Origin of the sequence: Paraherbaspirillum soli (assembly GCF_042654985.1) — a bacterium.
GTDB classification, from domain to species: domain Bacteria; phylum Pseudomonadota; class Gammaproteobacteria; order Burkholderiales; family Burkholderiaceae_D; genus Paraherbaspirillum; species Paraherbaspirillum soli.
On record NZ_JBHSMT010000005.1, the window covers coordinates 57,672 to 288,357 of the forward strand.

General features: G+C 57.2%; 196 protein-coding genes, 2 tRNA genes, 1 other RNA gene and 3 pseudogenes (2 of these 202 only partly in view). 97 read left to right on the forward strand and 105 right to left on the reverse strand.

Features of this window, described 5'->3' with window-relative positions:
- Positions 1–380: the 5' portion of an exodeoxyribonuclease III gene (gene xth, locus ACFPM8_RS01175; RefSeq protein WP_378994497.1), read on the reverse strand. The gene continues 385 nt to the left of window position 1, outside the view; 380 of the gene's 765 nt are visible here — the first part of the coding sequence; its start codon is at positions 378–380; its stop codon lies beyond the left edge, outside the window.
- A 302-nt stretch (positions 381–682) separates the two neighbouring features.
- Positions 683–1,339 (reverse strand): glutathione S-transferase family protein, encoded by a 657-nt coding sequence (locus tag ACFPM8_RS01180; RefSeq protein WP_378994114.1) that lies wholly within the window; start codon positions 1,337–1,339, stop codon positions 683–685.
- A 292-nt stretch (positions 1,340–1,631) separates the two neighbouring features.
- On the opposite strand from ACFPM8_RS01180, the gene ACFPM8_RS01185 reads away from it, so the two are divergent.
- Both ACFPM8_RS01185 and ACFPM8_RS01190 read left to right on the forward strand, forming a co-directional pair.
- A complete protein-coding gene (locus ACFPM8_RS01185) occupies positions 1,632–1,940 on the forward strand; it encodes a DUF1272 domain-containing protein (protein WP_378994116.1) in 309 nt (102 codons plus the stop codon).
- 90 nt (positions 1,941–2,030) lie between these two features.
- Complete coding sequence (locus ACFPM8_RS01190; RefSeq protein ID WP_378994118.1) at positions 2,031–2,468, forward strand: hypothetical protein; 438 nt, start codon at positions 2,031–2,033, stop codon at positions 2,466–2,468.
- 46 nt (positions 2,469–2,514) lie between these two features.
- On the opposite strand, the gene ACFPM8_RS01195 is transcribed toward ACFPM8_RS01190, so the two are convergent.
- Positions 2,515–2,946: a universal stress protein gene (locus ACFPM8_RS01195; protein WP_378994120.1), complete on the reverse strand. Its 432-nt coding sequence runs from the start codon at positions 2,944–2,946 to the stop codon at positions 2,515–2,517.
- Between the two features lie 338 nt (positions 2,947–3,284).
- On the opposite strand from ACFPM8_RS01195, the gene ACFPM8_RS01200 reads away from it, so the two are divergent.
- Entirely contained in the window at positions 3,285–4,028 is a 744-nt protein-coding gene (locus tag ACFPM8_RS01200; RefSeq protein ID WP_378994122.1) for an MgtC/SapB family protein, read from the forward strand.
- 458 nt (positions 4,029–4,486) lie between these two features.
- Here the strand turns inward: ACFPM8_RS01200 and ACFPM8_RS01205 are convergent, their stop codons facing one another.
- The 9 genes from ACFPM8_RS01205 to prpB form a co-directional block, all read right to left on the reverse strand.
- Positions 4,487–5,887, reverse strand: coding sequence for a neprosin family prolyl endopeptidase (locus ACFPM8_RS01205; RefSeq protein ID WP_378994124.1), 1,401 nt, complete (start codon positions 5,885–5,887; stop codon positions 4,487–4,489).
- A gap of 512 nt (positions 5,888–6,399) precedes the next feature.
- A complete protein-coding gene (locus tag ACFPM8_RS01210) occupies positions 6,400–7,080 on the reverse strand; it encodes an esterase/lipase family protein (RefSeq protein WP_378994125.1) in 681 nt (226 codons plus the stop codon).
- Between the two features lie 15 nt (positions 7,081–7,095).
- Complete coding sequence (locus ACFPM8_RS01215) at positions 7,096–7,356, reverse strand: hypothetical protein (RefSeq protein ID WP_378994127.1); 261 nt, start codon at positions 7,354–7,356, stop codon at positions 7,096–7,098.
- Between the two features lie 49 nt (positions 7,357–7,405).
- A complete protein-coding gene (locus tag ACFPM8_RS01220) occupies positions 7,406–8,317 on the reverse strand; it encodes a pseudouridine synthase (RefSeq protein ID WP_378994499.1) in 912 nt (303 codons plus the stop codon).
- Positions 8,311–8,802, reverse strand: a complete 492-nt coding sequence (locus tag ACFPM8_RS01225) for an arsinothricin resistance N-acetyltransferase ArsN1 family B (RefSeq protein WP_378994129.1) — start codon at positions 8,800–8,802, stop codon at positions 8,311–8,313. The genes ACFPM8_RS01220 and ACFPM8_RS01225 overlap by 7 nt, the downstream gene beginning before the upstream one ends.
- Positions 8,803–9,034: 232 nt before the next feature.
- On the reverse strand, positions 9,035–10,486 hold the full coding sequence (locus ACFPM8_RS01230) for a bifunctional 2-methylcitrate dehydratase/aconitate hydratase (protein ID WP_378994131.1): 1,452 nt from the start codon (positions 10,484–10,486) through the stop codon (positions 9,035–9,037).
- A gap of 31 nt (positions 10,487–10,517) precedes the next feature.
- Positions 10,518–10,913 carry a hypothetical protein gene (locus tag ACFPM8_RS01235; protein ID WP_378994133.1) on the reverse strand — a complete coding sequence of 132 codons (396 nt, stop codon included), beginning with the start codon at positions 10,911–10,913 and terminating at the stop codon, positions 10,518–10,520.
- A gap of 99 nt (positions 10,914–11,012) precedes the next feature.
- Positions 11,013–12,176 (reverse strand): bifunctional 2-methylcitrate synthase/citrate synthase, encoded by a 1,164-nt coding sequence (prpC, locus tag ACFPM8_RS01240; RefSeq protein ID WP_378994135.1) that lies wholly within the window; start codon positions 12,174–12,176, stop codon positions 11,013–11,015.
- 24 nt (positions 12,177–12,200) lie between these two features.
- Positions 12,201–13,091, reverse strand: a complete 891-nt coding sequence (prpB, locus tag ACFPM8_RS01245; protein WP_378994501.1) for a methylisocitrate lyase — start codon at positions 13,089–13,091, stop codon at positions 12,201–12,203.
- A 250-nt stretch (positions 13,092–13,341) separates the two neighbouring features.
- On the opposite strand from prpB, the gene prpR reads away from it, so the two are divergent.
- Positions 13,342–14,991 carry a propionate catabolism operon regulatory protein PrpR gene (prpR, locus tag ACFPM8_RS01250; protein WP_378994136.1) on the forward strand — a complete coding sequence of 550 codons (1,650 nt, stop codon included), beginning with the start codon at positions 13,342–13,344 and terminating at the stop codon, positions 14,989–14,991.
- 63 nt (positions 14,992–15,054) lie between these two features.
- Here prpR and ACFPM8_RS01255 read toward each other — a convergent pair whose 3' ends face one another.
- The 6 genes from ACFPM8_RS01255 to glnA form a co-directional block, all read right to left on the reverse strand.
- Positions 15,055–15,537, reverse strand: a complete 483-nt coding sequence (locus ACFPM8_RS01255) for a hypothetical protein (RefSeq protein ID WP_378994138.1) — start codon at positions 15,535–15,537, stop codon at positions 15,055–15,057.
- Between the two features lie 30 nt (positions 15,538–15,567).
- Positions 15,568–16,476, reverse strand: coding sequence for a hypothetical protein (locus tag ACFPM8_RS01260; RefSeq protein WP_378994140.1), 909 nt, complete (start codon positions 16,474–16,476; stop codon positions 15,568–15,570).
- Positions 16,477–16,742: 266 nt separating this feature from the next.
- A complete protein-coding gene (gene ntrC / locus ACFPM8_RS01265; RefSeq protein WP_378994142.1) occupies positions 16,743–18,269 on the reverse strand; it encodes a nitrogen regulation protein NR(I) in 1,527 nt (508 codons plus the stop codon).
- 122 nt (positions 18,270–18,391) lie between these two features.
- Positions 18,392–19,474 (reverse strand): nitrogen regulation protein NR(II), encoded by a 1,083-nt coding sequence (gene glnL, locus ACFPM8_RS01270; protein WP_378994144.1) that lies wholly within the window; start codon positions 19,472–19,474, stop codon positions 18,392–18,394.
- Positions 19,475–19,648: 174 nt separating this feature from the next.
- Positions 19,649–20,128: a DUF4124 domain-containing protein gene (locus tag ACFPM8_RS01275; protein WP_378994146.1), complete on the reverse strand. Its 480-nt coding sequence runs from the start codon at positions 20,126–20,128 to the stop codon at positions 19,649–19,651.
- A 242-nt stretch (positions 20,129–20,370) separates the two neighbouring features.
- Complete coding sequence (glnA, locus tag ACFPM8_RS01280) at positions 20,371–21,786, reverse strand: type I glutamate--ammonia ligase (protein WP_378994148.1); 1,416 nt, start codon at positions 21,784–21,786, stop codon at positions 20,371–20,373.
- Between the two features lie 406 nt (positions 21,787–22,192).
- Here glnA and ACFPM8_RS01285 point away from each other — a divergent pair, with 406 nt between their 5' ends.
- A complete protein-coding gene (locus tag ACFPM8_RS01285) occupies positions 22,193–22,657 on the forward strand; it encodes a rhodanese-like domain-containing protein (RefSeq protein ID WP_378994150.1) in 465 nt (154 codons plus the stop codon).
- A 29-nt stretch (positions 22,658–22,686) separates the two neighbouring features.
- On the opposite strand, the gene ACFPM8_RS01290 is transcribed toward ACFPM8_RS01285, so the two are convergent.
- The 4 genes from ACFPM8_RS01290 to ACFPM8_RS01305 all read right to left on the reverse strand — a co-directional run bounded on the left by ACFPM8_RS01290 (position 22,687) and on the right by ACFPM8_RS01305 (position 27,178).
- Positions 22,687–23,610: a delta(1)-pyrroline-2-carboxylate reductase family protein gene (locus tag ACFPM8_RS01290; protein ID WP_378994152.1), complete on the reverse strand. Its 924-nt coding sequence runs from the start codon at positions 23,608–23,610 to the stop codon at positions 22,687–22,689.
- Positions 23,611–23,636: 26 nt separating this feature from the next.
- Complete coding sequence (lhpH, locus tag ACFPM8_RS01295) at positions 23,637–24,647, reverse strand: trans-3-hydroxy-L-proline dehydratase (protein ID WP_378994154.1); 1,011 nt, start codon at positions 24,645–24,647, stop codon at positions 23,637–23,639.
- 221 nt (positions 24,648–24,868) lie between these two features.
- Positions 24,869–25,978: a branched-chain amino acid ABC transporter substrate-binding protein gene (locus tag ACFPM8_RS01300; protein ID WP_378994156.1), complete on the reverse strand. Its 1,110-nt coding sequence runs from the start codon at positions 25,976–25,978 to the stop codon at positions 24,869–24,871.
- Positions 25,979–26,278: 300 nt separating this feature from the next.
- The gene (locus ACFPM8_RS01305; RefSeq protein ID WP_378994158.1) at positions 26,279–27,178 is read right to left on the reverse strand and encodes an SDR family oxidoreductase; all 900 of its coding nucleotides are present in this window, start codon (positions 27,176–27,178) and stop codon (positions 26,279–26,281) included.
- 12 nt (positions 27,179–27,190) lie between these two features.
- Between ACFPM8_RS01305 and ACFPM8_RS01310 the strand changes: the two genes are divergently transcribed.
- From ACFPM8_RS01310 to ACFPM8_RS01325, 4 genes are all read left to right on the forward strand, one after another.
- The gene (locus ACFPM8_RS01310) at positions 27,191–28,213 is read left to right on the forward strand and encodes a CDP-6-deoxy-delta-3,4-glucoseen reductase (protein ID WP_378994160.1); all 1,023 of its coding nucleotides are present in this window, start codon (positions 27,191–27,193) and stop codon (positions 28,211–28,213) included.
- Positions 28,214–28,305: 92 nt separating this feature from the next.
- A complete protein-coding gene (locus ACFPM8_RS01315; protein WP_378994162.1) occupies positions 28,306–29,517 on the forward strand; it encodes an acetylornithine transaminase in 1,212 nt (403 codons plus the stop codon).
- 35 nt (positions 29,518–29,552) lie between these two features.
- Positions 29,553–30,029: a C40 family peptidase gene (locus ACFPM8_RS01320; protein WP_378994164.1), complete on the forward strand. Its 477-nt coding sequence runs from the start codon at positions 29,553–29,555 to the stop codon at positions 30,027–30,029.
- 414 nt (positions 30,030–30,443) lie between these two features.
- Entirely contained in the window at positions 30,444–30,782 is a 339-nt protein-coding gene (locus tag ACFPM8_RS01325) for a hypothetical protein (RefSeq protein WP_378994166.1), read from the forward strand.
- Positions 30,783–31,078: 296 nt separating this feature from the next.
- On the opposite strand, the gene lpdA is transcribed toward ACFPM8_RS01325, so the two are convergent.
- From lpdA to ACFPM8_RS01355, 6 genes are all read right to left on the reverse strand, one after another.
- Entirely contained in the window at positions 31,079–33,157 is a 2,079-nt protein-coding gene (gene lpdA / locus ACFPM8_RS01330; protein ID WP_378994168.1) for a dihydrolipoyl dehydrogenase, read from the reverse strand.
- A gap of 103 nt (positions 33,158–33,260) precedes the next feature.
- Positions 33,261–33,827 carry an Ntn hydrolase family protein gene (locus ACFPM8_RS01335; protein WP_378994170.1) on the reverse strand — a complete coding sequence of 189 codons (567 nt, stop codon included), beginning with the start codon at positions 33,825–33,827 and terminating at the stop codon, positions 33,261–33,263.
- 87 nt (positions 33,828–33,914) lie between these two features.
- Positions 33,915–35,231 (reverse strand): dihydrolipoyllysine-residue acetyltransferase, encoded by a 1,317-nt coding sequence (gene aceF, locus ACFPM8_RS01340; protein ID WP_378994171.1) that lies wholly within the window; start codon positions 35,229–35,231, stop codon positions 33,915–33,917.
- 125 nt (positions 35,232–35,356) lie between these two features.
- Entirely contained in the window at positions 35,357–38,053 is a 2,697-nt protein-coding gene (aceE, locus tag ACFPM8_RS01345) for a pyruvate dehydrogenase (acetyl-transferring), homodimeric type (protein ID WP_378994173.1), read from the reverse strand.
- 434 nt (positions 38,054–38,487) lie between these two features.
- A complete protein-coding gene (plsY, locus tag ACFPM8_RS01350) occupies positions 38,488–39,120 on the reverse strand; it encodes a glycerol-3-phosphate 1-O-acyltransferase PlsY (RefSeq protein ID WP_378994175.1) in 633 nt (210 codons plus the stop codon).
- A 14-nt stretch (positions 39,121–39,134) separates the two neighbouring features.
- Positions 39,135–39,626, reverse strand: a complete 492-nt coding sequence (locus ACFPM8_RS01355) for an aminoacyl-tRNA deacylase (protein WP_378994177.1) — start codon at positions 39,624–39,626, stop codon at positions 39,135–39,137.
- Between ACFPM8_RS01355 and ACFPM8_RS01360 the strand changes: the two genes are divergently transcribed.
- Positions 39,625–39,918 carry a hypothetical protein gene (locus ACFPM8_RS01360; RefSeq protein ID WP_378994179.1) on the forward strand — a complete coding sequence of 98 codons (294 nt, stop codon included), beginning with the start codon at positions 39,625–39,627 and terminating at the stop codon, positions 39,916–39,918. The genes ACFPM8_RS01355 and ACFPM8_RS01360 overlap by 2 nt on opposite strands.
- Before the next feature lie 8 nt (positions 39,919–39,926).
- Here ACFPM8_RS01360 and ACFPM8_RS01365 read toward each other — a convergent pair whose 3' ends face one another.
- From ACFPM8_RS01365 to queG, 4 genes are all read right to left on the reverse strand, one after another.
- Positions 39,927–40,109, reverse strand: a complete 183-nt coding sequence (locus tag ACFPM8_RS01365) for a hypothetical protein (protein WP_378994181.1) — start codon at positions 40,107–40,109, stop codon at positions 39,927–39,929.
- 101 nt (positions 40,110–40,210) lie between these two features.
- Entirely contained in the window at positions 40,211–41,155 is a 945-nt protein-coding gene (xerD, locus tag ACFPM8_RS01370; RefSeq protein WP_378994183.1) for a site-specific tyrosine recombinase XerD, read from the reverse strand.
- The gene (locus ACFPM8_RS01375; protein ID WP_378994185.1) at positions 41,152–41,679 is read right to left on the reverse strand and encodes a methylated-DNA--[protein]-cysteine S-methyltransferase; all 528 of its coding nucleotides are present in this window, start codon (positions 41,677–41,679) and stop codon (positions 41,152–41,154) included. The genes xerD and ACFPM8_RS01375 overlap by 4 nt, the downstream gene beginning before the upstream one ends.
- A gap of 429 nt (positions 41,680–42,108) precedes the next feature.
- The gene (gene queG, locus ACFPM8_RS01380) at positions 42,109–43,212 is read right to left on the reverse strand and encodes a tRNA epoxyqueuosine(34) reductase QueG (RefSeq protein ID WP_378994187.1); all 1,104 of its coding nucleotides are present in this window, start codon (positions 43,210–43,212) and stop codon (positions 42,109–42,111) included.
- Positions 43,213–43,392: 180 nt separating this feature from the next.
- Between queG and tsaE the strand changes: the two genes are divergently transcribed.
- Positions 43,393–43,878 (forward strand): tRNA (adenosine(37)-N6)-threonylcarbamoyltransferase complex ATPase subunit type 1 TsaE, encoded by a 486-nt coding sequence (gene tsaE, locus ACFPM8_RS01385; RefSeq protein WP_378994189.1) that lies wholly within the window; start codon positions 43,393–43,395, stop codon positions 43,876–43,878.
- On the forward strand, positions 43,842–45,212 hold the full coding sequence (locus ACFPM8_RS01390; protein WP_378994191.1) for an N-acetylmuramoyl-L-alanine amidase: 1,371 nt from the start codon (positions 43,842–43,844) through the stop codon (positions 45,210–45,212). The genes tsaE and ACFPM8_RS01390 overlap by 37 nt, the downstream gene beginning before the upstream one ends.
- Before the next feature lie 101 nt (positions 45,213–45,313).
- On the opposite strand, the gene ACFPM8_RS01395 is transcribed toward ACFPM8_RS01390, so the two are convergent.
- Complete coding sequence (locus ACFPM8_RS01395; RefSeq protein ID WP_378994193.1) at positions 45,314–45,967, reverse strand: VTT domain-containing protein; 654 nt, start codon at positions 45,965–45,967, stop codon at positions 45,314–45,316.
- A gap of 131 nt (positions 45,968–46,098) precedes the next feature.
- On the opposite strand from ACFPM8_RS01395, the gene mutL reads away from it, so the two are divergent.
- The 4 genes from mutL (at position 46,099) to ACFPM8_RS01415 (ending at position 50,015) form a co-directional block, all read left to right on the forward strand.
- Positions 46,099–47,961: a DNA mismatch repair endonuclease MutL gene (gene mutL / locus ACFPM8_RS01400; protein WP_378994196.1), complete on the forward strand. Its 1,863-nt coding sequence runs from the start codon at positions 46,099–46,101 to the stop codon at positions 47,959–47,961.
- A gap of 6 nt (positions 47,962–47,967) precedes the next feature.
- A complete protein-coding gene (gene miaA, locus ACFPM8_RS01405; RefSeq protein WP_378994198.1) occupies positions 47,968–48,924 on the forward strand; it encodes a tRNA (adenosine(37)-N6)-dimethylallyltransferase MiaA in 957 nt (318 codons plus the stop codon).
- A gap of 95 nt (positions 48,925–49,019) precedes the next feature.
- A tRNA-Met gene (locus tag ACFPM8_RS01410) sits at positions 49,020–49,096 on the forward strand.
- A 220-nt stretch (positions 49,097–49,316) separates the two neighbouring features.
- Complete coding sequence (locus tag ACFPM8_RS01415; protein ID WP_378994200.1) at positions 49,317–50,015, forward strand: DUF2076 domain-containing protein; 699 nt, start codon at positions 49,317–49,319, stop codon at positions 50,013–50,015.
- A gap of 246 nt (positions 50,016–50,261) precedes the next feature.
- Here ACFPM8_RS01415 and ACFPM8_RS01420 read toward each other — a convergent pair whose 3' ends face one another.
- From ACFPM8_RS01420 to ACFPM8_RS01445, 6 genes are read right to left on the reverse strand one after another with little or no spacing between them, the layout of a single operon-like run.
- Entirely contained in the window at positions 50,262–50,723 is a 462-nt protein-coding gene (locus tag ACFPM8_RS01420; RefSeq protein WP_378994202.1) for a type IV pilin protein, read from the reverse strand.
- A gap of 30 nt (positions 50,724–50,753) precedes the next feature.
- Complete coding sequence (locus ACFPM8_RS01425; RefSeq protein WP_378994204.1) at positions 50,754–54,218, reverse strand: pilus assembly protein; 3,465 nt, start codon at positions 54,216–54,218, stop codon at positions 50,754–50,756.
- Entirely contained in the window at positions 54,215–54,745 is a 531-nt protein-coding gene (locus ACFPM8_RS01430) for a pilus assembly PilX family protein (RefSeq protein ID WP_378994206.1), read from the reverse strand. The genes ACFPM8_RS01425 and ACFPM8_RS01430 overlap by 4 nt, the downstream gene beginning before the upstream one ends.
- A gap of 29 nt (positions 54,746–54,774) precedes the next feature.
- Positions 54,775–55,644 carry a PilW family protein gene (locus tag ACFPM8_RS01435; RefSeq protein ID WP_378994208.1) on the reverse strand — a complete coding sequence of 290 codons (870 nt, stop codon included), beginning with the start codon at positions 55,642–55,644 and terminating at the stop codon, positions 54,775–54,777.
- Positions 55,641–56,207: a type IV pilus modification protein PilV gene (gene pilV, locus ACFPM8_RS01440; RefSeq protein WP_378994210.1), complete on the reverse strand. Its 567-nt coding sequence runs from the start codon at positions 56,205–56,207 to the stop codon at positions 55,641–55,643. The genes ACFPM8_RS01435 and pilV overlap by 4 nt, the downstream gene beginning before the upstream one ends.
- 17 nt (positions 56,208–56,224) lie before the next feature.
- On the reverse strand, positions 56,225–56,836 hold the full coding sequence (locus tag ACFPM8_RS01445) for a GspH/FimT family pseudopilin (protein WP_378994212.1): 612 nt from the start codon (positions 56,834–56,836) through the stop codon (positions 56,225–56,227).
- A gap of 397 nt (positions 56,837–57,233) precedes the next feature.
- Between ACFPM8_RS01445 and ACFPM8_RS01450 the strand changes: the two genes are divergently transcribed.
- From ACFPM8_RS01450 to gloA, 15 genes are all read left to right on the forward strand, one after another.
- On the forward strand, positions 57,234–57,584 hold the full coding sequence (locus ACFPM8_RS01450) for a hypothetical protein (protein WP_378994214.1): 351 nt from the start codon (positions 57,234–57,236) through the stop codon (positions 57,582–57,584).
- 14 nt (positions 57,585–57,598) lie between these two features.
- A complete protein-coding gene (miaB, locus tag ACFPM8_RS01455) occupies positions 57,599–58,939 on the forward strand; it encodes a tRNA (N6-isopentenyl adenosine(37)-C2)-methylthiotransferase MiaB (protein ID WP_378994216.1) in 1,341 nt (446 codons plus the stop codon).
- A 43-nt stretch (positions 58,940–58,982) separates the two neighbouring features.
- Positions 58,983–60,119: a PhoH family protein gene (locus ACFPM8_RS01460; RefSeq protein ID WP_378994218.1), complete on the forward strand. Its 1,137-nt coding sequence runs from the start codon at positions 58,983–58,985 to the stop codon at positions 60,117–60,119.
- Complete coding sequence (ybeY, locus tag ACFPM8_RS01465; protein WP_378994220.1) at positions 60,103–60,561, forward strand: rRNA maturation RNase YbeY; 459 nt, start codon at positions 60,103–60,105, stop codon at positions 60,559–60,561. Before ACFPM8_RS01460 ends, ybeY begins: the two co-directional genes overlap by 17 nt.
- Before the next feature lie 344 nt (positions 60,562–60,905).
- Positions 60,906–61,511, forward strand: a complete 606-nt coding sequence (locus ACFPM8_RS01470) for a cytochrome b/b6 domain-containing protein (protein ID WP_378994222.1) — start codon at positions 60,906–60,908, stop codon at positions 61,509–61,511.
- Between the two features lie 12 nt (positions 61,512–61,523).
- Positions 61,524–62,303, forward strand: coding sequence for a molybdopterin-dependent oxidoreductase (locus tag ACFPM8_RS01475; protein WP_378994224.1), 780 nt, complete (start codon positions 61,524–61,526; stop codon positions 62,301–62,303).
- Between the two features lie 79 nt (positions 62,304–62,382).
- Positions 62,383–62,670, forward strand: a complete 288-nt coding sequence (locus tag ACFPM8_RS01480; protein ID WP_378994226.1) for a pentapeptide MXKDX repeat protein — start codon at positions 62,383–62,385, stop codon at positions 62,668–62,670.
- Between the two features lie 156 nt (positions 62,671–62,826).
- Entirely contained in the window at positions 62,827–63,708 is an 882-nt protein-coding gene (locus ACFPM8_RS01485) for an HlyC/CorC family transporter (protein ID WP_378994228.1), read from the forward strand.
- 235 nt (positions 63,709–63,943) lie between these two features.
- Positions 63,944–65,503 (forward strand): apolipoprotein N-acyltransferase, encoded by a 1,560-nt coding sequence (lnt, locus tag ACFPM8_RS01490; RefSeq protein ID WP_378994230.1) that lies wholly within the window; start codon positions 63,944–63,946, stop codon positions 65,501–65,503.
- 132 nt (positions 65,504–65,635) lie between these two features.
- Positions 65,636–66,619, forward strand: a complete 984-nt coding sequence (gene glyQ, locus ACFPM8_RS01495; protein ID WP_378994232.1) for a glycine--tRNA ligase subunit alpha — start codon at positions 65,636–65,638, stop codon at positions 66,617–66,619.
- Positions 66,616–68,724, forward strand: coding sequence for a glycine--tRNA ligase subunit beta (gene glyS / locus ACFPM8_RS01500; RefSeq protein ID WP_378994233.1), 2,109 nt, complete (start codon positions 66,616–66,618; stop codon positions 68,722–68,724). The genes glyQ and glyS overlap by 4 nt, the downstream gene beginning before the upstream one ends.
- 167 nt (positions 68,725–68,891) lie before the next feature.
- Positions 68,892–69,449, forward strand: coding sequence for a D-glycero-beta-D-manno-heptose 1,7-bisphosphate 7-phosphatase (gmhB, locus tag ACFPM8_RS01505; RefSeq protein ID WP_378994235.1), 558 nt, complete (start codon positions 68,892–68,894; stop codon positions 69,447–69,449).
- A gap of 288 nt (positions 69,450–69,737) precedes the next feature.
- Positions 69,738–70,478, forward strand: coding sequence for a lysophospholipid acyltransferase family protein (locus ACFPM8_RS01510; RefSeq protein ID WP_378994237.1), 741 nt, complete (start codon positions 69,738–69,740; stop codon positions 70,476–70,478).
- A gap of 21 nt (positions 70,479–70,499) precedes the next feature.
- Positions 70,500–71,408, forward strand: coding sequence for a M48 family metallopeptidase (locus tag ACFPM8_RS01515; RefSeq protein ID WP_378994239.1), 909 nt, complete (start codon positions 70,500–70,502; stop codon positions 71,406–71,408).
- 87 nt (positions 71,409–71,495) lie between these two features.
- Positions 71,496–71,906: a lactoylglutathione lyase gene (gene gloA, locus ACFPM8_RS01520; RefSeq protein ID WP_378994240.1), complete on the forward strand. Its 411-nt coding sequence runs from the start codon at positions 71,496–71,498 to the stop codon at positions 71,904–71,906.
- Positions 71,907–71,962: 56 nt separating this feature from the next.
- On the opposite strand, the gene ACFPM8_RS01525 is transcribed toward gloA, so the two are convergent.
- From ACFPM8_RS01525 to ACFPM8_RS01545, 5 genes are all read right to left on the reverse strand, one after another.
- On the reverse strand, positions 71,963–73,819 hold the full coding sequence (locus tag ACFPM8_RS01525) for an alpha/beta fold hydrolase (RefSeq protein WP_378994242.1): 1,857 nt from the start codon (positions 73,817–73,819) through the stop codon (positions 71,963–71,965).
- 357 nt (positions 73,820–74,176) lie between these two features.
- A complete protein-coding gene (gene rsmA, locus ACFPM8_RS01530) occupies positions 74,177–74,962 on the reverse strand; it encodes a 16S rRNA (adenine(1518)-N(6)/adenine(1519)-N(6))-dimethyltransferase RsmA (RefSeq protein ID WP_378994244.1) in 786 nt (261 codons plus the stop codon).
- 323 nt (positions 74,963–75,285) lie between these two features.
- The gene (gene pdxA, locus ACFPM8_RS01535; RefSeq protein ID WP_378994246.1) at positions 75,286–76,350 is read right to left on the reverse strand and encodes a 4-hydroxythreonine-4-phosphate dehydrogenase PdxA; all 1,065 of its coding nucleotides are present in this window, start codon (positions 76,348–76,350) and stop codon (positions 75,286–75,288) included.
- 41 nt (positions 76,351–76,391) lie between these two features.
- Positions 76,392–77,813: a peptidylprolyl isomerase gene (locus ACFPM8_RS01540; protein WP_378994248.1), complete on the reverse strand. Its 1,422-nt coding sequence runs from the start codon at positions 77,811–77,813 to the stop codon at positions 76,392–76,394.
- 35 nt (positions 77,814–77,848) lie between these two features.
- Entirely contained in the window at positions 77,849–80,083 is a 2,235-nt protein-coding gene (locus ACFPM8_RS01545; RefSeq protein ID WP_378994250.1) for an LPS-assembly protein LptD, read from the reverse strand.
- Between the two features lie 300 nt (positions 80,084–80,383).
- On the opposite strand from ACFPM8_RS01545, the gene ACFPM8_RS01550 reads away from it, so the two are divergent.
- The 5 genes from ACFPM8_RS01550 (at position 80,384) to wecB (ending at position 86,020) form a co-directional block, all read left to right on the forward strand.
- On the forward strand, positions 80,384–81,421 hold the full coding sequence (locus tag ACFPM8_RS01550) for an aminoglycoside phosphotransferase family protein (RefSeq protein WP_378994252.1): 1,038 nt from the start codon (positions 80,384–80,386) through the stop codon (positions 81,419–81,421).
- An 18-nt stretch (positions 81,422–81,439) separates the two neighbouring features.
- Positions 81,440–82,141, forward strand: coding sequence for an N-acetylmuramate alpha-1-phosphate uridylyltransferase MurU (gene murU, locus ACFPM8_RS01555; RefSeq protein ID WP_378994254.1), 702 nt, complete (start codon positions 81,440–81,442; stop codon positions 82,139–82,141).
- A gap of 40 nt (positions 82,142–82,181) precedes the next feature.
- Positions 82,182–83,516, forward strand: coding sequence for a Xaa-Pro aminopeptidase (pepP, locus tag ACFPM8_RS01560; RefSeq protein ID WP_378994256.1), 1,335 nt, complete (start codon positions 82,182–82,184; stop codon positions 83,514–83,516).
- Positions 83,513–84,688, forward strand: coding sequence for a UbiH/UbiF/VisC/COQ6 family ubiquinone biosynthesis hydroxylase (locus ACFPM8_RS01565; RefSeq protein WP_378994258.1), 1,176 nt, complete (start codon positions 83,513–83,515; stop codon positions 84,686–84,688). Before pepP ends, ACFPM8_RS01565 begins: the two co-directional genes overlap by 4 nt.
- Positions 84,689–84,847: 159 nt before the next feature.
- Positions 84,848–86,020, forward strand: coding sequence for a non-hydrolyzing UDP-N-acetylglucosamine 2-epimerase (wecB, locus tag ACFPM8_RS01570; RefSeq protein WP_378994260.1), 1,173 nt, complete (start codon positions 84,848–84,850; stop codon positions 86,018–86,020).
- Between the two features lie 72 nt (positions 86,021–86,092).
- Here wecB and ACFPM8_RS01575 read toward each other — a convergent pair whose 3' ends face one another.
- From ACFPM8_RS01575 to ACFPM8_RS01615, 9 genes are all read right to left on the reverse strand, one after another.
- A complete protein-coding gene (locus ACFPM8_RS01575) occupies positions 86,093–87,739 on the reverse strand; it encodes a DUF2334 domain-containing protein (protein WP_378994262.1) in 1,647 nt (548 codons plus the stop codon).
- Positions 87,736–87,987 carry a hypothetical protein gene (locus ACFPM8_RS01580; protein ID WP_378994264.1) on the reverse strand — a complete coding sequence of 84 codons (252 nt, stop codon included), beginning with the start codon at positions 87,985–87,987 and terminating at the stop codon, positions 87,736–87,738. Before ACFPM8_RS01580 ends, ACFPM8_RS01575 begins: the two co-directional genes overlap by 4 nt.
- A 469-nt stretch (positions 87,988–88,456) precedes the next feature.
- Positions 88,457–89,512, reverse strand: coding sequence for a DUF4434 domain-containing protein (locus ACFPM8_RS01585; RefSeq protein WP_378994266.1), 1,056 nt, complete (start codon positions 89,510–89,512; stop codon positions 88,457–88,459).
- Positions 89,512–92,802, reverse strand: coding sequence for an NfrA family protein (locus ACFPM8_RS01590; RefSeq protein ID WP_378994268.1), 3,291 nt, complete (start codon positions 92,800–92,802; stop codon positions 89,512–89,514). Before ACFPM8_RS01590 ends, ACFPM8_RS01585 begins: the two co-directional genes overlap by 1 nt.
- A gap of 13 nt (positions 92,803–92,815) precedes the next feature.
- Positions 92,816–94,447: a glycosyl transferase family protein gene (locus ACFPM8_RS01595; protein ID WP_378994270.1), complete on the reverse strand. Its 1,632-nt coding sequence runs from the start codon at positions 94,445–94,447 to the stop codon at positions 92,816–92,818.
- Positions 94,448–94,942: 495 nt separating this feature from the next.
- On the reverse strand, positions 94,943–96,379 hold the full coding sequence (locus ACFPM8_RS01600) for an NAD(P)(+) transhydrogenase (Re/Si-specific) subunit beta (protein WP_378994272.1): 1,437 nt from the start codon (positions 96,377–96,379) through the stop codon (positions 94,943–94,945).
- 1 nt (position 96,380) lies between these two features.
- Positions 96,381–96,731 (reverse strand): NAD(P) transhydrogenase subunit alpha part 2, encoded by a 351-nt coding sequence (locus ACFPM8_RS01605; RefSeq protein WP_378994275.1) that lies wholly within the window; start codon positions 96,729–96,731, stop codon positions 96,381–96,383.
- 56 nt (positions 96,732–96,787) lie between these two features.
- On the reverse strand, positions 96,788–97,150 hold the full coding sequence (gene panD, locus ACFPM8_RS01610) for an aspartate 1-decarboxylase (RefSeq protein WP_378994277.1): 363 nt from the start codon (positions 97,148–97,150) through the stop codon (positions 96,788–96,790).
- 80 nt (positions 97,151–97,230) lie between these two features.
- Complete coding sequence (locus ACFPM8_RS01615; RefSeq protein WP_378994279.1) at positions 97,231–98,346, reverse strand: Re/Si-specific NAD(P)(+) transhydrogenase subunit alpha; 1,116 nt, start codon at positions 98,344–98,346, stop codon at positions 97,231–97,233.
- Between the two features lie 156 nt (positions 98,347–98,502).
- On the opposite strand from ACFPM8_RS01615, the gene ACFPM8_RS01620 reads away from it, so the two are divergent.
- From ACFPM8_RS01620 to ACFPM8_RS01655, 8 genes are all read left to right on the forward strand, one after another.
- Positions 98,503–98,988, forward strand: a complete 486-nt coding sequence (locus ACFPM8_RS01620; RefSeq protein ID WP_378994281.1) for an NUDIX hydrolase — start codon at positions 98,503–98,505, stop codon at positions 98,986–98,988.
- On the forward strand, positions 98,981–100,105 hold the full coding sequence (gene mnmA / locus ACFPM8_RS01625) for a tRNA 2-thiouridine(34) synthase MnmA (protein WP_378994283.1): 1,125 nt from the start codon (positions 98,981–98,983) through the stop codon (positions 100,103–100,105). Before ACFPM8_RS01620 ends, mnmA begins: the two co-directional genes overlap by 8 nt.
- A 126-nt stretch (positions 100,106–100,231) precedes the next feature.
- Positions 100,232–100,852: a ParB-like protein gene (locus tag ACFPM8_RS01630; protein ID WP_378994285.1), complete on the forward strand. Its 621-nt coding sequence runs from the start codon at positions 100,232–100,234 to the stop codon at positions 100,850–100,852.
- Positions 100,853–102,520 (forward strand): SulP family inorganic anion transporter, encoded by a 1,668-nt coding sequence (locus ACFPM8_RS01635; RefSeq protein WP_378994287.1) that lies wholly within the window; start codon positions 100,853–100,855, stop codon positions 102,518–102,520.
- A 187-nt stretch (positions 102,521–102,707) separates the two neighbouring features.
- A complete protein-coding gene (locus ACFPM8_RS01640) occupies positions 102,708–104,369 on the forward strand; it encodes a hypothetical protein (RefSeq protein ID WP_378994289.1) in 1,662 nt (553 codons plus the stop codon).
- Positions 104,370–104,380: 11 nt separating this feature from the next.
- Positions 104,381–104,890, forward strand: a complete 510-nt coding sequence (locus tag ACFPM8_RS01645) for a hypothetical protein (protein ID WP_378994291.1) — start codon at positions 104,381–104,383, stop codon at positions 104,888–104,890.
- A 209-nt stretch (positions 104,891–105,099) separates the two neighbouring features.
- Positions 105,100–105,528, forward strand: a complete 429-nt coding sequence (locus tag ACFPM8_RS01650; protein ID WP_378994293.1) for a hypothetical protein — start codon at positions 105,100–105,102, stop codon at positions 105,526–105,528.
- A gap of 4 nt (positions 105,529–105,532) precedes the next feature.
- Positions 105,533–106,858 (forward strand): MFS transporter, encoded by a 1,326-nt coding sequence (locus tag ACFPM8_RS01655; protein ID WP_378994295.1) that lies wholly within the window; start codon positions 105,533–105,535, stop codon positions 106,856–106,858.
- Between the two features lie 83 nt (positions 106,859–106,941).
- Here the strand turns inward: ACFPM8_RS01655 and ACFPM8_RS01660 are convergent, their stop codons facing one another.
- Entirely contained in the window at positions 106,942–108,258 is a 1,317-nt protein-coding gene (locus ACFPM8_RS01660; protein WP_378994297.1) for an MFS family transporter, read from the reverse strand.
- Between the two features lie 314 nt (positions 108,259–108,572).
- On the opposite strand from ACFPM8_RS01660, the gene ACFPM8_RS01665 reads away from it, so the two are divergent.
- The 6 genes from ACFPM8_RS01665 (at position 108,573) to ACFPM8_RS01690 (ending at position 113,705) form a co-directional block, all read left to right on the forward strand.
- On the forward strand, positions 108,573–109,112 hold the full coding sequence (locus ACFPM8_RS01665) for a cytochrome b (protein ID WP_378994503.1): 540 nt from the start codon (positions 108,573–108,575) through the stop codon (positions 109,110–109,112).
- Between the two features lie 14 nt (positions 109,113–109,126).
- Positions 109,127–109,714: a YceI family protein gene (locus ACFPM8_RS01670; RefSeq protein WP_378994299.1), complete on the forward strand. Its 588-nt coding sequence runs from the start codon at positions 109,127–109,129 to the stop codon at positions 109,712–109,714.
- A 51-nt stretch (positions 109,715–109,765) separates the two neighbouring features.
- Positions 109,766–110,335, forward strand: coding sequence for a YceI family protein (locus ACFPM8_RS01675; protein ID WP_378994300.1), 570 nt, complete (start codon positions 109,766–109,768; stop codon positions 110,333–110,335).
- A 148-nt stretch (positions 110,336–110,483) separates the two neighbouring features.
- Positions 110,484–112,106: an alkaline phosphatase D family protein gene (locus ACFPM8_RS01680; protein ID WP_378994301.1), complete on the forward strand. Its 1,623-nt coding sequence runs from the start codon at positions 110,484–110,486 to the stop codon at positions 112,104–112,106.
- Positions 112,107–112,271: 165 nt separating this feature from the next.
- Complete coding sequence (locus ACFPM8_RS01685; RefSeq protein WP_378994302.1) at positions 112,272–112,601, forward strand: DUF2946 family protein; 330 nt, start codon at positions 112,272–112,274, stop codon at positions 112,599–112,601.
- A gap of 78 nt (positions 112,602–112,679) precedes the next feature.
- Complete coding sequence (locus tag ACFPM8_RS01690) at positions 112,680–113,705, forward strand: TonB-dependent receptor (RefSeq protein ID WP_378994304.1); 1,026 nt, start codon at positions 112,680–112,682, stop codon at positions 113,703–113,705.
- Positions 113,706–113,847: 142 nt separating this feature from the next.
- Here the strand turns inward: ACFPM8_RS01690 and ACFPM8_RS01695 are convergent, their stop codons facing one another.
- Positions 113,848–114,363, reverse strand: a complete 516-nt coding sequence (locus ACFPM8_RS01695; RefSeq protein WP_378994307.1) for a TlpA disulfide reductase family protein — start codon at positions 114,361–114,363, stop codon at positions 113,848–113,850.
- Between the two features lie 278 nt (positions 114,364–114,641).
- Between ACFPM8_RS01695 and ACFPM8_RS01700 the strand changes: the two genes are divergently transcribed.
- From ACFPM8_RS01700 to ACFPM8_RS01715, 4 genes are all read left to right on the forward strand, one after another.
- Positions 114,642–115,082 carry a DUF3761 domain-containing protein gene (locus ACFPM8_RS01700; RefSeq protein ID WP_378994309.1) on the forward strand — a complete coding sequence of 147 codons (441 nt, stop codon included), beginning with the start codon at positions 114,642–114,644 and terminating at the stop codon, positions 115,080–115,082.
- 185 nt (positions 115,083–115,267) lie between these two features.
- Positions 115,268–115,513, forward strand: a complete 246-nt coding sequence (locus tag ACFPM8_RS01705) for a GlsB/YeaQ/YmgE family stress response membrane protein (RefSeq protein WP_378994311.1) — start codon at positions 115,268–115,270, stop codon at positions 115,511–115,513.
- Positions 115,514–115,648: 135 nt separating this feature from the next.
- Positions 115,649–118,363, forward strand: a complete 2,715-nt coding sequence (locus ACFPM8_RS01710; protein WP_378994313.1) for a M1 family metallopeptidase — start codon at positions 115,649–115,651, stop codon at positions 118,361–118,363.
- Between the two features lie 99 nt (positions 118,364–118,462).
- Positions 118,463–120,535 carry a M13 family metallopeptidase gene (locus ACFPM8_RS01715; RefSeq protein WP_378994315.1) on the forward strand — a complete coding sequence of 691 codons (2,073 nt, stop codon included), beginning with the start codon at positions 118,463–118,465 and terminating at the stop codon, positions 120,533–120,535.
- 94 nt (positions 120,536–120,629) lie between these two features.
- On the opposite strand, the gene ACFPM8_RS01720 is transcribed toward ACFPM8_RS01715, so the two are convergent.
- On the reverse strand, positions 120,630–121,469 hold the full coding sequence (locus tag ACFPM8_RS01720) for a tyrosine-protein phosphatase (protein ID WP_378994317.1): 840 nt from the start codon (positions 121,467–121,469) through the stop codon (positions 120,630–120,632).
- A 698-nt stretch (positions 121,470–122,167) separates the two neighbouring features.
- On the opposite strand from ACFPM8_RS01720, the gene ACFPM8_RS01725 reads away from it, so the two are divergent.
- On the forward strand, positions 122,168–123,322 hold the full coding sequence (locus ACFPM8_RS01725) for an ABC transporter substrate-binding protein (protein ID WP_378994319.1): 1,155 nt from the start codon (positions 122,168–122,170) through the stop codon (positions 123,320–123,322).
- 230 nt (positions 123,323–123,552) lie between these two features.
- The gene (locus ACFPM8_RS01730; protein ID WP_378994321.1) at positions 123,553–123,819 is read left to right on the forward strand and encodes a hypothetical protein; all 267 of its coding nucleotides are present in this window, start codon (positions 123,553–123,555) and stop codon (positions 123,817–123,819) included.
- 301 nt (positions 123,820–124,120) lie between these two features.
- On the opposite strand, the gene ACFPM8_RS01735 is transcribed toward ACFPM8_RS01730, so the two are convergent.
- Both ACFPM8_RS01735 and ACFPM8_RS01740 read right to left on the reverse strand, forming a co-directional pair.
- Complete coding sequence (locus ACFPM8_RS01735) at positions 124,121–124,486, reverse strand: cupredoxin domain-containing protein (RefSeq protein ID WP_378994323.1); 366 nt, start codon at positions 124,484–124,486, stop codon at positions 124,121–124,123.
- Between the two features lie 2 nt (positions 124,487–124,488).
- Positions 124,489–125,385 carry a metallophosphoesterase family protein gene (locus tag ACFPM8_RS01740; protein WP_378994325.1) on the reverse strand — a complete coding sequence of 299 codons (897 nt, stop codon included), beginning with the start codon at positions 125,383–125,385 and terminating at the stop codon, positions 124,489–124,491.
- A 201-nt stretch (positions 125,386–125,586) separates the two neighbouring features.
- Between ACFPM8_RS01740 and ACFPM8_RS01745 the strand changes: the two genes are divergently transcribed.
- The 3 genes from ACFPM8_RS01745 to ACFPM8_RS01755 all read left to right on the forward strand — a co-directional run bounded on the left by ACFPM8_RS01745 (position 125,587) and on the right by ACFPM8_RS01755 (position 127,668).
- Complete coding sequence (locus tag ACFPM8_RS01745) at positions 125,587–126,144, forward strand: sigma-70 family RNA polymerase sigma factor (RefSeq protein ID WP_378994327.1); 558 nt, start codon at positions 125,587–125,589, stop codon at positions 126,142–126,144.
- 1 nt (position 126,145) lies between these two features.
- Positions 126,146–126,922 carry an anti-sigma factor family protein gene (locus tag ACFPM8_RS01750; RefSeq protein WP_378994329.1) on the forward strand — a complete coding sequence of 259 codons (777 nt, stop codon included), beginning with the start codon at positions 126,146–126,148 and terminating at the stop codon, positions 126,920–126,922.
- 137 nt (positions 126,923–127,059) lie between these two features.
- Positions 127,060–127,668, forward strand: coding sequence for a histidine phosphatase family protein (locus ACFPM8_RS01755; RefSeq protein ID WP_378994331.1), 609 nt, complete (start codon positions 127,060–127,062; stop codon positions 127,666–127,668).
- A gap of 177 nt (positions 127,669–127,845) precedes the next feature.
- On the opposite strand, the gene ACFPM8_RS01760 is transcribed toward ACFPM8_RS01755, so the two are convergent.
- Complete coding sequence (locus tag ACFPM8_RS01760) at positions 127,846–128,187, reverse strand: hypothetical protein (protein ID WP_378994333.1); 342 nt, start codon at positions 128,185–128,187, stop codon at positions 127,846–127,848.
- Between the two features lie 414 nt (positions 128,188–128,601).
- Between ACFPM8_RS01760 and ACFPM8_RS01765 the strand changes: the two genes are divergently transcribed.
- Positions 128,602–129,591 (forward strand): hypothetical protein, encoded by a 990-nt coding sequence (locus ACFPM8_RS01765; protein ID WP_378994335.1) that lies wholly within the window; start codon positions 128,602–128,604, stop codon positions 129,589–129,591.
- A 94-nt stretch (positions 129,592–129,685) separates the two neighbouring features.
- On the opposite strand, the gene ACFPM8_RS01770 is transcribed toward ACFPM8_RS01765, so the two are convergent.
- Together ACFPM8_RS01770 and ACFPM8_RS01775 are read right to left on the reverse strand one after the other, a co-directional pair.
- The gene (locus ACFPM8_RS01770; protein WP_378994337.1) at positions 129,686–130,999 is read right to left on the reverse strand and encodes a hypothetical protein; all 1,314 of its coding nucleotides are present in this window, start codon (positions 130,997–130,999) and stop codon (positions 129,686–129,688) included.
- A gap of 124 nt (positions 131,000–131,123) precedes the next feature.
- Positions 131,124–132,209, reverse strand: a complete 1,086-nt coding sequence (locus tag ACFPM8_RS01775; protein ID WP_378994340.1) for a chitosanase — start codon at positions 132,207–132,209, stop codon at positions 131,124–131,126.
- Between the two features lie 486 nt (positions 132,210–132,695).
- On the opposite strand from ACFPM8_RS01775, the gene ACFPM8_RS01780 reads away from it, so the two are divergent.
- Positions 132,696–133,055: a DUF1428 domain-containing protein gene (locus ACFPM8_RS01780; RefSeq protein ID WP_378994342.1), complete on the forward strand. Its 360-nt coding sequence runs from the start codon at positions 132,696–132,698 to the stop codon at positions 133,053–133,055.
- A gap of 71 nt (positions 133,056–133,126) precedes the next feature.
- On the opposite strand, the gene ACFPM8_RS01785 is transcribed toward ACFPM8_RS01780, so the two are convergent.
- A complete protein-coding gene (locus ACFPM8_RS01785) occupies positions 133,127–133,906 on the reverse strand; it encodes a hypothetical protein (protein ID WP_378994344.1) in 780 nt (259 codons plus the stop codon).
- Positions 133,907–133,974: 68 nt separating this feature from the next.
- Positions 133,975–135,330: a carbohydrate porin gene (locus ACFPM8_RS01790; RefSeq protein ID WP_378994346.1), complete on the reverse strand. Its 1,356-nt coding sequence runs from the start codon at positions 135,328–135,330 to the stop codon at positions 133,975–133,977.
- Between the two features lie 933 nt (positions 135,331–136,263).
- Between ACFPM8_RS01790 and ACFPM8_RS01795 the strand changes: the two genes are divergently transcribed.
- The 9 genes from ACFPM8_RS01795 to ACFPM8_RS01835 all read left to right on the forward strand — a co-directional run bounded on the left by ACFPM8_RS01795 (position 136,264) and on the right by ACFPM8_RS01835 (position 141,701).
- A complete protein-coding gene (locus ACFPM8_RS01795) occupies positions 136,264–136,674 on the forward strand; it encodes a transcriptional regulator (RefSeq protein ID WP_378994348.1) in 411 nt (136 codons plus the stop codon).
- Positions 136,675–136,706: 32 nt separating this feature from the next.
- Positions 136,707–136,949 carry a helix-turn-helix domain-containing protein gene (locus tag ACFPM8_RS01800; protein WP_378994349.1) on the forward strand — a complete coding sequence of 81 codons (243 nt, stop codon included), beginning with the start codon at positions 136,707–136,709 and terminating at the stop codon, positions 136,947–136,949.
- 113 nt (positions 136,950–137,062) lie between these two features.
- Positions 137,063–137,425: an MmcQ/YjbR family DNA-binding protein gene (locus ACFPM8_RS01805; RefSeq protein ID WP_378994351.1), complete on the forward strand. Its 363-nt coding sequence runs from the start codon at positions 137,063–137,065 to the stop codon at positions 137,423–137,425.
- 277 nt (positions 137,426–137,702) lie between these two features.
- A tRNA-Gly gene (locus ACFPM8_RS01810) sits at positions 137,703–137,776 on the forward strand.
- A 135-nt stretch (positions 137,777–137,911) separates the two neighbouring features.
- Positions 137,912–138,625 (forward strand): tRNA (guanosine(46)-N7)-methyltransferase TrmB, encoded by a 714-nt coding sequence (trmB, locus tag ACFPM8_RS01815; protein ID WP_378994353.1) that lies wholly within the window; start codon positions 137,912–137,914, stop codon positions 138,623–138,625.
- 73 nt (positions 138,626–138,698) lie between these two features.
- Positions 138,699–139,403 carry a hypothetical protein gene (locus ACFPM8_RS01820; protein WP_378994355.1) on the forward strand — a complete coding sequence of 235 codons (705 nt, stop codon included), beginning with the start codon at positions 138,699–138,701 and terminating at the stop codon, positions 139,401–139,403.
- 196 nt (positions 139,404–139,599) lie between these two features.
- Positions 139,600–140,571 (forward strand): thiamine-phosphate kinase, encoded by a 972-nt coding sequence (gene thiL, locus ACFPM8_RS01825; protein ID WP_378994357.1) that lies wholly within the window; start codon positions 139,600–139,602, stop codon positions 140,569–140,571.
- 32 nt (positions 140,572–140,603) lie between these two features.
- Entirely contained in the window at positions 140,604–141,095 is a 492-nt protein-coding gene (locus tag ACFPM8_RS01830; protein ID WP_378994359.1) for a phosphatidylglycerophosphatase A family protein, read from the forward strand.
- Between the two features lie 117 nt (positions 141,096–141,212).
- Positions 141,213–141,701, forward strand: a complete 489-nt coding sequence (locus ACFPM8_RS01835) for a CinA family protein (protein WP_378994505.1) — start codon at positions 141,213–141,215, stop codon at positions 141,699–141,701.
- Between the two features lie 129 nt (positions 141,702–141,830).
- Here the strand turns inward: ACFPM8_RS01835 and pyrF are convergent, their stop codons facing one another.
- Complete coding sequence (gene pyrF / locus ACFPM8_RS01840; protein ID WP_378994361.1) at positions 141,831–142,658, reverse strand: orotidine-5'-phosphate decarboxylase; 828 nt, start codon at positions 142,656–142,658, stop codon at positions 141,831–141,833.
- 100 nt (positions 142,659–142,758) lie between these two features.
- Here pyrF and ACFPM8_RS01845 point away from each other — a divergent pair, with 100 nt between their 5' ends.
- Complete coding sequence (locus tag ACFPM8_RS01845) at positions 142,759–143,358, forward strand: LemA family protein (RefSeq protein WP_378994363.1); 600 nt, start codon at positions 142,759–142,761, stop codon at positions 143,356–143,358.
- A complete protein-coding gene (locus ACFPM8_RS01850; RefSeq protein ID WP_378994365.1) occupies positions 143,358–144,263 on the forward strand; it encodes a TPM domain-containing protein in 906 nt (301 codons plus the stop codon). Before ACFPM8_RS01845 ends, ACFPM8_RS01850 begins: the two co-directional genes overlap by 1 nt.
- 47 nt (positions 144,264–144,310) lie before the next feature.
- Here ACFPM8_RS01850 and dacB read toward each other — a convergent pair whose 3' ends face one another.
- Both dacB and ACFPM8_RS01860 read right to left on the reverse strand, forming a co-directional pair.
- Complete coding sequence (gene dacB, locus ACFPM8_RS01855) at positions 144,311–145,732, reverse strand: D-alanyl-D-alanine carboxypeptidase/D-alanyl-D-alanine endopeptidase (protein WP_378994367.1); 1,422 nt, start codon at positions 145,730–145,732, stop codon at positions 144,311–144,313.
- 178 nt (positions 145,733–145,910) lie between these two features.
- Positions 145,911–146,093: a hypothetical protein gene (locus ACFPM8_RS01860; RefSeq protein ID WP_378994369.1), complete on the reverse strand. Its 183-nt coding sequence runs from the start codon at positions 146,091–146,093 to the stop codon at positions 145,911–145,913.
- Between the two features lie 694 nt (positions 146,094–146,787).
- On the opposite strand from ACFPM8_RS01860, the gene mgtA reads away from it, so the two are divergent.
- Positions 146,788–149,550, forward strand: a complete 2,763-nt coding sequence (gene mgtA, locus ACFPM8_RS01865; RefSeq protein ID WP_378994371.1) for a magnesium-translocating P-type ATPase — start codon at positions 146,788–146,790, stop codon at positions 149,548–149,550.
- A gap of 308 nt (positions 149,551–149,858) precedes the next feature.
- Here the strand turns inward: mgtA and ACFPM8_RS01870 are convergent, their stop codons facing one another.
- Together ACFPM8_RS01870 and ACFPM8_RS01875 are read right to left on the reverse strand one after the other, a co-directional pair.
- Positions 149,859–150,512, reverse strand: a complete 654-nt coding sequence (locus tag ACFPM8_RS01870; protein WP_378994373.1) for a DUF1345 domain-containing protein — start codon at positions 150,510–150,512, stop codon at positions 149,859–149,861.
- 64 nt (positions 150,513–150,576) lie between these two features.
- Positions 150,577–152,406, reverse strand: a complete 1,830-nt coding sequence (locus ACFPM8_RS01875) for a rhomboid family intramembrane serine protease (protein ID WP_378994376.1) — start codon at positions 152,404–152,406, stop codon at positions 150,577–150,579.
- Positions 152,407–152,895: 489 nt separating this feature from the next.
- Here ACFPM8_RS01875 and groES point away from each other — a divergent pair, with 489 nt between their 5' ends.
- The 5 genes from groES to ACFPM8_RS01900 all read left to right on the forward strand — a co-directional run bounded on the left by groES (position 152,896) and on the right by ACFPM8_RS01900 (position 157,892).
- Positions 152,896–153,189, forward strand: a complete 294-nt coding sequence (gene groES, locus ACFPM8_RS01880; protein ID WP_378994379.1) for a co-chaperone GroES — start codon at positions 152,896–152,898, stop codon at positions 153,187–153,189.
- Positions 153,190–153,328: 139 nt separating this feature from the next.
- Positions 153,329–154,981, forward strand: coding sequence for a chaperonin GroEL (gene groL, locus ACFPM8_RS01885; RefSeq protein ID WP_378994380.1), 1,653 nt, complete (start codon positions 153,329–153,331; stop codon positions 154,979–154,981).
- Between the two features lie 378 nt (positions 154,982–155,359).
- Positions 155,360–156,409 carry a methionine ABC transporter ATP-binding protein gene (locus tag ACFPM8_RS01890; protein WP_378994382.1) on the forward strand — a complete coding sequence of 350 codons (1,050 nt, stop codon included), beginning with the start codon at positions 155,360–155,362 and terminating at the stop codon, positions 156,407–156,409.
- On the forward strand, positions 156,399–157,052 hold the full coding sequence (locus ACFPM8_RS01895) for a methionine ABC transporter permease (protein ID WP_378994384.1): 654 nt from the start codon (positions 156,399–156,401) through the stop codon (positions 157,050–157,052). Before ACFPM8_RS01890 ends, ACFPM8_RS01895 begins: the two co-directional genes overlap by 11 nt.
- Before the next feature lie 39 nt (positions 157,053–157,091).
- A complete protein-coding gene (locus ACFPM8_RS01900; RefSeq protein WP_378994386.1) occupies positions 157,092–157,892 on the forward strand; it encodes a MetQ/NlpA family ABC transporter substrate-binding protein in 801 nt (266 codons plus the stop codon).
- Between the two features lie 109 nt (positions 157,893–158,001).
- On the opposite strand, the gene ACFPM8_RS21515 is transcribed toward ACFPM8_RS01900, so the two are convergent.
- Together ACFPM8_RS21515 and ACFPM8_RS01905 are read right to left on the reverse strand one after the other, a co-directional pair.
- Positions 158,002–158,736 (reverse strand): YadA family autotransporter adhesin, encoded by a 735-nt coding sequence (locus ACFPM8_RS21515; protein ID WP_465263045.1) that lies wholly within the window; start codon positions 158,734–158,736, stop codon positions 158,002–158,004.
- A 372-nt stretch (positions 158,737–159,108) separates the two neighbouring features.
- Positions 159,109–167,367, reverse strand: a pseudogene (locus ACFPM8_RS01905) (beta strand repeat-containing protein); the annotation flags it as partial.
- Between the two features lie 109 nt (positions 167,368–167,476).
- On the opposite strand from ACFPM8_RS01905, the gene ACFPM8_RS21520 reads away from it, so the two are divergent.
- Both ACFPM8_RS21520 and ACFPM8_RS21525 read left to right on the forward strand, forming a co-directional pair.
- Complete coding sequence (locus ACFPM8_RS21520) at positions 167,477–167,764, forward strand: hypothetical protein (protein ID WP_465263043.1); 288 nt, start codon at positions 167,477–167,479, stop codon at positions 167,762–167,764.
- 21 nt (positions 167,765–167,785) lie between these two features.
- Positions 167,786–167,998: a hypothetical protein gene (locus tag ACFPM8_RS21525; protein WP_465263044.1), complete on the forward strand. Its 213-nt coding sequence runs from the start codon at positions 167,786–167,788 to the stop codon at positions 167,996–167,998.
- A gap of 83 nt (positions 167,999–168,081) precedes the next feature.
- Here ACFPM8_RS21525 and ACFPM8_RS21530 read toward each other — a convergent pair.
- The 4 genes and pseudogenes from ACFPM8_RS21530 to ACFPM8_RS01920 all read right to left on the reverse strand — a co-directional run.
- Positions 168,082–168,165, reverse strand: a pseudogene (locus ACFPM8_RS21530) (ESPR domain-containing protein); the annotation flags it as partial.
- Between the two features lie 146 nt (positions 168,166–168,311).
- Positions 168,312–168,830 carry a DUF4019 domain-containing protein gene (locus ACFPM8_RS01910; RefSeq protein ID WP_378994388.1) on the reverse strand — a complete coding sequence of 173 codons (519 nt, stop codon included), beginning with the start codon at positions 168,828–168,830 and terminating at the stop codon, positions 168,312–168,314.
- A 1,047-nt stretch (positions 168,831–169,877) separates the two neighbouring features.
- A complete protein-coding gene (ylqF, locus tag ACFPM8_RS01915) occupies positions 169,878–170,807 on the reverse strand; it encodes a ribosome biogenesis GTPase YlqF (protein ID WP_378994390.1) in 930 nt (309 codons plus the stop codon).
- 88 nt (positions 170,808–170,895) lie between these two features.
- Entirely contained in the window at positions 170,896–171,837 is a 942-nt protein-coding gene (locus ACFPM8_RS01920) for a histone deacetylase family protein (protein WP_378994392.1), read from the reverse strand.
- 238 nt (positions 171,838–172,075) lie between these two features.
- On the opposite strand from ACFPM8_RS01920, the gene ACFPM8_RS01925 reads away from it, so the two are divergent.
- The 4 genes from ACFPM8_RS01925 to mltB are packed head-to-tail and all read left to right on the forward strand — an operon-like array spanning position 172,076 to position 177,229.
- Complete coding sequence (locus ACFPM8_RS01925) at positions 172,076–172,996, forward strand: AAA family ATPase (RefSeq protein WP_378994394.1); 921 nt, start codon at positions 172,076–172,078, stop codon at positions 172,994–172,996.
- A 14-nt stretch (positions 172,997–173,010) separates the two neighbouring features.
- Complete coding sequence (locus ACFPM8_RS01930) at positions 173,011–174,021, forward strand: DUF58 domain-containing protein (RefSeq protein ID WP_378994396.1); 1,011 nt, start codon at positions 173,011–173,013, stop codon at positions 174,019–174,021.
- Positions 174,018–176,117 (forward strand): transglutaminase TgpA family protein, encoded by a 2,100-nt coding sequence (locus ACFPM8_RS01935; protein ID WP_378994397.1) that lies wholly within the window; start codon positions 174,018–174,020, stop codon positions 176,115–176,117. The genes ACFPM8_RS01930 and ACFPM8_RS01935 overlap by 4 nt, the downstream gene beginning before the upstream one ends.
- Positions 176,108–177,229 carry a lytic murein transglycosylase B gene (gene mltB, locus ACFPM8_RS01940; RefSeq protein ID WP_378994399.1) on the forward strand — a complete coding sequence of 374 codons (1,122 nt, stop codon included), beginning with the start codon at positions 176,108–176,110 and terminating at the stop codon, positions 177,227–177,229. Before ACFPM8_RS01935 ends, mltB begins: the two co-directional genes overlap by 10 nt.
- Positions 177,230–177,253: 24 nt before the next feature.
- Here mltB and ACFPM8_RS01945 read toward each other — a convergent pair whose 3' ends face one another.
- Positions 177,254–177,790 (reverse strand): YaeQ family protein, encoded by a 537-nt coding sequence (locus ACFPM8_RS01945; protein ID WP_378994401.1) that lies wholly within the window; start codon positions 177,788–177,790, stop codon positions 177,254–177,256.
- A gap of 319 nt (positions 177,791–178,109) precedes the next feature.
- Between ACFPM8_RS01945 and ACFPM8_RS01950 the strand changes: the two genes are divergently transcribed.
- Positions 178,110–178,700 (forward strand): DUF1415 domain-containing protein, encoded by a 591-nt coding sequence (locus ACFPM8_RS01950; RefSeq protein ID WP_378994404.1) that lies wholly within the window; start codon positions 178,110–178,112, stop codon positions 178,698–178,700.
- Positions 178,701–179,094: 394 nt separating this feature from the next.
- Positions 179,095–179,439 carry a hypothetical protein gene (locus ACFPM8_RS01955; protein WP_378994406.1) on the forward strand — a complete coding sequence of 115 codons (345 nt, stop codon included), beginning with the start codon at positions 179,095–179,097 and terminating at the stop codon, positions 179,437–179,439.
- A 56-nt stretch (positions 179,440–179,495) separates the two neighbouring features.
- Here the strand turns inward: ACFPM8_RS01955 and cysM are convergent, their stop codons facing one another.
- The 16 genes from cysM to gyrA all read right to left on the reverse strand — a co-directional run bounded on the left by cysM (position 179,496) and on the right by gyrA (position 200,299).
- Entirely contained in the window at positions 179,496–180,398 is a 903-nt protein-coding gene (gene cysM, locus ACFPM8_RS01960) for a cysteine synthase CysM (protein ID WP_378994408.1), read from the reverse strand.
- 166 nt (positions 180,399–180,564) lie between these two features.
- The gene (locus ACFPM8_RS01965; protein ID WP_378994409.1) at positions 180,565–180,945 is read right to left on the reverse strand and encodes a ComEA family DNA-binding protein; all 381 of its coding nucleotides are present in this window, start codon (positions 180,943–180,945) and stop codon (positions 180,565–180,567) included.
- A gap of 121 nt (positions 180,946–181,066) precedes the next feature.
- Positions 181,067–182,011: a D-glycero-beta-D-manno-heptose-7-phosphate kinase gene (gene rfaE1 / locus ACFPM8_RS01970; protein ID WP_378994411.1), complete on the reverse strand. Its 945-nt coding sequence runs from the start codon at positions 182,009–182,011 to the stop codon at positions 181,067–181,069.
- Positions 182,012–182,016: 5 nt separating this feature from the next.
- Complete coding sequence (locus ACFPM8_RS01975) at positions 182,017–183,399, reverse strand: UDP-glucose dehydrogenase family protein (protein ID WP_378994413.1); 1,383 nt, start codon at positions 183,397–183,399, stop codon at positions 182,017–182,019.
- A 55-nt stretch (positions 183,400–183,454) separates the two neighbouring features.
- Positions 183,455–184,630 carry a lipopolysaccharide assembly protein LapB gene (lapB, locus tag ACFPM8_RS01980; RefSeq protein WP_378994415.1) on the reverse strand — a complete coding sequence of 392 codons (1,176 nt, stop codon included), beginning with the start codon at positions 184,628–184,630 and terminating at the stop codon, positions 183,455–183,457.
- A gap of 111 nt (positions 184,631–184,741) precedes the next feature.
- Positions 184,742–185,056 (reverse strand): LapA family protein, encoded by a 315-nt coding sequence (locus tag ACFPM8_RS01985; RefSeq protein ID WP_378994417.1) that lies wholly within the window; start codon positions 185,054–185,056, stop codon positions 184,742–184,744.
- Positions 185,057–185,275: 219 nt separating this feature from the next.
- Positions 185,276–185,581, reverse strand: a complete 306-nt coding sequence (locus tag ACFPM8_RS01990) for an integration host factor subunit beta (protein ID WP_378994419.1) — start codon at positions 185,579–185,581, stop codon at positions 185,276–185,278.
- A 16-nt stretch (positions 185,582–185,597) separates the two neighbouring features.
- A complete protein-coding gene (gene rpsA, locus ACFPM8_RS01995; protein WP_378994421.1) occupies positions 185,598–187,310 on the reverse strand; it encodes a 30S ribosomal protein S1 in 1,713 nt (570 codons plus the stop codon).
- 221 nt (positions 187,311–187,531) lie between these two features.
- Complete coding sequence (cmk, locus tag ACFPM8_RS02000) at positions 187,532–188,203, reverse strand: (d)CMP kinase (protein ID WP_378994423.1); 672 nt, start codon at positions 188,201–188,203, stop codon at positions 187,532–187,534.
- Positions 188,204–188,267: 64 nt separating this feature from the next.
- The gene (locus ACFPM8_RS02005) at positions 188,268–191,693 is read right to left on the reverse strand and encodes a DEAD/DEAH box helicase (protein WP_378994425.1); all 3,426 of its coding nucleotides are present in this window, start codon (positions 191,691–191,693) and stop codon (positions 188,268–188,270) included.
- Between the two features lie 15 nt (positions 191,694–191,708).
- On the reverse strand, positions 191,709–193,034 hold the full coding sequence (aroA, locus tag ACFPM8_RS02010; protein WP_378994508.1) for a 3-phosphoshikimate 1-carboxyvinyltransferase: 1,326 nt from the start codon (positions 193,032–193,034) through the stop codon (positions 191,709–191,711).
- A gap of 11 nt (positions 193,035–193,045) precedes the next feature.
- Positions 193,046–193,945 (reverse strand): prephenate dehydrogenase, encoded by a 900-nt coding sequence (locus tag ACFPM8_RS02015; RefSeq protein WP_378994427.1) that lies wholly within the window; start codon positions 193,943–193,945, stop codon positions 193,046–193,048.
- A gap of 38 nt (positions 193,946–193,983) precedes the next feature.
- Positions 193,984–195,090 carry a histidinol-phosphate transaminase gene (gene hisC / locus ACFPM8_RS02020; RefSeq protein ID WP_378994429.1) on the reverse strand — a complete coding sequence of 369 codons (1,107 nt, stop codon included), beginning with the start codon at positions 195,088–195,090 and terminating at the stop codon, positions 193,984–193,986.
- Positions 195,091–195,132: 42 nt separating this feature from the next.
- A complete protein-coding gene (gene pheA / locus ACFPM8_RS02025; protein ID WP_378994431.1) occupies positions 195,133–196,206 on the reverse strand; it encodes a prephenate dehydratase in 1,074 nt (357 codons plus the stop codon).
- A gap of 84 nt (positions 196,207–196,290) precedes the next feature.
- Positions 196,291–197,388, reverse strand: a complete 1,098-nt coding sequence (gene serC / locus ACFPM8_RS02030; RefSeq protein ID WP_378994433.1) for a 3-phosphoserine/phosphohydroxythreonine transaminase — start codon at positions 197,386–197,388, stop codon at positions 196,291–196,293.
- 271 nt (positions 197,389–197,659) lie between these two features.
- Positions 197,660–200,299 carry a DNA gyrase subunit A gene (gyrA, locus tag ACFPM8_RS02035; RefSeq protein WP_378994435.1) on the reverse strand — a complete coding sequence of 880 codons (2,640 nt, stop codon included), beginning with the start codon at positions 200,297–200,299 and terminating at the stop codon, positions 197,660–197,662.
- A 291-nt stretch (positions 200,300–200,590) separates the two neighbouring features.
- On the opposite strand from gyrA, the gene ACFPM8_RS02040 reads away from it, so the two are divergent.
- The 6 genes from ACFPM8_RS02040 to ssrA all read left to right on the forward strand — a co-directional run bounded on the left by ACFPM8_RS02040 (position 200,591) and on the right by ssrA (position 208,114).
- On the forward strand, positions 200,591–201,289 hold the full coding sequence (locus ACFPM8_RS02040) for an OmpA family protein (protein WP_378994437.1): 699 nt from the start codon (positions 200,591–200,593) through the stop codon (positions 201,287–201,289).
- A gap of 274 nt (positions 201,290–201,563) precedes the next feature.
- Complete coding sequence (gene ompA, locus ACFPM8_RS02045) at positions 201,564–202,208, forward strand: outer membrane protein OmpA (protein WP_378994439.1); 645 nt, start codon at positions 201,564–201,566, stop codon at positions 202,206–202,208.
- Between the two features lie 125 nt (positions 202,209–202,333).
- Positions 202,334–203,029, forward strand: a complete 696-nt coding sequence (ubiG, locus tag ACFPM8_RS02050; protein WP_378994441.1) for a bifunctional 2-polyprenyl-6-hydroxyphenol methylase/3-demethylubiquinol 3-O-methyltransferase UbiG — start codon at positions 202,334–202,336, stop codon at positions 203,027–203,029.
- 68 nt (positions 203,030–203,097) lie between these two features.
- Positions 203,098–203,778 carry an HAD family hydrolase gene (locus tag ACFPM8_RS02055; RefSeq protein WP_378994443.1) on the forward strand — a complete coding sequence of 227 codons (681 nt, stop codon included), beginning with the start codon at positions 203,098–203,100 and terminating at the stop codon, positions 203,776–203,778.
- A 245-nt stretch (positions 203,779–204,023) separates the two neighbouring features.
- Positions 204,024–207,659 (forward strand): DUF748 domain-containing protein, encoded by a 3,636-nt coding sequence (locus tag ACFPM8_RS02060; protein ID WP_378994445.1) that lies wholly within the window; start codon positions 204,024–204,026, stop codon positions 207,657–207,659.
- 92 nt (positions 207,660–207,751) lie between these two features.
- Positions 207,752–208,114, forward strand: a transfer-messenger RNA (tmRNA) gene (gene ssrA / locus ACFPM8_RS02065).
- Between the two features lie 29 nt (positions 208,115–208,143).
- Here ssrA and ACFPM8_RS02070 read toward each other — a convergent pair.
- Positions 208,144–208,338, reverse strand: a complete 195-nt coding sequence (locus ACFPM8_RS02070; protein ID WP_378994447.1) for a hypothetical protein — start codon at positions 208,336–208,338, stop codon at positions 208,144–208,146.
- A gap of 713 nt (positions 208,339–209,051) precedes the next feature.
- Here ACFPM8_RS02070 and ACFPM8_RS02075 point away from each other — a divergent pair.
- The 3 genes from ACFPM8_RS02075 to ACFPM8_RS02085 all read left to right on the forward strand — a co-directional run bounded on the left by ACFPM8_RS02075 (position 209,052) and on the right by ACFPM8_RS02085 (position 214,313).
- Positions 209,052–211,244, forward strand: coding sequence for a DUF6531 domain-containing protein (locus ACFPM8_RS02075; RefSeq protein WP_378994511.1), 2,193 nt, complete (start codon positions 209,052–209,054; stop codon positions 211,242–211,244).
- Entirely contained in the window at positions 211,241–213,637 is a 2,397-nt protein-coding gene (locus tag ACFPM8_RS02080; protein WP_378994449.1) for an RHS repeat-associated core domain-containing protein, read from the forward strand. Before ACFPM8_RS02075 ends, ACFPM8_RS02080 begins: the two co-directional genes overlap by 4 nt.
- A gap of 529 nt (positions 213,638–214,166) precedes the next feature.
- Positions 214,167–214,313 (forward strand): hypothetical protein, encoded by a 147-nt coding sequence (locus tag ACFPM8_RS02085; RefSeq protein ID WP_378994450.1) that lies wholly within the window; start codon positions 214,167–214,169, stop codon positions 214,311–214,313.
- Positions 214,314–214,526: 213 nt separating this feature from the next.
- Here ACFPM8_RS02085 and ACFPM8_RS02090 read toward each other — a convergent pair whose 3' ends face one another.
- The 7 genes from ACFPM8_RS02090 to ACFPM8_RS02120 form a co-directional block, all read right to left on the reverse strand.
- Positions 214,527–214,679, reverse strand: coding sequence for a hypothetical protein (locus ACFPM8_RS02090; RefSeq protein WP_378994452.1), 153 nt, complete (start codon positions 214,677–214,679; stop codon positions 214,527–214,529).
- A gap of 131 nt (positions 214,680–214,810) precedes the next feature.
- A complete protein-coding gene (locus ACFPM8_RS02095; RefSeq protein ID WP_378994453.1) occupies positions 214,811–215,551 on the reverse strand; it encodes an OmpW/AlkL family protein in 741 nt (246 codons plus the stop codon).
- Positions 215,552–215,677: 126 nt separating this feature from the next.
- Positions 215,678–215,824 carry a hypothetical protein gene (locus ACFPM8_RS02100; RefSeq protein ID WP_378994455.1) on the reverse strand — a complete coding sequence of 49 codons (147 nt, stop codon included), beginning with the start codon at positions 215,822–215,824 and terminating at the stop codon, positions 215,678–215,680.
- Between the two features lie 308 nt (positions 215,825–216,132).
- Positions 216,133–217,719 (reverse strand): bifunctional 3-(3-hydroxy-phenyl)propionate/3-hydroxycinnamic acid hydroxylase, encoded by a 1,587-nt coding sequence (locus tag ACFPM8_RS02105; protein ID WP_378994457.1) that lies wholly within the window; start codon positions 217,717–217,719, stop codon positions 216,133–216,135.
- 11 nt (positions 217,720–217,730) lie between these two features.
- Positions 217,731–219,659: an acyl-CoA synthetase gene (locus tag ACFPM8_RS02110; RefSeq protein ID WP_378994459.1), complete on the reverse strand. Its 1,929-nt coding sequence runs from the start codon at positions 219,657–219,659 to the stop codon at positions 217,731–217,733.
- 220 nt (positions 219,660–219,879) lie between these two features.
- Positions 219,880–220,836: a fumarylacetoacetate hydrolase family protein gene (locus ACFPM8_RS02115; RefSeq protein WP_378994461.1), complete on the reverse strand. Its 957-nt coding sequence runs from the start codon at positions 220,834–220,836 to the stop codon at positions 219,880–219,882.
- A gap of 50 nt (positions 220,837–220,886) precedes the next feature.
- Positions 220,887–222,029, reverse strand: coding sequence for a VOC family protein (locus ACFPM8_RS02120; protein WP_378994464.1), 1,143 nt, complete (start codon positions 222,027–222,029; stop codon positions 220,887–220,889).
- Positions 222,030–222,177: 148 nt separating this feature from the next.
- Between ACFPM8_RS02120 and ACFPM8_RS02125 the strand changes: the two genes are divergently transcribed.
- Both ACFPM8_RS02125 and ACFPM8_RS02130 read left to right on the forward strand, forming a co-directional pair.
- The gene (locus tag ACFPM8_RS02125; protein WP_378994467.1) at positions 222,178–222,858 is read left to right on the forward strand and encodes a TetR/AcrR family transcriptional regulator; all 681 of its coding nucleotides are present in this window, start codon (positions 222,178–222,180) and stop codon (positions 222,856–222,858) included.
- A gap of 59 nt (positions 222,859–222,917) precedes the next feature.
- Positions 222,918–223,631: a TetR/AcrR family transcriptional regulator gene (locus tag ACFPM8_RS02130; protein ID WP_378994469.1), complete on the forward strand. Its 714-nt coding sequence runs from the start codon at positions 222,918–222,920 to the stop codon at positions 223,629–223,631.
- Positions 223,632–224,268: 637 nt separating this feature from the next.
- On the opposite strand, the pseudogene ACFPM8_RS02135 reads toward ACFPM8_RS02130, so the two are convergent.
- From ACFPM8_RS02135 to ACFPM8_RS02160, 6 genes and pseudogenes are all read right to left on the reverse strand, one after another.
- A pseudogene (locus tag ACFPM8_RS02135) lies at positions 224,269–225,201 on the reverse strand (fumarylacetoacetate hydrolase family protein); the annotation flags it as partial.
- A gap of 88 nt (positions 225,202–225,289) precedes the next feature.
- Positions 225,290–226,429, reverse strand: coding sequence for an AI-2E family transporter (locus tag ACFPM8_RS02140; RefSeq protein ID WP_378994472.1), 1,140 nt, complete (start codon positions 226,427–226,429; stop codon positions 225,290–225,292).
- Positions 226,426–226,908 carry a cyclic nucleotide-binding domain-containing protein gene (locus ACFPM8_RS02145; RefSeq protein WP_378994474.1) on the reverse strand — a complete coding sequence of 161 codons (483 nt, stop codon included), beginning with the start codon at positions 226,906–226,908 and terminating at the stop codon, positions 226,426–226,428. Before ACFPM8_RS02145 ends, ACFPM8_RS02140 begins: the two co-directional genes overlap by 4 nt.
- A gap of 175 nt (positions 226,909–227,083) precedes the next feature.
- Positions 227,084–228,631, reverse strand: coding sequence for a DHA2 family efflux MFS transporter permease subunit (locus tag ACFPM8_RS02150; protein WP_378994476.1), 1,548 nt, complete (start codon positions 228,629–228,631; stop codon positions 227,084–227,086).
- Positions 228,632–228,644: 13 nt separating this feature from the next.
- Positions 228,645–229,787 (reverse strand): HlyD family secretion protein, encoded by a 1,143-nt coding sequence (locus ACFPM8_RS02155; protein ID WP_378994479.1) that lies wholly within the window; start codon positions 229,785–229,787, stop codon positions 228,645–228,647.
- A 26-nt stretch (positions 229,788–229,813) separates the two neighbouring features.
- Positions 229,814–230,686, reverse strand: the 3' portion of a protein-coding gene (locus ACFPM8_RS02160; RefSeq protein ID WP_378994481.1) for an efflux transporter outer membrane subunit. 612 nt of this gene lie beyond the right edge of the window; 873 of the gene's 1,485 nt are visible here — the last part of the coding sequence; its start codon lies beyond the right edge, outside the window; it ends in the stop codon at positions 229,814–229,816.

Below are 230,686 nucleotides of genomic sequence, written 5' to 3' on the forward strand. Positions count from 1 at the left end.
TGCAGCGCATCGAGCCACTTCAGCTTGTATTGATACTTATCCGAATCGAGCGCCTGGCCATTGGGAATATAGGCGCAAACAATCCGCATGCCCTCAATGGTGGCGGCAATGATGCGCTGCTGCGGGTCTTCGTAGAGAGGATTGTTCTTGACGACATCACCGATCGGATGGCGCGACAGGATGGCGACCCCGTTATAGGTTTTCTGGCCGCTGAACACCACCTGATAACCAGCGGCCTCGATCTCCGCCACCGGGAATTTATCGTCGGTCAGTTTGGTTTCCTGCAAGGTCAGCACATCGACCGGGTTATCGGTCAGCCATTGCAGCACTTGCGGCAAACGGACCTTCAAGGAATTTACGTTCCAGGTTGCTATTTTCATCATTTTTTTCAAATCCTTATTTGATGCGGGTTTCAGCGGGTATATTGCAAATTCTCTGCACCTAACTACCCACTTGATCGGTGGTATGCCTACCCGGTTTCAGAGGCGATGATGTTACCGCACTCGCTACTTCGCCGGGGCATGCTGAATCAATCCGGCGATCCTCATGCTGGATCTCACCTCGTTCAAGAGCCTGGAATGTGGCCGCGAGTATTGACACGGGTGCCGGCGAAATACAACCGTGTCATGCCGCCGAAATCAACAAATTACCCTGCTGCTTCAGGCAAGTTGCTCAAGCCTTGTTAGTCGCGATCCGGAGCGCCAAGCGGAAAAAAATGGCGATAAGGACGCGCTTCATCGATCACTCGTGCGACCGACGGCCGTGCATTCAGCCGATCACGATAGGCGCGCACCTTGGGGAAAGCATCGCCAATGCGGTGAACCCAGTCCGCGTAGAACAAGGCCGGAGCCGCAGAACAGTCGGCAAGGCTGAAACTATCTCCGGCTACCCATTCACGCTCCTCCATCCGGCGCTCCAGCCAGGCATACGCCGTGTCGAGGCTCGCGCGGGCGCGAACCACCGCATCGGCGTCGCGCTTCTCTCCGCGCAGAGCGTCGGCGACGATTGCCTGCACCGGAGTGTGAACATAGTTGTCGAAAAAGCGATCGGCGAACCGCACATCGAGCGCATCCGTCGCATCAACCGGGACCAGCCGTGCTGAACCGGGATGATGCAAGTCCAGATACTCGATGATGATCGAGGACTCGATTATCGACTTCTCGCCATCAACCAGGACAGGAAACTTCTTGAACGGCCATAGCCGTTCCAGCTCAGCCGTCGAGGCAGCATCGCCAAGGTCGATCACGTGGAAGGTGAACGGTGTGTCGTTCTCGTAAAGCGCAATCGTCGGCTTCCAGCAATATGAGGCGAACGGGTGACCATAGAGGGTTAGGGACATTCCAGTGCGCTCCTAATTGGGGGTAAGAGAAAAATAAAATGGATGTAACTTGCCACTCGCGAAATGGTATAAGCCACGCAAACAATATGATGCCAAGTTGCGATCGATGATCTTACTGAATTTTAGGCAATACTGCTTCTAGTCAACCTTCAACAATTTCACATTAATTTGGATTGGCTGGATTTGTCCTGAAATTGTCCTTCAAATGACGCTTCGATCCCTTAATATAGTGGCCGATTCTTATGAAGTCGTTGCTGTGCATACCGTCCCCATCAGCTGTCACGAGGAAATCATGCTGGAACTCAGGCCTACCTGTGAGCACTGCAATATTGCGCTGCCGCCCAACGCAACTGAAGCTCGAATCTGCAGCTACGAGTGCACGTTTTGCTCGACGTGTGTCGAGACTATTTTGGAAAATGTCTGCCCCAATTGCGGCGGAGGTTTCGTTCCTCGACCAATCAGGCCTGCCAAAAATTTAAAAGGCGACAATTTCCTTGGCCAAGATCCCGCTAGCATCAAGGTCAAACACAGGCCGGTCGACGTTGAAGCGCATGCTTTATTTGCAGCCGGGATCAAACATATTCCGCCCGAAAAACGGTAACCCGTGCGTTAAAATGCTAGCCGGCAATCAACTGGACTGCCTCCGTGCTGCACACTTCGGCAGCCAGTTTCTTTGAACGTTAGGCCACTTATGAAGAGCTCGCCCACCCTGTGGATTTTTCTGGCAGCGGCAATTGCCGTATTCGGCGTGGCCATCCATCTGGCGGCGATTGTCGGAGGACCGTCTTGGTATGCATTCTTCGGCGCGCCGCCGCGCATAGTTGCGTCCGCCCGCGATGGCACGTGGCTGGCGCCTGTCAGCGCCGCGGGCATTGCCGTTCTTATGGGGCTTTGTGCTGTCTATGCCTGCTCGGCGGCTGGACTGATCCGTCGCCTGCCGTTGCTTCTTCCTGCGCTCGCAAGTATTGCGACGGTTTGCCTGGTCCGCGCTCTCATACTCATCCCGTTGGCATTTAAGCACACTGAACTGCTCAATACGTTCGAGGTTGTTGCTGCTGTCGTTTGGGCAACGGCCGGCGTCGGATTCGCGCTTGGATTCCGTACCGCGCGGACGCGGCCTAACGGGTAAGGGCGAGGCGTCCCATACCCCCTTTGCATGCTGCTTTGCGATCCGGTCAACAATGCACGGCGATGAGAATGCTGGCTTTAACCCGCTCGATCAGCACTGCATCCATCGAACCGCGCCACCAACGCATGGCCAGCGACTTGCGCCGTGAATGGCCGACAATAATAAGTTCAATCCCCAATGCGTCAGCCAGCGCACCGATGACCTCGACCGGCTCCCCCACCTGAAGATGCGGCGCCACATTGAGTCCGGCGGCTGCTATCAGCGCCCGCCCGCGCTCTAACTCTTGCTCCATCATCTGACTCTTGGCAGCGCATTCAATCTCGGGCGCATAGCCTCCCGCCATGCCATACGGCGAAAGCTGAACCACCGCCAGCAAATGGATTTCAGTCGACGGCGGCGGGTTGATACGAATACATTCGTGCAGCGCGGACTGACTCTCCGGAGTGCCGTCATAGGCAACCAAAATTTTCTGGTACATGTCATCCTCCTGCCGTTACCGGGCCATCACATGGGCATAAATCAAGCGATATGGTGATTGTGCGCCCTTTCCATTTCAGCGTGCTGCCTTAAATCCAGGCGCGGGTTCGATGCTCGCCGTCTCCACCATTACAAACTACGCCAGACCGCCGCAGACCGCGTAAACGCTGGAGGTTACCAAAACTGCACGGTCTGGCGACGGCTCAAAATCGCCCGGATTTCGCCTTTCCCTGGCTGTGGTGCGCTACAGTGACGAACTCTGATCGAAAATCGTAGCGTTGCGCCCTAGTCCCTACTTTCGAGGCCCTTAAAAAATAACCCAAAAGAAAACGCGTAAACATGCTTTCATTTAAATTCCTGGCCGCTTATTGGTCCGCTCCTGAAGTCGCCGCCAATGTCTTGATATTCCTCAACTTGCTGGGGGCCCTGCTGCTGGGGATGGTGGTCGGTTATGAGCGCGCATATCACGGGCGCGCTGCCGGGATGCGCACCTACGGCCTGGTATGCATGGCTTCGGCCGGGCTCACCGTGTTCGTCGGTTATCCCAGTCTCTGGTATGGCGGGCACGCCGGATTGCCGGTCAATCCTGATCCGACCCGGGTGGTGCAAGGGGTGGTCACCGGCATCGGCTTTCTCGGCGCCGGGGTCATCATGAAGGAAGGCTTGAATATTCGGGGGCTGACCACCGCGGCGTCGATCTGGACGGCGTCGGCGATCGGGGTCTTGGTCGGCGTCGGCTTCTACGAAGCGGCGATATCGCTGACGCTGTTGTCCACCTTGTGCATGGTGTGGGTGGCTAAGCTTGAGCGCTGGTTGCCGTCGCGGGCCGGCGTCGCCATCTCGGTGGAGTTCGAAAAAGGTTTTGTCCCGCGCGAGGAAGTATTGCGCAAGGTGGCACTGGAGCGCGGCTATGAGATTGCCGGCGGCTCGTTGACGATCAGCTCGCATGACAAGCGTGCGAAATGGCATTTTGTCGCCATCGCCATCGACAGCAAGAAAGGAACCTCGGTTTCCGAACTGGCGCGCATGATGAATTCCTACGAGGGGGTCGAGAACTTTGAGTTGACCCATTGCCGCAACTGAGCGACTTTTTCCGTAATCCGATTCGTCACTCATCGCGTGGCGCAGTCTTGCGGACAGTTGCAGCGATTCTCCCCCGGTCCGCAGATCCCGTCGCCGCAGCGGGTACAGATTTGTATGCTTGGCGGCGCAGAGCTGCCGCACCCTGCGTTTGCCGGTGCGGTGGCAGGGATCGCAGTCAAGCCCGCGCAGCAGGCGCTGCCGAGATCTTTGCCGTCGACATCTTGTCCCTCGCTACGGCAGGGTTGACGATCTTTGTCTGCCAGCCTGGACGGGATGCAAGTCATGCCGGGAACTTCGCCGGGGCTGTTGTTGCAAATCCTTTCCCGGGTCGCGGGATCGGGCCGTGAAGCAGACGGGGCTGATGGAATTTTCTCGCTACAAGCGACCGCGAAGAATGCGATAACGAGGCACTGCATGAAAATTTTGTCATGGGGTTTCATGCAGCGCCTCGGGGTCGCCTAACGGCAATTGTTATAGTCGTAGCCAGGCCCGCCATAGAAGAAATACGAACCCCAGTTGGCGTCGCCAGAATAGTAGGCGATGTCATAGCAAGCCGAATCCGAACGGCTGGTGGTCAAGCCGGTGGCCTCGGTGTTCCAGACCGTATTCGGGTTGGTGGTGGTGGTGTAGTTGTAGTTCAGTTTTTTCATGTAGGCCGCTTTTTGAAACCAGGCTGATGGGAAGCTGCCGCTGCCCATATCGGTCGAAGTGTGCAGGTTCAAGTTGCGATTGTCGATGATTTCGCCGCCGAAATCGATCTCCGCCGCATGGTCCTGCACCCCTCCGGCGTTGTACAGGGCACGCGGATAATAGCCCACCCATTGGCCCTGGAAGTTAAGCCACCAAGCGCCGCCGTCCATGTCCTTGAACCATTGCATGCTCGCTTCGTATTGGGCACCATTGAACACGCTGACCGGACTCAGCACCGCGCCCGGATAGATGCTGGAACTGACTTGCACAAAATCGCCGCAGGTATTGTTGTAGCAGCCGGTGCCGGGCGCATAGCCGCCGCGCGTCGAGTAGATGAACAAGTGCGGGTTGTCGTCGTTGTAGAGGTCGTGGTATTTCTGGGTGCCGACTTCCAGCGTTTGCAAACCGCCGCCGCTGCCGGCCACCACCCAGATTTGACCCAGGCTGAATTCGCTGTTGAGCTCGGTATAAGTTGCCCAGACATTGATGGTGGATTGCGCGCCCCAGTTTGTGACGTAACGATAAGCATGGGCGTATTGATGCTGGCTGGTCGGCCCGTTATGGAAAGGTGGGATGATTGGCGTTGCGCGGCGCGCTGCACCGGCCGGATATTTAGCGAAAAAGTCGTCCAACGACGAGAACCTATGCAAGTCTTCGCTGGTCACTTCCGGGATCGGCACCGAGCCTGCGGGGCAAGCCCCGGTCTGTGCTGCCGCCGCCGCACCGGTCGCAGCTTCGATTTCAAATAGCGGTTCAATCATGTTGTGGGTGGCGGCTGCAGGCGCTTGCGCTGGTGCGGAGCGCGGCGACAGTTCCACTTTGTGCCCCTGCAATAGTTTATTTTTCAGGGCCGGCTGGGCGTTGATGTCGACGCAATCGACTTTGCGTCCCTTGGCGTTGATCAGCGACTTGTGGATCGCCGCGCGGTCGATCCTTTCGTCCAGGTATTTTTGCATCCGGGCCAGTTCGCCGGCGCTTTGCACACGAACCGCTTGTGCGCTCAGGAACGGCAATTTATCGTCGCCCCTGTTGCCATTCTGACTAGACGCGGCCGTCGTCGCGCTGGCGCTTGCGTCGGTATCGGCCGCCAAACTGTAATCGGCCACGGTGCTCAGCGCTGTCATCGAGATGGCGGCTGCAAAGCGGATGAGATTTTTTGTATGTGTCATTTCATATCCCCTGCGGTGAAAAAAATGTTGATAAGGCGGAGTCAAACCTGATCCGCAACAGCATTTGATTTGCATTGCAATAGCTGGCAAGCGCCATTCATTGAGGGGACCGCTTGCCCGGTCCCGTGTAGACGTCAATGCGCGTTCTTTAGCGGCAGATATATCGCCTCGCCGTCACTTTCAGGCGGGTCAATAGCCGAGCTTGCGAGTGTTCCGAGATGTGGATCAGCGCAGGATTAGCGCAGCGCGCTGCTATGGATGGTCATCGTGGATAGACATGTTTCTCCCCAAATACCGTTTTAATTTTTAGATTTGTTTCGATTTCATAGTAGCGAACGGTTTTTATTCCGCAAGGGAATATTTCTATGCGGGCATAAACAACATAAGGCTGAATGAATGGCAGCTCGCAACCGATAGCCGGCGACTACAAAGGACAGTTGACAAAGGGGATAGGGAGCAATGACTTGGTATGCATTGATACCGCTTGAAACAACATGCAGAACCGCCTGTTGTTATTTTTTACTGCCGTCCAGGTGCAGGTCCGGCTCCGTACCGCGCATGGTGCGCACCGCGGCCACGATGTCGTCAGTCACCTGGCGCGAATTCATGATGAAGGTATGAATGGTCGGCACCATCACCACCGGCAGCGATGCCAGCTGGGTTTCGGTCAGGGACAGGATGCCGTCGTTGAGTTCATCGCCCAAGGGCAGCCAGCGCCCGCGCGGGCCGCTGGTGCCGGCATAAATGCGGACCGGAACACTGGGCAGCGGCAACGCATCCATGAAATCCTGTTGCGCCAGCAACTGTCCCATTTCACCCGTCAGCATACGGAACAAGCGCCATTGCGCCACTCGCTTGGCGTAGGTGGATGCCTTCATCGGCGGCGCCAGGAAAAAACATGCCTCCGGCGCTCGCGCCAATTGCGGCAGCACCGCCCGCGTCAGCACACAGCCGAGCGAATGGCCGATCACAATGTATTGCGCCGCTTCGGCGCGCGCAGCGATGAAGCGGCGCAAACGTTCGACACAAGGTTGCCAACGTTCCAAGGTCGCGGAATAAGCAAACAAATGCGGCTGGATTCCTGCCGCCCGCAAGCGCCTGGCCAGAATCAACATCGAGATGGGGGTATGCCCCATGCCATGAATCAGAATCGCGCGCATGGGCGTATTGCTGAATTGATGGTCGATCATCATCGCTTGTTTACTTACTTATTTATCTTTTCTGACCAGCTGCTTTTCAAAGGCGACGTCCAGCTTGCTGACGCGCTTTGGTTTTTGCGGGCCGTAGCCATTGACGAACTTCACGAAGTCGTCCAGCTCCAGCGCTTCGCTGACACGGATGGCCGGTTCGGCGCCGGCATTCTGCGCCAGATAAAACAACTCGTCGGCGGTGCGCACCATCGAATAGCGCAAGTCGGTGCTGCGGGCGTTGAGGCGTTCTACTGCTGCGGTGGCTCGGGTCGATCTCATGCGGTTCTCCTGTTCATCATCATATTCTTCTCAACTTTCAAAGCCAATCTCAAAGCGCCCTGCCGCTTTCAAAATAATGCTGCCGCCCGCTCAACGGGTCCTGGAACCCGATCGCGCGCGCCAGCAATTTCAGCGGCGTCGAAAAATCATCTCCTTTGCAAGGATGCGCATCGGGATAGAACGCGTCGTTGACGATCGGTATCCCGAGCGCTGCCAGATGCACCCGCAGCTGATGTTTTCTGCCGGTCAGCGGACGCAGGCGATACAAGCTGGTTTCAGCACGTTGTTCGATCAGTTCGATGCGGGTTTCCGAATTGGGCTCGCCGGCCACTTCCTGCATCCGAAAAAACGGCGTGCCGTCAACCATCCGGCTGCGATAGACCAGCGGCAATCTGCGCGCCAGATCCGGCAAGGTCGGCGCCAGCGCCTCGTACACTTTATCAACCACTCGTTGTTGGAATAGCGATTGATAAGCGCCGCGGCTGGCGATGTCATGCGAAAAAATCACCACCCCGGCAGTTTCGCGATCGAGCCGGTGAATCGGGGTCAGATTGGCCAGACCGGTTTTCTTTTTCAGGCGCACCAGCAAGGTTTCGTGCAAAAAACGGCCGGTCGGGATCACCGGCAAAAAATGTGGTTTGTCGGCAACCAGTATCCTGTCGTCCTGATACAGGATGGTTTCTTCAAACGGAATCGGCGTTTCCGCTTCCAGCTCGCGGTAATAAAAAATACAGCTGCCGCGCCGGTACGGGCTATCCGGCTTCAGCCGCGCGCCTTTGCCGTCGACCACCTCACCGCGCTCCATGCGCGCGATCCAGGTGGCGCTGTCGATCGCGGGGAAACGCTGCTCCAGGAAGGTCAGCAGATTGGGCCAGTCGCCGACCGGCAGCCACAGGTAGCTGGGGGCGACGCCATCGACGATAGGCAACGGCGGCAGCGGCGATGAAGAGAGTGTCACAATAATTTTTGCCAATAAGCTACGTCAATCCATCGGTCGAATTTTTTGCCGACCTGGGTAAAATGCGCGACTTTTTCAAAGCCCATTTTTTCATGCAGCGCGACGCTGCCCGGATTCGGCTGCGCGATGCCGCCGATCACGACGTGCACCGGCAGCTTGGCGAGTTCCGCCAGCAAAGCCCGATACAGCGCAGTGCCCAGACCTTTGCCGGCTGCCTCGTCGGCCAGATAGACCGAGCTCTCCACCGCATGCCGATAGGCGGCGCGCACGCGCCATTTGGTGGCATAGGCATAACCCAGGATCTGCCCGTCCACTTCGCACACCAGCCACGGAAAAGTCGCAGTGATATCGGTCACCCGCTGCGCCATTTGTTCCGGCGTCACCGCTTCGGTTTCGAAACTGATCGTGGTATTTAACACGTAGTGGTTGTAAATACGGCAGATGGCGGCTGCATCGTCGATGGCTGCCGGGCGAATGATGTGAGTCATGGTGCGGGTGGATGATAGAGCTGGCGGGAGAAAGTGCAAATGCATGCAATGATACCGCGCAATTGCTTCCGATTAGAAAGAACTGTAGGGCGGAAAAGCGCAGCGTCTTCCGCCATGCATACCTCTGTCGCATGTTGTGCGGGCGATGCGGCGGATAACGCTGCGCTCATCCGCCCTACGCAGTTGCATCGGCCTCAAATGCAAAGCGCCCCGTCTGGCGGGGCGCAATTTTTTAGATCACATACAGGTCAACATACTCATTGACCGCCATGTCTTCCAGCTTCTTCTGGTCGAGTGAAATGTCCAGGATTTTTTGCTGTTGCTTGAGCGGGAACTGGCGCGCCAGATTGGTTTTGAACTTGGCTTCCAGCAGCGGGATGCCGTCCTTGCGGCGGCGGGCGTGGCCGATCGGGTATTCGACCACGATTTCCTTGAGTTTCTTGCCGTCCTTGAATTCCACCGTCAATGCATTGGCGATCGAACGCTTCTTCGGATCGTGATAATCCTTGGTGAAGTCCTTGTCTTCAACGCAGACGATCTTGTCGCGCAAGACGTCGATCCGTTTGTCGGCGGCGATATTGTCTTCGTAATCGCTGGCGGTCAGGCGACCGAAAATCAGCGGCACCGCCACCATGTACTGGATACAGTGGTCGCGGTCGGCCGGATTGTTCAACGGGCCCTTCTTGTCGATGATGCGGATGCAGGCTTCATGGGTGCGGATCGTGATTTGCTTGATATCGTCCACCGACTTGCCGGCCTTGGCCAGTGCGGCGTGCAAGGTCATCGCGGCTTCGACCGCGGTTTGCGAGTGGAACTCGGCCGGGAACGAAATCTTGAACAGCACGTTTTCCATCACATACGATTCGTACTTGCGCTGGAACTTGAACGGCTGGCCTTTGAACAGGACGTCGTAAAAACCCCAGGTCTTGGCAGTCAACACCGATGGGTAACCCATCTCGCCGGTCTTGGCGATCAGCGCCAGACGCACCGCGCGCGAAGTCGCATCGCCGGCGGCCCAGGACTTGCGGGAGCCGGTGTTCGGCGCGTGACGATAGGTGCGCAGCGCCTGACCGTCAACCCATGCCAGCGACACCGCATTGAGAATTTCTTCGCGAGTCAGTCCCATCATTTCGGCGACCACCGCGGTCGAGGCCACCTTGACCAGCACCACGTGGTCCAGGCCGACCTTGTTGAACGAATTTTCGAGCGCGATACAGCCTTGGATTTCATGCGCCTTGATCATGCCGGTCAGCACGTCTTTCATCTTCAGCGGCTTCTTGCCGGCGGCAATCGCATTGCGCGACAACCAGTCGGCAGTCGCCAGGATGCCGCCCAGATTGTCGGATGGATGACCCCATTCAGCGGCCAGCCAGGTGTCGTTGAAATCCAGCCAGCGGATCATCATGCCGATGTTGAAGGCGGCCTGGATCGGATCGAGCTGGAATTGGGTGCCGGGCACTTTGGCGCCGTTCGGCACCACGGTGCCTGGAACGATCGGCCCCATCAATTTCTTGCAGGCCGGATACTCCAACGCCTCCAGACCGCAACCCAGGGTGTCGATCAGGCAGTTGCGGGCGGTGTCGTAAGCGACTTTGGAGGTGATCTTGTATTTCGTCACGTAGTCGACGATATCGACCAATACTTTGTCGTATTTGGGACGGACGTTGGAGATAGCAGCTGACATGGTTTTCCTTGTAGTTAAGTAATCGAATTGTTTAGCGCAACTTGCATTCATTCGCCAGTTGCTGTCCCGACTTGGTATTGAGCAGCATAGACTTGGCTGGAATCTGGATCCACACCAGGCCGCTGGACTTGTCTTCCAAACGTACCGCACCGGTGCTGGTCGAGGCGGCTGTCATCGGATAGGCACGACCTTTCCAGGTCAATTTCACCGCGCCGCCGGCATCGCTGGCGAGAGCGATGCGGTTCCCCATTTCACAATAGAAATTCCCGGTCACTAAATTGGCCGCTGGTGCCGGCGCCGGCGCCACGTCCACCGTTTTGACCGGTTCGGCCGGCTTGGTTTCAGTCAGAGGCACGTTTGAGCCGCAGCCGGCCAGCAAGCCGGTGAGGGTCAGAATTGAGGCAATGCGAAATTTAAAAGCGTTCATTTTGTTACCTGCCGATAGGCGTTTAGTTGCAATGAGCCTCCCCAGCAATCGCTGGGGAGTAAGTCGATTGGCTCATCGATGCGCCCATGTTGCGGACGCTTATTTTCGCTTGCCAATTGGGATAAATTTTAGATCTTCCGGACCGACATAATTCGCCGACGGACGAATAATCTTGTTGTCGATGCGCTGCTCGATGATGTGCGCAGCCCAGCCGGAAGTGCGGGCGATCACGAACAGCGGCGTGAACATCGCGGTCGGCACGCCCATCATGTGATACGACACCGCCGAGAACCAGTCGAGGTTGGGGAACATCTTTTTGATGTCCCACATCACCGTTTCAAGCCGCTCGGCAATATCGAACATCTTGGTCGAGCCGGCATCTTTCGACAGCTGGCGCGCGACTTCCTTGATCACTTTGTTGCGCGGGTCGGAGATGGTGTACACCGGATGGCCGAAGCCGATCACGATTTCCTTGTTTTCCACGCGCTTCTTGATGTCCGCTTCGGCCTCGTCCGGATTGTCGTAACGCTTCTGGATTTCAAACGCGACTTCGTTGGCGCCGCCATGCTTGGGACCGCGCAATGCGCCGATCGCGCCGGTAATGGCGGAATGCATGTCCGAGCCGGTGCCGGCAATCACACGCGCGGCGAAAGTGGAAGCGTTGAACTCGTGTTCGGCGTAAAGAATCAGCGAAGTATGCATCGCTTTTTCCCATGCCTTGGACGGCTTCTCGCCGTGCAGCAGGTGCAGGAAGTGGCCGCCGATCGATTCATCGTCGGTTTCGACGTCGATCCGGTTGCCGTTGTGGCTGTAGTGATACCAGTACAACAGCATCGAGCCGAACGAAGCCATCAGGCGGTCGGCGATATCGCGCGCGCCCGGTGTGTTGTGGTCGTCTTTTTCCGGCAAGATACAGCCCAGTGCCGAGACCCCGGTACGCATCACATCCATCGGATGCGACGCCGCCGGCATCCATTCGAGTGCGGCCTTGACGTTGGCCGGCAAGCCGCGCAAGGCTTTCAGTTTGGTTTTGTAGGCTTTCAGTTCCGCGCTGTTGGGCAGCTTGCCGTGCACCAGCAGATGCGCGATTTCCTCGAATTCGCAGCTATCGGCGATGTCCAGAATGTCGTAGCCGCGGTAGTGCAAATCGTTGCCGGTTTTGCCGACCGTGCAGAGCGCGGTATTGCCGGCCGTGACGCCGGACAGGGCCACCGATTTCTTCGGGGTGAAAGTGGGTGTTTGCGATGTAGCTTGTTCACTCATGCAGTTCTCCTTGATTGAATCGGATTATTTTGCTTTTTGTTGCGCGAATAACGCATCCAGCTTTTGCTCGAATTCGTGGTAGTTGATGCGCTCGTACAATTCGGCCCGGGTCTGCATCGTATCCACCACATTCTTCTGGGTGCCGTCGCGACGCAGCGCTGTGTAGACGTTTTCGGCCGCCTTGTTCATCGCGCGGAATGCCGACAGCGGATACAGCACCAGACCGACATCGACCGATTTCAGCTCGTCCACCGTGAACAACGGCGTCGCGCCGAACTCGGTGATATTGGCCAGCACCGGCACCTTGACCGCGGCGGCAAAGGTTTTGTACATGTCGAGCTGGGTGATCGCCTCTGGAAAAATCATGTCGGCGCCGGCTTCGACGCAGGCCATGGCGCGCTCCAATGCGGCATCCAGGCCTTCCACCGCCAGCGCATCGGTGCGCGCCATGATGACGAAGTTGTCATCGGTACGGGCGTCGACTGCGGCCTTGATGCGATCCACCATTTCCTGCTTGCTGACGATCTCTTTGTTGGGGCGGTGACCGCAGCGCTTGGCGCCGACCTGGTCTTCGATGTGGATCGCCGCCGCGCCGAACTTGATCATGGACTTCACGGTGCGGGCGACGTTGAAGGCCGACGAGCCGAAGCCGGTATCGACATCCACCAGCAACGGCAAGTCGCAGACGTCGGTAATGCGCCGGACGTCGGTCAATACATCGTCCAGATTGGAAATCCCCAGATCGGGCAAACCCAGCGAGCCGGCAGCGACGCCGCCGCCAGATAAATAGATCGCCTTGAAACCGGCGCGCTTGGCCAGCAATGCGTGGTTGGCGTTGATCGCCCCCACCACCTGTAGCGGCGACTCGTCCCTGACCGCTTGTCGAAATGCAGCACCTGCCGAATATTGCGTCATGTCCTCACCTTGTCTTTGATGAAACAGTTTCATGGATAATTTGCTGAACTCTTATTGCAATCGCCATGCCATCCGCTGAATTCTTGGCAGAAATATCACCTGCCGCGGCCCATGCACAGCATATGCTTATTTAGAATCAAGCACTTAGCCGCACGGCATCGACTGCGCCGTGACATTGCGCCGGCTTCAATTGTGTTCCATACTTCGTTCCGCTCATAAATTTGAAACATAAATGAAACATCATTGAAACATGCCACGCCCACTGCCCCCACCGCATCCGTCATCCCGAGATCACAATGAGCGGCCGGTCATATGGACCGCCTCGGTATCGCGTCTGTTCGACCTGTTTCGCGACATCACGCTGGAATTCGATCATCAAGCCAACATCGCACCGATTCAGCTGGGATTCGAAGATGCGGTCCAGCACATCCGGGAACGGCTGGCGACCGAGCGCTGCGATGCGGTGATTGCCGCCGGTTCCAATGGCGCTTATCTGAAAAGCCGGTTGTCGGTCCCGGTCATCATCGCCAAAGCCAGCGGCTTCGATGTGATGCAGGCGCTGGCGCGGGCTCGCAAGATCACGCCGCATGTCGGCGTTATCACCTATCAGGAAACGCTGCCGGCACTGAGCGAATTCCAGGCCATGTATGGCTTGAACATCGAACAGCGCAGCTACGCCACCGAAGAAGATGCCAGAGCCCAGATCAATGAATTGAAAGCCGTCGGCATCAAGGCCATCGTCGGCGCCGGCCTGATTACCGACCTGGCCGACGAGGCCGGGCTGACCGGCGTGTTCGTCTATTCCGCGGCGTCGATCCGGCAGGCTTTCAACGATGCGCTCGAATTGGCGCGCCTGACCCAGCTGGAAGCGGCGCGCGGCCGCAGCCATCCGGTGGCCGACACGCTGCGGGCCAAACATGGATTGAATGACTTACGCGGCAGCTCCGACGCGATGGAGGCTGTGCGCAGGTCGGTCACGCTATTTTCGCGCTCGCCGGCAACCGTATTGATTCACGGCGAAACCGGCACCGGCAAGGAGTTGGCGGCGCAAGCCATTCATCGCGAACATCCGTTGGCGCAAGGCACTGCCGCCGGCAAAACCATGCGCCCTTTCGTCGCCGTCAATTGCGGCGCGATCGCCGAATCGCTGCTGGAATCGGAACTGTTCGGGCATGAAGAAGGCGCATTCACCGGCTCGCGCCGCGGCGGCCGCGCCGGTCTGTTTGAGGCCGCGCATCGCGGCACCTTGTTCCTCGACGAAATCGGCGAAATGCCGCTGGCGCTACAGACCCGCTTGCTGCGCGTACTGGAAGAGCGCGAAGTGGTCAGGGTCGGCGGCACCCGGCCGATTGCGGTCGATGTCCGCATCATCAGCGCCACCCATTGCGATCTGGAAGCAAGAGTACGCGACGGCCGTTTTCGGGCCGACCTGTTTTATCGGATCAGCGTGTTGCGCCTGAATTTGCCGCCCTTGCGTGCTCGTTCGGACGACCTGGTCGCGCTGGCGGAATGGTGTTTGAAACACGCGCTGGCATCGCTCGACTTGCGGCCGCATGCCAACCTGCATGCCGAGGTGGCGGCCTGCGCAGCGCTGCTGGCCGGCTATGCGTGGCCGGGCAATGTGCGCGAATTGCGCAACCTGATGGAACGGGTAGCGTTGTTCCTGGCGGCGGAACCGTTGCGGGCGCTGACGCCGGCATTTTTGCTGTCGGTGGCGCCGGAGTTGATGGCTGGGGTTGAGTTGGGAAGGCGTGCTACCGAAACGGCATTGGCAGCGCCGAAGCTGCCGGCGGTAACGGAATCGGTCGAACAGGTGCTGGCGCGATTCGGTGGAGATCGGGCTGCGACGGCCAAGTATTTGGGAATTAGCCGGACCACGCTGTGGCGTAAATTAAAGTAGGACCAACACCCAATTTTTGCAACGGCTTGCCGAAATATTTCCGATATCCGCGATTGCTATTTTTCAAGGCCGTTTAATACCGAAGAATATCTTGTTATAGCCAGATTTTTCCGGAGTTCCATAAATGATAAATACCGCACCTGTTAGCAGTATTTTTTCTTGTCGGAAAGCAGCGGTAATTAATCCTGATGCATTCGTTTTCAAATCTCCCCTTTCACCGATAACATCATACAAAGTAGCCGGACTATGAGTAACATCGGTGATTGTCCCATCTGCCTCAATCATTTCAACCTTCAGTTGAAGACTCCGGCCCATCGTGATAGGAACAATATTAGCTTCATAGATCGCTCCGGCCTGCTCAGTATTTGTAACCAATCCTTTTCTTTCTAGGCTCTCCATATCGCGCTCCCCCAGAACAGGGCGTCTATCAATGCTGATACGTAACTCCACATTTGGTCCTGTACCGGGATAAGTCGTGCTTATTTCCGCCCACGCCATCGTCGGGAACAACAGTAATGCTGCGCAAAAAAATCTGACTATATTCATCAAACCCTCCTTCGTATGTGAAATTTACTTTCAGCTTTTGGAACGGCTTGCCTGACATAGTGTCCGTATTTTATTCCGTGTTGCTGCAATGACCTTGCTTGCAAAAAATGTCGGAATAATTCCATTTTGTTCAGCAACACATTCATTAATATACGCACCTACCTCATCCCAATCCCTATCAGTACCGCATCCATTTTCGTTGAGCGCTTTTTGTAAATCTTGTTCTATATGATATTCAGCCATCTTGTCCTCGCATCTTTTCTTTTTCACATAGCTTGGAAGGTATTCCCACTGAGAACCGCAGGCTTGCATCACCTCATTCCACTTCCCCGACTTGTCCAAAAACGGCCGTACAAAAGCCGGCACAACCTTGGTCAGCCACGTCTTGTCTTTCATTTGCGGACGGCTGCCGCAAGAGTATTTGGCAATGCAACGTTGATTGATAACGAAACCATTGGTCGAGTCCTTTTCAGGCTGTGGGATTTTATCCAGCGCTTCCACCATCGCGTAGCACAGATCATTCGGCTTGATATAGAACAAGCGTATCGAGTCTGATGAATAGCAAATCGGAGCAGGCCACTTTCTATGGATCCAGCCTTCAACCATGAACTCGTTGCGACCCTCGAATAGTCTAACGGGGCCATATTCGGTAGATGCATCGAAAAAGGGCATTGGACTGGGGAGAGGTGCAAACTCGGAAACGTAGGCCATGTCGTTATCCGGTATGCCATAGATATGTTTTTGTATGACGCCAATTCCATGCCAGTTATTTAACCAGACTTGCGGCCGACCAGCTGCGGTAATGTTGACATCAGCTGTGCGAAAGACACTGTTCTTTGCTGGCGAGGTGAAATACAGGCTGCATGATTGGGCACTGCCGTAAGAGCAGCAGCTTATCAATGCGGATGCCACTAACCATGACAGTCGAGGTTGATGCATGCTGCCCCCTGCAAACGTTGGAGCAAGTAGTCTAGCGTGGACGATGTTTTTTTTGATGTAAGGAATTTCTTAAATTTGCGGATCTTTTTCCTTTTCAGCAACGGGATCCAGCATCAACGCGACTAGCTGCCACACAATCAACACGCTGCTCAAACGTCTAGCAGCGAACAGGCGCTGCTGCTGTCGGTCAGAGTCATTCTCGGCGAGAAAATGATCGAGAAAAACCCCTGACCCGTTTAACTGCTGCGGCTGTATTTATAGAAAAGTCAGTCGTCCTTCACACCAACAATCCCCAACTCCTGAATCTTGCGGGTAATCGTGTTGCGACCGATCCCGAGACGGACCGCGGCGTCGTTTTTTCGACCGTGGGTATGCTTCAATGCGATCTTGATCAACGCCGATTCAAACTGGCGCCCCAGCACATCCATAACATCGGAATCACCGTGCGCCAGCATCTGTGCGGCTTCTGCTTCGAGCAGGCCGATCCAGTTCTGCTGTTCGCCGATGGCCGGCTCCAGGATTTCAGGATGTCGCAGCGCCACACTGCTGTCGCTAGCAACGGCCGCTGCGACAAGATGCGGCTGGGACTCGGCCGCTGGATGGCCGCTGGTCGCGGCGGCGCTGCTGATGGTCTGGACCCGCTCGCTGACCAGCTCCGGCGGCAAATCCTTGACCTCGACGGTTTGCCCGGGCGCCATCACGGTGATCCAGTTACACAGGTTTTCCAGCTGGCGCACGTTGCCCGGCAATTCAAGGCCGCTCATGAAGCGCATGGCGTTATCCGACAGGCGTTTGCTTTCGACCCCGAGTTGTTTCGCACTCTGGCTCAGGAAATATTGCGCCAGGATCGGAATGTCCTCGCGCCGCTCGCGCAGGCTAGGCAAACGCAGACGGATCACATTCAAGCGGTGATACAAATCTTCGCGGAACAAACCTTCGCGCACCCGCGCTTCCAGGTTTTGATGGGTGGCAGCGATGACCCGAACGTTGGCTTTCAATGATTGATGACCGCCGACGCGGTAGAAATGGCCGTCCGACAGAACCCGCAATAGGCGCGTCTGCAAATCGAACGGCATGTCGCCGATTTCATCCAGGAACAGGGTGCCGCCTTCGGCCTGTTCAAAGCGTCCGCGACGCGAAGCCTGGGCCCCGGTAAATGCGCCGCGCTCATGACCGAACAGTTCCGACTCCAGCAGATCTTTTGGAATCGCCGCGGTATTCAAGGCGATGAACGGTTGTGAAGCGCGCGGACTATGTTTGTGCAAGGCGCGCGCGACCAGCTCTTTGCCGGTGCCCGATTCGCCGGTGATCAACACGGTCACGTTCGATTGCGACAAGCGGCCGATGGCGCGAAACACTTCCTGCATCGCCGGCGCTTGCCCCAGGATCTCAGGCGTGTCGCCGGCAGCTTGTTCAACCCTGGCTTCGCGCAGACTTTCTTCCAATGCGCGGCGAATCAGCTCGACCGCCTTATCGACATCGAACGGCTTGGCCAGGTATTCAAAGGCTCCGCCCTGAAATGCGGCAACGGCGGAATCGAGATCGGAAAACGCGGTGATGATGATGACCGGGATGCCGGGATGTTTGGCTTTTACGGTTTGCAGCAGCTCCAGGCCGGATGCGCCCGGCATGCGGATGTCCGAGACCAGCACCTGCGGCGTGGCGGTTTGCAATGCTTCCATGGCGTCGCGCGCATTGGAAAAACTTTTGGTGCTCAGATTCTCGCGGGCCAACGCTTTTTCAAGCACCCACCGTATCGATTCGTCGTCATCAACAATCCAGATTGGTTTCATATTTTTTCTCTTTATACCGTTCTAAGGATGTGTGCGAGTGTCCTGTCGTAAATAAGTTCGATATGACGTGCTCCAATTCATTTGCTCGAGCTATTTACGGGACAGGGCACCATGAACACGCTTTAAGGCAGTGGTATCAAGATTCTGAAATCCGTACACCCCACCCGACTTTCACACTCAATCACTCCCATGTGTTGTTGCACAAAAGTTTGTGCAAGCGTCAATCCCAACCCACTCCCGCCCTCCCGTCCGGATACCAACGGGTAAAAAATGCGTTCTTGGATCTCGGCCGGGATGCCTGGGCCGTTGTCGATGATATGCAAGTCTAGTGCCAGCCTGTAGCGTACTTTGGCAACTGTCACCTGACGCGCGACGCGGGTCTGGAAGGTCAATTCCGCATCGCCGCTTTTGATCCGTTCGCCCAATGCTTGTGCGGCATTGTGGGCGATGTTGAGAATCGCCTGAATCAGTTGTTCCTTATCGCCGCGAAATTGGGGGATCGACAAATCGTAATCGCGCTTGATGGAAAGACCGGCGGGGAATTCAGCCACGATCAGGCTGCGCACCCGCTCGCATACTTCATGAATATTGACGTCGCCGACGATCTGCGCCATCCGGTGCGGCGCCAGCAGCCGGTCGACCAGGGTTTGCAGGCGGTCGGCTTCCTTGATGATGACTTGGGTGTATTCGCGCAATTCCTTGAGCTGGCGTTCCGGCAACTCAAGTTCCAGCAACTGGGCGGCGCCGCGAATCCCGCCCAACGGGTTTTTGATTTCATGCGCCAGGTTGCGTATCAGCTCTTTGTTGACCTGGCTCTGGTCGATCAAGCGCTCTTCGCGTTTCAATTTGAGTTGCTGCACGTTCTCGCGCAACTCGATCAAGACTGGGGTCTCGGGCTTGTCCAGCGCGGTCACGATGGTATCCACCAGCAACGGCTCACGGCCCATGCGCTCCAGGATCAGATCCTGCCGCAGATCGTCGAACTGATGTTCCAACGCCTGCTGAAAAATGGCAGTCAGCTGCTCGCCGTTCAGGAACAGATCGGTCAGCGTTTGTTGGGCGAACAGCTTGAACGAACTCTCCAGCAGGTTTTCCGCAGCGGCATTGGCGTAGACGATGCGTCCGTCTTTATCCAACAGCAGCACTGCCGATGCCAGTAGATCAAGGCCGTCCAGTGCTTTCGCTTCAGCAGTTTTGATGGGCATCCGAGCGTTTCCTATGATTAAGATGGGGCATTTTTCAGAGGATACCAAGCATCGGCATGCAGGTTGCAACACGATGGTGCGTCCGGCACGACAAGCTCTGAATCTGCCAGGAAAAAATAAAGGCCGCAGATGCGGCCTTTATTTATAAAGCAAGGTTGATACCCAGTGCTGAATTTATTTCAGATTGGACAGTTCCCGCTTGAGGGCGTCGATGTTCTTGTTAGCCCGATCGATATCCCCCTTCATGCCTGCCACGCGCTCCTGATATTTGGCGTAGTTGCGCTCGTTGCCTTGGCGTTCCGGCGCACCTTCGTTGTAATCCTTTTGCAGGTCGGCGAGTTTCTTCTGCTCCGCCTCCAACTCATCCTTCAAAATCTGACGGCGATCATTGTCGCGTGTTTTTTGAGTGCCGTTATCGACCTTTGGAAAATCGGAAGGGGTGGCCGGTGCGGGCTTGCTGGCAGCCGCCGGTTTGCTTGATCCGCCACCCGATGAAGGATTGGATGAAGTCACGGTCAGGGGGGGCAAATTAACTTTCTTGCAGCCCTTGGTATCACCTGTGTTCTTGTATTCCTTGACACCATTCTGGTCGGTGCAAAGATAAACTTCGCTTTGCGCATAAACATAGCCGCTGGTGATGCTGGCGACAGCCAATAGCAGGATTCCGGGGAAAAGACGCTTCATAGACTTTCTTCGCAATTCGATAGAGTCGCTAGTTTATGTCAAGAAACTGTCAATGACAAACCATCCGCCGGAGTCGCCTTCTTGCGCACGGCAATAAGCCGGTCAGGTGTTGCGAAAATGCGAAAGGGCGGGAAAAGTAGACTTTTCCCGCCCTTTCGCTGTTGACCGGGATTGCATTGCGCAGTCCCGGTCAAGCCGACTTCCAATATTACTTATACCGAGTAATACATATCAAATTCAATCGGATGCGTGGTCATGCGGAAGCGTTGAACTTCCTGCATTTTCAGCTCGATGTAGGCATCGATCATGCTGTCGCTGAAGACGCCGCCGCGGGTCAGGAACTCGCGATCCTTGTCCAGCGCTTCCAGCGCCTGATCCAGCGAAGAACAAACGGTTGGGATCAGTTTGTCTTCTTCCGGCGGCAGGTGGTACAGGTCTTTCGACGCTGCTTCGCCTGGGTGGATCTTGTTTTGCACGCCATCCAGACCAGCCATCAGCAATGCCGAGAAGCACAGGTACGGGTTGGCCAGCGGGTCCGGGAAACGGGTTTCGATGCGACGGCCCTTTGGATTTGCCACGTGCGGGATGCGGATCGAAGCCGAACGGTTGCGTGCCGAATAAGCCAGCTTGACCGGTGCTTCATAGCCAGGAACCAGACGCTTGTAGGAGTTGGTGCCTGGGTTGGTGATCGCGTTCAGCGCGCGTGCGTGCTTGATGATGCCGCCGATGTAGAACAGCGCGAATTCGGACAGGCCGGCATAGCCGTCGCCGGCGAACAGGTTCTTGCCGTCTTTCCACACGGATTGGTGCACGTGCATGCCGGAACCGTTGTCGCCAACGATAGGCTTAGGCATGAAGGTTGCGGTTTTGCCGTAGGTGTGGGCGACGTTCCAGATCACGTACTTCATGTTCTGGGTCCAGTCGGCGCGCTCGGTCAGGGTCGAGAACTTGGTGCCGATTTCATTTTGGCCGGCGCCGGCCACTTCGTGGTGGTGCACTTCGACCGGGATGCCGAGCGATTCCAGGATCAGGCACATTTCCGAACGCATGTCCTGGAAGCTGTCGACCGGAGGCACTGGGAAATAACCACCCTTGACGGTTGGACGGTGGCCGGTGTTGCCGCCTTCGAGCTTGCTGCCGGTGCTCCAGGATGCTTCTTCCGAACCGATCTTGACGAAGCAGCCCGACATGTCGGAACCCCAACGCACGTCGTCGAAAATGAAGAATTCAGGCTCAGGACCGAAGTAGGCGGTGTCGCCCAGGCCGGACGATTTCAGGTAGGCTTCGGCGCGCTTGGCGATCGAACGCGGATCGCGGTCGTAGCCCTTGCCGTCGGATGGCTCGATCACGTCACATTGCATGAACAATGTGGTCTCTTCCATGAACGGGTCGATGTTGGCGGTGTTTGGATCCGGCATCAACAGCATGTCGGAAGCTTCAATACCCTTCCAGCCAGCAATAGAAGAACCGTCAAATGCGTGACCCGACTCAAATTTATCGATATCAAAATGAGAGACAGGAACAGTTACGTGCTGCTCTTTGCCTTTGGTGTCAGCGAAGCGAAAGTCAACGAATTTGACTTCGTTGTCTTTTGCCATCTTCAAGACTTCTGCGGCTGTCATTGCCATGTGAATCTCCTAAAATGAGGAAGTACTGCGTGAGAAAGTACTGCGAATTTCGAATGATGCGTTGAATGGTGCGGACCTGACAGCCGTATCCTGCTGCCTGGTACAGCCCAAACTCAGTGCAGGATGATAGCAGAATCCATGCCACCGCCCTTTTTTGGGTATTGCTTATGCACTATCGTCTTTAGCTTGCTTCCTAGCCTGGCGAGTAACTTGATTCGGTCGTTTTCGCGCATCATCGGCACTTTCTGCGCTTTGGCAAAATCACCAAAGCGGTGCCACCAAAAATAAAGGCACCGTTCCAGTGCATCAAATCACAAAACCCAACTGAATGCACTGTATTGGTGCAGACAGTTTACGCCCTTTTGTAACGCTACAATAATCAGTTTATTGTTCCAGGAGAAATAAAATGAGCACGGCTACCGACCTTCTGACCATTGCCCGAGAACGCGGCAAAAGCGAGCAATTGCCTTACGCAGGAGCGCTCACGCCGAGCGAGACATTTGCCTTGATACAGGCAGATCATGCCGCCATCCTGGTGGATGTCCGTACCGCTGCCGAGCGCGACTGGGTGGGCCGGGTCGCGATCCCCGAGGCCCAGCATGCCGCGGTCCAATGGTCGCTCTACCCTGGCGGCGTTGCCAATCCCGATTTTCTGAGCCAGTTGGCCCAGATCGCGGAAAAAGGCACGCCCTTGCTGTTTATGTGCCGCTCAGGCGTGCGCTCGCGGCACGCCGCGACCTTGGCAACCGGACACGGCTACAGCAATTGCTACGATATCCTGGAAGGATTTGAAGGGGAAAAAGATGCTGATGGGCATCGCAAGAATGTCAACGGCTGGTGCAAGGCGGGCTTGCCGTGGATCGGCGCTTGAGAGCCCGCACTACCTAGTCCGCTGCCGGATCATTTTTCTAACGAGGCGATGGCAACCCGGGCAGCGGCCAGATCCCAGGCTGCCTGACCGACTGTTTTGAAGACCGGCAAGGCTGGCTGCTGCTCGATGCCAAGCGCCAGCACTTCCGGCAATTCGCGTACTTTGCTCCAGTCGATATTGGCTTGCAGCAAATCGCCTGCTTCGTGTTTGGCTCCCGCCAGGCAGTCCACCACCACCGTCCGGCTATGCAATAGTTGCGCCGGAAATTCGACCATATCCGGTTTGAACGCCCCCACCCCGATCGCCAGCGTGGTCGGTGCAATATGCGCCGGGATCACGGCCGTCTTCGATGTGGTCAACGCAATCACCACATCGGTACGCGGCAAATCGGTTTCCAGCGCAGCGGCGCTCAGCGCTTTCACCACGATATGCGGATGGCGCTGTTGCAGCGCATCGCAGAACAGCTGCGTTTTTTGCAGGTCGCGCGCGGCAACCCAGAACTCGGTCACCCCGAAATAATCCACCAGGCCGTCGGCATGCGCGATCGCCTGCACCCCGGTGCCGATCAATAAGGCGGAAGTCGGCTTGACCGGCAATAAGGCCTGGATACCGAGCAAACTCACCGCCGCGGTACGACGGGCGGTGACGGTCGGGCCGTCCAGCAGCGCCAGACGGCGGCCGGTGGAAGCGTCAAACACCACCACCTCGCCCTGAATCGCGGGCAACTGGTGTTGCGCATTATTGGCGTGCACGGTAACCAGCTTGGTGATGCCGAGATCGGCGCTGATTGCCGGCATGCAGAGCAGCGCGCTGGCTTGGTCGATCTCAATCACCATCCTCTCGGGAGCATTGATCTTGCCTTCACGCAGCTGTTGCGCGGCCAGTATCAGCGCCGGCACCAGCGCGGAATATGGGAGTGCGGCGGCGGTTGCTTCGGCATCGAGAATCTGCATGTGTATTTAACCCAATCTCAATTTAATTAGCGTAAAAAGAACCCCTGCGGAAACGGGTCGCTGTCTTCCAGCACCCACTGATTGAAACCCATGATGTGAGCGTTACCGGTCACTTCAGTGATCGCCGCATCGAATGGACCAAGCTTGACGGTGTCCGTCACCCGTACCCGAAAACAGCTGCCGACTATACTCTCGTTGACCAACATTTGCCCCAGCTTCAGCTTCTGCCTGAAGAACAATTGCGCGGCACGGCCGGAGGTCCCGGTGCCGGTCGGCGAGCGATCGACTTCGCGGTCGGCAAAGATGCAGACATTGGCCTGATCGGCCGTCGGGTCGTTCGGCGCGCCGTCGATGATGGTGCCGTACAGCGTGTCCAGTCCCGGCTCCAGCGGATGCTGGATGCGAATTTTTTCTTGCACCGCCTGCTTGGTTTCGGCGCCCAGCTGGATCAGCGTGCGCACCTGCTCCGGCTTGACCTTGACTTGGGCCTGGTCGGCATTGATGTAGTAATAAAACGCGCCGCCGAAAACGATGTCGCCGACAATCTTGCCGAAACTCGGCGTCTCGACTTCAACGTCGCGCTGATAAATAAATGCCGGCACATTGCGGAAAGTGACGTTGCCTGCGCGGGTGCCGTCCCATTCAACCTGCGCCTCGATAAATCCGGCCGGCGTGTCGAAACCGATGCGCGTCAACGGCATGCTGCGCTCGACCTGATTCAGTTCGACCAGCACCTTGCCCAGCGCGATGATGCCGTGACCGCACATATCGCTATAGCCTTCGTTATGAATGAAGATCACGCCGAAATCCGCCGCCGGCGTGGTCGGCGGCAGCAGGTACGCGCCATACATATCGGCATGGCCGCGCGGCTCGTTCATCAGGAACTGGCGCACATCGTCGCGGTGCGTTTTCAGCCAGCTGCGGCGTTCCAGGATAGTGTTGCCCGGCACCGGCGGCAAACCGGACATGACAATGCGCAGCGGCTCGCCGCCGGTATGCGCATCAACCGTATGTATCGTGCGTGTATAGCTCAGCATGTTGGGATTTTTCTTTAAGGGATTTGGAGACTACGGGGAGGATACTGCTGGGGACGACCGGGTTGGTCTGTTGGGGACAGAGTAATTCGTAGCGCTTGGCCACTCCTAAACCCTGCCCCGCAATTGCTTTTCGTTGCAATTTAAACGTTGTGGCTAGTCAGTTGGGGACAGAGAAATTGTTGTGGCTTCTCTGTCCCACAATTGCTTTCTAACGCAACTAGTTAGTAGCTAGTCAAAGCCACAGGCACACCACCCTTGAACTGGAACACCGTGACTGGCGAGTCCTTCAGGTCGTGCTTGGCATCAAACTCGTAGGAGCCGGCGACGCCCTTGAATTTGATTTTTGCCAGCATTGGTTGATATTTCGCCGGCTCCACCGAATTCGCTTCCTTCATCGCCTGAGCGATCACCATCATGCCGTCGTAAAACGATGCAGCATAAGTTTCGGCAGGACGATTGAAACGCTTCTGATACTCCGTCGCGAATGCTTTGCCGGCAGCCTGTTTGTCCAGCATTGCTCCGCCTTGCGTGCAATACACTTGATCGGTGATCGCATCGCCGCCGAGACGGCCCATTTCCGGTGCGCAGATACCGTCGCCGCCCAGCATCTTGGTCTTATCCAAGCCGAGCTGTTTCATCTGACGCGTCATCGGACCGCCCTGCGGCGAGTAGCCACCGTAGAAAATCGCGTCTGGTTTTTCAGCCTTGATCTTGGTCAGGATGCCGTTGAAATCGGTTGCCTTATCGTTGGTGAATTCGTGACCGACGATTTGCAGGCCATTGGCTTTTGCGACTTTTTCGAACTCGTTGGCTACGCCTTGGCCGTAAGCAGTACGGTCATCGATAATCGCAACCTTCTTGACCTTCAGTTCCTTGGCTGCGTACAACGCCATCTTGCCGCCCAACTGGCTATCGCTGGCAGCGACGCGGAACACATTGGCATACCCTTGCTCGGTAATTTTCGGGTTGGAGGCGACTGTGCCCATCACAATGCCGGCGTCGTTATAGACTTTCGATGCTGGAATCGTCACACCCGAGTTATATGGTCCAACGATTGCCTTGACGTGCGCATCGACCAGCTTTTGCGCAACGGTCACGCCTGCCTTCGGATCGGCCTGGTCGTCTTCCATCTGTGCTTCGAATTTGACTTTCTTGCCGCCGATGACCATGCCCTGCGCGTTGAGCTTGTCGATCGCCATTTCCAAGCCGCCCTTATTGTCATTGCCTGCCGCTGCCTGGGCGCCAGTCAGCGGGCTGCTGAATCCGATTTTTACTACTTGTGTCTCCTGCGCCATGGCGAGCGCCGGGAACGCTGCCAACATAACCATCATGAGTTTGGTCCGTGCGTACATGGCAATCCTTTCGTCTGTCTTTAATTGTTTAGTTTTTTATCATATCGGCATGCATCGACGGGCGTGCATGCCGGGGTCGTCTCTTGCAAATCGAATCCTAGCAGGGACAAGACCACATTAAATTTTCTTATGTGGCAACTTGCCCGTAGATTCGATGGGAAAATATCGCGATTTAGAGGGGATTTCAAGGCCACTATGACTGGAAAGACATCTATTTGGCGGCTTCGGGCTGTTAATGACAATCTGGCACGGTTTGCTTGCTAATTCCCGACGCCGGCATCAGCATTTCCCGTCAGCAATCATCGCTGACAATGCGTTCTGCACATCCGGATACTTTAACTGCACACCCAGTTCCGACTTGATCCGCCGATTTTGCAGGCGGCGCGATTCCGACATGAACGACAACAGCATCGGCGACACGACTTTCTGCAACTCGGCCCGGGGCAGCCGCGGCGGACACGGCAGCGCAAACGCCGCGGCCACTGCATCGAAATATTCCGCCATCTTCAAGGTCGAATCATCCGCCGCGTGATAAACCCGCAACGGCGATGCCTTGAAAATCGCCGCCACAATGATGCGCGCCAGGTCGTCGGCATGAATATGGTTGGTGTATACGTCGTCCTCGGCAATCAGGGCCGGCGTGCCCTTGCGCAGACGCTCGAGCGGCAAGCGGTCGGCCGCATAAATACCCGGCACCCGCAGGATGGCCAAACGCGCCGACCGGCGCCGCGCCCAATGGCGCAAGACCTGCTCCGCATCGACCCGGCGCCGGGCGCGGCCGTTGTGCGGCATCAACGGCCGCGTTTCATCGATCAGGGCCCCGCCGCAATCGCCGTAAACACCGGTCGTACTGATATAAACAAGTGTCGTCCGCTCAGGTAAAATGGCGACCAAATTGCGGGTGCGCTGATCTTTTTCACTGACGGAATGCGGCGGTGCCAGATGCACAACGATCTGCGCCAGGCAGCTCAAGCGCGCTAGTGTTGCAGGCTGATCCAGGTCGGCCACCAGCGGGATCGCCCCTGCGGCGCGTAGTTCGGCGCAACGCGCAGGCTGACTGGTCACCGCGAATACCCGGAAACGGTGTCTTAACAACGGCAACAAACGCATGCCAACGTCGCCGCAGCCAAGAATCAGCAGGCGCGGTTTGCCGAAACTGCTTTGTTTTATATTTTTCATGTACAGGATTGTATGAGTTTCCAGGTAACCGTTCAGCCGAGTGGTCGGCAATTTAGTTGCGACGAGGGCGAAACCATTCTAAACGCGGCAATCCGCGCCGGTGTCGGTTTGCCTTACGGTTGCAAAAATGGCGCCTGCAGTTCTTGCAAGGGAAAACTGCTGGACGGCGACATCACCCATGGCGCGCATCAGGAAAAGGCGTTGCCGGTCAAGGAAGAAGAGCTGGGCTTTGCCTTGTTCTGCTGCGCCACGCCGCATTCCGACGTCACCATCGAAGCGCGCGAAGTGGCCGGGGTCGGCGAATTCCCGATCCGCAAAATGCCGGTCCGCATCGCCAAAATCGACAAGGTCGCGAATGACGTGATCGTGCTGTCGCTGCAATTGCCCGCCACCGAGCGACTGCAATATCTGGCAGGCCAATACGTCGAGGTTCTTTTGCGCGACGGCAAACGCCGCAGCTACAGCATGGCCAACGCGCCGTACAAGGACGAGCTGATGACGCTGCATATTCGCCACATGCCCGGCGGCCTGTTTACCGATCAAGTGTTTGCCACGCTGAAAGAGCGCGACATCTTGCGCCTCGAAGGCCCACTCGGGACTTTCTTCCTGCGCGAGGATTCCGATAAGCCGATGCTGTTGCTGGCCTCCGGCACCGGCTTCGCGCCGATCAAGGCGCTGGTCGAGCAAGCGGTCCACAACCAGTCGCAGCGGCCGATGACACTGTACTGGGGCGGTCGCCGTCCGCAGGATTTATACATGCACGCGCTGTGCGAAGAATGGGCCCGCACGCTACCCAACTTCAGCTATGTCCCGGTAATTTCGGATGCGCTGGCGGAAGATCAATGGAGCGGCCGCAGCGGCTTTGTGCATCAGGCGGTGATAGCCGATCTGCCGGATCTGTCCGCCTACCAGGTCTACGCCTGCGGCGCGCCGATCATGGTGGAGTCGGCGCAACGGGATTTTGTCGCGTTGTGCAAACTGCCGGAAGAAGAGTTTTATGCCGATTCGTTTACTTCCGAGGCCGATCTGGCTTAAACCGCTGTTTCCGTTTTTTTCCGCCTGCGATTTCTAGCAGTCGCTTTCATCAAATTTAGTGCTTAACTTAGTGCATAACAGGAGTTTCGAAAATGGAGTTCAACCAGTACGCCGTCAATGACCTGATGTATATCACCAACCGTCCGCCTCTCGTGTTCACCGAAGGCAGCGGCATGTGGATGACGGATCACAACGGCAAGCGCTATCTGGATTATTTGCAGGGCTGGGCGGTCAATGCACTGGGCCATTCGCCGCAATGCATCCAGGATGCCCTGGTTGCGCAGTCGAAAAAAATCATCAATCCGTCGCCCGCGTTTTTCAACGCGCCGTCGATCGAGCTGGCTACGCTGCTGACCGACAACTCCTGCTTCGACCGCGTCTTTTTCACCAACAGCGGCGCCGAAGCCAACGAAGGCGCAATCAAGCTGGCGCGCAAATGGGGCAAGAAGAATCCCAATAAGGCAGGCCAAAACCGCTTTGAAATCATCACCTTCAACCATAGTTTCCACGGCCGTACGCTGGCCACCATGTCGGCCAGCGGCAAGCCGGGCTGGGACACGCTGTTTGCGCCGCAAGTCCCCGGCTTTCCAAAAGCCGAACTGAACGATCTGGCTAGTGTTGAAAAACTGATCAACGAGCACACCGTGGCCGTCATGCTGGAGCCGGTGCAAGGCGAAAGCGGCGTGATCCCGGCTTCCCGTGAATTCATGCAAGGCCTGCGCGAGCTGACCAAAAAGCATGGCCTGCTGCTGATCGTTGATGAAGTACAGTCCGGCATGGGCCGTACCGGCGAAATGTTCGCCTATCAACTGTCGGGCATCGAACCGGACATCATGACCCTGGGCAAAGGCATCGGCGGCGGCGTGCCGCTGGCAGCCTTGCTGGCGCGCGAAGAAATCGCCTGCTTCGAAGCGGGCGATCAAGGCGGCACCTACAACGGCAATCCGCTGATGACGGCGGTTGGCGTAGCCGTCATCAAGACCCTGCTGGCGCCGGGCTTTATGCAATCGGTCAAGGACCAGGGCGCCTATCTCAGCGCCGAGCTGACGAAACTCAGCGCCAAGCATGGACTCGACGGCGAACGCGGCGAAGGTTTGCTGCGGGCGCTCAAGCTGGGCAAGGATATCGGTCCGCAAATCGTCGATATCGCGCGCGACCTGAATCCGGTCGGCCTGCTGTTGAATTCGCCGCGCCCCAACTTGCTGCGCTTCATGCCGGCGCTGAATGTGACGACGGCTGAAATCGACCAGATGATTGCGATGTTGTCGGATGTCTTGAGCACGCTGGAAAAAAAACAGGCTTAAGCAGCTAACTGAAAATAATCGGACCAAGCCAAGCGATGACGTTGAGACGCCTTTTTATCTGTTGTTGCGCATTGCTGCTGGCGGCATGCGGCGGCGTGAGTTCCATCCGCGACGACGCTTCCATCCCTTACAGCGAAAAAGGTAATGACATCGTCATCTATTCGCTTGGTCTGATCGATACCAACTATCGCTTCGGCGGCAAGAATCCGGAAGCCGGACTGGACTGTAGCGGCATGGTCAGCTACGTGTATCGCCAGGCCGCCGACGTCAAGGTCACAGGCAACGCCGCCGATATCGCGCGTCAGGGAAGATCCATCCCCAGGAGTGAAATGCGCGCCGGCGACCTGGTGTTCTTCAACACCATGAACCGCTCCTTTTCACATGTCGGCATATACATCGGCGACGGCCGTTTCATCAACGCGCCATCGACCAACGGCAAGGTCAGGATAGACCGACTCGACAATCGCTATTACGCACAACGGTTTGAGGCGGTGCGGCGTTATTTCGATTGAATTGGTTGTTACAGTCCACCAGCTTCTTCGCCTTCATTGACGACGGCAGCATGCGTTCGGAACCGATCAGCAAATCCACCTCGGCGCGTTCCAGCTGACCTTCGATCTGCTGCTGATCGACGTTCACAAACGCGATTTTGACACTCGGCCCAGCTAGTTCCGACAAGCGCTCCATCAAACGCAAGCCCATACCGCCGTCGCATTGTCATTGGCCGGCAATCACAAAACGGCGGCTATCCAGATAGGGATCGAATGCCGGCCTATGTTTAATCACCGAATCCAGATCCTTCAGTGCGGCACGTAGCGGCTGGCGGACTTGGGGCAAGAAAGAGTGGTACCGGTGCTGCTCTCCGGCGATATCGACGCCGACGCTAGCGCCGTGCGGCAGGCGGAGGGATCGACCTCGCCTTCGACATGGTCGGCCAGGCCAGCGACCCGAACGCTACCCTTGCCACACTCAAAAGCCTGCGCCGGGGCGGACGGCTGGTGCTGATGGGCAGCATGCAAACGCCTTTGCCGGTGCCATATGGGGAGATGCTGCGCAATAACTGGGAACTGATCAGGCACTTCATCTACAGCCAGGCTGATTACCTGGCGCTGGTGTCACTGGTCAGGTCCGGATTGCTGTCGCTGGATGCGGTCGAGGTGATGACTTTCCCATTCATGGAATTGGAAGCCGCGATTGATCGTGCCGGGCAGATGGAGGGGCTGCAATCGACGGTGACGGTGTTCGGCGAAAATAAAAACACGTAGGGCGGATGAGCGTAGCGTTATCCGCCGTTGGATGTGCCAAGGTATGTAAAACGGCGGAAGACGCTACGCTTTTCCGCCCTACATCCTTTCCCATTCATGGAATTGGAAGCCGCGATTGATCGTGCCGGGCAGATAGAGGAGTTGCAATCGACGGTGACGGTGTTCGGCGAAAATAAAAACACGTAGGGCGGATGAGCGCAGCGTTATCCGCCGATGGATGTGCCGAGGTATGTAAAACGGCGGAAGACGCTGCGCTTTTCCACCCTACGGTCCTACATTTTCTGTCCCGCAATTGTTTAGCTTTTCTTCGGAACAAACAGATCGGTAATCGTACCCAGCCCCATTTCAGCCGCAAACATCGACGTCTCCGACAAGGTCGGATGCGCATGCACGGTCAGTGCCAGGTCTTCCAGGTCGGCGCCCATTTCCATCGCCAGCACGGTTTCGGCCAGCAATTCACCGGCATTGACGCCGACGATACCGGCACCGATGATGCGCTTGGTGCTTGGATCCCACAGCAGTTTGGTCATGCCGTCGTCACGCCCCATCGCCAGTGCCCGGCCGCTTGCAGCCCATGGGAAATTGGCTTTTTCGTAGGCGATGCCGTTGGCCTTGGCTTCAGTTTCGGTAATCCCCATCCAGGCGATTTCCGGATCGGTGTAGGCCACCGATGGAATCGTCATGGCGTCGAATTCGACCTTGTGGCCGCCGATCACTTCGGCCGCCACCTTGGCTTCGTTGGTGGCTTTGTGGGCCAGCATCGGATCGCCGCAAATATCGCCGATCGCAAAGATGTGCGGGACGTTGGTGCGTTGCTGCTTGTCGGCCGGGATGAAGCCGCGCTCGTTGACGATCACGCCGGCCTTGTCAGCGCCGATGTCCTTGCCGTTCGGACGACGGCCGACAGCCAGCAGCACCATGTCGTACAGCTGCGGTTCTGGCGACGGATTGCCGTCGACACCTTCGAACGTGGCGCGCAGGCCCTCGGTCAAGGCTTCCAGCTTGGTCACCTTGGTTTTCAGGTAAATCGCTTCGTAGCGTTTTTCGATGCGCTTTTGCAGCGGCTTGACGATGTCACGGTCGGCTGCAGGAATCAAGCCGTCGGCAAACTCCACCACCGTGACTTTGGAACCCAGTGCGTCGTACACGCAGGCCATTTCGAGGCCGATGATGCCGCCGCCGATGACCAGCAATTTCTTTGGAATCTGGCGCAATTCAAGCGCGCCGGTGGAGTCGATCAGGCGTGGGTCGTCGTATGGGAAGCCGGGGATGCGCGCCACCGAAGAACCGGCGGCGATGATCGCATTCTTGAAGCCGATCACTTTGGCGCCCTCGGCGGTGTCGACGGTAATCGTATTGGCCGAGCTGAACTCACCCTTGCCGATCACCACTTGCACCTTGCGTGCCTTGGCCAGGCCGGACAAACCGCCGGTGAGTTTTTTGATGATGCTTTCTTTCCAGCCGCGCAACGCGTCGATGTCGATTTCCGGAGCCGACAACTTGACGCCGAAATGCGCCATTTCTTCCGCTTCGGTAATCACTTTGGCTGCGTGCAGCAAGGCTTTGGACGGAATGCAGCCGACGTTCAGGCAGACCCCGCCGAGGTTAGGATAACGCTCGATCAGCACTACTTTCTGGCCCAGATCGGCAGCGCGGAAGGCCCCGGTATAACCGCCGGGACCGGCGCCGAGCACCACCGTATCGCACTCGATATCGACCTTGCCGGCGAAGCTGGACGCTGTCGGTGCCTGGACTGCTGTCGGAGCTTGCGCAGGCGCCGCCGGTGCAGCTGCGACGGCCGATGCTGCGCCGATAGCATCCACGACCGCGATCAACGATCCTTCTGCGACCTTGTCGCCGACCTTGACCTTGAGCTCTTTGATGACGCCGGCGTGGCTGGACGGAATTTCCATGCTGGCCTTGTCCGACTCGACGGTGATCAGCGATTGGTCGACTTTGACCGTGTCGCCTACCTTGACCAGCAATTCGATGACTTCCACTTCCTTGACATCGCCGATGTCCGGCACCTTAATTTCCACGGCAGCCGCGGCGGCCGCTGGCGCCGTTGCAGGCGCTGCCGCGGCTGGCGCCGGGGTGATTGCCGGTGTTGCCGCAGCCGGCGCTGCATCAGCTGCAGATGCTGCCTCCACCATCACGATCAGCGATCCTTCCGCTACCTTGTCGCCGACTTTGACTTTGATTTCTTTGATGACGCCGGCGTGGCTGGCCGGGATTTCCATGCTGGCCTTGTCCGATTCGACGGTGATCAACGACTGATCGACTTTGACTGTGTCGCCGACCTTGACCAGCAGCTCGATGACTTCCACTTCCTTGACGTCGCCGATATCCGGGACCTTGACTTCCACCATACTCATAACGTTCGCTCCGTTCTCGTCCTCCCCGCAGGGAGAAGAAATTTATCTATTCAACTTTTCAGATCCTGGCGTTGCTAGTTCCGACCCCGGAATGCGTCACCCGTCACTTCATCTCAAAACTGTGTATCCGCATAGGCGCAGCAGAACTTTTGTCGAATTCAACCCCGGCCTGAATCCCGATCTCGGCAATCTGCTGTGCGCTGCTGTCCTGGTCATAGACCGCATACATCGCTCCCAGCGCAAAATTGCGGCCGCTGCCGATACCCCAGAAGCGATCGAAACTGAACACTTCGCGATACGAATACACGCCGAAAATTCCGTAGGGATTGGCGATCAGCGCGGTGATCTGCGATGACTCGTACGGATCATCCTCATCTTCCTTGGTGTTCAGGAAATATTGATCCTTGAGGATCGTGTGCACTTTGGAAAACGTCTCGAACACTTCATCGCGATTATTCAATTTGCATTCATCCGCCATCGTGGTCAGCAGCTTGCGCATGACCGGAAAATGAGCGGCGGTGCCGGCCAGGGTGATATACGACTCACCCACCTGGAATATCTTGTTGTTGACTTCATAGGCATTCGACAGCCGGGTATCGCCGAAAGTCACCAGCGAATCCGAGGCAATTGCGATCTGCCTATTCTTTTTGACGACAACACAGGTAGTCATTGTGGTTCTCCATCGGTAGGCGCCTGACCTTGCTTGGGCGTTGACCGGCAACCGGTTCTGAAACCCGCGGTCGCCGGTGCTGCCTGCTTACAGCAATGTCTTGCGCATGTCGGCCAATACCTCGGCCAGATAAACGCTGAAACGCGCACCCATCGCACCGTCGATGACGCGGTGATCGTAGGACAAGGACATCGGCATCATCAGGCGCGGCACGAATTGCTGGCCGTCCCACTGCGGTTTGATCGCAGCTTTCGACAAGCCGAGAATGGCGACTTCCGGCGCATTGATGATAGGTGTGAACGCGGTGCCGCCGATGCCGCCCAGCGACGAAATGGTGAAGGTGGCGCCCTGCATGTCGGCCGGCTTCAACTTGCCGTCGCGTGCCTGGGCCGACAGCTCGCCCATTTCCTGGGCAATCTGGCTGATGCCTTTTTTGTCGGCATCCTTGACCACCGGCACCACCAGGCCGTTCGGCGTGTCGGCCGCAAAGCCGATGTGGTAGTACTGCTTCAGGATCAGGTTTTCGCCCTTGCCATCCAGCGATGAATTGAAGGCAGGGAATTTCTTCAAGGCGGCGACGCTGGCCTTGATCACGAATGCCAGCATAGTCAGCTTGATGCTGGACTTGGATTTGGCAAAACTGTCGTTGGCCTGCTTGCGGAATTCTTCCAGCTCGGTCACGTCCGCTTCGTCGAATTGCGTGACATGCGGGATCATGACCCAGTTGCGGTGCAGATTGGGGCCGCTGACCTTTTTGATGCGCGACAGCGGCAGCAATTCGGTCGGTCCGAATTTGGCGAAGTCGAGCGATGGCCATGCCAGCAGATCCAGTCCAACCCCGCTGCCCTTGGCGCTCGGTGCGGCACCGCCGGCGACGCCGGAAATCACGCCCTTGACGTAGTTCTGCACGTCTTCGTGGACGATGCGGCCTTTGATGCCGGAACCGGCAACCAGGCTCAGGTCGACGCCGAGCTCGCGTGCGAATTTGCGCACGGACGGCGATGCGTGCGGCTTGGCGCCGCTTGCAATGACTGGCGCGGGTGTTGCAGCCGGTGCCGGTGCTGGCGCTGCCTGGATTGCTGCAGGAGCTGGGGCTGGGGCCGCAGCGGCAGGCGCTGCCGGAGCCGGAGCCGGCGCGCTGGCCGGTGCAGGTGCGGCTGCGGCAGCGTCGGCTTCCAATACCAGGATCAGCGTGTCCTGCTTTACCTTGTCGCCAAGCTTGAGTTTCAATTCTTTCACTACACCCGCATGGCTGGACGGGATTTCCATGCTGGCCTTGTCCGACTCCACCGTGATCAGCGATTGGTCGACTTTCACCGTGTCGCCGACCTTCACCATCAATTCAATCACTTCAACTTCACTGACGTCGCCGATATCCGGGACTTTGACTTCCACCATACTCATCGCTTAGCTCCATTCATTCTGCTCACCGCCAACCGCCGGTCTGAGCTCCCTTCGCAGGAGAGTCCAGACCGGCGGTGGCGGCATGAGGAAATTTTCTTACTGGTCTAGGTACTGCTTATAGCCAGTTATTGGGTGACCGGATTCGGCTTTTCAGGGTTGATACCATACTTGCTAATTGCGGCGGCGACAACTGATGCCTCGATCTTGCCTTCATCGGCCAAAGCCTTGAGCGCAGCCACTGTCACATAGTAACGGTCGACTTCAAAGAATTCGCGCAGCTTGGCACGGCTGTCTGAACGGCCGAACCCGTCGGTACCCAGCACTTTGTATGTCCGGTCATGCGGCACGAATGCACGCACTTGTTCGGCGAAAGTACGCATGTAATCGGTCGATACGATGATCGGGCCGGTCGTATCTTTCAGGCATGCGGTGATGTGGGCCAGACGCGGCTGCTCGGTCGGATGCAGCATGTTCCAGCGTTCGATGTCCTGGCCGTCGCGCGCCAGCAGCGTGAACGACGGCGCCGACCAGACGTCGGCGTCGATGCCCCAGTCGCTGGACAGCAATGCGGCACCTTCGATGACTTCGCGCAGAATCGTGCCGGAACCCATCAATTGCACCCGCAGCTTGTTGCTCTTGCCGCCTTCTTGCAGCAGGTACAGGCCCTTGATGATGCCCTCTTCCTGGCCTTCCTTCAGACCCGGATGGCTGTAATTCTCGTTCATCAGGGTCAGGTAATAGAACACGTCTTCCTGGTCCGTGATCATGCGGCGCAGGCCATCCTGCATGATGACCGCGACTTCGTGCGAGAAGGTCGGATCGTAAGGCACGCAATTCGGGATGGTCGATGCGATCAGGTGGCTATGGCCGTCTTCATGCTGCAAGCCCTCGCCGTTCAGCGTGGTGCGGCCGGCGGTACCGCCCAGCAGGAACCCGCGGGCGCGCATGTCGCCGGCAGCCCATGCCAGATCGCCGATGCGCTGGAAGCCGAACATCGAGTAGTACGTGTAGAACGGGATCATCACGCGGTTGTTGGTCGAGTACGAAGTCGCCGCGGCGATCCACGAGCTCATGCCGCCGGCTTCATTGATGCCTTCCTGCAGAATCTGGCCTGCTTTGTCTTCGCGGTAATACATGACCTGGTCTTTGTCGACCGGCTCATACAACTGACCGACCTGGCTGAAAATACCGATCTGGCGGAACAAGCCTTCCATCCCGAAAGTACGCGATTCATCGACCATGATCGGCACCACGCGCTGACCCAGGCTTGGATCGCGCAGCAAGGTGGTCAGGAAACGGACGTAGGCCTGGGTGGTCGAGATTTCGCGGCCTTCGGCGGTCGGCTCCAGCACCGCTTTGAAAGCCGACAGCTCAGGCACCACCAATACTTCGTCAGCCTTCTGGCGGCGTTGCGGCAGGTAGCCGCCGAGCGCTTTACGGCGTTCGTGCAGATATTGCATTTCCGGCGCGTCGTCGGCCGGTTTGAAGAATGGCACTTCCGGCAGCTTGTCGTCCGGGATCGGCAACTGGAAGCGGTCGCGCATGGCCTTGATCGCTTCGTCGTCCAGCTTCTTGGTGTTGTGCGCGGTGTTGCGCGCTTCGCCCGCCTTGCCGAAGCCGTAGCCCTTGATGCTCTTGACCAGCAGCACGGTTGGCTGGCCTTTGTGTTCCTGCGCCACTTTAAATGCCGCATAAATCTTGTGCGGATCGTGACCGCCGCGGGTCAAGTGCCAGATGTCGTCGTCCGACAATTTGCTGACCAGTTCCAGCAGTTTTGGATGCTTGCCGAAGAAATGCTTGCGCACGTAGGCGCCGTCCTTGGCTTTGTAATTCTGATATTCGCCGTCGACGGTTTCCATCATCACGCGTTGCAGGATGCCGTCCTTGTCGCGCGCCAGCAGATCGTCCCAGCCCGCGCCCCAGATGACCTTGACCACGTTCCAGCCGGCACCACGGAAATCCGCTTCCAGCTCCTGGATGATCTTGCCGTTGCCGCGCACCGGACCATCCAGACGTTGCAGGTTGCAGTTGACCACGATGACCAGGTTGTCCAGTTTTTCACGGGCGGCCATGCCGATCGCGCCCATCGATTCCGGCTCGTCCATCTCGCCATCGCCGCAGAAGGCCCAGACCTTGCGGTTGGCCGTATCGGCGATGCTGCGCGCGTGCAGATACTTGAGGAAGCGCGCCTGATAAATCGCCATCAACGGCCCCAGGCCCATCGACACGGTCGGGAACTGCCAGAAATCCGGCATCAGTTTCGGATGCGGATAGGATGACAAGCCTTTACCGCCGACTTCGCGGCGGAAATGCAGCAATTGGTCTTCGCTCAGACGGCCTTCGAGGAAGGCGCGGGCGTAGACGCCGGGCGATGAGTGGCCCTGGATGTATAACAGGTCGCCGCCGTGATTTTCGGAAGGAGCGTGCCAGAAATGATTGAAGCCAATGCCCAGCATATTGGCCAGCGATGCGAAGCTCGACAAGTGGCCGCCGAGGTCGCCGTCGAGGCGATTGGCCTTGACCACCATCGCCATCGCATTCCAGCGCATCCAGGAGCGCAGGCGCTCTTCGTATTCCAGATTGCCAGGGCAATGCTCGCCGAGTTCGGCCGGGATGGTATTGACGTAAGCGGTGTTGCTGGAGAACGGGATGTGGGCGCCGCGGCGGCGCGCCAGGTCAACCATCCGCTCCATTAAATAGTGCGCGCGCTCAGGGCCCTCGTTTTCGATAACGGCTTCGAGCGCGTCGAGCCATTCCTGGGTTTCAATGACATCTGGATCGTTGGCGGCTTGGGCCAGAACCTGGTCGAGTTGGGCTGACATGCTGAGTCTCCTGAGTTTATGCACCGATCCGTTTTCGGCATCGGGCTAATGGGTGGTTCGCAAGTATCTACGTCGAATTGTAGAAGGACGGCAAATTCTAACAGGAGTTTTTTACACTTCCAAATTACGATACGTATTTTCATAATGCGAAATAATGCGGCGTAGCAGCAAAAAATAATGCGGAAAGCGCCAATTGCGAATCGACCTTTATGATGTTCTTATTATGAAAAAATAGGAATGTAGAATGCATGCTGCATCGCAGCAAACAGCCTGTTCAAGACACGATCCAATAGCTTTCAGCCAATATCAGGTAATCGGATAACAACAAAAAAGCGCTGCCCCCCCGGAAAGGTGACAGCGCTTCTTGAATTTCATGCTTGTTCGGACTCGTTGAGCCAGCAATTCAGAAATGGATTAATCAATAGGCCAGACTCTTATGCAGCCTTATTGCCGTCCTTCTTGGCTCCGATCCGGCTTTCCTTGCCGGCCAGCAGATTGCCGATGTTCTTGGCATGGCGATAAATCAGCAGCGCGCTCATCACCACGATCGCTAGCAAGATCACATCCGGACCTTCCATCAGCGTGTAGAAAAATGGCGCAAACACACTGGCGATCAATGCCGCCAGCGATGAATAACGGAAGGCGTAAGCAACCACCAGCCAGGTCGCCAATGTCGCCAGTCCCAGCCACGGATTGATGCCGATCAAAATGCCCAGCAAGGTCGCCACGCCCTTGCCGCCGGCAAAGCGGAAGAACACCGGCCACAAATGCCCCAAAAACACCGCCAGCGCGACCAGCGCAATGGCGCCATCGCCGAGACCGAATTGCGCCCCGAATTTTTGCGTCAGCCACACCGCCAGCCAGCCTTTGAAGCCGTCGCCCAGCAAGGTCAACGCCGCCGCGGCTTTGTGACCGCTCCTCAGCACATTGGTGGCCCCGGGATTTTTCGAACCATAGGTGCGCGGATCGCCCAAGCCGAACAATTTGCTGACTATCACGCCAAACGAAACCGAGCCCATCAGGTAGGCCGCAATCGCAAATAAAATCGCAAATAAAAATGTATGCATGTGTCTCTTTCGTTTTATTTAATATCTTTCAGCGCACATTGCACGGCTTTCGCCTGCAATAAAGCTGCCGCAGTATGTGGTGCTACGCCAAGCAGATAGCCGCGACGGCCACCGTTAATATAAATTTTCTCCAGCGCCAGAATGCTCTCTTCTATATAGACGGGCATTGTTTTGCGGGTGCCGAACGGGGAAGTACCGCCGATCAGATAACCGGAATGCCGGTTCGCCACCTCGGGCTTGCATGGTTCGACCGACTTGCAAGCAATTTGCCGCGCCAGGTTCTTGGTCGACACTTTGCAATCGCCATGCATCAAGACGATCAACGGCCGCGCCGCCTCATCCTGCATCACCAGCGTCTTCACCACATGATGTTCGTCCACGCCCAGCGCGCGCGCCGATGCCGCGGTGCCGCCGTGTTCTTCGTACGCATAGGGATGTTCGGAAAAAACCGCCCCATGCTTGCGCAGGAACTGCGTTGCCGGGGTCTCTGAAATGTGTTTTGCCATGCTGGACAAGCAGGCCGCACTGATCAATTTCGGCGCCTGGCTTAAGAATAATCGCGTAAAAGACGGGGGAAATCCGTTGCAAGACGACATTATGCAACGAGACTGCGGATTTGTGACGCTGTCATTAAGGACACCTCTAAAAACCTACTGCAGGGTTTGGCAAACCCGCCAATCTCTGGACTGCGATGCTCGCCGTACAGTTGTACGGCTGCAGCTGTTGCAACATCGTCATCCAGACCTTGAGCCGCTCGCTACGGTTTTTAGAGGTGCCCTTGATCCGCAGTTCATGTGAATGATGCGTTAAGGCTGTTTTGGCTCAGCTGGCGCTGGTTCCGAGCCAGGTTCATCGGTCTCGCCCGACTCGTCCGCTTCGACTTCGGTGGTGGAACCCTTCTCAAGCTTGCGCTTCAGCTTTTCTTCCTTCTTTTTTTTCTTTTCCAGTTCCTTCTGTCGCTTCTCGTACTGAAAGTTCGTTTTTGCCAATTTCGCCCCCTAAATAGTCTCTTAAATGATGTGCTACAGGATACAGGAGAATAAATGGCGCAATGCAGAATTTGGGCGCGTCAGCAGCGCGTCATGCGCGCTCAGCTGTGACTGCGCGGATGATGCTGTTCATGCAATTTTTTCAGTCGCTCACGTGCTACATGCGTATAAATCTGGGTGGTGGAGATATCCGCATGCCCCAGTAAAAGTTGCACAACACGCAAATCCGCACCGTGATTCAGCAAGTGCGTGGCGAACGCATGCCGCAGGGTGTGCGGCGACAACGGCGCATTGATCGCCGCTTGGCGAGCGTACTTTTTGATCAAGACCCAGAACATCTGGCGCGTCATGGCCCCGCCGCGCGCGGTGACGAACAAGGCATCGTCCATTTGGCCGCCCATGATCTCGGGCCGCGCCTGCTGCAGATAACGCACGATCCAGGTCCGCGCTTCTTCGCCGAACGGGACCAGCCGGGTTTTATTGCCCTTGCCGGTAATCCGCAGCACGCCCTCGTTCATGCCGACCTCCACCGATTTCAGCAGCACCAGTTCGGACACCCGCAAGCCGCTGGCATACATCAATTCCAGCATGGTGCGGTCGCGCAGGCCGAGCGCGCTATCGACATCGGGAGCGGCCAGCAGCGCTTCCACTTGCGCCTCCGACAAGGTGTGCGGCGTGCGCTGCGACTGCTTGGCGGAACGTATGCGCAAGCAAGGATCGACCTCGATCCGGTTCTGCCTCAATGCCAGCAAATAAAAGCGCTTGAGCACCGCCAGCCGGCGATTCGCCGAGGTCGGCTTGCTGCTTTCATGTTTGGCGGCGAAATAAGCATTCAGATCCGCCGCCTCGACCGCATACAGCGGCTTGCTGCCGGGTTGATCCTGCAGCCACAAGCCGAACAGCGTCATATCGCGTCGATAAGCGTCCAGCGAGTTTTTGGCCAGACCGTCTTCCAGCCACAAGGTGTCGCAAAACTCATCGATCGCGCTTTGGCTGGCGGTCGTCAGCACTGGTTTGGCCGGCTGTTCCGGTCGGGGCTTGCTCACGGGATGGTCACGCCTTCATGCGCCAGCAGCCAGCGTTTGACCCGCAAATGAAAGCCGTCAACATCATCGTGATGCGAAAATCCGCCTAGCCCGCCGGCGGCAGTCACCCGATGACACGGGATCACCAATGGAAACCAGTTGGCGCCGCAGGCTTGGCCAACCGCGCGCGGAGCCGATTGCACCAGCTTCGCCACTTGCCCATAGGTCAATACCTCGCCGTGCGGGATGGCCCTGATCTTGGCCCATACCTTGTGCTGAAACGCTGTGCCGACCGGCGCCAGCGGCAAATCGAAACGGAAATCCGGCTGTTCCAGGTAACGGCAGATTTGCTCTACCGCCAGCGCCGCCACCGGATCGCAGGCGTCTTTCTCGGCAAATGATGGTGGAAGATAGACCAGTTCGCGCACCAATCCGGCTTCGGTGCGTATCCCCATCGCACCGAACGGCGTGGCGACGATGGCGGAGAAATGTTGGGCGGGGAGTTGGGTGCTCTGCGACTGCGGAGCGTCGGGGAAAATATTCATGGTGGTGTCCTGTTCCGTGAACAATTTTATATTCAACTTATTTACGGAAAAGGACACTAGCATAAAATAAAAAAGGCGCATCTGCCGATGCGCCTCAAATTACTTCATATGTGTTCCCGGCTGTTTTGACAGCTTCATTTGGAACACACGGTCTCCTCAGTATCCCCGGTATCAATACCGTTCTTATTGCACCACCACCTTTAAATCTGCACTATTGCTGGTTACAACTGAAAAGCCGAAATCTGGTGCTACTTGTATTTACCGCAAGCTGCGATATCAAATAGTGGTCGCACTGTAACAGGTGTTACATCGATTTAACAAATAATTTATACGAATCACATTCGCCGAACTGGATAGGTTTACCCTAAATTATTTCCATGCAGGAATATATCTACACTGTCGCTTTACTTGTGATTGTCACAATGATTGTCAAGCATGGTGCTGTTCCAATGCCCACAAAACATGCTCTCGCACCAGTTCCGACGGATCGTCGGCACGGGCTTGCAGCGCGGCGATAATCTCCGGGGTACTGATCCCTGCCGCGGCCGCATTACCCAGGCCGACCGCAATATTGCGTAGCCAGCGCTGATGCCCGATGCGGCGAATCGGGCTGCCTTCCAGGCGGCTGTTGAATTGTTCCTCGCTCCAGCCGAACAGCTCCACCAGCGTCGCATTGTCCAGTCCGTTGCGGACATCGAAGTCCGCCAGGCCGGATGACTGCGCAAATTTATTCCAAGGACAAAACAGCTGGCAATCGTCGCAACCATAGACCCGGTTGGCGATCAACGGCCTTAACTCGAGCGGAATGCTGCCCTTCAGTTCGATCGTCAGGTAAGAAATGCAGCGCCGCGCATCAAGTTGATAAGGGCCGACAATCGCCTGCGTTGGACAAATGTCGATACAGGCGCTGCACTGGCCGCAATGGGAGCCGATGGCCTGATCTACCGGCAATGGCAAATCGGTCAGGATTTCTCCGAGAAAGAAAAACGAGCCGGCTTCACGATTGAGCAGCAAGGTATGCTTACCGCGCCAGCCGAGGCCGGATTTCTGCGCCAATGCCACCTCCATCACCGGCGCCGAATCGGTAAATACGCGGTAACCGAACTCGCCGATTTCCCCCTTGATGCGATCCGCCAGTTGCTGCAAGCGTGAGCGCAGCACCTTGTGATAGTCGCGGCCGCGCGCGTACAGCGACACCGTGGCGCTAGCGGCGGCGTCGGCGCCTAGCCGTGCTTTTTCACGCTGGCGCCAGTCGCCGCCGGCATCTTTGACATCGCGCGGCAAATAATCCATGCGCGCGGTGATCGCCCGGATCGTCCCCGGCACCAATTCAGCCGGCCGCGCGCGCTTCATGCCATGCGCTGCCATATAATCCATCTCGCCGTGATAGCCGAGATCAAGCCAGGCCTGGAACCCGGCCTCTTGCTGCGCCAGATCGACGTCGGTGATGCGGATATCAGCAAACCCGAGTTCCTTCCCCCACGCTTTGATGGTGGCGGCTAGCGCTGACAAATTGTGATCCGGTGCGGCCATCAGGTATGCAATTCAAAAAATATAAAGTTACGGGCAATTCTAAAAAACGCAGCAAGCGGCTCAAGGTCGGGGCGACGGGCTGGTCAGGCCGGCGAACATCGCAGGCCTGGGATTGGCGAAAGTTGGTTCAGCAGCGGATTTTAGAGATGCCCTTGGTATCGCAAAGGACTATTTTACGAGATGTCACATTTTACAACTCACCTGCACGACGAAGCCGGCACCGCCGCATTGGGCGCGGCGCTGGCGCGCTCGCTGATACCGGGGCTGTCCATCCATTTACAGGGCGATCTCGGCGCCGGCAAGACCGCACTGACGCGCGCCATGCTGCACGCGGCCGGCTACCAAGGCCACGTTAAAAGTCCGACCTACACATTGGCGGAACCATATGTGATCCAGGTCGATCAACAAACGATCGAAGCAATCCACTTCGATTTGTATCGCATGGCCAGTCCGGACGAATTCCTGGAAGCCGGTTTTCGCGAACATTTCAACAACAGCAATATCTGCATCGTCGAGTGGCCGGAAAAAGCAGAAGGCGCGTTGCCAGCACCCGACATCAACGTATTTCTCAGCGTTTCCGGCGAGGGACGTGATGTAGAATTGCACGCGTTATCTGATAAGGGTCGTCAATGCCTCGCTCGACTGAAATTTGCACCAAATCTCTGAAATCAAAAACCCGCCGCACCGTTCTCAAAGCCGGCGGCACCTTGCTCATCTCGGTACTGACGCCGCTCTCGGCGCAGGCAGCGCAAATCCTGGCAGTGCGCGTCTGGCCGGCAGAAGATTACACCCGCGTCACGCTGGAAAACGATGCCGAACTGAAGACCACCCATTTCCTGGTCCAGAATCCGGACCGGCTGGTAGTCGATATCGAAGGTGTCGAACTCAATCCGACGCTCAAGGAACTGGTCGCAAAAATCCAGTCGAACGATCCCTACATCAAACAAGTCCGGGTCGGCCAGAACCGTCCCAATGTGGTGCGCCTGGTATTCGACCTGAAAGAAGAAATCAAGCCGCAAGTATTCACGCTGGATCCGGTCGCCGGCTACAAGCATAGGCTGGTGTTCGATCTATACCCGGTCAACCCGCCCGACCTGATCGCGGCGATGATCGACAAGGGCGAATGGCCGCAAGACACGCCACCGGACGCAACGGATGCGCCGCCGGCCGTCGCAGAAGCCAAGCCTGAAACCAAGCAGCCGCCGCAACAGCAACAGCAGCAGCCGGAAACCCCGCAAACCGCGCGCACCGATCCCAAGCCGGATAAGCAAGACAAGACCCCGGCGCTGACGCGCATGATCACGATCGCGCTCGACCCCGGACATGGCGGCGAAGATCCGGGCGCCATCGGCCGCGGCGGCAATCGGGAAAAAGACGTGGTGCTGTCCATCGCCAAACGCCTCAAAGCCAGGATCGAACAACAGCCGAACATGCGCGTGATGCTGACCCGCGACGCCGATTACTTTGTGCCGCTCGGGGTCAGGGTCCAGAAAGCCCGCAAAGTGCAAGCCGACCTGTTCGTGTCGATCCATGCCGATGCCTTTGTCACGCCGACCGCGCGCGGCTCGTCAGTGTTTGCCTTATCCGAAAAAGGCGCCAGCTCAACCGCGGCGCGCTGGCTGGCCACCAAGGAAAACTCGGCCGACCTGATCGGCGGCATCAACATCAAGAGTCACGACAGGCAGCTGGCCAGCGTGTTGCTGGACCTGTCCACCACCGCCCAGATCAACGACAGCATGAAGCTCGGCAGCGCCGTCCTGAAAGAAATCAGCGGCATCAACCAATTGCATAAAGGGTCGGTCGAGCAAGCCGGGTTTGCGGTCTTGAAAGCGCCGGATATTCCCAGCATCCTGATTGAAACCGCGTTCATTTCCAATCCGGAAGAAGAAGCCAGGCTGACCGACAATGCCTACCAGGATCAAATGGCGGACGCGGTATTGAAAGGCATCAAAAAGTATTTCGCGCGCAATCCGCCGTTGGCAAGAAACAAGATGACCTGAAAACCTGTTCAAACAGATCCAACCGTCAAAACACTAAGGGCCCGATGCAAACAGATTGCGTCGGGCCCTTGCTTTATTTGCCAGTAATTTGCAGATTCCGGTTAGGCGCGCTTACCGCCAAACATCTTCTGATAAAACTTCCACAACCCGCCCAGCGCTACCGGCACCACCGCCGCGCCGACGCCCACCAGCACGATGGTATTCAAGTGATCGCGGATGACCGGAATATTGCCGAAGAAATAACCTGCCGCCACCAGCCCCACCACCCACAGCAGGGCGCCGCTGATATTGAAGAACTGGAATTTCGAAAACGTCATCTTGGACACCCCCGCGACAAACGGCGCAAACGTCCGCACGATCGGCACGAAGCGCGACAGGACGATGGTCTTGCCGCCGTGATGTTCGTAAAACGCATGGGTTTTTTGCAATGCGGCCCGATCCAGCCAGCGATAATCGTGGGTGAATACCTTCTGTCCGATCAAGCTGCCGATCCAGTAATTCAGCGTGTTGCCGGTGGTCGCGGCCACAATCAGCAAGCCCATCAAGACCCAGATATTCATTGCGCCGCTGGCGCAAAACGCGCCGCCGATAAACAGCAATGTATCGCCAGGCAAGAACGGCAACACAACCAATCCGGTTTCGCAAAAGACGATCAGGAACAACACCATGTACACCAAGGTACCGTATTCGGAGATCAAAAAGCCAAGGGATTTGTCGACGTGCAAGATGACGTCGAGGAATTGCATAAAGTCCATATTTCTCCTCAGGTAGCGCCGGAATAATACACTACCGCGGGCAGCGCAAAGCCCGGATATGAGGTTTGTTTAGCATCATGCGAAGTGCTTGATGCACTCGGTTGGGCGATGCGCTTCGGTATAATCCCGCCATGAACGCATCGCATCCCTCCCCCCGCCCGATCCAAGCCCTGCCCGATAACCTGATTTCGCAAATTGCCGCCGGCGAAGTGGTCGAGCGCCCGTCCGCCGTAGTCAAGGAATTGCTGGAAAACGCCCTTGACGCCGGCGCCACCCAAATTACCGTGCGGCTGGAACAAGGCGGCGTCAAGCGCATCGCCATTACCGATAACGGCCGCGGCATCGCCCCCGAACAATTGCCGCTGGCGCTGGCGCGGCATGCCACCTCCAAAATCGCCTCACTCAACGACCTGGAAAACGTCGCCACCCTGGGCTTCCGCGGCGAGGCGCTGGCGTCGATCGCCTCGGTGTCGCAAATGACGCTGACGGCGCGCACCGCAGACGCCGCCCATGCCTCGGAAATCGACGGCAGCACGCTGGTCGTCACACCGTCGTCGGGTGCGCAAGGCAGCACCGTCGATGTCCAGGACCTGTATTTCAATACCCCGGCCCGGCGCAAGTTCCTGAAGTCCGAGCAGACCGAATTCGGCCATTGCGCCGAAGTGGTGCGCCGCATCGCGTTGGCCAGGCCGGACGTCTCGTTCTCACTGACGCATAACGGCAAGACCGTCGATCACTGGAACATCACCGACATCGCCAAACGCAGCGCCGGCATTCTCGGCAGCGAATTTGCCAATGCCCGCCTGGGACTGGACGAAGCCGCCGGACCGCTGCGGCTGCACGGCTTTGTCGGCTTGCCGACCGCCTCCAAGGCGCGCGCCGACGCCCAGTATTTTTATGTCAACGGCCGCTTCGTGCGCGACAAATTGCTGGTGCACGCGGTGCGCGCCGCCTATCAGGACGTGCTGCACGGCGACCGCTATCCATCGTATGTACTGGGGCTGGACTTGGACCCGGCGCTGGTCGACGTCAATGTCCATCCGTCCAAAATCGAAGTGCGCTTCCGCGACAGCCGCGCCGTGCACCAATTTGTATTCCATGCAGTGAGCCGGGCGCTGGCGCAAACTTCCGCCACTTCGTTCGGGGCGACACCTGCGCCGCTGCCCTCGCCCAGCGGCGCGATGCCGTGGATTCGGGGCTCGCAAGAACATTTGCAGGCAATTTTTAACCCGGTCCAGCAGCAAACTTCGTTCGGCCCGCAATTTGCCCCGGCAGTACCGGGCGTGGCCCAAACCACCGCCAGCTATGGCGCTTTGTTTGCGGATAACGACAGCCAGCCAAGCACCGCATCCAGCCCGCAACCGGCGCTGTCGGCACCGCAGGCATTCAATCAAGCCTTGCCGGCAGACGACTTCCCGCTCGGTTTCGCGCTGGCGCAACTGCACGGCATTTACATCCTGGCGCAAAACACCAAGGGCCTGGTGCTGGTCGACATGCACGCCGCGCATGAACGCATCCTGTATGAACAGCTGAAAGGCGCGCTGGATCAAGACGCGATGCAAGTACAGCCGCTGCTGATCCCGGTCACCTTCTATGCCGATGCGATCGAGGTCGGTACCGCCGAAGAAAACCAACAAACCTTGCAAGCGCTAGGCTTCGATATCGCCGCCATGTCGCCGACCACCTTGGCGGTACGTTCGGTCCCGGCGTTGCTGAAAAATGCCGATGCGCAAACGCTGGCGCGCGACGTCTTGCGCGACGTGCGCGAGTTCGGCGGCTCACGGGTATTGGTCGAGCGCCGCAACGAACTGCTGGGCACCCTCGCCTGCCATACCGCGGTGCGCGCCAACCGCAGCCTGACCGCGCCCGAAATGAACGCCTTGCTGCGCCAGATGGAAGCCACCGAACGCGCCGACCAGTGCAATCACGGCCGCCCCACCTGGAGCCAGCTGGCGCTGTCCGACCTGGACAAACTCTTCTTGCGCGGACAATAACAATCCATGTCGTCAAATTCAAAACCGCTGGTGGTCGCCATCATGGGACCGACCGCATCCGGTAAAACCGCCGCCGCACTGGAAATCGCGCGCCAGATCCCGTCTGAAATCATCTCGGTCGATTCCGCGCTGGTCTATCGCGGCATGGATATCGGCACCGCCAAGCCCACTCAAGCCGAACGCGCCGCTGCGCCGCACCACCTGATCGACATCATCGAACCGACGCAATCCTATTCGGCGATGCAATTCCGCGATGATGCATTGCGCCTGTTCGATACAATCCACGCGCGCGGCAAGCTGGTGCTGATGGTAGGCGGCACCATGCTGTATTTCAAGGCGCTGAGGGATGGACTCGATGCCCTGCCGCAAGCGGACCCGGCGCTGCGCGCCAGGCTGGACGCAGAAGCGGCCCGCATCGGCGTGCCCGGTATGCATGCCAAGCTGGCCCTGCTCGACCCCGTCACCGCCGAGCGTCTGAAACCCAACGACAGCCAGCGGATTCAACGCGCGTTGGAAATCATCGAACTCAGCGGCCAAACCATGTCGTCGCTGCTGACCAACCAGCCAGCGCCGGAACTGCCGTTCGATATCCTGCCGATCGCGCTGGAACCGTCCGACCGCAGCGTGCTGCACGGCCGGATCGCGCAACGCTTCGATCAAATGCTGGACAGCCCCGACGGCGGTTTGATTGCCGAAGTGGAAACACTACGCGCCCGCGGCGACCTGCATCTCGGCCTGCCGTCGATGCGCTGCGTCGGCTATCGCCAGGCCTGGGAGTACCTGGACGGCCAGTACGATTACCAGCAACTGCGCGAAAAAGGCATCATCGCCACCCGGCAATTAGCCAAACGCCAACTGACCTGGCTGCGCGCAATGCCCGAGCGGATCGTGGTTGACTGCATCGGCAATAATGTTGCCAATACCGTGCTGGAGACGGTGAAAACGGCCTGCAGTCAGCGATAACCGGCGATAACGCCACGATTTTCCTCTTCAAGCGCTCAAAAATCCTCTTTTTCTTGACAGGTTTTCGCTGAAACTGCATAATTTAGGGCTTCTTTGGTGATATAGCTCAGTTGGTTAGAGCACAGCACTCATAATGCTGGGGTCGGTGGTTCAAGTCCACCTATCACCACCACGAACATGTTCCGGCAGTTCAGGGACTTACAAAAACCCGCATTACTCGTTAGAGAATGCGGGTTTTTTGTATCCGGGATCTTGATTGTTCGCACGACACCCTCCATTTACGTACCAGCGTTAGCGCCAAGGGCAATCGCCTGGAAGTAAGCCCATCAAAGGGAATACCGCGCATAATATCCAGCCAATTAATTCACCGACCATCCCCTGGAGCAACAATCATGAGTCCACAAGAAACCCAAGTTTTACAAGATTTACTGAATCAATTGGTGCAAGTCAGAGGCATTGCCAAAGATCCGCAAGCCGATGCCCTGATCGCCAGTGCGGTAGCGCAACAACCGGACGCAGCGTATTTGCTGGTGCAACGCGCATTGCTGGTGGATCAAGCACTGACCGCAGCGAAAGCGCAAATTGCGGCGCTACAGAGTCAAGTGCAGGCCGCACAAGCAGCTCCCGCCCGCGGGTTTCTGGATGGCGCCAATGCCTGGGGCAATAGCGCGGCAGCCGCACCACCGCGACCAATAGCGCCAGCCCCGATGGCGCCAAGTTATCCGGCTCCTCCGATGCAAGCACAAGCACCAATGATGCAAAGCCCGGCGCAACCCGCTGCGCCCGGTTTCTTCGGCGGCGGCGTCGGCAGCATGCTGGGTACGGTTGCAGCTACCGCTGCAGGTGTCGCAGGTGGCGCCTTCCTGTTCCAGGGAATTGAAAACCTGATGGGGCATCACAACAACAGCGCGTCAGGATTCATGAACCAGCCCGGCATGGCGCCATCGGCAACCCCGGTGGAAAATACCACCACCATCAACAATTACTATGCAGCCGATGCGGCGACGGATAAAGATCAAACTGTTGACGATACTGCGAGCAATGGTGCTTCGGATGATTACAGTTTGGATGATGACTCGTCGTTGGCCTGAGGGGAGTCATGGCGTTAGCAGACGAAACGCACAATCTTTTTTGAAGCTGAACACGAAGAATTAGAAATCACGATTGGAGAGGACAAATGATTTTCCAGTTTGCTCCTTGTTCCAAAAACCAGGAAAATTAAAAAAGGGCCTGTATCGCTACAGGCCCTTTTTCTTTGGTGACACTGATCCGGTATCAACCAACTCTTCTTCAGCAGCGACGAACAAATGACCTGTCGTCGCGATCCTGCTCCACTTTTACCGCCCCGCCCAGCAATCCACGATGGTGCTTGTGTATGTGCCAGTTTTGAGACTCCGCGCACCTGTGTTGTCCAGTGTGAATGTTCCGCACTTGTCGTTTGTCCTCGGCTTAGCCACAATCAAAAATGTCGTAGCTGTTCCAGCCGCATCGATAGTCAGGTCGTATTTTGGCGACGTCCCGTTCGGCGGCGACTGCGACAAACCGCTCGGTAAAGTCTGCACCACAGCTGGAGACTTGCTCGTGTCCAGATAAGAGTTATTGACCGTGTATTGTTGCTGCAACCAATTACTTGCTTGCAGCATTGTCGCCATCGCCTGGGCTCGGTCTCCGCGCTGCACGTATTGCCGATAACTCGGGGTAGCAACCGCCGCCAGAATGGCGATCACCACGACCACGATCATCAACTCAATTAGTGTAAAGCCGCTCTGCACGTGCTTATTTCCACATTTCATCCACATCACCCTGATTCAAATTATCAATTGCGATTTTCAATTCGGCTTCAGCGACAGCTGGCGCCAATGCCGTACTGCTGTACCAGCCAACGTGAATTTCTGACACCTTTCCACCCCGTCCGCGTCTACATAGGCCAGACACGCAGGTTTGTTAGAGCCCGGCGGCGTGATCGGTGTAGCAGTGCCGGCAGTGCCGGCTATCGGCACCGAACTTGCGTCAACAGACTTGCCTGCAACGATGAAATGAAACTTCGATGTATAGGCTCCTGTCAGGAAATCGGCCGCCACGAACTGGGAGTCAATACCGCCAGCACAAGAATCGGAGGTTTTAGGGGCGAGAGTCGACCCCAGTAGAACAACGTCCTTCAAAATCTGGAGATCACCAGTGATCCGCTCGCCGCTGTTGGTCAAATCAAAATACCAGCCGCGCTGCGAAGCCCAGTTAATCGGGTTTGCGGATAATTTCCGTCCATCCGTCGTACTCGTGAAGGTTTGCTGCTGTAACTGGTTACGGCCGGTTACAGCGGTCGTTTTGGTAGGGTCGTCCCATATGCCATAGACACTCTGGGTATCGATGTTGGCCTTGTCGCCCGTTTCGATGTACTTGCCGGTACCTGCCATCACGATATAACCACCGCGCGGATGCGGCGCTACCTGCGGCTTTTGCACGATCGGCTGGATGACGCTCGGGTTATCCGCATTCTTGGCGACAAACAGCGAGCGACTGCTCCATTTGCTTGAGTCGGTGGCGTTGCTCAAATCGAATTTCCACAGATTGCCCTGCAAATCGCCGGCATACGCGGCAATCACTTGACGTTGGTCGTTGAATATTAAGGCCGGCGCCGACAAGCCGTTGGACAAAGTAGCACTGCCGACACCAGTGTCCACTTTTTGAATCAGGGCGCCGGTGCTGACATCCACTAGGTACAGCACAGCATGCTGATTCGCGCTGTTATAACCGTTGCCGAAAATGGCCGCCCATTTGCCGTTGGCCAGCTGTACCACGGCCGGTGCGCCCAGCACATTGCCTAAATCGTTATCGCCGCTGGCGCTGTTTTCCCACAAGACGCTGCTGGCACCCAGCGAGGCCGGCGTAGTGACGTCCACAGCAAATACGCTTTGCGCGCCGGCACCGGTGGTGCCCAGCAAAATATTCTTCCATTTCGCTCCGATGTAGGCATCGCCTTCGGCCATCGGTCCATCAACAGAATAATGGTGAGCATAGACAGGATCGCTCAACGATTTCAGGTTGGAATAGACGCTATTCGGTATGAAGGCGAATTTTTCAACGCCGGTCGATGCGTCGAACGCATGCATCATGCCGTCATTGGCACCGACGTAGACCATCCCGCTGCGCGCCGCCTTAGCCGTGAGAAAGGCGGCATAAGTATCGGAGCCGTCCGTAGCCTTGAACAGGCCCATATAGCCCGCGTCGCTGATTTGCACAAACAATGGGGAGGAATTGACGATATCCCCTAGCTTGTATTTACGGTAGCGATAGACCCCGCCACTGCCATCACCTGCTTGTTCTTTGGCTGAACTGCCTCTCAGGTAGTCGAGCACATCCGACGATCCCAATGCAGCTTGCTGGCTGCCGCTACCGCTGGTCAAATTAGCCCAGCTGAAAGCGACTGCCGCCGACGTCGATGGATTCCAGGTCACAATATTGCGATCCGCAGGGGCCGGCAATAATGTTGCGGCATCCCATTTTTCGCTGCCGAAAGTGCCGTCTGCGTTAATGGTTTTAGCCCTCAAATGCCCGTCCCAGCTGCCGGAGTCAAAACCCGGAATATAGGCGTAGACACTGCCGGTCGAGTATCCGCCCGGGTAAGCAATACTGGAAGCGGCACCCGGCTGAACGCCGATCTCCTTCAGAATGACATTGATACCGGCCTGTAGCGCCTGAGGATTTCTGGCGCTGAAATAATTGCCATGACCATTGACTGCGGTGTGCCACAAGTCGTCAATCGCTGTTGGGTCGTCAGCCACCGGCGTCGGCCAGTCTGCTTTTCCATTTTTAATATCGGCATAATCGCCGGTGGTCGCCGTTTTGTAGTCGGCTTGATAGGCCAGCGTTCCGTTTGCGCCGAGACCAATGGTATGCGTGGTCATGTGCTGCCAGGTTGCCGGATCGGTCGGGGGCGCTTTGATTTTTCCTGCCGTTCCGGTAATTCCCTTTGCTGTCCTGATGCCCACGTCGGTAACCCAGTATTTCATCGAGGTATCCGCAAGTGTATTGGAGTTGGCGCTTGCGCCTTCATAGAAGGGTGCGGGCCAGTTGCTCCCGGCCGTCAACGCCGTTCCGGAAACCGGATCAGAATTGACCGCCGCAGGTAAGGTAGGCACCGTGCCATCCTGATCGCCGATCGAGGTCGGTTGTGTCATGTTCCAGAAACCATCGGTCGACAGGATCGTGTGATTCGCCTGGCATGACAACTGGATCGGGTCATCAACAGTCGCGGCTTTGAACATACCTTTGCCCTGATAGTAGCGACCTACATTATCCAGAGCGGCAATCAGCGGCGTACCACCGCCAGGTTTGATCGAATATAGCTGGTCGTACCACTTCTTTTTCTGGTTAGCATCGAAGGTCGCTATAGGAATAAAGTTGGCGGCGCTGGTGTTGGTATTCCCATTGTTGTCATTAATCGTAGCAAATCCAACGCGAAAGCGATCATTAACCCCGGAAAACGCCAGCCCCAGTGAAGTTTTTGTCAGCAGAATCCGTGTTCGGTAATAAGAGAACCAGTTGGCAAAGTTTTGAATTTCTTCGGCATAAGTGCAGCTGGTCTTCGTTGTGTCGGCAACGCAATCGGTCCGGGTTGCGGCACGAGGATACTTTGTTGTGACGGGAAGAATGTCTACCCGCTTGTAATTGGTATCAATATCTTCATTTATGTTGCCGGTTGGCGTACCGCTTCCAATCCAGTTGTAATAAAACGCATATTGCGCCACCGGATTTTGATATTTTTTGCCATTCGACTGCGCAAGGCAATTGTTATATGCGGCAAAATTCGACGGATTATAGAGCGGAAGATCTGCCGGCGATCTGGCATAACAGGTAGTGCTAAGGTCCGTTTGCAATGTACTCGTACTCCGGTACGGGTCGATCAGGGTCGCACCTGTACTGGCAGCCCCCATCGAGGCCCCGGTCGAAGTCACTGCCGGGGTATAGCTGGTGGCCGGATTGTAGTAAATCTGGTTATAGGCGCTGGAATAATAAGCACGCTGCGTTTTTTGTCCATTGAACTCCGATGTCGCATCGGTCCCTGTCACCGTACCCCACACCATGCTGCCGGAATTGTCCAGCATATACATAAGGTTAGGCGGCGGCGGCACCGGCAGGAACAATGGCGTTTGCGCGATCTCGGCGAGCGCGACGCCCGACACCGCAGCCATCCCCAGGCAAGCGCCATGCGCCAGCAATTTGACCAGCCGGCCAGGTATCTTGTGCTGCGGCAGTATCGTTCTCAACATAGCAATATCTCCCAGTACTTTCAAAATTTCAAATAACTTTGCAGCAATGCCACTGCGTCCGTTGTCGCGCCGACGCCGCGAGCGGTGATTCGATAGACCTTGGTAGTGAAATCCCGCTTGGCCTGGGTCGGAGCCAGTTTCAGCGTAGTGCCCACGTCTTCAACCATGCATTGCGGCTCTGACGCCAGACCATCATTAAACGTCTTGCTGTTGATGGTCCAACTGCCGCTCGGTATCGTGACCGCAATCGCTTTGGATCCGGTCCAGTTGTCCGCCACTTCCCACAAATTGGGGTCGGTCGGCGCGGCTGGGTTTTTGACCGTCGGCTTTGCGCCACCGGCAGGTACCGTGCCCTGTATCGCGTTTTCGCAGTAACGCAGCGCCCGTTCGGCTGCCTGAAAAGCCAGTTGCTGGTTACGCGAGTTGCCGGCCATTTTTTCGTCCAGCGTGACGTTGCGAATCGCAACTGCGCCAATCAGCATCATGACGACCAGGAAGATCAACACGATCGGCAACGCGATCCCGGAATGCGAGTGTTTTGTCTTTACCATAATGGGTTTGATAAGTTGATCGAGGATGGTCAGCTGACCAAACTAGGCGTGGCGTTGTTACGTAAAGTAAATTCGCGCGTCATGGTGGTGTGCAGCTTGAAATCCGTTGCGGTGGTGGGTGTTGTGTCACCGCACTTCAAATAGGACTGCTTCGCGGTCGTCACATTATTTGTGCTGTGAATTTCCAGGCAAACCGTGACGGTGACTACCTGATCCCAGCCTTGCCTGTTGTTGTCGTTGGCTGTCAGAGCGACTACGTCGCTCGCCTTCGTTTTGGATTGCGACGCCGTATAGTTGCCCGTGGTATCGACGCCGTAGGTCAATGTCATTGCGTCGACGTTACTTAATATCGCCTGTGGATCGGCACCGGCATTCCCTTTGCAGTACAGGGTTCCGGAATCCAGATAAAAGCTATTGGTAACGGTGCCGCCGGCATTGGTCCCGCTGCAATCGGCGCCAGCCCCACTGATAGGGCTGTCGGCGTTGTTATATGGCTCAGCCGTGTAGCTGACGGCGAATGCGGGTCCGGTGGATGTCGTGCCGCCGCAAGTTGGCTTGCGGGCGGTGATCGGCGTCACAAAGCCGTCATCGCAGCCGGTAATTCCAGTCAATCCGGGCTCTGATGTCGGTGGAAAATCCGTGGAGATGCTGGTGACGATGTTGCCGTACCCGGCCTGCATCAAGCTGCGCCCTATGACGGACAGTGCAAAACGTCCGTCTTCCTGGATGCGTGCATTGTCATCATTCAGGCGATAGCTCGATTTGCTGTTGAAATAAAGGCTGCTGACGAACAACACCAGAATCATGCCGATCGTTACCGACACCATTAATTCGATCAGGGTGAAACCCTGCGTGCCGCGGCGACGGCTGGAAGCTGAAGATGTAATCATTTTTTTCATGGCATCACCACTGTCAAAAAGCAGCGCATTGCGTTTTTATCCGCCGTGGTGGCACTGGCATCGAAAACTGAAGTATCGCAAGGCTCTGTCGCGTTATTGACGCTCGCCTTACCCGGCTCGTTGTAATAGACCGTGACGACAAACCCATTGGTCGTGTCACCGGATATCGTGCCCCAGCCGCCAGCCATCGCCTGATTCAAACCAACGCGCCAGTTATAGATATCAAGCTTGGCATTTTCTTGCGGAGTACAAGCGCCGGCGGTGGTACAAGTAGGGGCGGTCGGACTGGCGCTGCTGTACTTATCGGTGGTGGTGTAATAGCCAGCTTTAGCATTGGCGGAATTGGCGCGAATCCGGTCCGCGATGTCCGCGCTGTACTGGCCGGCCAGGGACCGGAAGTTCGCCACTTTTTGATAGCGCAGCGACGACACTTGCAGACCTGCCAGACCAAGCAAGGCAAATGCCGAGATCGTCAGCGCAATCAACACCTCGATCATGCCGACGCCGCGCTGCCGGTGCTGCCCGGCTCGCCCGCGCCGTAATTTATTCTTAGCCAAAGTCATGTTTTTCGTCCCCTCCATTAACAAGCGTTCTGAGCAACGCTGGTACGTCCGCTTGGCGTAAAGCTGACGCATCGCGCAAGCTTGTCGTTAAAAGTAAATTCGAAATTTGGAGGCGAATTGGTTGGCGCGCCGGCGCTGTTATAAGTGATGGACTGAGGGGTAGTGGCAGTCGACGTCGGCGTCACTTTGGTGCCGCTGGTCAAAGCGCCCTGGCGCGCCAGGAAGGTGGAAGTATTGCTCGCAGTAGTCCCGACGAATACCAGCCAGCCGCTGCTCCAGTCGTTGCCGGTGCCGCCGCCACAGACATTGGTTCCTGTTTCTGCACCTGCACTACGGCAGATTGTGACCGCAGCACCGCGCTTGATCGCTTCGGAACGCGCCAGCATGGTCGCCCTGACAAACTCGTTAACGTTACCAGACAGGCGATTCTGGGTGACGAAGCTCGCCATGGACGGCATGGCCACCGCCAGCAAGATCGCCATCACCACGATGGTGACCATCAATTCAATCAAGGTGAAACCTTTGCTAATAGAAGGTATGACGTGTTTATTTTTAATCTCAAAAGATAAGTAAATCCCGGCACTTCTTTGCACGCTACGCTCTCCCTTAAATCCTAAAAACAACGCCACTACGAACTGAGCACGAATTATAGATTTTATATTTCTGCAAAGAAATCAATTAACCTTCCGCCCGTCGCCACTCAAATGCCGCTCATCAACTTTGATTTTCAAATTGATAACTATCGCACTATTTGCTTGTCATTTTGCTTCCAGATCAGAGCCGGGAACGGGCGATAAAATGGGATTTGAAGTCGGCACTGAAGAAGTGTCGCGGCGGCGGATGAAGGTCTGTTACGGCTCGATGCGGCAGCAGCCGAATGCTATAATCCGCGCTTCTCGAAACGAACCGGCGAGCGGCTTATTTGTTGGCTGTTGAGCGATATTGGCTCTACACTCGCCAGTCTCGATACGGTATTTTTCTCATGCCATGGATTTACAACCTGGCTCATCACAAAGGAAGTTTGCTATGCGTGCAACACTGTGGCCTCTGCGTTTGCTGATTGTTCTTTTGCTGGCGACGCTGGCATTTTCCGCGCAGGCAGCTGGGCGCACTTTCCCCGCCGCGACCGAGCGCGGCAGGCTGGTCATCACGGATTATCCGAACGTCACGATTAGCGGCAAGGCGCTGCGGCTGTCGCCCGGTTCCCGTATCTGGGGTCCGAATAACCTGACGCAGATCCCGAATGCATTGGGCAGCGATAGCTATCTGGTCAATTACACGTTGAATATCCAGGGCGATGTCGACCGGGTCTGGATCCTGACGCCGGACGAAGCGGCGCAAAAAGTCGCGGATCAACGCAGCAACCTGAAATTGTAGTCATGGAAAAAACGATGCAAAAGAAAGTATTCATCAAAACCTTCGGTTGTCAGATGAATGAGTACGACTCGGACAAGATGGCCGATGTGTTGAATGCGTCCAACGGGATGATCAAGACCGACAGCCCGGAAGATGCCGATGTGATTCTGCTCAATACCTGTTCGGTGCGCGAAAAGGCGCAGGAAAAAGTTTTCTCTGACCTCGGCCGCCTGCGCGAACTGAAGCGCGACAAGCCCGATCTGCTGATCGGCGTCGGCGGTTGCGTGGCATCGCAGGAAGGCGCGGCGATCGTCAAGCGCGCGCCTTACGTGGATATGGTGTTCGGCCCGCAAACCCTGCACCGGCTGCCGGAGATGATCATGCAACGGCGCGCGACCGGCCATTCGCAAGTCGACATCAGCTTCCCTGAAATCGAAAAATTCGACCATCTGCCGCCGGCCAAGGTCGATGGCGCGACGGCGTTCGTTTCGATCATGGAAGGCTGCAGCAAATATTGCAGCTATTGCGTGGTGCCCTACACCCGCGGCGAAGAAGTCTCGCGCCGCTTCGACGATGTGCTGACCGAGGTGGCTGGACTGGCCGAGCAAGGCGTCAAGGAAATCACGCTGCTGGGCCAGAACGTCAATGCTTTCCGCGGCGTCATGGCGGATGGCGAGATCGCCGACTTTGCGCTGCTGATCGAATACATCGCCGAGATCCCCGGCATCGAGCGCATCCGTTTTGTCACCAGCCATCCGAAGGAATTCACCCAGCGCCTGATCGACACCTACGCCAAGGTGCCTAAGCTGGTGGACCATTTGTATCTGCCGGCGCAGCATGGCTCGGACCGCATCCTGGCGGCGATGAAGCGCGGCTATACCGTGCTGGAGTACAAATCGGTGATCCGGCGCTTGCGTCAGGTGCGCCCCAACATTGCGATTTCGAGCGACTTCATCGTCGGCTTTCCGGGCGAGACGGATGCCGATTTCGACGCGCTGATGAAGCTGATCACCGACATCGGTTACGACAACAGTTTCAGCTTCGTCTTCAGTCCGCGTCCGGGCACCCCTGCCGCCAACCTGGAAGACGATACGCCGGCTGAAGTCAAGCTGAAGCGGCTGCAGCATCTGCAAGCCGTGGTGCAGGACAACGCCAACAAAATCAGCGCCGCGATGGTCGGCACGGTACAGCGGATCCTGGTCGAAGGACCGTCCAAGAAAGATCCGGCCGAAATGCAGGGACGCAGCGAGAACAACCGCGTCGTCAATTTCGATGGCGGCCCGAACGGCGCACGCTTGATCGGCCAGCTGATCGACGTCAAAATTTTGCAAACGTATACGTATTCGCTGCGCGGCGAAATTGTAGTGGCAGACTGAGCGCACCCGCATAAAACCAACATCAGACATCTATATAAATAGTTTGAAGACCAAAACTCCTACCCAGCCGCAGTACTTCATTCCGCAGCCGCTCGACAATACGCGGCTGGCGCATTTGTGCGGGCCGCTGGATGAAAATCTGCGGCAAATTTCCGCCGCGCTGGATGTCACCTTGTTCCGGCGCGGAGATAAATTCATCGCGGCCGGCAGCAATGCGGCGCGCGCGGTGGAAATCCTCGACCAGTTTTACGCCGTCGCCCATAAGGTGATTTCGGTTGATGAAATCCAGCTGGCGCTGGTCGAACAACGGGCGATGCTGGGAGTCGGGAAAAAACCAAAAACAGCCAAGACCAACGGCAATGCCGGCGAGCCCGCAGTCGAGGCGCGTGCCGATGCCGAGGGAGTCGATCTCGAAAGCCCGGTACTCAAAACCCGCCGCAGCGATCTGCGCGGCCGGACGCCGCACCAAAGCCAGTACATCCGCGCGATCCTGGAACACGATGTCACGCTCGGCATCGGCCCGGCCGGTACCGGCAAAACCTATCTGGCGGTGGCTTGCGCAGTCGATGCGCTGGAACGCGATGCGGTCAAGCGCATCGTGCTGACCCGGCCCGCGGTCGAAGCCGGCGAACGGCTTGGCTTCCTGCCCGGCGACCTGGCGCAAAAAGTCGATCCGTATCTGCGGCCGCTGTATGACGCGCTGTACGATTTGCTGGGTTTCGACCGCACCCAGAAAATGTTTGAAAAGCAGGCGATTGAAATCGCGCCGCTGGCTTATATGCGCGGCCGCACGCTGAACCATGCGTTCGTGATCCTGGACGAGGCGCAGAACACGACGCCGGAACAGATGAAAATGTTTTTGACCCGGATCGGTTTTGGCAGCAAGGCCGTGGTCACCGGTGACGTTACCCAGATCGACCTGCAACGCGGCCAGAAAAGCGGTTTGATCGACGCCGTCAACACCTTGAAAGACGTGCGCGGCATCGCCTTCACGCGCTTCAACAGCACCGATGTGGTGCGTCATCCGCTGGTGGCGCGTATCGTTGATGCGTACGAAGCCGCCGCCCAGGCAACGCCGGTTGCCGCCACCCATGGCGTAATGGAGCCTGCCACCACGCCGGTCACAGTCAGCACCGGCATTACTCAAAGAGCCCGCAGCCGCCATGCCGCAAAAAAATAAACTCTCGTTGTCGGTCCAATATCCCGACCCGCGCCTGAAGGAAATCGTGACCCGTCCGCAAGTGCGGCGTTGGGTGCAGGCGGCCTTGCTGGCGCCGGCGGAATTGACGATACGTTTCGTCGATGCGGAAGAAGGCAGAATCCTGAACCGCGACTATCGCGGCAAGGATTACGCCACCAACGTGCTGACCTTCGCCTACACCGAAGATGAGGACAGCGAGACGACCCAAGCCGACATCATCCTGTGCACCGATGTACTGCAGCGAGAAGCGAATGAACAGGCTAAAACAGTCGCCGAGCACGCCGCCCATCTGGTGGTGCACGGAGTCTTGCACGCACAAGGTTATGACCACGAGGACGACGACGAGGCGGCGGAGATGGAAGGCCTGGAAATTGAAATCCTGACCGCATTGGGCTGGCCCAACCCCTACGCCCCGCACTAGTCTTTGATGCATCGTGACGCCGCACTTGCCGGCGTCACTTCACTCCTGTCGAATTGGCAATCGCTCCAGTGGCATTGCACGTCGCACAACACCCCCCCGCCTTCCTGATCAATTGATCAATTTTCGCAAAAGCAATACTGATAAAAATAACAGCGCCAAGGAATAATCACGTTTCCGGCCTTATATTTTTAACCAATAAGATTATTATGATTCCGTGTAATGAATTGCCTTAGTCCGCGACTAAGCCACATGAAAACAATTCATCCCTATCCTTTGGAGCCAATCTTGAACAGAGTCCTGCTGCTCATCTTGCTCACTGATTCCCTCTCGCAGGCGGCCTACAAATGAACTCCTCCACGTTGAACAAGCCCACCATTCACCCGGTCTGGCTGCGGGTCACGCACTGGCTCAACGCCGTCGCCGTGATCGTGATGATCTTGAGCGGCTGGCGCATTTATAACGCCTCGCCGATTTTTCCATTCAAAATTCCCAGCGACTGGACCCTGGGCGGCTGGCTGGGCGGCGCGTTGCAATGGCATTTCGCCGCGATGTGGCTGCTGTTCTTCAACGGCTTGGTCTACCTGCTGTTCAACATTGCTTCCGGCCGCCTGTGGAAGAAATTCTTCCCGCTGCGTCCCAGCGAGGTGGTGCACGACATGATTGCAGCGCTGACCGGCAAGCTCAAGCACGATGCGCTTGAAAAATACAACGCGGTGCAAAAGCTGGCCTATGTCGCGGTCATCCTGGATTTGATCCTGCTGGTGCTATCGGGCCTGGCGATCTGGAAATCGGTGCAGTTTCCGATTTTGCGCGAACTGATGGGCGGTTATGACACCGCCAGAATCGTGCATTTCTGCGCGATGAGCTTCCTGGTTTTATTTATTGCGGTGCATATCGTCATGGTGGCACTGGTTCCCCGCACGCTGTTAGCCATGCTGCGCGGACGTTAAGGAGATTCGGTCATGTTCAAGAAACATCATCCATTGACATCGCAACTCGACACCGAGTCGATCTTGAAAGATGCCCGGCGCGAACTGGCAATGCCGTCGCGCCGCCTGTTCGGCAAGCGCGCACTCACTCTTGGCGGACTGGCGCTGCTCACCGGCTGCAATATCACCGATGAGCCCTCGGTCAATCGCATGCTGGAAAAGATTTCGCGGATGAACGACGGCGTGCAGGGCTGGCTGTTCGATCCCAACCGGCTGGCGCCGACTTATACCGAAGCCGAGATCACCCGGCCGTTTCCGTTCAACGCGTTCTATGGCATCGAAGAAGTGCCCGAAATCGATGCCGCCGACTATCAGCTGGAAATCAGCGGCCTGGTGACCGACAAGCACGCCTGGACCCTGGACGAATTGCACCGCATGCCGCAGAACGAGCAGATTACGCGCCACATCTGCGTCGAAGGATGGAGCGCCATCGGACGTTGGGGCGGCGTGCCGTTTGCTTATTTCCTGAAGCGGATCGGGGCCGACCTGAGCGCCAAATATATCGATTTCCAATGTGGCGACGATTACCGCACCAGCATCGACATGGCGACCGCCTTGCATCCGCAAACTCAGCTGACCTTGACCTATGACGGCCAGATTTTGCCTCCGAAATACGGCTTCCCGATGAAATTGCGGATGCCGACCAAGCTCGGCTATAAAAATCCCAAACACATCGTTTCTATCGAAGTTACGAATAAATACCCCGGCGGTTACTGGGAAGACCAGGGGTATAACTGGTTCGGCGGTGCTTGAAGGCTGGCTCTCAAACCAGCCGGACGGTATTCGCTGAGTTCTATGGCACTTCCGCCATTTTTTTACTTGGAGATTAAAAATGAAGAAAAGCTTTTCAACCCTGTTAGTTGCATGTCTGATGTTGGCCGGTACTAGCGTATATGCGCAAGATGCCATGAAAAAAGACGATATGGCGAAAGACGCGATGTCAAAAGATGCGATGAAAAAAGACGACATGTCAAAAGACTCATCCGCCATGGGACACGATGAAAAGCCAAAGTCGAAAACCCACAAAATGCATAAAAAAGGAGGCCACGTGGGCAAAGATGCAATGGGAAAAAGCGACATGGACAAGGACGGCATGGCAAAAGACGAAATGAAGAAATAATTGTCGCCTTGGTAAAATTGCGGGTAATGCTGTCAGGCATTACTCGCTTTTTGCGCCAATATGACGCCGCTGAAACATGCGTTTCGCCGTCCTGTCACATATTTGTTGTATCCTATTGCGATCCAAACAACGTCGAACCCACGGCTAACGCCCCATATGCAAGAGCACCCTAGTAGCGTCAAATCACTTGACGCTAAACCCCACCGGTCATTATTTGAACGCCTGACCGCACTGATTTCCCCCGAACCTGAAAATCGCGCCGAGCTGCTCGACGTGCTGCAAGATGCGCATGAGCGCAATCTGATCGATGCCGATGCGCTGTCGATGATCGAAGGCGTATTCCAGGTATCCGACTTGTCCGCGCGCGACATCATGATCCCGCGCTCGCAAATGGACATGATCGACATCACCAAACCGATCGAAGACTGGATGCCGGAAGTATTGTCGACCGCGCACTCGCGCTTTCCTGCCGTCGACGGCGAGCGCGACAAGGTGATCGGCATCCTGCTGGCCAAAGATCTGCTGCGCTACTACGCGGAAGACGCGTTCGACGTGCGCGACATGTTGCGGCCGGCAGTCTTTATCCCGGAATCGAAACGTCTCAACGTCTTGCTGCGCGACTTCCGCGCCAATCGCAATCATATGGCGATCGTGGTCGATGAATACGGCGGCGTAGCCGGCCTGATCACGATTGAAGATGTATTGGAGCAGATCGTCGGCGACATCGAGGACGAATACGACTTCGATGAAGAAGAAGACAATATCCTGGCAATCCGCGACGGCAACACCGGCCCGCGCTGGCGGGTCAAGGCACTGACCGAAATCGAACAATTCAACGAAACGCTGGCTACCAGCTTCTCCGATGAGGACGTCGATACCATCGGCGGCCTGGTCGCCAACCATCTGGGCCGGGTGCCGCGCAAGGGCGATGCATTCACAATCGACCAGGTGCGCTTTGAGGTGCTGCGCGCCGATGCCCGTCAGGTGCATGTGCTGCTGGTAGAGAAACTCAAGGATTTGCCGCCGGAAGAATCCTGAAGCAGCTTGCCTCTAAAAAGCTCTAAGAGCCTGTTCAAAATCTGTAGCGAGCGCCCGTCAGCGGGGTGAAGAGCAGCGCAGGAACCGGAATTTACTTCAGTAAATGAGGATTCCGAGCAGCGCATGAACCCCGATCACGGGCGCGCAGTAAGATTTTGAACAGGCTCTAAGACGTAGGTCGGAAAAGCGTAGCGCCTTCCGACCTACCGCACCTAAAAACAACATCGCTGCCGCCATGAGTTTTCGCTTTACATCGCTTCCCAAATTCCCCCTACTGCTAACGCTGGCCACCCTCACCGGCGGCGCCAACGCATTCGCCTTCGCGCCATTTGGTCTGTGGCCAATTCAACTGCTGACGTTGGCGCTGCTGATCTGGTGCTTGGCCCGCGTTGCAAGCGTCAAACAGGGCGCGCTGCTGGGCTGGGCTTACGCCGTCGGCTGGGCCTTGGGTGGCGTTAGCTGGATCTATATCAGCCTGCACGACTACGGCGGCATGCCGGCCTGGATTGCGGCACTGGCGGTCGCCTTGATGGCAGTTGCCGTGGCGCTGTACGCCAGCCTGGCTGCGGGACTGACAGTCTGGCTGCGGCAGCGCTGGGCGGCGTCGCCGCTGCTGCTGGCGTTAGTCATTTTCCCGGCCATATGGTGCTTGAGCGAATGGCTGCGCGGCTGGCTGTTTACCGGTTTTCCATGGCTGATTTCGGGTTACGCCCACAGCGCCAGTCCGCTGGCCGGCTTTGCGCCGCTGCTCGGGGTGTACGGGGTCGGCGCCCTGTCGGCCCTGATCGCCGGTTGCCTGGCCTTGCTGCCACGCTACAAGCTGCCGACCGCCGCCGCGCTGCTGGTGCTGCTGGCCGGACTTGGTTTGCACGGGATAGACTGGACCGCACCCAGCGGCCGGCCGATTTCAGTACGGCTGCTGCAAGGTAATGTGCCGCAGGAAATCAAGTTCGACCTCACCCATATCAACGACTCGCTGCGGCTTTACTACGACATGATCACGGCCGCGCCGGCGGATCTGATTGCGACGCCGGAAAGCGCAGTGCCGGTATTCCAGACCCAGTTGCCGCGGGACTATCTGCCGGCGCTGTCGAATTTTGCGCAGCAAAGCGGCAGCCATATCGGGCTTGGCATCCCGCTCGCCGACGGCCGCGACCGCTACACCAACAGCATGATCGGGCTGGCGCCGCACGCGGCAAACGACAGTCCCCAGCCGCCCTATCGTTACGATAAACAGCATCTGTTGCCGTTTGGCGAATTCATCCCGTTTGGCTTTCGCTGGTTTGTCGACCTGATGAACATCCCGCTCGGCGATTTCAATCGCGGTCCGAAGCTGCAGTCACCGTTCGCGGTGAAGGATCAATGGGTGCTGCCGAATATCTGTTACGAGGATTTGTTCGGTGAAGAAATTGCCGCGCAACTGGCGGCCGCACAAGCAACCGGCAAACCGGTACCGACCTTGTTGCTGAATATGTCCAATCTCGGCTGGTTCGGCAACACGATCGCATTGCCGCAACACTTGCAGGTTTCGCAAATGCGAGCCCTGGAAACCGGCCGCCCGATGCTGCGCGCGACCAATACCGGCGCCACCGCAGTCATCGATCCGCACGGCCGGGTGCTCGAACAATTGCCGCCGTTGACGCAAGCCACGCTGGCGATCTCGGTCCAAGGCTATAGCGGGACGACACCGTATATCGTGCTGGGCAACCGTTTAACGCTGGGGCTGGCGCTGCTGATGCTGGCCGGAGCCTGGCTGTGGAGCCGCAAACGCCGCGCGGATATGGCTGATCGTTAATTGCCGGCAACCTGCCTGAAGCAGGCCGAAGCGCACCTAAGCCCATCAAAACCCGCTAAAATCGCTGGTTTTAGCGAAACCACATTCCGCTTCTTCAGCAGGCATTTTGCCATAGGGAAAAGCGACAAAAAGATGCTTACATTTCAACAGATTATTCTCAAGCTGCAAAATTATTGGGATGCGCAAGGCTGCGCCCTGCTGCAACCTTATGACATGGAGGTCGGCGCCGGCACATCGCATACCGCCACCTTCCTGCGGGCGATCGGGCCCGAGCCCTGGCGCGCTGCGTATGTGCAGCCGTCGCGCCGCCCCAAGGATGGCCGCTACGGCGAGAATCCGAACCGGATGCAGCATTACTACCAATACCAGGTGGTGCTCAAACCGGCGCCGGAAAACATTCTCGACCTCTACCTCGGTTCGCTTGAAGCGCTCGGCCTGGATCTGAAACGCAACGACGTCCGCTTTGTCGAAGACGACTGGGAAAATCCGACGCTGGGGGCCTGGGGTCTCGGTTGGGAAGTCTGGCTGAACGGCATGGAAGTGACGCAGTTCACCTATTTCCAGCAAGTCGGCGGCCTCGATTGCAAGCCGGTGCTGGGCGAGATCACCTACGGTATCGAGCGGCTCGCGATGTATTTGCAAGGCGTTGAAAACGTCTACGATCTGGTATGGACCGAAACGGTCGAGAACGGCGTGACCAAGCGCCTCAGTTACGGCGATGTGTTCCACCAGAATGAAGTCGAGCAATCGACCTACAACTTTGAATACGCGGACACCGAATTTTTGTTCCCGCTGTTCAGCAACTATGAAACCCAAGCCAAGCGTTTGCTGGAAGTGCCGCTCGCGCTGCCGGCCTATGAAATGGTCCTGAAAGCGGCCCACACCTTCAATCTGCTGGATGCGCGCGGCGCGATCTCGGTCACTGAACGAGCCGCCTATATGGGCCGGATCCGCAATCTGTCGCGCGCAGTGGCGCAGGCGTATTACGATTCGCGCGCCAAGCTCGGCTTCCCGCTGTGGGAGATCAACGAGCAAAATGCCGATCTATTGTTAAAAGAATTTGGAGATGAATACATGGGGGCAGTCGCTCGCCGCGCAGGGGAGGAATTGGCATGAGCAATACCCTGTTAATCGAAATCTTCACCGAAGAACTGCCGCCGAAGGCGCTGGCAAAACTGGGCGAGGCCTTTGCCAATGGAATTTTCAACGGCTTGAAGGCACGCGACTTCCTGGATCAGGACGCGCTTGCCACCACCTACGCGACACCGCGCCGTCTGGCGGTGTCGATCAGCCACGTGCGCGCTACTTCGCTCGACAAAACCATGCGCGAAAAAGTGCTGCCGGTGTCGGTCGCGCTGAACGCCGAAGGCCAGCCGACAGCCCCGTTGCTCAAGAAACTGGCCGCGCTGGCAGCCGCCACCAACACCGATGCGATCACGCCGGCCCAGCTGGAACGCGCACCGGACGGCAAGGCCGAAAGCTTTTTCTATAGCTACACCGCCAAAGGCGTCGCGCTATCCAATGGCTTGCAAGTGGTGCTGGAAGAAGCCGTTGCCAAATTGCCGATCCCGAAACAGATGAGCTATCAACGTCAGCACGGTCACGCTGCCGGCACCACCGTCAATTTCGTGCGGCCGGCTCATGGCCTGATTGCGCTGCACGGCGAACACATCGTGCCGCTGACCTTGCTCGGACTGGATGCGGGACGCACCACCGGCGGCCATCGCTTCCTGTCGCAAGGCGAGGTCACGATTGCAAACGCCGACCGCTATGCGGAGACGCTCGCCAGTGAAGGCAAAGTGATTGCCAGCTTCGACCAGCGCAAGGAAAAAATCCGCAGCGCGTTGCTGACCAGTGCCGCCGACGATCAGGTATTGATGCCGGAAGCTTTGCTGGATGAAGTCACCGCACTGGTCGAATGGCCGGTGGTGTATGCCTGCAAGTTCGAGGATGCGTTCCTGGCGGTGCCGCAGGAATGCCTGATCCTGACCATGCAAACCAATCAAAAATATTTTGCGTTGACCGACAGCGCCGGCAAGCTGCGTTCGCGCTTTTTGATCGTGTCGAATCTGGCTACCGATGATCCGCACGACATCATCCAGGGCAATGAGCGCGTGGTACGCCCGCGGCTATCTGACGCCAAATTCTTCTTTGAACACGATCAGAAAAAGAAGCTGGCCGAACGCGTGCCGCTGCTGGCCAACGTCGTGTATCACAACAAGCTCGGCAACCAGTTGCAGCGCACCGAACGGGTCCAGGCACTGGCCGCCGCAATCGCCAAACTGCTGGGCACCGACATTGCGCTGGCCGAACGCGGCGCGCTGTTGGCCAAGGCCGATCTGCTGACCGACATGGTGGGCGAATTCCCCGAGCTGCAAGGCATCATGGGCACCTACTACGCACGTCACGACGGCGAAGCGGATGATATTGCGCAAGCCATCTCGGAACACTATCAACCGCGTTTTGCCGGCGATGCACTGCCTGCTACCGGCACCGGCACCGCAGTAGCGCTGGCCGACAAGCTGGAAACGCTGGTCGGCATCTGGGGCATCGGCCTGCAACCGACCGGCGACAAGGACCCGTTTGCATTGCGCCGTCACGCGCTGGGCGTGTTGCGCATGCTGCTGGAAAAACGGCTGCCGGTATCGCTGAATCAGTTGCTGAAAGACGCTGCGAAACAGTTTGCCGGCAATCCCAACTTCAAGGACCCTGGCAGCGATGTGCTGCCCTTCCTGTACGACCGCTTGCGCGGACTGCTGCGCGAACGCGGTTATTCTCAGAGCGAAATTGAAGCAGTGGTGGCGCAACAGCCGGACCGGCTCGACAACATCATCGAACGGCTCGACGCGGTACAAGCGTTTGCCGCCTTGCCCGAGGCCGAAGCACTGGCTGCCGCCAACAAGCGCATCACCAATATCCTGAAGAAGACCGATGGCGTCAGCAGCGACGTACAGCACGATCTGCTGCGCGATGCGGCGGAGCAGCAGCTGTTCTCGGCGATGCATGCGCTGAAACCGCAAGTCGATGCGGCTTTTGCCAAAGGCGATTTCAGCGGCGCATTGAAAGCGCTGGCGCAATTGCGGCAAAACGTCGATGCCTTCTTCAACGATGTGATGGTCATGGCGGAAGATGAGCAGTTGCGCAACAACCGGCTGGCGTTGCTATCGAATCTGCACGTGATGTTGAATCAGGTTGCGGATATTTCGAAGTTGGCAGCTTAACTTTCTGCTTAGCTCGTAGGGCGGATGAGCGCAGCGTTATCCGCCGTATTAGAGGCACCAAACGCGAGCAGAGAGACATCAAACGGTGGATAACGCTGCGCTCATCCACCCTACTGTGTTTTGCGCATTCTTAAATTGCTTGGACTCCGTCCCACAAAAAATAGACTATGAAGTTAATCATCCTCGACCGCGACGGCGTTATCAACCAGGACTCCGATGCCTTCATCAAGTCACCCGATGAATGGCAGCCGATCAGGGGCTCGCTGGAAGCGATAGCGCGCTTGAATCAGGCCGGCTATCGGGTGGTGGTGGCAACCAACCAGTCGGGCATTGCGCGCGGCTTGTTCGACATGCAGGCGCTGACCGCGATTCACCAGAAAATGAATAGCGCCGCGCAGTTGGTCGGGGCGGAAATCGATGCGATCTTCTTTTGCCCGCATGCCGCCGACGACAACTGCGATTGCCGCAAGCCCAAAGCAGGCATGTTTCACGACATCGCCCGACGCTTCGATATCAGCCTGCGCGGCGGCGTGGTGACGGTCGGCGATTCCCTGCGCGACTTGCAGGCTGGTTTTATAGCAGGCTGCGCGCCGTATCTGGTACTTACCGGCAAAGGCGAAAAAACCTGCGAAAAAGGCGGCCTGCCGCCCGGCACGCTGATTTACCCTGACCTGTCGGCAGCGGTCGATTTTATATTGAAGAAGCCGGTGGAACTGGCTGTTTAATCAGTTGAGGACAGAGTAATTCGGCACGCTGCGGTGCCTCGTAAACTCTGTCCCGCAAATAGTCAGCAAGAGCGTAGGGCGGATGAGCGTAGCGTTATCCGCCGTTTTATAAGTATCAAACATAGGTGGGGCATCAAGCGGTGGATAACGCTACGCTCATCCACCCTACTTGCTAATCAAATTTCGTAGCAATTTTGACGTCGTATCTAATTAGTTGTGGACAGAGTAATTCGGCACGCTGCGGCGCCTCTTAAACTCTGTCCCGCAAGTTAAGAAAATGGAGTTTGCATGTCACGTTTTTCCCTGTTTTTGCGTTCGCTGCTGTTCTTCCTGCTGATGACGGTGCTGACCGTAGTCTGGTCGATGGCCTGCATTTTGTTTGCCCCGCTGCCCTACGCCAAGCGCTATTACTGGACCTCGCGCTGGAACGTGATCGTGATCTGGATGGCCAAGGTCATCTGCGGCATCGACTACCAGGTCAGAGGCGCGGAAAACTTCCCGGATGCGCCAGCCATCGTCTTGTGCAAACATCAATCGGCATGGGAAACCATTTTCTTGCTGCCGATGACGCCGCGTCCCTTGGTGTTCGTATTCAAGAAATCGCTGACCTACATCCCGTTTTTCGGCTGGGGCATTGCACTGCTGCGAATGATCCCGATCAATCGCAGCAAAGGCCGCGACGCGTTCGCACAAGTGGTGGTGCAAGGCCGCAAGCGGCTGGCGGACGGCCAGTGGGTCATCATGTTCCCGGAAGGCACGCGGATTCCGGTCGGCCAGACCGGCAAGTACAAGCTCGGCGGCACCCGTCTGGCGGTAGAAACCAACACCCCGGTAATCCCGATCGCGGTCAATGCCGGCGAATGCTGGCCCAAGAATTCCTTCATCAAGAAACCTGGCCTGGTCACGGTCTCGATCGGCAAACCGATCGCTCCGGACGGTTTGACCAGCGTCGAATTGATGGGGCTGGTTGAAAACTGGATAGAATCCGAAATGCGGGTGCTTTCGCCTCATGCTTATGCCAAACGCTAAGAAAAACGAACATCGACGCCATTGAAATTACTGCAAAAAAATCCACCAACCCAACTACCGCTGCAACCAGCGTTGCAGCTGGATCTATTTGATGCCGGTACGGCGGCTAGCGTGCCCCGTACCGATCAGCCGACACCTGCAGCGGATCGACTGCCGGCCCTGCCGCCTGCCATTCCCCCGCTAGACAAGCCAGTACCTCTACCACCCGGCATGCGCCGCCTGATCATTGGCGAGCACGTACTCGATTACACCTTGTTGCGTTCCAAGCGGCGCTCGATCGGCTTCCTGATCAGCGACGACGGCCTGCGCGTCACCGCGCCCAAATGGGTCACGCTGGCGGAAATCGACAATGCCGTGCGTGAAAAGAAACGCTGGATTTTTACCAAATTGGGCGAATACCGGGACCGCTCGGCGCGCCGTCCGCAATCGCAGATGCAATGGAGCGATGGCGCCACCCTGCCCTATATGGGCAGCCAGATCACGTTGCGCATTCGCGCCACCCAGATGGTCGGAGTTCATTTTGATGCGGCGCTGGACGAGCTCACCGTCTGCCTGCCGGCCGATGCCAGCGAGCAGTATCTGAAAGATCGCGTGCTGGGCTGGCTGCACATGGAGGCCAGACGCGTATTCAGCGAACGGCTGCCGCTGTATGCGGCGAAGCTCGGCGTCAGCTACCGCTCGTTTGCACTGTCGTCGGCCGCCACGCAGTGGGGCTCCTGCACCTCCGACGGCAGGATACGTTTGAATTGGCGCCTGATACATTTTTCGCTGCCGCTGATCGATTATGTGATTGCGCACGAGTTGTCGCACCGGCGCGAAATGAACCACAGCCCGCGATTCTGGGCCACGGTACAATCGATTTTCCCCGAGTTTGAAACAGCCAGAAGAACCTTGCGCGACAGCGCGCAAGAAACGCTTCCGGTTTTCTAACGCTCGGCAGATTCATGCATTAAAACTGCGCAAGCATTACCGCGTAGCCGGAACAGATCCCTTCCCAACCAACAAGAGACCATCATCATGCGAATCCTCCACACCATGCTGCGCGTCGGCGACCTGCAACGTTCGATTGATTTTTACACCAAGGTGCTCGGCATGAAACTGCTGCGCACCAGCGACAATCCGGAATATAAATACACGCTGGCCTTCGTCGGCTACGGCAGCAACCCCGATCACGCCGAACTCGAACTGACCTATAACTACGGCGTCAGCAGCTACGACCACGGCACCGCCTTCGGCCATCTGGCGATCGCGGTGGAAGACGTCTACCAAGCCTGCAGCGACGTCAAGGCACAAGGCGGCAACGTCACCCGCGAAGCCGGTCCGGTCAAGGGCGGCACTACCGTTATCGCATTTGTACAAGATCCCGATGGCTACAAGATCGAATTGATCGAGCGCAAGCCGGGGCATTGGGGCGGCGTGACTTTGTAACGTAGGCGACCGCAATCCCATAACGGAAACGGCGCACAGCGCCGCTTCCTCCAACATCAGAATTTGATCGCGTTGCGGCGATACAAATCATGGATTTTCTGAATCACGCGTTGACGCTCTGCCTGTTCCGGGTCGGCGGTTTTAGGCTTCAGATTCCGTGACGACGGCACTGGGACATCAAGCGCCAGCGGCTTGCCATCGCAGTCCGTACGCCGCTCCGGCAACGCGCCGTTGAGCAGATAGTCGATCACCTTGCGATCCACGCAAGCCGTCTCGTGCGGATAAGAACCGTGCTGGTATTCATTCTTGACGAACACCAGGCTAGCCTTCGGCAAGGCATCGAAGGCCTTCATCGCCGGCTCGGTGGCGGTCTGACCGTCAAACTGGGTCTGCACCATCAACGGGCTAAAAGTATTGGCAATCGCCGTGATCGACGGCTTGCTGGTCGTTGGCTTGCTCCAGTGATTACACGGACTGGCTGTGACATTGCTGTTCGTACCTACCGGATAGTCGGCGGCATATTTGTTGCCCATGTTGAGCCAAAACCCTGGGTCCGTACTGATTCTCGGCGTGTCGTTGCATACAACGGTCTGAAATACGGCCGTTTCAGGAGGTAGCACCAGGGGTTTATTTTCATTCGGACCAACGCCCTTGCCTTTGTTCCTGAAATAGGGCTCGAGCATTCGTAGCGCCAAATAGCGCGCAGCCATTTCATCGTTTAAATTGGAATAGGCGTTGAAAGCCTGGCTGGACGTAAATGGATATGCCAGGACCAGTTGCTCGAGTTGTTCAATGTCGGCCTCCGGGTTAGCGTCGATTAATTGTTTCAGGCCGTTAGCAGCAGTGACCCTCATGACATTTCGATTGGCGATGTCCGGATCAGATAAGCTATCTCCTATTTCACCAATCAAGGCGCTCTTCAAATCCGGTTGCAGCGAATCGAGAACAGCGCGGGTGACGCCTGGGTTGTCGCCCAGATTAAAAATATCCGGATGACGAGCTGCATATTCACCCAAAATGTTATCGAATATGCGCTGCAAGGACGGTGGCTGCACCACGACACCGCCTTCGTCAAAAGTCGTAGCGGCAAAATTCATATTGCCGTCCAACACCATCCGGCCGACATGCTCAGGAAACAAGCCTGCATACCAGGCGCCTAGCCAGGTGCCATACGAAAAACCAAGGTAGTTCAGCTTATCGTCGCCGAGCACGGAGCGGATCATGTCCACATCGCGCGCCGTTTGCTCAGTGTTAATGTAAGCAACGATAGGATTTTTTTTACACGCGCTTGCAGTGAGTTCTGCGTTGTATCGCATCTTGCCGATATTCTCCGCGCTGCGGTCATCAATCTGATTGAACACTGGCTTCAGATATTCGTTTGATGCACAGTACAAGCGACTGCTGGCGCCAACGCCACGCGGAGAAAATCCGATCAGATCGTAGCGGTCACGCAGTGCGTTGGTCGCCTGGGTGTCGCTGTCATCGCTGGACGGTTTCTCCCACAAGTCGGCGAACATTGGGGCAAGTGCAATCCCGTCTCCACCCGGTCCTCCCGGATTAAACAAAATCGCACCGGCTCGCGCGGCTGGAGTACGCGCGTACACACGCACCACACCGATGGAAGCATCGCCTTTTGCCAGATTTGCGTAATCCAGAGGCACCCGGATATTGGCGCAGCTGGCGTATTCCTTCGGTTTGGGAACAGCATTGGGATTGTTGACAGGGTCGTAGCCAAAGACCGTTGCATCGCACTGCTGCCAATCTATCGATTGCTTCCGATAGGACTGCAGCGGATCTTCCGGTACGAGCGGGGGTTTTGGCGGGAAGTCATGGGAGTCTCCGCAAGCCGTCAATACGACAGAAGCAGAAAGGCTAGCCAGCGTTACTAAAATCTTGGATGGGAGTGGACGCATAAAGGAATTTGACGCCTATAGAAAAAGGAGAAATGGCAACTTTTGCCTAGAGATTTATTGATGCGCAGATAAAAATTATTAAAAGAACATTGATTACTGCACGATTAATAATAATTTAATAACACTCTAATCAAAAGAGAGACAAATCTGATTTTTCTATCCGAAATTTCTTGTACTCGATCACTCGGGGGGGAATTGAGTGTGAGATCGCGTGGCGGCAAAACTTGGAATGTGAAGTGCTTGTCCCAGATCATATTAATCGGGTACAAGCCGCGACATTAAGGCAGTATTTACTAGGGGCTGTCGCGTAGAGGAATATGAAATACTCCATTTGCGGGACATGCCCCACTCGACAAACTACTGGGCAGCAGGCGACTGCAATCGATTCGCCAACGCCACAAATTGCTCCATCGGCACTGCCTCTGGCCGTGCCTGCGGATCAACTCCAGCATCGATCAATTCGTTCTCGGTGAACATGCCGGACAGGCAATTGCGAATCACCTTGCGGCGCTGCGTGAACGCCTTGAGCACCACGTCTTCCAGCTTCTGCTGATCGCAAACCAGGGGCTGTGCAATCGGGATCATCCGCACGATTGCGGAGTCGACCCGCGGCGGCGGATCGAAGGCGGTCGGCGGCACGATGAACAGCAACTCCATGTGGTAACGCCATTGCAGCATCACCGACAGGCGGCCGAATGCCTTGCTGCCAGGCTCCGCCACCATCCGTTCCACCACTTCCTTTTGCAACATGAAATGCTGGTCCCGTACCTGTGGTGCGATCTGCGTCAGGTGGAACAACAACGGGCTGGAAATGTTGTACGGCAGATTGCCGACCACCCGCAACTTGCCGTCGCCGATCAGCGGAATACTGCCAAAGTCGAATTTCAGCGCATCTGCGGAATGCACATGCAGCCGGGCCGGATCGAAGGTCTTTTGCAAACGCGCCACCAGATCGCGATCCAGTTCAACCACATGCAATTGTTTCAGCGATTCCAGCAACAGGCGGGTCATGGCGGCCAGGCCGGGACCGATTTCGACCATATTGTCGTCAGCTTGCGGATCGATCGCGCGGATGATGTCGTACAACACGGCGTCATCGGTGAGGAAATTCTGGCCGAAGCGCTTGCGGGGGATGTGTTTCATGGCTTATTTACTAGTAGGGTGGATGGGCGCGGCCTTATTTATCAATTTTTCCACCGTCTGATGTTCCGCTTACGTTTGATACCTTTAAAACGGCGGATAACGCTGCGCTCATCCGCCCTACTTCTTGTTGCTGGTGCGGGTGACGCGTTGGTCGCATCACCAGAAAAATCTTCGGCATCACCGCCTGCGCTCCGTGGTCCGCGTAGGTCGGAAAAGCGCAGCGCCTTCCGACATCCGGTGCACCGCCGAAAAAAGCCAAGGGCTTGACCAGCTGGTGCGATTCTCGCCGTCGGAAAGCGCTACGCTTTTCCGACCTACATGACCTAGTCAGCCCAACGCACAGTCGCACGCACCATCTGCGCCGCGGCATTGAGCGCGGCAATCATGCTGCCGTGATCGGCGCGGCCCAAGCCGGCAGCGGCCAGATCCAGTGCGGTGCCATGATCGACCGAAGTACGAATAAACGGCAGGCCGAGCGTGATGTTGATGCCATGCCCGAAACTGGCGTACTTCAGTACCGGCAAACCCTGGTCGTGATACATCGCCAATACGCAATCGGCATCGGCCAGATATTTTTGCTGGAACAGCGTATCGGCCGGATAAGGACCGCTGACGGCTATGCCGCGCGCTTTGGCAGCTTGCAGCGCCGGGATGATGACATCGATTTCCTCGCGCCCAAGGTATCCGCCCTCGCCGGCATGCGGATTAAGGCCGGTGACCAATATGCGCGGCTGCTTCAGGCCGAACTTGTTCTGCAAATCGGCATGCAGGATATCGATGGTACGGCTCAGGCTGTCGAAGTTGATCGCCGCCGCCACATCCTTCAATGGCAAATGGGTGGTCGCCAGTGCCACTCGCAACGGCGGTGTGACCCGGTCCGTCGCCAACATCATGACGACTTGGGCGGTCGCGCTTTGTTCAGCCAGATATTCGGTATGGCCGGTGAACGGCACGCCGGCGTCATTGATCGTACTTTTTTGCAGCGGCGCCGTGACCATGCCGTCAAAGATCTTTTGCTGCGCGCCGTCGATCGCGATGTCCAGCATGCGCAACATCGCGCGCCCGTTGCGCGCATCCAGCAGGCCCGGTTTTACATGGGCGTCGAGCGCGCAATCGATGACCGCAATCCGGTCTTGCGGAAACTGCGGCAAGCCATTGTTGCGCAGCGCTTGTTGCGACAGTGCGACCAGCCGGATCTGCGGGTCGATCTCGGCTGCGATCATCGCCAGAAAAGCTGCATCGCCGATGAGCACGCTATTGATTTCGGCACGCAACTGCCAGGCCGCCTTGATCGAAACTTCCGGGCCGATACCGGCCGGTTCGCCACAGGTGACGGCCAGCACCGGACGCTGCCGCAGATTGGCGTCAACGGTGGATGGATCGGACATTTGCTGGCTCATAAGACGCGGCTGGGCACGGTATTCGATGCTCAATGTTCGTCGTTGCGATATTCGACGTAGGTGCGATCCCGCAGTTGACGCAGCCATTCGTTGCCCGCTTCTTCTTGCTTGCGCTCGCGAATTGCCTGCCGGGCAGCCTGATGCTGACGCTCCTTCGAGACGTCGTCGGACTTGCGCTCGACAACCTGTATCAGGTGATAACCAAAAGGCGATTCCACCGGATCGCTGATCTGACCAGGCTTCAAGGCATCCATGACACGTTCAAACTCAGGCACCGTATCGCCTGGATAGAGCCAACCGAGATCGCCGCCTTTGGAGGCCGATAAATCGTTCGAATACAATTTGGCCAGATCCTCGAATTTGGCGGCATTATGATCCAGGCGCTCTTTCAGTTCGAGCAGGCGACGCTTGGCCTCTGCTGCCGACACGGTCGGCGTGACCTTGATCAGGATATGTCTGGCGTGTGTCTGCTGGGTGGCTGTTGCCGCTGGTGTCTTGCTGCCGCTGCTTGCGCGCCGATCGACCAGCTTGACGATATGAAAGCCGTTGGAGCTCTTCAAAATTCCCGACACCTGCCCCGGTTTCAGATTCGCCACCGCTTCGACGAACATCGACGGCAAACGATCCTGCGCGCGCCAACCCATATCGCCGCCGGTCAAGGCATCGCTGGCATCGGAATAAGCTGCCGATACGGTGGCGAAGTTACCGCCGGACTTGATTTGCTGCATGGCTTCTTCGGCACGTTTGGCGCGTTGCGCAATTTGTTCGGCAGAAGCATTTTCGGGCACGCGAATCAGGATCTGGGCCAGATTGAGTTCCTGCGCAGTTTGTTTATTGCTATTTTCGGCGGCGATGTAATTATCGACCTCGGATTCGGAAATTTGAATCTTGTTGTCCACTTCGCGCTCGCGCAAACGCTGCAATAAAATCTCTTGCCGGATTTCTTCGCGGAAGGCCGGGAAAGCAATCTTGTCGTGCTCCAGCTGGCGACGGAAGTCCGCCATCGACAGTTTGTTCTGTTCCGCAATTCGACTAATCGCGCGGTCCAGCATGGTGTCGTCGACCGCAATGCCATATTCTTTCGCCAGTTGTACCTGGGCGCGCTCAAGAATCATCCGTTCCAACAATTGCTTTTGCAATTCCGCAGCGGGCGGCAACTCGACATTTTGACTGCGCAAACGTTGCATCACATCGTGCATGCGCATCGCCAATTCTTGCTGGGTAATCACGTCGGTATTCACTACCGCGACGATCGCATCGACAGTTTGCGGCGTCGCCTTGGCAGCATGCGACTCGGCCCGTGGCGCGGTCTTGGCAGGTGCAGTGCTGGGAGCGGCGATCGCCGGCGGTGTTGGCTGCGTCGGCGTGGCTTGCGCCCAGACGCTGGAGACGGTGGCGGACAGCAACGAAAAAACAATCGCAGCGAGTTGGGGATGATGGGCTTTACGCATATTTGGGAAAACGTTCATAGGTGAGAATGACGGGTTCAACGATTAAAGACCGTGTCGGGTTGATTGATATTCTGATAGCCAGGGATGCTGCTGCGCAGGACATTGATCGGATCGGAACCGATTTTGGACAAACCGTTCAATTCGAGTTGGAAGAAATATCCTGTAGTGGTGCGTTGCGACGATGTCGGTATCCGTTGAGCAACCATGCGGAAGACCCAGCAGTCGGCCTTGTACTCAAGTCCCAGCAAGCCTTCAATCGTTTTCTTTTCCTGCAAAGAATAGTTGGCCCGGCCAACGCCATACCAACGCTGCGCAATCGGCCATTGCGCGGACAAGTCGATTTGCTTCAGGTACTTTTTGTTCAAATCGAAGTTGGTATGGTCGAGTCGAAAGGCAAGATTGACGACTTTTTTCGGGGCCGGCTGAAAGCGGATAGTGGAGTTGGCGCGCACCCACTGCTGGTTACTCTGACTATATTGAACGGTGTTGTCGATACCGACAGCTGAAGTGAGTTGCCCCCCCGCCGACGCCAGCAAATCGGAGCGGCTGGTATTGATCGTATCGGCAGCGCCAAGTTTCACCCGCGGTTCGGTAAAGTAAAGCCGTTGACCGATACCCAAACGCAAGCGCTCCAGCCCGGATTCCTCGATAAAACGAGAAACAACCGCAGCGGTCAGCTGGTTGGCGTCGCTGATACGGTCATGGCCGACGTAGCGATTTTCATTGAAAATCTGCGCAAAGTTGAAATCCGCGGCACTGGTGTCGAACAGCGGAAACTGACTCTGGTCGTGGAACGGGGTGCGCACATAAAACAGCCGCGGCTCAAGCGTCTGCGTAATCGCATTGCCGAACAGTTTGGCATTCCGTTCAAAAATCAAACCGCTATCCACCGAAAAAGTCGGCAATACGCGACTGAAATCGTTGTGCGCACCCGGTTGGTTGTTGGCAATGTGATAGCTGGTGGCGTCGAATTGTATTTTCGGCGTCAGGAAATAGCCCGGACGAATGATCGGATACGAAAGCTGCGGATTGATGTAAATACGGTCGCCACCAAGCGGCAACAGCGCGCTTTGTTTGGATACCGGATCAAGCTCGCTATTCCAGAAGCGGGCGTATTCGGCATTCACTGTCCAGTCGAAACCGAAAATATCCTGCTTGGCGGCGGTAAAAGTCACCTGCGGCATACGGTCGTACGGGCGAGCAAGCAAGGGAGTGCCATTGACGTCAAAATCTTGCAGCACCTGGTAGCGGGACGCTTTCGCCACCACGCTCCAGAAAGAGCCGCCGTAAGTGAGATCCAGCTCCCGATTCAATAGCCGCTGCGAAGCTTGCGTCAGCGAATGCGAAAAATCATCGGGATATTGATCGTCCGATGCGACATTCACGTTCCAGTTCATGCTTAAACCGGGCGCCAGCGTCTGCGTATGAATCGACTGCACCGCATAACGATTGGTCTTGGTCAACCTGTCATCGGGCAAAAACTCAAGCTTGGTCTGGCCGCTATAAGTGGTGCCCAGATAGCGCGCGTCGGCGCCCATTTGCAAGCCGCGCTGCGTGATCAGATTCGGATAGAGCGTCAAATCGCGATTTGGGGCGATATTGAAATAGTAGGGAACGCTGAGCTCAAAACCACCCTTGTTGGTGGTGGCAAGAACCGGCGGCAATACGCCCGATCGGCGCTCGTCCGACAACGGGAACGACAAGCTCGGTGCGCCCAGGATCGGCACGCTCTTGAAATAAAGAATACCGTTGTGAGCGACTGCTTCGTCACCGCCGCTGTCGATGTCCAGCCTGCTCGACTTGATATACCAGTCGGGCTTGGTGCCGGGGCAGGTGGTGTAGGTGCCGGTGATGACTTTGGCATGCTCTTCATCTTCAAAGTCGATCTGCTCGGCACTGCCATGACCATCATTGGATTTAAACCTGAAAGTCGGCTTGGTAATAAACCCCTGCCCGGTATCCATGTTCAGCAGCAAGTCGTCGCCGGTATATTTGTCGCCATAGCGATTCATCCGTACGCAACCGTGCGCTTCCACTTCGTTTTCAATAATCCGGTAAGTCGCTTTGTCGGACTGGACCTCAGTCTGACCGCGCACCAGATCGACGTCGTTATCGAGATTGATAACGCGATCCGGACGACCGGTCATCTGCTCAGCCTGTACCGTAGTGGGGGCGTTGCTGTCATCGGCACGCGACGGCTTGGCCGACTGCGCCATCGCCCACATCGGCATCGACGCCGCTGCGACCACAGAGGCCACCAGAAGGGACATGCGTCGCACAGCCGGTAATTGAGGTAAACGTCCGCCTGACTGTAATTGCTTGGATAGCGCTGAGGAGGACCGGGTCATGAAATGAATTGGGCAAACACCATGGCAGGCGATTTTTTGAAATTAATCCCTTATTATATGGGAACTCACTACCAACAACTGTAGGGCACCTGTAAAAACCGTAGCGAGCGGCGCAAGGTCGGAGCAAGAAGCACAGCCGTACGGAGGTACGGCGAGCATCGCAGCTTCGAGATTGGGCCGCGTAGTAGGTTTTTAGAGACGCTCGTATTCCTGGATTGCTTGATGCCATTACCTAAGTCTGACCCTGCTGCACCCGATCTGCGCTTGACTCAAATACACGAATGGCTGGCCGCTCTGGACACCATTCCGACATTGCCGGCAACCATTCGCCCGGCTTCCGCCGATGCCAGTTTCAGGCGCTATTTCAGGATCGACGCCGCCGATGGCCGCACTTTGATCGTGATGGATGCGCCGCCACCGCAAGAGGACGTGCGGCCGTTCATCGAGATCGCCGGCCTGTTTGGCGCGGCCGGCCTGTCGGTGCCGCAGATCCTGGCGCAAGACGTGGAACGCGGCTTCCTGCTGCTGTCCGACCTCGGCTCCACGACCTATCTGCAGCAGTTAAACAATGACAACGCCCACCAGCTGTATATGGACGCCATCGACGCGCTGGTATTACTGCAAACCAAAAGCCAACCCGATGTACTGCCGGAGTACGACCGCGCATTTTTATTGCGGGAATTGCAAATTTTCCCGGAATGGTACCTGGCCAAGCATTTGAATGTGACGCTGACCGAGCAGCAGAATGCCGACCTCAACCAGGTATTCGATGCGCTACTGGCCAACAACCTGGCCCAGCCGCAAGTTTACGTACACCGCGATTATCATTCCCGCAACCTGATGGTGCTGCCAAGCGGCAATCCTGGTGTGCTGGATTTCCAGGGTGCGCTGTTCGGACCGATTACCTACGATCTGGTATCGCTGCTGCGCGACGTCTATATCCAGTGGGAAGAGGCACAAGTGCTGGACTGGGCGATCCGTTATTGGGAACGCGCCAAGCGCGCCGGCCTGCCGGTCAATCCCAATATTGACGCGTTCTACCGCGACTTTGAGTTCATGGGGCTGCAACGGCACCTGAAAATACTCGGCATTTTTGCGCGCCTGCATCACCGCGACGGCAAAGAGGCTTATCTGAAAGACATGCCGCTGGTGCTGGAATACGTCCGCAAAACCGCGCTGCGCTACCGCGAGCTGATTCCGCTGGTGCGTTTGCTGGACAAGCTGGAAGCGAAGACGCCGCAGGTTGGGTATACGTTCTAACTTTTAACCAATGCATCCATGAAAGCAATGATTCTTGCAGCCGGTCGCGGCGAGCGCATGCGCCCGCTGACCGATGCCACACCGAAACCGTTATTGAAAGTCCGCGGGCGCCCGTTGATCGTCTGGCACATCGTGAACCTGGTGCGTGCCGGGATTACCGAGATCGTCATCAACCACGCCCATCTGGGCCAGTTAATTGAAGATGCGATCGGCGACGGCAGCAAATTCGGCGCCACCATTGCCTACTCGGCAGAAGCCACCGCACTGGAAACCGCCGGCGGCATCGCCAATGCCCGCCACCTGCTCGGCGACGAACCGTTCGTCGCGATCGCAGGCGATATTTATTGCCCACATTTCGACTTTGAACAAGTCAAGAATACGCTGGAAGATAAAGACGTCTGGGGCAATCCCTACCCGCTCGACCAGCGCGATGTGGCCTGGCTGTATCTGGTCAAGAATCCGGCGCACAATTTGCAAGGTGATTTCGGCCTGCATAGTTTTTCGATCAGCAACGAAGGCCAGCCACGCCATACTTTCTCCGGCATCGGCGTCTATCGGCCGGCGATGTTCGACGCCATCGCTGCCGGTCAAACGGCCAAACTGGTGACGCTGCTGCGCGAATATGCCGCGCGCGGCCAGGTCGGCGGCGAAGTGTATCGCGGTGAATGGACCGACGTCGGCACCGTGGAACGCTTGAATCAGCTGAACGCACCACTGTAAAACTTCCAAGACAACCAATAACAATCAACCGGACGCCAGCATGACACCCTACAGCACACGACGCACCAAGCTAATCGCCCAGATGCAGGCCATGGGTGGCGGCGTCGCCATTATTTCGACCGCGCCGGAAGTAACGCGTAACGCCGACTCCGAATTTCCCTACCGTCACGACAGCAATTTCTATTACCTTTCCGGTTTTACCGAGCCGGATGCGGTGATCGTATTAGTCGCCGGCAAAAATCCTAAAGCCATCCTGTTTTGCCGCGAGAAAAACCTGGAACGCGAAATCTGGGACGGCTATCGTTTCGGCCCGGAAGCCGCGCGTGAGAAACTGCATTTCGACGCCGCATTCCCGATAGCCGCCATCGATACCGAAATGCCCAAGCTGCTAGCCGACACGCCTGCCATTTTTTACACGCTGGGCAGCAATCGCGACAGTCAGCTGCAAGACTGGCTCGCCAGCGTCCGCGCGCAATCTCGCGTCGGCGTCAGCGCGCCGGCTAGCATCCATAACGTCAATCTGTTGCTGGATGAAATGCGCTTATTCAAGGATGCCGGTGAAATCGCCATCATGCGGCGCTCCGGCCGGATCGCAGCGGAAGCCCATTGCCGCGCCATGCGTGCCGCTCGCCCCGGGCTGCGCGAGTACCAGCTGGAAGCGGAACTGCTGTATGAATTCCGCCATCAAGGCGCGCAATTTCCCGCCTACAACTCCATCGTCGCCGCCGGCAGCAATGCCTGCGTGCTGCATTACCGCGCCAGCGATACCGAATTGAAAGACGGCGACCTGGTATTGATCGATGCCGGCTGCGAACTCGATAGCTACGCTTCCGACATCACCCGCACCTTCCCCGCCAACGGCGTGTTCTCCGGTCCGCAAAAGGAACTGTATGAAATCGTGCTTGCAGCGCAAGCTGCGGCGCTTGCCGAGACCCGTCCCGGCAAGCGTTTCATCGACGGTCACGATGCCGCTGTCCGGGTGCTGGCGCAGGGCATGCTGGATACCGGCCTGCTCGACAAAAACAAAGTCGGCACGCTGGACGCCGTGATCGCCAACGGCGATTACCGGCAGTTTTACATGCATCGCACCGGGCACTGGATCGGCATGGATGTGCATGACGTCGGCGAATATCGCGAGCTGGCCGAAACCGTGCCGGAAGGCGACCAAAAGCCGTGGCGCAAGCTGCAGCCCGGCATGGTCACCACGGTCGAGCCCGGCATTTACGTGCGCCCGGCCGCAGGGGTGCCGGAGCAGTACTGGAACATCGGCATCCGCATCGAAGATGACATATTGATTACCGAAGACGGCCACGAAAATCTCACCAGCCATGTGCCGAGCGCCGTCGCCGACATTGAAGCACTGATGCGCAAATGAGCAAGTCTGTCATCTCGGCCGCCAGCGACACCGATGTCGATGTCGCCATCTGCGGCGCCGGCCCGGTCGGCCTGAGTCTGGCCGCGATGCTGGTCACACGCGGTGTAACGCCGTCCCGCATCGCGCTGATCGATGCCAAGACGATGCAACAGGCGAGCCACGACCCGCGCTCGCTGGCCTTGTCCTACGGCAGCCGCCAGATCCTGCAGGAAATCGGCGCATGGCCGCTGGCCGCCACCGCGATTCACCAGATCCACGTCTCGCGCCGCGGCCATTTCGGCCGCACGCTGATCGAGCGCGATGAATTCCAACTACCGGCGCTCGGCTATGTCACGCGCTACGGCACCCTGGTCACGGCGCTGGCAACGCTGCCGGCGCTGGCTGAAATCAAGCTGCTGCGGCCAGTTCAAGTCGGCGCCAGCAACGAACGCGACGAACGGGTGGAATTACAGTTGGCGGATGGCCGCATGCTGAGCAGCGCGCTGATGGTGCAGGCCGAAGGCGGCTTGTTCGGCGAGCAAAGCGAAAAGTCCTTGCGGCGCGATTACGAGCAAGTGGCGATCGTCGCCCATGTCAAGGCCAGCGCACCGATTGCGCACCGCGCATTCGAACGCTTCACCGACCAGGGACCGCTTGCGCTGCTGCCGCAGGATGACGCGCACGGCAATAATTACGCGCTGGTATGGTGTGTGCGGCCTGACACGGCGACCGCCTTGCTGGCGCTGGACGATGCCGCATTCCTGGCGGCGCTGGGGCAGGCCTTCGGCACCCGGCTCGGACGTTTTATCCAGACCACGCCACGCAACAGCTTCCCGCTCGGGTTGAATGCCCATCCGGCCGCATCGGCCAGGACAGTGGCGATCGGCAATGCGGCGCAAACACTGCACCCGGTCGCAGGCCAGGGGCTCAACCTGGGCTTGCGCGATGCCGCGGTGCTGGCCCGGCTGCTGGCACGGGCAGCGTCGCCGACGACGCTGCGACAGTTTGCCGACCTCAGGAAGACCGATCGCAGTTTGACGATTCGCTTGACCGATGTCATGGCGCGCATCTTTGCCAGTGCGCCGGACGGTGCTTTATCGCAAACCCTGCTGGGCTTATCGCTGGGATTGGTCGACGTGGTTAAACCGGCAAGACGGTTGCTGGCCGAACAGATGATGTTTGGGCGACGCTGACAGGACTCCCCGAAAGTACTTGACCGCGGCAAATCCCAGTGCTTAGATATCAGCAACATTTCCTGATACCTTTGCCCGGATTCGCAGCGCTGTGATTTGCGACAGCTCGCGAAGCTTCACCTGGCAAGACGATTCTTAATCTGAACAGTCGGGTGCGCCATGAAAATTCTCTCTGTTTTTGGAACACGTCCGGAAGCAATCAAGATGGCGCCGCTGGTGAAATCTCTCGCCGGCACCCCGGGCATCACTTCGGCGGTATGCGTCACCGGCCAGCATCGCAGCATGCTGCAACAGGTGCTCGACCTGTTTGAAATCAATGCCGATTACAAGCTCGATGTGATGACCTCGGACCAGACCTTAAATGGCCTTAGCTCTCGTTTATTTGCCGCGCTCGACCCGGTACTGGATGCGGTCAAACCGGATCGCGTGCTGGTGCACGGCGACACGACCACCGCGATGGTGAGCACCTTGGCGGCATTTCATCGACGCATACCGATCGCCCACGTCGAAGCCGGATTGCGGACCGGCGACCTGAGCCAGCCGTGGCCGGAAGAAATGAATCGACGCGTGGCGGATGCGATGTGCGATCTGCTGTTTGCCCCGACTGCAAGTTCCAAGATGAATCTCGCATCGGAAAATCTCGCCGGCCGCATCTTCGTGACCGGCAACACCGTGATTGACGCGCTACGCCTGACGACGGAGCGAATCAGCCGGGACGACCCATTGCGCCACCGTCTCGATCAACATTTCTCTTACCTGAGGAAGGATCGCAAATTGCTGCTGGTGACCGGGCACCGGCGCGAGAATTTCGGCGCGGGCTTCGCCAACATTTGCGCGGCGCTGGCCGAACTCTCGCGACGTCCCGATATACAGATCGTGTATCCGGTGCATCTGAATCCGAATGTGCAAGAACCGGTACTGGCGGCGCTGTCGCACCTGCCGAATGTGCATCTGATCGAACCGGTGGACTATCTGCTGTTTGTTTGGCTGATGCAGTGTGCTCATGTGATATTGACCGACTCCGGCGGCGTGCAGGAGGAAGCTCCATCGCTAGGCAAACCGGTATTGGTCATGCGCAACGTCACGGAGCGGCCGGAAGCGGTGGCCGCCGGCACGGTACAGTTGGTTGGCACCGATACAGCCCGGATAGTCGGGGCCGTCAACCGGCTTTACGACGATGACAGCGCCTGGTACGAATCCGGTCATCGCCGCAATCCGTATGGCGATGGTCTGGCGGCACAGCGCATCGTCGCGGCGCTGACGGGAGCCATCGTTGACGAATTCAGCGTTGAAACTCCCCTGCCGCCGGAACACGTCAAGCTCGCAACGTAAATCCAATAACGGGAAGCGAAATATTGCTGTCCACCAGCGAAATCAAATTCGCCTGGTGGACAGATGCACGACTTATGGAAGCGTGCTGGCATCAGCCCACGTGTACCCCAATCCCGTAATACCCTGAATTAAGCTCTGGAAATCCTTGTATCCCGGAACATTCAACGACGACTCCAGCCAGAATGGATGAAAGAAGAACGATGCGAATCCATCTCTTACCACCATCGCGTACTGGGCATTCAGATAAAGATCTTGCCACGTGTAGACAACATTTGAATACGGATCGATCGTGTGTATATCGTATTCAATATTCCCCAGATTTTCCGGCAAGACCCGCTGGCCGTAGTAATCCTTCTTGATGACATAAGGGAAAAACTGCCCGACTGCAAAATCCTTGCCTTGGGCCAGCGTAAAGTTAGGCGTGTCGGAGGTGTAATAAACGGCGCGCTGATAGGTCGTGTTGAACACTAGCGGAACAGCTCTCATACTCAGCGGTGAAGACTGATAATGCGGCGCCTCCCAGGCAAATGGCGTCGCGTAACCGTTAGTCTTGAATTCGGCCAAGCCGGCCTGCAGACGCGCCAATGCCCATGCGGTCGAATCTTCCGCCACCGGCGTATTTTGCACGGCATTCCAGAACTCGAAGTCATCGGCGCTGACCCCGGTATTCTTATTCCTCATCGAATCGTATTGATGGGTATACCCATGCATCAGGATTTTCCCGCCGCGCGCCAGCGCGTAATTCAATGCCCTCTTCAAATTCCCCGCTTGCGACATTGGCACCTCCTCCGCAATCCCGTTGTTGTAGACGCCGAGCGGGTCCATATAGTGCGGGATAGTCGCAATCGAAAATGGAATTTTCTTGCCGAGCATATAGTCGGTCAACGTTTTCACCGTGCTGTACGAGACCAATGCATCGACATCTTCCAGTCGCACCAGAGCTTTATGGCTTTCACCCTGGTTGTCGCCCACGATGTCGTGCAATATGTCGCACAGCACCAGATAGCGGTCGCGCGGCCCGATATATGACAATGGCAGGTCGGCGAAATACCAGAAATTGCCGGCGCGGACAATATACGGCGCCTGCTCGGAGGTTTTGCTATTGCTGATAGTGACCAACGCCTTGGCCTTGGCGGTGTCGATTATTTGCGTGATGCCGACGTCGGGATCGGCGTTCACAGTCCCGCTCGCAGCATCGTACGCATAGTACTTGAGCATCGACTTGCCCTTATAGGCCACAGTATCGAAGAAGCCTGGCGTCGGGTTGCTTGATGTGGGGGCTGCATTCAAACCTTTCAAGCCGTTAAAGCTGAAGCCGTAATGCACGTTGAAATTGTAGGTCGGGTTCCATGCCATCTGCCACAGGTTGTACTTGAACCAAACGACAGTGTTTTGCGTGGCAGAGACATCGTTAAGAAATGCGGCCGGAATCGGATTGTCATAATACGAACCCAAATAGAAAGTGGCTTGATATGAATTGAGCTTTCCGGCCGTATAGTTTTGTATCGGCACCAGATCAACGCTGCTGTCGAAGTGTCCAATCAAATTGCGCAGCATGATTGCGTAGGAAAGTCCCAGCTTCTCATAGGGGTCCGGGGACGGCGCATCGTACAGAATCAGTACTTTGATCGGTGGCGCCGCAACCTGCGCGACTGCCGGCGACGGGTTAAGCAAAAATAGCTCGGCGATCAATATAAAAATGGCTGCAATCTTTTTCATGACCGACCACCTTTCACATCTTCATCATCCATGGATTTACTTTTCTTGACGTCCCCCTTGTGATGGTGCCCGTGCCTGACCTTATCTCGTTCTTGATGCGACTCGCCCGGTTTAATCTCCGTGCTGGAAGCCGGCCGTGGCGGCGGGGCAATCTTGACATCCATAGCATTAATGGATGCAGAAAAACCGATAGCCGTACCCATGCAAGCCATGAGAATACACAGCAATATTTTTCGTCTTGATTTCATGATGTTCTCAGGTTGATGATGAATGCTTCAACGCCAATTTCACTTCACATTGGGCTGAAACGTTGAATCTTGTTGCTGCCGATGCGAACTTTTGATGTGGGATATGCCGGCCTGGAACGACATCGCTGAGGCACTTCGCGCACGTCAGGATAAAGAGGGGTCTGAACCGGCTTGCATGCGAGGTTTTTTTTGACAGCAACCATGATCCATCTCCCTAAAATGCAAATTCGGAATCAGGCAGAAAGTGCCTATTTTTCTCAAAGGCTGTGCTGAAAAGTATAGGCGAAAATGTCAATTTAACTAGGACTGGGTCCGGCATCAGCGTACGTAACCGCGGCTAGATCAAACACCCGAATTACTGTGGCATTGACCAGCCAGGGACGATGGGGAAGTACCCTACCGTGACATTGACCAGTCAGGGATGATGGGGTAGTGCCCTACTGTGCCGATTGTCGTTTTGGCGCATTGATTATTTTTTTGAATTTTCGCTAGTGACTAGGTAATCCCTGAACAGGCTGGCAGCTTCCGGCGTACCGGACGCCGACATGTATTCAGGAATGCCGAATGCGATGATGCCCGATGAATAATTGCGGGCGATTTCGATCTGATGTTCGATCCGTTCCAGGCTGGCGGGTACCGCATGGAAAGCCTGGTTATCGATCGGCGCTCCATGATCCTGGCGGAATACCTCGACCACCGTCTGCAGTACGCGCAGATGGCTATCGACTGCGCGCCCGACCGCTGCCAGATAGTCCGGCAGTTTAGCCAGGGACAGCTTTGCCACGCCGATGCTGTCCTGGAAAAAAACCAGATCAATCGCCCTAGCCCCGGCCAGCAGCGCCTGCCACAAATCCTCAAGCTGTTTTGGATCGGTGCCGCTGTTGGCAAATCCCGACATGCTGATGCGCGCCTCCGGGGTCAATACGCGCAGGAAACCACTCAACTGTTCCAGATACGCAATCAGGGCGCTGCGCAGCGCCGGCTTTTCCCAATTGAGATCGTCGACTTCCTGGCTGATGTACCAGCCCTTGAACGAGGAATGCGCCTTGGTCAGCGGCCGCAGCTGGCTGGCGGTGGTCGCCGAGCGGTCCAGCAGTTGCCGCAGGTAGGCCTCGACCTGCTCTGGTGCTTGCTTGATATGCTCCCAATACTGCGAATCGTGCACCAACCCCAGATAAACGTTCATATTGGCGGCGTCCGCCATGCTCAAAATCATTTCCAGCGGCGCATTCGCATTGACGGCGTGCTGCGGCTGGTTGAACAGCGGTGTTTCGTCGTGCACGGACCATTGCACCACCAAGGTCGATAGCCGCAGCTGGCTAAACTCGGCAAACAGCCTGGTCCAATCCTGACGCGTCCAGCCGATGTGGACGTTCAGCAATTGCAGGAAGGTTCCTTGCAGGCCGAACTTCGGTGCCGCAGCGATCGCGCCGGGCAGCGCCAGCGATACCGCCGCCGCTGCCAATGTGCGGCCAAACTGACGCCGATCCCAGACTTTCCTGCTGCCATCTATCGGGGCGCCCATTAAAACCTGGCCCCCAATGTGAAGACCCAACCGTCGCCACGTCGAGGCGATATGCCGTGTTTGTACTGGATATTGAAATCGATGTTGGAGCGGGTGGCTTCGTAGCGCGTCTCGTTAAACAGATATTTGAACGAGACCCCGACGCCGCCTTCGAAATACGAAGTGTCGAATGGGTCGGGCCACTGATGCCGGCCGTCGATCACCAGATGCGGCGTGATAAGAAGTTTGTTGGCGACATTAAAGGTGCGACCTTGGCGCGCTTCCCCGTACACGCTTTCGGTGCCGCCGTTGCGGAAGAAATAGCCGAAGTCGCCGTACACCGTGGTCATGTTCCAGGAAGCCTGGTTCGGCTTCAAACCGTAACCGTCGCTCCAGCCGATACTGCTGCGCAGCAGCCAGTCGTCCTGGGCCTGGTTGCCGATCTTCACCAAGCGCTCCAGGCCGACGTAAAAGTCGAGCGTGCTGAACGGCTTGACTCGCGCGCCAAGGCCGCCCTGCAGCGACTTGCCGAGAATCGCTACGCTGCCGGGCTCATTGCTCCACAGCATGCGGCTGAACAGTTGCCAGGTCCAGTCGCCGTTGACGCCGGCTCCCGGCAGTTTATACAGCGCTTCGAGGCCGCCTTGCGACGGGATCAGGCCGCCGTTGATCGATCCCGGCGACGGGCTGAACGAGGTGTTCGCCGCATGGTTGTTGGCGCGATACGACTGGTAAAGGCCGACTTCAAAGGTTTTGTTGAGGTTGCCCAGTTCCGAACGCAGCCGGTACAGGTCTTCATCCATCGTGCCCGGCTGTTCCACGATCGTGCTGTAGCGGTAGTCGATGGCTTGTTTGAACCAACGCTCAGCATTGACGCTGTCGTCGCTGTGCAGGTAGGCATAAGCGATGTCCTGCCGCATGCCGGCATGCTCCGGATCGTCGGCCAGCGTCTGCTCGAACAACCGTGTGGCGTCGGTGTAGCGGCCCTTGCGGTTGTAGGCATATATCAGCGATTCGGCGTATTGGTGCGATGCCGGTTGCTGCTGGTAGGCCTGTTCCAGGTAAGGCAGCGCAGCGTCCGCCTGGTTATTGGCGAGATAGGCAGCGCCAATCCGGTAGGCGCGCTCGGTGCTGGGCTGTAGCGCATTTGCCCGCAGCAAGGCAGCCATGGCCGGTTCCTGCTGGCCGGTCTTTTGATAATCCAGCGCCAGTTCATCCTCGCGCGCGGCCTCCAGCTCCTGCGGCAGCTTGCCGGCCGGAATGCTCTGTTCGGTGGCAAGCGCATCCGCCGGCCGGTTTTGCAGACTCTGGGCGATGCCGACCCGCAGCGTGATTACCGGATCGTCCTGCAGCGCCAGCGATTGCTTCCATGCCGCTTCGGCCTCGGGATACTGCTTTTGCTGCATATATAGATATCCCAGTTCGTCATACAGCGACTTGCGCTCCGGCGCCGGCAGGCGGTCGATTTGTTCCAATGCGAGCCGCAAGTACTCGGTCGCCAGTCCCGGTTGCTTTAGCTCATCGTAAGAGCGTGCGATATAGACCAGCGCCAGCGGCGTGCGCTGGATCTCAAGGGCTGCGCTGAACTGCTGGCGCGCTTCATTCCATAGTCCCAGTTGAAATAAAGTCTGTCCCAGGTCCAAATGGATTTGCGCCCCGCCCAAGCCTGCGTCGATGGCATTGCGAAAGGCCGCGGCTTCCTGTTGCAGCTTGTGTTGCGCGCCATACAAGTAGCCAAGTTGCTGGTCGGCAGTGCGGCGATGTTCTGCCGACAGCGGTTGCCGCACTGCTTGCTCCAGATGCTCAATCGCTTTTGCGGTATCGCCGGAAGCCGCGTAGATCGTGCCCAGTTTCCACTCCAGCTCCGGCGCATGGTTGCGGGCGGCAATTTCCAGGTGGCGCATGGCGTTCTTGCTGTCGTTGCGTGCGGCGTAGCGTTTATACAGGTCCAGATGCAGATCCGACGCGGTAGAGTCGCGCGACGCTTGTTCGAGGTAAGGCAAGGCCAGGTCGTCATAGCCGAGTTTGGCGTAGTACCGGCCCAACTGCAGCGCGGCGCCGCTGGAAGGCGACTGCTGCATGGTCTGCTGCAGTTTGCGCAGCGTGAGCTCAGTCTGTTCTTTATGTTCGAGCAAGCGGGTTTGTTCCAGCGAATTACGCGCCTGAGGTGTTTCCACCGCTTGATTCGCGTGCCTGAAAGCGGCCGCTGCCTGCGGATATTTTCCGATCCGGGCATACAGTTGCCCCAGGTTCAGGTACAGGCGGGACAGGTCTTCTTTTTTGGTGCTCAGTTCGACCGCACGGGTCAGCTCGACTAGTGCGCCGTTATCGTCTTTTTGCGCGATCAGCAGGTTGGCGAGAAACTCGTGATCAGCGGCTTTCGGCGTCGCCACGGCGAGGTATTGGCGCATCCAGGCTATCGCCTGCGGATAGTCCTTCGCCAGATAAGCGGCATCGGCCAGCTCCCGCATCAGGGCCGGGTTGCGCGCATCCAGTTCCAGCGCCAGTGCGAGGTTCTTGCGCTCGGCGGCCAGATCGCCGCTTTTTTTGGCCAACTCGCCGAGAGCACGGTAGACCCGGGCGCGCTGGGCGTTGGCGGCAGCGTCGAGATTCAGCGCATCGTGATAAGCGGCCTCCGCTTCTGCCGCTCGTCCCAGCGCGGCCAGCAAATCGCCGCGTCGCATATGGATATCGAAATCCGGCGCCATCGTCGCCAGTTGATCCAGCGCCGTCAATTGGTCATTCTGCGCCCCGCGCTTCAACGCCGTCGCATAGGCGCTGCGCGCTGCGAACACGCGGTTTTCCTTGCTTGCCTGGGGATCGGATGCGACTTTCTGGAAATCGGCAAAGGCTTCATTCAGACGATTCAGCGACTGCAGCGCCAGGCCCCGGTAGATGCGTGCCACCGCCCGGTTCGGCTGCGCCCGCAGCACTATTTCCGATTGCGATACGACCGCGCCAAAATCCTTCATCCGGTGCAGCAAGATGACATACGTTATGCGTACATTGTCGTCGCGCGGATCAATCGCCAGATATTGCTCCAGTTCGGCCTTGGCATCGGCCAGGCGATTTTGATCCATCAGCCGATAAGCGCGATCCAGATGGGGATAGGTACGGAATGTACGAAACTTCGACTCGAACCAGTTTTCTTCCGCCCTGGTGGTGGCCGTGCTTGCCGCCGCCATGCCGGGCTCGCCGTCATTCGCATTTGCCGGCACTATCCCGGCACTCAATGCAACGGCGATAGCGAACGCACATAGTGGCTCGGGGCGCATCGCCAGCGGATTTTGTTTCCTTTTCTTTTTTATCATTCAGACGTCCCTGTTATTGTCGGCTCAGCGCATTTTCAATATCTTCTTCACTCAAGCAACCCATCTCTTCAAGAATTTTTCCCAAGCGTTCCTGCTTTTGCCTTTGCTGCTGCAACGCGGAATTCAATTGCTCGACCGTGATGACGCGTGCATCCAGCAAAAGGTCGCCGAGCTTGCGTCGGTACGACAGCAGTTCATTTTCTGACGGGTAATGGTGCGTGGTTTTGTCCCAGGCAATCAGCTTGCCCGTTCTTAAATAGCGGGAATACAGCTTGATGGCGCGGCAGGTCGCCATAAAATTGATCACGTTGCCCCAGGCCATGCGGGGTACCGACAGGAAGGCCTCGCGCCAGCCGTACAGTCTTTGCACGCAGAAGCCGCGCAGAAACACCCGCAACATGAAGAATGCACCGTTGATCAGCAATAGATACCAAAGGAAGCCGCCCTCTTCCAGTAAAGGCGGATAACGATAGGCATCGGGGCTGATCCAGCTGATCAACCAAAGGCTGACCACAATCAGCAGCACCAGGTAGCCGAGCATGTTGGCCAGGTTGGTAATCAACGCCTTGCGGTCGCGGAACAGCATATATTTCGTGCCGCCGTCCCAGGCCCAGCCCAGGTTGGCCCAGCCTTGCAGTGCAATGCCGATCACCCAACGCGATTTTTGCCGCACGGCCGCGCCGAAGGCTGCGGGAAAATACTCGCGCACGCAGACCATTTCTTTGGTTGGCACCAAGCGGGATTTCCTGCTCCAGAAATTTTTGCGCATGACCAGACGAGTGGTCGCGAATCTGACGAATATCTGGCTCAAGCCATGTACTTTCAGCCGGAAGCCAAAGTCGTAATCCTCGGTGAGCGAGTTAATGCTGAAAAGTTGATTGTTATTGGAGCCGGCCACCGTGTCGAACGCACGGCGGCTAAAGGCGCAGCCGACGCCGGCGGCCGGGATGCTGTGGTTGAGCGCTTCGCGCACCACCATGTCCTTGTAATGCGCCTGTGCAAACTCATCCAGATAATGGCCGGCGGTGAATTTGTACCACTTGCCGGTCAGCGATTGCACCGGCAATTGCACCATGTCCTTGCGCGGGATCAGGTAATTGAACAGTTTGTAGCACAAGGGGTGAATCACATCCTCGCAGTCCTGCATCACGAAAATCTGGAAATTAATTCCTTTATTTTTTTCGTAAAGCTTGATCCCCTGATAGACCCAGTTCAGGCAATCCGCCTTATTGGTGGGACCGTCGTGCGGACAGACGATGCGCTGGACGTTTTTATGTTTTTCCCGGACCTTCTCCACCTCTAGCTGAGTCTGTGGATCGTTCGGATAGGTGCCGACGAAGATGGTGTAGTTGGCGTACTCCAGCGACCTCAATGTGTTTTCCAGCATCGGACGGATGACGGCGAATTCGTCCCACGCGGGGATCAAGACCGCCAACGGCTGTTCGGGAGTATTGCGGAGATTGTCCTCCGTCATCGGAGCGTACTTGGGCAGTACAAAATAGTTGCGGTAATTTGACCTGACCGTGAAATACAGATCGATGAACAAGTCGTCCAGGCCGCTGATCAAAAATATCAAGCCGACCACAAACATCAGGCATTGGGTCAGCACCAGCAAGATGGCAATCGCATCGGTCTCGCTTATCACGATTTCCTCCCTAAAACGATTTAGGTATCGAAAGCTGGTTGTGATGCTTGAAAACTGCCCTTGCGGGCCGAACACTGGAAATGCGAAACCGCTGCTTAAATGATCAATGCGCCAGCAAAGCGGTCATTTTCCATAGTAGTAACAAAGAGTGCTTTAGTTAAGAAAAATCGCGCCATGCAACATTTGTTGCGATAAGCAATGCAGGAAAATTAACTTCCTTCAGGCAATTTCATTATGCTCATCGCTGTTGAAGCTGTTTGAGATTGAAGTTTCGATGATTCTACATCCGGCCGTGCCATAGCCGCGCCAGTTTTACCCGGCGCGGCTTCGGTTCAAGACAACAAGGGCACCTCGAAAAACCGTAGCGAGCGGCCCAAGGTCGGGTCGACGATGTTGCAACACCTGCAGCCGTACGGAGGGTACGGCGAGCATCACAGGCCCGAGATTGGCGGGCTTGCCAAACCCTGCAGTAGGTTTTTCGAGCTGCCCACAATCTCACTCCACGCCCTTCACCATATCCTCAATCACTTTTTTCGCATCGCCAAACACCATCATGGTCTTGTCCATATAGAACAGCTCGTTGTCCAGACCGGCATAACCGGCGGCCATCGAGCGCTTGTTGACGATCACGGTTTTGGCTTTGTAAACCTCCAGGATAGGCATGCCGGCAATCGACGATTTCGGGTCCTTGGCGGCCGGATTGACGACGTCGTTGGCGCCCAGCACCAGCACCACGTCCGCCTGCGAAAACTCGCCGTTGATGTCTTCCATCTCGAACACTTGATCGTAGGGCACTTCGGCTTCCGCCAGCAGCACGTTCATGTGTCCCGGCATCCGTCCTGCCACCGGATGAATCGCGTATTTGACGGTGACGCCCTTGTGGGTCAGCTTCTCGGTCAGCTCCTTCAGCGCGTGCTGGGCACGGGCTACCGCCAGGCCATAGCCGGGGACGATGATGACCGTTTCGGCATTGCCCATCAAGAACGAGGCATCGTCGGCAGAGCCCGACTTCACAGGGCGCTGTTGTTGCGCGCCATTGGTCACCGCAGCGCCGCCTTCGCCGCCGAAGCCGCCCAGCAGCACATTGAAGAACGAGCGGTTCATCGCCTTGCACATGATGTAGGACAGGATCGCGCCGCTCGAACCGACCAGCGAGCCGGCGATAATCAGCATCGAATTATTCAGCGAGAAACCGATGCCGGCAGCGGCCCAACCCGAGTAACTGTTAAGCATCGACACCACCACCGGCATGTCGGCGCCGCCGATCGGGATGATGATCAGCACGCCCAGGATGAAGGCGATGATCGCCATCAGGATGAACGGCAGCCAGGATTGGGTCAGCACGAAAATAATCCCCAGGCCGAGCATCGCCACTGCCAGCATCAGGTTGAGGAAGTGCTGGCCCTTGAAGCTGACCGGCGCGCCCTGGAACAGCCGGAATTTGTATTTGCCCGACAGCTTGCCGAACGCAATCACCGAGCCGGAGAAAGTGATCGCACCGACGAAAGTGCCGATGAACAATTCGATGCGATTGCCGGTCGGCAGCGCTTCGCCGTAGCCGGCAATGCCGAAAGCCCACGGCTCGGACACCGCGGCGACGGCGATACACACCGCCGCCAAACCAATCAGCGAGTGCATCGCCGCGACCAGTTCCGGCATCTTGGTCATTTCGACCCGTTTGGCGAGCAGCGCGCCAATCGCACCGCCGACCACCACGCCGCCGGTGACCAGCCAGAAGCCGGAACCGGCCGCCGGCAAGTTGGCCTTCAATTTAATGATCAGTGCGATGGTGGTGACGACCGCGAGGGCCATACCCGCCATCCCGAATACATTGCCGCGCCGGGCCGAGCTCGGATGCGACAAACCCTTGAGCGCCTGGATGAAGCAGACCGAGGCGATCAGGTACAACATGGTGACGAGGTTCATGCTCATATTAGTGGGCTCCCTCTATGCTGTTAGTTTTAGCAGTGCTGGCGCCGGCGACGGCTTTCGCTTTCGGCTCTTTCTTCTTGAACATTTCCAGCATCCGCTGTGTCACCAGGAAACCGCCGAAGACGTTGACCGCGGCCAGCGCCACCGCCAGCGTGCCGGAAATCTGGCCGACCAAACCTTCGGTCAAGCCGGCGGCCAGCATGGCGCCGATGATGATGATCGCGGAAATGGCGTTGGTCACCGCCATCAGCGGCGTATGCAGTGCGGGTGTGACGGTCCAAACCACGTGGTAACCGACGTAGATCGCCAGTACGAAGATGATCAGGTTGGTGATGGTGTGCGTGACTTCCATGATTTCCCCTAATGTGTGAAGAGCGGCGTTGATTGCTCGACGCCGCTCTTCTTTGCTTACATTTTTTTCAGGCCGGTGATCCGGTTGTTGTCATCGACAAACACTACTTTGGGTACATGTGTTTCTACTTCGGCTGCGCTGAGTGATGCATAGGTACAAATGATTAATAGGTCGCCAAGGTGGGCGCAGCGGGCTGCCGCGCCGTTCAGCGAAATTTCGCCGCTGCCGCGCTTGCCGCGGATGGCATAGGTCGAGAAACGCTTGCCGTTGTTGACGTTGTATAGCTCGATCTTCTCGAACTCGCGGATGTCGGCTGCTTCCAACAAATCTTCATCAATTCCGCACGAACCTTCGTAGTGCAGGTCGGCTTGGGTGACGGTAGCGCGATGGATTTTCGCGCGCAGCATGATGCGTTGCATTGTTTACTTCTCCTGTGTGCGCAATTCCCGGTTAATGCCGGTACTTGCGCGGTCTTAAAAAATCGGTAATGAGGTGTTGATTACTTCCGCAGCACTTCGCCGCCGCTGCATAACAAAGTGGCGGCAACGATATCGTCTTCGCGATTGATGCTCAGGCCGCCTTCCGGATTGACGATCAGCTTCAGGAAGTCGAGCACGTTGCGGGCATACAGCGCCGATGCGTCGGCCGCCACCTGGGTTGCCAGATTGCCGGCGCCGATGATGTGGACGCCGTGCTTGATGACGGTCTTGCCGGCTTCGGACAACGGGCAGTTGCCGCCCTGCTCGACCGCCATATCGAGGATCACCGAGCCGGGCTTCATGGCCTTGACGGTTTCTTCGCCGATCAGCACCGGTGCTTTGCGACCGGGGATCAGGGCGGTGGTGATGATGATGTCGGCCTGTTTGGCGCGCTCATGCACCAATTCGGACTGACGCCGCATCCAGTCGGCCGGCATCGGCCGCGCATAGCCGCCAACGCCTTCGGCGCATTCTTTTTCTTCGTCGGTAATGAAGGGTACGTCGAGGAATTTGGCGCCCAGCGATTCGATTTGCTCCTTGACCGCCGGCCGCACGTCGGAGGCTTCGATCACCGCCCCCAGGCGCTTGGCGGTCGCAATCGCCTGCAAGCCGGCCACCCCGGCCCCCATGATCAGCATGCGGGCCGCCTTGACGGTACCGGCCGCGGTCATCAGCATCGGGATGAAACGTTGGTAGGTATTGGCCGCCACCATCACCGCCTTATAGCCTGCGATATTGGCTTGCGACGACAGCACATCCATCGATTGCGCGCGCGAAGTACGGGGCGCCGCTTCCAGGGCAAACGCGGTCAGGCCGTGGTTTGCCATAACAACAATATTCTCGGCATCAAAAGGATTCAGCATACCGACCACGACCGTGCCGCTTTTCAGCAAGCCATGTTCTTCGGCACTGGGAGCGCGCACCTTGAGCACGGTTTCCGCCGCAAACGCCTCCGCCGCACTCACCACCTGGGCGCCTGCCGCCGCGTAGGCTTGGTCGGTGATGCTGGACAAGGTGCCGGCACCGGACTGCACCAGGACCTGATGCTTTGCAGCAACCAATTTTTTTACTGTTTCCGGAGTCGCTGCCACCCGGGTTTCGCCAGGCAGCGTCTCGGCTGGGATGCCGATTTTCATGTACTTCTCCTATTAATGTGAAAAAAACTTAACGGAATCTTACACGGAATAATTGCACTGCAACAAGCCGAGCCCGATAGTGACTATTTCCCGCAGGCTTGGGTCCCGCCCTGCATTCGGCAGGCACGTTAAAATAGCGGATTATCCGAGGAATTTATGAATGACGTTTGGAAACCCTCTGTCACGGTCGCCGCAATCATCGAGCGCGACGGCCGCTTTTTAATGATTGAAGAAGCAACCAGTGACGGCATCCGTATCAATCAACCTGCCGGCCACCTGGACCCCAACGAATCGCTGATCCAGGCCGTGGTGCGCGAGACGCTGGAAGAAACGGCGCACGATTTTACTCCCTCTGCGCTGGTTGGCATGTACATGGCGCGCTACGTGTCGGCGCGTTCCGGCAAAAACGTCACTTATCTGCGTTTCGCCTTCTGCGGCGAACTTGGCGCACAGCACGATCAAGCACTCGATCACGGCATTTTGCGCATTATGTGGATGACGCGCGACGAGCTGGCGGCTTGCCAGGAACGCCACCGCAGCCCGCAAGTGCTGCAATGCATCGACGATTACCTGCGCGGTCAACGAGCGCCGCTGTCCATGCTGAACACCCATCCAAGCGTCTGTGGGGTTGCCAATGTCTAATGCAAAAAAACGGGTGGTGATCGGCATGTCGGGCGGCGTCGATTCGTCGGTCTCGGCCTGGCTGTTGAAGCAACAAGGCTATGAAGTGATCGGCCTGTTCATGAAGAACTGGGAAGACGACGACGATTCCGAATACTGCTCGACCCGGCAGGACTGGATCGATGCGGTCAGCGTGGCGGATGTGATCGGGGTCGATATCGAGGCGGTCAATTTTGCCGCCGAATACAAGGATCGCGTGTTCGCCGAATTCCTGCGCGAATACCAAGCCGGCCGCACGCCCAACCCGGATGTTTTGTGCAATGCGGAAATCAAGTTCAAAGCCTTCCTCGACCATGCGATGAAACTCGGGGCAGACCTGATCGCCACCGGCCATTACGCCCGCGTCCGGCAAGCCGAGTCAGGCCTTTTTGAATTATTGAAAGCGGTCGATGCCAGCAAGGATCAAAGTTATTTTCTGCATCGACTGAATCAGGCGCAGCTGTCCAAAACATTGTTCCCGCTAGGTGAAATCCAAAAAACCGAAGTCCGCAAAATCGCCGAGCAAATCCAGCTGCCGAATGCCAAAAAGAAAGACTCGACCGGCATTTGCTTCATCGGCGAGCGGCCGTTCCGCGAATTCCTGAATCGTTACCTGTCGTATCAGCCGGGCCCGATGAAAACCCCGGACGGCGATACCGTCGGCCAGCACGTCGGCCTCAGCTTTTACACGCTGGGCCAGCGCAAGGGCATCGGCCTGGGCGGCATGAAATCGCACAAGAATACCGATGGCGACAGCGACCCCTGGTACGTCGCCAGGAAAGATGTCGCAAACAATACCTTGTACATCGTGCAGGGCCACGACCATCCTTGGCTGTTGTCGTCCACCCTGCAAGCCGGACAACTCAGCTGGATCTCCGGCCAGGCCCCGGAACGTGCCACCTTGTCGGCCAAGACCCGCTACCGCCAGGCGGATATGGGCTGCACCTTCCAGAGCCTGCAGCAGCTGGATGCGGAAAATTTCGCGCTGCACTTCGACGCCCCGCAATGGGCCGTCACTCCGGGACAATCTGCGGTGCTGTACGACGGCGACGTTTGCCTGGGCGGCGGCATCATTGAATCGTCCGGCGGTACTGACTAACGCACGGTTCGATCCGATCGAGATAGGCCGCCGCAAGGCGCCTATCTTTGGGCGTTCAGATTGGCTCTGGCAATCATTGCCAAACAGCATAAAATCACGACATCCCCTTCCCCTCAGGAGAGTCGCATGACACGCCCCCAGCCACAGCTCATCAGCGTCAAGCTCGAACAACTGCACCCCACCCAACTGACGGTCGGCATGGAGGAAGTGGTGCAGAAGCGCAAGGAATGGAGCAAGCTCGGCAAAAAAGCCCGCGCTACGGCTTTGGATCGTCACTGGTTTCCCAGCATTACCGGACCGGACGGAAGGCACTACATTGTCGATCATCATCATTTTGGCCTGGCCCTGTTGCAAGAAGAAGTCAAAACGGTCTGGGCGCTGCCGCTGAAAGACCTGTCCATCCTGAAGCCGCCCCATTTCTGGAACGTGATGGACCATCATCAATGGGTGCATCCGTATGACGACCAAGGCGTGCGACGCGATTTCAGTGCGGTGCCGCCCCAACTCGAACTGTTACGAGATGATCCCTATCGCAGCCTGGCCGGCGAGTTGCGGCGCGCAGGCGGCTTCGCCAAGGATGTGACGCCGTTCAGCGAGTTTTTGTGGGCCGATTTTTTTCGCCCGCGGATCAAGCGCAGCAGCTTGCAGAAAGATCTTGCCAAGGCGTTGCTCAAGGCGATGCAACTGGCGCATAGCCAGGAAGCACACTATCTACCCGGCTGGTCCGGTCCGATTGCGGCCAAATAAATGGCCACTCAAAGCGCCAATACCGACCAGGAAAATCCGCCCGAATCCGGCTATCGGAAGTATCTGCCTGACCTGCTGGCCGGCCTGTCGATTGCCGGCTTGCTGCTGCCGGAAGCGGTAGCCTATTCGAGCATTGCCAACCTGCCGCCGCAGGCCGGGGTGATCGCGCTGTTCGCCGGGCTGCTTTGCTACGGTCTGCTCGGCACCAGCCGCTTTGCGATCGTGGCTGCCACCTCGTCGTCGGCGGCGGTGCTGGCGGCCACCACGGCCTCGATTGCCGGTGGCGACCAGGGGCTCAGAATGACGCTGGCGATCGGTCTGGTGATGCTGACCGGCTTGTTTTTCGTGCTGGCCGGAGCGACCCGCATGGGCAGCGTCACTGATTTCATTGCCAAGCCGGTGTTGCGCGGATTCGCCTTCGGCCTGGCGATCATCATCACGCTCAAGCAAAGCGCCAGCATGGTCGGCATCCATACCATGCACAGCGACCTGATCCGCTTCCTGCCGGAACTGTTCGGCCAGATTGCGCATTGGAATCGGGCCGGCATCGGCGTCGGTGCGGCGGCGCTGATCCTGCTGTTCCTGTTCGCCCGCTGGCGACACGTGCCGGGCGGTTTGCTGGTGGTGATGCTCGGCATCGCGGCCGGCAAGTGGCTCGATTTGCCGCACTACGGAGTGGCCCTGGTCGGCACCATCCATCTGCAATTGGCGACACCCACGCTACCGCTGCTGTCGCATGCCGAATGGCTGCGCCTGGGCGAGTTGAGCATTGCCATGGTGATGATCCTGTACGCCGAATCGTATGGCTCGATCCGCAGCTTTGCGATGAAGCACGGCGATGCGGTTGCGCCGAACCGGGATTTGCTGGCGCTGGGCGCTGCCAACCTACTGTCTGGACTATTTCACGGGATGCCGGTCGGCGCCGGCTATTCCGCCACTTCCGCCAATGAAGCCGCCGGCGCCACATCGCGCCTGGCCGGCTGGGCGGCGGCCCTGGTGCTGCTGGCGATCGTCCTGACACTATTGCCAACCATCGCGCTGACGCCGGAACCGGTGCTGGCCGCAATCGTGATCCACGCCGTCAGCCATACCCTGAACCCGGCCATCTTCCGGCCCTATTTCACATGGCGGCGCGATCGCCTGGTGGTCGTCGTTTCGGTGATTGCGGTGTTGCTGCTCGGGGTACTGGATGGTTTGCTGGCCTCGATCGCCATCAGCCTGTTGCTGATCTTGCGCGGCTTTTCGCAATCAAGCATCACTATCCTCGGACGGCTCGGCCAGGGTCATGATTTTGTCAATATGAAAACCCATCCGCAAGCGCAGCCGATCCCCGGCATCATCATCCTGCGTCCGAATGAGCCGCTGTTTTTCGCCAATGCGGAGCGGATCCTGAATCAGACGCTGCTCACCATCAGCGCTGCCGGCGAAACGGCTCACACCGTGATCCTGAGCCTGGAAGAGTCGCCTGACCTGGACAGTTCCAGCCTGGAAGCTTTGCATGATTTTTCCAACTTTGTCGGCAAAAACGGCAAGCGGCTGTTGCTGGCGCGCCTGAAGGATCCGGTGTATGACATCATGCAGCGCACCATCGCCCCCGACTTTCCAACCGAATTCTTGAGCGCGCTGAGCGTGGATGAGGCGGTGCACCTGGCGCTGGCGAAAGTGTGAAACGTCAGAACCCACAATAAACCCGGATCGGACGCAATGCCGATTAGTTACAATGCGCGTTGCTTACTTTTGGGAAACCGTGCTCTTGCGCAATTCCCAATGGCTCTGCCTCAAAGAAGTTGTGTTATATACATGTAGCGTTTGAAGAACAACAAGACATTTTTTGTTTCAACTTAGAAGGATTGGTATGTCTGGCAGATATGGACTTAAAAACAAACTGATAGGCGCCTTGTTTGGCGCCCTATTGGTTTTGACTGGATGCGGTGGTGGCGGTGGCGATGGTGGTAGTAGCGGCGGTAGTTTGACTCCGTCAGCGTCGGTTTCAGTTTCGGGCAAGATCACTTACGATTTCGTGCCGGCGGTGGCCAGCAAGGACCAGTCCGGCAACTGGCTAGCCAAACTGGATTACCCCAATACCGTGCGTAAGCCGGCACGCAATATCGTGGTCGAACTGGTCGACGATAGCGGCAAAGTGCTGCAGTCGACGCAAACGGATGTTCAGGGCAATTATGTATTCCAGGCGCCTTTTAACACCTCGGTCCATGTGCGCGCCAAAGCGCAGTTGCTGCGCGCAACCGGGTCGGGTCCTAGCTGGAATTTCGCGGTTCGCGACAACTCATCGACTGGCTATAGTATTTCAGGTGATAGCGCGGCACTGTATGCGATGGATGGCGCGAACTTCAATAGTGGCACCCAGGCCAGCATCCATGACCTGAATGCGCCATCGGGCTGGGGCGGGTCGAGCTATACCGCGCCCCGTGTGGCTGGACCGTTTGCGATTCTGGATACGGTTTATGCAGCTAGCCAGAAAGTGCTGCAAGCCAATCAAAATGCAGCATTTCCTCCGCTAAATATATTCTGGAGTCCGGGCAGTATGGACGGCACTTACTTTGGCAGCGTCAACGGCCCTAATTTCATAGGACTCCATATCCGCGGCAAGGAAGATGTCGATACGGATGAATACGATGCCGGCGTGATTGCCCATGAATGGGGTCATTATTTCCAGGCCAGCTTTTCTCGCGACGACAGTATCGGCGGTACGCACGGCCCCGGCGATCTGCTCGACATGCGCCTGGCGTTCAGTGAAGGTTGGGGCAACGCATTCTCCAGCATGGCGCGCAACGATCCGATGTATATCGACACCTTCGGTCCCCAGCAAGCGTCACCCGCGGTAGTTTTCAAGGTCGATGAGATCCCGGCCACCGATCCGAAAGCCTGGTTTAGCGAGACAGCCGTGCAATCCGTGTTGTATCGCTTACATCAATCGCCGACAGTTGGCTTTAGCCCGATCTACCAGGCGATGACGACGCAAACCAATACGCCGGCCTTGACCAGCCTGTTCTCGTTCGCGACACCGCTGCGCGGGCAAGTCAACGCAGCCGGACAAACCACCATTGATAATTTGCTTGCTGAAATCAACACCGTGAACGGCAGCAGCCTGGACCCGTTTGGCGTCAACCAAGTTGTGTTGCCGCCATCCGTCAGCGCCGGCAATGGGCAGTTCGTGCTGCCGGTCTATACCCAGCTGCTGATCGGACAAGGAACCAGGGTGTGCAGCACAATTACCTACGGCGGCATCAACAAATTGGGCGTCTACCGTTATCTGCGTTTTAATATCCCGCAAACTGGCGTCCATCAATTGAAGCTGGTCACCGATGCCGGGCTGACACCGGAATTTCAGCTGTTCAGCCAGGGCAATCCGATTGACGGCCAATTCGTTAAAGACTCGACTGCCGCCGACACCTATAACTTGTCGTATGTTTTGCCGGCACAGAACAATTATGTCGCGACCATCAAGGCGAAGGTCGATACCCAGAGCGGGTGCTTCACCGTCACGCTCGTTCAATAAGGAAAGCAATCATGAATCTGAAAATCACCCTGGCCACCGGTTTACTCGCGTTGGCGACTGTCGCCTGCAGCGCTGAAACCAGCGTCAAGCAAGCGACTAACACACCCCATAAAAGCGCCGCCAAAGTCGGGGCGCCGGTAACGGTCGAGTTGGTATCCAGCGGCCAAACCAGCAAGAACGCCAAGCTGCCGCTAATGCTGCTGTTCAAGACCGACCAGCCGAATGTCCCGCTGCATGTGGAATATCGGACCGACGCCGGTCTGTCCCTGATCACCGTCGGCAACGCCGCACTGGTCAGCAATCAGGATGGCGTGGTGACCGATACGCCGAACGTGCGTGCAGCGGAAGATGGCGTGTATCAATTGAATGTATTCGTGACCATCGGCGACCGCACCCGCGCGGTATCGATTCCAGTCACAGTCGGCAACGCCAAGCCGGTGCTGAAGTCGGCCGGCAAGGCGATCCAGACGCCGAAGGGTGAAAATCTGACGATCCTGCCGGCGCAGGAAACCAGCCGCTGATGCACTCTGTATAAGTAGGCACTAACTCGGATACGACGGCATGCGATTTTTAGCCGCCGTATCCGGAATCCAGTCACGCCCCCCAACAAAATATTCCCTCCGCACAACAGAAAACACCTTCTTTGATAGTAGAATTAAAACCTGCTTGCGGGCAATCCGCGAGCAAAGACTGCTGTCAAAACCGCTCACTATTTGTCCAAGGAATATTCATGCGCGCGCGCTGGCAACTAATGGTTGCATCGCTCTGTACTTTCTATGCGATGGCGGCCAGTTCGGCTGAAATCGCATTTTCCGCCCAGATCGACTTCACCGAAATCAATCTCAACATCAAGGATGGCTATCGCTCCAATCCGGACCTGGTGGTGCTCGACGTCACGCTCAGCCCGGATGCCCAGCGACGTCTGGAGCAGATATCGCGCACGGCCTTGGAACAAGACTTGACGATCACCATCAACGGCAGGACCGTCGCCACCTCGCGCGTTCAGGGCGTGCTGGACACGCCGCAGCTGAACATCAATTTATCCCGGCAAGCCGCAACCGATCTGTTGCCGGCCCTGCTGGGAACAGCCACTAGCACGCCGCCGGCATCGCAGTCCGGAGCCGACCCCATGTTGCCGGATACTGCGCCGAAAGAATAATGAAATGAGGGTTTTGCTGCAAAGAATACGCAAACTGGTCCAGCAAAAATTCACCCTGCCCGCTAACGATTTGTTGCGCGACCTGGTCTATCGCCGCTTGTGGTCATCGATCCTGATCAGCTCCTTCGGCAGCCAGATCACCATGCTGGCCCTGCCCCTTACCGCCGCGGTATTGCTGCATGCAACGCCGCTGCAGATGGGGATGCTGATCTTCGTCGAGAGCTTCCCGTTTGTATTGTTCTCGCTGCCCTCGGGGGTCTGGCTCGATCGGGTCCGCAAGCTGCCGGTCTACATCCTGGGTGAGGCTTGCCTGGCGCTGGCGGTGGCCAGCGTGCCCTGCGCCTGGTGGGCCGGCTGGCTGAGCATGACCTGGTTGTATGCGGTGGGCTTTGTGCTCGGCACGATTGCCACCACCGCCGGCACTGCGGCGCAAATCGTGCTGACCCAGGTGGTGGCGCGCGACCGCTTGGTGGAAGCCCACGCTAAAAACGCGCTCGCCTCGTCCGGCGCGGAAGTAGCCGGCCCCGGATTGGCAGGCGCATTGATCAAGCTGGTCGGCGCACCCGTGGCGCTGCTGGTCAACGCCGCGCTGATGCTGCTGTCGGCGGCAATTTTGCGCGACATCCGGGTCAACGAAGTGCGGCCGGAGCGCGCCGATGCCCATTTCTGGCGCGACCTGAAAGCAGGGGTGCGTTTTGTCGCCCGCCAGCGCCTGTTGATCACATTGGCGGTCACCGTCGGCTTGTGGCAACTGTGCTACAACGCCGCGCTGGTAGTGCAAATTCTATTCGCCACCCGCACCTTGGGCCTGAGTGAACAAGCAGTCGGCCTGAGTTACATCGGCATGGGAGTCGGCACCGTCATCGCCAGCGTGTACGGCAATCGGATCAGCCGACGTCTCGGTCCCGGTCCCTGCCTGGTGCTGGGGATTGCGGTGTCCGGCGCCGGCTGGCTGTTGCTGGCGCTGGCGCCGGCCAATGAACTTGGGGTGGCGGCGTTTGCCGTGATGCTGATGTGTTTCAGTACCGGCGGCGTGCTGATCTTCATCAATTTCCTCGCCTTGCGCCAGGCCGTCACGCCGGAGCCGCTGCTGGGCCGCATGACCAGCACCATGCGCTGGCTGATCCTGCTTCCGAGCGGACCCGGGGCCTTGATCGGCGGCTGGCTCGGGCAACACCTCGGGCTGCGTTTTTCGCTGGCTTTTGCCGGCTTGTCGGCGTTGCTGCTGGCGGCGATCGCCGCACGGCATCCGGTCATCCGCGCCGTGCGAACCCTGCCCAAGGTGGCGCTGCACGAAGAACAGCGGCACGCCGCCGCGGTGCTGGACTGAGATTGATGCGCATGAAAAAATGCCCCGAAAATCTTATGATTTTCGGGGCATTTTTATTTCAATCGAGATAAATCAAGCAAGCATCAAGGCACGTCTCTCAGATAACCTTCCTTGCTCGGATCGCGCATCCGCAACGACACGATCAGGCTGATCGCGCACATGGCGGTCACATACCAGTAAAAATTCGTTTCCATCCCCATCTCTTTCAGCTTCAGCGCCACCGCTTCCGCCGAGCCTCCGAACAGCGCATTGCCCACCGCATACGACAGTCCGACGCCCAGCGCTCGGACTTCCGGCGGAAACATTTCGGATTTGATCAAGCCGCTGATCGACGTATAAAAACTGACAATCGTCATTGCCAGCAGCACGATCCCAAAAGCCGCATACGGATTTGAAATATCTTTCAATGCGTACAAAATCGGCACCGTCGCCAGCGTCCCCAGCGTGCCGAACCAGAGCATCGAAGTGCGGCGCCCGATGCGGTCGGACAGGGCGCCGAACAGCGGCTGCATCAGCATGTAAACGCAAAGCGCGGCGGTCATCACGGCACTCGCGGTCTTGACCGGCATGTGGGCGGTATTGACCAGGTACTTTTGCATATACGTCGAGAACGTATAGAACATCAGCGAACCGCCGGCGGTAAAACCGATCACCGTCATGAATGCGCCCTTGTGCTTCATCAGCCCGGCCAAGGTGCCTGCATCCTTGTGCTGGCGTGTTTCCGCGGTCGAGGTTTCGCTCAGCGAGCGGCGCAGATACAGGGCCACCACAGCCGCCGCCGCACCCACCACGAACGGCACGCGCCAGCCCCATGCATACATTTGTTCGCTACTGAGCAACTGCTGCAAAATGACCAGCACCAGCACCGCCAGCAATTGGCCGCCGATCAGCGTCACATACTGGAACGAAGCAAAGAAGCCGCGCCGCCCCTGCAGCGCGACCTCACTCATATAAGTCGCGCTGGTGCCGTATTCGCCGCCGACCGACAAGCCCTGGAACAGGCGCACGATCAACAGCAGCAGCGGCGCCAGGGTGCCGACGGTGGCGTAGGTCGGCATGAAAGCGATCATCAGCGAACCGCCGCACATCATCAGCACCGAGATCATCATCGAGGTCCGGCGGCCATGCTTGTCGGCGATCCATCCGAACATCCAGCCGCCGATCGGGCGCATCAGGAAACCGGCGGCAAACACGCCGGCGGTGTACAGCAATTGCGTGGTCGCGTTACCGCTTGGGAAAAACGCCGGCGCAAAATAAATCGCGCAAAACGAGTAGATGTAAAAGTCGAACCATTCGACCAGATTGCCGGACGACGCGCCGACAATGGCAAAAATGCGCTTCCGGCTATCCGCCGAATTTGATGCGGGAACCGATTCTACGACGGGGGCAAGCTGGGTCATGTGTCTCATCCTTTTTAAGTAATTATCAAGCGACGCCGGTTCGCATTGTAAGACAACGGCCAGTGATATTTTCTCAAAAAAATATTTTTCAGCTAAGAAACTTCTCAAGCTGGCGGCCACTCATAAGCTGACATTTTGCAACAGCGATCGACAACGCATCCAGAAATTGAAATAGATATCAGCCGTACCCCGTACCGTCGTCAAACGCGCACGCCATATTGGATACAGCCTCCGGCGATTTCCGCTACCATGGCAAGCCTGTCCCAACCCGGTTCACGCATCACCGCGCCAGCCACTACGCCATCACACATTCCATGCAACGCTACACCACCACCACTATCCTCCTGCACTGGCTCATCGCGGCATTGATCGTTGCCACATTTTTGCTGGGCCTGACCATGGTCGACATTCACGGCCTGACGCCGACCAAGCTGAAATATTTTTCCTGGCATAAATGGCTGGGCGTCACCGTGCTGGGATTGGCCTGCCTGCGCATGCTGTGGCGCCTGAAGAATCCGGCGCCGGCGTATCCGGCCGGCATGCCGCGCTGGGAACAGGTGTCGGCGCATGCCTTGCATAGCTTGCTGTACGTGCTGATTTTCGCGGTGCCGATCTCGGGCTATTGCTACAGCCTGGCGGCCGGCGTGCCGGTGGTCTACCTCGGCGTACTGCCGCTGCCGGTTTTGATGGCCCCCAATCCCGAACTGAAACCGCTGCTCAAACTGGCGCATTACGTGCTCAACATGATTTTGCTGGGCGGCGTCGGCCTGCACGTGCTGGCGGCGTTCAAACATCTATTCATCGACCGCGACGGCGTGTTCAAACGCATTCTGCCGCGCTCCATCATTAACTGAAAAAGGAAAGTCCCATGACGCATCTGCAATCCCTGTTACGCAAAACCGCGCTCTGCGCCGGCCTCATCGTCTGCAGCGCCGCCCCTCTGACTAGCATCGCAGCACCGCTGAAAGCCGACCCGGCCAAGAGCAGCGTGACGATCGTGTTCAAGCAATTGAACGTGCCGGTCGAAGCAAAATTCAAGAAATTCGCGACCCAGATCGACTTCAACAATGCGCAGCCGGAAGCATCCAAAGCCAGCGTCGACATCGAGATCCCCAGCTTCGATCTGGGCGATCCCGACTACAACAAGGAAGTGTTGAATAAAGAATGGTTCAATGCCCAGCAATTTCCTCGCGCCAGCTTCGTGACCAGTTCGATCAAGGCCAGCGCCGGCGCACCGGCAGGCAGCAAATACGAAGTCGCAGGCAAGCTGACGATCAAGGGCAAGACCGCCGATGTGCGCTTCCCTCTGAACGTCAAGAAAGAAGGCAATGCGCAAGTTTTTGAAGGCGCTTTGCCGATCAAGCGGCTGACCTACAACATCGGCGAAGGCGAATGGCAAGACACCGGCATGGTGGCCGATGAGATCACAATCAAATTCCGCCTAGTAGCCCAATAAGCATTACCCCGCAGTTTTCCTCACCTGCATTTCATTGAAAGGAATTAACGCATGAAACACAAACTGATCCTCGCTTCCTTGCTGGCAGCCAGCGCCGCCAATGCATTCGCCGCAACAGAGTCTTACACCATCGATCCCAATCACACCTATCCAAGCTTTGAAGCCGATCATTTGGGCATTTCCGTATGGCGCGGCAAATTCACCAAGACCAGCGGCAGCGTGACGCTGGACCGCGAGGCCAAGACCGGTTCTCTCGACATCAAGATCGATCCGAACTCGATCGACTTCGGCCACGCCAAGATGGACGATCATGCCAAAGGCCCCGACCTGTTCGACGTCCAGAAATATCCGGAGATCACCTACAAAAGCAAGTCCTTGAAATTCGACGGCGACAAGCTGGTGGCGGTTGAAGGCGATCTGACGCTGCATGGCGTGACCAAGCCGGTAACGCTGACCATCAACAAGTTCAAGTGCATCCAGCACCCGATGCTGAAGCGCGAGGTATGCGGCGCAGATGCAACGGCTGAATTCAATCGCAGCGACTTCGGCATCAGCTACGGCATCCCGAAATTTGCCCCGGGCGTGAAACTGGCGATCCAGGTGGAAGCGGTCAAGAGTTAAGGCCGCGTCCAACTCGATGGCCTGATACATTCAAGCCGGCGAACATCGCGTTCGCCGGCTTTGTTTTTGAGCCAGCAAATCTCATTCATGCTCCTGTCATACAGGCTAGATAAAATCCTGGCTCTTCGTCCACTCCGCCGAGCAAGCCATGTCCTCCCGCAAAAAATCTCCTCCGACTCTGCAACGCCGCACCTTTTTACGCCATCTTTCGGTTGGCGCCGGCGCGCTGCTGAGCGGCTCGCATTTGAAGACCGTACTGGCGCAAAACAGTCCGCCGGCATTGATCACCCCGGACCAGCTGCGGCCGCAACTGAACAGCGGCATCATGAGCGGCGATATCACACGCGACAAGGCCATCATCTGGAGCCGCGCCGACCGGCCGTCGCGGATGGTGGTGGAGTATGCGAACAACGAAGCGTTGCGGGATGCGCGCACGCTGACCAGCGCATTGGCGCTGCCCAGCACCGATTTCAGCGCACGGGTCGATCTCAGCGGCCTGCCGGCCGGACAGCGGATTTTTTACCGGGTGCGTTTTCAGGATATCCGGGATGCATCGGTCTACAGCGAACCGCTGAGCGGCAGCCTGCTGATCCCGGGCGGCGCCGAGCGCGACATCACGTTCGCCTTTTCCGGCGACGAGGCAGGTCAGGGCTGGGGCATCAACGAGGCCTGGGGTGGCTACCGGATTTATGAAACGATGCGCGGTTTCAAGCCCGATTTCTTTATCCATTCCGGCGACCAGATTTACGCCGACGGCCCGATCGAAAAGGAAGTGAAGCTGGATGACGGCACGCTGTGGCGCAACCTGGTGACGCCAGCCAAGTCCAAGGTGGCGCAAACCCTGGACGATTATCGCGGCAACTTTGCCTACAACCTGCTGGATGCGAACAAACGCCGCTTTGCGGCGGAAGTGCCGTTCCTGGTGCAGTGGGACGATCACGAAGTACGCAACAACTGGTATCCGGGGCAAAAATTCGGCGCCGCCGAAACCCGCTATCAGGAGCGCGAGCTGTCGACCTTGGCGGCCTACGCCAAGCGCGCCATGTTCGAGTACAACCCGTACCGGATCGAGCCCAGCGATCCCGAGCGGGTCTACCGCATGTTCAATTACGGGCCGCTGCTGGAAGTGTTCATGCTCGACGAGCGCAGCTATCGCGGCGCCAATTCGCCAAATCGCCAAAGCACGCTGAACCAGGATTCGGCCTTTCTCGGCTCGGCCCAGCTCAGGTGGATCAAGCAGTCCTTGCTGCGCTCGCGCTCGACCTGGAAAGTGATCGCCAGCGACATGCCGATCTCCATCGTGGTGCCGGACCTGAACCCGGACGTACCACCGGGCACTTACGAAGCCTGGGCCAACGGCGACAATGGCAAACCGCTTGGGCGCGAACTGGAAATCGCGGAACTGCTCAGGTTCATCAAGCAGCACGACATCAAGAACGTGGTGTGGGTCACGGCCGATGTGCATTACGCTTCCGCCACCTATTACTCTCCCGAGAAAGCGCAATTCACCGAGTTCAAACCGTTCTGGGAATTTGTCGGCGGCCCGCTGCACGCCGGCACCTTTGGCCCGGGAGAAATCGACCGCACTTTCGGTCCGGATGTGCGCTACGTCAGCATCCCCAGCGACATGAAGCAAAACCGCCCGCCGAGCGAACTGCTGCAATTCTTCGGCCTTGGGAAAATCGACGCCAAGAGCAAGGTCATGACGGTCTCGCTGCACAATATCGACGGCAAAAACCTGTACACCGTCGATTTGCATCCGGAAGCTTGATAGGTCCGACCTGGTGCAAACCGGGGGGATTTTACTTAGCGGGATTTAGGCAAGACTGCGTATTCTCGGATACCGCGTTCTCGGATACCATACGGCCCTGTCACCGTAAGATTGCTCCCGTTAAATATAAAGATGTCTCGCTCTCTACGCCGATTTGCCATCTGGATGGCATTGTTTGCAGTGCTGCTGCCAAGCGTGGCGCGGTTGCTGCCGGCCGCGCATGGGCAGCCGCCGGGGCTGGGCGATTTGTGTTCAGCAGTCGGTCATCGTCAGGCGCCAGACGCCGGCAATCCGGCCTTGCCAGACCAGCAGCATGCAGGTCATTGCCTGCTGTGCTTCATCCATAGCGCAGATATCGGTTTACCACCCGGCGCTGCCGCCTGGGATATCGCTGACAGCAGCAGCGGCAGAGCGTTGCCGCCACCGGCCATCACGCTGCCGACCGCAGCCGCCTGGCTCAACCCTCACCCGCGCGGGCCGCCCTTCTTTTCCTGATTTACTTCACTGCCGCAAGCGACTTACGCTAATGGAAGTAGCTTGCTTTACGCATTACAAGTTAAATGAGGAATAGTCATGAATACATCATCAAGCCGCCGGGTCCGGCTCACTTTGCTGCCGCTCGCGGCTTTGGCTCTCACTGCACTATCCCCTGGCGCTGCATGGGCTTGCGCCAGCTGCGGCTGCACTCTCAGCTCGGATTGGGAAAACCTGGGTTTCGGCGGCTCTTCCGGACTCAAGCTGGATGTCCGTTACGATTACCTGAACCAGAACCAGCTGCGCAGCGGCACCGGCACCATTTCTCCGGCTGCCGCCAGCCAGATTTCCAACAACGGCAATCCGCAGGAAGTCGAAAAATTCACGCGCAATAATTACCTGACGCTGGGCCTGGACTACAGCTTCAATCCGGACTGGGGCGTCAATCTGCAACTGCCTTACATCATGCGCAGCCACAGCACCCTGGGCACCGCATCCGACGGCACCACGCCGGGCGACGGCGGCGGTCAGTACGATTCCAAGACCTCCAACGTCGGCGACGTCAAAGTCATCGGCCGCTACCAGGGTTTTACGCCGCAGCATAACTTCGGCGTCCTGTTCGGCCTGAAGCTGGCCACCGGCAGCCATACCCTGACCGCGATGTCTAGCGATCCCACGGCGCCAGGTCCGGTTCCGATCGATCGCGGTCTGCAGCCGGGCAGCGGCACCACCGACGCCATCCTCGGCGCCTACTTTATGGATACGCTGAACAAGGATTGGGATTACTTCGTGCAGGGCATCGCGCAGAAAGCGCTCAATTCGAGCGATCAATATCGCCCCGGCGACAGCGCCAACTTGAACCTGGGCGTGCGCTACATGGGCTTTGACGCGGTCACGCCGCAGCTGCAGCTGAATGCCCGCCGCGTATTGCATGACGTCGGCGCCAATGCCGACACCATCAGCACCGGCGGCACCCTGGTCTATCTCAGCCCGGGCCTGGTAGTGCCGGTCAGTCAGCAGGTATCGCTCTACGGTTTTGTGCAAGTGCCGGTGTACCAGAAGGTCAACGGGGTGCAACTGGCGCCGCGTTATACGGCGTCGCTGGGCGCGCGCTTTACGTTTTAGGGCGACTTCTAAAAACCTACTGCAGGGTTTGGCAAGCCCGCCAATCTCGGGGCCGCGATGCTCACCAGCTCCGTACGGCTGCAGGTGTTGCAACTTCGTCGCCCCGACCTTGGGCCGCTCGCTACGGTTTTTCGAGGTGCCCTTAAGGCAGCTTGTCTTTTAGTAACGGAGTCACCAGTTTGTCCAGCAGCGGGAGATCGATCTTCGGTTCTCCCACGCTGCCGTCCTTGCGCAGGATCCCGTGCCGATCGATCACGAAGGTCATCGGCATGCGCCAGATACGGCCGAATCCCTTGAAATTCGCATCGCGCTGAAAAGCGGCCGGATAGCTGTACTTGGTCATGACCTCGCGCACCACGTGATCGTCCGCCGGATCATCCATGCTGATCGCAATAATCCGCAATCCCTCTCCCTTGTGCTGCTGGTAGTAGGTTTCCATGGCCGGCATTTCCTCGCGGCACGGCCCGCACCACGAAGCCCAGAAATTCACTATCACCACCTGCCCCAGCTCGTTCTGCATATTGAAAGCGTCGCCGGCCAGCGTCTTCGCCGTCAGACCGGGGGCGGCCTGCCCTACCCCCATCGCCACCGCCGGCAGCGCAAACAAGACACAACAAAGGGCTAAAAGCAGGCGCGGCCATGATTGTTTTGAACGCATCACACACTCCTTATGAAGGCGAGCAGCTTATCACTGCGATTGATGGCGCCGGAAGGGCCTGAAATCAAACTTATTACACTTGTTTGCAACTTATTTGCGACTTATTTGCAATTAATGCAGCAATTCGTGTCAGCCGTATTGTATTTGGGAGCGTTTAGTACAAACCTCGTTCATATTCGGGTGCGGCGCACAGCAAAGAGCCATTGACGCCGCAAGTAGACAGATTGACAAATGTAATCCGTACCACATTGAGCATCACTCATTCCAAGGAGCAGAAAATGAAGGCATTGTTTTTTTCCGCAGCAGTTGCAACAGCACTCTTGACCTCCATCGGTAGCTACGCCCAAACCCCTGCTTCGGCCCCTGCCGGCAGCACCGGCCTGTGCAATGACGGCTCATACTCTTCCGCTGCCTCAAAAAGCGGCGCCTGTGCCTCGCATAAAGGAGTGAAGGAATGGTACGGTGCAGCCAAGGCAGCGACACCAGCCGCAGCGGCGCCAGCGCCAACTCCGGCTCCGGCAGCAACCAGCAGCGCCAAGCCAGCGGCGGCGGCTCCAGCAGCAGGCGGCCCAGGCCAGGTATGGGTCAACACCAGCACCAAGGTATACCACTGCCCAAATACCAAGTACTACGGCAAAACCAAGGCCGGTTCCTACATGTCGGAAGCGGATGCCAAGTCCAAGGGCTTCAAAGCCGACCACGGCAAAGCCTGCAGCTAAGCAACCAAAAGAGCCAGTGATGGCTCTTTTTCATTTCTGCCATAGCGTTGAAAAAAGTAGGGCGGATGAGCGCAGCGTTATCCGCCATTGGATGTACCACATGCGTTGACGCATCCAGTACGGCGGAAGACGCTGCGCTTTTCCGCCCTACGATGCTGCTAGCGTTTAACTTTAAGGGGAATCTCATGGGAATCATCGCCTGGTTGATAGTGGGTGCAATTGCAGGATGGCTGGCTGGGATATTGGTCAAGGGCGGCGGTTTCGGCCTGGTGGTCGACATCATCGTCGGTATCGTCGGCGCTTTCATCGGCGGCTGGCTGGCAGGGCTATTGGGGATTCATGTCGGCGGCGGCTTCCTCTCTTCGATCGTGACAGCCACGGTGGGAGCCGTGATCCTGTTATTCATAGTGCGACTGATCAAGCGCGCCTGATGCGAAGAACCCGCCTGGCGCGGGTTCTTTTACATCTGAATAGCATCGTTGACATTTATTTTCATATCATTTCTATAGCGCAATAAGTTCCACCAAGATAGAATCCTCAGACAATTTCAAGAGGGGAATTCATCCATGGTGTGCTTTACCCGTCGTTTCGTCCGTCATTCCGTCTTCACCGCTTTCACGCTCAGCATCGCTCTCAGCACCTCTGCATTCGACGCCGCTGCGGCAACCCCGAATGACACCGTACCTTTAGGCAAATTGCCGCGCTGGGCGCAGCCCCTGGCCTACCATCTCGATTTCCGCGTCGATCCGCGTCAGAGCGCTTACTCCGGCATCAGCACGATCGAGATTGAGCTCAAGCAGGCGGCCGACCATTTATGGCTGCACGGCCAAGATTTGAGCGTCGGCAAAGTCACGCTCACCGATCCTGCCAAGCGGACTCACGCGGCGACCTACAGCGTGGCGGCAGCCAAAGAAGGCGTCGCCCTGGTCAATTTCGGCAGCACGCTGCCGGCCGGCCGCTACAGCGTGAAGCTGGAATTCACTGCGCCGTTCAACGAGCAGTTGGAAGGCTTGTACAAAATCAACCATGAAGGCGCGCCCTACGCAATGACCCAGCTGGAAGCGATCAGCGCGCGCTATGCCTTCCCCGGCTTCGACGAACCGTCCTTCAAGACGCCGTACACGCTCAGCCTGACCGTGCCGAACGATGAAGTTGCGGTCGCCAACACCCAGCAAATATCCGAAGAAAAAATGGCGGACGGCTGGCGCAAACTCAGCTTCGCCCCGACCCGGCCGTTGCCAAGCTACCTGGTCGCATTTGCCGTCGGCCCGTGGGAGATCGTCAAGGGACCGGACATTGCAGCGACACAATGGCGTCAGCATGTGACGCCGCTGCGCGGCATCGCGCCGCGCGGCGAAGGACAGCGCATGCAGCGCGCCCTGGAGCAGACTCCGGCCATGATCACGGCGCTGGAAGATTATTTCGGCTTGGGCTACCCGTTCGATAAAGTGGATTTGCTGGCAGCCCCGGATTTCGCCGCGGGCGCGATGGAAAATCCCGGCTTGGTGACTTTCCGCGACTACCTGATGCTGCTCGATGCGCAATCGCCGGCGACCAACGTCCGCGGCTCATTCAATGTGACGGCGCACGAACTGGCGCATCAATGGTTTGGCGACACGGTGACCATGCCGTGGTGGGACGATATCTGGCTCAATGAAGCGTTTGCGACCTGGATGCAAAGCAAAATCACCCAGCAACTGCATCCCGAATACCGTGCCGACCTGGAACTCATCAATGGCGCCAACGGCGCCATGCAAAGCGACAGCCTGGTCAGCGTGCGGCGCATCCGCCAGCCGATCGCCGGCAACGGCGACATCGAAACTGCATTCGACGGCATCACCTACCAAAAGGGCGCTGCAGTATTGAATATGTTCGAACGCTATCTCGGTGCGGACACCTTCCGGCAAGGGGTACGCAGCTATTTTCAGCAGCATCAATTCTCCAACGCCACCGCCGATGACCTGATCAACGCGCTAGCCAAGGCATCCGGCAAGGGCAAGCGCTTTGCGCGCGCCATGCAGAGTTTCCTCGACCAGCCGGGCGTGCCTCAGGTAGAGACCGCCTTGAGCTGGGAACACGGCCAAGCCGTGCTGCGCCTGAAACAACAGCGTTACCTGCCGCTCGGCTCGACCGGCAACCCCAAGCAGTTGTGGGGCATTCCGGTATGCGTGCGCTACGGCGACGAACATAGCGCCGCCAGCAAAACCCAATGCGAACTGCTCGATCAAGAACAGGGAAAAATCGTGCTGCAAGGCGCGTCCGCTTCGACCTGGTACATGCCGAACGCGGATGCCGCCGGTTATTACCGGTTCAGCATGGCGCATGAGGACCTGGCGCGCCTGAACCAACACATCGCCCGGTTGGCCGATACCGAACAACTGGCGTACGCGGATGCGATCAATGCCGGTTTCCGGCGCGGCGACCTGGATGCGGCGGCCGTGCTGGCTGCGGCGCCCCGTCTGGCGCCAGCCACAACACGGGAAGTCGCCATCGCCTTGATTCCATCGCTCAAGTGGCTCTCGAAATATGCGGTGCGGACCGATGCGCAACGCCAGCAATTGGTCGATCTGGCTCGCACGCTCTACCTGCCGCGACTGCAGCAACTGGGCTACCAACGCCGCCCTGGCGACACCCAGGACGATGCGCTGCTGCGGGCCGAGCTGGCCAATTTCCTGGCGATCGACATGAAGCTGCCGGAAGTGCGTCAGGCCATGCTGGCGCAAGGCGATCAAGCGCTGCAGCCGGATGCCGAGCACCGTCTCAACTTGGCAGCGGCCAACCCCGACCTGCTGCGCACCGCTCTGGCTGTGAGCACCCAGGAACGCGGCAAGGCGACCATCGACGCCTTGATCAAGGCGCTCGGCAACACCAGCGAACCGGCGCAGCGCATGGCGATGTTGTACGGAGTCGGCGCTGCCACCGCAGCGGCTGACGCCGAACGCGCGCGCAACCTGGCGCTTGATCCGCTGGTGAAAGTCGGCGAAATCAAAACCCTGTTGACAGCCAGCCGGGAAGACGGCGAAGGCCATGACGCCATGTGGCAATGGTTCACCAGCAACCATGCACAGCTGATCAAGCGCAGCGGCGAAAATTTCGGCGGCAGATTGCCGGGCTTGGTCGGCGGCGACGGTTGCTCGCAAGCCGATGCCGAACGCCTCAGCGCCTTTTTCGAACCGCGCCTGCATCAACTCACCGGCGCCGATCGCGGCCTGGCGCAAACCCGTGAACAGACGCTGCTGTGCACGGCATTGCGCGCCAATCCGGCGGCGACGCTGCATTGATGGCTGGAAAAACAAGTTTGTAGGACTGCTTTAAAAACCGTTTAGTGATAGCCTAAAAAGCTGTTTTTTCCGATGAACTCTCATAAGGATTTTTGACTCGTGAAACGATCTCTGATTTGCGCCGCAGTGCTGACCCTGGCTGCCAGCTATGCCGGCGTCACCTTCGCCGAAACACCCGCCGCCGCCATCACCGCTCCGGTTGCCGCTGCACCGCTGAGCACCGGCATCGACATGCGCAATGCGGACCTGACAGTGCGCCCGCAAGACGACTTTTATAGCTACGTCAACGGCACATGGATGAAGAACACGGAAATTCCTGCCGACAAGTCATCCTGGGGCGCATTTTACGAACTGCGGGAAAATTCCTTAACCCAGCTGCACACCATCGTCGATACCGTCAGCCAGGGCAAAAACATCAAGCCTGGTTCGAACGAACAAAAAATCGCCGACATGTATGCCAGCTACATGAATGAGCCGGCACTCGAAGAGTTGGGCATCAAACCGCTAGCGGCAGAATTCGCCAAGGTCGATGCGCTCAAGGACAAAAAACAAATCTCCGGCTTGATCGCCTACCTGAACCGCGTCGGCGTCACCGCACCTTACGATCTGGGCATACACACGGATGCCAAGGACTCCAGCAAAATCATCGCCGATCTGGGACAAAGCGGTCTCGGCTTGCCGGACCGCGACTACTACTTGAAAGCGGATGACGCCAAGCTCAAGGACACGCTGGACAAATACCTGGCGCATATCGAAAAAATGCTGACCTTGGCAGGCGACAAAGCCGCCCACAAGAACGCGGCCAGCATCGTCGCGCTGGAAACCGAACTGGCAAAAGTCCAATGGACCAAAGTCGAAAACCGCGACCCGGTAAAAACCTACAACAAAGTCGAACTGGCACAACTGCATACGCTGGCGCCGAATATCGAATGGGACGGCTATCTGTCGGGCACCGAGCTGAAAGACAAGATCTCGTATCTGGTCGTCAGTCAGCCGAGCTACATCAAGGGCTTCGACAAAGTCCTGCAAAAAACCCCGCTATCGGTCTGGAAAGCGTATTTCAAATGGCATGTTTTAAGCAGCTTCGCGGCTGAATTGTCGAAGCCGTATGTCGATGAGAATTTTGCGTTTTACGGCGTCGTGCTGCGCGGCGTTCCGGAAAATGAACCACGCTGGAAACGCGGCGTCAAGATGGTCGAAGGCAGCATCGGCGAAGGCCTCGGCAAACTCTATGTGGAGCAATTTTTCCCGCCGGAGAACAAAGCTCGCATGGAAAAATTGGTCGGCAACCTGATCACTGCCTACGATCAAAGCATCGCGGGCCTGGACTGGATGAGTCCTGCCACCAAGAAGCAGGCACAGAAAAAATTGTCGACCTTGATGCTGAAGATCGGCTACCCGGACAAATGGCGCGACTACTCCAGCCTGACCATCAAGCGTGACGACCTGGTCGGCAATGTGATGCGTGCCAACAATTTCGAATTCAAGCGCAATATCGACAAGCTGGGCAAGCCGGTGGACCGTACCGAATGGGGCATGACGCCGCAAACCGTCAATGCTTATTACAACCCTGAGTTCAACGAAATCGTGTTCCCGGCGGCGATTTTGCAACCGCCGTTCTTTAACGCCAAGGCAGACGATGCCGTGAACTATGGCGGCATCGGCGGCGTGATCGGCCATGAAATCAGCCACGGCTTTGACGATCAAGGCAGCCAGTACGATGAAGTCGGCAATCTGCGCGACTGGTGGACCAAGGAAGATCACGAAAAATTCGCAGTCAAAACCAAGGCCCTGGTGGCCCAGTACAACGCTTACAGCCCGGTACCTGGATATAAGGTCAACGGCGAACTGACATTGGGTGAAAACATCGCGGACAACTCCGGTCTGGCGATTGCATACAAGGCCTATCACTTGTCCTTGGGCGGCAAGCCGGCGCCGGTGATTGACGGCTTGACCGGCGACCAGCGCCTGTATCTCGGCTGGGGTCAGGTATGGCGCGGCAAGGTGCGCGACGCCCAAGCCATCGTCTATGTAAAAACCGATCCGCATTCGCCACCGCGCTTCCGCGGCAACGGCACACTGGAAAATCAACCCGGCTTCTACAGCGCGTTTGATGTCAAACCCGGCGACAAGATGTATCTGCCGCCGGAACAACGCGTCATCATGTGGTAACTGCTGGACGCCGCATCGGCTGACACCTTCACGTCAGCCAAAAAGCCACCGACTTGGTCGGTGGCTTTTTTTTTCGACTTGCGGAAACCGAGTATTAAGACGTCGGCTCAAGATAATTGCGACGGATGCGCTCGAGGTCGATGCCCAGCACCTGCCGCAGATAATGATCCATGCCGTCATAGTCATCCTCCACCACTTGCAAGGATGCCTCGATGTAGGCCGCGTCGACCATCAGCAGCGGCGCCACTACCTCCGAAGGCAATGCTGCTTCGGCTATCTGAGCCAGCACCTGTGCATTGCCTGCCGCGTTGTAATGATTCGATTCAAGATAATTCGCAATGATGGCTGCATGATCGACACCCAGCGCCGATAGCAGCAACACGCTGGCAAAGCCGGTACGATCCTTGCCGGCGGTGCAGTGATAGAGCATCGTCTTGTTTTGCTCGGCCAGAGTCAGAAAGCGCTTGAACTGCGCCTGATAACGTCGCGGGAAATCGCGATAAAAATCGATCATGAACTGACGGCTAGTTTCCGCCGAGCCATTCTTAAGCATAGGCAGCACAGTCTCCTGCGACAGATTGCCGACCAGGACCGGATCGGCAATCCAGTGAAAAATCTCCGCAAATGCCTGCTCCGCCGGCTGTTTCTCACCCGGCGCACGGAAGTCCAGCACCACATCGAGTTTGAAACTCTTCAGCGTGGCAATATCGGCCGCAGAAGCCAGACCAGGATTGCCGCCGCGCAGCAATCGTCCGGCCCGAATCCGTCGCCCGTCATGCGCCAGGTGACCACCCAGATCACGGGTATTCTGGATGCGCTCGAAAGGGATATAGCCGTTGGCGGCACTGGCGTGATCAAACCGTGTTTCTGTATTGAACGACTTCAGCATGGGCGTACCGCAGTGCTGGACAATATGGACTGGATTGGTAAACAAACCATTTCTGCTCCTCTATTAATTGATCGAGAATTCTTGCATGCATTAGTGCATGCCAAACAATCCCCCACGTTTTACAACATCTTATCGTTGCATCTGCTTTTCTCTGACGATGCGCGCCAGAAAATCACTAGTTACACATGTTTTCTTTGAAAATAGAGAGAAATCGCACACATTCCCACTTTAAATTGCCATCGAGATATAAAGAAAAAATCATCAGTGGAAACGCATCCAATTCGCCAAACAAAGATTATGCAATTTCGTGCTGGAACAGCAAGTAAAGAGAAGTTATCGCTAACATCCATGCCAAATTCATCGTTAACCCCCACATCTTCTTTTGTTTTCGCCCTGCAATAAATTTATAATACGCAGCGATTTGAACCGTAGCGATGCCGATTTCTGGAATTGACTATCGGTCGCCTTTAAAGACCGTGGAGAGCGGCACAAGGTCGGAGGAGAAGCGGAGTCGTATGAACTATACGGCGACGAATATGTCATCCCTGCAGTCCAGAGATTGGGACGCGCAGGAAAGGTCACCTCTAAAAACCGTAGCGAGCGGCCCAAGGTCGGGGCGAGAAGCGCAGCCGTACGGAGGTACGGTGAGCATCACAGCCCCGAGATTGGGACGCGCAGTAGGTTTTTAGAGATGACCGTAAATTTCGCAGTGCAAACTGCCCTCTTTAGAAAGTAGATTTTTTATGCAACTCCACCGTCGTCTTTTATCTTTTGTATTGCCGTTGATCGTCGGCATCAGCGCGCCGCTGTCGTCCAGTTTTGCCGAATCCGGCGTCACCGACCAGAAAATCGTGCTGGGACAATCCGCCGCATTTACCGGTCCCGCTGCCCAACTGGGGATCCAGATGAATGCCGGCGCCAAGGCGTATTTCGATGCAGTCAATGAACAAGGCGGCGTACATGGCCGACGCATCGAGATTATCAAGGCGGATGACAAATACGAAGCGGATCTGGCAACCGCCAATACCAAGCGCTTTATCGAAAAAGACGATGTGTTCGCTTTGTTCGGTTACGTAGGTACCGCTACCAGCAATGCCGCGATGCCTATTTTCACGAAAGCGGAAGTGCCGTTTTTTGCACCGGTCACCGGCGCGCAGTCGATGCGCGAACCGTTGAACCGCCAGGTCTTCAATATCCGCGCCAGCTATTTCGACGAAACCGAACACTTGGTTCAAAAACTGGTGAACACCGGCATCAAGAACATTGCCGTGTTCTACCAGGACGACGCTTACGGCCGTGCCGGCCTGGAAGGCGTTGAACGCGCGCTGAAGAAATTGAATGTGCCAATGGCCGAGGCCGCTACCGTCGAGCGCAACAGCTCCGACGTCAGCAAGGCAATCAGCAAGATCCTGCCAAAACGCCCTGACGCGGTGATCCTGATCAGCGCCTACACATCGTGCGCCGCGTTTATCAAAGAAATGCACAAGGCGGGTTATACCGGTCAGTTCCACAACGTGTCGTTCGTCGGCAGCCAGGCGCTGGCGGATTCGCTCGGCAAGGACGGTGCAGGTGTCGTCATTTCGCAAGTCGTGCCGTTCCCATGGAGCCCGGCGATCCCGGTGGTGGGCGAATACACCAAGCTGATGGCAAAGGCCGGCATCAAGAATCCGAACTTCTCCAGCCTGGAAGGCTTCATCGCTGCCAAGGTATTCGTCGAAGGTTTGCAACGGGCTGGCAAGGACCTGACCCGCGCCAAGCTGGTGAAGGCGCTGGAATCGATCAACATGAAAAATTACAATGGCGGCGGTTTTGACGTCAATTTTTCCGGCACCAATCATAGCGGCTCGAAATTCGTCGATATGACCATGATTACCAAAGACGGGAAATTCATGAACTGATGCCGCCAGAATTGGCGCTTGCAGCTGTATAAAAAATCCGGCGCAATGCCGGATTTTTTTCGTCTGACGATCTGATCAGCGGCCGCTGCAGCCGCCGTCAACGATGGCAGTTGTGCGCCGCAAGGCTGCAATTTTTACGCAAGGTTTACACAGCAGCAGCGCCTTTTTAGAAAATCTTTACGTTCGAACTGCTACTCTTTTTACATGATAAACAGAGGAACAGGTGCCGCATGGATCACTTCCTTTTGAAGAGGCCGCAACCGGTTCAATCTCTCGTCATGCTGATGACGATCGATGCCGACAGCGTCACCTCATTGCGACATTTGGTGATGCGCACTTGCGGTACGTCGGTGGTGTACATCCGCATCCAGCCCATCACGCACGCGACCAGGATGAAGGTGTGGCTCGGATTGAAAGCGCCTGCTTCGGGTTTGATTATGGATGCGGTGATGCGTCACTTGCCCGACGCCGAGTTCGGCCAGGTCACGCCGGGCTGATGGCGAATTATCCGCACCTCATCTACTTTCCCCAACGGTGAACACCATGTCGTACTTCGAAAATCTATTCATCAAATTGTTCAGCATCCCGCTCGCGCCATCCCGACCGCGACCGTCCGCACCAAGCCCGGATCGCAAGCAAGACCCGGCCAGGACAAGGACATCGTTAATATCGCCAAAACCGGCGCACGGAAATTTCGCAGAATCGGAACTCGAGCCGCCTGCCTGGATTCTTCAGCCTTTTTAATTCAAGAGCGCGCCCACGCCATCTTCGACCTCACACGTGGACGAGCTGATTGCGCTAAGTGCGCACGATTATTTTTCCATTCATGTTTTCGTGACCGCTGCCGCAGAAGTTATCGCATAGAAAATCGTAGTCGCCCGCCTTGTCAAACTGCAGCCGTACTTTGGTGATCTTGCCCGGCACCAGGTCGGCACGGATATTCATATCGGGGATCTTGAATCCGTGCATGAAATCCACTGCGGTAAATTCCAATACGACCGGCTCCCCGGTTTTGGCGAAAATCTGATTCGGCGTATAAGAAAATCTCTTGGCCTCTATGCTGATCGCGCGTTCTTGCACTGCGCTACGCCCCCGTTCCGCGTATCCGTAACTTAACGCTCCCAGGCCCAACAGCGAGCACAAACGCCTTCTTGTCATGTTCATGATTAGGTCCTATTCACAGGAAATTCCGCGATTTTGTATTCGCCGACTTTCGGTTCCGCTTCCACTTCGCGGAAACCAAGTCCCTTGCCCGGCGCCGACGGATCCCAAGGCAACGGTGTTCGCTTTTCCTGCGATCCCGGTGCCGGCAGCGGAAAGATGAGCGACTTGGCCGCGTGGTGGGCGATATGCCCGGTCATCTGATGATGTTCCTGGTGGATGTGCCCGTAGAACACCGTGACATTGGAGTGCGGCATCATCAAGGCCAGCGCTTGATCGCCATCGCGCGTCGCCCAGTCCCATTTGGGCGCCAGATCGAATAAGGGGCGATGGGTAAAGACGACGATCCGGGCATCGTGCGCCTGGTGCGCCAGATCCGTTCGCAGCCAATCCATTTGCGCTTCGCCTATCCGTGAGCCAGGATCGGAAACGTTATCCAATACGATGAAATGCACTCCTTTATGGTCGAAGGTGTAATGCGTCTGGCCGAAGTGCTCCTTGAATGCGGTGCCGTTGTCGAGCGCGGCATCATGCTCTCCCGGCATGAAATGTAAGGTCTGCACTTTTAACCCGGCGACGATTTCACGGAACTCTCGCATGCGTTTTCGACGTTCCTGCGGATCATCAGTCGTATGCGTCAGGTCGCCGGTGAACACAATAAAATCCGGCTGCACTTGCAGCCCGTTGACTGTCGCAACCGCCTGTTTCAAGGTGTTGGCCGCTTCCGGATTGGCGTCGCCGCTGTAGCCCCAATGCGTGTCGGACAGCTGGACGAAATAAAAATCGTCGTAGCCGGGAACCGCCTTGCCGGTTGCGGCGCCCGCCCGCCCATACAAGCCGGACATGAATACCGCGCCGCCGCCAAGCGCGGTCAGTTTTAAGAAACCTCTGCGATCTATCATGTTGGTCCCCTTTAGTTGGTCGCCTCACACCTGTATAACTCTGTATCAACGGAAAATATTCCGGCGAATCTCATATTATTTTTTAGAATCAGTTTGCTATCGGTAGCGAGACGCAGGGCTGCGCAGTAAGATGAAAAACCGGTCACCATGGAATAAATCGCATCAAACCCGAGTCTTCATATCCAGGATGAAAACAAAGCGATGGATACCCACTTGGATGGCAACGATAAAGCCAGGCAGTTTGAGGAAATTGCTTTGCCTCATCTGGACGCGGCCTACAATCTGGCGCGCTGGCTGACGCGCAACGATCAAGATGCGGAAGATCTGGTGCAAGCAGCATTCCTGCGGGCCTTCAAATTTTTCAAAGGCTTCCGAGGAGGCGATGCCCGGGCCTGGTTGCTGACCATAGTGAGGCACACCTATTACACATCTCTGCGCGATAGCAGGCAGCAGCGGGCTGACGTTGGCTTTGACGAGGAAATTCACGGCCAGGATGATGACGCATCCGCAATCTCGATCGATGCCATCGGCAATCGACCGGAAAACATATTGGCCAGTCGCGATGCCAAAAATGCGATCAATCAGGCGCTGGAAAAGCTGCCGCAGATTTTCAGGGAAATTGTGGTGCTGAAAGACATCGACGACTGGTCGTACAAGGAAATTGCGGTCATTGCCGACATCCCGATCGGCACCGTGATGTCGCGCCTGGCGCGCGGACGAAAATTACTGATCGAGTACCTGAAACACAACGGGGGATAGAGTGGATTGCAAGCACGCACAAAACATGATGTCCGCCTACATCGACGATGCGCTGGACGCGCCTACGGTATTGCAACTGGCAATGCATCTTGCCGCCTGCACCGACTGCGCCGACGCTTGCAAACAGATGCAGAACGTACGCGCAGCGGTGAAGACGCACGGCATCCGCTACGACGCGCCGGACCATCTACGGCAAAGGATTCAAAACGCGCTGCAAAGGGAGCAACCCCGCACCCGCAAGCTGCCGAAATTTTCGTGGGCATGGATCAATTTCGGCTTCGCCACGGCGAGCAGCCTGGCGTTTGCCGTCATGCTGGGACTCTATCTGGCGGTCCCCTCAGATGCCGAGCGACTCGACCAGGAAATCGTCGCCAGCCATTTCCGCTCGTTGCTGGCGGATCACCTGGCGGACGTCGCCTCGTCCGACCAGCACACGGTCAAACCGTGGTTCACCGGCAAGCTCGATTTTTCTCCCCCGACTTACGATCTGGCGGCGCAAGGTTTTGCCTTGATCGGGGGCCGGCTCGATTACCTCAATCAACGGCCGGTAGCCGCGTTGGCGTATCGACATCGCCAGCACGTATTGAATCTATTCATATGGCCGGACAAAACTAAGAGCAGTACCCCGCCTACCCCCTCCTCCAGACAAGGCTTTCAGATGGTGCACTGGACGCAGTCCGGCATGCACTATTGGGCCATATCGGATATGAATCGCCAGGATTTGCTTGAGTTCAGACGCGTGCTTGGCTTGCAGCTGGATAAAGATAATCCACAATGAGTCGCCGTCATCGCTGACCGGAGGGCACCTCGAAATTCCTCGCCGGCAACGTTTGAACGGCTAAGGTAAGATCGCGCCAGCACTTCATCGTTGGTGAACAATCCGGGAATTCCGATCAACCTTAGAAAACGCACATTATGCAAACCATCAAAAAAACCGTTTTGGCCTTGTCGCTAAGTTGCATCGCCGCCGTATGCGGCGCCGAGAATTTCCAGCAAACCCTGGTTTTCATCCGTCACGCTGAAAAGCCGGCCGATGGCCTGGGGCAGATTACCTGCCAGGGATTAAATCGCGCATTGGCTCTGCCGCAAGTGTTGACCTCGCAATATGGCAAACCGGATGCCATCTATGCGCCGGATCCTGCCGGCAAAGTGAATGACCACCAGCAAAGTTATTACTATGTGCGTCCGCTGGCCACCATCGAACCGACGGCAATTCGACTGGGGATGCCGGTGAATACACCGTACGGCTTTCTCGATATCAACGCGCTTGAATCAGAACTCACACAAGACGCTTACAAGAACTCGCTGGTGTTCGTCGCCTGGGAACATGTCAAGCTCGAACAAGTGGTGAAGAACATCATCGCCGACCAAGGCGGCGATGCCAGCGTCGTGCCGCACTGGAAGAGCAGCGACTTCGACAGTATTTATGTGATCAGGATCAGCAACAACGACGGCGCCAAGCAAGTCAGCTTCCGCCAGGATCAACAAAACCTGAACAATCTGAGCACAAACTGTCCGCAATAAGGGCGATGGTTCGCGTGCGACGCCGTAGGATGACGGTGAGATGGGCGTGACTAATTTGCGCCATCCGGAATCCGGGGTGGCGCAAATCAGCTTGTAGAACTTCAGTCAGGGATTTGTTTTACGGCGGTAAGGGCAGGTGCCTGGACAGGCACCTGCCTCATTTAGGCAGAACGTAGATTAATCGTCCCGGTCATGGCCGCGATGCCAGCCGTTGTCGTGATGCCACTCATGCTCGTGGTGATGCTTTTCTCGCCACTCTCCCCGCTCTCTATACTCCTCTTGCTCTATATAGACAGGGCGCGGCTGTACATAAACTGGACGGGGTTGCACGTAAACCGGGCGCGGTTCCACATAAACCGGGGCCGGCTGCACATAGACAGGCGCCGGCGGCGGCACATAAAAACCGGGAGCGCCAATGTTGATTCCCACATCGACGTGCGCCATCGCAGGCGCTGCAAACAGCATCAATGCCGCGCTTGCCGCTGCTCCGGCGATGATGGAAATAAATGATGTTTTCACGATGTTCCCTCTTTAATCAGTTGTGCGCCTATTTAACGAGAAAGCATCGGTCTGCGCTAGGGGAGCTTCTGTAATGAGTGTAACGATCTGTAACAAGTGATTTCGACAATTGTTAATGAATGTCGAACACGATCTATCTGCACGATTTTCGCTGACTGTTGGATCGCAAATACGAAGACCAACTAAGCATCCCTGAAAATCTTCGTTCTGGCAGCCGCCCGCATCAATTACTCTGATGCAACTTTAACGATCTATCGCGAGCTTTACTCGATCCGTCAATTTGCGGACAGAGACGCCTGTCGTATACCTCTCGCGCGTCTGTCATCTTGCTGGCTGTCAGCTGGGACCTCGCAACGTTCGTCATGATTGTTGGAGCCTCTCCTATTGCGCTGTTTCCAAATCAAAGGAATATATATGCCGCTCTTCAAATACCGTATGAATGTCTGCTTCGTCTCGCTGTCACTGGCCGGCGTTCTGCTGGCCTCCGCTCAAGCACAAGCTGCCGAGCCGGAATTTTCCGGTTCAAAACCATCCGCATTCCACGCCAATTACGCCATTCTCCCGGGCCAATCCCCACAAGATGCGGCGGCCATCGTCCGCGCCAACTTTGCGGCTGTCATTGAAGAAAATTTCGCACAAGCCGACGTTGTTCATGCCAAGCGCGTGCTTGACAATTTAAGCGATCGCGAATTGCGTGACCTGGCGGCAAGCTATACCAGCGCGCTCGGAGGGCGGCATCCACAGGCGCTCGATAGCCTGGCGCAGAAACTGGACGGCAAGCGTCTGGCGCGACTAGCTCAGGTTTTCGGTTATTTGCCGGTTTTGACCGCTGCCAGCACGCATTCTTCAGCGGAGGTGCAACTGGCATTTGCAGCCAATGTGCAGCATGGCGCCGCCGCTCCCAAGCCGGCAAGGGTCACGACTCAGGCGGCGCCGACCATCGATATGTCGATTCGCGACATCTATCTTGAATTCCGAACCGCGCCGGTCGGCAGTCTCAGCGCGTCTGCGGGCATCACGGAAACGGCTATCTTTGCCGGATCGCGACTGTCTCTGGCAGGTGCGGCCGGCTATCAGGTCGGTACCGGGATTTACTGGCTGATCTCCAACTATGCCCCGGAATTGGGCACGACCATCGGCGGCACAGTCAATGAGATGGTGCAAAACATCAACAACGCGGGAAACAAACTGCTGCAAGGGAAATATGAGGAAAGCCTGGACAGTCTGCTGGGCGGCAGGCTGCTGGATTACGGCAGCAGCAAGGGCAACTATAGCGGCGACTATGGCGTGTCCAGATCGCTTGACGCGTTCATACGCAACCAAAAAATTTGCTTCCCGCAGAACTTTAAGGCCGGCGCTGCCAACGTCAATTCTTTTGGCGACCCCAACTGCGATCCGAATTAAAGTCTGACAACTTCGCTGTCATCGGATAAAAGCCATCGGCATTTGGCCGGTGGTTTTTATCCAGTTGCACATGGCCTGCCAAGGCCGTCCGACTTTATCGCGCTTTTATATAGCGTTGATTCTTCGCCCATAAGAAGCGCGAAAACTGGTCGATCTTGCCGGTAGCCTTACCGACGGTGAGATCCGCTCCGACCATGTTTTGATACTGGGCCGGCAAAAATTCCGCCAGGAAGAAAAAGCCGCCTCTGACGTAATTGGTTGGCGCGCTGTTGCCGGTGCCGTCGCCGCCGTTCATACGGCCTGCATAGTCATGCGGGCCACGCGTCACCACGTCGACATAGGTGTTGGCGAACTTGGTCATTTCCGCCTTGGTAATGCCGTAGCGGCCGCTCGCATAGGCGCGATAAAAGCCGACCATATCGAGACTGCCGTGGTTATTGTCTTCGCCCGTCCGGTTGGGCAATGCGTAGCCCCAGTCGTAGACTTCGTGGCCTTTTTTACTGACGTAAGGCGTCACGCCGGAAGCAAAGAAAGAGGAGAAATTGGCGCTGATGACGGCGTTGTACTTTGCCGCGCGGGCCGGGTCGTCACCGAGAATTTCGTGAGATGCCGCAAGATTTTGCAACGCGTAGTTGAACATCATCTGCTGGTTCCACGGCACCGGCTCGCCGGACTTATACGGCGATGCAGCGGAAAAATAATAAAGATTATTTTTCGACAGATTCAGCAAGGATTTGAAAATGTGATGGTCAATGCTGTAATCCGCTTGCTCCACATATTTCTTGGCGCGACTAAAATAATCCGCGCCGTAATTCTTCGGATCGCCGCTGCCGACTTTCAGATGCCAGATCGATGGCGTGCTCAGAATCAGCTTGGCGCAATTGCCAAGATGTCCGACCGGATCGCCCTGCTCGCCGCCGGTACCGATCGGCGTGACAGAGAGATCATTGGGCCAGACCGGATCAACCCGGCCGGTCCAGATTTTGTGCTGACCGACCGGTGCTGCGGCCAGGTCGTTGCGCTCGGACAGCACGCTGTCGCAAAAGACGATCATCTTGTCCAGGATAGCCCGGTCGCCGGTGATTTCGTAGACCAGGCCCATTGCCTTGGTCTGCTCGCCGCTGGCTCCCTGTGCCCACTGATTGCCGATATTGTCGGTGGCCGGCACCAAGTTCCGAATATACGACTTGAATGAATTTATTTCATTGGCCGTGACCGGGCCGCTAAAGCTATCGACCACCATGCCGGCACTGGCGGCCCGACTTGTCTTGACTTGATTGGCGTCAGCCATCGTGGCCGGCACGGCAGCAAGATGATCGACAGCGTCCCGGCCTGCGTCGCTTGCGTATCCGGTGATGGGGGAAATCGCAGCTAAAGCGATGAGTGTGGGCAGTATGTTTTTGCGCATGAATAGGCTCGAGAAAAGACGTGGATCGGGTTTGGTAGTACGGCGCTTTAACGCGACCATAGGGGAATCGTTGACTACCGGCAAGATACTTGCAAATGCTTGCCGGCGGTCATGTTTTCAAAACTTATTTCATTGTCCAGCTGGTCACCTTGACCACCGCGGCATCGGCATTCTTGAGATTGGTCACGCCTTGCTTCAACAGCGTGCTCCATTCTTTGACGCGGTTAGTGCCATTTGGCGGTTTGTTGTACTGGTTGGTGTCGACGACTTTGGTGCGTTGCGCGTAGAAGCTTGTCATGAACGTCTTCTCGTCAGTGCTGCTGCCCGACTTGGACAGCACCCCTTCGAGCGTGTCGGAATCACCGCTGGCGCCCTGGTTCAGCGCAGTGTCGACAAAGGAGCCGATGGTCAGCGCGGATTTGAATCCGCGTTGATGCGCTTGCTGCAAGCTGTACTTGATGTAGACGTTGTAGAAGGTGTGCCACATCGCCTCTCTCCAGGCGGCATTATTCTGAAGGGATTCGATCTTGCCGCAGAAGACTTTCGCGCTATCGGTGATGTTCAAGACCGAACCATGCATGGAACCATGCACGCCGATGCGCGCCAGCCCGCCCGCGATCGAGGGATTGGCGGCACCGCTGGCGGCATCGAATTCCTTGAACAGCGCCGGACCGTCCGGGCCGGTGTCGCGAGGACCGCCGGTGGTGGCGCCGAAGATGCCGATGGTGTATCCGCGCCTGTCATTGATGTTCTCGCAATAGCCGTAGAATTTCGTCCACTCGAGGTCGTCCTGCTCCGGCTTGTTAATCAGCTTCATGATGTTGTCCCACTGCTCGCCGTCGAGACCCGTATTGGTTTTCAGGAATTGCAGCGTCGCCGGCGAAAAATTCCCATCGTGGCTTTTTGGTTTTGCAGCGGTCTTCAGCTCCCTGCAGGCCGCGCCGGGGATCCATGGTTGCCCGCTTTCAGCCGCACCGCTGCTGGTCGCCGGGAAATTGCCCTGGGTCCAATATGCTGCCGTGTAGTTGGTTCCGCGGTAGCTGGCCGTGTTACCGCTAACGTAAGGAGTCGTGCTATTCCAGGCCGATTCGCAGGCAGCGACCTTGGCCGCCACTCTTGCTTCACTACCGGCCGCAGAACCGCGCGCATCGGCATGACCAAAAACGGTCAACAGGCTGCAGCCCGACAGACAAACCAGCGAAATTCTCAACAGCTTTTTTATAGCTACATTTCCCAAAATATTCTCCAAAATAAGTGAGGTGAAAATTCTTCAACAGATTTTTTCTGATGCAACTTGCTTGGATAACGATGAACAACTGAGGCAGTGAAGCGAAACACGACAGCGTGTTTGAACAAAAATTGACGGCAACGGAAATGCCTGGCAAGACAGCAAATCAGTAATGCGCATCATTACTGATATTTCATTAAAGCAATGCGATCTTAATACAATTGTTGCCCTTGAGCATTTGTCGCCTGGTCTCCTGAGTTGCTGTGGCAATCGACTGGTATTACTCAGCAGCCTTTATCTGTGGTTCGCCAGGCAAAACAGTTCCACGAGCAGCGCCCTCAAATCTTCCAGCGAACTTGGTGGATAAACGCCTTGTTTTCGTGACGCCCCCTGACTAATCTGGACATTACGATTGCCAAGTAACAGGCACCGCATTGTCAACAAATCCATTTCTTCAAGGAGAACGTCATGCCCTACGTCGACGGTTTTGTAGTGCCGCTTCCCAAAAAGAATGTAGACGCCTACCGCGCAATGGCGGAAAAATACGGCGCGATCTGGCGCGAGCACGGCGCGCTGCAATTCCGTGAATGCATTGCCGACGACGTGAAGCCTGGCAAGCTCACTTCATTCCCGCAAAGCGTCAATCTCGAAGCCGACGAGACCGTCGTTTTTTCCTGGATCGTGTATGAATCGCGCGCCCATCGCGACGAGGTCAATGACAAGGTGATGAAGGACCCGCGCATGGCAGACATGATGAATCCGGCCAACCTGCCGTTCGACGGCAAGCGCATGATTTATGGCGGGTTTGAGGTGTTGGTCGATCTTTAAACAGGCATGGCCAGAGTGAGCTGCCGACATCCTTGAGCAATACGATGGCGGCGAAACCGGTTAGACGCGTTTCAGTTCGACACCATTGCTTCGTGCTGCAAACGCAAGATAGTTGCGCCCCAAGCCAGGCCGAGCAGCATCAGCAAAGTGCCGATCGCAAAACTGCTGCGCGCCACCGCCAGGGTGTGCGGCAACCCATGCATCATGGTCAACAGGTTGCCCCAGTCATGCGATTCTTCGCCACCGCCGCCGACCAGCGGCAAGCTGCGCTCCACTGCATCGGCAATATACGGCGACAAGTCGATGAAACTTTGTCCGCTCCACCACAGCGTCACCGAGGCCGCGAAGTTGTCTCGCTGTTTCATCACAAAGACAGCCATCAGGCCGAGCGGCATCAACACCTGGAACAGGCTGCCGCCGAGGATCGTCATGAACCGGCCGAACGGCAGGAACAAGACATGTCCGAATTCATGAAACGGCAAAATGACGTTGTGCAAAAAAGAGCCGCCGATGACTTCCCAGTCAATGCCTGCCAGCACAAAATGTCCGCCCCACAACGCTAGTCCGCACAAGGTCACGGCACGCGCCCAGAATGCCAACGGCTCGACCCGCTCCGGCACTTCGAGCAAGCGCGCCTTGAGACGCTCGAACCAGGGGAGCTGCGGCTCGTATTCAATCATCTGCGGCTCTGACGGCGGCATTTCCTGCGCCGTTCCCGCTTGCTGCAACAGACGTTGCCGGTCCAGGAATTTCTGGTAGGCGATGCCGCACACCGGACAAACGCCTTCATGGATATGGCTATCCGTCGGTTGACGCTGGTAGGAACATTTCGGGCAGGTCGTGATTGGCATGGAATTATTTTTATGTTTGAAATGCACCCACAAAGCGGTATCAAATGGGAGTCATACAGTCATGCATTTTAGAATTCCGCGTGCAGGCGAACACCATAGATTGAAACCGGCCCGCGATCCCGGTTGTAGGCGGGATTGGCGATATGTTGATAGTCGAAAGAAAGTGCGAGATGCGAGTCTAAACGCAACGAATAGTACATCTCCATAATTTTTTCCGGCGCGTAATTCAACTTACCGTCGCCAATCAAAAGCCCCAACCCTCCTGCCGCAAAATATTCTTGCGCGGCGCCGGACAGGGCATTGACGACCATCGCGACACCAAGAACGTCATCACGACGCCCCCAGCGATCGCCTTTTAACGACAAACCGGCTGATAGCGATCTATCGATCTCGGTGAACTCATAAGTCTCCTTGCTGCCGTCTCTGGCGCTGACGCGCGCGAAGGCGCCGAGGTCGGACGTCAGTTCCTGCTCCAGATTGAGAACGAATCCGGCCCGCGATCTGTCATGCCGAACTAGCGACACGTCAGGCGTAGCTCCGGTCCCGCGCGCCAATTCCACAGCGTCCGCGTAGCGTGCCATTTGGGCACGATTGACGAACGCCAGAAGTTTTACCTTGCCGGGATGGCCCTGCCATTGGTGGCGCGCTTCAATTTCCCCAACTAGGGAGCGCTGCTTGAAATCGACTCGCGTGATTTTGGCGTTCGGTGCGCCGGACAGTTGGAATAGTCCTCCTCGCAGCGTCCACCAATCCTGGCTCCACTCGGCCGCCGCTCCATACGTATAACCCCACGGGTCAGCCGCATAGTCAAATGCGCCGCCGTCGATCGCGGACCAATTCATAAAATCGGCGCGTGGATCGTGCGCATAGCTGTTGGTGTCAAAGATATCCACCACGGAGAATTTGCCGACGGTCAGAGTGACATTGTCGGCGCTTCGGACGCCAGTCAATTGATTGGCTGCGGATTCGACCTGTTGTTCCGCGCCGCCGAGCGGGATCACTTGCCGAATGAAGACTCTTGGAACGCGAAGATAAGGTGTATTGGCGCCGACCTTGTATGCCTCGCCGCTGGGGAAACCTGCCACGCCCAATGTATTGCTAAGGCCAAAGCCTTGGTCGATTTCGGTGTTGACCCAGAGTTCCGCACCGCGCCACAGTCGCAAACCTGCGAATAGCGTCAAATCCGTTGTTTCCTCAGTGCGGCCGTTCGACTCCAGGCTGTTTGGCCCGCTATATGGGGATCTGAACTGAGGATGCCATTGCGTTATGTTTGTCAATTGCCCGTGCACTGCCCATTGCTCATTTGCCGGCATCGCATCGTCGGCCCTTGCGGCCAAGCTATGGAATGCACAGAGCAGACTGACGCATGCTGTGATGACAAACGGCATTGTCGCTTCGAGACGAGATTGTTTGAATTGCGTCATGTTTTACTTCATGGTTTCTGCGCGCTCCGACTTTTCGGCAGGCGTCACGCGAGAGCAAAATACATTCGGGAAAAGCTCAGGGAATTCAGGTTTTTATATGACGGGCCGGGCTGCAAGCGATCTACCGGGCCACGACGACATTAAAACGACCCAACAACATTAGCTTCGTAAAGGCAGGATTGTAGAGCTTACGAAGTAATCCGTGAATGTCTGCTTCTGGCCGCTTGCGGCATCTCGCGAATTCAATCGTGCCACCTAATAGTATTTCCGATACCAGGCCAACTTTCCGCGCTGGCGATAGCCTCTGAAAGTGAAGAATAACTACCACCGCTGGAATTGAATTGTCCCCTCTCCGTAGTCGAGCCAAACCAAACATAGTAGGTATCTATTTCCACGTCTTCGCTTATCTCCGGCACATCTTCATAGTCACCGCTGCCGAACCGAATTGGACTATATTCGATACATATGTCGCACTCCACAGACTCGTCATATAGCCAGGTTCCTTCTTTGACGACATTTTTTCTTATAAGACGGCTGCTCATTCGAATAGGCCTCGCAATTTAAATTCCGCTGTGTTCATGCCCACGATTCAGCCAGTGACCGCTCCTGGCCGGTTACGGGAGGACTTGCACCTCCAAGATTGCGCCCATTCTGGGTAAACAAAAAGGAGAGAGGCATGCGCCTCTCTTACTCTCCCAGCTTTGTCAGTTTTTTGACCGCAGCAATACTGGCAAACAGTCTTGGCTTTGTTGTAGTGCGATTAGCTTTTTCCACGTAGTGCCATGTACGCCTATTGGCTCCCTTAGATCAAACCGATTAAAAATATTCCAGCAAGCGAATCTTATACGAATTCAAGATATTTTTAAACTATTTGAGATATTTTTATCCCAAATAGTTGGCGTGGTGCGTTAGGAGATATCGCAGAATGCGACCATGCCTACCAACAATGAGAAAGCGGCGTTTTCGAAACGCCTGGAATTTGCATTGCGACGCAGCCCGGAAGCGGTTCAGGGAGCGACTGACCTGGCACTCCGATTTAATCTTCGACACCAAGGCGATGCGGTGTCGCCACAGACGGCGCACAAATGGCTGACCGGGCGAGCGATTCCGACCAACGATAAGCTGGCGACAATCGCCAAATGGCTGAATGTGGATCAGCACTGGTTGCACTATGGGCCACCGCCATCTAAACCTGCATCGGAGGCAAAAGAAGGATCAACCAAAGATGCAAAAAGATTACCGCCAGAGTTGATCAATCTCGCAATGAAGATTCAAGAATTGCCACCACATCGTAGATATCTGGTCGAAGAACTGGTCGAGCAATTGCAACAGGACGTTGGATAGGCTTTTCAGTTCTCAGACTCAATCATCCTGGGATGCCAAATCTCTCAAAAAATCGACAGGATCCCGCCTTGGTGGCTCTTGGAGAGGCGCTTAGGCGAATTCGCCTTAATCACGATATCTCCCAGGAGCGCCTCGCATTGCTTGCAGAGGTCGACAGAAGCTATGTTGGCCGGGTTGAACGAGGAGATAACAACGTCGCTTTACTTACGCTTTTGAAATTGGCGAATGCTTTAAACATTACTGCCGCCGAACTGATGGTTGAGGCCGGGCTGTAGATGCCGTGGTACCGTCTTGAGCAATGGCGATATTGGACCTGGGTCGCCAATTCGATCTGTGCGCCCCGCCCCGCGCAGGACACCATTATTCCAACATTGAAAGCCCGCTAAGTATGACCTACGAAGAATTCAATGCATTCTGTCAGTCGCTCCCGGCGGCGACGTACGTGGTCCAGTGGGGCGGCGCGCAGGTCTGGAAAGTGTGCGGCAAAGTGTTTGCGATTGGCGGGTGGGAAGTCGATGCCCCGAGTTTCACGTTCAAGGTCAGTGACGTATCGTACGAGATTTTCAAGGATATGCCCGGCTTACGCCCCGCGCCATATTTCGCATCACGCGGCATGAAATGGATCCAACATTTCGCCCAACCTGGGCTGCCAGACAGCGAATTGCAAGACTATATTCGCCTGTCGTATCAAATGGTCGCGCAAGGAGTGCCGAAGGCTAGGCGGATCGAATGCGGGCTGACCATCTCGTAAAAGGTCAGGCGAACACCACAATACAAAGACTGGCCAAAGGCCAGCCGACACCTTAATGCAAAGGCGGCTGACGACACATCGGACGATCGCGGAGATCAAGCTGCAAGCGATCTACTGGGTCATGACAATGTCAAAACGACGCGACGAGATTACCTCCGAAGAGGCAAGATTGTGGGGTCAACAAAGTAGGGAATATTCAGTTTTTGCGGAGCGCTCCGCAATTCTCGTAAATCAAGATTCCCAGAAATAATTAAATTTAGTTTAAAATCAACGCCTTGCGGGTGTAGTTCAATGGTAGAACGAAAGCTTCCCAAGCTTTAGACGAGGGTTCGATCCCCTTCACCCGCTCCAGGTCATGACCGGCACCGGCTTTTGAAGGTGCCGTTTTTATTTGTGCGGCAGCTGTCGTGCAATTGCGCGGCGCTACAATAGCGCTGCTTGCTCTAACAGTGTCCCAATCCGCTCCACCCTAACCGTCTATTCAGCATGTCAGAAAACAAATCCGGCAAACCTCTTTTTTATGACCCGACCGAACACCGGATCCGCAGCTTTGTTACGCGCGCCGGTCGCTTGTCGACTGCGCAGGCGCGGGCGATCGAGGAACTGGGGCCGCGCTTTTGCGTTCCGTACGACAAGGCTGCAGTCGATCTGGAGCAGGCTTTCGGGCGCAACGCGCCGACCATTCTGGAAATCGGCTTCGGCATGGGGGAAACCTCGGCCAAGATTGCGGCCGGCATGCCGGAAAAGAATTTCCTCGGGGTCGAAGTCCATACGCCGGGAGTCGGCAGTTTGCTGAAACTGATCGGCGAGCAGCAACTGACCAATATGCGTCTGATCCAGCACGATGCGGTGGAAGTGCTAACCAATATGATCCAGCCCGGCGCATTGGCCGGCGCCCATGTGTTTTTCCCTGATCCATGGCATAAGGCGCGGCACAACAAGCGGCGTTTGATTCAGGGGCCGCTGGTCAGCTTGCTGGCTTCGCGTATCGCCCCGGGCGGCTATCTGCATTGCGCGACCGATTGGCAGGAATATGCGGAACAGATGCTGGAAGTATTGAGCGCGGAGCCGTTGCTGAAAAACACCGCCGACACCTTTGCGCCGCGGCCCGACTATCGTCCCGTCACCAAATTTGAAAATCGCGGTTTGCGCCTCGGTCATGGCGTGTGGGATCTGGTGTTTACCCGCATCGCTGCCTGATATCGCTTTCCGCTAGCAGCTACAAACTGCTCGGACTTGCGCTGAGGACGGCTATAGTGGTTTAATTGGCAACATGCCCATCCGCCCTAGCCTCCTTAACCATTACCAGCGCAATCGCCTAGTATGGCTGGCCATCACGATGTCGGTGGTGCTGCATGCGTTCATGATTTACAGCGTACGTCATTTGAAGCCGCCCTCACGGCCACCGGCTAGCACCGGCTCGGCGCTGATAGTGCATTTGCTGGCATTGCAGCCGCCAGTGCCGCAACAAGCTCCGGCGCCATCCCCAATACCGCATCAGAATTCCGCAGTTGCCAAAAAGCAGCCTCCCGCCCGCGCTGCCGCATCCCGCAATCCAGCGCCCGCAACGGCGATCAGCGTTGCACCCACCGCCGCAAGCCCCGCACCAAGTGCAGCAGCGCCAACGCCGCCAGCCTCGACAAACCACTTATCCGCCAGGGACATAATAGACGCCGCCAGGCGCGATGTCGGCAGCATCGATCGCGAGCTGCGCCAGGCCCAAGCACCGTCGCATGCGCCTATCCCCCCTGCGTCGCCGCGCGGCGCGCAAGAAAAATTGGCAAGCGGTATCGCTGCCTCAGCGATACCGCGCGGCACCACCATCGAAGATATAACCCGGCCAGATGGCCAGCGCGTGACCAAGGTGACTGGACCGGCCGGCACCTACTGCGTCACTCAGATTTCGGTCGGCAATAGCGCGGGCATGGACATCATGCAGCGCGGCGCGGGGTCACGCACCACCAACTGCGGCGACTGACAGGCACCTCGAGAAACCTACTGCAGGGTTTGGCAAGCCCGCCAATCTCAGGGCTGCAGGGGTGACACATTCGTCGCCGTACCTCCGTACGGCTGTGCTTCTCGCCCCGACCTTGAACCGCTCGCTACGGTTTTTCGAGGTGCCCTAACGTCGAATAGGCTCGCTATTGCGCGCCGCCATTCGGTACAATCCCGGGATGTTGTCCGAATTCGACCTGATCTCCCGTTATTTCACTCGCGCGCCGCGCAGCAATATCGACCATATTGCGCTCGGCGTCGGCGACGACTGCGCGCTGCTGATGCCGGCAGCGGGTACCCAACTGGCCATCTCGACCGACATGCTGGTCGAGGGACGGCACTTTTTCCCCGATGCCGAGCCGTTTGCGCTGGGCCATAAATGTCTGGCGGTCAATCTGTCCGATCTGGCGGCGATGGGTGCGCGGCCGCTGGCGTTTACGCTGGCGCTGGCCTTGCCGGAAGCGCGTGAGGAATGGCTGAAACCGTTCTCGACCGGCTTATTGGCGCTGGCCGATCTGCACCAATGCGAACTGATAGGCGGCGACACCACCAAGGGGCCGCTGAATATCTGTATTACCGTGTTTGGCGAAACCTTGCCGGGGCAGGCTTTGCGACGCGATGCGGCGCAGCCGGGCGACGATATCTGGATCTCCGGCACGCTGGGCGATGCGCGTCTGGCGCTGGCGGCTTATCGCAATGAACTGGTGCTGGATGCGGCCAGCCATGCGCAGGCTGCCAGCCGCATGCATCAGCCGACGCCGCGCGTGGCGCTGGGCATGGCCTTGCGCGGCATCGCCCATGCGGCGATCGACATTTCGGACGGCCTGGTCGGCGATCTGGGACATATTCTGAAGCGCTCCGGGGTTGGCGCCACGCTGGCGGTCGACAGCCTGCCTGCGGGTACCGTGCTGAGCCGGCAGCCGCAAGCGATCCGGCGCCGCTTCACACTGGCGGGCGGCGATGATTATGAATTATGTTTTACCGCTGCCAGCGCCAACCGCGCCGCAGTGCAAGCCGCAGCGCAGTCCGCCACCATCGGCGTGACGCGGATCGGCACGATTGACGCCAAGTCCGGTCTGCGGCTGCATGATGCGAACGACGCGGCGCTCGACTTGCAACTCACTTCTTTTGATCACTTTCGCTCGACATGACCACACAGGCACCACACCACTCTGAAGGCCCGATGAAAAAAGCCAACGCCAGCTTCATGTTGTCGCACCCGGCGCATTTGATTGCACAAGGTTTCGGCAGCGGCCTGTCGCCGATCATGCCCGGCACCTTCGGCACTTTGTTTGGTTGGCTGTCATATGTGGTGCTGACGCTGCGCTGGCCGCAATTTTTCTCGCCGCTGAATTGGCTGGTGATCGCCGCCGCCGGTTTTGTCGTCGGCATCTGGGCCTGCCAGCGCACCGGCCATGACCTCGGCGCGCCGGATCACGGCAGCATGGTTTGGGATGAGATTATTGCGTTCTGGCTGGTGTTGGCATTTGTCACGCCGTCGACCTTGCGGGCGCAATTCGCGGCGTTTATCGTGTTCCGCTTTTTCGACATGGTCAAACCGCCGCCGATCGCTTACTTCGACCGCCATTTCAAGGGCGGCTTCGGGGTCATGTGGGATGACATCGTGGCGGCGTTTTATACCCTGCTGGCCCTGGCATTCTGGCGGATCATGTAACCGGCTCGCCACCGATTGCATCTGCTTACAAGCGGTGGCAGTATGTGCTGACCGACCAGATAAATCAGGAGCGCAGACATGGACCCAAGCACCAACGCTGAAGAAACCGTCGACCAAATGATGGAGCTCGCCGAAAGTATCGGTCGCGCTTTGCAAACCAAAGGCTGGTTTCTTTCCACCGCCGAATCTTGTACCGGCGGCGGCGTGGCGCAAGCCATCACTGAAATCGCCGGCTCGTCGGAATGGTTCGACTGCGGCTTCGTGACCTATTCCAACGTTTCCAAAACCGAATTGCTGGATATCCCGGAAGCGCTGATCGCCCAGCATGGCAGCGTCAGCGAAGAAATCGCTGCGGCCATGGCCGAAGGCGCGCTCGCCAACAGTAGCGCCGACATCACCGTATCCACCACCGGCATCGCCGGACCGGGCGGCGCGGTACCGGGCAAACCGGTCGGCACCGTCTGCTTCGGCTGGTCTGTCAGCCATCACTCCGGCCATGAAACACATACCGAACGACTGGTTTTCCATGGCGACCGGCATGCGGTGCGGGAGCAGACCGTGCTGCATGCGTTGCAAGGCTTGTTGCGGCTGTTAAAAACCGATTAGCCGCAACGGTATGTACTCCGTAGTTCGTTAAAGGGGTCAGAGTAATTTTCGACGATAAAACCATCGAAAAAACTCTGCCCCCTTTAACTATTTCGCCGCAATTTCCAGCGCAACTCTAGCTAGTCGATATCAAGTACGGAAGCGATTGATCGCGTCGCGTGTCTCCAGCGCCACGCGTTGTGCCGCTTGGGCAAAATCTTCAGCGGCGGCCTGATCCGGCTTGGCATACAAAATCGCCCGCGACGAATTGATCATCATGCCGCTGCCGTTGGCGGTTCTGCCGGCCAGCACGGTCGCCTGAACATCTCCGCCCTGGGCCCCGACACCCGGCACCAGCAGCGGCATATCGCCAACGATGCTGCGTACCTGCGCCAGTTCTTGCGGGAACGTGGCGCCGACCACCAGGCCGCACTGGCCGTTGGTATTCCATTTCTCCGCCACCAGACGGGCCACGTGCTGATACAGCGGCACGCCGTCGACCGTCAAAAACTGCAAATCGGAACCGCCCGGGTTGGAGGTACGGCACAGCACGATGGTGCCGCGGTCCTTCCACTCCAGATACGGCGCCACCGAGTCGAATCCCATGTACGGATTGACCGTCACCGCATCGGCGCCGTAGCGCTCGAACGCTTCGCGCGCGTATTGCTCTGCAGTGGCGCCGATATCGCCGCGCTTGGCGTCCATCACGATCGGTATGTGCGGATAGTTTTCGCGCAAATACAGGCAAATCGCTTCCAGCTGATCTTCTGCCCGCAGCGCTGAAAAATAGGCGATTTGCGGCTTGAAGGCGCAGGCAGTGGCGGCGGTGGCGTCGATGATGGCCTTGCAAAAGGCAAAGATGGCGTCCGGCTGCTGCTGCAAATGCGGCGGAAGTTTTGCAATATCGGGATCAAGCCCGACGCACAGCAGTGAGTTGTTGGCGGTCCAGGCGGCGGATAATTTCTCGATGAAAGTCACGGTAAAACCTCAGTAAGACGAACCCTGCATTGTAACTTGCGGCGCTGTCAATAGTTTGCTAACGTGCGCCACGATTGTTTCTTTTTATCAGGATTGCTTAATGAAAACTTATTTTAAATGGCTGGCAATTGCCGCCTTCGCCTCGCTACTCAGCGCTTGCGGTTATAACGATTTCCAGAGCAAGGATGAAGCGGTCAAGGCCGCCTGGGGCGAAGTGATCAACCAATATCAGGGGCGGGCCGACCTGGTGCCTAAAATTGCGCAGATCGTGAAAGCTTATGCGGTCCACGAAGAAGGTACTTTCGAGGCGGTCACCAAGGCGCGCTCGGCGGCCACCAGTTTCCAGATCACGCCGGAGGTGCTGACCAATCCGGAAGCATTCAATAAATTCCAGCAAGTGCAGGGCGAACTGTCGTCGGCGTTGTCGCGCCTGATGGCGGTGTCCGAGAATTACCCGCAGCTGAAAGCCGACGGCCTGTATCGCGATGCCCAATCGCAACTGGAAGGCATCGAAAACCGCATCAAGGTTGCGCGTAATCGTTACATCGTGGCGGTCCGGGATTATAACGTGCTGGCACGCAGCTTCCCGACCAACCTGACGGCCAAGGCGATGGATTACGCGGTCAAGCCATCTTTCACGGTGGATAACGAAAAAGCCATTTCGACCTCGCCCGAAGTGGATTTCGGCGGCAAGAAATAATGCCCCACGCTGCACCGGCATCGCTTCCTCGGGCGCGGCATGACTTGTTGCGCCTGGCGCTGGCATGGTGGCTGGCGCTGCTAGCGCTGTGCGCGATGCCGGCCGGTGCGCAAGCACTGGCGGCCCAGGTGCAAGTGCCGCCGTTGCATGCGCACGTCACCGACCTGGCCGGCATGCTCCAGCCCGGGCAGCGCAGTACGCTGGAACATGTATTGGCCGAATACGAAGCACGCAGCGGCAGCCAGATCGCGATTCTATTGATCAGCAAAACCGAGCCGGAGGGCATCGAGGATTACGCCATCCGTGTCGCCGATGCCTGGAAAGTCGGCCGCAAGGGGATAGACGACGGCGTCATCCTGATCGTCGCCAAAGACAATCCCAAGGCCTTGCGCCGCATGATGATCGCCACCGGGCGCGGGGTTCAGGGCAGCTTGACCGATGCCCAATCGAAGCGGGTACTGCAAGACGTCATCGCCCCGTACTTCGTCAAAAGCGATTATTACGGCGGGTTGACAGCCGGCGTCTCGGCCATCATGCCGCTGCTGGCACAGGAACATTTTGCCGCTCCTACCCGCAACCCGGAGCGGCAACATGCGCCCACCCCCGGCTGGTTTATCGCCCTGGTGTCAGCGTTCTTGCTGCTTTTTGGCTTCGCTGGATGGGCCGCCATCGTGTCGCGCAGGCGAAGTGCTCGCGCCAAAGTGCGCGGCGGCAGCACCAAGGCTCGTGGTGGCAGGGGTAATGGCAGTTCACTTGACAACAACACCAGGGACACCACCAACGGCTTCGTTCTTGGCAGCCTGTCAAGCTCAGGCGGCGGCGATAGCGGCAGCTCTGGCGGTGGCGGCGGACTTTCCGGCGACGGCGGCAGTTTCGACGGCGGCGGTGCGTCGGGAGACTGGTGATGGAGAAAGCCTAGGGCCGGTCAGCATTTGCCGACCGGCGGTCAAGCTCAACCGTTCTCATACACCCACTGCAACAGCGCATCCTGCGCCGCCTGCCCGCGCGGGGCATTGGCGTGATTGATCAGGCATACCACCGCATAATATTTTCCCGAGGCGGCCAGCACATAACCGGCAATCGCCCGCACATCGTTCAAGGTGCCGGTTTTGACGTGCGCCTGGCCCGCCACGGTTTGGCTCTTCAGGCGTTTGCGCATGGTGCCGTCGTAACCGACCAGCGGCATCGAAGAAACGAACTCCGGCATCGTCGGCGACTGGAATGCGGCGGCCATCATGCGTCCCATCGTGAGCGCCGAAATACGTTCGCTGCGAGATAGGCCAGAGCCGTTTTCGATCACCAGGCCGGTCGCATCGATACCCTTGTTGGCCAACCAGCTCTGCACTGCGCGCGCGCCGCGCTCCGGCGTCGCCGGCAGCTTCAAAATGTCGGCCGCAATCGTCAGCAACAGTTGGCGCGCCATGACATTGTTGCTGTATTTATTAATATCGCGAATCACCTCCGGCAAGCTGACCGAGGACCATTCGGTAATCAGGCGCGCCTCGGGCGGCAGCGCGCCGCTTTTGACGCTGCCGCTGAAAGTACCGCCCAGGTCGGCCCACATTTGTCGGAACACGGCGCCGAAATATTGGGTCGAGTTCATCTTGTAGGGATTGACGTACCAGGTCTTCTCGCCGCAGGACGCCGGCAGCACGCCATTGAAACTGGCGCCGTTGGCGTCGATGGAGGCCTGCAGTTTGCCTTGCCAGTCATCGCAACCGCCCTTGCCCAGGCGCGGCGCCTTGATCGGATAAGCGGCCAGCGGCGGATCGACCGTAACATTGACCTGGCCGCTACTCTGGTCCGGCGCGAAGCGGAAAGTAATCGCTTTGTAATTCAGCAGCAAGGCATCCGGGCCGACGTTGTAGGGCTTCATCGGATCGCCGTCGAACTGCGACGGGTCGTAGGCGTTCTCATCGAAGGTGCTGCGGTCCAGCACCACGTTGCCGCGGATGTCGCGAATCCCCTTGGCGCGAATCTGGCGCAGGAACAGCCAGAAGTTTTCCAGCACCAGCTTGGGATCGCCATTGCCTTTGAAGATCAAATCGCCCTGCAATACATTGCCGACCTGGTTGCCATCGGTATAAGCCTGGGTTTTCCAACTGTAGGTCGGCCCCAGCAATTCCAGCGCCGCACCGGTAGTCACCAGCTTCATGGTCGACGCCGGATTGAGCGCGACGCCGGCATTGGCCGACGCCAGCACTTTGCCGCCGACACTGGCTTCCTGTACATACACGCCGACGTTCTGCGCCGGAATGGCGGCGACTTGCAACGCTTTGCTGAACGGCTGCGGCAACTCTTGAGCCTGACTGTTCGACAACAATACGGAAGAGGATAAAGCGGCGGCGAGGCTGAGCGCGTGGAGTTTGTTCAAATGAGCACCGGTGAGAAAGTAAGTTTGCGCAGGATTATCCCACGCGATCACGCGATGCCAACGACAGAAATAGGCGAAATATGACGATTGGCCTGGACCAATCAGCGGACGGGAATCTGCGGCCGTATCAGGCAAACCGGCCCACAAGTTGCACGACCCGACAGTAGCGTGCAAGCAGTCAAATCAGGGCCGGCAATGTTTCCAGAAGAATCAGCGCCAACAACGCACCGCAAATGGCGCCGATGGCCCGCAGGCTGCCTTTGGCGAGTCTTGATGCAACCGGCACCTCGCCGAACAGTACCACCCCGGCAATCGTTATCGGCACAAAGAACAGGAGGTTGTGCGATATCAGGTTGAGCATGACGATCTCCTTGGCTTTAATTGTCATTTCAGTATAGTTTTTGCATTCCTCAAAACAAGATGAGATAAATAGCAGGCAGCAATGCCGTTTGAAAAATCGTGGAAAAATCCAATCAAAACAGCCGTATAACGACGTAGCTGACGACACCGTCCAGCCCCGTGCAATTTTTCTTGACCGCCATCGGTGGCGCGGCTAATATCCGCTGGTCTTAATTTTATGGAGCCCCTTAATGGGCACTTGTTCGAGTGACAGTTGTTGCCAGACCAGCTCTGGCGCCGCCTCGGCAAGATAACGCAGGACTCCCCTGCCGTCGTCTCGCCACTGGCGGATGATGGTATCCCGATGTTCGGAACATGTTTCCGGACGCTCAGTTTTCCTCTACCTGATCTTTGCAAAGCTGCGTCGCCCTACCGGCATCGCGCTGCGCATCATTGGTTCCGACAGCGGCAGGCCGCGCTATCGAAACTGCTCGAACATGCCGTCCGCGAGGGCAACACGCGATTTCTGTCATCAAGATGTCATTGATCGAAATTACAGTCTGTGGCCGCGCCGGTCGCACTTTTTTCGCTGTTACAAAGTGCCTGTCATCCAGACAGATTGCCGCTCGTTAACATAAAGTTAAAAATCGCCACGGTGATTCAGGTACGATAATCGCCGACAGCCGAACGCATTGCATGAAAGAAGAAGAACACCCATGAATTTGAATCTCCTCACAGAAACATTCGTCAGTTTTGTTCGCTCGCATGGCATGGATCGCCACTTCCGCCGGTTTGGCGCCGACATGTTCCGCAGTACGCCGGTCACCAAGGAAGTGCCGATACCGTTGGCGCAAAAACTGTCGTCGGCAGCGCATCTCGATATCACCGAACTCTTCACGCAATTGCGTAGCCGCGCCGATGGCCTGACCGAAGCCGAGGCGGACGAGATTCTCGACCAGGTCGGTCCCAACGAAGTCGAGCACGAAAAGCCGATCTCATGGTGGGTGCATCTGTGGCAATGCTACAAAAATCCATTCAATCTGCTGCTGACAGTGCTGGCCGGCGTGTCGTATGTCACAGAGGACATGAAAGCCACCGTGGTCATCGGCTCGATGGTGGTGCTGTCGACCTTGATGCGTTTCATCCAGGAATCGCGCTCCAACACTGCCGCCGACAAACTCAAGGAAATGGTCAGCAATACCGCGACGGTACTGCGCCACGACCTCCCTGCAGACAATGGCGAAGAAGCAGTACGAAACGCTGATATCAACTTGCATCCGAGGGCCGCACGACGCATCGAACTGCCGATCAAGAAGCTGGTGCCGGGCGACATCGTCCAGCTGTCGGCCGGCGACATGATCCCGGCCGACCTCCGTTTGCTGACCGCCAAAGACCTGTTCATCAGCCAGGCCGCGATGACCGGCGAATCGCTGCCGGTCGAGAAATTCATCACTCACCGCGGCACCGGTGTCAACAACCCGCTGGAGCTGGACAACCTGTGCTTCATGGGAACCAACGTCGTCAGCGGCGCGGCCACCGCGATTGTGGTCACCACCGGCAATCAAACCTACTTCGGCGCGCTGGCCGAGCGCGTCACCGCCACCAGCCGCGCGCCGACCGCATTCCAGGCCGGCGTCAACCAGGTCAGCTGGCTGTTGATCCGCTTCATGCTGGTGATGACGCCCATCGTGTTTTTCCTGAACGGCTATACCAAAGGCGACTGGGTCGAGGCGTTTCTGTTCGCGATGTCGATCGCGGTCGGCCTGACCCCGGAAATGCTGCCGATGATCGTCACCTCGACCTTGGCCAAAGGCGCGGTGGCGCTGTCGCGCAAGAAGGTGATCGTGAAACGGCTGGATGCGATTCAAAACTTCGGCGCGATGGATGTGCTGTGCACCGACAAGACCGGGACCCTGACGCAGGACCGGATTTTCCTGGAACGCCACACCGACATTCTGGGCGAGCCGGACGACCTGGTGCTGGAATACGCCTATCTCAACAGCCACTATCAAACCGGCCTGAAAAACCTGCTCGACGTTGCCGTCCTCGAACACGCTGAACTGCAACGCGAAATGGCGCTGGCATCGGCCTACCGCAAGGTCGACGAAATCCCGTTCGACTTCCAGCGGCGCCGGATGTCGGTGGTGGTCAGCGAACGCGAAGACCATCACGAATTGATCTGCAAGGGCGCAGTGGAAGAGATCGTCTCGATCTGCACCCACGCCCGTCACAATGGCCAGGTGGTGCCGTTCACCGAGGAACTGCTGAAAGAAATCTACGAAACCACGTCCAGCCTGAACGCCGAGGGCTTGCGCGTGGTGGCGGTCGCCGCCAAGGATCTGCCGCCGACCAAGGAAGTGTATAGCGTCGCCGATGAATGCGAGCTGGTGCTGATCGGTTACATCGCCTTCCTCGATCCGCCGAAGGAATCGACCAAACCGGCCCTCACCGCGCTCAAGGAACATGGGGTTACGGTCAAGATTTTGACCGGCGACAACGAGCTGGTGACCGCAAAAATCTGCCGTCAGGTAGGCTTGACCGTCGACGGCATGTTGCTCGGCTCGGATGTCGAAAACATGAGCGATGCCGAACTGAGCGTCGCCGTCGATACCACCACCGTGTTCGCCAAGCTCAGCCCGACCCACAAGGAACGCATCGTGCGCGTGCTGCACGACAAGGGCCACGTGGTCGGCTTCATGGGGGACGGCATCAACGATGCGCCGGCATTGCGCGCCGCGGATATCGGCATTTCGGTCGATACCGCAGTCGATATCGCCAAGGAAGCCGCCGATATCATCCTGCTGGAAAAGAGCTTGATGGTGCTGGAGGAAGGCGTGCTGGAAGGCCGCAAAACTTTCGCCAACATGCTGAAATACATCAAGATGACCGCCAGCTCCAACTTCGGCAATGTGTTTTCAGTGCTGGTGGCCAGCGCCTTCCTGCCGTTCCTGCCGATGCTGCCGTTACAGCTGTTGGTACAAAACCTGCTGTACGACATTTCGCAAATCACGATCCCGTTCGACAACGTCGATAAAGAATTCCTGGTAAAACCGCAGCGCTGGAACGCTGGCGAAATCGGTCGCTTCATGGTCTACTTCGGCCCGATCAGCTCGATCTTCGACATCAGCACCTTTGCCTTGTTGTGGTACGTCTTCGGCGCCAATGCACCGGAGCATCAAACACTGTTCCAATCGGGCTGGTTCATCGAAGGCTTGCTGTCGCAAACGCTGATCGTGCACATGATCCGCACCCGCAAGATTCCGTTCTTCCAAAGCCGCGCCTCCTGGCCGCTGCTGAGCATGACCATCGTCATCATGATGGTCGGCATCCTGCTGCCGATGTCGATGCTGGCGAATTACTTCAAGATGCAAGCGCTGCCGCTGACCTATTTCCCTTGGCTGATAGCGATCCTGGTGGCCTATGCGGTGCTGACGCAGGCGATGAAAGGCTGGTATGCGCGGCGCTATGGCTGGCAATAGAAAGGTAAGCGGACGTTGTTCGTAGTACGTTAAAAAGGGGCCGAGTTTATAAAAAACTCGGCCCCTTTTTTTTCGACGGCCAGTAGGTCGGAAAAGCGCAGCCCTTGCAGGGCGCGTATCCGCTTACAAGCGGATACCGTTACGCAGGCAGATGACATGCCATCTGAAACCCCTGCTACACCCTTCCGACGAGCATAGTGGATCTACCTGCCAAGTCCATCAAACGCATCAGTCATGCGCTTTTCGATATTCAGCGGTCTGCTGCGTCGGAAGGCGCTGCGCTTTTCCGACCTACGGGTTACGGCAGCTCAAGACACCAGCCCGGCCGCTATATTGATCGACAAACCCAGAATCGCGGAATTGAACAAGAAGGTCAGCACCGACTGCGTCAATACGGTCTTGCGCATCGAACGGGTCATTACGCTGACATCGGAAGTCTGCACGGCGACCGCCATCGTGAACGAGAAATACAGGAAATCCCAATAATCCGGGTTCTTTTCATCGTCAGGAAAACGCAGCGGCAACTTGTCGCCGGCAGTACTGTAGAAAATCCGGGCATAGTGCAGCGCAAAAATGGTCCCAACCAGGAACCACGAACCCAGCACCGTCAGCCCGGTGAACAGATAGCGCAGTTCTTTAGGACCCGGCAAGAAATCCTTGGCCTGAGACAGCCCGAACACCACCGCGCCGATGCTGGAAATGGCTGCTACGCAAATCAGCGCCAGGATCACGGTGTCCTTCTCATCCTCGATCGCAGCGCGCCTTCTTACCTGCGCCGGCCGCGCCCTGGCCATCATCCACCAGATCGCCATCAGATAACCCCACACCCCGGCGTTCCAGCCGATCAGCGCGCGCGTGATGGCCGAGCCTTTCGGCAGCAGCGCCCAGACGACTACGCCCAGGACCAACGACAACATCAGGCGTGGATGAGTATGGAAAATCAATCTGGCGATGCGATGCATGACTTGGATGTCCTATAAAAAATTTACCGACTGCCGCCGGAAGCTGGCGACAGCCGAATTCAAGCTATTGACCAAATGCGGATTGAGCACCCGGGGTTTGCCAGCACAGTCCCTCGCTATTTTGCGCTTCGTCGTTTAGTGCCTGCGCTTCTTTGAGACTCATCGTTTTGGTGACATCCTGCAGCGTGACGCTGGCGGCATTGTCATTCATGACCAGCAAGCTCTTATTATCGGCAAGAAGACGTATCGCACCCGGCCCATGTTCGGCCGGCAGCGCGCCGACAACCTTGCGCGTGGCCGGGCGCAGCAAGAGCGTGCGCTGGCTTTCGTTCAGCGGCAGCGCTATCAGCGTGCCGTCGGCATTGATGTCAAAGCTGTAGCCGTGGGTGCCTTCGCAAAGCGGCAACTGCTTTTTCAGCGCCAGCGCTGCCGTGTCGATCAGGGAAAAACGGTTATCGCTCAATACCCACAGCGATTTACCACCCTGCTGAAGTTTGATGTCATACGCATTCTCTTCGGCCGGCAACGGAATTTGCTTCAGCACGCGGCGCGCTGCCGTGTCGAAGACGTACAGCGAATTGTCCAATCCATCCAGCACGAACAAGCGTTGATTGTCGGCGGACAAGGTCAGCGAGGCCGGGCGACCGGGCGGCAAACCTTCCGTCGACGGCTTGCTCAAGGCAAGCGTTGCGATATTTTTTTGCGCGGCTGTATCAATCACCGAAACCGTGTTGTCGACGATGTTCAGCACATAGGCGAATTTGCCGTCGGACGACAGTGCAATGGCGCGCGGCCAGCTGCCGACCGCAACCTTGCCAATCACTGTGCCGGCATGCAGGTCGACGACGCTGACGGCATCACCGGCCAGGTCGGCTACATAGGCAAGGGCTTGGTCCGGACTGACGGCGATCGCCGGCCCCCGCACGCCAGGGCACTGCGGGCAGCCGCCCATGATGGGCTGCGCCTTGCCGCCGATGGTCTTGACTACGTTCTTGCTGGCCAGATCGATCACCGACACGGTATTCGCTTCAAAACTGGCCACATAAAGCCGTTTGCCATCCGCACTGACTGTGAAGCCGGACGGTCCGCTGCCAATCGCGACCTGCGCGCCTTCCGCCACTTCCTTGCTGACACTCGGTGCGCGCTGCTTCTCATCCTCCTGCGCAAGCTTTTCCGCATCGCGCTGCTCCTGCTCGGCTTGGTCTTTTTGCTGCTGGGCGTCGAGTTCCGCGACGAGCTGCACCTTCAAATCTTGCAAATCGCTGCTCGCAAATGCCGCCGGCCCCTGAATCCCCGATACCAGTGTCAGCGCCGCCAGCACGCCTTTGACGAAATACTGCGTCGATTTGCCCAGCCCATGCGACCAGCAAAATGCGGTGCCCAGCGCAAAACCGGCGAGCAGCCCGCCGATATGCGCAGCGTTGTCGATGCCGCTATTGGCAAAGCCGTAGGCCAGATTCATGCCGACGACCAAGGCGACGTTCTTGCCGCTCACGCGCTCAAGTTCCCCGAACTTATCCGTATGCCCAAACACCTTGGCGGCCAGGAATGCGCCGGCAAGCCCCATCAGCGCCCCGGATGCCCCCGCGCTGACGATCAAGTCCGGACGCGTGGTTTGCACAAACTGATACCCGACCGTCATCTGGAGCGACGAAACCTGGTGATAGCCATGCCAGACTGCGCTCAGCAACCCGCCGGCAATGCCGGAAAACAGATACAGCACCGCAAAGGCGAATTTGCCGAAATAACGCTCGGCAGATGGTCCCCAAGCCAATAGCACGGCCATATTGAACAGTAGGTGAACGATGCCGATATGCAGGAACATGCTGGTAGCCAGGCGCCAGCCCTCACCGGTCAGCGTGAGCGGCGCCAGATTGGCACCCCAGCGAATCATGTCTACATTGCTTGGCGACGTCGGACTGACGCCGCTGATGACCTGCGTGATAAAGACGCCGAGATTGACGAGCAGAAGCGATATCGTTAGTAAGGGCAGAGATGCTAGTTTCGGACGCGGTTCTGATTGATTAGGCTGGGTAAGCATGTTTTTTGGGAAAATTTCCGAGCAAAAACATTGAGCATATCAGCTGCGTGTGCTCGCAATGCTGCCAAATCGGGTTGTGCGGCTGCTTTTACTGTCCGCTCCCAAGAAAACGGCACTGAGGCGACAAAACCTTGCGCCACTCCGATAGCCCCCAAAAAAATGCGGGCTTGAAAAAACAGCATAGCGTCCCTATACTTAGCACTCGTCGGGAGAGAGTGCTAACAAGCCCTAACGACCTAGTCACTGTGCGGCGCATTCGAAAGCCAAGCTGAGCGGTGCAGTTCACTTTGCTGCGAAGTTGCCGCAAATACAAATAACCTGTTGAATCTCAAGGAGTCAAATATGAATCTTCGTCCTTTGCACGACCGCGTCATCGTCAAGCGTCTCGACCTGGAAACTAAAACCGCATCCGGTATCGTGCTGCCAGAAGCAGCTGCTGAAAAGCCGGATCAAGGTGAAATCCTGGCCGTCGGTAACGGCAAGATTCTGGATGACGGCAAAGTCCGTCCGCTGGCAGTCAAGGTTGGCGATCGCGTTTTGTTCGGCAAATACTCGGGTCAAGCGGTCAAGGTCGACGGCCAGGAACTGCTGGTTCTGCGCGAAGAAGATCTGTTCGCCGTAGTCGAAGGCAAGTAATTCGATTGCTTCGGATTGCTTTCAATAAGCAGCCTTTGCAATTTAACGGTTTTATCTGATCAGTTGAGGACAGCGTAATTCGCCGCACCGCGGCTCTTGAACCCTGTCCCGCAATGAGTCTTAATTAGGAGAAACAAACATGGCAGCAAAGCACGTAGTTTTCGGCGATGAAGCACGCGCCAAGATCGTCAACGGCGTCAACATTCTGGCTAACGCCGTTAAGGTAACTCTGGGTCCTAAGGGCCGTAACGTGGTTCTGGAGCGCAGCTTCGGCGCCCCAACCGTGACCAAGGACGGCGTTTCGGTTGCGAAAGAAATCGAACTGAAAGACAAGCTGGAAAACATGGGCGCGCAGCTGGTGAAAGAAGTCGCTTCCAAGACTTCCGACAATGCTGGTGACGGTACCACTACCGCAACCGTGCTGGCACAAGCCATCGTGCGTGAAGGCTTCAAATACGTAGCAGCCGGCTTCAACCCAGCCGACCTGAAACGCGGCATCGACAAAGCGGTCATCGCCATCGTTGCTGAAATCAAGGAACTGGCCAAGCCAACCACCACCAGCAAGGAAATCGCCCAAGTCGGTTCGATCTCCGCCAACTCCGACACCGATATCGGTGAAATCATTGCCAAGGCAATGGACAAAGTCGGCAAAGAAGGCGTGATCACCGTGGAAGACGGCAAATCGCTGGAAAACGAGCTGGACATCGTCGAAGGCATGCAATTCGACCGCGGCTACCTGTCGCCTTACTTCATCAACAACCAGGAAAAACAAATCGTTGCCCTGGAAAATCCATTTGTCCTGCTGTTCGACAAAAAGATCTCCAACATCCGCGATCTGCTGCCGGTACTGGAACAAGTTGCTAAATCCGGTCGCCCACTGCTGATCATCGCTGAAGATGTCGAAGGCGAAGCGCTGGCAACCCTGGTGGTCAACAACATCCGCGGCATCCTGAAGACTGCTGCTGTCAAGGCGCCTGGCTTCGGCGACCGTCGCAAGGCCATGCTGGAAGACATCGCTATCCTGACCGGCGGTCAAGTGATCGCTGAAGAAGTCGGCCTGACACTGGAAAAAGCCACTCTGGCAGAACTGGGCCAAGCCAAGCGCATCGAAATCGGCAAGGAAAACACCATCATCATCGACGGTGCCGGCGAAGCCATCACCATCGAAGCACGCGTCAAGCAAATCCGCGCTCAAATCGAAGAAGCCTCTTCCGATTACGACCGTGAAAAACTGCAAGAACGCGTTGCCAAGCTGGCTGGCGGTGTTGCACTGATCAAGGTTGGCGCTGCAACCGAAGTCGAAATGAAAGAAAAGAAAGCACGCGTTGAAGATGCATTGCACGCTACCCGCGCTGCAGTGGAAGAAGGCATCGTTCCTGGCGGCGGCGTGGCGTTCCTGCGCGCACGCGCTAACGTCAAGAACCTGAAAGGCGACAACGCCGATCAAGAAGCCGGCATCAAGATCGTGCTGCGTTCGATTGAAGAGCCACTGCGTCAAATCGTCATCAACGCTGGCGACGAAGCTTCGGTCGTGATCAACAAGGTCCTGGAAGGCAATGGCAACTACGGTTACAACGCTGCCAACGGCACCTACGGCGACCTGGTTGAAATGGGCGTTCTGGACCCAGCCAAGGTAACCCGTTCGGCATTGCAAAACGCCGCTTCGGTTGCCGGCTTGATCCTGACTACCGATGCCATGATCGCTGAACTGCCTGAAGACAAGTCGGCTGGCGGCATGCCAGGCGGCATGGGCGGTATGGGTGGCATGGGCGGTATGGACGGCATGATGTAATTTCGACGGGGTCGGATGATTCGGCCCCATCGAAGCGCCTTTATTTCGCTTCAAAAAAAGCCTGCGATGAGCAATCATCGCAGGCTTTTTGCTTATGGCCCTCTAAAAACTACTGCGCCACCCAATCTCGAGGCTGCGATGCTCACCGTACCTCCGTACGGCTCCGCTTCTCGCCCCGACCTTGGGCCGCTCGCTACATTTTTAGAGGGCCATATGAGACTCAATGCATCCCCTTATGCCTAAAGGTAATATAGCCATGCCTAAATGTTTCTTTTAATCATAAGTAAATGCTTATAAGATCATCGCCTACTTAAAAACATAACGGCGGCGGGATTGTTGAGTTCGCAACAATCAGCTGCTTTTTTTTTCATGCCGACGATGATAGAAATAAAAGCGCTTACCCAACGTTTCAATGGCGCGCGCGGCCCGGTGGATGCGGTGCGCGACGTCAACCTGTCGATTCGCAAGGGCGAAATCTTTGGCATCATCGGCCGCAGCGGCGCCGGCAAAAGTACCCTGGTGCGCACCCTCAACCTGCTGAACCGCCCTACTTCCGGCAACATCATCGTCGACGGCAAAGACATGACCGCGCTGAATGCCGACCAATTGCGTGCGGCGCGGCGCGAGATCGGCATGATCTTCCAGCATTTCAATCTGCTGTCGTCGCGCACCGTGTACGACAACATTGCATTGCCGCTGGAACTGGCCGGCATGGACAAGGTCGCGATCAGCAAAAAGGTGACGCCGCTGCTGGAACTGGTCGGCCTGACTGCATTAAAGGATAGCTATCCGGCGCAAATCAGCGGCGGCCAAAAGCAGCGTGTCGGCATCGCTCGCGCGCTAGCCAATGAGCCCAAGGTTTTACTGTCCGACGAAGCCACCTCCGCACTCGACCCCGAAACCACGCGCTCGATACTGGAGCTGCTGCGCAAGATCAACCGCGAGCTGAGCCTGACCATCGTCCTGATTACGCACCAGATGGAAGTAATCAAGATGATCTGCGACCGCATGGCGGTGATGGAAGCCGGCGCAGTAGTTGAGCATGGCGCAGTGCTGGAATTGTTCCGCTCCCCAAAACACGCGGTGACGCGAGCCCTGATCGGCGACGTGATTGCGCAGGAATTGCCGCCCGGCGTGTTGCAACGCTTGCGCGCGCGGCTGGCCAGCAGCGACGCCGGCGCCGGCTCCGATCACTTGTTCCGTTTTGCGTTTACCGGCGCCGGCGTCGATCAGCCGCTGCTGTCGGCCGCGGTCCGCAAATTCGACCTGGACTTCAATATCCTGCATGGCCAGATCGATGAAATCCAGGGTCAGGCATTTGGCTCGCTGGCGATCCTGGCCAACGGCAGCAGCGCCAACATCAGCGCTGCGATGGCCTATCTCAGCGCCCAGGGCGTCACCGTCGAGGAGTTAAATCATGTCATCTGAAATGCTCGATCTATTCCTGTCGTCATTCGGCGAAACGCTGATGATGGTCGGCATCTCCGGCATCCTCGGCGCGCTGCTCGGCGTACCGCTGGGGATTGCCCTGCATCTGACCGGCCGCGACGGCATCTTGCCGCATCCGATTTTCAATCGCGTGGCGGGGCTGATCGTCAATGCGGTGCGATCGACCCCATTCATCATCCTGCTGGTTGCGGTGATTCCATTCACCCGCTTCTTTGTCGGCACCTCGATCGGCACGGCGGCCGCCATCGTGCCGCTGACGATTGCATCGGCGCCGTTCATCGCCCGCCTGGTGGAAACCGCGCTGCGCGAAGTCGAGCACGGCTTGATTGAAGCGGCACAGGCAATGGGCGCCACCACCTGGCAAATCGTCTACAAAGTGCTGGTGCCTGAGGCATTTGCCGGCATCGTTGCCGGCTTGACGATCACCTTCGTCAGTCTGGTCGGTTACTCCGCGATGGCAGGCGCGATTGGCGGCGGCGGTCTGGGAGACCTCGGGATCCGCTACGGTTATCAGCGCTTTTTGCCGGAGGTGATGCTGATCGTGGTGTTGATCCTGATCGTCTTCGTGCAATTGGTACAGACGCTGGGCGACGTGTTGGTGCGTCGCCTCAGCCACCGATAATTATGTCAACAGGCCCTAGCAATTTTTAAAAGGAAAAATATGCATCGTCGTCAATTAATCCAATTCTTTGCAGGACTTGGCATCGCCGCCGGTCTGGCTTCAAGTGCCGCGTTTGCGCAAGACAAACCGATCAAGATCGGCGCCACCGGCGGCCCGCACACGCAAATTCTGGAAGTCGTCAAAAAGATCGCGGCCAAGGATGGCCTGAACATCCAGATCGTCGAGTTCAGCGATTACGTGCAGCCGAATGCAGCGTTGGCGGCTGGCGATCTGGACGCCAACAGCTATCAGCATCTACCCTACCTGGAAGCGCAAATCAAGGATCGCGGCTACAAGTTCGCGAATGCCGGCTATACCATCACGTTCCCGATGGGCGTTTATTCCAAAAAAGTGAAAGCGCTGAAAGACCTGAAAGCCGGCGCCCGCATCGGCATCCCCAACGACCCCACCAACGGCGGTCGCGCTTTGCTGCTGTTGCAGGCGCAGGGTTTGTTGAAACTGAAAGCGGATGCCGGCCTGCAAGCGACCCCGCTGGATATCGCCGACAATCCAAAAAAACTGAAGATTGTGGAAATCGACGCCGCGCAATTGCCGCGCTCGCTGGATGACCTAGACGCCGCCGCCATCAATGGCAATTACGCGGAATCGGCCGGCCTCGACCCGACCAAGGACGGCATTGCAATCGAAGCCGCACGCGGACCGTATGCCAACGTGATCGCAGTCCGCTCCGCCGACAAGGACAAGCCCTGGGTCGCCAAACTGCTCAAGGCCTACCGCAGCCCCGAAGTCAAACAGTACATCGTCAGCCAGTTTAAAAGCGCTGTGATTCCAGCCTGGTAAGCAAGGCCCCCTCGATAAAAAACCCGCGAAGCCGAAAGGCATCGCGGGTTTTTTTCTTGCCGGATGGCGGGGAGTACCACTCCCGCTTCCCTATCCGATCACCAGGGCATTACTTCCACTTGAAACCGTAACCTAGCTGGAAGGCCGAGTTTCTACCCGTGGTGCTGACGCCGGCGCCCCAGGAACTGTTGCCGCTGTCGCTGACCGACTTGAATTGCAGGGCCAGCGCACCGTAGCTCTGATAGGAACCGACGCCAACGCCAACCCCTTTTTCACCGCGCTCCAGGGTCGGCATCACCGCTCCCGACATCGCCATGCCCATCGCCACGCCAGAGTAGGCGATCCGCGCAACATTACCCACTTGGCTGGAAACTTCGCGCAGTTGTGCCAGATTCACGGCGTCGGTCGCATTGACGCCGGCGGCGACATTGGTAATGCGGCGTTCATTTCCGGCCGAGCCGACCGACACCGTATTGGCTTGATCGGCGACCGAATACGCCCCCAACGCCACCGAGCGGCTGGCAGTGGCCTGCGCCCCCGCGCCCATCGCCACCGCATCGCTGCCCGAGGCCAGCGCATTGTTGCCGATCGCTACAGTCGGATCGCCGGTAGCGCGGGCGTTATAACCGATCGCGACCGAGCCGGCCTGCGACGCCAGCGCACGGAAACCTACCGCCGTGGTATTGGTGTCGGTCGCTTGCGCGTTGGAGCCAAGCGCGGTTGCGCCATCCCTGGTCGCCTGCGCGCACAAGCCGGAACCGGTGGCATCGATGCCATTGACGTTGCTGCAGGTGGCCGCAACGACGTCGTTCACCTTGGTGCCGATCGCCCCCCGGGTTTGCATCGTGCCGTTTCTATTGGCGCCGCCGCTAGTGGTGCCGCCCAGCGCTCCACCGTTGGCGGCAGCGTTCTTGGCCGCATCGGTCAACGATGTCAGAGCGGTCGACAGAGAATTGGTGCCATTGGTGTTGGTGATCAGCCCGTTCGCCAGCGATGCCAGGCCGTTCAGACCAGTGGACAACGAAGCCAAACCGGTCGACAGCGAGGTAATCCCGGTCGAGGTTGAGGTCGACAATGAGCTCACATTGCTGTTGGTCGTGTTCAAGCCGGTCGACAGCGAACCGATACCGGAGCCGGTCGTGCTCAGCGTCGTCGACAAGGAATCGATTCTGCTGCTACTGCTGCTAAGACCGCTGGACACCGCGGTGGACAGCGAGGACACGTTGCTGTTGGTGCTGCTCAAGCCGGTCGACAACGAGCCGATACCGCTCGCGCTGGCAGTCGACAATGACGTCAACTGACTGACGTTGACCGCATCGGTACTGGCCGTACCCGCCGCCACATTGATGATCTGGCGCTCGCCACCGGCGCTACCCACCGACACCACGTTGATGCGCGTGCCGTTGCTCGAATTGGCGCCAAGCGCAACGGAATTGCTGCCCGTCGTCACCACCGCATCATCCGAACCATTCTGCTTGCCATCGGCCTTGAAGTAGCGCGTTACACCGCTGTTTTGAATACTCGACAGGCTGCTCGATAGCGATCCAACGTTGCTGTTGGTCGTGCTCAAGCCAGTGGACAGCGAACCGATACCGGTTGAGGCTGAAGTCGACAGCGATGTTACGTTGCTGTTGGTCGTGTTCAGACCAGTCGATAGCGAAGTCACATTGCTATCGGTGGTACTCAAGCCGGTCGACAACGAAGTCACGTTACTGTTAGTCGTGCTCAAGCCGGACGACAGCGAAGTCACATTGCTATTGGTGCTGCTCAGGCCAGTCGACAACGAGCCAACGCTGCTATTCGTTGTACTCAATCCTGTCGACAGCGAGCCCACGTTGCTATTTGTCGTGCTCAAGCCAGTAGACAGCGAACCGATACCGGTTGAGGCCGAACTCGACAGCGATGTCACGTTGCTGTTGGTGGCACTCAGGCCGGTCGACAACGAGCTCACATTGCTGTTCGTTGTGCTCAAACCGGTAGACAGTGAACCGATGCCAGTTGAGGCGGAGGTCGACAGCGATGTCACGTTGCTGTTGGTGGCGCTCAGGCCGGTCGACAACGAGCTCACATTGCTGTTCGTTGTACTCAAGCCGGTGGACAGCGAACCGATGCCGGTTGAGGCTGAAGTCGACAGCGATGTTACGTTGCTGTTGGTCGCGCTCAAGCCAGTCGACAACGAGCTCACGTTGCTGTTCGTTGTACTCAAGCCGGTGGACAGCGAACCGATACCTGTCGATGCCGAAGTCGACAACGACGTTACGTTGCTGTTGGTGGCACTTAGGCCAGTCGACAATGAACCCACGCTGCTGTTCGTTGTACTCAATCCGGTAGACAGTGAACCGATGCCGGTTGAGGCCGAAGTCGACAGCGACGTTACGTTGCTGCTGGTCGCGCTCAGGCCAGTCGACAGCGAACCCACATTGCTGTTCGTCGTGCTCAACCCGGTAGACAGCGAACCGATACCGGTTGAGGCCGAAGTCGACAACGACGTCACGTTGCTGTTGGTGGCGCTCAGGCCGGTCGACAACGAGCCCACGTTGCTATTCGTCGCACTCAACCCGGTAGACAGCGAACCGATACCCGTTGATGCCGAAGTAGACAGCGACGTCACGTTGCTGTTGGTCGTGTTCAGGCCAGTCGATAGCGAAGCCACATTGCTATCGGTGGTACTCAAGCCGGTCGACAACGAAGTCACATTGCTGTTGGTGGTGCTCAAGCCGGATGACAGCGAAGTCACATTGCTATTGGTGCTACTCAGGCCAGTCGACAACGAGCCAACGCTGCTATTCGTTGTACTCAATCCTGTAGACAACGAACCGATGCCGGTTGAGGCCGAAGTCGACAGCGATGTTACGTTGCTGTTGGTCGTGTTCAGGCCAGTCGACAGCGAAGCCACATTGCTGTTAGTTGTACTCAAACCCGTAGACAACGAACCGATACCGGTTGAGGCAGAAGTCGACAGTGATGTCACGTTGCTGTTGGTCGCGCTCAAGCCGGTCGACAATGAACCCACGCTGCTATTCGTCGTGCTCAACCCGGTAGACAGCGAACCGATGCCGGTTGAGGCCGAAGTCGACAGCGATGTTACGTTGCTGTTGGTCGCGCTCAGGCCGGTCGACAACGAGTCCACGTTGCTATTCGTTGTGCTCAATCCTGTAGACAACGAGCTCACATTGCTGTTAGTGGCGCTAAGGCTAGTTGAAGTTGAACTCGACAGCGACGTTACATTGCTGTTGGTCGCGCTCAAACCGGTCGACAACGAACCCACGTTGCTATTCGTCGTGCTCAATCCGGTAGACAGCGAACTCACGTTGCTGTTGGTCGTGCTCAGGCCGGTCGACACCGAAGCTATATTGCTATTGGCGGTGCTCAGGCCCGTCGATGTCGAACTCGACAGCGAAGTCACATTGCTGTTGGCTGTGCTCAAACCGGTCGACAATGAACCCACGCTACTATTCGTTGTGCTCAAACCCGTAGACAACGAACTCACATTGCTATTGGTCGTGCTCAGGCCGGATGACACCGAAGCTATATTGCTATTGGTGGTGCTCAGACCAGTCGAAGTTGAACTCGACAGTGAGGTCACATTGCTGTTGGTCGCGCTCAATCCAGTCGACAACGAGCCCACGTTGCTATTCGTTGTGCTCAATCCGGTAGACAGCGAACCGATGCCGGTTGATGCCGAGCTCGACAACGATGTTACGTTGCTGTTGGTCGCGCTCAAGCCGGTCGACAACGAGCCGATGCTGCTATTCGTCGTGCTCAACCCGGTAGACAGCGAACCGATACCTGTCGATGCCGAAGTCGACAGCGACGTTACGTTGCTGTTGGTCGTGCTCAGGCCAGTCGACAACGAGCCCACGTTGCTATTCGTTGTGCTCAAGCCGCTAGACAGCGAACCGATACCGGTCGATGCCGAAGTCGACAGCGATGTTACGTTGCTGTTGGTGGCGCTCAAGCCCGTCGACAGTGAACTCACGCTGCTATTCGTTGTGCTCAAGCCAGTAGACAACGAACCGATACCGGTTGATGCCGAAGTCGACAGCGACGTTACGTTGCTGTTGGTCGCGCTCAGGCCGGTAGACAACGAACCCACGTTGCTGTTCGTTGTACTCAATCCGGTAGACAGTGAACCGATACCTGTCGATGCCGAAGTCGACAGCGACGTCACGTTGCTGTTGGTCGTGTTCAGGCCAGTCGACAGCGAAGCCACATTGCTATCGGTAGTACTTAAGCCAGTCGACAACGAAGTCACATTGCTGTTAGTTGTACTCAAACCCGTAGACAACGAACCGATACCCGTTGATGCCGAAGTTGACAACGACGTTACGTTGCTATTGGTCGTGTTCAGGCCAGTCGATAGCGAAGCCACATTGCTATCGGTGGTACTCAAGCCGGTCGACAACGAAGTCACGTTACTGTTGGTCGTGCTCAAGCCCGATGACAGCGAGGTCACATTGCTATTGGTGTTGCTCAGGCCAGTCGACAACGAGCCCACATTGCTGTTCGTCGTGCTCAACCCGGTGGACAGCGAACCGATACCGGTTGAGGCCGAAGTCGACAGCGACGTTACGTTGCTGTTGGTCGCGCTCAGGCCGGTCGACAGCGAGCTCACATTGCTGTTCGTTGTGCTCAAACCGGTAGACAACGAACCGATACCGGTTGAGGCCGAAGTCGACAGCGACGTTACGTTGCTGTTGGTGGCGGTCAGGCCGGTCGACAACGAGCTCACATTGCTGTTCGTTGCGCTCAAACCGGTAGACAGTGAACCGATACCTGTTGATGCCGAAGTCGACAGTGAAGTTACGTTGCTGTTGGTCGTGTTCAGGCCAGTCGATAGCGAGGCCACATTGCTATCGGTGGTACTCAAGCCGGTCGACAGCGACGTCACGTTGCTGTTGGTCGTGCTCAGGCCAGTCGACAGCGAACCCACGTTGCTATTCGTTGCACTCAATCCTGTAGACAACGAACCGATGCCCGTTGAGGCGGAGGTCGACAGCGACGTTACGTTGCTGTTCGTCGTATTCAATCCGGTAGACAGCGAACCGATGCCGGTTGAGGCCGAAGTCGACAGCGACGTCACATTGCTATTGGTCGCGCTCAAGCCAGTCGACAACGAGCCAACGCTGCTATTCGTTGTACTCAATCCTGTAGACAACGAACCGATGCCGGTTGAGGCCGAGCTCGACAACGATGTTACGTTGTTGTTGGTCGTGTTCAGGCCAGTCGACAGCGAAGCCACATTGCTATCGGTCGTACTTAAGCCGGTCGACAACGAAGTCACATTGCTGTTAGTTGTACTCAAACCCGTAGACAACGAACCAATACCGGTTGAAGCCGAAGTCGACAGCGACGTTACGTTGCTGTTGGTCGCGCTCAACCCGGTGGACAGCGAACCGATGCCGGTTGAGGCTGAAGTCGACAGCGATGTTACGTTGCTGTTGGTCGCGCTCAGGCCGGTCGACAATGAACCCACGCTGCTGTTCGTTGTACTCAATCCGGTAGACAGAGAACCGATACCGGTTGAGGCCGAAGTCGACAGCGAGCCCACATTGCTGTTCGTCGTGCTCAACCCGGTGGACAGCGAACCGATGCCGGTCGATGCCGAAGTCGACAGTGACGTTACATTGCTGTTGGCGGCGCTCAAGCCGGTCGACAATGAACCCACGCTGCTGTTCGTTGTACTCAATCCGGTAGACAGTGAACCGATGCCGGTTGAGGTTGAAGTCGACAGCGATGTTACGTTGCTGTTGGTCGCGCTCAGGCCGGTAGACAACGAGCCCACGCTGCTATTCGCTGTGCTTAAACCGGTAGATAGCGAACCGATGCCGGTTGATGTCGAAGTCGACAGTGAAGTTACGTTGCTGTTGGTCGTGTTCAGGCCAGTCGATAGCGAGGCCACATTGCTATCGGTGGTACTCAAGCCGGTCGACAACGAAGTCACATTACTGTTGGTCGTACTCAAGCCGGATGACAGCGAAGTCACATTGCTATTGGTGCTGCTCAGGCCAGTCGACAACGAGCCAACGCTGCTATTCGTTGTACTCAATCCTGTAGACAACGAACCGATGCCGCTTGATGTCGAAGTCGACAGCGACGTCACGTTGCTGTTGGTCGTGCTCAGGCCGGATGACACCGAAGCTATATTGCTATTGGCGGTGCTCAGACCAGTCGAAGTTGAACTCGACAGTGAGGTCACATTGCTGTTGGTCGTGTTCAGGCCAGTCGACAGCGAACCCACGTTGCTATTCGTTGCACTCAATCCTGTAGACAACGAACCGATGCCCGTTGAGGCGGAGGTCGACAGCGACGTTACGTTGCTGTTCGTCGTATTCAATCCGGTAGACAGCGAACCGATGCCGGTTGAGGCCGAAGTCGACAGTGACGTTACGTTGCTGTTGGTCGTGTTCAAGCCAGTCGACAGCGAAGCCACATTGATATCGGTGGTACTCAAGCCTGTAGACAGAGAACTGATACCGGTTGAGGCCGAAGTCGACAGCGACGTTACGTTGCTGTTGGTCGCGCTCAAGCCGGTCGACAATGAACCCACGCTGCTGTTCGTTGTACTCAACCCGGTAGACAGCGAACCGATACCGGTTGAGGCCGAAGTCGACAGCGACGTCACGTTGCTGTTGGTCGCGCTCAGGCCGGTCGACAACGAGCCCACGTTGCTATTCGTTGTACTCAATCCTGTCGACAACGAACTCACATTGCTGTTAGTGGCGCTAAGGCTTGTTGAAGTTGAACTCGACAGCGAAGCCACGTTACTGTTGGTGGCGTTCAAGCCGGTCGACAACGAGCCGATGCTGCTATTCGTCGTGCTCAACCCGGTAGACAACGAACCGATACCCGTTGATGCCGAAGTCGACAACGACGTCACGTTGCTATTGGTGCTGCTCAGGCCAGTCGACAACGAGCCCATATTGCTATTCGTTGTACTCAATCCTGCGGACAACGAACTCACATTGCTGTTAGTGGCGCTAAGGCTGGTTGAAGTTGAGCTCGACAGCGACGTTACATTACTGTTGGTCGTGTTCAGACCAGTCGACAGAGAAGATACATTGCTATTGTTGGTGCTCAGGCCAGTCGACAGTGAACTCACGCTGCTATTCGTTGTGCTCAATCCGGTAGACAGCGAACCAATACCGGTTGATGCCGAGCTCGACAGCGACGTTACGTTGCTGTTGGCCGCGCTCAGGCCGGTCGACAGCGAGCCCACGCTGCTATTCGTCGTGCTCAACCCCGTAGACAACGAACCGATACCGGTTGATGCCGAAGTCGACAGCGAAGTTACGTTGCTGTTGGTCGTGCTCAGGCCAGACGACACGGAAGCCACGTTGCTGTTGGCGGTGCTCAAACCGGTCGACAGCGAACCTACGCTGCTGTTCGTCGTGCTCAACCCGGTGGACAGTGAGCTGATACCGGTTGACGCCGAACTCGACAGCGACGTTACGCTGCTCTTGGTGGTGCTCAGGCCGGTCGACAATGAGCCCACGCTGCTGTTCGTTGTGCTCAATCCTGTAGACAACGAACCGATGCCGGTTGAGGCCGAACTCGACAATGAAGCCACATTGCTGTTGGTTGTGCTCAAGCCAGTCGACAATGAACCCACGCTGCTATTCGTCGTGCTCAACCCGGTAGACAGCGAACCGATGCCGGTTGACGCCGAGCTCGACAGCGACGTTACGTTGCTGTTAGTGGCGCTCAAGCCAGTCGACAGCGAGCCCACGTTGCTATTCGTTGTACTCAGGCCTGTAGATAGCGAACTTACGTTGCTGTTAGTGGCGCTAAGGCTAGTTGAAGTTGAACTAGACAGCGAAGCCACGTTACTGTTGGTGGCGTTCAAGCCGGTCGACAACGAGCCAACGCTGCTGTTCGTCGTACTCAATCCGGTGGACAGCGAACTCACATTACTGTTGGTCGTGCTCAAGCCGGACGAGACTGAAGCTACATTGCTGTTTGTGGTGCTCAGACCGGTCGACAGCGAAGTCACGTTGCTATTGTTGGTACTCAACCCGGTAGACAGCGAGCCCACGCTGCTGTTCGTTGTGCTCAAGCCGGTGGATAGCGAACCGATACCGGTTGATACGGAACTCGACAACGAGGTCATGTTGCTGTTGGTCGTGCTTAGGCCGGACGACACCGAAGCCACATTGCTGTTGATGCTGCTCAGGCCAGTCGAAGTTGAACTCGACAGCGATGTTACGTTGCTGTTGGTGGTGCTCAAGCCGGTGGACAGCGAGCCCACACTGCTATTCGTTGTGCTCAAGCCCGTAGACAGTGAACCGATACCGGTTGAGGCCGAAGTCGACAATGAAGTCAAATTACTGTTGGTAGTGCTCATGCCGGATGACAGCGAAGTCACATTGCTATTGGTCGCGCTCAGGCCGGTCGACAACGAACCCACACTACTATTCGCTGTACTCAACCCGGTAGACAGCGAACCGATGCTGGTTGATGCCGAAGTCGACAGCGAAGCCACGTTGCTATTCGTGTTGTTCAAGCCTGTCGAAAGCGAACTCATATTGCTGTTGGTTGTGCTCAGGCCGGTCGACAACGAAGTCACGTTACTGTTGGTGGCGTTCAGACCAGTCGACAGGGAAGATACATTGCTATTGTTGGTGCTCAGGCCCGTCGACAGCGAACCCACACTGCTATTCGTCGTACTCAATCCAGTGGACAGCGAACCAATTCCTGTTGATGCTGAACTCGACAGCGAGGCCACGCTGCTATTCGTCGTGCTCAAACCCGTAGATAACGAACCGATACCTGTTGATGCAGAACTCGACAACGAACTCACGTTGCTGTTGGTGGTGCTCAAGCCGGTCGACAACGAGGTCACGTTGCTATTGTTGGTACTTAAGCCGGTCGACAGCGACCCGATACCTGTTGATGCTGAGGTAGACAACGAGCTCAAGCCGCTATTCGCCGTACTCAAACCCGTAGACAGTGAACCGATACTCGTTGATGCAGAAGTCGACAACGAGCTCACGTTGCTGTTGGTCGTGCTCAAGCCAGTCGACACCGAAGCTACATTGCTATTCGCGGTGCTCAGCCCCGTCGAAGTTGAACTCGACAGCGAAGTCACATTGCTGTTGGTCGTGCTCAGGCCGGATGACAACGAAGTCACATTGCTATTCGTGGTGCTCAGACCCGTCGAAGTCGAACTCGACAACGAAGTCACATTGCTTTTAGTAGTACTCAAGCCAGTCGACAGCGAAGTTACATTGCTGTTGTTTGTGCTCAGCCCGGTAGAGAGCGAAGCGATGCCTGTCGACGTCGAAGTCGACAGCGATGTCACATTGCTGTTGGCGGTGCTCAAGCCGGTTGAAACTGAACCAATGCCGCTCGACAGGGAAGCGCTGGCGGTTGACAGTTGGGCGACGTTCACCGCATCCGCCTGGTTGATGCCCGCTGCCACGCCAGTGACAGTGCGATTGCCGACATTGACTTCGCCGGCCGAGGTCTGAGCCGCCGTCAGGCCATAGGCGGTGTAGCCGGTTTGCGCGCCTACCGTGGTGGCCGAGCCGTTGCCCAGCGCCACGCTGTTGGTGTGAGCTGCAGTCGCTCCGGTGCCGATGGCGATGCCGTTAACCACGGTGGTCGTCGCACCATTGCCGATGACCACGGAGTTGGTGGCTGCGGCGGAGGTGCTGGAATTTTGGCCGATCGCGACGGACTGGGCACCGGCAGCATTTGCACCACCTGAGCCGGTACCGCTGCCGCCGCCGATGGCGACCGATGAAGCGCCGCTGGATATGGCGTCGTCACCCAGCGCATACGCACCGACGCCGCTGGCTTGGGCGCCGGAACCGATTGCCGTCGCACTGTTGGCTGACGCACTGGCGTTATTGCCGATCGCTACGCTATAGGCGACAGCGGCATTTGCGCCATTGCCCAACGCAATGGCCGCTGTGTCGGTAGCCTGCGCGCTATTGCCGAGCGCCGTAGCTTGCGAGCCGCTCGCATTCGCACTATTGCCAATCGCCGTGCCGCCCGAGCCGCTTGCCGTGGCTCTCCCGGTCGCGCTGGTGGTTCCCGAACCGACGGCGATTCCGGTAGTCCCTCCGGTAACGACGCCGACGCCACCGGTATTTCCGGTGTAACTCGCATGCGCGGCTGGGGACATCAATGCGGTTGTCCCCAACACGGCAGCGGCCACGATGGCGGCCACTTTTGAGCTGCTGCGCTTGCCGCGCGCTGCCGTGTTTTCGGAGACGGCGACCCAGGCGCCAAGCGCTTCGCTATATACGGTGCGATAAATTTTATTCATTATTGGCTCTATGCAAAAGTAAGTAGGGCTTGCGGCGGCAGACCGATCGCGCAAGCGAGATCACACGGAAAATAAAAATGCTAAAAACAGGGAGACAGCAGACGGCGGTTACCAGGGAAGAGCGGAAAGCTGGGACCGGCAACCCATCATTTGGCGGCCGCCGCTATGGGGCCGTACTGATAGCCGACTGGAACCCAGCGGCCGTTCAACCAGATCAGCGCGACCTTCTCCCAGGCGGGTGTTTTGGCGTAGCCGGACACAAAGGTGACGCTGACAAATTCACCGCGGGGCAAGTTGGGATGATCGATCTGGTGCTCCATCGCCTGCCAGACGCGCGCGTCCGGCGCCCGGCCCAGTTGGCTGCGCATACTGCCGATGTAGCTGACCCAGGCGGTCCGGTCTGACTGTTCTTTCATCAACGCAGCGCTTTGCTCCCACATCGGTCCAGCCTGGTCGGCATCGGCCAAGGTCAGCCATTGCCGGGCGACGTCGATGGCGGCATCGGCAGACACCGGCTGCGCCGCAGCACCTGCGGACAACAGCATGCTTAAGGACAATAGAAAAAACAGTTTGGCAAGATTGCGCGTTTTCCCGAACTTGGCGCTCAAGCGCATGCCGCAACCGAGCAGCGCCTTGAACCGGACTGATTGATGCAAATTTTTCATTTTTCCCCTTCGAAATTTGGCGTTTTTGTGACCGCAAAGGACTTTGTTAAATCGCATCAATAGTGAAGCGATCGAGTTCACCTTCTCGCGTCGCGATTTAACATTTCTAAACAAAGGAAAATCACAATAAAAGCGAACTTACCATTCCGTCTGCGCAGAATTTCACGAATTAACAATGATTGACACCACGAAACATTATTTAACAAATAAATTGCCGTTTTATCACTTGATTGTTGCAACTACGCTACTGAATTTGATACAGAAGCTAGGGCGACTCCAATGTTGCTAGGCGTGTTTGCCGCAACAATCAAACCAAGGCTCAAGCGCTGCCAAAGCGTCGTCTTGAACGCCAACCGGCCCCGGCACGACAAATCCGGAGCTCAAAGCCATTGCTAGCGGAGCAAAACGAGTTACCTGAAGGGAATATTTCGGTGTCGGGCTCCCCATTCCTTCCCGACAATGATTTCTTTTAATCTAGTGTTTTTTAAAGCTGACCGAATGTTAATTACAATCAACAGCTGTGTCATCTAAATCAATTCCCTATCGTCGTAATTTAACAACGGAAATATTGCGTTGCGATCACAAGATTTATGATTGATCTGCAATGTATTTAGTTGCTCTTCAATAATTTCAAATAGGCATCTATCGCGCTACAACCCGCGCCAATATTGAGGATGCAGATATTCAGGCACTTATTGAATTAAATACATGGCAATGGAAATGGCTAGCACTTAGCTGCAAATTGGCAATATAGCGGGAGAGAAATTTTTTGAATTGCGGACGGGAAATTATTAATTATTCTTATGAGAAATGATAAACACATTTCCGAAAGGGAATATGTCACCATTTAACATTGTTGGTTTAAATTAATAAATTTTCTTATTGGAAATAATATAAACCTTGAATTGTTAAATCGGTGCCGTGCACTGATAATCCGGGAACAAGCCGAGCGGCCGATTGGTCGCGGACAACAACATCCTTGGTCAAAAAAATGCCCGCAATAAGCAACTTATTGCGGGCATTCTTGTTGCTGCGGTGCGCACTGATTCAGGCCACATCGCCCTCTTCGTCTGCTTCAGCGGCCTCGGCCTCGGCTTGCCTTTGGGCCATCTCTTCCTGATAGGCCGCCAACAGCGCAGCCCTGGTTTGTGGCGTTTCCAGGCTAATGCGTCCGAGTGCGCCGGTGCGGTAATCCTGCAATAGCGTGTGAGCCGCCTTCTCCAGATCCAGGTCGCCGCCCTTCAGCCGGAAGCCGCGGCGCATGGCGACGCCCTCGACCACGCTGACGCCGTCGATGCCTTCCGTTTTCAGGCCATAACGCGCGGTCAGCAACGGCGCATAGCGAAGCAGCAACAGATCGGCCAAAAAGGTCGCGACTTCTTCTTCGATCAGGGCATTGCTGCCGATCGCGTGGCTGGCGGCCAGCATCAAGCCGTCGCTCGGGTGGGCGATCTTGGGCCACAGCATGCCGGGGGTATCGATCAACACCATGTTCTTGTTCAGATACAGCCGCTGCTGGGTTTTGGTGACAGCCGGCTCGTCGCCGACTGCCGCTACCCGGCGTTTGAGCAAGGCATTCATCAAGGTCGATTTACCGACATTGGGAATCCCCATGATCATCATGCGCAATGGCTTCAACGCGGTGCCGCGATGCGGCGCCAGCGCCATGCACAAGCCCGGGATCTTGGCGACATCGGCCGGCTTCTTGCAGCTAAGCGCCACGGCTTGCACATTCTTTTGGCTGTTGTAATAGGCGATCCATGCCTGGGTGGCAGCGGGGTCGGCGAGATCGCTCTTGTTGAGGATTTTCAGGCATGGGCGTTGCCGATGCAGGCGCAGCTGTTCGATCATCGGATTGCAACTGGCTTGCGGCAAGCGCCCATCCAGCACTTCGATCACGAGATCGACTTTCTCCATAGCTTCCGCCGCCTTCTTGCGGGCGGCGTTCATATGACCGGGGAACCATTGTATGGACATGCGTTGTCTTGTCTGGCAAAAATAAACCGCTATTGTACGGACTTAAAGCCTGAAATGACGTTATCTGCAGCCTATTTCGGGTGCCGTCTCATTCCAGCTCGGCCAATACTTTCAAATGCGCAACCACGCTGCGCCCCAGCGCCGACAGGTTATAGCCGCCCTCCAGGCAGCTGACGATCCGGCCTTGCGCATACTGCTTGGCTACCAGCATGACCTGGCGCGTGAGCCACGCATAATCGTCTTCTACCAGGGCCATCTGCGCCATATCGTCTTCCCGATGCGCATCGAAACCGGCGGAAACAAAGATCATCTGCGGTCGGTGAGCATGCAATGCCGGCAACCACTGCTCGGTCACCAGCTGCCGCACGGCGCGGCCATCGGTGTAGGCAGGCACCGGCACGTTGACGGCATTGGCGGTGACGGTTTCGGCGCCGCTATAGGGGTAAAAAGGATGTTGGAAAAAACTGGTCATCAGCACCCGCGGCTCATCGGCAAATATTTGCGCGGTGCCGTTACCGTGATGCACATCAAAATCGACAATCGCGACCCGCTCCAGTCCGTGCACTTCCAGCGCATGGCGGGCGGCGATGGCAACGTTATTGAACAGGCAAAACCCCATCGAGGTAGTCGATGTCGCATGATGCCCGGGCGGCCGCACCGAACAAAACGCATTGTCGAGTTCGCCCGCGAGCACCGCATCGGTCGCTGCAATCGCCGCTCCCGCAGCCCGTAGCGCCGCCTGCCAGCTATGCGCATTCAGCGAGGTGTCGGGATCCAGCGCATAGTGGCCGGACGGATCGCCGGCCAGCGCCAGACTATGCTCCCGGATCAGCGCGATCATGGCCTCCTCGTGCACCCGCGCAATGGCCGCCAGCTGCGCCTCCGGGGCCTCGCGATGCTCCAGCCAGTGATCGATGCGGCTCGCGATCAGTTGGTCTTCGATTGCCTGTAACCTGGCCGGCGATTCCGGATGCCACGCGCCCATCTCATGCAGCTTGCAGTCGGGATGGGTATAGAAAGCAGTAGTCACTTTGTTTAGCCAAAAAGTTTTCTGAAAATCATGCCGAAACCCGCGCCGATAACGGTCAGGTTTGCAGCGCCTTGTACTCCGCTCCATAGTTTCCCGCAAAAATGCATACCATGCATTCCAATCTGTGGCAGCTTGCCGAGAAATTAGCAACTCAGAACACTAGGTGAAATTTGGGGAAGTTTGTATGATTCTGTTTCTCGCTATTTGTACGCCGGCCGCCCACCCAACAGAAGAATTCATGTTCACAAAAATCCATGCAGTTGCAAAACAAGTCAGTCAGATCGTTGTCGGCAAAGACCATCAAATTCGGCAAGCGCTGGTATGCCTGCTGGCTGGCGGCCACCTATTGATCGAGGATGTCCCCGGCGTCGGCAAAACGACGCTAGCGCATGCGTTGGCAATTTCACTCGGTTTGCGCTTCAATCGCTTGCAATTCACCAGCGACTTGCTGCCGGCGGACGTAGTTGGCATTTCGGTTTTCGACCGCGAGAAAAGCAGTTTTGTGTTCCATCAAGGTCCGGTGTTCACGCAAGTATTGCTGGCCGATGAAATCAATCGGGCCACGCCGAAAACCCAATCCGCCCTGCTGGAAGCGATGGAAGAGCGCCAGGTTACCGCGGAAGGCGTGACCCGCGATTTGCCGGAACCATTTTTTGTCATCGCAACCCAGAATCCTGCCCATCAGGTCGGCACCTTCGCGCTGCCGGAATCGCAACTGGATCGCTTCCTGATGTGCCTGTCGCTCGGTTATCCGGATGCCGCCGCAGAACGTGCGCTGCTGATGGGGGAGGACCGCCGCGTCTTGCTGAAATCGATACAGCGCGTGATGCAGCCAGCCGAATTGATCGCAGCGCGGCAAGCTTTGAAGCAGATTCATACTGCCGCCTCGTTGATTGATTATGTGCAGGCGTTGGCGCACGCGTCTCGCCACAACGGCATGTTCGCCGAAGGCATGAGCCCGCGCGCCGCCATCGCGCTGTTACAGGCGGCGCGCGCCTGGGCCGCCATGGAGGGGCGCAATCATGTGATTCCCGAAGATGTCCAGGCGGTACTGGTGCCGGTGACGGCACATCGTTTGCGACCGCTCAAATCGCACACCGGCAGCGCACTGGGCAGTCGCGACCTGGTATTGCAATTGATGAAGGCGGTCGCCGTTTAAGGCGCGCCGTGCTCATGCCTACCATGCTGACAGCGCTGCATAACAAGCTTCAATACTGGCTCAATCAATCCTTGTTTCAACTGCGCGGGGCCGAGCCGGGAGAGGTGTTTTTAAGCCAGCGCCGGGTATTCATCGTCCCCAGCCGGGCCGGCATGGCATTTGCCGCGATGCTGATCGTGCTCTTCATCGGCTCCATCAATTACAACCTCAGCCTCGGCTTTGCGCTGACCTTCCTGCTGGCGGCATGCGCTGTGATCGACATGCATCTGACCTTCCGCAACCTGGCCTATCTGCATCTGGCGGCAGGCAAAGTGACGCCGGTATTTGCCGGCGAAGATGCGCTATTCGAATTGCATCTGATGAATCGCCGCAAGCACCCTCGCTACGCGCTCTGGCTCAGTTTCATCGGCCCCAATCTGGCGCCGATGGATCACGCGGTCGATGTTGCCGCGCACGCTGTCAGCAGCGTCACCTTGGCCAGCGCCACGGTGGCGCGCGGCTGGCATCCGGCTCCCCGGGTGCGCCTGCAAACACGCTTCCCGCTTGGCCTGCTGCGCGCATGGAGTTACTGGCAGCCGGACGTCAAGGCCTTGATCTATCCGCAGCCGGAGGCGGCGGCATCGGCGCCGCCGCTACCAATGGCTCCAATGGAAAATGCGGATGGCAACGGCACCGCCGGCCATCAGGATTTTGCCGGCATCCGCACTTATCAAGCGGGAGACTCGCTCAAACACCTGGCTTGGCGGCAGATCGCCAAACTGGATATGGATGCGGAGGTCAAGCTGATCACCAAGCATTTCGAGGGCGGCGCAGCCAGCGATCTGGCGATCGATTATGCAAGCCTGCCGTACGCGATGGCAGTCGACGCCAAGCTGTCCCGCATGACGCGCTGGATACTGGAGGCGGAAGCACACAGCCTGCCCTATGCTTTCCGCTTGGGCGATATTGTCTACGCCGCAGCGATCGGGCCGGCGCATCAGCAAGCCTGCCTGCAGGCGTTGGCGTTATACGAAGGTGCAACATGACGGCCACGCCTACCGCGCGCATCTCCGTCAAGATGGATGAGCAGCCTTTTCTGCAGTATTCAATATCCTGGTTCCGCGTCCTGACGCGCGACAAGAGCGATACCTTATTGCTGCTGACCGCGTGCGCCATGGTGCTGCTGCCGCACTTTGGACACCTGCCGTGGTGGACTTCAGTCACTTGCGCCGGCTTGCTGGCATGGCGCGGCTGGATCACGCTGAGCGGACAGCGGCTACCGCCGATCTGGCTGTTGCTGCCGCTGGCACTGCTGACCATGGCCGGGGTCTATGCCGATCACCGGACCCTGCTCGGCCGCGATGCCGGGGTTGCCATGCTGGTGCTGTTGCTGACTTTTAAATTGCTGGAAATGCGTGCCCGGCGCGATCTGTTCGTGGTGCTGCTATTGAGCTTTTTTTTACTGCTGACCACTTTTTTCTATTCTCAATCGGTGCTGACCGCACTGATGATGATCGTCACGCTGGTCCTGATATTGACGGTGCAGCTATCGTTTCAATACACCGGCATCGTGCCGCCGCTGCGACAGCGGCTGCGCCTGGGCGGCTTGATTCTGGCGCTGGCAGTGCCGCTGACGCTGGTGTTATTCCTGGTGTTTCCGCGCATTCAGGGGCCACTGTGGGGACTGCCTGGCGATGCGCATGGCGGACGCAGCGGCTTATCGGACAGCATGGCGCCCGGGAATATTTCGGAGCTGGCTTTATCGGATGACATCGCCTTCCGCATCAAATTCCTCGATCCGCCGCCAGCCCCGGCCAACCGCTATTGGCGCGGCGCGGTGCTGGGCGATTTTGATGGCCGGACCTGGACTCAGACTCGGGTGTCGACATTGGCTGGCGAAGCTCGGAGCGCGCTGGCCTCGCTCCCGGGAGCGGCTATCCGTCAACAAATCACCATGGAGCCGAACGGACAACGCTGGCTATTCGCTTTGGAAGCTCCGCGCGCGGCGCCAACGCTTGAGGATATGTCCGTCAGGATTACCGGCGACCACCAAATTCGAACTTCACGCCCGATTGGTGAGCGCGTTCGCTACGATGTGATTTCGCATATTGCATCCGCTCTGCCGGATCACGCGACGCCGTCGGTATTGCAACAGGCGTTGCGCTTGCCGGAAAATTTCAACCCACGCACACTGACATTTGCCGCGACCTTGCGCTCGCAGTGGCGCGACGATACGGCGCTGGTCAACGCCGCACTCGATTTCTTCCGGCATGAGCACTTCATCTACACGCTGGAACCGCCGTTGCTCGGCAAGGATAGCGTCGACGATTTCCTGTTTTCCAGTCGTGCCGGCTTCTGCGAACATTACGCCAGCGCCTTCGTCGTCTTGATGCGCGCGGCAGGCATCCCGGCGCGCGTGGTGACGGGTTATCAAGGCGGTGAAATCAATTCGGTGGACGGCATGATGACCGTGCGTCAATCCGATGCCCATGCCTGGTCTGAAGTATGGCTGCCGCCACGCGGCTGGGTGCGTATCGACCCCACTGCCGCAGCAGCGCCTGGCCGGATTGAAACCCAGTTGAATAATTTGCTGCCGCGCTCCATGTTCGGCGGCCTGATCAATCTGAATCCAGGTCAAGGCGACTGGTGGTCGAAGCTGAGCAGCGCCGCAACCATCGTGCGCGCCAACTGGGAGGCTCTCAACAACGGCTGGAATCAATGGGCGCTTAATTACACGCCGGACCGGCAAAGGAGTTTTCTGGCGGCGCTGGGATTCGAGCAATTCGATTGGCGCGCCCTGATTGCATTGATGTCGGCAATCGCTGCGGTAGCGGTAGGCACCGTCACGCTGCCTTTACTGCTGGCCAGGAGCAGGGCCAATCCGCTCGATAAGTTATACTCGGCGCTTTGCGCGCGCATGGCTGGCCGCGGTATCGAACGGGAAAAGCACGAAGGCCCGAGCAGTTATCGCCGACGTTTATGTGCGACCGATTCGCCGCTACCGCCAGCCACAAAACTTGCGGTTGAGCGCTTTATGAATTTGTATGAGGCGTTACGCTACGGTGCCGACTGCGGCCCCGACAATATTCCGCCAGCGCCTTTAATGGCAAAACTAAAATTACTGCTATCCCAATGTCGATGAAATCACCTGTCCGCCCTCGTACGCTCGTTCAACTATGCGCCATCGCGCTGGCCGTCACGATCAGTCCCCACTTACTGGCACAAACATCGAAAAAATCGCCGTCGGCAAAAATACGCAAGGCCAGCAGCGTCGCCGATGAAGGTGAATTCGCCAATTTCGCCGAGTGGAAAGAGGTCGCCGTCTTCATCGACCAAATGGTCGCCAAACATGGCTTCGACAAAGCGGAGCTGGAAGCGGTCTTCAACAAAATCCGCTACGTCGATAGTGCAATCCAATTGATGAAACCCGCGCCTGCCGGCAAGCCCAAAAACTGGGCTGTCTACCGCGCCCGCTTCGTCGAGCCGATCCGTATCAATGCCGGCGTTCAGTTCTGGAATACCCACGCCGACGCGTTGGCGCGGGCAGAGGCGCAATATGGCGTCCCGGCCGAAATCATTGTCGGCATCATCGGGGTTGAAACGGTATATGGCCGCAATGTCGGCAGCTTCCGTGTCATGGATGCGATCACCACGCTGGCCTTTGATTATCCGAATACGCCGACCCGTGAAGCGCGGATGGCATTCTTCCGCGACGAGCTTGAAAACACGCTCCTGTTTGCGCGCGAATCGGGGATCGACCCGTTTTCATTGTTGGGATCGTATGCGGGCGCCATCGGCTGGCCGCAGTTTATGCCTGGCAGCATCCGCCAGTACGGCGTCGATTTCGATGGCGACGGCAAAATCGATTTACGCAATTCTCCGGTGGATGCGATCGGCAGTGTCGCCCACTACCTGGCCGAACATGGCTGGAAATCGGGACTGCCTATCGTTTTCCCTGCCACGGTCGCCACCGACACCAGCGCTGAAAATCGCTGGCAGGCATTCATCGGCCAAGGCCTGGAAGCAAAATACTCACTCGACGACATGACGGCTGCCGGCGTGGTGCCGAGCGTGGTTCCGCCAAATGAGCTGCGCTATGGATTGATTGACTTGCAAAACGGCCAAGGTCCAACCGAATATTGGCTAGGCACAGATAATTTCTATGCCATCACCCAATACAATCGTAGTTTCTTTTACGCAATGTCAGTGGTCGACTTGGGACGTGCGGTACGTGCGGCGCGCAGTCCGCAATGATCAACGATGGCCAACGGCCCCTGCTCAAGCGTTGCTGACGGCCAGTTCGACTTCGACAGTTTGGTCGTTGGCGCTTAGCCAAATCTGGCCGTCCTGAATCGTGCATTGCAATTGCATGTTGCGCTGAGCCAACTGGCTCAACGCCAGGCTGCTTGCCGCTGCAATATTGATAACAGTCAGATTGCGGGCACGTGCCACTTTGTTGCTGATTTGATTCCACCAAATGTGGCTGGTGCTGCTGTAACTGTAAATCACCACCTGAGCCGCCCGGCCGCACGCTTTCAAAATGCGCTTTTCGTCAGGCTGGCCGACTTCGATCCAGAGATCGATTGCACCGGTCAGGTCCTTCGCCCACAGATCGGGCTCCTCCGCATCCGACAACCCTTTGCCGAATGCCAGTGCGGAAGAGGCGTGGCGCGCAAACGCCAGCAGCCTAACCATCATCCGCTCATCGGTTTCCGACGGATGGCGAGCGATAGTGAGCGAGTGCTCCTGGTAATAATGACGGTCCATATCGGCAATTTGCAGATCGGCTTTGAAAATAGTTGCTTTAAGGGCCATAACGCCTATTGTTATAGTTAAGTGAATCAAACCCGGCGCGATGCGATCACGGGATCGGAAGAATAACCTGATTTGTTTTTAATTGGCGAATAGTTAGCTCGCCGGATCATTTTTGATGAAGGCTCCACCAGCCCTTGCAATGCCGGCTTATTAATATTTAAGCATCAGCAATGAAGAGCAAGCCTTGGCAGCACATAGGTAGAAATGCAGCTGGCGAAACCGACCAAGTACGCAGTCGATGAAGAAAGAATAATATTTAACCCTGTTACCGACCCAATAACTTTGCAAAATCACTCATAAACAACCTACTACCTGTCGCATGAAACTCTCTACCACACCAGTAATATCAGCCTCTGCCAGCGAAGTAATTGCTCACACGAAAACATGGCTGGAGCGAGCTGTCATTGGCCTGAATCTTTGTCCATTTGCCAAGGCTGTCCATATTAAAAACCAGATTCGTTATGTCGTCAGCGAAGCGAACACGGTGGAAGACTTATTGACTGACTTGGTGAATGAACTCAAATTTCTACAGCAAGCCGATCCGGTAACGGTCGACACCACTTTGTTGATTCACCCTAAGGTATTGGGTGATTTCCTGGACTACAACGACTTCCTCGCTGTTGCCGATGCAGCGATCGACGAGCTTGATTTAGTCGGGGAAATTCAGATCGCCAGCTTCCATCCGGATTATCAATTCGCTGACGCAACGAGCGATGATATTAGCAATTACACCAATCGGGCTCCCTATCCAACGCTGCACCTACTGCGTGAAGACAGTGTCGAGCGTGCAGTCGATGCGTTCCCGGAAGCATCCGAGATCTTTGAGAAGAACATGCAAACCCTGCAACAACTCGGGCTTGCGGGTTGGGAAAGAGTAATGCGGGGAAAACCGGCCAAAAGTGAAAGTTAAGCGATATTTACTTACCACTATACAAACTGTTGGCCACTCTAAAATGGTTTTCAATACAATTTTTACTGAAAGTTACCAAATAACAATGGACTTCGTTATAAGAAAATTTTAAATTGAGCCTATGCAACTTATTTGTACATTTAGTCACTAAACAAAGGTCGCTTTGTTTGCTTCCAAATTTTCATTCAACATGCAGAACAACATCATTGCCCGTACCACCCGTTCCATGAGGAATAAATATGGAGTTTCTTTATGATAAAAATACATTCAAAATCAGTATAGAATACGCAACTTACGACTTCGCTAACAAAACTAAAGGCCCACTCTACAATAGCTCGATATGTATTGTGCAACCCTTTCTATATTTCAACCCGGATAACGGAATCGATCAATTATGACTATTACCACCACCCCCAACCCTGACGCCCCAAAGAGCAACAAACTCGATGAACAAGTGACTTACGATCCTAATCACCTGCTTGATTCGCTGATTGACAAATTGCATCTGAAAAATGATGCCGCACTCTCGCGCGCACTCGAAGTCGCACCACCTGTGATCAGCAAAATCCGCCATCACAGATTGCCGGTCGGCGCCTCCTTGCTGATTCGTATGCATGAAGTCAGCGCTCTGAGCATCAGTGAGTTACGCAACCTGATGGGTGATCGCCGCGAAAAATTCCGCATCAGCGACAAGCAATTCAAGCCGAAAGACAAGATCGAAGCTGAAATGCAGAAGTAATAAGTATGCTCACCATCTCCCTGCGTTATTGCAATTACTTTTGATAGTAGATTGCTTTACGCAGGGAAAACGCCGGTAGACAAATAACGATCGCCACGATCGCATACGACAAATACAATCGTCGCATTTTCTACCTGCTGGGAAATCTTTAGTGCTATTTCGCACGCCCCCGCAGCGGATATCCCGCAAAAAATTCCCTCTTCGCTTGCCAGTCTCCGCGCCATGTGCTCAGACGCAGCCTGACTGACGGATTCAATCTGATCCACTCTGGAATGATCGTAAATTTTTGGCAAATAGGCTTCAGGCCACTTTCTGATGCCGGGAATTTGCGATCCTTCTTCCGGTTGCGCACCGATAATCCGGATTTCCTGATTCTTTTCTTTGAGATATTTGGAAACTCCCATGATGGTCCCGGTGGTCCCCATGGCGCTCACAAAATGCGTAATCCGTCCTTCGGTGTCGCGCCAGATTTCAGGTCCGGTGGACTCATAATGTGCGAGTGGGTTATCTGGATTTGCAAACTGATCGAGAATCAGTCCTTGGCCATCTTTTTCCATTTTTGTGGCGAGATCTCGCGCATATTCCATGCCGCCGGTCTTTGGCGTCAAGATAATCTTGGCTCCGTACGCGGCCATGCTTTGGCGGCGTTCCTCGCTCAGATTTTCCGGCATCAGCAGCACCATTTTGTAACCACGCATTGCTGCCACCATCGCTAGCGCAATGCCGGTATTGCCGCTGGTCGCCTCGATCAGTGTATCGCCAGGCTTGATTTGACCGCGTGCTTCGGCGTACTTGATCATCGACAGTGCAGGACGATCCTTGACCGATCCTGCCGGATTGTTCCCTTCCATCTTGCCCAGAATCACGTTATTGCGTCGAGCAGCATCGTCGCCGGGGATACGCTTCAGTTGTACCAGTGGCGTGTTACCGATTGTGTCTTCAATAGTCAGATAAGGCATAGTTTGTTCAAGTATCTTGGGCAAAAGGCTCATTCTAATATGAGACCATATTACGTGTATGAAAGCCTGAAAAACGAATAAAGGTACAAACCTGATGTTGATTTAAAAAGAATTTAGAAGGAAAAAGCTCCGCGACTTGGCGCGGAGCTTTTGGACTTAAATAAGATCAGTTAGCAACGCCGGCTTTCGCCGCGGACTTGTCGGTTTGCTTGGCTTTAGCCTTACCAGCGCTCTTGGAATTTTCGTTGCCCGGGGTAGCTTGAGGAGCGGCGTTTTCCTTAGCTTTCCCGTTCACTTGCAAACCTGCTTGCGACAACTTGATCGAACTTTTGTGACCGATACCTGAGACCCGATTTTCAAAATCGTTCCAGTCTTTGAAATCGCCACCTTTGGTACGTTCATCAAGAATACGCTTGGCAGTCGCGGGACCAATACCTTTGATGCCATCCAGCGCCGCAAGGTCAGCCTTGTTTACATCCACTTGGGCAAAAGCCAGATTCATGGATGCAATCAACATTGCAAATACCAGAAGTAGTTTTTTAAACATTTGTCTTATCTCCTTTGAAGTGATGATGACCATATCGATCAAGCAAACGCAGGTGCGTTCACGTGATTATAGGCACAGCAACGCAGGAAATTGACATTATGCTCACAAAATCAGACTTTGCTTATCCGAGCAATTCTTCTCTGCTGACGGTAGCAGTTCCCAGCTTTCCGACCACGATGCCGCCGGCGCGGTTCGCTAGCGCCACCGCTTCTGCAATCGGCAATCCAGCTCCCAGCATCACCGCCATGGTCGCAATGACTGTATCGCCGGCGCCCGAGACGTCATAGACCTCCCGCGCCATAGCTGGGAAATGCATCACTTCCTGCTCGGTATATAAGGTCATGCCCTCTTCCGACCGAGTCAACAGCAAGGCTTCCAATTCCAGCGACGCACGCAATTTCTGCGCTTTCGCAGTCAGTTCTTCTTCGTTTTTCCAACTGCCGACGATGCGCATCAACTCGGACTTGTTGGGGGTCAGGATGGTGGCGCCGATGTAGGATGAAAAATCATCGCCCTTGGGGTCGACCAGGATGCACTTCCCGGCTTGTTTGGCGGCTGCAATCATGTCCGCCACATTCACCAGGCTGCCTTTGTCGTAATCGGACAAAACAATCACCGGATACTGGGGCAGCAGCGTATTGAAGCGGGTCAATTTGTCGCGCAACACCGTATCGGTCGGCGCCTCTTCAAAGTCAATCCTCAATAATTGCTGCTGACGGCCGATCACGCGCAGTTTGATGATGGTCGAAATGGTTGGATCACGGGTCAGGAAATTGCTGACGCCAAGGTCGCTCAACAAGCCGTCGACCACGTCCCCGGCCTCATCCTGCCCAACCACTCCCAGCAGGCCGGCGCCACCACCGAGAGTCGCAATATTACGCGCCACGTTTGCCGCGCCGCCCAATCTTTCTTCGCGCTTTTCAATCCGCACCACCGGGACCGGCGCCTCCGGTGAAATCCGGCTCACGTCGCCAAACCAGTAGCGGTCCAGCATGACATCGCCGACCACCAGAATGCGGACGTTTTCAAACGAATCGGGAATTTTTTTGCTTGCGCTTGTGTTCATTCGCATCACCCGCGTGCCAGGACTGAACGGCCAATGCCGTAATACTCGAAACCGATCTCACGCATCACATCCGGCTCATACAGATTGCGACCGTCGAAAACAATCGGCGCCTTGAGACATTTTCTTACCTGATCAAAGTCGGGACTGCGGAAAGTCTTCCACTCGGTAACGATGACCAATGCGTCGGCATCTTGCAATGCATCGTTCTGATCGTCGCAAAAACGTATCCGCTGCAGTGCCTCGGGTGTCGCCGCGAAATCCAGTTGCAACACGCGCTGTGCTTCTGCCATCGCCACCGGATCATGCACCGCCACCGAGGCTCCGCGGTCGATCAACTCACGCAACAACACCCGCGACGACGCTTCCCGCATGTCGTCGGTATTTGGTTTGAACGCCAGCCCCCACAAAGCGAAATGTTTGCCGCTCAGGTCGCCGCCAAAACGCTCGGCGATCTTTTGTCCCAGCACATGTTTCTGGTTATTGTTGACCTGCTCCACCGCACGCAAAATCAAAAGCTCCTGACCATAGTCGCGCGCGGTACGCTCAAGCGCCTGCACATCCTTGGGAAAACAGGAGCCGCCGTAACCGCAACCGGCATACAGGAAGCTATATCCGATGCGCGGATCGGAACCGATTCCGTGCCGTACCGCTTCGATATCGGCGCCCACCTTGTCGGCCAGATTAGCCAATTCGTTCATGAACGAAATACGCGTCGCCAGCATGGCGTTGGCGGCGTATTTGGTGAATTCGGCGGACCGCACATCCATCCAGTAAGTGCGTTCGTGATTACGGTTAAACGGCAAGTACAACTGTTTCATCAGCACATGCGCTTGCTGGCCTTCCGCACTGTCGTCGCAACCGATCACGATCCGGTCCGGGCGCATGAAATCTTCGACTGCAGCGCCTTCTTTCAAAAACTCCGGATTGGACACTACCGAGAACTGGATCGGATCCCCTGGCAACTGGCGCGCGGCCAACTCGGACTGGATCGCTGCCGTCACCTTGTCGGCTGTACCGACCGGCACTGTCGATTTGTCGACAATCACCTTGAAGCCAGTCATATATTTGCCGATATTGCGCGCGGCCGCCAACACGTATTTCAGGTCCGCTGAACCGTCTTCGTCTGGCGGCGTGCCGACTGCAATAAATTGAATCTGACCGTGTGCCACGCTGGCGGCAATATCGGTAGAAAAGTGTAAACGTCCGGCGGCGCGATTGCGGCTGACGATTTCGGTCAGGCCCGGTTCGTGGATCGGAATCCCGCCGCTATTGAGCAATGCAATCTTTTGTTGATCAAGGTCCAGGCAAAAAACGTCGTTACCCAGTTCGGCCAGGCAGGCGCCTGTGACCAAACCGACATAACCGGTGCCGATAATAGTAATTTTCATGTTATTCCGTGAAAGCGCTACTCAGAAAAATGCCAATTTAAAAGAGCCGGCGGATTTAATTCATTACATTCAATTCTTCAGTACGACGCGGCGGGTAAGTTTCCCACCGACTGCAACCAGGGCATTGCCAATAAAACTGGCGCGCTTTAAACCCGCAGTGGCTGCATTGGTAGCGCGCCAGTTTTTGTGTATAGCCATGGATCAGATTTTTTATCACCGACAACTCGGAATGCATTTCCGGCGCGACGTTCATCAAACGCGCCTCGATCAATTTATCCAGCCCGAGCAAAGTCGGCGTGCGCCGCAATTCATCGCTGACCAGTTGGTTGGTGGCATCGACGCCGTCGAGTTCCAATACCGCCTTGAACACCACTTCCAGCAAGTCGATCGATGATGCCTCCGCAAGGTAAGAGCGCAATAGATTCACTCCCTCCTGCGCCCGTCCGACAGCGCGATATCCATCCATCAAGCGCTGCGCCACCAATGCCACGTGCGGGACACTTTGTTGCTCTACCCGGCGCCACACTTGCAGTGCTGCCTCGACATCGCCTTTGGCCAGATGGACGTCGCCAAGCAGCATGGTGGCGCGGACGCTATTGCGATCGTTGGTCAACGCTTTTTCCAGCAATTGCATCGCGGTCTCGAGATGTCCGTCGACCAGCTCATCCTGCGCCAATTCGCAATAAAACTGGGCAATTTCTTTTTGCCGTCCGCCGGCGCCGGATTCCTGCAATGCCTGGGCCGCCTCGATGGCGCGCATCCATTCTTTTTCACGCTGATAGATTTCCAACAGCGCGCGGCCGGCCTGCGCCCCATACTGGGTGCCGGTCAGCAGGTTGAAGCTCTCTTCGGCGCGATCAAGCAGGCCGGCTTTCAGGTAATCCTGACCCAATTCATATTGCGCGTGCAGACGATGCTCTTGCGCCAGGTCGGGACGTGCCAGCAAATTTTGGTGAACCCGGATTGCGCGTTCTGTTTCACCGCGACGGCGAAACAGATTACCCAGCGCGAAATGCAACTCTGCCGTTTCCGGATCCAGTTTGACGATTTCGATGAACGCATCAATCGCCTTGTCGGGCTGTTCGTTCAGCAGAAAATTCAAACCCTTAAAATAACCACGAGGCAGGCTACGTGATTCGGATATCAATTGATTGATATCGACCCGCGCGGCAATCCAGCCTAAGCCGAAAAAAACCGGGATACCGAGTAACCACCAAATTTCAAATTCCATACGGGCTTGTGATGTGCTTTATGCGTGAGTCGAGCGAGAAGTGTCATTGCAAATCAAACGTGTTTGTCGCCTTGGGTCGGCGGCATTCCAGGACGTTTGATGCATGCCGCATTATATATTCTTGATACTGTCCGGTTGCGGCGCTTGCGACTGTGCGAGTCGCTGTGCCTCTTGTTCTTTTTGTATTGTAGTGAGGGCTTTTTGCGTTTTCGACGCATTGCGGCGATGACGAAATACGGACGGAGTCATCGCCAACACGCCCAATATCGCGCCAAAGAGAAAAAAACCAAGCAGGAACAACACCAGCGGTCCAGCCATCGTGCTGCCGGGGAAGAACTGGAGGTCGACGATCTCCTTATTCTGCAGAGCGAAACCGAAGAACACAATAAAGAGCACGATCGAAATAATCCGGGAAATAATTTTCATAATGTCTTTTCCTGATTGGTGTTGTGAAGATGCATTGCCACGTCGAATTGGACTGCTATTCCGTTTTCTAACCGAGCCTGCATTTTATAGGTATCGCTTTTGCTGCTGCTTTTCCGAATGGGTAATCAACGGTCAAATGAGTTTGACCTTCATCCAGGCAAAATTGTACGTGAAAAAAAACGGCATCCGAAGATGCCGTTTCGATTTTGCTCGCACAACTCAGTCTTCCTGGATCGGTTGCCCGACCATCGCATCGACCCGTTCGCGCAATTCCTTGCCAGGCTTGAAATGCGGCACCCGCTTTTCGGGCACCATCACTTTGTCGCCTGATTTTGGATTGCGACCGATCCGTGGTGGTCTGCGATTCAGCGCAAAACTGCCAAAACCACGAATCTCGATACGCTGGCCGGTAGCTAAAGAATCAGCCATCGCATCGAGTATGGTTTTGACCGCATAATCCGCATCTTTGGCTACCAGTTGCGGATAACGCTCGGCCAAGCGGGCAATCAGCTCCGACTTTGTCATTAGCTAGCTCGACTACTTAGTTCTTGTTGTCGAGTTTTGCTTTTAACAGTGCGCCCAGGCTGGTCGTACCGGAAGCAGCATTGGAGTCCGAAGACAGCTTGTGCATTGCTTCTTGGGTTTCAACATTGTCTTTCGCCTTGATCGACAGCTGGATGCTGCGAGCCTTGCGGTCGATGTTGATGACCATGGTTTCGACGGTGTCGCCAACCTTCAGGTGCGTACCGGCATCTTCCACGCGATCGCGGGAGATTTCAGAAGCGCGCAGGTAGCCTTCGACTTCGTCGGACAACTGGATCACTGCGCCCTTAGGCTCGACCGACTTGACGGTACCGGAAACCAGTGCGCCCTTGTCGTTCATTGCAGCGAAGTTGTTGAACGGATCGCCTTCGAGTTGCTTGACGCCCAGGGAAACGCGCTCGCGCTCAACGTCGATCGCCAATACGATGGCTTCCAGCTCGTCACCCTTCTTGAAGCGGCGTACAGCTTCTTCGCCGGTTTCAGTCCAGGACAGATCGGACAGATGCACCAGACCGTCGATGTTGCCAGCCAGGCCGATGAACACGCCGAAGTCGGTGATCGATTTGATCGCGCCCTTGACTTTGTCGCCCTTCTTGTGGGTGACAGCGAAGTCGTCCCAAGGATTTGCCTTGCACTGCTTCATGCCCAGGCTGATACGGCGGCGGTCTTCGTCGATTTCCAGAACCATGACTTCAACTTCATCGCCCAATTGAACGACTTTGTTCGGTGCCACGTTCTTGTTGGTCCAATCCATTTCGGAAACGTGGACCAGGCCTTCGATACCTTGTTCGACTTCGACGAATGCGCCGTAGTCGGTGAGGTTGGTGACTTTACCGAACAGGCGGGTGCTTTGCGGGTAACGACGCGACAGACCGGTCCATGGATCGTCGCCCAATTGCTTGACGCCCAGCGAAACGCGGTTCTTTTCTTGATCGTACTTGAGTACTTTGGCGGTGATTTCTTGACCGACTGTGAGCACTTCCGATGGGTGACGCACACGACGCCATGCCAGATCGGTGATGTGCAACAGGCCGTCGATGCCGCCCAGGTCCACAAATGCGCCGTAGTCGGTGATGTTCTTGACGACGCCGGTAACGATGGTGCCTTCTTTCAAGGTTTCCATCAGTTTTTGACGCTCTTCGCCCATCGACGCTTCGATCACTGCACGACGCGACAACACAACGTTGTTACGCTTGCGATCGAGCTTGATGACCTTGAACTCCATGGTCTTGCCTTCGAACGGCGTGGTGTCCTTGACCGGACGGGTGTCGACCAGCGAACCCGGCAGGAAGGCACGAATGCCGTTGGTCAGAACGGTCAGGCCGCCCTTGACCTTGCCATTGACGGTACCAGTAACGATCTCGCCGGACTCCATCGCTTTTTCGAGCGAGAGCCACGATGCCAGACGCTTGGCCTTGTCGCGCGACAGGATGGTGTCGCCGAAACCGTTTTCCAGCGATTCGATAGCGACGGAGATGAAATCACCGACGGCTACTTCGAGCTCGCCATTGTCGTTTTTAAATTCTTCAATTGGAATGAAGGCTTCGGATTTGAGGCCGGCGTTGACGATAACGAAGTTATGGTCAAGGCGCACGACTTCAGCCGAAATCACTTCACCAGAACGCATGTCTTGACGTGACAGCGATTCTTCAAATAGCGCGGCAAAAGTATCAGCGCCGGCAGATGCAGGGGAGAGAACAGTGATGGACATAGTTTTGACTAGTTGATCAGTATTGCCGCGCAACGTAATTACAAATGTAAGTACCGGGATGCGGTCAATATTGGGTTAGGTTTTTCAACATTCGATCTGACTTTGCATCGGATCGAACACCAAGGCACAACATAAAGCTCTAAAAAACAACGAGTTACAAATCGAACCGCAACTCGCCGAACTACAACTTGCGTTACAACTTCTTTAATGCAATTTCCGACTCAGACCAGCTTTGCAGCAGCGTACCAGTGGAGGACTTGTTCGACCGCTTGATCAGCAGTCATTTCAGAAGTCTCCAGAAGAAACGCCCCTTCCGCAGCCTTTAGCGGAGCCGAGCTGCGATTCGTATCGCGCGCATCACGCTCCGTCAAATCCTTTGAGAGGTCTTGCATATTAGCAGAAAATCCCTTGTCAATCAATTGCTTATAGCGTCTTTGCGCCCTTGCCTCAACGCTGGCGGTCAGAAATACTTTCAACACCGCATGCGGAAAAATCACCGTGCCCATGTCCCGTCCATCGGCCACCAGCCCCGGCGCCTGACGAAACCCCAGTTGCAAACCATACAGAGCTTGCCGAACCGTTGGTATTGCCGCAATTTTCGATGCCGTATTGCCAACCTCCTCCGCTCGAATAGCGTCAGTCACATCTTCATTTGCCAGGAAGATGTGAGCGCCGCTGAAATGGCAATGCAGATGCTCGGCCACCTTGGCGACGGCGTGTTCGTCGTCGAGCGGCGTATTGCGCCGCAACGCGGATAAGGCGGTGAGTCGATACAGCGCGCCCGAGTCCAGGTAGTGAAACCCCAAATGCTGTGCAACTTTTTGCGCGACCGTGCCTTTGCCGGACGCGGTGGGGCCATCAATGGCAATGACGGGAATATGGGAATGAGGCATGGAAATACTCGATTAATTAATAGGCTTACTGCCTGGGGATGTAAAACAAATTGGCGCAGCGACACTAGTCACTGAGCGGCGCAAAAATTGCCTGCAAATCGTCTTGCGTCAGCGCACCATTTTGCGCTTCGCCGGTGGGCGACAGCATGGCTTGCGCCAAGGCGGATTTTTTCTGCTGCAGAATCTGGATCTTTTCTTCCACCGTGCCTTTGGCTATCAGCTTATAAACAAACACCGGTTTATCCTGGCCGATACGCCAGGCACGGTCGGTAGCTTGATTTTCCGCAGCGGGATTCCACCACGGATCGTAATGAATCACGGTGTCGGCCGCCGTCAAGTTAAGGCCGACCCCGCCCGCCTTCAAACTGATCAGGAACACCGCTGCCTCTCCCTGCTGAAAGGTGCGCACTGCAGCCGCACGATCCTGGGTTTCTCCGGTCAGTTGCGTGAAGCTGATGTCGCGTTGCACCAGCTCTGCCGCTATCAGCGCCAACATGCTGGTGAATTGCGAAAAAATCAGGATACGCCGATCTTCCTCTCGCAATTCCTCCACCATTTCCATCAGCGCCTGCAGCTTGGCTGACGGCACGTTGCCCGCGGCGGCACTATGGGCCGCATCGGTCTTGACCAAGCGTGGATCGCAGCAAGCCTGACGCAGCTTCAGCAAGGCTTCGAGAATAACGATATGGCTGCGCGCCATGCCCTTTTTCGCAATCGCATCGCGGACTTTCTTATCCATCGCCAAGCGCACGGTTTCGTATAAATCCCGCTGCGCGCCGCTTAACTCGACACTGCGGACCATCTCGGTTTTGGGCGGCAATTCTTTTGCTACCGCGTCTTTGGTCCGGCGCAGCAGGAATGGCTTGATCCGTCGCTGCAACAGCGTCCGACGCACTTGATTGCCCTGCTTTTCGATCGGATGGCGGAAATCGCGATTGAAAGATTTTTCATCGCCCAGCAATCCGGGCAACAGGAAATGAAATTGCGCCCACAATTCGCCCAAGTGGTTTTCCAATGGCGTGCCGGTCAAACACAGACGATGCCGGGCGCGCAGCAAGGCCGCACTTTGCGCCGCTTTCGAGCGCGCATTTTTGATGTAGTGCGCCTCGTCCAGGATCAACAAATGATAAGCATGTTCGCGCAATCGTTCTTCGTCGCGCGGCAACAGTGCGTAAGTGCTGAGCACCAGATCCGCTTGCGGAATCTGCTCAAAGCGTTCCAGCCGCTGCTTCCCCTGCAACACCACGACCCGCAATGCCGGTGCAAAACGCGCGGCCTCCTCCTGCCAGTTCCCCATCAAACTGGTAGGGGCGATCACCAATGCCGGCGCGGTCAGGCGGCCGGCTTCTTTTTCGGTAAGGATGTGCGCCAGAGTCTGGATGGTTTTACCCAAACCCATGTCATCGGCCAGAATCCCGGCCAGATCGTATTCGCGCAAAAACTGCATCCATGCCAGCCCCTGCGCTTGATAGTCACGCAAGGTGGCCTGCAAACCCAGCGGTGCGACGACCTGCTTGACGCCGCCGAAAGCACTGAGTTTTTGCCCCATGCCGCGCAGACGCTCGCCGCCCAGCCAGCGCAGTTGCAGGTTGCCATCCAACTCGGCCAAGCGCGCCGCATCGAGTGCAGACAGCCGTACCGAATCGCCTGTTTTGTCGTTGAAGTAAAGTTCGCCCAGCGTGTTCAGAATCGGCTTGATGCGTCCCCACGGCAAGGCCACGCGCACGCCGTCGTCCAGCGTCACCAACAGCTCGTCGCTATCGGCGCGCTCACTCAAGACCTGCGGATTGAAATCGTCAGGCGCATGGCGAATCAAATCCACCAATACCGGCAACAAGGACAATCGCTTCTGATTGACGACAATGCCAAGCTCCAGGTCGAACCACGGATTGCCGGGCTGATCGTTGCCTTGATCGATCTCGGCATACCAATCTTCGACCTCGGTCAGATCGAATCGGTAGCCCGGCTGCTGGTCGATCTCCCAGCCCTGCGCCAGCAACTGCGGCACGCCTTCCTTGGCAAATGCCAGCCATGCCGATTGATCCTCCAGGAAAAACAGGCCTGGCAGCGCCGCCAGCGGATGTCCGCCGTCGGCGGAAGAAAACATCCCGAGTTCAAATAAGGTTTGCTGCAACGCGTTTTCCGCAGCTTGATTGCGCACGATTTTTTCGAAGCCGGCACGGCTATGACGCGTCAACAGCGGCTCGAATTGCGCGGAAACGAAATCGCCATCGTAGCGAAAATACAGTTGCGCGAAATCCAGCAGCGACGAATCACCGGCATTCTCGACGCTATCCAGCACCAGCATCGGCTGCGGCAGCACGTCGTCGCGCATCGTCTCCAGTACCCGATCAGGCAACGGAATGATGTCGGCCAGACCCTGCGCCAGCAATTGCTGCGACACTTCCAGCTTGTTGCTCGCATAAAGCAGCGGCGCCTGCAGCACCAGCTCATTCAACTTGTTGATTGAAATTCCGTGCGGAGGCTGGGGAAAAATCAATTCGCCGCAAGACAGGTTGTCGATGTACCACGGCGGCTCGGTCGGCAATATATAGTCCAACGTATTGAGTGCGTCATTGGCGTCCTCCGCCCCCGGCTCCAGCGCAAATCTCCAGCCTAGTCTCAAGGTATCGACCGGCAAATCGCTCTCCGCCCCATTGCGCTGCTCGCTCCAATCCAAAACCGCAGAACGCGCTGAGGACAGTTGCAAGGGATGAGCAATGCCTTTGTTCAAATCCGACAGCGAATTGGTCCACAGCAGGCGTTCCTGCTCCACCAATAAGCGCAGCAGTTGCGCTCCCAGTTTGCCGGTTGGTTCGCAATTAGCCTGATACGTATAGGCGCTGAAACTTTGCGCCAGAAACAGGCCGATCAAATCATGGTCTTGTTCCTGTACATAGGCAGGCGGATCGTACAACAGGCGCGAGGCATCCGAGACCGCCTGTGCCGCAGCCAGCTCGCCGTTCTTGCGCAAACGGGCGCGACACAGATGCAGCAGCACCTTCTTGCCGTGATAGGACGGCGACAAGGCAAACACAAGGCGATATGCGACCGCCGTCTTGGCCCCTGTGATGATCTTCGCCTGGATATTCTGTGCACCGATCGCTTCGCTTTCGACCCGCTCCAGCCAGGCTGTCACGGTACGTGACAGCGGCACTGCGGACAGGTCGTTGAACGCTGCGGATTTGTTCCCGGTGACCAGCGGCGGCACTGAAACGCCTTGAACAAAGTCGATCAGTACTGCCGCCACATGCTTGCAATTAAAGCCAACTGGGCAAGAACAAACGCCATCGATTCCGGCTCCAGCATGAAACTTGCTGACTAAGATTTCCTGCCGGTACACCTGACGCTCGCTACCGCTCACATTGGCATTGAGCACATCGCCGTCCTGCTCGACGCTCAGCACCCGCCGTTGCCGCACATATTCTTGAGCGCGCGCATAAGTGGTCGCGCTAAACGCGCCGCGCACATCGGCAAGTGTCAGATCCATACGCGACGCAAGACCTTACAACAAAGTCTGTTCGGCGATCTGCGCAAACACACTGAAGTAATCGGGGAAAGTTTTTGCAACGCACTGCGGATCGTTGATGCGCACCGACGTGCCGCGCCGCGCCGCGCCATCGAGCGAGGCCAGCGAAAAACACATCGCCATCCGATGATCGTCGTAGGTGTCGATGGTGGCAGGTTGAATCTGTTGCGGCGGCGTGACCCGCAAATAGTCGCTGCCTTCTTCGATGGTCGCGCCCAATTTGCGCAGCTCGGTTGCCATCGCGCTGAGGCGGTCGGTTTCCTTGACGCGCCAGCTGGCGATATTGCGCAAAGTGCTGGGGCCGTCGGCGTACAGCGCCGCCACCGCAATCGTCATCGCCGCATCGGGGATGTGGTTGAAATCGGCATCGATCGCTTTCAACACGCCGGTCGACGAAGCCTCGATCCAGTTGTCGCCGAGCGTGATGCTGGCGCCCATCTGCTGCAAGGCTTCGACAAAACGGACGTCGCCCTGAATACTGTTTTTGCCGACGCCCTCGACCCGCAGCGGACCGCCGGCGATCGCGCCAGCAGCCAGGAAATAGGAGGCGGAAGACGCATCGCCTTCAACGTGAATGGTCTTGGGGCTTTGATACTGCTGCCCGGCAGCCACGATGAAAGACTGCCAGCCATCACGTTCAACCGTCACGCCAAAGCGCTGCATCAGGTTCAGCGTGATTTCGATGTATGGCTTGGAAATCAATTCGCCGATCACCTCTATCGTGACCGCATCGTGCTTGGCCATCAACGGCGCCGCCATCAGCAAGGCGGTCAGAAACTGGCTGGAAACGTTGCCGCGCACCTGCATCCGCTGCGTATGCAACTGGCCGCGCTGGATATGCAGCGGCGGATAACCGGTAACGCCGGTGTATGCGATACGGGTGCCGACCGCGTTCAACGCATCGACCAGATCGCCGATTGGACGCTCGTGCATGCGGGCCACGCCGTGCAAGGTGTAGTCGCCGCCGATTGCCGCCAAGGCGGCGGTCAACGGCCGGATCGCGGTACCGGCATTGCCCATGAACAAATCGGCCTGATGCACCGGAAAACTGCCATTCGCGCCATGCACGGTATAAGTCTGGGTGCCGGCAGCCTGTTCCCAGCTCACCCCCAGCTGCTTCAGCGCCATCAACATCACCAGCGTGTCGTCCGATGCCAGTAGATCGAGGATCTGCGTTGTGCCGTTGGCGAGTGCCGCCAACAACAAGGTGCGATTGGAAATGCTCTTGGAGCCCGGCAATCTGACCGTGCCCTGCACCTTGGCCACCGGGTGCAAATCAATGTATTTCGGATAATGCTTCATCGTTTTACTCATCAATCGCCGCCTTCCTTGTTCTGTTTTTCTGCTGCTTCGATAGCGCTGATCCAACCGTGCCGCGCTCGTTGCGCATTGCCATAAATCGCCTCCAGCGCCGCACCGTCGCCAGCCGCCAGCAGGCCTCGCAGCCTGGTCAATTGCAGCAGATAGGCATCCAGCTCATGCAACAACGCATCCTGGTTCGCCAATGAAATATCGCGCCACATTTCCGGCGACGATCCGGCAATCCGCGTGAAGTCGCGAAAGCCGCTGGCGGCGTACTGGAACAGCGATTCCGCATGCGGCTTGTTGGCGATCTCGTCCACTAGCGCATACGCCAGCACATGCGGCAAATGGCTGACCGCGGCAAAAATCGCATCGTGCTGCTGCGCCGACAGACGGTGGATGTGGGCGCCGCATTGCTGCCAGGCGGCGGCAACCTTTGCCACGTCCTGCTCGGCATTTTCCGGCATTGGCGCGAGCACCACTTTCTTGCCCACATACAGATCGGCCAGTGCCGCATCGGGACCGTTCTGCTCGCGTCCGGCAATCGGATGGCCCGGCACGAATTGGGCGATCTTGTCGCCCAACTCCGCACGCGCGGCAAGCACCACGTCGGATTTTGTACTGCCGGCGTCGGTCACGATAGTTCCGGCTTGCAGATGAGGCTGGATGCTGGCCAGAATAGCGCCGGTCTGGGCCACCGGCGCAGCAATCAGGATCAAATCCGCACCGGCAACGGCATCGGCCACCGAACTGGCGATGACATCGATAATCCCCAGCTCGCGCGCCCGTTGCAGCGTTGCGCTGTTACGGCCGGCACCAACGATCTGCTCGACCGCGCCGGCCTTTTTCAAGGCCAGCGCAAATGAGCCACCGATCAGACCAACACCAAAAATAGCGATTTTTTTTAACACGAACGATGCTTTAGTAGGGTTAGTCGAGATCGCCTTGTTCAGGCCAATAATTTTTTCAGCGCTTCGATGAATGCCGCATTTTCATGCGGTAAACCGATCGTGATGCGCAACCACTGCGGCAGGCCGTAATTGGCGACCGGACGCACAATGATCCCCTGCTTCAGCAGCGCCAGATTGACGCGCGCACCGGCAGCCTCGTCGTCGCCGACCTTGACCAGCACAAAATTGCCGAACGACGGCACGTATTCCAAACCCAGCTCATCGAAGGTCTGGGTGAATTGACGATAGCCTTCGGCATTGATTTGCGCGCTGCGCTGCAGGAATTCCTTGTCGTTCAATGCTGCAACGGCGGCGGCTTGCGCCAGCGAATTGACATTGAACGGCTGACGAATGCGATTGAGCAGATCGGTGACCGCCGGTTGCGCAATGCCGAAGCCGATACGCAGACCGGCCAAGCCGTAGGCTTTGGACATGGTGCGCGACACCAGCAAGTTAGGGTATTGGCGGACCCATGCAATCGCATCGTATTGCAGTTCGGCCGGCAGATATTCGTTGTAGGCCTCATCCAGCACCACCACGACCTGCGGCGGCACGCGGCCGAGGAAGGCTTCGAGTTCGGCGGCCGGGATAAAAGTGCCGGTCGGATTGTTTGGATTGGCGATAAAAATCAAGCGCGTATCGTCGGTGATCGCCTGCGCCATCGCTTCCAGGTCATGCCCATAATCCTTGGCCTTGACGACGATCGCGCGGGCGCCGATGGCTTGTGCCGCCAATGCATACACCAGGAACGAATATTGCGAATACATGACAGCTTGCCCCGGCTGCACGAAGGCATGCGCAGCCAGTTCGAGGATGTCGTTGCTGCCGTTGCCAAGCGTGATCCACTCTGCCGGCACGTCATATTTAGCGGTGATCGCAGCTTTCAAATCAAAGCCGTTGGCATCCGGGTAGCGGCCGATATCGGCGACAGCCTGCTGCATCGCCAGCCGCGCCGATTCCGGCATGCCGAGCGGGTTTTCGTTGGAAGCCAGCTTGATGATCTTGGCTTCGTCGAGACCGAACTCGCGAGCTACTTCGGCAATTGGTTTGCCGCCCTGGTAAGGGGCGATGGCACGTACATACTCTGGACCAAATTGAATCGACATCGTAGGCTTCCTAAACAAGATTTAAAAAATTGAACCTGAAAATTAATGACTGAATGGGTACGACCCAAGCAACTTGAAAAACGCGGCACTCTGCTTTAATTCCGCCAGCGCCATGGCCACCTTCTCGTCCTGCGCATGGCCTTCGACATCGACGTAGAAATAATATTCCCATGAGCCCATGCGCGCCGGGCGCGACTCGAAACGCGTCATCGACACGCCGTGCTTGGCGAGCGGCGCCAGCAGGTTGTATACCGCGCCCGCCTTGTTCGCCACCGACAGCACCAGCGAAGTCTGGTCCCTGCCGCTGGCAGCGGTTTGCAAACGACCGATCACGGCAAAACGAGTGCGATTGTGTGGGTCGTCCTGGATATGGGCGTTGACGATTTGCAGGTCGTATTTTTTTCCTGCGACTTCCCCGGCAATCGCCGCGACAGTCGCATCTTCGCTGGCCATCCGCGCCGCTTCCGCATTGGAAGCCACCGCCTGCCGCTGGATATTCGGGTAATGCTGATTGAGCCAGGCGTTGCATTGCGCCAGCGCTTGCGAGTGCGCACAAATCCGGGTGACAGCCGTCATCGTGCCGTCTTTGCTCATCAGGCTGTGATGGATCGGGATCGCCACTTCGCCGCTGATGCTGAGCGTGGTTTGCAGCAGCAAATCGAGGGTGCGATTGATCACGCCTTCGGATGAGTTCTCGACCGGCACCACGCCGAAATCGGCGGTGCCCGCCTCGGCCGCACGGAAGACTTCGTCAATCGATGCGCAAGCCAGGCTTTCCACCGCGTGACCGAACTGTTGATACACGGCCTGCTCGCTGAAGGTGCCGGCGGGGCCGAGATAAGCCACCGTGACGCGTCTTTCCAGCGCACGGCAAGCCGACATCACTTCACGGAAAATGGTCTGCACATCGCTGCCTTGCAGCGGGCCTGGATTGCGCTCGGCAACCTTGAGCAATACCTGCGCTTCACGCTCCGGTCTGAATACCGGGGCATCGGTCTCAGCCTTGACATGACCGACCTGCTGCGCGATTTGCGCACGGCGATTCAGCAATGCCAGAATTTCGGCGTCGATCGCGTCGATCTGTTGACGCAAGGGCAGGAGTTTGTCTTCGCTCATAATGATTTCTCTGTGGCTTTATTACCGGATCGTTTCACTTCATCTGGAGGCGCCACCTTCGACCTGCTTTCCAGACATGCACTACTAAGCGCTGTGCTCGAATTCTTTCAAATACGCCACCAGCGCCTGTACCCCTTCAATAGGCATCGCGTTATAAATCGACGCCCGCATGCCGCCTACCGATTTATGCCCTTTCAATTGCAGCAGGCCACGCTCTTTGGCGCCGCTCAGGAAAGCCTCGTTGAGTGCTTCGTCGCTCAAGAAGAATGGCACGTTCATGCGCGAGCGGCAATCGCTGGCGATCTTGGTGCGGTAAAAATCGGTGGAATCCAGATAGTCGTACAGCAGCGCTGCTTTGGCGATATTGCGCCGTTCCATCTCGGCCACGCCGCCTTGCCGCTTGAGCCATTGAAACACCAGCCCGGCGATATAGATCGCGTAGGTTGGCGGCGTGTTGTACATCGAGTCGTTGTCGGCGACGATCTTCCAGTCGAATGCCGAAGGACAACCCGGCAGCGCATTGCCCAGCAGATCGTCGCGCACCATCACCAACGTCAATCCGGCCGGGCCGATGTTCTTTTGCGCACCGCCGTAGATCACGCCATATTTCGATACATCCACCACCCGCGACAGGATGTGTGACGACATGTCGGCAACCAGCGGCGCATTGTTGGTGTCTGCGGCAACGTCGGGCGTGAAGTGGTATTCGACGCCGTCAATCGTTTCGTTGGTGCAGATATGGACATAGGCGGGATCCGGCGACAAGCGCCAGCTGTCGCGTGCGGGAATCCGCGCAAAATGGACTGCTTCGGACGAGGCGGCGACATTGACGTTGCAATAGCGTTTAGCTTCCTTGATCGACTTGCTCGACCAGGAGCCGGTGTTAATGTAATCGGCGGTAGCCGGTTGACCTTTGCGGCCGGCCAGATTCATCGGAATAATCGCGTTCTCGGCAATCGCACCGCCTTGCAGGAACAGCAGTTTGTAATTCGCCGGCACCGCCAACAGCTCACGAAAATCGCGCTGCGTGGCTTCCAGAATCGACATGAACTCTTTGCCGCGATGGCTCATTTCCATCACCGACATGCCACTGCCGTGCCAGTCCAGCATTTCAGCGGCGGCTTGCTGCAACACTTCTTGAGGTAATACAGCGGGGCCAGCGGAAAAGTTATAGATAGGCATGATGATGTTGTCAGATAAGGATCAGAAATACCGGGGAACTACCGAACCGCAGATGGCGTTACTTCAGGGCAGCTCTAAAAACCTACTGCAGGGTTTGGCAAACTCGCCAATCTCGGGGCTGTGATGCTCGCTGTACCTCCGTACAGCTGCGCTTCTCACCCCGACCTTGGGCCGCTCGCTACGGTTTTTCAGAAGTGCCCATCAATCCAGCTATTTAAGCACGATGGGCGGATCAGGCAGGATGTCGCCCGATCCGCACCAGTTTAAAACATTACTCGGCAGCGTCAGCGGCGCCGCCTTCTTCGACATCGGCATCAACCGCTTCGACTTCCGCGTCGGACTCGACCACTCGCTGCAAACCGCTCAGCTTGGTGCCGTCTTCGACTGCAATCAGCGTCACGCCTTGCGTTGCGCGGCCCATTTCGCGGATCTCCGCGACACGGGTACGGATCAATACGCCGCCGGTGGTGATCAGGATGATTTCATCGCTAGGCTCGACCAGTGTCGCGGCGACCACCTTGCCGTTACGCTCGCTGGTCTGGATCGCGATCATGCCCTTGGTGCCACGGCCGTGACGGGTGTATTCGGCGATCGGCGTGCGTTTGCCGTAACCGTTTTCGGTCGCGGTCAACACCGATTGCTGTTCGTTTTCGGCTACCAGCAACGCGATCACTTGCTGACCTTCGTCCAGATTCATGCCGCGCACGCCGCGCGCGGTACGCCCCATCGGACGAACGTCGTTTTCGTCAAAGCGCACTGCCTTGCCGGCATCGGAGAACAGCATCACATCGTGCTGACCGTCGGTCAGTGCCGCGCCAATCAGGAAATCTCCTTCGTCCAGGTCGACCGCAATGATGCCGGCTTTGCGTGGATTGCTGAAATCGGACAGTGGCGTCTTCTTGACGGTGCCCAGGCTGGTCGACATGAATACATAACGGTCTTCCGGGAACGCGCGGTTATCGCCGGACAACGGCAATACCACAGTGATCTTTTCGCCGTCCTGCAACGGGAACATGTTGACGATCGGCTTGCCGCGCGAGTTGCGCGAGCCTTGCGGCACTTCCCAGATCTTGAGCCAGTAGAGGCGGCCGCGATTGCTGAAGCACAGGATGTAATCGTGGGTATTGCCGACGAACAGCTGGTCGATCCAGTCGTCGTCCTTGGTGGCCATCGCTTGCTTGCCGCGACCGCCGCGCTTTTGCGCGCGATACTCGGACACCGGCTGCGATTTCATGTAGCCGGTATGCGACAGGGTCACCACCATGTCTTGCGGGGTGATCAGATCTTCGGTGCCGAGATCGGTCGGATTCAATTCGATCTGCGAGCGACGCTCATCCTTGTTGCCGATGCCGTATTCGTTCTTGGCGGCGGTCATCTCGTCGGTGATGATGACGGTGACGCGCTCCGGCTTGGCCAGGATATCCAGCAAATCGGCGATCTGCGTCATCACGTCTTTGTACTCGTTGACGATCTTGTCCTGTTCCAGGCCGGTCAGGCGTTGCAAACGCATTTGCAGGATTTCCTGCGCCTGATCGTCCGACAGCTTGTACAAGCCATCGGTCTGGATACCGTAATGCTTCGGCAGATTTTCTGGACGGAAGGCTTCGATGCCGCCGGTGTTTTCGGCACCGGTACGGGCCAGCATTTCACGCACCATGGAAGAATCCCAGGCACGCGACATCAACTCGGATTTCGCTACCGGCGGTGTCGGCGCCGCCTTGATCAGGGCGATGAAGTCATCGATGTTGGCCAGCGCCACGGCCAGGCCTTCCAACACGTGACCGCGTTCGCGTGCCTTGCGCAATTCGAATACGGTACGGCGCGTAACGACTTCACGGCGGTGCGACAGGAAGCACTCCAGCATTTGCTTCAGGTTCAGCAGTTTCGGCTGGCCATCGACCAGCGCCACCATGTTCATGCCGAACGTGTCTTGCAGCTGAGTTTGCTTGTACAGATTATTCAGGACGACTTCGGCGACCTCGCCACGCTTCAGTTCGATCACCACGCGCATGCCGGATTTGTCGGACTCGTCGCGCAGATCGGAAATACCTTCCAGCTTCTTGTCGCGCACCAGCTCGGCGATACGCTCCAGCAGCGCCTTCTTGTTTACCTGGTATGGCAGTTCGTCGATGATGATCGCGGTGCGGCCTTCGCGGCCGAATTCCTCGAAGTGGGTCTTGGCCCGCATCACGACACGGCCGCGGCCGGTGCGATAACCGTCGCGCACGCCGGACACGCCGTAAATGATGCCGGCGGTCGGGAAATCCGGCGCCGGAATGATTTCGATCAGCTCGTCGATCGTGCAATCGGCATTGCGCAATACGTGCAAGGCGCCGTCGATCACTTCAGTGAGATTGTGCGGCGGGATATTGGTCGCCATACCGACCGCGATGCCGGACGAACCGTTGATCAGCAGGTTCGGGATGCGCGTCGGCAGCACCGATGGCTCTTTTTCCTTGCCGTCGTAGTTAGGCACGAAATCGACGGTTTCCTTGTCCAGGTCGGCCAGCAGTTCGCCGGCGATCTTGTCCAGGCGGCACTCGGTATAACGCATCGCCGCGGCGCCGTCGCCGTCGATCGAGCCGAAATTGCCCTGGCCGTCGACCAGCATGTAACGCAAGGAAAACGGTTGCGCCATCCGCACCAGCGTATCGTAGATCGACGCGTCGCCGTGCGGGTGGTACTTACCCATGGTCTCACCGACCACACGGGCGCATTTGACGAACGGGCGATTCCAGACATTGTTCATTTCATGCATCGCGAACAAGACCCGGCGATGCACCGGCTTGAGGCCGTCGCGCACATCCGGCAATGCACGCCCAACGATTACGCTCATCGCGTAATCGAGGTAGCTTTTGCGCATTTCTTCTTCGAGGGAAATCGGGATTGTTTCTTTAGCGAATTGATCCATTAGCGAGTCGGCGAGTCTTTACTTGGGTTGATCGATCACAGATAGGTAAAAAACCAGCACTTGAAACTGAATTACTGGTGCGAGACCAGGCACAGCACAGAATGACGGTAATAAGACTCGTGATTTTAGCATGCGAGGGACCTGCTCCCGGCTTTTCAGCCAAGGCGAACGCCATGCGGTGCACCTCGGAAAATTTGCTGCCCATGGAAAATATGTTTAAATGCGGCCTCACTAGGCAATCAGGCGCCGTTCGTTCGGTCCGCCGCCCCCATTCAGGAAGAAAAACAATTTATGCGTCATACCATTGTGCTGAGCCTGCTCTTAGGCTCGGCTCTCAGCTCTGCGGCAAACCTCGGCTTTACCCAAACTACCGATATTCAAGCCAATCCGACATCCAGCGCTTATCTGCAAGACGGACGCGGCCCGATTGTTCGCAGCCAGGATGGCTTATGCTGGCGCACCGGCTATTGGGACTCGGATAGCGCCGTCACAGGTTGCGACGGCGAATTGATTCCACCAATCATGAAAGCCACGGCACCGGCGCTGGTAACCAATCCACTGGCCGCCAGCACGGAAGCGCCGCCGGCGCCTGTCGTTGCCCGCTGCGAAATGCCGATGACGCTGGCGAGCGACCAGATTTTCGGCTTCTCCAAGGCAACCGTGACCGAAGCCGCCAAGCGACGTATCGACCAGGAAGTCATTGCCAAACTTAAATCGCCGAGCTGCGGCAGCCTGGATTCCATTGTTGTGACCGGACATACCGATCGTATTGGCTCGGAGAAATACAACCAAAAACTATCCGAGCAGCGCGCGGCTAATGTTGCCACTTACTTAAAGAGCAAAGGCATCAGCGCCAAAATGAAGATCGTCGGCGCCGGCAAATCACAATCCATTTCAAACTGCAGCGACAAATTAAGCCATCAACAGCTGATTAACTGTCTCAGCCCGGATCGCAGGGTACTGATCGAGGCGCAAAGCTCGTCAAAATAAAATAGATAATTTCCTTGTGGCGATATATGATGTTGCCCGAATGGATGTTTTCATAATGTTATGTTGTATGGAAACAACAAAGCAGACGAAACCTGTGCTGGATCATTTGGCATGCTTCGCTAGCAATAGAAGCCTGTGGCAGAATGGTGGCTAAGTTCATTGCATGCAGTCAATACCGCATGTGACGGCCTGAACCACGTGATACTATCCAATTTTTGATGTCGTATATTAGTTGCGCAGTTAATCTGCGGATATCTCAACCGAGAGGAGAAACATGAATAAATTAGCAAAACTCGTCTTCGCTGCGTCCGCAGTCGTCGCACTCTCTGCCTCTGCGCAGGAAATCACAGATATCCAAGCAAGCTCCCCAAACAGTGCTTATGTACAAGATGCACGTGGCACTATTGCACGTGATCCGTACGGCCTGTGCTGGCACACTGGCTACTGGACACCGGCTGATTCGGTTCCTGGCTGCGATGGCGAAATTGCCCAAGCTGCACCAGCTCCAGTTGCTCCAACACCTGCACCAGCTCCAGCAGTTGTACCACCAGCACCAACTTCGGAAAAAGTTACTTTTGCTGCTGATGCATTCTTTGACTTCGACAAAGCTGTCCTGAAGCCAGAAGGCAAAGCCAAGCTGGACGATCTGACATCGAAGCTGGGTGACATGAATCTGGAAGTTATCATCGCAGTTGGTCATACCGACTCCGTTGGTTCGGCTGCTTACAACCAAAAATTGTCGGTTCGTCGCGCTGAAGCTGTTAAAGCATACCTGGTTCACAAGGGTGTCGAAGCTAACCGTGTTTACACCGAAGGTAAAGGCAAGTCGCAACCGGTCGCTGATAACAAGTCCGCTGCTGGCCGCGCTAAAAACCGTCGCGTTGAAATCGAAGTTGTTGGTACACGTACCTCCAAGTAATCGATTCGAACTCGATCAAAACCCCGCCTCGGCGGGGTTTTTTTTCGTCAATTGGATAGCAGCATTCCAACGTGTATTTGCGATTTGAAGCCGCAAAACCATACTTTCCAGCTATGATGCAGCCTATGAATGCCGATCCTTCAGAACTCAAAAAATTCAGTGACCTCGCTCACCGTTGGTGGGACCCGGAATCCGAATTCCGTCCTTTGCATGAAATCAATCCGCTACGCCTTGAGTGGATCAACTCACGCGCCGTGCTCGCCGGCAAGAATGTCGTCGACATTGGTTGCGGCGGTGGCATCCTGGCCGAATCGATGGCTAAAAAAGGAGCTACCGTCACCGGTATCGACCTATCGGACAAGGCGCTCAAGGTTGCCGATCTGCATAGTTTGGAATCGGGCATCCAGGTGCGTTATGAAAAGATTGCCGCCGAAGAGCTGGCAGCCCGCGAGCCAGGAAAATTCGATGTTGTTACCTGCATGGAAATGTTGGAGCACGTGCCAGATCCCGCTTCCATCGTGCAAGCCTGCGCCACACTGGTCAAACCAGGCGGCCAGGTCTTCTTTTCAACGCTGAACCGCAATCCCATGGCCTATCTGCAAGCGGTCTTAGGCGCTGAATATCTATTACGCATGTTGCCCAAAGGTACACATGATTACGCCAAATTCATCACCCCGGCCGAACTGGCCCAGTTTGCGCGCAATGCAGGCCTGACCGTCGATGTATTGAGAGGCATGAGCTACAACCCGCTCACCAAAATCTACTCTCTCAATCAGAATACCGGAGTCAACTATCTGATGGCCTGCACCCGCCCGGCCTAGCGTCGAAAAGGAACTGCTATAGCAGTTCCTTTGCTTTTCCTTCTCAACGATCAAGCTCAGGAAACATCATGCCCCTGCCCATACCACGCGCGATTCTTTTCGATCTGGATGGCACACTTGCCGACACCGCACCGGATCTGGCAGCGGCTCTTAACCGCCTGCGCAATGAGCGCGGATTGACAAGTACACCGTTCGAGCAGCTGCGCCCATTCACTTCGGCAGGTGCACGCGGTTTGATCGGCGCCTCGTTCGGGCTCAAGCCCGGCGATGACGGCTATGAAGAGTTGCGCGTCGGATTCCTGGATAACTATGCCGCGGCATTAGCGATCAACAGCACCTTGTTCGATGGCATTCCCGCGCTGTTAAAAAACCTGCGCCAGCGCAATCTGGGGTGGGGAGTCGTGACCAACAAGGCGGCGCGCTTTACCGATCCATTGCTACCCCAGATCGGCCTTGAACACGCAGACTGTGTCATTTCCGGCGACACCACGGCGCATTCGAAACCGCATCCGGCACCGCTGCTGGAAGCGGCACGGCGCCTGAACCTGCAACCGCATGAGTGCTGGTATGTCGGCGACGATCAGCGCGACATCCAGGCCGGACGCGCTGCCGGCATGGTCACGGTAGCCGCTGGCTGGGGCTATTGCGGCCAGATTGAACCGGTTTCCTGGGAAGCAGATGCACTAATCAATACACCCTTCCAGTTGCTGGAGTTATTGCAAGAATCACTGCCGCAATCATCTCTGTAAGACGTTCACTCAATAATAAAAGCCGCACGTACCGAGCGGCATTTAACGCATCCCCGTCGATACGAAGCTGCTCACCGCATGGAACGAGTGGCTAGCCATACATCGGCTTTGGCCGAATGATATGAATGCTGGACAGCATCTTGAACGCAACCAACAGTGAGCAGTAATATCCGGATAGTTTCTGATAAATTCGCGAGCGATGCTCCTGGCAGATTGCAGGCATCGTTGCACCGCAAGGAATAAATATGGCACATGTTCCCCGCCCCTCCTGGTTGCCGCGCGCATTGCGCTGGACCGGCATTTCCATTGCCGTTTTGCTGGGATTGGCATTGATCAGCTGGCTGAGCGTCCCGCCATTGGCAAAGCGGCTGGCAGAAGGACAAATCGAAACTCAAATCGGGCGCAAAGCGACCATCGGCAAGATCGATTTCAACCCCTTCACAATCACGCTGACAGCATCCGATTTCACGCTGTATGAGCAGGACAAATCGACGCCGGCATTTTCTGCGAAATCCTTGCGGGTGAACGCGTCGTTGGCGTCGGTGTTCAAATTGGCCCCCGTGCTGAACGAAGCAAAGCTGGTCAGCCCCAGTCTGCATATCGTCCGTACCAGCGCCGAAGGTATTGGCCGCTACAATTTTTCGGACGTGATCGAGCGCATTCTGGCGATGCCGAAGAGTGAAAAGCCGGCGCAATTTTCTGTCGCCAATATCCAGCTTGAAAATGGCACGATCAAGTTCGACGACAAGGTCACCGGCAAGCAAGTCAACATAGAAACGCTCAACATCGGCCTACCGTTCGTATCCAATTTCCCCAGCGCGGTCGACACTTTTGTGCAGCCACAATTGAGCGCCAAAATCAACGGCTCCCCGTTCGATCTGAAAGGGCGCACCAAGCCATTTTCCGGCAGCAAGGAAACATCGCTGGCGTTCGATATCGACAAACTTGATGTCGCCAGCTACGTCGCATTTTCACCGGTACAACTGCCGCTCACGATCCAAAGCAGCAAGTTATCGACCAAACTCGACCTGAGCTTTGCGCGGAATAAAGACGTACCCGAAGTCATCCTGTCCGGCACGGTCAATCTGGACGATGTCGCGCTTGTCGACAAGAGCGCCGCGCCATTGTTTAAAGCCAAGGCGATTGGGGCCAAGATCCGCAAACTGAATGTCCTTACCGGCAGCGCCGCACTCGATCAAATCGAGCTCCAGGCACCAGAGGTATGGGCCAGCCTGAACGCCAACCGCACACTCAACTGGGCTACGCTCAATCCTCCCGCAACCGCGCCCGCCAGCGCCACCAACGCCGCCAATAAAATCAATCGCCCGGCGCCAGAATTGACACTGGCCCAGCTCAGCATCCACAACGGCGTTGTCAACTGGTCCGATGCCGCCAACGCCTCACCGCCAGCCAATCTGCAGGTGAAACATATAATGCTGGACGTTAAGCAACTGTCGCTGGCGACAAATGCCAAGCCGGCCGCAGTAACGCTTTCGACCGGCACCGAAGGCGATCAACACATTCAGTTCAGCGGCCAGATCAGTCCGGCCAAAGCTGCCGTCACAGGCCAGGTCAGCATCGATGGCTTATCGCTGGCACATTATCAGCCCTACCTCAATGGCTCGTTGGCGGCCGATCTCTCAGGCCAGCTATCGTTAAAAACACAGATTGCCGTCGAAGGTCAACGAGTTCAACTGAATCAATTGGACGCAGCTCTCGACGACTTGAAAGTTGCCGCAAAATCCAGTGCCAACGGCAGCATCGGCGCCTCAAAAATCCGCCTGGAAAATGCCGACCTCAACACCGAGACGCATACCTTCAACGCTGCCGCATTACGCTTGACCGGAATCCAGGGCGATGTACGGCGTGACGCGCAGGGCAAAATCAATTTGCAGCAATTTGTCGCCGGCTCTGGAAAATCCGATAAAACCAGCGACGGCAGCGCCACAAAAAGCGCACCAGCCTGGGTCGCCAATATCAACCAGATTGCCGTCGCCGACAGCGCCCTTTCCTACAGCGACAACTCGGTAAAGCCAGCGGTCGCGGTGCGCGCAGATGCCTTCAATCTGACCGTCGACAATGTCTCCAGCGCGCTCGACAAGCCGATCAAGATCGCACTGCAAACCAACCTCAACAAAAGCGGCAAGCTGGCGATCAGCGGTAGCGCTGCACCGCAGCTGAAATCAATTGATCTTGCGCTTGATGCCCAAAACCTGCCGGTCGCCGCTTTACAGCCTTATTTCACCGACCTCCTGAATGTCACGCTGACCACAGGTCAAGCCACCGCCAAAGGCAAACTTTTGCTGATACCGCCGATCGGCCAGCAAGCATTTGCGAGCAATTACAGCGGCATGCTGCGACTGACCAATTTCCGCATGCTGGACAAAGATAGCATTGGCGAATTCCTGAGATGGAAAACACTGGATATCAGTGGCATCGATGCCCGCATAGGCGGCGCACGCCAGAACGTGACTTTGGGAAAAATTTCGCTCGACGATTTTTTTGCGCGCGCGATTCTGTCCGAAGCCGGCAAGCTCAATCTACAAAATATCGTGGTATCGAAAACCGCCGCAACACCGGCTCCCCCCGCACCAGCAGTGCCGCCGCAAAAGACTGCCCAGGTCACTGCCGCCGGCACCACCACCGTGGCGCCAATCACACCTGCCGCACCGAAAGCCAATGCTCCAGTGATCAAGATCGGACAGATCGTGCTCAAAGGCGGCAACATCAACTACACCGACAATTTCGTCAAACCGCACTACACAGCCAACCTGACCGGCATGGGCGGCACCATCGGTGCGATCGCATCAGACCAACCGCAACCGGCTGCCATCGATTTGAACGGTAAGATCGACAACGATGCGCCGGTCACGATTTCCGGCTCGCTGAACCCGCTATTCAAACCGATGTTCCTCGATATCAAAGCCAGCGCCAACGACGTTGAATTGCCAGGCCTGACGCCGTATGCAACCAAATACGCCGGCTATGCGATCGAAAAAGGCAAGCTATCGATGGACGTCAGCTATCACGTCGAAAACGACAAGCTGATCGCCCAGAACAATCTCCGCATCGATCAACTGACATTCGGCGACAAAATCGATAGCCCGACGGCTACCAAGTTGCCGGTACTGCTGGCAGTGGCATTACTGAAAGACCGAAATGGGCAGATCAATATCAACCTGCCGATTTCAGGCACCTTATCGGATCCTGACTTCTCGATCGGCGGCATCATCGGCCGCATCTTCGTCAATCTGATCGTCAAGGCCGTCACCTCCCCGTTCGCCCTCATCAGCTCAGCCTTCGGCGGCGGCGGCAGTGACGAACTGGGCTACGCTGAATTCAATCCCGGCTCCGCAACACTGACTGCAGCAAGCCAGAGCAAGCTGGATACGATAGCCAAAGCATTGATCGAGCGGCCGGCCTTAAAGATGGACATCACCGGCCGGGTCGATCCGCAAAGCGACACTGACGGCGTGCGCCAGGAAAGCCTGAGCCGCAAACTGAAGGCACTGAAACTCAAAGACGCACTAAGCCAAGGCCAGGAATTGCAGTGGGAAGAAATTACACTCACCGATGCCGAGAAGACGCAATACCTGGAAAAAGTGTACAAGTCCGAGAAATTCGACAAACCACGCAATGCGCTCGGTTTCGCCAAGTCATTGCCTGCCGCCGAAATGGAAAAACTGATCATCGCCAATACCCCAGTCACGCAGGATGCGCTCCAGGCATTGGCGGAGCAACGAGCAGAAGCAGTACGCAACTATTTGGAAAGCAAGGGCCACATCCCGCTGGAGCGGATTTTCCTGATAGCGCCGAAACTGAACGCCGACGGCATCAAGGACAAGGGTCAACCGAACCGGGCTGACTTCTCACTTAAGTAGCAATTTACGCTGCAACGTGAATACTGGAACGGGGGATTACGCGACGGCCCTCACAGAGAGTGTACTAAGTGCGTTACAATATCGATCTGCTTGGGGGCGACCTGGTTTCGACGTGGGTTACAAAGCAGCGCAGGGCATACCGAGGACCGACTACCTCGTAAATACAATCGGAATAGATCTAACTGCAAACGATAACTCGTACGCACTAGCCGCTTAATAACCGGTTAGCTCTACACCATCTCGTCCCTGGGGTGGGCTGGTAAAACAGCAGTAGAGTCATATACAGGGAATCGCTTTTAGTCGGGTTACTTGGCTAAAAGTTAAATTTAGGTGACTCGCCTGAACGAAGCGCGTGCGTCCGCGTCGGCTGGGTTAAATCAAATGGCAGCACTAAGTATGTAGAACTGTCTGTAGAGGACTTGCGGACGCGGGTTCGATTCCCGCCGCCTCCACCAATATTTACTTTAAAATCAAGTATTTAGAATCATAGAGCTGTCATTAATTGGGTTGTTTTTGGGCTGTTTTGGCTCAAGAATGCCAGGTTAATGACAGCTTTTTTATTTTCAAGCGAGGTAGATTCAATGCCCGCTGCCTCCGCCAGTTCAAACCACGCCGGACCGCCGTAGACCGCGTGAATACACGGGGTTGCAAAAAACTGCGCAGTCTGACGATGACTCAAAACGTCTCCGTTTTCGCCCAGATATCGCCCAAAGTTTACTTAGGCGAGCACTCCCGAAACTCACCTTGTCGGAGCGTTACGACAACTATCTGGCCGATGCTGGTCATTTCATTAATTCAATGAAAAACATTCCAGGTAGATATTTGCTCTGCGAGCGGGCCGTATCAATTCCATGTCATGGACACCTCCAAGCCCACCTCAACGAGCTGCATATGATCGAGCCAATCAGCTAGTAGCTGATTTCACCGTTGGCAGCTCATCCCATAATCCTTTGCACATTTGACGTTGCATTGTAGAAACAAACAGCTGTGCACTCCACCATCTGCAAAACCCAGTTGCAGCATCTGCCTAGCTTTCCGGTAACACAAAATTGCAATATATTCACTCCCCCCTTTGCACTGGTTGATGTACGGCATTATTTTTAACGGGAAAGATGATCCCGGTGCAAGGGAGTGAAGCGCTGGTCGCCGTATCTGAACGCTGATTCGAAGCCGGACGAAAGAAATTTTAGATTAGCAAACCATGGTCATGCTGCTCCGGCAAGACCATGGTTTTTTACGTGTACATAAAAGGGAATGTTGATGGCGGGTTTTGGAATGGCAAATATGGTCAGTCGCGGGCGCTTGTTGGATTGGTTTGTCGATCTGGGTTCTATGCAGTATCGGAATAATTTATTTAAACGAAGCGTCGTCGGCGTCGCAATTGCGGTGGTGATGACGTTTGCGCACCAATTTGCGCATGCTGAGTCGGTTGTTTATAACCAGTGGGGAGGTGACAATTGGATTAATCACTTCTCTACGCCGCAGGCTGCTTGTGACGCGTGGGGTATAGCGACCAATTCCGGTTCCTATGTCGCTGGCGAGACCGGCCCAGGTGTTGATTCGGTTGGTTGCATTGGCGCTAGGCCTATTTTGGTCTATTCAGTTGGCGTATGCCTGAGCGGAGCAGCTAAGGTTAGCTCGACGCAATGCGCAGATCCGACGAAGCCGCCACCGCCTCCTCCACCGGCTCCTGACCCTGCCTGCAAGCCAGAGCCAAGAAGTCCAAACGGCTGCACCAGTGATCCAGCTAAAGCTTCAGCAGAGAAGAGGGAGGGGCCGCCGTCTTACTGCCCCAAAGGCAATCCGATCGACCATGGCACCGGCAACAAATTGCAATTGGAATCGGACTACCTCGGCGTCGGCAGTGTCGGCTTGAGATTGCAACGGACCTACAATTCCATTGGCCACCGCAATGGCCGCTACGGCGCGCGCTGGACTGGTAACTATGAGCGGATGGTGTTGACCAACCCGGCCTTTCCAAACAATGCCAGCGTCCGGCGCGGCAATGGCAAAGCGTTCAACTTCGTGTTGAATAACGGCAGCTACCAGCCAGATGGCGACATTACCGACCGCCTGACGCGACAAGCGGACAGCGCAGGCAATGCCACCGGCTGGCAATATCAAGTCGCCGCCGATCAGTCGCTGGAAAGCTATGATGCGGACGGCAAACTGATCGGCATCAAGAGCCGCGCAGGCTTGGTACAAACGCTGAGTTATTCGGATGCGACGACCCCGGCCGCGATTGCGCCGCAGCTCGGCTTGCTAATCCGGGTAACCGACACCTTCGGTCATCAGCTCAATTTCGTCTACGACAGCAGCAGCCGTGTCGTGCAAATGACCGACCCGGCTGGCGGCATCATTGCCTACAGCTACGACAGCGCCAACCACCCGAGTACCGTCACCTACCCGGACGGTAAGGTGCGCACCTATGTGTACAACGAACCGGTCTATACACAAGGCGCCGATCTGTGGAATGGATTGACCGGCATCGTCGATGAGAATGGCGTGCGTTTTGCGACCTTCAACTTCGACAGCAACGGCAACGCAATCTCGACCGAGCATGCCGGCGGCGTCGAGAAATACAGCATCACCTACCCGCAACTGGGCAGCCAAAGCACGGTCACCGATCCGCTCGGCAACGTGCGCACTTACAACTTTCAAACTATCCAGAATACGCTGCGCTACACCGGAGAGAGTCAGCCGGGCGGTGCCGGTTGCGGCGCTGCGGCCAGCAACGTCAGTTACGACGCCAACGGCAACGTCGCCAGCCGCACCGATTTCAACGGTGCCGTCACGACCTACAGCTATGACCTGGCGCGCAATCTGGAAACCAGCCGTGTCGAAGCGGCCGGCACGCCGCAGGCGCGCACTATCAGCACCCAATGGCACGCGAGCTTCAGCCTGCCGCTCAAGATCGCCGAGCCGAAGCGCGTAACGACTTATGCCTACGATGCATCCGGCAATCTGCTCAGCAAGACCGAGCAAGCGACCAGCGACGCGACCGGCGCCCAAGGCTTAACGCCGACCGTGACCGGCACCGCCCGCACCTGGAGCTACACCTACAACAACCTCGGTCAGCTATTGACCGCCACCGGTCCGCGCACCGATGTCGTCGATAAAACGACCTATGTCTACGACAGCAACGGCAACCTGAGCACGATCACCAACGCCGTCGGCCAAGTGACGACCTTGTCGAACTACGACGCCAACGGCCGCGTCGGCAGCATCGCCGATGCCAATGGCGTCACCACCGCACTCACCTACAGCCCACGTGGCTGGCTGACCGGCAAGAGCGTCACCGCCAACGGCACGACCGAGAGCACCAGCTACCGCTACGACGGCGTCGGCCAGTTGACCCAGGTCACGCTGCCGAATGCGTCGACCGTCAGCTACAGCTACGACCCGGCGCACCGCTTGACCAAGATCGCCGACAGCGTCGGCAACAGCATCGTCTATACCTTGGACAACATCGGTAACCGGATCAGCGAGCAAGTCAAAGATCCGAGCGGCGCATTGGCGCGGCAGACCAGCCGTGTCATCGACGCGTTGAATCGCATACAACAAATTACCGGAGCAGCGCAATGAGAGGGCGTTTCACTTTGAATCAACATCGAATCAAGACCATCGTTGGTACCGTGCTATTCGCACTGGCTGGCACGACAGTCGCGCAGCAAAACACGACCACCAGTTACGAATACGACGCGATGGGGAATCGGACCAAGATTGCCGATCCGTTGGGCCATGTGACGACGCAAAGCTATGACAGCTTAGGCCGGTTGATGCAGCAAACGCAGCCAGCCCCGACCGTTGGAAGCAGCAACCCGACCGTTGGCTATAGCTATGACGGTTTGGGTCAGCTGAGCACGGTCACCGATCCGCGCAATCTGGTCACCAGTTACAGCAGCGACGGCCTCGGCAACCAGACCGCGCTGACCAGTCCCGACACTGGCAGCACCAGCAAAACTTACGACGTTGCCGGTAACCTGAAGACCAGCACCGATGCCCGCGGCAAGACCACCAGCTATAGCTACGACGCGCTGAATCGCCTGACCAGGATCGACTACGCCAGCGGCAGCGCGACCCAGTTCGAATATGACGGCGGCGCGAGCGGCGCGCCGAATGCGAAAGGCCGCCTGACGCGGATGATCGACGGCTCGGGCCAAACTAGCTACGCGTATGACGGCTTCGGTCGCTTGCTGTCCATAGTGCAAACCATCGGTAGCACGGCCAGCACCACCAGCTATACCTACGGCAGCAGCGGCAACACGGTCGGCCAGCGCACCAGCATGACTTACCCGAGCGGCAACCGGATCAACTACGGCTATGATGCTGCTGGTCGCGTTAACAACCTGAGCCTGAACCCGATCAATGCCACTGGTGGCGGCACCAATACCGGCAGCACGATCCCGCTGTTGACCGGCATCGGTTATACGGCGTTTGGCCCAGTCAATGCCTGGACCTGGGGCAATAGCAACACGCTCAGCAGCAGCACTTACGCGCGAGGCTTTGACCTCGACGGCCGCATCACCAGCTATCCGCTCGGTGACCCGCTGAACAACGGCACCAACCGCAGCATCAGTTACGACGCCGCCGGTCGGATCGTCAGCAGCAGCCACATCGGCAGCGGCACCGGCAACAACGCCCCGGCCAACTACAACCAGGGCTACGGCTACGACAACCTGGACCGACTGACCAATGTCGCCGGCAGCAGCGGCGCGAATAACCAGAGTTTCCAGTACGACGCCAATGGCAACCGCATTCAGGCGACATTCGGCGGCAGCACGTATGCCAATACCATCGCCACCAGCAGCAATCGGCTCAGCGCAACGACCGGGCCGGCCCCGGCTAAGAGCACCAGCTACGACGCCGCCGGCAATTTGCTCAGCGACGGCAGCATCAGCTACACCTATAGCGACCGTGGCAGGATGGTCAGCACCAGCAGCGGCGGCAATACCGTCAGCTACAGTCATAACGGTCTCGACCAGCGGGTGCAAAAACAAGGCCCGAGCACGATTGTCGCGACCGGCAGCAACAGCTATGTGTATGACGAAGCGGGACACTTGATCGGCGAATACGACGCAAATCAACAAGTAATCGAAGAGACGGTGTATCTGGGTGACTTGCCGGTGGCGGTACTGAAACAAACGGTGACCGGCACTGGCGCAAATCAGACCACGGCAACCAATGTCTATTACGTCTACGCCGACCACCTCAATACGCCACGGGTAATTACGCAAGCTCTTGACAACCAGATGGTGTGGCGCTGGGACAATACCGACCCGTTTGGCTTGCTGCCGCCGGATGAGAATCCCAGCGGTCTTGGCGCCTTCAGCTACAACCAGCGCTTTCCGGGGCAGGTGTATGACCGGGAGACCAACAACTTCTACAACATCCATCGGGACTACGATCCGCAGCTGGGTCGGTACGTGGAAAGCGATCCTATTGGATTAAATGGTGGCATCAACACCTTCAGCTATGTCGGGGGCAATCCGGTCTCATTAACCGACCCTCTAGGACTACAGGCGATGTATCCCACTGCTTTTATGCCGCCTTCTGACCCTAACGCGAAAAATTGCCCAACAGAAACCGGTTGCAAATACACCTTCACAGTCACGTCCAGTGAAGGAGCGTGTCGGCCCGGTGATACTATGTGTCCAGCCGCCATGAAAGCTGCTGGCATACAAGGTCCATATGGCAAGACCACCAAGACATATGATTGGCTGTGTCTTATGAAGCTGGGAATCGCTGTAAAGACGCCAATGGCTGTCGGCGGTTCTGCTGTTGGAAAGTACGCCCCCGGATGGGCCTCAAGACTTACTTCAATCCTATTTGGAGGAGAAGCCGGTGCCTACGTTGGCATGGCTGGAACGGCACTAGCTGACGCGTCCGCAAGTCCTGTTGGCGTTGCCGTGAGCATTACAGGAGCGCTTAAATATCTTGCGGATGAATGCGAGTGTAATGCTGGCAAAAAGAATTAATACGATGTATGTCTCGTAGTAAGGGTGATAGATGAAGATTATAAAGAAAATTCTTGCAGCGATCTGTGTAGCCTTGATGTTCTTTGGCATTGTTTATAAGGTGTTTGTATTGCCATTCTCATCTCCAAAATTTGATTTAATTGCTGCGGTCTTAATCGGGGTCGCGTGCTTGATAGCGGTTATAGTCGGTCGCGACAAATGAAAAAATGAGATCCGCACTGTAAAACACAATCATCGTATGGTGCATCACGTATATGCCATACGAGCGAAAAGTCACCCTCTTGGGTGACTTTTTTTTTAGCAGTGCTGCACTGTTCACAATTAAATGTATGGCGGGTGATGTGATCATCAAATGCGTCATTTTGCGTCAATCCGTTGCAAGCGATTCACGCGGGAGCGCCAGGCTGCGCGGGACTCCGGCGTTTTGACGAACTGCGTTAAAAGCAGTGCATTTAACGAAGCCCCCAGGCGTGGGGGGGACTGCGCGGCGCGGGTCACTGTCTTATACGAAGCGCCTTTCAAAGCGAGTATGGCACTCGCTGCGTTACACCTTGCCGAAAGCCTTGCAGCATTGTTTCATCTTGCGGTGTCTACAGCGGCAACAGAAGCGGTTTTAAAGGCAATGTTGTCGGGCATGATCTCGACGATTGATTTTGAAGGTTGGGACTTGTATTAAGACGTTTTTAATTCATCGAAAAACCGCTTGCGATCGATGCCTATCGAGAATTTGTCTTTCCAGAGACGGGTTGTTGAATGAAATGACCTTGCATAGTGCTCGGCTTTCGGCATTCATGCCGTTGATCATCCCCGGCACACCAGCTTTGCCGCGTTGATTCAGATTGCAATAACGACGAACCCCATCATTTAATGCCAAGCCAGTTATCGATAGTCAGTGCGCCGCCACGCCCAACAAGATAAAGCAGCAATCTGGCCCACGATAGATGAATGGACCAGGCATCCGGATAGCCTTGCCGTCGATCCAGACCCAGTTGCGTACTGTCTTGTACCCATAGTTATGCGCCGGACGGAACGGTAATGGCATTGTCACGCCAGCCGACATGGTGACAACGATACTGCCGTCGGTTGGCCTCGCCTCAATCAACGCGCTGGTCGCCTGGTGAGAGCGCAACCGGCCGATCAGCCGACGTGGTACGTCAGCTGACGGCAAAGCGATCAGAAGCGATAGCCGACGTTAAGGAATGTCATCACTGGTCGTATCTTGAGTGTCGCAGTGCTGTCAATTACCGTGCCGCCGGCTGTTGTTCCCGTCAGCGTAGCCGTTGTTTTTACCGGAACGTACGAAACCGACAGACCAACCGACCAGTGGTCATCGATCGCATAGTTTGCGCCGGCACTGAATGCCGGTGACCACGAACTGGTCGCATGGACAGTGGCTGATCCACCGGGGCCCATTTTACTGGTCACGAAATCATTATTGGACACTTGAGCATCGATAAACTTGGTGTAATTGACACCCAGACCAACATATGGACGAAACTTGGTTTGCGCATCGAAAAAGTGGTAACGCAACAAGATAATCGGAGCGATCGGCTTGGCTTTGCCAAGCACACCGAATGACGATAGCGTACCTGTCCCTTCGAATTTCAGATAGTTCGGATATCCAGCAACCGCCTCCACCGAAATATCGTCGGTAACATAATGCGCGAAGGTGAAGCCCAACGTATCGGTCTTCTGGGCAGCGAAGCCGGTGCCAATTTCCACCAGATTGACCGGCATGCCATTGATGCTGTTGACCGTCAACGGCGTGGATTGGTTCTGTGGCGCGGCATGCAACCAGCCTACGCTGATCACATTACTACCGGCGGTTTGCGCCTGCGCCATGTCGACAGCACTGAACATCGCAAATCCTGCCGTCACCACACCTAACCGTTTGCTCATAAATTGCATTTTCATTTTGTCTCCTTTAGGGTTTTTACTGCATGAAAAGTTGCTTATCCAATGCCCTCAGTCCCGTGTTTGCGCTATCGGAAATGCGCGCATGGAAGCGGCTTTAATCGAAAATGACGTCCGTTAATACTTTCAATTGAAATACCTTTGGGTCCTCGCCAGATGCACGCGACCATCGACAACCATGCGCACGATTAGGTCGACGCAGGTCGAGATGCCGTTGATCAGTCCGATGACCTGGCCGGCGGTAATTACGCCGCCGTTTACCTCTCCAGTCACGAGCGCCGCCTTGCCACGCCCGCCGGCCACGAGTGGTCTTATATTCTCGAACTGGTAGGGGTAATCGATCGAGTCATGCCGGTCTCCTTTGTGATTTGAAATCGTTGTGCGCGCAGGCCACAGTGCAACTGCTTCTTAATAATGACAATATAGTCATCATGACTTCTTAATCAAAAATAAAACGTCGCCGTTGCTTGCGGCACGCTGGCGGGCAAAAAAATCCCGCCGCGTTACGGCGGCGGGACAAAAACCTCCAGTGTGGGGGTGCACTGGAGAAACTGGAGATCGGGTTGCGCGCGCGCCGCAGGCTAGGTGGCAGCGCCCAACAAGGCTAACGATTCACGTACGATGTTGTCGAGCTGGTCCAGCGGACCGTCGTGCAGCACGGTGCGGTCCGGTCGTACCACGGCGACCCAGCCAACTGGCGCCGCACCCGGTACCAGGCAGTCGGTCATGTCTTCCCATGAGCCGGCCGGCGCAGCATGCTGACCGCGGTGGCGCAGCTGCACAACGTGGCCGCCGGCCCGCTGCCAGCGCGCCCGCAGCTCGGGAGCCAGCGCCGCTTGGGCATCGCAGCCGAAACCGATCAGGCTCAGATTGAGGCCCAACACCTCGTCGCTGGGCAGGCAGGCCGCATGCGTGGCGCTGCGCACCAGACCCTGCGGCAGTAAGCCGCCGCGTACCAGCCGCGCGCGCCCGCGCCCCGGCTGGAACAGGCCGCACCGGAAGCTGTTGGCCGGCTTGATCTTCAAGTCCTGGAACCAGGGCCGGGTGAAGGGGACGCGCTGCAACAGCGCCATCGTGCCGTGCACGCACAGCGCCCCCAGCCGGTTGCGCGGCATAACCAGGCGACCCATCAGCAACGCCAGCTGGATGATGGACTTGGCATGCGGGCGGCGCTCGGTGTCGTAGCTGTCGAGAATGGACGACGCGGCACGCCCGTGCACCACCCAGGCCAGCTTCCAGCACAGGTTGGCCGCGTCGCGCAGGCCCGCCACCAGGCCCTGGCCCACGAACGGCGGCGTGATGTGGGCCGCGTCGCCGGCCAAGAACACACGACCGCGCGAGAAGCGTTCGACGATGCGGGCGTGAAAGCGGTACACGGCGGTGCGCTCGATGGTGACTTGGTCGATGTCGCACCAGGGCGCCAGCAGCTCGCGGATCTTTTCCGGCCGCTCCATCTGCTCGCGTGTCTCGCCCGGGGCCAACTTGAACTCCCAGCGCTGGCGATCACCCGGCGCCACCATGTGCGGCGTCGGTCGGCGCGGGTCGCAGATGAATTCCACGTGGTCGATCGGATCGGGCACGCCGATGGCGTCGACCACCAGCCAGTCCTCGCTAAAGGTCTGGCCATCGAAGCCCAGGCCGGTGCGCTGGCGCACCGGCGAGCTGGCGCCGTCAACACCGACCAGGTAGCGGGCCCGCACCGTGGCTAGCGCGCCGTCGGCCTGCCGGAGGGTGGCGCTGACCCCATCGGCGGTCTCGGTATAGTCCACCAGTTCGGTGTCCAGCACGGTCTGCACGCAGGAATAGAGAGCCAGCCTGGCGCGCAAGGTGCGCTCCAGCTCCGGCTGGTAAAAGGTCACCAGGCGCGGATGACCATCCTGCTCGCCGGCGGTGTTGGCGCGCGCGTAGCGGCCGAACAGCGGCGAATGCATCTGCACCTTGGCGATGGCGTGGGTAGCGAACGCGCCTTCCTCCAGGCCAGCCAGCTGCAGGATGCGTAGCGCCTCGTTGTCGAGCGCGATGGCGCGCGGCATGGTGAACACGTCGCTGGCCTTGTCGATTGCCAGTGTGCGCACGCCGTAGCGACCCAGCAAGTTGGCGGCGGCGGCGCCGACCGGACCGAGGCCGACTAGCAGCACGTCGACGGTGTCGGGCAAGGGAGTAGTCATGGTGATTCCTTTCAGGCCTGTGACAGGATGTCGATGGCGTAGCTGAAGCCGGCCAACGCAGCGCGGGCACGCTCGCCGTGTGGCGCTTCGACCAGGATGGTGGCGACCGCGCCACGGCGGGCGTCGGCCTGCACCCGGACGCTGGCGTCAATGCTGTGCTGGGCCAATCGCTGGCGAAACACGTGGGCGGCAGCGCGCATGCGCAGCTCGGCCTTGGCAACTTTGCCGACCGCCGTCAGCGCCATTTGCTCCAGCACCTCGATTCGCACCGGAACGGCGGCCGGTTCCGGCACCAGCCGGCGGGCGGCGGCCAGCAGCGTCTCCGGCAGGATGATGGCGTTGGCTTTCAGCGTGACATAGGCCACCGGCAGTTCGCCCGCGTGTTCGTCCGGCTGGCCGACGGCGGCCGCCATGGCCACGGCCGGATGGCGCAGCAACGCGTCCTCGATCATGGCCGGATCGATGTTATGGCCGCCCCGGATGATCAAATCCTTGGCACGGCCGGTCAGGTGCAGGAAGCCGTCCGCGTCCAGATAGCCGAGATCCCCCGTGTTGAGCCAACCCGGCGCCAGCCAGATGCCCCGGTTGTCGTGTCCATTCAGGTAACCGGGGAACACGTTAGGGCCGGACACGCCGATCACGCCGGTCTCGCCGCTGGCGCAGGGGCGCACGGCCAGGCCGGCGCTATCGACCTGCCATACCTGCAAGTCCTGGTGCGGCAGGCGCAGACCGACGCTGCCGGCGCGGTGACCGCCGTCGGTAGGATTGAGCGAGGAGATGCAGGCGCCCTCGGTCAGGCCGTAGCCCTCGCACAGCGGGATGCCGGCCGCCGCTTCGAAGCGGCGTGCCACTTCGGCAGGCAACGGCGCCGCGCCGCAAAAGGCGTGGCGCAGCGAGGACAGGTCGGCGCCGTCGCGCGGCAGGCCGGCCAGGGTGGCGAAGATGGTGGGCACGCCGCTGAAGCTAGTGGCGCGGAAGCGCTCCACCAGGCGCCAGAAGTTAGTCAGCACGTCCTTGCCGCGGTAGCCCTGCGGCGTGAGCATCACCACTTCCCAGCCGCAGTGGAATGCGGCCAGCCCGGTCACCATGGCGCCGTTGACGTGGAACAGCGGCAGTCCGCATAGCACCACGTGGTGGCGCGGCTCCAGCAGGCTCAGCATGCAGGCCACAAAAGTTTCGTTCAGGTGGGTGTGCACCGCGATCTTCGGCAGACCGGTGGTGCCTCCGGTATGGAAATAGGCACAGCGGTCACTGCCGTCGATGACGCGACCGGACGCCAGCCGGTCTGGACTCTCCGCCCGCAGCGCGGCATCGAACGGCAGGATGCGCAAGTCCGCGCGCTGCGGTTGGGGCGCAGCCTGATACAACGCGTCCAGCGCGACGCCGGTGGCCGGGTCGACATAGGCCGCCAGATTCACAACGAACAGGGTGCGCAGCGACGGGCAGCGCTCAGCCACCGCCAGCGCCTTGCTCCAGCCATCGCTGTCTGGCAGCGGTGCCAGCGCCACCAGCGCGGTGGCCTCGGTGGCGTTGATGATGCTGGCGATGTGCTCCACATCCAGCATGGGATTGATCGGACTGGCGATGCCGGCCGCCTGCGCGCCCAGCAGCGCGTAATGGGTTTCCGGCAGATTGGGCAACAGCAGCGCGACTGCCTGTTGGGAGCTGACGCCGGCGCGATGGAAGGCGTTGGCGGCGCGCGTTACCTGTTCCAGCAGGATGCGGTAGTTGATGGCGAACGCGGGCGCTTCCGGTACGCCGGACAGCACGAAGCGCAACGCGGTGCGGTCAGGATGGCGGTCGCAGGCTTGCCGCAGCAGTTCATAGGTGGTGCGGGCCGGCAGCTTTTGCTGCCATGGGGTTTGTTCAACAGCGCGCAGGTCGTCCAGCGAACGGATACGAGCAGGCGCGTCCATCGCTACGAGGGTAAAGTCAGACATAGGAACTCCGTAAGTGTGCGGTTCAGGTCAGAGAGAGGGACGGCAGCAACACGGTGCGGCAGGCGCAGCGCTGTTCGACATGGTGATGCGCGGCGGCGCCGGTCCAGCATCAGGTCGGCCCCGACCGCGCTGCAGGCCGCGAGGCCGCACTCCCCCGCCACCGCCATGACGTGCGCGCCCAGCTGCTTAAGCAGGGCGATGGCGGCCAGGCACCGCGCGCTCATGCCGCCACCACCCGGTTGCGCTGCTCTCCCAAGTCGAGCCTACCGTCGTCGCTGCGGATCGCCGCCGTAATGACGTCGCCCGGCCGCAGGTAGGCCGGATTGTCCAGCCCTTTCTGAATGAACAGACTCCATTTTGTGGCGTCCGACAACAGGTGCTTCATCGCCCACAGCGCCAGCTTGCCAGGCGCACGCGCGGCACAGCCGGCCGGAGTGCCGGTAGCGATCAGGTCGCCCGCGTCGAGATCGTGCAGTGCCGATAGTTCAGTCAGGGTCTGGTAAGGCTTGTAGATCATGTCACCGCAATAGCTGTCCTGACGCAGCTGGCCGTTGACAGCCAAGCGCATGCGCAGCTCTGGCCAGCGCAGCCATTCCTCGGCGCTCAGCAACAGCAGGTAGGGCCCGGCCGGGCCGAAGGTGCGGTAGCTCTTGCCCTTGTAGAACTGGCCCTGCGGCAGTTGCACGTCGCGCGCCGAAATGTCGTTGACGATGGTGACGCCGGCCAGCCAGTGGTGCAACTCGCCGTTGCCGACCGTAGTGGCTCCGCGAAGCGAGCGTCGCATCACCAGACCCAATTCGATTTCGTAATCCAGCAGGCGCACGTGGGCCGGCCGCACCACGTCGTCGTGCGCCGATGCCAGCGACGAGGGTGCTTTGGTGAACAGGGTGTTGAAGCCGATCCGCGTCGGGTCCATGCCGGACTCACGCACGTGGCTGGCGTAATTGGTGCCCTGGCAAAGGAACTGGCGGTCGCCGGTGATGGGCGACAGCAGCGCGACCCGATCGAGCGCCAGCAGCGCCTGCGCCGGCGTGCTGGCGTGAGCTTCGTCGATGCCCTCGTTGATGAAGTCGGCGGTGCTGGCGTAGTGGCGCGACAATGGCGCGATGCGTCGTTCGTGCACTACGCCCCAGGCCGGTTTTCCTTCGTGCTGATAGCGGACCACAGTGGTTGCCATGATGCTCTCCTTGGTTCCCTGTTATTGGAATGGATGGTGCTGCGGACTGATTACAGCCACGGGCGCGGGTGGCCCATGGCGCGGCCCAGCAGCTTCAGGCGCGCAATCGACAGCCGTCCACGCCACAGCAACCGGAACACCTTGAACAAAGTGCCGAGGTCGCGCTGGACCCCCATTGAGGCCGGCACATCGTCGCCCCAGGCCCAGATGCCCGACAGCTCCAGCGGCACGTAGTGGGTGGGGTAGTCGGCGGTGAACACGTCGCCGTCGGTGTAGTGCTCAAACTCCATACCATCCGGGTCGTACCAGTAGTCGAACAGCTGACTGCCCAGCACATGGCGGCCGATGCCCCACATGTGGCGGTGGCCGTTGGCGCGCAGCACATTGTGGCCCTGCCCCAGCGCGTCCAGGTCAACCACCTCGTAGGCGCTGTGCTCATACTTTTCCTCGATACCGCCGGCCAGCACGAAGCTGTGGTGGTCGGCCGGCGCGGCGCCCAGGTCGAGACGGAAGAAGGACAAGTTGGGCGAGCCGTCCTCCAGGTATTGCACGTCGGTGGGAATCAGGCCCAGATGGCGCATGTACCACTGCGCCATATTGGAGAAGTCGATGGTCTGCAGCACCACGTGCCCCAGGCGCGCGGCCGCAGCCGGTTCTAGTGGGGGGCGCACTGTGGCGTTCACGCGCGGTAGGTGGCCGACGCTGTTGGTCAGCGGGTGCAGCGGCGCGCGCAGCGGCAGCGGCGCCAGCGGCGACTGATCGCAGACCAGCCACAGCAGGTTGCCTGCCGGGTCGATCAGCTCAACGCCGCTGCCGCCGCCCGGGATAGCGTCGGTCGGCAGGCGGCGCGCGCCGGCTTGGCGTTCCAGCTTGATCAGCTCGGCTTCGTCGGCCACGCAGAAGGCGGTGCCCAGGTAGCGCGAGCGGTTACCGTGCCGCGCCAGGTAGATGCAAGGCGCCGTATCGCTGCCGCGCATCAGCAACTGGTCGGCGTCGCGCGCCACGGTGTGCATGCCGAAGTCCGTGAGGAAGGTTTCGGTGGCGTCGAGATCGCATTTCTCGAACATCAAGAACGCCAGAGCGTTCGCCTTGACCAGCGCGACAGGGCGTTTCAGCCTTTGTACCTGCGGTGGCAGGGCGTGTTCCGGATAGGCCGGCTGCGTGCGCAGCGGAACGCGCAAGGATGCAGTCATAGTGTCTCCTAGTGGATAGGGTTGCCGGGGCGGCGATTTATTATCGCTTCTAAATGACATTATCGTCATAATGACACATATGTCAAATATGATTTTCCTATAATCAGGCTGATGGGCACCGCATTGGCCGCACCACACAGGGCAGAATATGAAATCAGAAAACACGCCAGATCACCGCACCCGGGTCGCGGCCAAACGTCGGGAAAAGACCCGCGCCAAGCTACTGGAAAGCGCACTGCATGTGTTTTCCCGCAAGGGGCCGCAGGCCGTAATCGAGGACGTCATCGCCCAGGCCGGGATGGCGCGCGGCTCGTTCTACAACTATTTCCACACCAATGAGGAATTGCTGGAGGCACTGGCCAACGAGATCAATAATGAGCTGGTGCGCGCCATTGATCCGTTGGTGCAACGGCTGGCCAATCCGGTTGAGCGGGTGGCCAGCGGCACGCGCATGCTGTTGCACGCGATCACCCAGTTCCCGCAATTGGGTCACTTCCTGTCGCGCCTGCCACTCCCGACCGCGAACAGCAATCGGCTGGGATTGCGCTTCCTGGTGCGCGATGTCGCGGCCGGCATCAGCGCCCAGCTCTTCCGCCACATCGAGCAGCGGGTGGCGGTCGATCTGGTGACGGGCGTGGTGCTGAGCGCGGCGTATGCGCTGGGCAGCGAGACCTTGCAGCACGACTATCCGGAACAGAGCGTGCGCCAGATGCTGCAGGGGCTGGGCGTCGACGGTGTCGAGGCACAGCGTATTGTGGCGCTACCGCTGTCGGTGCTGATGCTGCCAGACAGTGCGCTGTTGCTGCGGGTGCAGCCTGATCCTGCTTAAGCTGTCGGGCTGGCGAGTCTGATATCATCGCTGGCGTACCAACTGCCCGGACCACCCCGATGCCCGCTGCCGCCAATCCCACCGACCACCGACCGCGCGTTGCCGCCGAGCGTCGCGAGCGCATGCGCAAACGCCTGATCGAGAGCGCTCTGGTCGTGTTCGCGCAAAAGGGCGTCGGCACCAGCGTGATTCCCGACGTGGTGGCTGCGGCCGAAGTGTCGCAGGGCTCTTTCTATAACTATTTCCGCACCAACGAAGACTTGCTGGTTGCCGTCAGCGAGCAGATCAGCAATGAAATGTTGCAGCTGATCGAGGGCGTGGTCGACACCATCGAGGATCCGGCGCTACGGGTGGCGACGGCGATACGCTGTTATCTGCACCTAGCTCGTTCCTGCCGCCTGGTGGCTCACTTCGTGTCCGGCGCCGGCCTGCGAGTGGCGGGTGTCAAGAGCGTGCTGTACGAAGTGTTACCGCCCGACTTGGACGAAGGTGTCAAGCGCGGCCAGTTCGACGCCGTCGCGCTGGGGGTGGCGGTCGACGTCATCAAGGGCACGGTGCTGGTCGCGTTGCACCGCATGACGCAGGGCCGGATCGCCAAGGATTATCCGGAACAGATTGTCCAGGCCATCCTGCGCTCGCTGGGTGTGAGCGGCGCCGCGGCGGCCCGGCTGACAGCGGCGCCGCTGCCGCGCCTGGCCGTACCAGACGATTCCCTGCTAGCGCGAGCCCAGATGCGCATCGCGACCATGGCCTCCGACCATGGAAAAGCCTAAACAACAACGGCAATCGACTCTCAAACGACTTGTCAACGATGGACTCGATAACACCTCGGAAACTGTAGTACTCATTGGATCACCGACCTACACAGGGCGCTCGGTGCAGTTAAAGAAAATGGCAATGATCGAGGTACTGCATCTGTGTACTGGCCGACAGCAAGGCCAGGAATTGAGACCTGTGCTGGGCTACGAATGCCGGCGCCGCGAACCACGCGACGGCAAGCATGTTCGCTAGAAAATTTCGCGCAATTCTCGGTTCGAGTGTGGATGAGGGGAGCGCGAAATTTGATGACCGGATCAATAGGAGGAGTTGCATGGGATTGCTGTCTTGCGAAGCAACGCCGCTTCAGTGATGCAACAGCGAGGCGTTGACCATTGCGCCGTCGTGCCAGTAATGGCTCAACCGCGATACCAGAATGGCCGCCGCAGCGTCGCCAATGTCCATATGGACCAGGGCGCATGGATTGGCGGCGTTACCTTCACGGATGATCTCGACCCGGGCCACCGGGCCAAAGCCGCCGAGCCATGACTGGACAGCAGCCTCGGTGACGCCGGAACGGAGTCCCGTGACCAGGATCTTTTTGGCGGTCGCGATCAATGTCCGATCGTCGTCGGATTGAGCGATGGTGACGACGTTCCGCTGTGTGCCCAGATCGATCATGCCATCGGCACTGCGGATGCCTGCTTCGACAACCTGGCCGGGTTGCAGGTACTGCGTACGCTCTTCTTGCGCCTCCAGGAACATGGCCCACTTCTTGGCCTCAGGCAGAAGCGCAGCGATTTTCTGCTTGGCAGGCGACGGAATGACCAAAGCGCACCCCGCCGGCGTGCCGGTGGCGATAAGGTCGCCTGGAAAAAGATCTTGCAGGCTGGCCAGCTCGTTGAGCGTGGCCACGGGGTCATGCACCATGTTGCCCGAGCTGCCACTCTGGCGAACCTGACCATCAACTTTGAGCGTGAGTTGCAGTTGCCTGAGGTATTTCATGTCGGCAGCTTCCAGCAGGCACAGCCACGGCCCTACGGGGCCAAAGGTGCGGTAGCTCTTGCCCTTGTAGAACTGCATTTGCGGGATCTGGATGTCACGTGCCGAGTAATCGTTGACAACCACGATTCCGGCAATGAATTCGTGCAGGTTTTGCTCGGTCACTTTCACGGGCCCAGTTATTTCACGGCGCATTATCAGACCAAGCTCGACCTCGTAGTCAAGAAAGCGCACGTGCGCTGGCCGGATCACAGGGCTATCGGCGGCTACGATGCAGCTGGCGGCCTTGGTGAAGATCATGTTGAAGTGCTTGGTGTCCGGGTCCATGCCCGATTCGATCATGTGCTCGCGATAGTTCGCGCCCTGGCAGACGAACTGCTGATTGCGAGTAACCGGGCTGAGCAGCGTGATGAGATTACGCGGGATGGGTGTACCGGTGAGCCTGGCGAGTTCGGCGGGCGTCACCGCACGCACCAGTTCGCCCGTGGTCGTGTAGCTCTCTGGTAGTGGAATCACGCCGTCGGCGCTAAGCACGCCCCAATGGGCGTGGTTCTGGTACTCGAAATGAGCGAGATGGATGGCCATAATGGTTCCTATTGGTAAATGTTGCTTTTAAAAATTCAAAGAAATAAAAAAATATTTGGTCAACGTGGCATAGGTCGCTGTATATGCGTCATTCGCCGTCCGATTCGAAGTCATAAAGAAGATCCCGTGCAGCTGAGCGCCGTCGTAGTCCTTGAGCGTGCAGGTGACGCGCGAGCAGGCGCTCGTCCGTCGCGACTACACTGATCGTCTCGCCAATGATGCGAACCACGCCGAGAACCGGCAGCACTAGCATCGTCCCGGCAATGCCGGCTACCGCACCACCGGCGAATATCATGACAACCGTCATCAAGGGGTGCATGCGCAGCTCTCGACCAACGGTCATCGGCATATACACAAAATCGTCGAGCAGACGTACAAAGACGAAGAACCCCACAACCGAGTAGGCCATCGAAGGAGCATGGGAAAAATCTGTTGCCGCTACCAGCATCACCAACACGCCGCCAAGAACTGAACCTACAAAGGGAATCCACGCCAGCACGGCGCACACCAATCCGAGAGCCAAGGCACTCGGGAATCCCAAAATCCAGAGCCCAACGGCAAGCGTCAGGGTATCGAGGGCGGTGAGTTTCAGCAGGCCCATGAAATAGGCGCTGGCGATTCGGTCAACCTGATGAAGCAGGCTCAAGCTCTTCTCAAAATAAGCATTAGGGACAGCGCCATTCATGAGATCTTTGAATCGTCGTCCGTCCCGAAGGAGAAAATAGGCAAAGAAAGGTACGAGAAGGAGCGGAGGCAAATTAGTCGAAAGTGCAATACCCAGTGGTTCGAGATGTTCGCTGAATGAATTCGACTGATCGATGCGTTGCATGACTGTATCGGTCAAGTGGGCTCGAGCGAATGGAGAAAAACTGGCCTCCAGCATGCCCAAGACGTTGCGCAAAAAACGTATTCCCCCTTGCAGATAGCGATCTGCCGACGTATGCCAATCAGAGGCTAGGCTTACCACGTGAGGCGCCATCAGCGCGATCAAAACCACGGCAAGCATGAGAAAGGAAAACATCACCAATGCAGCTGCTTTATTCCGTGTAACGCCCCGATGAGTCAGAGCCTGCATCAGTGGATAGAGCGTGTAGTAGAGGAGCAATGCCAACAAAGCGGGCAGCACAAGCCACAATGTTCCCCTTAAGGCGAGCAATATGGCGAGCGTTGCGGTGATGATGATTACCCACACCAGCGGTCCTGGCTCACGATGAATTGTTTTGTTCATAGGTGTCGATGATTCTCGACTGTCAATTCGAGTTCTCGCAGCCGGTGCCCCAAATGGCGCAGGAGCTGCCTGCCGATCTTGTGCGCTATGCGCAGGTGACTGTCCATCAAGCCATTAAAATCCTCCCGGAAAAGTACGGCCATCTTGCAGTCGCTGGAGGCACGAACCTGTGCCGTTCGAACCGATTCATCGAGCAAGCACAACTCGCCGAAGAATTCGCCTGCGCCAAGGGTCGCTTGATGCCCATCTTCAAGGCTTCCCTGCCTGCAAATACTCACCTGGCCTTCGAGCAACAAATATATTGCCTGCCCGACCTCACCCTCATCGAAGACCACTTCGCCGGTGAAGTATTCACGCGTATGCAGCAGACGGGCAACAATACTAAGTTCCGGCTTGGAGAGACCTTCGAATAGAGAGAGTTTCCTCAATCCTTTAAGGTCGTCACTGTGTCGACGGAATATCAGGAAATCTAAGACCATTGTGTCGTCCTCTTCGTCGAACGCCGGTCGGAATGGCAGGACCTCGCTTCGCGTGGGTTAACCGGAAGCCTCACCACATGGACTGCCGGCGCGAGTGCGTGCAACCGTGGCGGGACTGCGCCCCGAGTCGTTGCTCGGCTCAAGGCGATGAGCGGGATCGCTTTCATGATCGCTCCTAGTGGCCGATCGATGCGGCGTCTACCGATCGAGCCGCCTTGGGTGCCAACGCGATTGAGACGGCGGCCACGAAAAAGATGACAGCGATGGCCATCATCAATCCGTTGGTTGCCAGCAGCAGGCTTTGACCCGTCACCATGTTGTTGAACATTTCGCGCGCCGCCTGGCCTGCCATTGCCGGAGCACTGGCGATTTGGGCGGTGAGCGTGCGGGCGGGATCGACAATGCTAGCCAGTTGGTCATGGGCTGTGTAGCTGCGGTCTTGCCAGGACGTCGTGACCAGTGAGGTGGCGAATGCACCGGAAATCGTCCGCACAAAATTCATCAGTCCGGCCGCCGAAGCGGTTTCCTTTTCGTCCACCGAGCCCATTGCCAATCCAGTGATCGGCACGTAATACATCGGCATGCCGACGCCCATCACCAACAACGGGATGCAGATCGTCCAGAAGTCCATGTCCGAGTTGGCGAGTGCCCGCCAGGCGGTGTCGCAGCCCAACCAGGCGCAACCGATGAAGATCAGCCATCGAGCATCGACGCGATTGGACAGGTTGGCCGCAATCGGGGAAAAAATTACCGAAAGTACACCGCCCCACATGACAACCAATCCGGCCCAGGTAGTGTTGTAACCCATGTTGTACTGGAGCCATAGCGGCGTGAGTACATTCAGGCCGAAGAAGCCGCCGAAGGCCAACGCGAGCACGAACATGCTGGTGGAAAAGCCGCGGTGGCGGAATACGCGCAGATCAACAATTGGGTGCGACTCGGTCAATTCCCAGATGACAAAGGAAACGAACCCGATCGCCGCGATTACCCCGAGGACACAGATCTCCGGAGACGAGAACCAATCCTTGTCCTTGCCTTCGTCAAGCATGATCTGGAGCGCAGCCACCCAGGTGAACAGCAGCAGGAAGCCAATCTTGTCGACCGGATTCTTGACCACTGGCTCTTCGTAGCGCTTGAGCAACTTCCAAGCGATCATGCTAAACAGCAGCGCCATGGGTATGTTGATGAAATAGACCCACGGCCAGCTATAGTTGTCGCAAATCCATCCGCCCAACACCGGCCCGACGACGGGCGCGAGCAGCGTTGTCATTGCCCACAATCCCATGGCCTGCATGGACTTCTCCTTGGGGAAGATGCGTAGCAGCAGCGTCTGCGACAACGCCAGCAGCGGACCGCCGGCGAAGCCTTGAAATACGCGCATCAGGAGCAGCATGCCGATCGAAGTGGATACGCCGCACATCAGTGAGAAGATGCCGAACAAGAGTACCGATAGCGAAAACACCTTGATCGCGCCAAAGCGAGAAGAAAGCCACCCGGTCAGAGGAACGCTGATCGCTTCCGCGACCGCGTAGGCGGTGATGATCCAGGTGCCTTGGCTGGAGCCGGCGCCAAGCGCCCCGGCCATGTTCGGCACGGTAACGTTGGCGATGGTCATGTTCAGTACGGCCAGGAAGTTGGCCAACGCCAGAACGATGGCCCCCACCCAGAGCATCGCCCCCTGAAGGGCGGGCGCGTCATTGCGCGCGGCCTGAGCTTGTGTCATGGTTTTCTCCTTCTCAGGACTTGCTGTTCAAGTCGATTTCCGCGCTCGTCGACATGCCGACCCGCAGCGGATGGGCTTGCAGTTCGGCGGGGTCGAGACGGATTCGAACAGGCAGGCGCTGCACCACTTTGATCCAGTTGCCCGTCGCGTTTTGCGCCGGAATGAGGGAAAACGCCGCACCCGTACCGCCCGAAAATCCTTCAACGACACCGTGATAGGTCACGGATTCGCCGTAGATGTCGGCCCGTACCGTGGCAGGCTGTCCCGCTTTAACTTTCTTGAGCTGCACTTCCTTGAAGTTGGCATCGACATGCATGTTTTGAATCGGAACGACCGACAGCAGCGGCATCCCGGCCTGTACCTTCTGGCCGAGTTGAACCTGACGCTTGGCGACTACCCCGTCCACGGGCGAACGGATGGTCGTGCGCTCGAGATCCAGTGCGGCCTGGTCGCGTCTTGCGCGTGCCAATGCCACTTCGGGGTTGCTGTCCAGGTCGGCGCCGGAAATCAGTGCAGCGTTGGCCTGTTTCGCACCGACCGCGGCATTACGGGTGGCGTGGGCTTGCGCAATGGAGGCATTCATGCCTTTCACGTTCGCTTCGGCGGAGGCATGCGCGTTCTGCGCGCGGGTCAGTTCGTCGCCGGAAACCGAACCAGACTCCACCAGCGCCTTGCGCCGTTTGAGGTCGATATCGGCCCGCTCGAAATCGGCTTGAGCGGCTGCCAACTGCGCGTCAAGCCGTTTCTCTTCTTCTTCACGGGCGAGTACCTGTGCGCCGAGTCCGGCGTCGTTGGCTTCGAGGCTCTTCACACGACGAACGGCGCGACCGAGGTCGGCGTCGGCCTGGGCCAGGGCGAGCTTGGCGTCCGCTGGGTCGATCACGACCAGGACATCTCCTTTTTTCACTGACTGTGTATCGGTTACCCGCACCTCGGCGATTGTGCCGGTGACGGAAGGGGTCAATTCGGCCGACTCCACTCCTGTATAGGCGTCATCTGTCGAAATGTGGTGGGAACCGACGAGTTCCCAATAGACCCAGCCCCCGCCTCCAATTAGCGCAACACTTAGCGCAAGCAGCGCGAAGAGTTTTTTTCGCCGTCCGCGGTTTGCGTTATTTGTATCGTTCGGATTTAAAACATTTGTCGGTTGATTCATTGCGTTCTCCTTAAACTTTGCCTAATTCATCCAGTGATGCCGAGCTTGCCGCTCGACTGTTTTTCGGGGTTTTGATAACCGCCCCCAAGGGCGCGTACCAAAGCCACATTGAGTACCACCGCGCGCGTTTCGACGTCAGCGAGCGACCGCTGTGCCGAGACGAGCGCGTCTTCTGCGCTCAATACGTCGAGATAAGTGGCAAGCGCTCCCTTGTAGCGCTTGTCGACGATGTCGTAAGCATCTACCGCTGCTGCGACGGCGGCACGCGATGCGGCCAGTTCGCCGTCGAGAGCTTTCCGGCTCGTCGCCGCGTCAGCCACTTCACGCAGGGCGTTGGACAGGGTGGCGTTGTAGATGGAGACTGATGCGTCATACTCGGCGCGGGCGCCACGCAATTGAGCTTGCAGTCCTTGCGTATTGAAAATCGGCAGGGAAATTGCCGGGCCGACACTGCCAAAACCTGAACCCGATTTGACCAATTTGTCGATGCCCAAGGATTGGAGGCCAACAAAAGCCATCAAATTGATGCTGGGATAAAATCCCGCCTTCTGCTGGTCGATGCGCTTGGCGGCCGCTTCCGTTCGCAGCCTCGCGGCCACGATGTCAGGCCGTCGCCCGAGTAGCTCCAAGGACAGGTTCGACGGAAGCCCTGCGCCGCCGGTAAATTGCACGGTCGGGCGGGTAATGGCGAGGCCGCGATCTGGCCCATCCCCCAACAGCGCTGCCATGCCGTTCCTCAGCAGTGCGATCCGCTCGTCAACGCCGAGCAACTCCGCCTTTGCCGCAGCCTGGCGCGCTTCCACTTGGCGTACGCTGGCCAAGTTCTCCAAGCCATTCTCGTTGCGCTGATGGAATAGCGCGACGGTCTTGGTACGTAGTGTCAAAGATGCCTCTGCGGT

Coding starts and splice junctions, on each gene's coding strand:
- ACFPM8_RS01180 (WP_378994114.1), bottom strand. CDS start 1,339: ATGTCCCTAACCCTCTATGGTCACCCGTTCGCCTCATATTGCTGGAAG.
- ACFPM8_RS01185 (WP_378994116.1), top strand. CDS start 1,632: ATGCTGGAACTCAGGCCTACCTGTGAGCACTGCAATATTGCGCTGCCG.
- ACFPM8_RS01190 (WP_378994118.1), top strand. CDS start 2,031: ATGAAGAGCTCGCCCACCCTGTGGATTTTTCTGGCAGCGGCAATTGCC.
- ACFPM8_RS01195 (WP_378994120.1), bottom strand. CDS start 2,946: ATGTACCAGAAAATTTTGGTTGCCTATGACGGCACTCCGGAGAGTCAG.
- ACFPM8_RS01200 (WP_378994122.1), top strand. CDS start 3,285: ATGCTTTCATTTAAATTCCTGGCCGCTTATTGGTCCGCTCCTGAAGTC.
- ACFPM8_RS01205 (WP_378994124.1), bottom strand. CDS start 5,887: ATGACACATACAAAAAATCTCATCCGCTTTGCAGCCGCCATCTCGATG.
- ACFPM8_RS01210 (WP_378994125.1), bottom strand. CDS start 7,080: ATGATGATCGACCATCAATTCAGCAATACGCCCATGCGCGCGATTCTG.
- ACFPM8_RS01215 (WP_378994127.1), bottom strand. CDS start 7,356: ATGAGATCGACCCGAGCCACCGCAGCAGTAGAACGCCTCAACGCCCGC.
- ACFPM8_RS01225 (WP_378994129.1), bottom strand. CDS start 8,802: ATGACTCACATCATTCGCCCGGCAGCCATCGACGATGCAGCCGCCATC.
- ACFPM8_RS01230 (WP_378994131.1), bottom strand. CDS start 10,486: ATGTCAGCTGCTATCTCCAACGTCCGTCCCAAATACGACAAAGTATTG.
- ACFPM8_RS01235 (WP_378994133.1), bottom strand. CDS start 10,913: ATGAACGCTTTTAAATTTCGCATTGCCTCAATTCTGACCCTCACCGGC.
- prpC (WP_378994135.1), bottom strand. CDS start 12,176: ATGAGTGAACAAGCTACATCGCAAACACCCACTTTCACCCCGAAGAAA.
- prpB (WP_378994501.1), bottom strand. CDS start 13,091: ATGACGCAATATTCGGCAGGTGCTGCATTTCGACAAGCGGTCAGGGAC.
- prpR (WP_378994136.1), top strand. CDS start 13,342: ATGCCACGCCCACTGCCCCCACCGCATCCGTCATCCCGAGATCACAAT.
- ACFPM8_RS01255 (WP_378994138.1), bottom strand. CDS start 15,537: ATGAATATAGTCAGATTTTTTTGCGCAGCATTACTGTTGTTCCCGACG.
- ACFPM8_RS01260 (WP_378994140.1), bottom strand. CDS start 16,476: ATGCATCAACCTCGACTGTCATGGTTAGTGGCATCCGCATTGATAAGC.
- ntrC (WP_378994142.1), bottom strand. CDS start 18,269: ATGAAACCAATCTGGATTGTTGATGACGACGAATCGATACGGTGGGTG.
- glnL (WP_378994144.1), bottom strand. CDS start 19,474: ATGCCCATCAAAACTGCTGAAGCGAAAGCACTGGACGGCCTTGATCTA.
- glnA (WP_378994148.1), bottom strand. CDS start 21,786: ATGGCAATGACAGCCGCAGAAGTCTTGAAGATGGCAAAAGACAACGAA.
- ACFPM8_RS01285 (WP_378994150.1), top strand. CDS start 22,193: ATGAGCACGGCTACCGACCTTCTGACCATTGCCCGAGAACGCGGCAAA.
- ACFPM8_RS01290 (WP_378994152.1), bottom strand. CDS start 23,610: ATGCAGATTCTCGATGCCGAAGCAACCGCCGCCGCACTCCCATATTCC.
- lhpH (WP_378994154.1), bottom strand. CDS start 24,647: ATGCTGAGCTATACACGCACGATACATACGGTTGATGCGCATACCGGC.
- ACFPM8_RS01300 (WP_378994156.1), bottom strand. CDS start 25,978: ATGATGGTTATGTTGGCAGCGTTCCCGGCGCTCGCCATGGCGCAGGAG.
- ACFPM8_RS01305 (WP_378994158.1), bottom strand. CDS start 27,178: ATGAAAAATATAAAACAAAGCAGTTTCGGCAAACCGCGCCTGCTGATT.
- ACFPM8_RS01310 (WP_378994160.1), top strand. CDS start 27,191: ATGAGTTTCCAGGTAACCGTTCAGCCGAGTGGTCGGCAATTTAGTTGC.
- ACFPM8_RS01315 (WP_378994162.1), top strand. CDS start 28,306: ATGGAGTTCAACCAGTACGCCGTCAATGACCTGATGTATATCACCAAC.
- ACFPM8_RS01320 (WP_378994164.1), top strand. CDS start 29,553: ATGACGTTGAGACGCCTTTTTATCTGTTGTTGCGCATTGCTGCTGGCG.
- ACFPM8_RS01325 (WP_378994166.1), top strand. CDS start 30,444: ATGGTCGGCCAGGCCAGCGACCCGAACGCTACCCTTGCCACACTCAAA.
- lpdA (WP_378994168.1), bottom strand. CDS start 33,157: ATGAGTATGGTGGAAGTCAAGGTCCCGGATATCGGCGACGTCAAGGAA.
- ACFPM8_RS01335 (WP_378994170.1), bottom strand. CDS start 33,827: ATGACTACCTGTGTTGTCGTCAAAAAGAATAGGCAGATCGCAATTGCC.
- aceF (WP_378994171.1), bottom strand. CDS start 35,231: ATGAGTATGGTGGAAGTCAAAGTCCCGGATATCGGCGACGTCAGTGAA.
- aceE (WP_378994173.1), bottom strand. CDS start 38,053: ATGTCAGCCCAACTCGACCAGGTTCTGGCCCAAGCCGCCAACGATCCA.
- plsY (WP_378994175.1), bottom strand. CDS start 39,120: ATGCATACATTTTTATTTGCGATTTTATTTGCGATTGCGGCCTACCTG.
- ACFPM8_RS01360 (WP_378994179.1), top strand. CDS start 39,625: ATGCTGGACAAGCAGGCCGCACTGATCAATTTCGGCGCCTGGCTTAAG.
- ACFPM8_RS01355 (WP_378994177.1), bottom strand. CDS start 39,626: ATGGCAAAACACATTTCAGAGACCCCGGCAACGCAGTTCCTGCGCAAG.
- ACFPM8_RS01375 (WP_378994185.1), bottom strand. CDS start 41,679: ATGAATATTTTCCCCGACGCTCCGCAGTCGCAGAGCACCCAACTCCCC.
- queG (WP_378994187.1), bottom strand. CDS start 43,212: ATGGCCGCACCGGATCACAATTTGTCAGCGCTAGCCGCCACCATCAAA.
- tsaE (WP_378994189.1), top strand. CDS start 43,393: ATGTCACATTTTACAACTCACCTGCACGACGAAGCCGGCACCGCCGCA.
- ACFPM8_RS01390 (WP_378994191.1), top strand. CDS start 43,842: ATGCCTCGCTCGACTGAAATTTGCACCAAATCTCTGAAATCAAAAACC.
- ACFPM8_RS01395 (WP_378994193.1), bottom strand. CDS start 45,967: ATGGACTTTATGCAATTCCTCGACGTCATCTTGCACGTCGACAAATCC.
- mutL (WP_378994196.1), top strand. CDS start 46,099: ATGAACGCATCGCATCCCTCCCCCCGCCCGATCCAAGCCCTGCCCGAT.
- miaA (WP_378994198.1), top strand. CDS start 47,968: ATGTCGTCAAATTCAAAACCGCTGGTGGTCGCCATCATGGGACCGACC.
- ACFPM8_RS01415 (WP_378994200.1), top strand. CDS start 49,317: ATGAGTCCACAAGAAACCCAAGTTTTACAAGATTTACTGAATCAATTG.
- ACFPM8_RS01420 (WP_378994202.1), bottom strand. CDS start 50,723: ATGTGGATGAAATGTGGAAATAAGCACGTGCAGAGCGGCTTTACACTA.
- ACFPM8_RS01430 (WP_378994206.1), bottom strand. CDS start 54,745: ATGGTAAAGACAAAACACTCGCATTCCGGGATCGCGTTGCCGATCGTG.
- ACFPM8_RS01435 (WP_378994208.1), bottom strand. CDS start 55,644: ATGAAAAAAATGATTACATCTTCAGCTTCCAGCCGTCGCCGCGGCACG.
- pilV (WP_378994210.1), bottom strand. CDS start 56,207: ATGACTTTGGCTAAGAATAAATTACGGCGCGGGCGAGCCGGGCAGCAC.
- ACFPM8_RS01450 (WP_378994214.1), top strand. CDS start 57,234: ATGCGTGCAACACTGTGGCCTCTGCGTTTGCTGATTGTTCTTTTGCTG.
- miaB (WP_378994216.1), top strand. CDS start 57,599: ATGCAAAAGAAAGTATTCATCAAAACCTTCGGTTGTCAGATGAATGAG.
- ybeY (WP_378994220.1), top strand. CDS start 60,103: ATGCCGCAAAAAAATAAACTCTCGTTGTCGGTCCAATATCCCGACCCG.
- ACFPM8_RS01470 (WP_378994222.1), top strand. CDS start 60,906: ATGAACTCCTCCACGTTGAACAAGCCCACCATTCACCCGGTCTGGCTG.
- ACFPM8_RS01475 (WP_378994224.1), top strand. CDS start 61,524: ATGTTCAAGAAACATCATCCATTGACATCGCAACTCGACACCGAGTCG.
- ACFPM8_RS01480 (WP_378994226.1), top strand. CDS start 62,383: ATGAAGAAAAGCTTTTCAACCCTGTTAGTTGCATGTCTGATGTTGGCC.
- ACFPM8_RS01485 (WP_378994228.1), top strand. CDS start 62,827: ATGCAAGAGCACCCTAGTAGCGTCAAATCACTTGACGCTAAACCCCAC.
- lnt (WP_378994230.1), top strand. CDS start 63,944: ATGAGTTTTCGCTTTACATCGCTTCCCAAATTCCCCCTACTGCTAACG.
- glyQ (WP_378994232.1), top strand. CDS start 65,636: ATGCTTACATTTCAACAGATTATTCTCAAGCTGCAAAATTATTGGGAT.
- glyS (WP_378994233.1), top strand. CDS start 66,616: ATGAGCAATACCCTGTTAATCGAAATCTTCACCGAAGAACTGCCGCCG.
- gmhB (WP_378994235.1), top strand. CDS start 68,892: ATGAAGTTAATCATCCTCGACCGCGACGGCGTTATCAACCAGGACTCC.
- ACFPM8_RS01510 (WP_378994237.1), top strand. CDS start 69,738: ATGTCACGTTTTTCCCTGTTTTTGCGTTCGCTGCTGTTCTTCCTGCTG.
- gloA (WP_378994240.1), top strand. CDS start 71,496: ATGCGAATCCTCCACACCATGCTGCGCGTCGGCGACCTGCAACGTTCG.
- ACFPM8_RS01525 (WP_378994242.1), bottom strand. CDS start 73,819: ATGCGTCCACTCCCATCCAAGATTTTAGTAACGCTGGCTAGCCTTTCT.
- rsmA (WP_378994244.1), bottom strand. CDS start 74,962: ATGAAACACATCCCCCGCAAGCGCTTCGGCCAGAATTTCCTCACCGAT.
- pdxA (WP_378994246.1), bottom strand. CDS start 76,350: ATGTCCGATCCATCCACCGTTGACGCCAATCTGCGGCAGCGTCCGGTG.
- ACFPM8_RS01540 (WP_378994248.1), bottom strand. CDS start 77,813: ATGCGTAAAGCCCATCATCCCCAACTCGCTGCGATTGTTTTTTCGTTG.
- ACFPM8_RS01545 (WP_378994250.1), bottom strand. CDS start 80,083: ATGTCCCTTCTGGTGGCCTCTGTGGTCGCAGCGGCGTCGATGCCGATG.
- ACFPM8_RS01550 (WP_378994252.1), top strand. CDS start 80,384: ATGCCATTACCTAAGTCTGACCCTGCTGCACCCGATCTGCGCTTGACT.
- murU (WP_378994254.1), top strand. CDS start 81,440: ATGAAAGCAATGATTCTTGCAGCCGGTCGCGGCGAGCGCATGCGCCCG.
- pepP (WP_378994256.1), top strand. CDS start 82,182: ATGACACCCTACAGCACACGACGCACCAAGCTAATCGCCCAGATGCAG.
- ACFPM8_RS01565 (WP_378994258.1), top strand. CDS start 83,513: ATGAGCAAGTCTGTCATCTCGGCCGCCAGCGACACCGATGTCGATGTC.
- wecB (WP_378994260.1), top strand. CDS start 84,848: ATGAAAATTCTCTCTGTTTTTGGAACACGTCCGGAAGCAATCAAGATG.
- ACFPM8_RS01575 (WP_378994262.1), bottom strand. CDS start 87,739: ATGAAAAAGATTGCAGCCATTTTTATATTGATCGCCGAGCTATTTTTG.
- ACFPM8_RS01580 (WP_378994264.1), bottom strand. CDS start 87,987: ATGAAATCAAGACGAAAAATATTGCTGTGTATTCTCATGGCTTGCATG.
- ACFPM8_RS01585 (WP_378994266.1), bottom strand. CDS start 89,512: ATGGGCGCCCCGATAGATGGCAGCAGGAAAGTCTGGGATCGGCGTCAG.
- ACFPM8_RS01590 (WP_378994268.1), bottom strand. CDS start 92,802: ATGATAAAAAAGAAAAGGAAACAAAATCCGCTGGCGATGCGCCCCGAG.
- ACFPM8_RS01600 (WP_378994272.1), bottom strand. CDS start 96,379: ATGAGCATGAACCTCGTCACCATGTTGTACCTGATCGCCTCGGTCTGC.
- ACFPM8_RS01605 (WP_378994275.1), bottom strand. CDS start 96,731: ATGGAAGTCACGCACACCATCACCAACCTGATCATCTTCGTACTGGCG.
- panD (WP_378994277.1), bottom strand. CDS start 97,150: ATGCAACGCATCATGCTGCGCGCGAAAATCCATCGCGCTACCGTCACC.
- ACFPM8_RS01615 (WP_378994279.1), bottom strand. CDS start 98,346: ATGAAAATCGGCATCCCAGCCGAGACGCTGCCTGGCGAAACCCGGGTG.
- ACFPM8_RS01620 (WP_378994281.1), top strand. CDS start 98,503: ATGAATGACGTTTGGAAACCCTCTGTCACGGTCGCCGCAATCATCGAG.
- mnmA (WP_378994283.1), top strand. CDS start 98,981: ATGTCTAATGCAAAAAAACGGGTGGTGATCGGCATGTCGGGCGGCGTC.
- ACFPM8_RS01630 (WP_378994285.1), top strand. CDS start 100,232: ATGACACGCCCCCAGCCACAGCTCATCAGCGTCAAGCTCGAACAACTG.
- ACFPM8_RS01635 (WP_378994287.1), top strand. CDS start 100,853: ATGGCCACTCAAAGCGCCAATACCGACCAGGAAAATCCGCCCGAATCC.
- ACFPM8_RS01640 (WP_378994289.1), top strand. CDS start 102,708: ATGTCTGGCAGATATGGACTTAAAAACAAACTGATAGGCGCCTTGTTT.
- ACFPM8_RS01645 (WP_378994291.1), top strand. CDS start 104,381: ATGAATCTGAAAATCACCCTGGCCACCGGTTTACTCGCGTTGGCGACT.
- ACFPM8_RS01650 (WP_378994293.1), top strand. CDS start 105,100: ATGCGCGCGCGCTGGCAACTAATGGTTGCATCGCTCTGTACTTTCTAT.
- ACFPM8_RS01655 (WP_378994295.1), top strand. CDS start 105,533: ATGAGGGTTTTGCTGCAAAGAATACGCAAACTGGTCCAGCAAAAATTC.
- ACFPM8_RS01660 (WP_378994297.1), bottom strand. CDS start 108,258: ATGACCCAGCTTGCCCCCGTCGTAGAATCGGTTCCCGCATCAAATTCG.
- ACFPM8_RS01665 (WP_378994503.1), top strand. CDS start 108,573: ATGCAACGCTACACCACCACCACTATCCTCCTGCACTGGCTCATCGCG.
- ACFPM8_RS01670 (WP_378994299.1), top strand. CDS start 109,127: ATGACGCATCTGCAATCCCTGTTACGCAAAACCGCGCTCTGCGCCGGC.
- ACFPM8_RS01675 (WP_378994300.1), top strand. CDS start 109,766: ATGAAACACAAACTGATCCTCGCTTCCTTGCTGGCAGCCAGCGCCGCC.
- ACFPM8_RS01680 (WP_378994301.1), top strand. CDS start 110,484: ATGTCCTCCCGCAAAAAATCTCCTCCGACTCTGCAACGCCGCACCTTT.
- ACFPM8_RS01685 (WP_378994302.1), top strand. CDS start 112,272: ATGGCATTGTTTGCAGTGCTGCTGCCAAGCGTGGCGCGGTTGCTGCCG.
- ACFPM8_RS01690 (WP_378994304.1), top strand. CDS start 112,680: ATGAATACATCATCAAGCCGCCGGGTCCGGCTCACTTTGCTGCCGCTC.
- ACFPM8_RS01695 (WP_378994307.1), bottom strand. CDS start 114,363: ATGCGTTCAAAACAATCATGGCCGCGCCTGCTTTTAGCCCTTTGTTGT.
- ACFPM8_RS01700 (WP_378994309.1), top strand. CDS start 114,642: ATGAAGGCATTGTTTTTTTCCGCAGCAGTTGCAACAGCACTCTTGACC.
- ACFPM8_RS01705 (WP_378994311.1), top strand. CDS start 115,268: ATGGGAATCATCGCCTGGTTGATAGTGGGTGCAATTGCAGGATGGCTG.
- ACFPM8_RS01710 (WP_378994313.1), top strand. CDS start 115,649: ATGGTGTGCTTTACCCGTCGTTTCGTCCGTCATTCCGTCTTCACCGCT.
- ACFPM8_RS01725 (WP_378994319.1), top strand. CDS start 122,168: ATGCAACTCCACCGTCGTCTTTTATCTTTTGTATTGCCGTTGATCGTC.
- ACFPM8_RS01730 (WP_378994321.1), top strand. CDS start 123,553: ATGGATCACTTCCTTTTGAAGAGGCCGCAACCGGTTCAATCTCTCGTC.
- ACFPM8_RS01735 (WP_378994323.1), bottom strand. CDS start 124,486: ATGAACATGACAAGAAGGCGTTTGTGCTCGCTGTTGGGCCTGGGAGCG.
- ACFPM8_RS01740 (WP_378994325.1), bottom strand. CDS start 125,385: ATGATAGATCGCAGAGGTTTCTTAAAACTGACCGCGCTTGGCGGCGGC.
- ACFPM8_RS01745 (WP_378994327.1), top strand. CDS start 125,587: ATGGATACCCACTTGGATGGCAACGATAAAGCCAGGCAGTTTGAGGAA.
- ACFPM8_RS01755 (WP_378994331.1), top strand. CDS start 127,060: ATGCAAACCATCAAAAAAACCGTTTTGGCCTTGTCGCTAAGTTGCATC.
- ACFPM8_RS01765 (WP_378994335.1), top strand. CDS start 128,602: ATGCCGCTCTTCAAATACCGTATGAATGTCTGCTTCGTCTCGCTGTCA.
- ACFPM8_RS01770 (WP_378994337.1), bottom strand. CDS start 130,999: ATGCGCAAAAACATACTGCCCACACTCATCGCTTTAGCTGCGATTTCC.
- ACFPM8_RS01780 (WP_378994342.1), top strand. CDS start 132,696: ATGCCCTACGTCGACGGTTTTGTAGTGCCGCTTCCCAAAAAGAATGTA.
- ACFPM8_RS01785 (WP_378994344.1), bottom strand. CDS start 133,906: ATGCCAATCACGACCTGCCCGAAATGTTCCTACCAGCGTCAACCGACG.
- ACFPM8_RS01790 (WP_378994346.1), bottom strand. CDS start 135,330: ATGACGCAATTCAAACAATCTCGTCTCGAAGCGACAATGCCGTTTGTC.
- ACFPM8_RS01795 (WP_378994348.1), top strand. CDS start 136,264: ATGCCTACCAACAATGAGAAAGCGGCGTTTTCGAAACGCCTGGAATTT.
- ACFPM8_RS01800 (WP_378994349.1), top strand. CDS start 136,707: ATGCCAAATCTCTCAAAAAATCGACAGGATCCCGCCTTGGTGGCTCTT.
- ACFPM8_RS01805 (WP_378994351.1), top strand. CDS start 137,063: ATGACCTACGAAGAATTCAATGCATTCTGTCAGTCGCTCCCGGCGGCG.
- trmB (WP_378994353.1), top strand. CDS start 137,912: ATGTCAGAAAACAAATCCGGCAAACCTCTTTTTTATGACCCGACCGAA.
- ACFPM8_RS01820 (WP_378994355.1), top strand. CDS start 138,699: ATGCCCATCCGCCCTAGCCTCCTTAACCATTACCAGCGCAATCGCCTA.
- thiL (WP_378994357.1), top strand. CDS start 139,600: ATGTTGTCCGAATTCGACCTGATCTCCCGTTATTTCACTCGCGCGCCG.
- ACFPM8_RS01830 (WP_378994359.1), top strand. CDS start 140,604: ATGAAAAAAGCCAACGCCAGCTTCATGTTGTCGCACCCGGCGCATTTG.
- ACFPM8_RS01835 (WP_378994505.1), top strand. CDS start 141,213: ATGATGGAGCTCGCCGAAAGTATCGGTCGCGCTTTGCAAACCAAAGGC.
- ACFPM8_RS01845 (WP_378994363.1), top strand. CDS start 142,759: ATGAAAACTTATTTTAAATGGCTGGCAATTGCCGCCTTCGCCTCGCTA.
- ACFPM8_RS01850 (WP_378994365.1), top strand. CDS start 143,358: ATGCCCCACGCTGCACCGGCATCGCTTCCTCGGGCGCGGCATGACTTG.
- ACFPM8_RS01860 (WP_378994369.1), bottom strand. CDS start 146,093: ATGCTCAACCTGATATCGCACAACCTCCTGTTCTTTGTGCCGATAACG.
- mgtA (WP_378994371.1), top strand. CDS start 146,788: ATGAATTTGAATCTCCTCACAGAAACATTCGTCAGTTTTGTTCGCTCG.
- ACFPM8_RS01870 (WP_378994373.1), bottom strand. CDS start 150,512: ATGCATCGCATCGCCAGATTGATTTTCCATACTCATCCACGCCTGATG.
- ACFPM8_RS01875 (WP_378994376.1), bottom strand. CDS start 152,406: ATGATTCGCTGGGGTGCCAATCTGGCGCCGCTCACGCTGACCGGTGAG.
- groES (WP_378994379.1), top strand. CDS start 152,896: ATGAATCTTCGTCCTTTGCACGACCGCGTCATCGTCAAGCGTCTCGAC.
- groL (WP_378994380.1), top strand. CDS start 153,329: ATGGCAGCAAAGCACGTAGTTTTCGGCGATGAAGCACGCGCCAAGATC.
- ACFPM8_RS01890 (WP_378994382.1), top strand. CDS start 155,360: ATGATAGAAATAAAAGCGCTTACCCAACGTTTCAATGGCGCGCGCGGC.
- ACFPM8_RS01895 (WP_378994384.1), top strand. CDS start 156,399: ATGTCATCTGAAATGCTCGATCTATTCCTGTCGTCATTCGGCGAAACG.
- ACFPM8_RS01900 (WP_378994386.1), top strand. CDS start 157,092: ATGCATCGTCGTCAATTAATCCAATTCTTTGCAGGACTTGGCATCGCC.
- ACFPM8_RS21515 (WP_465263045.1), bottom strand. CDS start 158,736: ATGCAAACCCGGGGGGCGATCGGCACCAAGGTGAACGACGTCGTTGCG.
- ACFPM8_RS21520 (WP_465263043.1), top strand. CDS start 167,477: ATGCCGTTAACCACGGTGGTCGTCGCACCATTGCCGATGACCACGGAG.
- ACFPM8_RS01910 (WP_378994388.1), bottom strand. CDS start 168,830: ATGAAAAATTTGCATCAATCAGTCCGGTTCAAGGCGCTGCTCGGTTGC.
- ylqF (WP_378994390.1), bottom strand. CDS start 170,807: ATGTCCATACAATGGTTCCCCGGTCATATGAACGCCGCCCGCAAGAAG.
- ACFPM8_RS01925 (WP_378994394.1), top strand. CDS start 172,076: ATGTTCACAAAAATCCATGCAGTTGCAAAACAAGTCAGTCAGATCGTT.
- ACFPM8_RS01930 (WP_378994396.1), top strand. CDS start 173,011: ATGCCTACCATGCTGACAGCGCTGCATAACAAGCTTCAATACTGGCTC.
- ACFPM8_RS01935 (WP_378994397.1), top strand. CDS start 174,018: ATGACGGCCACGCCTACCGCGCGCATCTCCGTCAAGATGGATGAGCAG.
- mltB (WP_378994399.1), top strand. CDS start 176,108: ATGTCGATGAAATCACCTGTCCGCCCTCGTACGCTCGTTCAACTATGC.
- ACFPM8_RS01945 (WP_378994401.1), bottom strand. CDS start 177,790: ATGGCCCTTAAAGCAACTATTTTCAAAGCCGATCTGCAAATTGCCGAT.
- ACFPM8_RS01950 (WP_378994404.1), top strand. CDS start 178,110: ATGAAACTCTCTACCACACCAGTAATATCAGCCTCTGCCAGCGAAGTA.
- ACFPM8_RS01955 (WP_378994406.1), top strand. CDS start 179,095: ATGACTATTACCACCACCCCCAACCCTGACGCCCCAAAGAGCAACAAA.
- cysM (WP_378994408.1), bottom strand. CDS start 180,398: ATGCCTTATCTGACTATTGAAGACACAATCGGTAACACGCCACTGGTA.
- ACFPM8_RS01965 (WP_378994409.1), bottom strand. CDS start 180,945: ATGTTTAAAAAACTACTTCTGGTATTTGCAATGTTGATTGCATCCATG.
- rfaE1 (WP_378994411.1), bottom strand. CDS start 182,011: ATGAACACAAGCGCAAGCAAAAAAATTCCCGATTCGTTTGAAAACGTC.
- ACFPM8_RS01975 (WP_378994413.1), bottom strand. CDS start 183,399: ATGAAAATTACTATTATCGGCACCGGTTATGTCGGTTTGGTCACAGGC.
- lapB (WP_378994415.1), bottom strand. CDS start 184,630: ATGGAATTTGAAATTTGGTGGTTACTCGGTATCCCGGTTTTTTTCGGC.
- ACFPM8_RS01985 (WP_378994417.1), bottom strand. CDS start 185,056: ATGAAAATTATTTCCCGGATTATTTCGATCGTGCTCTTTATTGTGTTC.
- ACFPM8_RS01990 (WP_378994419.1), bottom strand. CDS start 185,581: ATGACAAAGTCGGAGCTGATTGCCCGCTTGGCCGAGCGTTATCCGCAA.
- rpsA (WP_378994421.1), bottom strand. CDS start 187,310: ATGTCCATCACTGTTCTCTCCCCTGCATCTGCCGGCGCTGATACTTTT.
- cmk (WP_378994423.1), bottom strand. CDS start 188,203: ATGCCTCATTCCCATATTCCCGTCATTGCCATTGATGGCCCCACCGCG.
- ACFPM8_RS02005 (WP_378994425.1), bottom strand. CDS start 191,693: ATGGATCTGACACTTGCCGATGTGCGCGGCGCGTTTAGCGCGACCACT.
- aroA (WP_378994508.1), bottom strand. CDS start 193,034: ATGAAGCATTATCCGAAATACATTGATTTGCACCCGGTGGCCAAGGTG.
- hisC (WP_378994429.1), bottom strand. CDS start 195,090: ATGTCGATTCAATTTGGTCCAGAGTATGTACGTGCCATCGCCCCTTAC.
- pheA (WP_378994431.1), bottom strand. CDS start 196,206: ATGAGCGAAGACAAACTCCTGCCCTTGCGTCAACAGATCGACGCGATC.
- serC (WP_378994433.1), bottom strand. CDS start 197,388: ATGCCTATCTATAACTTTTCCGCTGGCCCCGCTGTATTACCTCAAGAA.
- gyrA (WP_378994435.1), bottom strand. CDS start 200,299: ATGGATCAATTCGCTAAAGAAACAATCCCGATTTCCCTCGAAGAAGAA.
- ACFPM8_RS02040 (WP_378994437.1), top strand. CDS start 200,591: ATGCGTCATACCATTGTGCTGAGCCTGCTCTTAGGCTCGGCTCTCAGC.
- ompA (WP_378994439.1), top strand. CDS start 201,564: ATGAATAAATTAGCAAAACTCGTCTTCGCTGCGTCCGCAGTCGTCGCA.
- ubiG (WP_378994441.1), top strand. CDS start 202,334: ATGAATGCCGATCCTTCAGAACTCAAAAAATTCAGTGACCTCGCTCAC.
- ACFPM8_RS02055 (WP_378994443.1), top strand. CDS start 203,098: ATGCCCCTGCCCATACCACGCGCGATTCTTTTCGATCTGGATGGCACA.
- ACFPM8_RS02060 (WP_378994445.1), top strand. CDS start 204,024: ATGGCACATGTTCCCCGCCCCTCCTGGTTGCCGCGCGCATTGCGCTGG.
- ACFPM8_RS02075 (WP_378994511.1), top strand. CDS start 209,052: ATGACGTTTGCGCACCAATTTGCGCATGCTGAGTCGGTTGTTTATAAC.
- ACFPM8_RS02080 (WP_378994449.1), top strand. CDS start 211,241: ATGAGAGGGCGTTTCACTTTGAATCAACATCGAATCAAGACCATCGTT.
- ACFPM8_RS02085 (WP_378994450.1), top strand. CDS start 214,167: ATGGCACTCGCTGCGTTACACCTTGCCGAAAGCCTTGCAGCATTGTTT.
- ACFPM8_RS02090 (WP_378994452.1), bottom strand. CDS start 214,679: ATGCCATTACCGTTCCGTCCGGCGCATAACTATGGGTACAAGACAGTA.
- ACFPM8_RS02095 (WP_378994453.1), bottom strand. CDS start 215,551: ATGAAAATGCAATTTATGAGCAAACGGTTAGGTGTGGTGACGGCAGGA.
- ACFPM8_RS02105 (WP_378994457.1), bottom strand. CDS start 217,719: ATGACTACTCCCTTGCCCGACACCGTCGACGTGCTGCTAGTCGGCCTC.
- ACFPM8_RS02110 (WP_378994459.1), bottom strand. CDS start 219,659: ATGTCTGACTTTACCCTCGTAGCGATGGACGCGCCTGCTCGTATCCGT.
- ACFPM8_RS02115 (WP_378994461.1), bottom strand. CDS start 220,836: ATGGCAACCACTGTGGTCCGCTATCAGCACGAAGGAAAACCGGCCTGG.
- ACFPM8_RS02120 (WP_378994464.1), bottom strand. CDS start 222,029: ATGACTGCATCCTTGCGCGTTCCGCTGCGCACGCAGCCGGCCTATCCG.
- ACFPM8_RS02125 (WP_378994467.1), top strand. CDS start 222,178: ATGAAATCAGAAAACACGCCAGATCACCGCACCCGGGTCGCGGCCAAA.
- ACFPM8_RS02130 (WP_378994469.1), top strand. CDS start 222,918: ATGCCCGCTGCCGCCAATCCCACCGACCACCGACCGCGCGTTGCCGCC.
- ACFPM8_RS02140 (WP_378994472.1), bottom strand. CDS start 226,429: ATGAACAAAACAATTCATCGTGAGCCAGGACCGCTGGTGTGGGTAATC.
- ACFPM8_RS02145 (WP_378994474.1), bottom strand. CDS start 226,908: ATGGTCTTAGATTTCCTGATATTCCGTCGACACAGTGACGACCTTAAA.
- ACFPM8_RS02150 (WP_378994476.1), bottom strand. CDS start 228,631: ATGACACAAGCTCAGGCCGCGCGCAATGACGCGCCCGCCCTTCAGGGG.
- ACFPM8_RS02155 (WP_378994479.1), bottom strand. CDS start 229,787: ATGAATCAACCGACAAATGTTTTAAATCCGAACGATACAAATAACGCA.